Raw genomic sequence first — 226086 nt, forward strand, 5'->3', positions numbered from 1 at the left:
GTCACGCAGGCCAGCCGCGCGCCGGGGCGGATGCCCAGCGAGCGGGCCACGGCCTGGCGCAGCGAGTACAGCGTGGCATCGCTCACATCGGCATGGGGCACGGCGACCATGAGGATGGGCGTGTCCTCGATCTGCTGCGAGGGCAGGGGGCTGGGCGTGTAGTGCATGCCCGCAGCACGCAGCCAGCGGCGCACATGCGTGCGCAGTGGAGTGCGCTCGGTGCGTTCGCCGCGTTCGGTAACCTGCACCTGTTCGGGGTTCGACAGGTCGAAGGCCAGGTGCGCGGCCGACGGGTAGCGGCTCCCTGCCTCAGGCTCCAGGCAGCGCAGGATGACTTCCTGCAGCCAGGGCGGGATGTCGGCGCGGTGCTTGCGCGGCGGCGCGGGCGTCATCCACAGACGCTGGCGCATGCCGCCGCTGGTGGTGGGCGCGCCAAAGGGCAGCTCGCCCGTGGCCAGCTCGTACAGCATCACGCCGATGGCAAAGATGTCGCTGCGCGGGTCGCCGCGCACGCCCACCACTTGCTCGGGCGCAATCCAGGCGGGCGAGCCCACGGCCTGGCGCATTTCCTCGGCCAGCAGGTCGGGGTAGTGGGCGTGGCACGAGAGGCCAAAGTCCAGCAGCACGGCCGTGCCATCTTCTTTGATGAGCACGTTGGCCGGTTTGAGGTCGAGGTGGCACACGTTCTGCTGGTGCAGGCTGTGCGCCGCGCGCGCGGTGGCCGCGCCCAGGCGTGCGATGGTTGCTGTGTCGCAGCGGCCAGGCCCTTCGTCCAGCCAGTGCTGCAGCGTCTGGCCGGGGATGTATTCCATGACCAGGTAGGGCAGACGCACCAGGTCGCCCGCCGCCACAAAACGCGGCACATGCGGGCCGCTGAGCACGGGCAGGATCTGCAGCTCGACCTCGAAGCTCACGATGTTCTCGGCCCCGTCGCCCGCCGTCATGCGCGGGATCTTCATCGCCATGGCAAAGCCGGGGCTGCGGTCGGCCTGCGCGTATTCCACCGCGTAGATGTGGGCCATGCCACCCGCGTGGATGCAGTCCACCACGCGAAAGCCGTCGATCTCGGTGCCGGGTTCGAGCAGTTTCATTGACCATGCTCCAGCCTGTCGGCATAAAACGCGGGCAGTCCTGCCGCGCGGATGGCGGCGGCGGCGGCCAGGTGGTCATACGGCACGCGGTAGAAGGTGATCTGCCTGGCGGTGTCGTCGAACAGTGCGTACATGGCGCGCGCATCGCCGTCGCGCGGCTGGCCCACCGAGCCCACGATGCCCAGCCACTGGCGGTGCGGTGGCACAGGCACGGGCACGCCGGGCTCGGGCGCAAAACGCATCAGCTTGGCGGTGGGCGTGAGGAAGTACAGCACCTGCTCATGCACATGGCCGCAGAACACGTAGCGGATGGCGGGGTCAAGGGCCTGGGCCGCCGTCATGCTGCGCTCGGCGGCGTTCGAGTCCTCCACGTAGCGCCATTGCTCCGGCATGTCGGCGCTGGCATGCACGAGCAGCGCGCTGCTGCCCAGACGTGCGGTGAGCGGCAGCGACTGCAAAAAGGCGATGTGGCTGTTGCCGAGCTGGTCGTGTGTCCACTGCGCGCCCAGCTCGCTGCGGTTGCGCGGATTGGCGGGCGGCGCCAGGGCCATGGCGTCGTGGTTGCCCAGCACGCACAGGGCGCCTTGCTGGGCGAGGTCGCGCACCTGCTCTACCACGGCCACGGGCTCGCCGCCGTAGCCCACCAGGTCGCCCAGCAGCGCAAACTGCTCGGCGCCCTGGGCGCGGGCGTGTTGCAGGCAGGTGTCCAGGGCCTGTCGGTTGGCGTGGATGTCGGACAGCAGGGCGATTTTCATGGTGTTGTCTCCAACCCCATCATCGCGCGCATGGCTGAATGGCAGCTTGCAGGCCGCCGTGCTTTCCCGGATTCAAAGCAAAAATAGCTGCTACCGCCCGTCTATAGGGCGGCAGCAGCTATTGATTTGATAGCTCAGAGGCTGCGCTGTACGGCGGGTTTTTTGTCCAGCGCCAACACCAGGCCCAGCGCAATGATCGCGGGCAGCGCCTGGCTGAAGAAGATCTTGGGCGCTGCGGTGGCGGCGCCAAACACCCCGGCCACGATCACGCAGGCCAGGAAGAAGATCTTGAACACCCGGTTGCCGGTGAACAGCCCCCAGAACAGGCCTGCCGCCAGAAAACCGTTGTACAGCCCCTGGTTGGCCGCCAGCGTGGTGGTGGCGTCGGCCAGCTCCTGGGTCAGGTTGAAGGTTTTCATGCCCAGGGGCTTGTTCCAGAAGAACATTTCGAGCACGAGGATGTACACATGCTCGATGGCCACCAGGGCCACCGCGATGCGGGGAAGCAACTGGCGGCCCATGGCTTACACCAGCGTGATGGTCACGTCGATGTTGCCGCGCGTGGCGTTGGAGTAGGGGCAGACCTGGTGGGCTGCGTCCACCAGCTTCTGGGCGGTTTCCTTGTCCAGGCCGGGCAGGCTGATGGCCAGGCGGGCGGCGATGCCGTAGGCGTTCGGGATGGGGCCCAGGTCCACTTCGGCGTCGATGGACACGTCCTGGGGCACGGGGATGCCGATCTTGCCGCCCACCGCCTTCATGGCGCCGATGAAGCAGGCTGCGTAGCCGGAGGCAAACAGCTGCTCGGGGTTGGTGCCGGTGCCGGACGTGCCGGGCGAGGACAGCTTGACGTCCAGGCGGCCGTCATCGGTCTTGGCGGCGCCGTCGCGGCCACCGGTCACGTGCGACTTGGCGGTGTACAGGACTTTTTCGAGTGTGGTCATGGTGTCTTCCTTGCGGTTGTTGCCCACTGGCGGGCGGTGGAGGGAATCGGTTCTTGCGTTGTCTGCAGGCCGTCAGCGTTGCTCGCTGAGCCGGTCTCGCAGCTGCTTGAGTTCGGTGGTCAAGGTGGTCAGCTCGGCAATCGAGCACTGGCTGCTTTGCAGCACGCACGGTGGAATGGCTTCGGCCTGGTTGCGCAGCGCGCGGCCTTGCGACGTGAGGGTGATGCGCACACGGCGCTCGTCCTGCACATCGCGCAACCGGGCAATGTGGCCCTGCGCCTCCAGGCGCTTGAGCAACGGCGTGAGCGTGCCGGAGTCCAGAAATAGGCGCTCGCCCAGCTCGGAGACCGTGACGCCATCCTGCTCCCACAGCACCAGCATCACGAGGTACTGGGGGTAGGTCAGGCCGATCTGGTCGAGCAGCGGTTTGTACAGCTTGGTCATTGCCAGCGAGGCGGAATACAGCGCAAAGCAGACCTGGTTGTCCAGCCGCAGGATGGCGGGGCTGGGAGTGTGGGGTGTGCTGTGGCTGGGCATGGGGTGAATTGTGGGTGTGAATTCAATTGTGCGCAATTGAATTGTGAAAAACTTTGTTAATGAATGGGATTGTGTGGGTGGGGGAGCGGCGCCGCGCCATCGGTGCTATTCGCGCGTCCCGCTGGCGCATGCGGGGGTGCCGCATCCACGTCGCCCTCAGGAGGTGCTATCAATAGTGGAGCATTTGGCGCTTGATTTATCTGCGCTAGCGGTCGATTTGGATTGGAGTTTGGTGCGTGGTGGTTCTGGCGGCGACGCACCACCAGGCCCTCAGCGCCCGCTGAACTGCGCGGGCCGTCGCTCGACAAATGCGCGCACGCCTTCAGCGGCGTCCTCGCTGTTGGCCAGTTCCTTCTGCACCGGGATGAAGTCCGCCACCGCGGCCGCCTGGCCTTGCTCTATGGCCTTGAGCACATTCAGGCGCGTGGCGACCACCGCACGCGGCGCCTGTGCGGCAATGCGCTGGGCAATCGCCAATGCCTCGTCCAGCTCCTGGCCAGCAGGCACCACCTTCTGCACAAAGTTCAGGCGGTACGCCTCGGCGCTGCCGAACTCGTCGGCCGTCAGCAGGTGCAGCAGCGCATTGCCCGTGCCCGCGCGCTCGGCCATGCGCAGCGTGGCGCCGCCCGTGGCCATGATGCCGCGCTGCACCTCCATCTGCGAGAAGCGGCAGTTGTCGGCCGCCACCACGATGTCGGCACCCAGCATCAACTCGATGCCCACGGTGAAGCAGATGCCCTTGACCGCCACCACCATGGGCTTGGTGCGGCGCCGGTAGCCGGGCAGGCCGTAGTCATGGGGCTCCACCAGGCCCAGGGGAATAGCTTTTTCGCCGCGCTGCATGTAGGCGCTCACGGCGGGCAGGTCCAGTCCGGCCGTGAAGTGGTCGCCCATGGCATGCAGCACACCGACGCGCAGGTCGGGGTCATCATCCAGTCGGGTGTAGGCCTCCGCCAGCTGGCGGAACATGGGCGGCGTCCAGCCGTTGCGCTTGGCCGGGCGGTTGATGCCGATCAGCAGTACGTGGCCGAGCACCAGGGTGTCAATGCAGCCCTCGGGCGGGGGCGTGGTGCTGGATGGGGTGGTGGTGTTGACTTCTGACATGGCCGGGTCTCCTTTTCGTTTCCACGATTGAAAACCCGGTGCGCGGACTGCGCCGTCCCCAGGGGGACAACGCAGCGCGTTCAACGGTTAGTAGGTGTAAACACCCTGGCCCGTCTTGCGGCCCAGGCGGCCTGCGGCCACCATTTCCTTGAGCAGCGGGCAGGGGCGGTACTTGCTGTCGCCAAACTCGGTCAGGTACACGTCCATCACGGCCAGGCACACATCCAGGCCGATCATGTCCGCCAGTGCCAGCGGGCCGATGGGCTGGTTGCAGCCCAGTTTCATGCCCGCGTCGATGTCCTCGGGTGTGGCCAGGCCCTCGGCCAGCACGAAGAAGGCCTCGTTGATCATGGGCACCAGGATGCGGTTGACCACAAAGCCAGGGGCGTTCTTCACGGTGATGGGGCTTTTGCCCAGGGCCTCGGCCAGGGCCTTCACGGCGTCGTGCGTGGCATCGCTGGTCTGCAGGCCACGGATGATCTCCACCAGCGCCATCATGGGCACGGGGTTGAAGAAGTGCATGCCGATGAACTTGTCGGCGCGGCTGGTGGCGGCGGCCAGTTTGGTAATGGAGATCGAAGACGTGTTCGATGCGATCAGCACCTCGGGGCCCACCAGTGCGTCCACCTGCTTGAGGATCTTTAGCTTGAGCTCGTAGTTTTCGGTGGCGGCCTCAATCACCAATTGCGCGGCTTTGAGGTCGTCGTAGCTGGTGGAGGTTTGGATGCGTGCCAGGGCCGCAGCCTTGTCGGCCTCGGTGATTTTTTCCTTCTTGATCAGGCGGTCCAGGCTGCTGGCCACGGTGGCCAGGCCTTTTTGCACTGCAGCATCGGAGATATCAACCATCACCACGTTGATGCCCGACACCGCACAGGCCTGTGCAATGCCGTTGCCCATGGTGCCTGCGCCGATGATGCCTACGGTCTGAATCGTCATATAGAGAGCCCTCTTCAAAGTGAAACGGATGAACGGAATGGTAAGGCGAATCGCACGACCGTTCGGTTATCGTGCGTCAAACCTGAACCAACAAGCCGCTGCGCAGCATGGCGGAGGAGACACAACAACATGTTCGACTACATCGTGATCGGCGGCGGCTCGGCGGGCTCCGTGCTGGCTGGCCGCCTGACCGAAGACCCCTCCGTGCGCGTCTGCCTGCTGGAGGCGGGCCCCGCCGACAAGAGCGTGCTCATCCACTGCCCCGCCGGGCTGGCCGTGATGGCCAAGTTCGAGCTGAACGGCTGGGGCTTCAACACCACGCCGCAGGCTGCGCTGAATAACCGGCGCGGCTACCAGCCGCGCGGCAAGGTGTTGGGGGGCTCCAGCTCCATCAACGCCATGGTCTACATCCGGGGCCAGCATGCCGACTACGACCACTGGGCTGCGCAGGGCAACCCGGGCTGGGGCTGGGAGGATGTGAAGCCTTACTTTCTGCGCGCCGAAAACAACGAGCGCGGTGCCAACGATTGGCATGGCCGGGGCGGGCCTTTCAACGTGGCCGACTTGCGCTCGACCAACCGCTTCAGCCACCACTTCACCGAAGCGGGTGTGCAGGCCGGGTACCCGCACAACACCGACTTCAACGGGGCCACCCAAGAGGGCGTGGGCCTGTACCAGGTCACGCACAAGAACGGCGAGCGCCACAGCGCGGCCAAGGGCTACCTCACGCCCCACCTTGCGCGCTCCAACCTGCAGGTCATCACCGGTGCCCACGCCACGCGCATCCTGTTCGAGGGCACGCGCGCCGTGGGTGTCGAATACCGCCAGGGCGGTGCCTTGAAGCAGGTGCGTGCGGGGCGCGAAGTGCTGCTGAGTGCGGGCGCACTGTTGTCGCCGCAGCTGCTGATGTTGTCGGGCGTGGGGCCTGCTGCACACATGCAGCAACACGGCATCCCGGTGCTGCACGACCTGCCCGGCGTGGGCCAGCACCTGCACGATCATCCCGACGTAGTGCAGGTGCTGGACGCTCCCGATCTGAAGGACCTGTTCGGCCTCTCGCTGTCGGGCATGGCGCAGACGCTGCGCGGCATTGCCGAATGGCGCAAGCACCGCACGGGCATGTTGACCACGAACTTTGCCGAGGCGGGGGGCTTCATCAAGAGCGACCCATCCGAGCCAGCGCCCGACCTGCAGCTGCACTTTGTGATCGGCAAGCTGGTGGACCACGGGCGCAAGACCGTGTTCGGCCATGGCTACTCGGCCCACGTGTGCCTGCTGCAGCCCAAGAGCCGGGGCTCCGTCACGCTGGTCAGCCGCGACCCCATGGCCTTGCCTTTGGTGGACCCGAACTTCCTGGCCGATCCCGATGACATGGCGCGCATGGTGCGTGGCTTCAAACGCACGCGGGAGATCCTCATGCAACCGGCGCTCGCGAAGTTCGGCGCCAAGGAGCTGGCGGCCTCGGCCAGTGCGCGCAGCGATGCCGAGATCGAGCAGTTCATCCGCCAGTACGCCGACACCATCTACCACCCCGTGGGTACCTGCCGCATGGGGCCTGGGCCGCTGGATGTGGTGGATGCCGAACTGCGTGTGCATGGCCTCGCGGGCCTGCGCGTGGTGGATGCATCCATCATGCCGCGCATCGTGAGCGGCAACACCAATGCGCCCACGGTGATGATTGCTGAAAAAGCGGTGTACCTGCTGCGCGCCGCGCCGTGAACGATTTCACGTTTAGCGCCCGGAACGCGATTTTTAAGGTTTTCAAAGGGTCTGTTTAAGGAGTTTTTAACAGGCAAAAGCGCGGCGAATTTCTAGACTTCTTTGCATGGAAACGGGTGCATGGTGCACCCGGCCCGGCGCCCAAAAAAAGGCGCTGAAAGAGCCCACCGGGGCCATGAAAGAACGTGATGAAGATTGATGCCCGCGAAATTGCCGCACTGACACAAGCCCAGCCCGCCGCCCCCCGCATGGACATGTACGCCAGCATCCACAAGGCGCTGCGCGCCTTCATGGCCGACACGCTGCTGGGCCTGGGCCGCATGGATGTCGAGGACGACCTGGAGTTTGCCCACACCTGCGACCGCGTGATGCAGCTGCTGGACCTGTGCCGCGCCCACCTGCACCACGAGAACCAGTTCGTGCACGCCGCCATGGAGGCGCGCCAGCCCGGATCCAGCCAGAGCATTGCCGGTGAACATGTGGAGCACGAACAGGCCATCGTCGCTTTGGCGGACGGTGTAAACCACCTGATGGCCTGTGCCAAGCCCGCACGAGCTGCAGCCACCCTAGCCCTGTACCGCCAGCTGGCGCTGTTTGTGGCGCACAACTTTGAGCACATGCACGAGGAAGAGACTGCGCACAACCGCGTGCTCTGGCAGTGCTACACCGACGCGGAACTGGCGGGCGTGCACGATGCGCTGGTGGCCTCGATCCCGCCGCAGGAAATGATGGTGGTGGCCCGCTGGATGGTGCCCTACATGTCACCCGCCGAGCGCACGGCCATGCTGTCGGACATGAAGCAGCATGCGCCTGCCCCTGTGCTGGCAGCGGTGCTGGCGCAAGTGCAGCCGCACCTCACGCAGCCTGAGTGGACCAAGCTGATGCGCAGCCTGGGCCTGCCGGTGGTGCCGGGTCTGGTGCACTGACTTTGAGAAATCAGTGGCGTGAAGGCGTCAAGCGTCTTCCAGCACCACGGGGCGCAGCACGCACAGCCGAAAGCGCCCGCGCCCTGTTTTTTCGATGTGGATGTGCGGGCAGTTCTCCTGCAGGCGGCGCTGCAGCAATAGCAGGCGGGCCTCCAGGTTGTCGGCCACATCGGGCAGGCGCAGGGCGGGGTCCAGCCGCAGTTCGCGGTTGGTGAAGTCCACGCGCCCGGTGTGCTGGTGGTCGCGCAGCAGCTTCCAGACAATGGCGCCCGCCACGCCCTTGATCAAATAGTCGTCGTTGATGAACACGCTGTCATTGGCCGCAAAGTGGCGCACCCGCAGCGCGCTGCCGCTAACCGGCGGTGCCGTCGTCGGAGTAGGCAGCGGCTCGGGCGCATCGGGCGCGGCTTGCAGCAGGTCGATGGCGGCGGCCAGCTGGCCCGCAATGGCCACCAGCAGGTCTTCATCCTCGAAACCAAAGCGCATGTCCTCGGGGCTCTCGGCAAACAGCACACCCAGCAGGCGCCCGGCCGACAGCAGCGGCACCGCCACCTGGCTGTGCGGCTCTGGCAGGCCGGGGTAGGGGATGTCCAGGCCGCGCAACGGGGGCGCATCGGGTGTGGCGTGCGCGTCCATGCTTTCGCGGATGGCATGGCTGTACAGGGCGGCGTGCGTCATGTGGCTGATGCGCACCGGCGTGCGCTCGCGCGCAGCCATGCCGATCACTCCCTGACCCAGCCGGATTTCTGAACCCACGCCCGACGTGGCATAGCCGCAGCTGGCCACCGTGTAGAGCTGCTGGGCGCTGGCGTCCAGCATCAGCACCATGGCGTGCTGGATACCCAGCTTGTCCTGCAGGCCCTGCAGCGCGCCTTGCAGCAACTCGTCCAGCCCCGAGCAGCGCGCGATGCTCTCGCTGCACAGGCGCAGCGTGTGCAGCAAGCCAGAACGTGGTGCCGGTGCCGGCAGGCCTTCGCCGGCCACCGATTCGATGCGCTCCACAGCGTAGATGTCGGCCCCTTTGAGTTCAAACACCTCGGCCATGCCCGCATGCGACGCGATGCCCGCCAGCTGCGCGCGCATGCTCTCGAACACCGGGCCACTGTCCTCGGTGCGTTCGTACAGCAGGTGCAGGCGGTAGAAATGGGCGGTGAGCGGGTCCAGCACCAACACCGACGCGCGCGGGTTGCGCAAGATGTTCTGGCGGGTCTTGTTGAAGAACTGGAACGACAGTGCCACATGCCCCGCATCCACATAGACCACCTGCGAGATGTAGGCCACGTTGGGGGTGCCGTCAGGGTCGCAGGTCGCCATGATGGCGGGAATCGCGCCCTCCAGGCAGGGGCGGATGCTGTGCAGGGACGGCGCTGCGGTGCTCATGGCTGCGGTAGGGGGGGTGTGGGTGGTGCGGGCGGCGCACACAGCTCCGCGCCTGCGCGTGGGCCCGGTGTCTGGTCGAACGCGCTGGTGGGCGTGAAGCTCACGGCCACCACATCCTGCAGCGGTGCTGCCAGCATGGCGCCCACATACTGCGGCCCATAACCCACCCGGCCCACCTCCTGCACCATGGACTGCAGGTAGGCCTGCAACACCGGCAGGTCGCCATCAGTGGCCGGGCGCTGCGTGGCCCGGCGGGCCTTGAGCTGCAGCGTCTGGTGGGTGGACGGCACGCTGAAGACCACGGCAATCTCTCCGGTGTGCGCAATGTCCTGCAGCAACTGTTCGGACTGGCTGCGCCGCAGGTACACCGTGACCTCCAGCCCATCGCCGCTGATGCGACTGCCCACGGCCCGCATGATGCTCGGCCGCAGGGCCGCATCGCGTGACGCCACGATGGCCGACACGCCCTTGGCCACCATGGCGATATGGCTGGGGCCGAGCAGCGCGGTCATGCTTTGAAGCGCTTGCGGGTCAGGGCCAGAGCCACCCAGAAGGCCACCACGGTGGTCACCACCAGCACCAGGCCATGGCGCCACGGGTGGGCAGGCCACTGGTCCATGAACAGCGGGCGTACCAGCTCCACGGCATTGGTCAGCGGCAGCCAGTCGGAGATGGCGCGCACGATGGGGGGCAACTGCTCGCGCGGGAAGAACACACCCGAGAGAAACATCATGGGCGTGAGCACCAGTGTGAAGTAGTAAGTGAAGAAGTCATACCCCTTGGCCAGCGCATTGAAGATGAGTGCGATGCTGGAGAACATCACCCCCACGAACAGCAGCACCGGCCAGGCCACCAGCAGCTTGGGGCTGTGGCTGATGGAGAGGGCCAGCATGACGCCCAGGATGGCGGTGACGGTGAACAGCGCCTTGAACGCCGCCCACAGCATTTCGGCCAGCACCACATCGTCGAGGCTCACCGGCGCGTTCATGATGCCGTCCCAGGTCTTTTGCACATGCATGCGCGAGAAGGCCGAGTACAGCGCCTCGAAGCTGGCCGCGTTCATGGCGCTCATGCAGATGGAGCCGCTGGCCAGGAACAGGATGTAGGGCACCTTGGTGTCGCCCGCCGCGCCGCCCACGTTCACCTGCCCCACCAGGGCCCCCATGCCGTAGCCAAAGGCCACCAGCCACATCAGCGGTTCGGCAATGTTGCCCACCAGGCTGGGGATGGCCAGCTTGCGCCAGACCAGCAGGTTGCGCATGAACACGGGCCACCAGCGCACGGACAGGCTGGGCGGGCGCCATACCGACGGCGGGGGTGGGGCCACAGTGGCCACAGAGGGCGGGTGAGCGGTTTGCATCCGCTTATTGTGCGATGTTGGCGGGCGGGCGCACAGTCCCCGATGTGTTCCTGGTCGCCACCTGGGCACGGCCATTGCTTGGGTACCCCTATGTCCACCCACGTCCTGAACCTGCCCGCCGGTGCCAGTGCCCTCTGGCAGAACCGCTTGGGGCTGCTGCTGGAGTCCACGGGCGAGGGGGTGTTTGGCATTGATCTGGCGGGCAACTGCGTGTTCATCAACCGGGCGGGCGCGCAGATGCTGGGCTTTGCGGCCGATGAGGTGATGGGGCGCAACATGCACGCGCTCACCCACCACAGCCACCCCGACGGCAGCCCGTATGCGGACGGCGACTGCCCCATCTTCAATGCGTTCCGCCAGGGTCTGCCCTGTCGTGTGGACACCGAGGTGTTCTGGTGCCGCGATGGCTCGGCGTTTGCCGTGGAGTATTCCAGCCACCCGATTCTTGAAGGTGACCAGGTACAGGGCGCCGTGATCGCTTTTGTGGACATCACCAGCCGCAAGCGTGCCGCCGATGAGCTGCAGCGCGCGCACGATGAACTGGCCCGCGCCAATGACGAGCTGGAGCGCCGAGTGGCCGCGCGCACACAAGAGCTGTCGCAGGCGCTGGCGCAGCTGCGCGAGCTGTCCGCCTACTCGGAGCAGGTGCGCGAGGACGAACGCACCCGCATCGCCCGCGAAGTGCACGACGAGCTGGGCAGCCTGCTGGTGGCGCTGAAGATGGATGTGAACTGGCTGCACAAGCGCCTGGGCGAGCAGGGCGAGCGCACGCCCGAGGCCGCGGGCGACATGCGCACCCAGATGCGCTGCAAGTGCCAGAACATGAGCCGCCTGATCGAAAACGCCGTGGACAACGTGGGCCGCATCATCACCGACCTGCGCCCCAGCATCCTGGACCACCAGGGCCTGTGGGCGGCGCTGGAGTGGCAGGCGCAGGAGTTTGTGCAGTCGGCCGAACTGGAGCTGGCGTGGCAGATGGAGGTGCCCGCCACCCTGCACTTGCCCGAGCCTGCAGCCATCGCTGTGTTCCGCATCTTCCAGGAGATGCTGAGCAATGTGGGCCGCCACGCGCAGGCCAGCGCCATCGACATTGCCATCGACGTGCAGGACGAAATGCTGCAACTGCGCGTACGCGACAACGGCGTGGGCGCCACCCGCCAGGCCCTGGAGGCGCCCACCGCCTATGGCGTGATGGGCATGCGCGAGCGGGCACGGCAGCTTGGGGGGCGGTTGAGCATCACCAGCGAGCCGGGGCAGGGCTCGTGCCTGCAATTGCTGATTCCTCTGGAGCTGTCATGAATTCCGTGGTTCGAGTGTTGATCGGAGATGACCACCGCATCGTGCGGGAGGGGCTCAAGCAGGTGCTGGGCGACCCGGCCAATGGCGCGCCCGAGATCACCGTGGTGGCCGAGGCCATGCAGGGCAGCGAGGTGCTGGAGCAGGTGGCTGCGCTGCAAGGGGCAACGGGAACACCGGGGCTGGACTTGGTGCTGCTGGATATCGCCATGCCGGGCATGGATGGCCTCGAAGTGCTGCAAGCGCTGCGCAAGGCCTGGCCTGCATTGCCAGTGCTGATGCTCAGCACCTACCCCGAGCGGCAATACGCTGTGCGCTGCATCCAGATGGGCGCGGCGGGCTACCTGCACAAAAGCGCCGACCCCGACGACATGGTGGCCGCCGTGCGCAAGGTGGCAGCAGGCGGGCGCTATCTGACGGAGGCGACCGCGCAAGCCCTGGCAGGTGCATTGGAACGCACCGGGGTGGTGCGTGCTGCGCAGCAGGGCACGCCCGCCGGGGTGGATGCGCTCTCCTATCGGGAGCACCAGGTGTTCCGCTTGCTCACTGCCGGGCAGAGCGTGAGCGAAATTGGTGCGCAGCTCAAGCTCGCGCCCAACACGGTGAGCACCTACCGCGCCCGCATCCTCGAAAAGACCGGCGCGCGCAACGACGTGGAGCTGGCGCTGCTGGCGCGTGGCGCACCGGCAGAGTGAATTCGGCGCGTTGCACGACCGATTTGTAGTGCTGGCCCTACACGCTGTAGACCCAACACCCACGAATTCATGACAGCGGGCCGGCACCGGCAAAACTGGCCCGCGCTTTGCGTAACGCCTGGCACCAACTTCTACGAGGTGTGCCATGTCCGAATTCTTCTCGCCCTACGATGCCGACCGCCCGTTGATGCTGAAATGCAGCTGTGGCCGCGACCACACGGTGGCCGACCACCATGCCGAGGTGTCTGCCGATGCGGCGGCCGCCACCCTGCGCCAGCGCAGCATGACAAGCGAGTTCGAGGCCTACAGCAACGAGTTCATCGAGGCCACGCTGGTCAAGGCCATTTTTCCGCAAGATGCGGTGCGCCGCCGCTTCCTGAAGGCCGTGGGCAAAAGTACGGCCATGGCGGCCATCGCCAGCGTGCTGCCGGTGGCCAGCATGCAGGCCATGGCGCAAGAGAAACAGGGCGCGCTGGAAAAGACCAACCTCAAGATCGGCTTCATCCCGATCACCTGCGCCACGCCGCTGATCATGGCCCATCCGCTGGGCTTCTACAGCAAGCAGGGTCTGAATGTGGAAGTGACCAAGACGGCAGGCTGGGCCCTGATCCGCGACAAGATGATCAACAAGGAGTACGACGCCACGCACTTCCTGTCGCCCATGCCGCTCGCGATCTCCATGGGCCTGGGCTCCAACGCCACACCGATGAACGTGGCCACCATCCAGAACGTGAATGGCCAGGCCATCACGCTGAGCCTCAAGCACAAGGACAACCGCGACCCTAAGAACTGGAAGGGCTTCAAGTTCGCGATTCCCTTCGAGTACAGCATGCACAACTTCCTGCTGCGCTACTACCTGGCTGAGGCGGGCTTGAACCCCGACACCGATGTGCAGCTGCGTGTGGTGCCGCCCGCCGAGATGGTGGCCAATCTGCGTGCGGGCAATATCGACGGCTTCCTCGGCCCCGATCCGTTCAACCAGCGTGCCGTGTTCGAGGAAGTCGGCTTCATCCACCTGCTCACCAAGGACCTGTGGAACGGCCACCCCTGCTGCGCCTTCGGCACCAGCACCGAGTTCATTCAGAAGAACCCCAATACCTTCGCGGCGCTGTACCGTGCGGTGCTCACCTCGGCCGCCATGGCGCGCGACCCCAAGAACCGCGAGTTGATCGCCAAGGTGATTGCGCCCCAGGCCTACCTGAACCAGCCCGAGGCAGTGATCAATCAAGTGCTCACCGGTAAGTTCGCAGACGGCCTGGGCAAGATCCAGAACGTGCCCGACCGCGCGGACTTCGACCCCATGCCTTGGCAGAGCATGGCCGTGTGGATGCTCACGCAGATGCAGCGCTGGGGCTACATCAAGGGCGATGTGGACTACAAGCAGATCGCGGAAAAGGTGTTCCTCATCACCGACGCGAAAAAGCAGATGAAGGCGCTGGACCAGAAGGTGCCAGAGGGCGCGTACCCCAAGTTCAAGATCATGGGGCGCGAGTTCGATGCGGCGAAGGCGGCCGAGTACGCCAAGAGCTTCCCCATCCGCAAGGCGGCATGACATGACTCCCGCCAAGAACCTCAACCTGCGCGCGGGCCTGTTGTCCGTGCTCATCTTCCTGGCCCTGCTGGGGATCTGGTACATCGCCACCGCTTCTTCGGGCGCGGGCAACAGCACGGCCGGCATGACCGCCGAGCAGATCGAGTACGCCAAGATGATGGGCAAGGACCCAGGCGCCAGCGCCAAGGGCAGTGGCTTCCCCTCACTGGCAGAGATGGGCCGTACCGTGTGGGGGCACGTGTCCAACCCGTTCTATGACAACGGCCCCAACGACAAGGGCATCGCTATCCAGCTCGCGCATTCGCTGGGCCGGGTCGCGCTAGGGTTCGGCCTGGCCTGCTTGGTGGCGATACCGCTCGGTTTCGTCATCGGCATGTCGCCGCTGCTGCGCCGTGCGTTCGACCCGTTCATTCAGGTGCTCAAGCCCATCAGCCCGCTGGCGTGGATGCCGCTTGCGCTCTACACCATCAAGGACTCATCCATCTCGGGCATTTTCGTGATCTTCATCTGCTCGGTGTGGCCCATGCTGGTGAACACGGCGTTTGGCGTGGCATCGGTCAAGCGCGAGTGGCTCAACGTGTCGGCCACGCTGCAGGTCAACCCGCTGCGCAAGGCCTTCCTGGTGATCTTGCCCGCCGCAGCGCCCACCATCCTCACGGGCATGCGCATCAGCATGGGCATCGCCTGGCTGGTGATCGTGGCGGCCGAGATGCTGGTGGGCGGCACGGGGATTGGCTACTTCGTGTGGAACGAGTGGAACAACCTGTCGCTCACCAACGTGATCTTTGCCATCCTGGTGATTGGCGTGGTGGGCATGTTGCTCGACCTGGCCTTCGGCCAGCTGCAGAAGGTGGTGACCTATGTGGAGTGATGTCGCCCAGCGCCCGGCTGTTCCAGCCGCTCTTGCCACTGACGCCCCGCAACGAAAGGCCTCTGCTGTGACCCAAGGCTTCCTCCAGATCGACCGGCTGAGCAAAGCCTTTGTGCCCGCCAAGCCCGTGTTTGCCGATGTGTCGTTCACGCTCGACAAGGGCGAGTTCGTCTGCATCATCGGCCACTCGGGCTGCGGCAAGACCACCATCCTGAACGTGCTGGCGGGGCTGGACACCGCCACCTTGGGCACCGTCATCATGGACGGGCGCGAAGTGGCCGGCCCCAGTCTGGATCGGGGCGTGGTGTTCCAGAGCCACGCGCTCATGCCCTGGCTCACGGTGCGCCAGAACATCGCGTTTGCCGTGAAGTCGCGCTGGCCCGACTGGAAGAAGAGCCAGGTGGATGCGCATGTGGAGAAGTTCGTGGCGCTGGTGGGCCTGAGCCCTGCCATCGACAAGAAGCCGTCGCAACTCTCAGGCGGCATGAAGCAGCGCGTGGGCATTGCGCGCGCGTTCTCCATCCAGCCGAAGATGCTGCTGCTGGATGAACCCTTCGGCGCACTCGATGCGCTCACGCGCGGCACCATCCAGGACGAGCTGATGGCCATCGTGCGCCAGACGCAGCAGACGGTCTTCATGATCACGCACGATGTGGACGAAGCCATCTTGCTGGCGGACCGCATCCTGCTCATGAGCAACGGCAACGAGACGCCCGAGGGCTACCGCCCCGGCGGCATCGCCGAGGTGGTGGTGAACCCGCTGCCACGCGAACGTACGCGCACCAGCCTGCACCACCTGGACGGCTACTACGCGCTGCGCAACCACATCGTGGACTTTCTCGTCACCCGAGCCAAAGCCCACTGATTTCCTGAATAACCCAGCACTGTCGTGTTGCCCCTTGGGGGGGCAGGGAGTGCTGCACCCTGAAGTTCCTGTTCCCTGTTCCAAAACCCATCCCACCGAAGGAGCCATCACCATGAACCGCAACGACGTTACCGAAAAGATCATCAGCACCAAGGTCGCCAAGGGCCTGCAATGGGAGGCCATTGCCAAGAAGGTCGGCCAGTCCAAGGAATGGACCACGGCCCTGTGCCTGGGCCAGATGACGGCCACGCCCGAGCAGGCCAAGATCGTGGGCAAGATCTTCGGCCTCACGGCCGAAGAGCAGAAGTGGCTGCAGGTGGTGCCCTACAAGGGCTCGCTGCCCACGCCCGTGCCCACCGATCCGCTGATCTACCGCTGGTACGAGGTGGTGAGTGTGTACGGCACCACCATCAAGGAGCTGATCCACGAAGAGTTTGGCGACGGCATCATGAGCGCCATCGACTTCAGCATGGACATCCAGCGCGAAGCCAACCCCAATGGCGACCGTGTCAACGTGGTCCTGTCCGGCAAGTTCCTGCCGTATAAACAGTACTAACCCCCTGAGTCGCTTCGCGCCTTCCCCCTTTCTCTCGAATTGCTGCGCAATTCGGGAAGGGGGACACCGCCAGCGCCCGCCAGCGAAGCGCCGCCTGTGCGGCTTGGCGGCCCTTGCGCGGCGGTCGCAGGTATAGGCCGTGCTCGTTATGCCGGCGTGGGTCTAGGCATCGCACCGAGTGGGGTAACCAAGACGGTCAGAGCACCTTGACCGCCCGGCCGATGAACTGGATGGGCCCCGTGGGCTTGCCAATCGGCGAGCCCGTGGGCGGTTCCAGCGTCAGCTCGAACAACTGGTTGGGCTGCAGCGGCGGCAGCTTGTCCAGCGGGATCTGCAGGGGCTGACCGGGCTGCACCAGGCCCAGCGATACGGGGCCGCTCCAGCCGTCGGCCTTGGTCCAGAACTCCAGGGCCTTGTCGGCCGGTACTTCGGCCATACCCAGCGGAATCAGGCTGATCTCCCGGGGCGAGCTGGCCTGCACCACCCAGCCCGGGGCCTTGTCATGCGGCGCGACCAGCACCACCATGAACTGCGGCGGCGCGGCCACTGGGGCGGTGCGGGTGACGAGCACTGCCGCGAGCACCGCTGCCATGGCAAAGCCCGAGCCGGCGAGGGCACGCCACAGGCCCAGGTGGTCCCACCAGCGCACGGATGGCTTGCGCTCGGTTTTTGCGCGGGGTTGGGAGGTAACGGACGTCGCAGCCGGCTGTGCGCTGGTGGCCTGCAGCGACTGGTCGATGCGCGCCCACAAGGCGGCGGGCGGTGCAATGGGCTCTGCCAGCTGGGTCAGCGGCAGCAGGCGGGCTTCCCACTCGGCCACCGCCTGTTGCAGTGCTTGGTCACCGTGCAGACGTTGCTGCACGGACTGGCGTTCGGCAGCGGGCAGGGTGCCCAGCACGTACTCGCCAGCCAGCACGCTCAGGTCTTCCGGCGAGGGGGTGGACGGTGTGTTGCGCACGTCGGTCATGCCATGCACTCCCGCAGCGAAACCAGGCTGCGCCGGATCCACGCCTTGACGGTGCCCAGCGGGGCGCCGAGGCGCTCCGCAATTTCGCCATGCGAGCAGCCGTCCACATAGGCGTGCAGCACGCAGTTGCGGCGCGCGGGGTCCAGGGCCTCCAGGCAATGCTGCAGGCGGCCCAGGCTGGCGTTCAGCGCAAAGGTTTCCTCGACCTCATGGTGGGCCTGCACAGACATGTCGGCCTCCAGGGCTTGTTTGGTGGTGTCGTCCACATCAACGTGGCGGCCCGCGTCGCGAACGGCGTTCAGGGCCAGATTGCGCACCACGCTGTAGATCCAGCCGCGTGCGCTGCCCCGGCGCAGGTCGTAGCTGGCGGCGCGGGTCCAGATGTTCACGCAGGCATCGTGCACGATGTCCTCGGCCAGGGCCCGCTGGCGCACGATGCGCAGCGCAACGCCCAGTAGCCGCGCGCCCTCCTGTTGGTACAGGCGGTGCATGGCCTGCCGGTCGCCCGCTGCGCAGGCGGCCAGAGCGGCTTCGTAGTCAAAATCGCCAGGGGTGTCGGGCACGGTGTGCAGGCAGCGGGGCCTAGTCTAAAGAGTGGGCGCATCGTAGCCGCAAACCCGCCACAGCCTGGCGGTAGCCCCCGCTGGGCAGGGGATTGCGTGTGCGTGGTTTACGCGGCCTTCCAGAAGATGTAGTCGGCCTGGTACTTCACGATCTGGCGCTCGCCCTTGTGGGCGGTGGTGCAGGCAGCAGCGGGTGCCACGCCACCCTTCAAGGCCACGCGCTGGATGAAGGTCACGCCGGTCATGGCGCCCGAACCCATGGCGGGGTTGGCCTTGACGAGCTGGTAGGGCAGGTTACCCGTGCCCGAGGGCGCCACGGCCAGCTGGGTGGCTGTCAGCTTGGACCCATCGCTCGACTCCCAGGTGGCCGGCGGGCCGTAGTAGGTGCCCACTTGTTTGCCGCTGCGGTCATTCAGCACGGCCTTGGGGCCCACGAACACCCATTCGGTCTGGCCGGGCATGTTGGCCTTGTCGCGGCATTCGTAGGTGATCTCGCCCACGCCCACGGTTTCCATCGCCACCTTGTTGCCAGCCGGCACCTTGATGCTGTCGGGCAGGCTGTCCTGCGAATACATGGATTTGGAGGACGACGACATCATCGAACCGCAGGCGCTCAGCAGCACGGCGGCGGCAATGGCGCCCGTCAGGGGGAGCAGGCGGGAGATGGGGGACGTGTGGATGGTCATGGCGTTTCTCTGGTCTGTGGGTTGATAGGACAGCAGCAACAAGATGCGCTGCTGTAGGTACTACCCACGAAAACGCCGTTTGGATGCAGTGGATGCCAAAAATTTTTTGCCGGTGCCAGCCCGGGCCCGAGGCTGCCTCAATGCAGGGTCAGTGGCCGGGTGGTGGTCTTGACCCGCACCACGGCCGCCCGGTGCTCATAGGGGGCCACCGGTTGACCCAGGATGGCGGCCGCCAGCGTGCGCGCCTGCCGGGCAATCGGTTCGATGTAGCGGCTGCACTGCCCGTCGATGCTGATGCAATCGCCCAGTGCATGGATGCGGGATACGCTGGTTTGCAGCGTGCCTGCGTCCACCGCAATGCCATGGGTCCAGTCAAGCCCTGCACTCTGCGCCAGGCGGTGGGGGGGCAGCAGGCCTGCAGCCACCACCACTTCGTCCGCCGCAAAACGCCGCCCGCTGGTGGTGGAGACGCGGTAGCGCGAGCCCACGCGTTCCACCTGCTCCACCTGCAGACCGCCTTCAAAGCGGATGGACAGGTCTTTCCAGGCGTCCAGCAGCTGCGGGCCCGCCTGCTGGTCGTGCCAGCGCGCCAGCGGCTCGGTGGCCGTGTCCAGCAGCGTGATGTGGTGGCCGCCCAGGGCCAGGTCGTTGGCCAGCTCACTGCCGACCAGGCCCGCGCCGATGATGAGCACGTCCTTGGGCTGGTCGCCCAGGTGCTGGCGCAGGCGCTGGTAGGCGTCCAGGTGGTTGATGCGCCAGCACAGGCTGGCGGGCAAGCCCGGAGGCAAGGCGGCCTGCGCACCGTGGGCCAGCACCAGGTGGCCGTAGCGCAGCACGCCCCGCGTGGTGCGCAGTTGGTGGGTGTCGGCGCAGATGCGCACGGCATGGGTGTGGGCCAGCAGGGTGACGCCCAGGCGGTGCGCCGCATCGCGACCGGTTTCGGACACCAGGGCCAGCGGGTCCAGCTGGCGCGCCATGGCCACCGACAGCAAAGGCTTGTCGTACCGGTCGCCCGCGCAGGCCGTCACCAGGGTGATGGGCAGCGTGGCGCTGTGTTGGCGCAGGGTTTCGGCCAGTTGCCAGCCTGCACGGCCCGCGCCGACGATGACCACTCCCGGCTCGCCACGCACGCGCAGGGAGGCGGCTGGCGCTGCGCTGGCCTGCGCCCGCAGCGCCTCCAGCGTGGGGGCTTCGCACGGAGAAAAATCGGCCTTGGTCACGCCGCACAAGGGGCAGGCCCAGTCCTCGGGTATGTCCGCCAGCCGCGTGCCGGGCGGCAGGCCGCCATCGGGGTCGCCGTCGGCCTCGTGGTAGACGTAGCCGCAGGCGTTGCAGATGTAGCTTTGCCAGGGCGCCTGGGGGGCCGCGTCGGCAAACGCATCGCACAGCGCCTGCGATGCCGCGCTCAACACGAACTCGGAGGCAACCGACGGCGTGGTGGCGGTGGGGAAGGCGGGCGTCATGCAGGCATCTCCTCGGTGCTGAGCCGGGCGATCTCCTTGCGCAGGTGCTTGATGGCGGGCGTGACGATGGCCACAAAGTGCGACTCGCGCACGCGCCGCTGTACGTCCGAGCTCATCAGGTAGCCGCGCGCGCCCTGGTGCATCAGGGCCGACTGGGCGGCGCGCAGGCACAGCTCCGCGCCATGGGCACGGGCGTCCAGCACGTCGATGAAGAAGTCGGTGCTCGTGTCGAACGGGGTCTGGGCCAGTTGCATGACGCGTGCAGTCAGTGCATCCAGTTCGGCCTGCAGCGCGTCGGGCCGGTCTTCCAGGAACTGGTTGACATGGCCCAGTTGGGCCTCCACCGCCCACATCGAGTCGATGGCGCCCTGGGTGATGCCCACGGCCATGCCACATTGCAGCATCACAAACGCAGCGCGGATGCGGGCGATGAAAGGCCGGGTGGGGTCGGCCATGGTGTCGGCCGTGCCGATGAAATGGTCATTGAGCCGCAGCGCATAGGTGCCCGTGCCCTCCATGGCGGAGAAGCTGGGGCATTCGCGCATCTCCACGCCCGGTGCGTCGCAGCGCAGCAGGAACATCACCTCGCGCTGGCTGGCCGCACCGTCGGCCTCCACCACCGCCGCAATCGCGCCGCAGTAGTGGTCGGGCCCCAGGTTGCTCACCCAGGGCAGGGTGCCGTTGACGAGGTAGCCGCCCTCCACCGGCGTGGCCTTGAGCAGCAGGCTTTCGATCTGCGCGTAGCTCTTCATGGGGTTGGACAGCGCCGTGCCGCCCCTGCCTGCGCCGCTGGCGTGGCGCTGCAGCACATCGCCCATCAGCGCGGGGTTGCCCGACTGCTGCAGGTACAGCCCACACACCGCCTGGCACCACATCATGAAGCCGGTAGCGCCGCACACGCGCGAGGCCTCGGCCATGGCGCGGATGGCCAGGCCGTAGTCGGCCGGGCCGGCCGTGCTGTCCAGGTGCGCGCTCATCGCGCCCACGGCGGCCAGCTGCTGCAGCTCGGCGCAGGGGTAGTAGCCGGTGCGGTCAATCGCCTCCACCTGCGCGGCCAGCGGGCCCTGGGCAATCTCGCGCACGGCGGCCAGCAGCGCATCGCCCCGCAGGGCGCCGTCCAGGTTGAGTTGGGGGGGGAGGTCGGCGGGATTCATGGGGCTCCTTGGGTGCGCAGGGCGGGCTCGGTTGCGGGGCTGTTTAGTCCGCGAGGCTGATCTCGAAGGGGATGGGGTTGCGCATGCTGTTGGCCACGGGCGAGTAGAAGTTGGCGTGCTGCACGATCTCGTCCAGTACCTCGCGCGGTGCATCGCCCTCCACCAGCACCTTCACGCGGATCGCCTGAAAGCCCATCTCCGGCGGCGTCTTCTGCAATGCGCCACCCGCACCCCAGGCGGCGGGGTTGCCGATGTCGCCTTCCATGAAGACCTCGATCTTGCTGAGCTTGACCTGCTTCCAGGTGGCCACGGCCGTGATGCCCACGGCCAGGCAGCCGCCCAGGCCCGACAGCACGATCTCGCCGGGCGCAGGTGCCGTGTCCTGACCGAACAGGTGCAGAGGCTCGTCCACCACCACCGGCGCATGGTTGCCCACATAGCTCAGCGAGCGGTACTGCCCCTCCATCACCGTATGGACCTTGTTGGTACCCCGGCTGGCAGGGTTGTTGCGGCCCTTGTCGGCAAAGGCCATCAGCCCGTCGCGGTCGATGGGGCGCAGGTGCGTGTGCACGGTGGTGACGGGGGCAGATGGTTCCAGCAGATCGGTGGACATGGTGTTCCTTGGAGAAAGAGAAGGGAATGCAAAAAAGAAGGACAGGGTTCGCAGCGGGCCACGCCCGCTGCAACAACGCACAGGGCTCAGGCCGCCAGCGCCAGCGCAGGCTTTTTGGGGAACTTGACTAGCGGCAGCCCGCTTTCAATCGGCAGCTTGTCGTCGCGCGACCATTCGTTCCACGAGCCGAAGTACATGCGCACATCGGCAAAGCCCGCCTGCTTGAGCGCGAGGAAGGTGTTGGACGCACGCGCGCCTTTAAAACAGTACAGATACACCGTGTCCGCAGGGCTGATGCCCGCCGTGGCGCATTCAGCGCGCACTTCGTCGGGCGACTTGAACACCGGGCCTTGGGGCGAGGGCTTCATGAAGCGGTACCACTCCAGCCACTTGGCACCGGGCAGGCGGCCTTTTCGCGGCGCAAAGTCCTTGCCATAAGGGCTGGAGCTGTCGCCAATCCACTCGTCCACATCGCGCACGTCCAGCAGCACGGTGTCGGTGCCCAGGGCCTCGATCACATCCTCCTTGGTCAGCATCACGTCGGTGGTGGCCAGCTGGGTGGGGAAGATGGCGGGTGTGGGCACCACGGCCTCGGTGGACGTGGGCAGCTCTGCCGCCTTCCAGGCCGAGTAGCCGCCATTGAGTACCTTGACCTTGGGGTAGCCCAGCCAGGTCAGCAGGTAGTAGCCCCGGCACGACTGGCCGTAGCCGCTGTTGAGCGCGTCTTCATAGAACACGGCCGTCTCGGCGCCCGACAGGCCGATGGCGCCCAGGTGCGCGGCAAAGGTGTCTTTCAGTTCCTGCAGCCCCTGGGGCGTGGAGGTGGCGAGATACGTGAAGGTCTCGCGCAGGTTCACCGCGCCGGGGATGTGCCCCAGCGCATAGGTGTCGGCGTCGCGGGTGTCGATCAGCACCACAGGCTCTGCGGCTTGCAGGGCCAACAACTGGGTGGGCGAGATGAGGACGGCGTCGGAGGCGGATGCGGTAGGGGTGCTCATGACAAAACCTTTCGATGCGGAGGTGGGCGGGATGCCTTTCCTCCTTATTGCAACAGGTGTGCCAGAGCTTGTGAATGCAAAGAAATTTGAATGAAATAGGCTGCTAGCGCTGATTGGTAAAGCGCTGGAAGCTATTGATTTGATAGTATTTTGTGCCGACTATCACCAGAGCGCAGCCTGTCCAACGCGGACGCTGAACACTGTGTCTACAAATTGTTGACACAGTGTTGGGCGTCACTTCAAGCCTGCTTTGCGCAGCCGGTAAGCGAACTGCCGCAGCGTCAACCCCAGGCTCTGCGCCGCGCGCGACTGGTTGCCGTGGTGTTCGACCAGCGCGGCCTGCAGCACCTGAACGCTGTGGGACTGGGCCGAGGCGTAGTCGCGCACCAGCGGTGCTGCGGCGATAGGGGTAGACGGCATCTCGGCCTGAATCTGCTGAACGGGCGCCGGTGCGGGTGGCAAAACCACAGCCGCAGCGGGCAGAAACCGGTCCAGCTCGCCACGCGTTACCAGCGTGTCATTGGTCAGCAGCACCAGGCGTTCGATCACATTGCCCAGCTCGCGGATGTTGCCGGGCCAGGGGTGTTCTTCCAGCCGCGCCAGCGCGTCGGGCGAGAGGTTCACGTTGCGCTGGTGCGCCTGGTTGGCGCGGCTCACAAAGTGCAGCGCCAGCGCGCGGATGTCTTCACGCCGCTCGGCCAGCGAGGGCAGATGGATCGGAATCACGTGCAGGCGGTAGTACAGGTCCTGCCGAAAGCGGCCGGCCTCCACATCGGCCGCCAGGTCGCGGTGGGTGGCCGCCACCAGGCGCACGTTGACCTTGACCTCGCGCTGCCCGCCCAGGCGCACCAGCGTGCCCTCCTGCAGCGTGCGCAGCAGCTTGGACTGCAGGGCCAGCGGCAGCTCGCCAATCTCATCAAGAAAGATGGTGCCGCTGTCAGCCTGCTCAAACCAGCCCGCGCGGGCTGTGCTGGCGCCGGTGAACGCGCCTTTCTCGTAGCCAAACAGTTCGGATTCGAACAGCGCGTCCGGAATGGCCGAGCAGTTGACCTTGATGAAGGGCCGGTCGCGCCGCCCGCTGGCCAGGTGCACGGCGCGTGCGAACAGCTCCTTGCCCGTGCCCGACTGGCCCAGCAGCAGCACGGTGGCCTGGGTTTGCGACACGCGCTCCAGCTCGCTCAACGCCTGCAGCAGCGGTGGCGAACTGCCAATGAGCCCGTAGCGCGCGCTTTTGGTGTTGAGCGCGTTGGCCAGCACGGCATTGCGCGCCTCCAGCTGCCGCGTCTGGTCGGCCACCAGGGCTTCGAGCTGCAGCAGCTGCCCCACCAGCGTGGCCAGCACGCGCAGCACGGCCAGGTCGTCGTTCAGGTGGCGCTGGCGGCTGCGGATGCGGTGGCAGGCCAGCACGCCGATGGGCGCGTTGTTGACCTCGATCGGCAGGGCGATGAAGGCCACTGTCTCGGGCGGCAGCTGGTGGCGCGCCACCACGCGGCCCAGGAACAGCGGTTCGGCGTCGATGTCCTGCACGATGGCTGGCTGCCCCGTGGCCAGCACGCGGCCCGTGATGCCCTCGCCCCAGGCATAGCGGCCCCGCGCCACCTCGGCCTGGGTGAGGCCGTAGGCGTGCTGGATGGAGGCGGTGCGGGGTGCTCCTGCTTCAGGGGTGGCACCGTCCACCAGCACGATGCGCCCCCGGTTCAGGCCGAGCAGCTCGCTCATCAGGTGCAGCATCTCGCGCAGCACCAGGCCGGGCGCCAGGCTGCGGCCGATGAGGCGCATCACCTCGCGCATCAGCAGCAGCTCCTGGGCGTGCCAGTCGGTGGGGCTGTGCGAGCGGGCCGTGCTGGAAGGGGAGGGCATGGGCGGTGGGGGCATGTCAGGGCGATTGCAAGTTCTGCGCCCGGGTGCATTAAAGTCGCCTGCGTCCCGCCATTTACCGACTTTTTCACCTTCTCGAAAGCCCCCACCATGACCACCCTCGGAACCCCTCTGTCCCCCCATGCCACCAAAGTCATGCTGCTGGGCTCGGGCGAGCTGGGCAAGGAGGTGCTGATCGCGCTGCAGCGCCTGGGGGTGGAAACCATTGCCGTGGACCGCTACGACAACGCCCCCGGCCAGCAAGTGGCCCACCACGCGCGCACCATCACCATGAGCGACCCGGCCCAGCTCAAGGCCCTGATCGAAGCCGAACGGCCCCACCTGGTGGTGCCCGAGATCGAAGCCATCGCCACCCCCATGCTCGAAGAGCTGGAAGCCGCGGGCACCGTGCGCGTGATCCCCACCGCCCGCGCCGCGCGCCTGACCATGGACCGCGAAGGCATCCGCGTGCTGGCTGCCGAGACGCTGGGCCTGCCCACCAGCCCTTACAAATTCTGCAATTCGCTGGAAGAACTGCAGGCCGCGATTGATGCAGGCATCGGCTACCCCTGCATCGTCAAGCCCGTGATGAGCAGCTCGGGCAAGGGCCAGAGCAAGATCGACGGCCCAGACGACGTGAAGAAGGCCTGGGACTACGCCATGGCCGGTGGCCGCGTGAGCCACGGCCGCGTGATCATCGAGGGCTTCATCGACTTTGACTACGAGATCACCCAGCTCACTGTGCGGTCGGTGGGCACCGACGGCCAAATCACCACCAGCTTCTGCGACCCCATCGGCCATGTGCAAGTGAGTGGCGATTATGTGGAAAGCTGGCAGCCCCACCCCATGCACCCGGCCGCACTCGAGAAGTCGCGCCAGATCGCCAAGGCCGTCACCGACAACCTGGGCGGCCAGGGGTTGTTTGGCGTGGAGCTGTTCGTGAAAGGCGAGAACGTGTGGTTTAGCGAGGTGAGCCCCCGCCCGCACGACACGGGCCTGGTCACGCTGTGCACCCAGCACCAGAGCGAGTTTGAGCTGCACGCCCGCGCCATCCTGGGCCTGCCTGTGGACACCAGTCTGCGCAACCCCGGCGCCAGTGCCGTCATCTACGGCGGTGTGGAAGCCCAGGGCATCGTGTTCGACGGCGTGGAAGAAGCCCTGCGCGTGCCCGGCACCGATCTGCGCCTGTTCGGCAAGCCCGAGAGTTTTGTAAAGCGCCGCATGGGCGTCGCGCTGGCGCGGGCTGAGAATGTGGACACGGCGCGTGCGAACGCCAAGCTGGCGGCGAGCAAGGTCAGGCCCCGCGTGGCCTGATAGTCTGCGGCCGCAGTTGCGGCGGGCCGGTGCGACGACGGCGCTTCTGAAGGAGAACCCCCTGTGAGCCTGAGTGCGCGGATCCTGTGGCTGGTACTGGCAGCCTCTTTGTTGCCTGTGCCGGCCCTGGTGTGGCTGCTGCTGGAGTTCCGGGTGACCACCACCGGACAGGCGCGCGACCGGCTGGTGGCCCGGGCAGGCATCATTGCCAGCGACCTGGACGACAAGATCGCTGGTACCGGGCAACTCCTGTTTGGCCTTGGGCGCGTCCCCCTGCTGGCAGCGGGCGACAAGGCCGCCTGCTCTGATTTCCTGGCAGATGTCCTCAAGGAACATCCTCAGTACACCGGCATCCTCACCATCCAGCCCGATGGCTCCCTGTTCTGTGATTCGCTGCGCAGTGGCCGTACGCTGGACCTCCGGGACCGCAGTTACTTTCAGCGTGCGCTGACAGCCTCCGGGCCGGTGCTGGAAGCGGTCATAGGCCGCCTGACGGGCAAGGGGGTGCTGCAGGTGGCGTATCCGGTGCGCGATGCGGGAGGCGCGTTGCGCTTCATCCTGCTGGCCTCGCTCGACATGCAGGACTACGGGCAGGCCACAGTGCATGCACAGCGCTATGAGCGTATGCATCTGCAGGTATGGAATGCCGACGGTTCGGTGGTCATGGACTTCCGGCGGCCGGAGGTGGCGCCGCTGACCCTGGGGGACGCCGAACGCACTTTCATGTTGCAAGCAGTCGAAGGGCATGCCGTGATGGAGGGGGCCGATGGCGTGCGTCGCGTCTGGGTGCGCGCCCAGTTGCCGCGCGCACAGGGCTCGGATCTGCGTCTGGCCCTGGCCGTGCCCGAGGACGACCTGCGTGGCCCGGTGGAGCGCCAGTTCCGGCGCGCACTGCTGGGGGTGCTGGCGCTGGCGGTCATCGTGTTCGTTGCTGCTTTTCTGTTGGTGGAATTTGCAGTGCGCCGCCATGCCATGCGCGCCATACGTGCCATTGGCCGCATGGATGCTGGCAACTACGCCGAACCCATTGGTACACCCTATCCACCGGGAGAGCTGGGGCAGGTGGCCCGGGCACTGGACCGGATGGCGGAGTCCCTGCTGCGCCAGCAGCAGTCCATCGCGCTGCACAGGGAGACGCTGGAGCGCCAGGCGCGGCGAGACCCCCTGACCGACTTGGCCAACCGCTACAGCCTCACGGAGCGGCTGGACGCAGCGTTGGACCGGGCGCGGGAGCAGGGCCACTGCGTGGCCGTTCTGGCCATGGACCTGGACCGGTTCAAAGGGGTGAATGACAGCCTGGGCCATGCCCGGGGCGATGCCTTGCTCAAGGAGGTGGCGGCCAGGTTGCAGGGTTGTGTGCGTCCTGGCGATGTGGTGGCCCGGCCGGGTGGGGATGAGTTTGTGGTGGTGCTGCCCGACCTGCCGGACCCGGCGGTGGTGGAGCCCATGGCGCGGCGCATTGTGCGGGCGCTGACCCTGCCTGTGGAGACCGGCACGTCCAGCTGGTTGCTGGGCACCAGCCTGGGCATTGCGGTCTTCCCGCAGGATGGGGACTCTGGCGACCTGTTGTTGCGCAATGCAGACGTGGCCATGTACGACGCCAAGGACCTGGGTGGGAATCGGCTGGCTTTCTTCAGCCCGCACATGACGGAGGTGTTGACGGAGCGCCTGCGGGTGGAGGCGGGCCTGCGCCATGCCATCGAGCACGACGGGCTGCGCCTGCACTATCAGCCCATCATGGATGCGCGGACGGGGCGCGTGTCGTCGGTGGAGGCGCTGGTGCGGTGGGCGGACCCGGAGCGTGGGCTGGTGTCTCCGCTGCAGTTCATCGGCATTGCGGAAGAAACGGGGCTGATCGTGCCCCTGGGCGAATGGGTGCTGAACGAGGCCTGCGCGCAGGCACGCCGGTGGCTGGATGCCGGTTGGGGGGAGATCCCGGTGGCGGTGAATCTCTCGGCCCGTCAGTTTCAGGAGCCCGAGCTGGACCAGGTGGTGGCCCGCGCCCTGCAAAGCACCGGGTGCCCACCCCGGTTGCTGCAATTGGAGATCACTGAAAGCTCGATCATGGAGCCCGGGGAGGAGGCCCTGCAGACCATGCAGCGCCTCACCGCGCTGGGGGTGCAGCTGGCCATCGACGACTTCGGCACCGGCTATTCGTCACTGAGCCAGCTCAAGCGGTTTCCGGTGCGCAAGCTCAAGATCGACCGCTCTTTCGTCAGCGACCTGGGGAGCAATGACCGGGGCGAAGCACTGGTGGACGCCATCGTGGCCCTGGCGCAAAAGTTGGGCCTGCGCACGGTGGCCGAGGGCGTGGAAACCGAGCATCAGGCACAGTGGCTGACCCGGCTGGGGTGCGACGAACTGCAGGGCTATCTGTTCTCGCAGCCTTGCGGACCGCAAGCCCTCGAAGGCTGGTGGCAGGGGCGGGTGGCAGGCCGTTCCGCCGGCCCTATTCCCGGATCTGCCGCCCCGTGAGCTTGAGGAACAGGTCTTCCAGATTGGCTGGCCGGTGCAGCGTGCGCAGGTGGCCGTGTGCGGCCAAGGCCTGCAGCAGTGGCTGGGCGTTCTGGGTGTAGAAAAACACGGTCTCGCCGCTGATTTCCACGCGGGCGGCCAGGGCGCGCAGCGCGGTGTCTTCGGCCATCTGGACGGCCCCCACGCCGAACACCTCCACCACATCCGGCTCCAGGTGCTGGGCGATCAGTTCGCGCGGGCGGCCTTCGGCAATCTTGCGGCCGTGGTCCAGCACCAGCAGGCGCGAGCACAGGCGCTCGGCCTCGTCCATGAAGTGGGTGGTCAGCAGGATCGACTTGCCTTGCTGCAGCAGCAGTTGCAGCCGCTCCCACATCAGGTGGCGGGCTTGCGGGTCCAGGCCGGTGGTGGGCTCGTCCAGCAGCAGCAGGCGCGGGTTGTTGACCAGCGCGCGCGCCAGCGAGAGGCGCCGCTTCATGCCGCCCGACAGCTCGCCCGGCTTGGCGTCGGCCTTGTGGGTGAGGGCCGCGAACTCCAGCAACTGGGGCACACGCTCGTCCATCACCGGGCCCTTCAGGCCGAAGTAGCGGCCGAATACGCGCAGGTTTTCGGCGCAGGTGAAGTCCGGGTCGAGGGTGTCAAACTGCGTGACCACACCCAGCTGCGCCTTGATGGCCAGCGCATCGCGGGGCATCAGCAGCGGGGCCGTGCCGGGCTGGGGCGTGAAATGCACTTCGCCCCCGTCTGGCGACGCCAGGCCCAGGCACATGCGGATGGTGGTGGTCTTGCCCGCGCCGTTGGGGCCGATGACCCCCAGGCATTCGCCGGGAGCAATGGCGAAGGACACGTCGTCCACCACCGTGGTCTCGCCATAACGTTTGCGCAGGTGCAGGGCTTCAAAAAGTGCGGTCATGGAGGGATTGTGTGCGACGAGTGCGTCCGTGGTGCTTGGGGGCGGATTTTTGCGAGAATCTGCCGCAGGCGCTAGTGGGTATTGCGCCTGATGCTATCAAAACAGGACTGCTTGCCTCAGTCCGCCGCGACCAGCCGCCCCCGGCCCGCCGTCTTGGCTGCATAGAGGGCACCGTCGGCACGGGCCATCAGTTCGGCCAAGCCAGCTTCGCCCGGCTGCAGCACGGCCATCCCGGCGCTGTAGTCCAGCGCAAAGCCCAGCTCGGCCACACTGGCTGCGTGCAGGCGCCTGCGCAGTCGCCGGTCCAGGGCCAGTCCGGCGGGCTCGCTGTTGTGCAACAGCAGCACACCAAACTCCTCGCCACCCAGGCGCCCGACCAGATCGCCGCTGCGGCAGGTGTCGCCCAGCAGTCGGGCAAACAGTTGCAGGGCGCGGTCCCCGGCCTCGTGGCCATGGGTGTCGTTGACCTGCTTGAAGTGGTCCAGGTCCAGCATCATTGCCGTCATGGGCAACTGGTGGCGTGCGGCGTGTGCCAGCAGGCTGCTGCCTTGGGTGGTGAAGCCTCGCCGGTTGAGTACGCCGGTGAGGCCATCGGTCATCGCCAGCGTGCGCAGCTTGTGTTCTGCCTCCGACCGCCACGCCACCAGCAGGGCGACGGTGCCCAGCACCAGGCTCACATTGGTGGCCACAGCAGCTGCCAGGTTGACGGGATGGGGCGTGCGAAAGCTCGGGTACTGGTCGGTGAAGGCTCCCAGCATGCCCCGCGCCAGCGTGAAAGCGGCCGACGTCAGCAGGCAGCCCATCAGCAGGCTGCGCCAGCGCAGGTTGGCCTCCACCACGGGCGCCAGGGTGGCGCGCGCAACGATGCACAAAATAGTGGCCATCAAAAAGTTGGCCCAGCCCACGCGCCAGGCGTAGTGCCCAAAACCCAGGGTGTAGCCCAGCGGGGCGGCAATCACCAACACCAGCAGCACGCGGCGCAAGGGGCGGGGGCCCAGCCACTCCTCCAGCGCCCGGTACAGCATCCACTGCGCGGCCGCGTTGCAGGCAATCGACAGGGTGGAGAGGGCCTGGTCCCACAGGGTGGCCGAGGCGATGATGGTCGACCAGGCCACCGCCTGCAGCAGCATGCTGGCCTGCATGTTGCGGGCCGCGCGGCTCACGTCCCGGCCCATGATCAGCGGCAGCGCGGCCGAGATCATGAACAGGTTGGCCGCCATGACCGTCATGAGGGTGAGGAAATCCAGTGGCATGCGCAGCGGCCTCGGGCCTGTCGTTTACTGAAATGCGACCTCGGCAAAGCTGCGCAGCTTGCGGCTGTGCAGGCGGTCCACGCCGCCGTTGCGCAGGATCTCGATGGCGCGCATTCCGATGCGCAGGTGCTGGTCCACCCGCTCGCGGTAGAAGTGGTTGGCCATGCCGGGCAGCTTGATCTCGCCATGCAGGGGTTTGTCGCTTACACACAGCAAGGTGCCATAGGGCACGCGGAAGCGGAAGCCGTTGGCGGCGATGGTGGCGCTTTCCATGTCCAGCGCCACGGCGCGGCTCTGGCTGAAGCGGCGCTGCGGCGTGTTGTCGGGCAGCAGCTCCCAGTTGCGGTTGTCGGTGCTGGCCACGGTGCCGGTGCGCATCACGCGCTTGAGGTCTGCGCCGCTGATCTGTGTGACATCGGCCACCGCCTGCTGCAGCGCCAGCTGGATTTCGGCCAGCGCCGGGATGGGCACCCACAGCGGCAGGTCTTCGTCCAGCACATGGTCCTCGCGCACGTAGGCGTGGGCCAGCACATAGTCGCCCAGTTGCTGGCTGTTGCGCAGGCCCGCACAGTGGCCCAGCATCATCCAGGCATGGGGGCGCAGCACAGCGATGTGGTCGGTGATGGTCTTGGCGTTGGCGGGGCCTACACCGATGTTGACCATGGTGATGCCGCTGCTGTCTGCGCGCACGAGGTGGTAGCCGGGCATTTGCGGCAAGCGCGGCGGGGCTACGCCCAGTTCGTCGCCGGGCTGGGCACTCAATCCCACGCGGCGGGTGACCACGTTGCCCGGCTCGATGAAGGCGATGTATTCACTGTCGGGCTTGGCCATCTCGGCGTGGCCCAGGCGCACAAATTCGTCGATGTAGAACTGGTAATTCGTGAACAGCACGAAGTTCTGGAACCACTCGGGCGCCGTGCCCGTGTAGTGGCGCAGGCGGTGCAGCGAGTAGTCCACGCGCGGCGCGGTGAACAGCGACAGCGGCTGCGCCTCGCCTGGGCGGGCCTGCCAGGTGCCGTTGGCGATGCCGTCGTCCATGGCAGCCAGGTCGGGCAGGTCGAACACGTCGCGCATCAGCATGCGGCGCTCGGGCGTCAGCGTGCCCTCGATGTGGTCATGCTCGGCAAACGAAAAATGGATCGGAATGGGGTGGGCGCTGGTGCCCACTTCCAGCTCCACGTTGTGGCTGGCGCGCAGCAGGCGAAACTGCTCGGCGTAGTAGTGAGCGAACAGGTCGGGCCGGGTGAGGGTGGTTTCGTAGCGCCCTGGGCCTTCCACAAAACCATAGGCCAGCTTGGTGTCGGCCCGCGCCACGGTGGTGGTGTGCACCCGTACAAAGGGGTAGAACGCGCGCACGGCGCCTTCGGGCGTTTCGCCCGCCACAAAACGCTGCATGGCGTCGCGCAGGTGGCCAATCTGTTGCTGGTAAATGCGCTGCACCTGGGCCAGTGCGTCGGCCGGGTCGGTGTGGCGGGTGGGGGCGATGAAGTCGGGGATGAGGGGCATGCCCCTATTGTCCACAAGCCGGGAACGTGTCTGTGTGACGGCACCGGGAAGGGATCGGAAACAGGTTCTTAAACCGGCAAATCGCGCATCCAGCGCTGGAGCGCCACGGCATCCAGCGGCACCGACACCACATGCCCCTGGATCAGGTCACACCCCAGGCCCTTGAGCAATTGCACCTGCGCCGGGGTTTCCACCCCTTCGGCCACGGTTTTGAGCTGGAGGCTGCGGGCCATCTGAATGACGGCCGTGACGATGGCCACGTCGTCGGGGTTGCCGGGCGTGTCCACCACAAAAGACCGGTCGATCTTGAGGCTGTCGATGGGGTAGCGCTTGAGGTAGGCCAGCGACGAATACCCCGTGCCAAAGTCGTCGATCGAGATGCCCACGCCCAGCGCTTTGAGGGCATTGAGGGTGTCCAGCACCTGGCCGGTCTGGTGCATGAGCACGGATTCGGTCAGCTCGATCCCCAGGTACTGCGGCGCCAGGCCGGTATCGCGCAGCGCCGCAGCGATTTCGCCAGCGACATCGCGCTGGCGAAATTCGAGGGCCGACAGGTTCACCGCCACGGGCACCAGGGCCAGGCCCTCGTCCTGCCATTCCTTGAGCTGGCGGCAGGCCTCGCGCATCACCCAGCGGCCGATGGGGGTGATGAGGCCGCGCGATTCCGAAAAGGTGATGAACTCGTCCGGCCCCACCAGGCCGCGCTGCGGGTGGCGCCAGCGTACCAGAGCCTCCAGCCCCTGCAGGGAGCCGTCTTCCAGGCTGATCTGGGGCTGGTAGTGCAGCACAAAGGCGTTGTCCACAATGGCCTCGCGCAGAAGGCGCTCGTGCTGCAGCACGTCGATGGCGCTGGCTTCCATGCTCGGGGTGTAGAACTGGCGGTTGCCGCGGCCGCTTTCCTTGGCGTGGTGCATGGCTGCATCGGCGCAGCGCAGCAGTGCATCGCCGGTGGTGGCGTGTTCGGGGAACAGGCTGATACCGATGGAGGGGGACACCGTCAGCGGCACCTGGCCCAGGGTGAACACGCCGTGCATGGACGCAAGCAGCTTGTCGGCCACCCGGGCGGCATCGTCGGGGCCCTGCACATCGGTCAGCACCACCACAAACTCATCGCCTCCCAGCCGCGCCACCACGTCAGCGTCGCGCACGCCCTGGCGCAGGCGTTCGGCCACGTTGCACAGCAGCTGGTCGCCTGCATGGTGGCCCAGCGAGTCGTTCACCGTCTTGAAATGGTCAAGGTTCACAAAAAGCACGGCCGCACGGCCGTGGCGCCTGCGGGCCAGCGACAGCACCTGCGACAGCTGCTCCATCAGGAAGTGGCGGTTGGGCAACTGCGTAAGCGTGTCGTGCAGCGCAATGAAGGCCTCGCGTTCCTGGGCCTGCTTGCGGGCCGTGATGTCACGCACCACCACGATGCGGTAGTCGGCGTGGTGCAGTGGCATGGTCTTTCCCACCACCTCCACGGGAATGACATGACCGTCCTTGTGGCGGATGGTCACTTCGTAGGGGTCTTCGCGCCCGGTGCGCGTGTAGTCCAGCGCCACGGCCCTCCATTCCGGACTGATGAAGTGGAAGATGGAAAACCCCACCACCTCCTGCAGCGCATAGCCCGTCAGGCGGGTGAGTGCCTCATTGCCGTCGGTGATGATGCCGTCGCGGTGGAACACGATGGCCTCGTCCGTGGCCTCGGTGAACTTGCGCATGCGCTCTTCGCTCTGGCGCACCTGGCGCTCCGCGCGCCAGCGCTCGGTGATGTCGGTGATCAGAACGAACGAGCCCAGCTGCTGCGAGCTGGCGTCAAAGTGCGGGATCAGGTTGACCTCGATCATGCGGGCCTCGCCATTGGGCAGGGTCTGCTCACGTGTGTACTTCACATGTTCGCCGCATGCGGACCGTTCCACATGCGGCTGGATGGCCAGCCAGGCCTTGTCGCCAATGGCCTCCTGCACCGTAAGGCCCAGGATGGACTCGGTCGTGTGGCCGTTGTAGGCGGCATAGCCCTGGTTGGCGAACTGGCAGCACAGGCCGGGCAGGTTGTAGTAGGCCATCAGCGCGGGCACGGAGTCTGCAATCAGCCGCAACAAAGCATCGCTGGAGCCACGGGGGCCAGGGGTGGGAGCTGCGTTGGTGAGGTCTTGCATGGGCAGGCGCTGATGGGTTTTGTTATAGCCGATAGACCTGACAGCAAGGCTTGGGGCAACTCCCCATGCAAGTTTGCTGCGCGGGTGGGTGGGTTGCGGTGGGTCTTTCTGTCACCATGGGGCATTGCCAGAAGAACAAAAGACAGGAAAGGTGCGGGAGTTCCATGCAGGAGTTCGGAGGTTTTTCCTCAGCGCTGGCCGTGCTGGCGAGCGCGGCGGGGTGCGGTTTGCTGATGGGTATTGAGCGCGAGCGTCGCAAAGGGGCGGGGCCCGACCGGGCGCTGGCCGGGGTGCGGTCGTTCACCCTGGCTTCCCTGGGGGGCGCAGCAGCTGCGCTCACGGCGGTTCCTGTGCTTGTGGTGGTGGGAGCCCTGTTGGTAGCGGCCCTCACGGTGGTGGCCTATGCGCGCGACCGCTCTGGCGACCCTGGCGTCACCACCGAGATCGCCCTGTTTCTGGCCTATCTGATCGGGGTGACCTGCGCGCGCGACCAGTTGCTGGCCGCCGCCCTGGCGGTGGTGGTGACGGGGCTGCTGGCGTTGCGGGACGTGTTGCACCAGTTTTCCAACCAGTGGCTGCAACCCGGCGAGGTGCGCAGCGGGCTCATTCTGGCCGCCTTGGCTTTGCTGGTGTATCCGCTGGCCCCCAACACCCCCCTGTGGCAAGACGTGCTGAACCCGCAGGTGGTGGTGCGCCTGGTCATCGTGCTGCTGGTGATCCAGTCGCTGGCGCACCTGGCCAAGCGACTGATGCAGGCGCGCCATGCCGTGGCGCTGTCGGCGCTGGCCTCCGGGTTTGTATCGAGCACCGCCACCATCGGCAGCCTGGGTATGGAGGTGCGAGCGGGCCGGGCCACGGCGCGCACCAACGCAGGCGCAGCGGTGCTGTCGTGTGTGGCCACCATGGCCCAGATCGTGGTGGTGGCCGCCACCGTGCAGCCGCAGTGGCTGGCGCGGCTGTGGCTGCCCGCGCTGGCGGGCGGGTGTGTGGCGGCCGGCGTGGGATGGTGGGGCGGGCGCGGCGCGGCGCACCTGTCTGCGAAGGCTACGGACGCCGGTGCGGAGGTGGCGGTTGCTGTTCCCCCTGACACCCCTATGTTCAAGCTGCGCGATGCCTTGCTGATTGCTGCTCTGCTCACTGGCATTCAGGCCGGTGTGCAGGGGCTCACGGCGTGGCAAGGCGACGCGGGCATGCTGGCGGGCGCGCTGCTGGCGGCCCTGGCCGACGTGCATGCCGCCACGGCGGCCGTGCTGGTGCGCGGCGGCCCGCACAGCGCGGCCGCACCCGCCATCGCGCAGGCCCTGATGGCCGCGCTGCTGGTGCATGCAGGCAGCAAGTGCGCGGTGGCCCTGGCCAGTGGTGGCTGGCGCTACGCGCTGGCTGTGGCACCGGGCGTGCTGGCGCACACCCTGGCTTTTGTGGGGGTGTTGGCCCTGCAGGCATAGCGGCTGGTGAAGGCGGGGCCGGATAATCGGCCCATGACCTCCAAAGAAAACCAAGCCCGCACTGATTTCAGCACGCTGGCCCTGAGCCCCGCCACGCTGGCCAACCTGCAGCAGCTGGGCTATACCACCATGACCCCCATCCAGGCGGCCAGCCTGCCACCCGCGCTGCTGGGTAAGGACCTGATCGCCCAGGCCAGCACCGGCAGCGGCAAGACCGCCGCGTTTGCCCTGGCCCTGCTGGCCAACCTCAACCCCCGCCGTTTTGCGGTGCAGGCGCTGGTGCTGTGCCCCACGCGCGAGCTGGCCGACCAGGTGACCACCGAGATCCGCCGCCTGGCGCGGGCCGAAGAAAACATCAAGGTCGTGACCCTGTGTGGCGGCGTGCCGCTGCGCGCCCAGACACTGAGCCTGGAGCATGGCGCGCACATCGTGGTGGGCACGCCCGGCCGCGTGATGGACCACCTGGAGCGCCAGCACCTGTCGCTGGAAGCGCTCAACACCCTGGTGCTCGATGAGGCCGACCGCATGCTCGACATGGGCTTCTTCGACGACATCGTCGTGGTGGCCAAGCAGTGCCCCAAGGAGCGCCAGACGCTGCTGTTTTCGGCCACGTACCCCGAAGGTATCGCCAAGCTCAGCGCCCAGTTCATGAAGTCGCCCGAGCAGATCACGGTGCAGGCCCAGCATGCCGAAGGCAAGATCGAGCAGCGCTGGTACGAGGTGAAAAACAGCGAGCGCCTGCACACGGTGTCGCAGCTGCTCAACCACTTCCGCCCAGAATCGTCCATCGCGTTCTGCAACACCAAGCAGCAGTGCCGCGACCTGGTGGGGGTGCTGCAGGCCCAGGGCTTCAGCGCGCTGGCGCTGTTTGGCGAGCTGGAACAACGTGAGCGTGATCAGGTGCTGGTGCAGTTTGCCAACCGCAGTTGCTCGGTGCTGGTGGCCACCGACGTGGCCGCGCGGGGCCTCGACATTGCCAACTTGGCCGCCGTGATCAACGTGGATGTGACGCCCGACCCCGAGGTGCACATCCACCGCATTGGCCGCACCGGCCGGGGCGATGCCGACGGCCTGGCGCTGAACCTGGCCAGCCTGGACGAGATGGGCTCCGTGGGCAAGATCGAGCAACTGCAGGGCCGCGAGTCGCGCTGGTTCCCTGTGGCGGACCTCACGCCCACGGGCAGCGGCCCGCTGGTGCCGCCCATGGTCACCATCCAGATCATCGGTGGCCGCAAGGAAAAGATCCGTGCGGGCGACGTACTGGGCGCGCTCACGGGCGAGATGGGCTACACCCGCGAGCAGATCGGCAAGATCAATGTGAACGACTTCTCGACCTACGTGGCGGTGGACCGCGCCATTGGCGCGCAGGCCGCGCAGCGCCTGAGCCAGGGCCGCGTGAAGGGCAAGACCGTGAAGGCGCGGCTCGTCACGGACTGAGAGGCTGAGAGTCTTTTATCCATGCCCGCCTTGCACGCGAAAACGCCCCGGCTCGTCGTTGCAAATGCTCGCCATAGCCCGAGCTATGGCTGTGCTTTGCGCATAGATCCGAGGCGTTTTCGCGCGCTTTTCGGGCGCGGCTAAAAAACTCTCAGCCTCTGAGGCGCTCACGTGGGGCCAGCGCCGCTGCGCGGAGGCTGGCTGCGCTGGTGGCAGGTGAAAGTTTGGGTGAAAAATGCCGCCAGTGCTTGATGGGTGTCATTTGTTGCTATCTGTTTGATAGTGACCAGGTTCTGCCCGGCGGCGGATCATTTCCGCAGCTGTTTTTTCACGTCACCTGTGGCATCTACGCATTGCATCAAGACCTATAGAGGACTATAGTTCTTGGCATGACCACATCCCACAAAGTTGTTGCCTTTGACAGTGCCCCGGGCCTGAGCCGCTACGCCGCCCTGGCCGCCGCCCTGCGTGCCCGCGTGGTGGCAGGGGAGTGGCCACCCGGCTCGGCCCTGCCGGCAGAAAGCCTGCTGGCCACCGAGCACCAGGTGGCGCTGGGCACCATGCGCCGAGCGCTGGAACTCCTGGTGGCGCAAGGCCTGGTGGAACGCATACACGGCCGGGGCACCTTTGTGCGCCAGGGGATTGCCGGTGCGTCGATGCTGCGCTTTTTTAGGTTTGACAGTGGCAGTGGCGAAATGCCACGCTCGCGCATCCTGTCACGCCAGCGCGTGGCGGCCCCGGCCGCCGTGGCCCGCAGGCTGGGCTTGGCCACGGGCGAGATGGTGCTGCGGCTGCAGCGTTTGCGCCTGCTGGCCGACCAGCCCTGTCTGCTGGAAGAGCTGTGGTTGCCGCTGGATGTGTTTGCTCCCCTGGCCGAAGGCAGCACCGCCGGATGGGACGACCTGCTGTACCCCATGTTCGCGCGGCGCTGCGGCGTGCATGTGCACCGTGCCGTGGACGACATTGGTTTTGCCGTGCTGACGGCCGCTCAGGCCATCCCCCTGGGGCTGGCCGCAGGCCATCCGGGCGTGGTGGTGCAACGGGCCGCCTACGACCTGGGCGGGCGCTGCGTCGAATGGCGCACCACGCGCGGCGATGCCCATGCCTTTCACTACACCGTGACCATTACATGAACGACAACCGCGGGGGTGTCCGTGGCCTGGCAAGCCAGTTCCACACCCCCTGCTGGACTTGGGGCGCCAGCTTCCTGCGTGTCCCCCTGAACGCCTGAAAACTCAACCAAGGAGACCTGTATGCACTATCTGTCCGATCCTCTGAACCCCCCTGGTTTGTCGCGCCGCGCGGCCCTGGCTGCCGTGGGCGCCACCTTGGCCGCCCCCTGGGTGCACACCCGCGCCGCGGGCGTGGGCGGCGGACGCACCGTGACCCTGGTTGTCTCTTACCCGGCAGGCGGCGGTGCCGACCTGATGGCCCGCATCATCGCGCCCCGCATGGCCGAGGCGCTGGGGCAAGGCGTTGTGGTGGACAACAAGCCCGGCGCCAGCGGCCAGCTGGCCGCATCGGCGGTGGCCCGTGCCACGCCGGATGGCACCACACTGCTGCTCGATGCATCGTCGTTCGCTGTCAATCCATCGCTCTACCCCAAGCTGCCCTACGAAAGCAACACCGCCTTTGTGCCACTGGCCGTGTTGGCGACCTTTCCGAACGTGCTGGTGTGCCACCCGGGCTTTGGCGTCAAATCCGTCAAGGAAGTCATCGCGCGGGCCAAGGCCAAGCCCGAGGACGTGGCCTATGCGTCGTCCGGCAATGGTTCGGCCCAGCATCTGGCCGGGGCGTTGTTTGAAGAGCGCGCGGGGGTGCGGCTGTCCCACATCCCCTACCGTGGGGGCGGCCCTGCCATGAACGACGTGATGGGCGGGCAGGTGCCGCTGTTCTTTGCCAATGTGGCCTCATCCCTGGGCCACATCCAGGCGGGCAAGCTGCGACCGCTGGCCGTGACCAGCGCCGTACGCGCCCGTTCGCTGCCCGATGTGCCCACCATGGCGCAGGCCGGCGTGGCCGACTACGAAGTGCTGGAGTGGAACCCCGTGCTGGCTCCGGCGGGCATTGCACCCGAGGTGCGCACGCAGCTGGTCAACGCCATCCGCAAGGCGCTGGCAGACCCTGAGGTGCTGGGCCGCATCCGCGCGCTGGGCGGCGATGCCTTTCCCGACGCCACCCAGGCCAGTGCGGGCAAGTTCATCCAGGCCCAGCAAGCGCAGTGGGGCAAGGTCATCCGTGAGCGCAAGATCGTGGTGGGCTGACCCGTGAGTCCGCTGGCCACATCCACACCGTTGCGGGATGCCCTGGAGGGATGGGATACGCACATCCATGTGTTTGATGCCGCCGCCCCGGTCCAGGCTGGGCACTACCAGCCTGCGCACCAGCCCCTCGAACGCATTGAGGCAGAAGCCGCGAATCTGGGCGTGGGCCACCTCGTGTTGGTGCAGCCCAGTGTGTATGGCACCGACAACCAGCTGGTGCTCGATGCCCTGGCGCGCGAACCGGGCCGGCACCGCGCCGTGGTGGTGGTGGATACCGACATTGCGGATGACGTGCTGCAGACCATGCACGCACTGGGCGTGCGCGGCGTGCGTTTCAATCTGGTGTCTCCCGTGGGCAACGGGGCGCAGGCCATGCAGGCGCTGGCGCCCCGCCTGAAGGCGCTGGGCTGGCATGTGCAGTGGTATGCAGCACCCGCACAACTCGCGCAGATTGCCCAGCTGCATGCGCAAACGGGGCTGCCCTGTGTGCTGGACCATCTGGCGGGGATGCACGCCGCCTTGGCGCAGGACGATGCGGCCTGGCAGGCGCTGGCAAGGCTGGCCGACCTGGGGGCATGGGTCAAGCTGTCGGGCTGGTACCGCCTTCAGGCCGGGGCCCCCTACGCCGAACTGCACGGCGCGATCCGCCGCGTGGCCGGTCTGATGGGTGAGCGGCTGGTGTGGGGTTCGGACTGGCCCCATACGGCGTTTGCTCCGGACGCCATGCCCGCCTACGCGGGTGTGTGGGAGCCGGTGGTGAATGCCCTGGGCGCGGCGCGCGCCGACAAGGTGCGCATGGCGGGCGCCGAGCTGTACCGCTGAAGCGAAGTGCGTATGGGGGCATTGGCATGGGTGCTTCCCGCACCCGCCGTCTCTTTACCTGGCGCCTGCCGTTTCCAGCATCCGCACCATTTCGCTGAAGCCGCGCTGCCGTGCAAGTTGGAGCGGCGTGTTGCCCTGCCGGTCGGTCAGCGTTTGGCTCGCACCCGCCCGCAACAGGGCTTGCAGGGTGGCTTGGTGGCGCGGGCCGCCGTTGCCCAGCACGATGGACTCGATGAGCGCCGTCCAGTGCAGGTTGTTCACATGGTCCAGCGGCGCGCCAGCGGCGATCAGCTGGCGCACCACGCCGTCGTGCCCCAGGTGGGCAGCGGCGATGAGCGCCGTGCCGTCGTAGCGGCTGGTCACCTGTTTGGCGCTGGCGCCCAGTTGCAGCAGCACGCGCAGCGTGGCCTCGTCGTCGGCCACGGCGGCAATGGTCACGGCGTCGTAACGGTCGTTTTCCAGCAGATCCAGACCAGCGCCCGCTTTGGCAAGGGCGCGGATCGCTTCGGCCTGCCGGGCGTATGTGGCCACATGCAGCGGTGTGCGGCCGTAAGCGTCGCGTGCGTTCAGATCGGCCCGTGCCGCGATCAGCTTGGTGAGCGCAGGCATGTCGCCGCGCGCCGCCGCGGCATGCAGGCCTTGGTAGGCCGCTGTTTCGGCGGCTGTGGGAGGCACCTGGGCTGGTGCCGGGCGTGGGTGTGTCAGCAGCAGGGCACATGTGAGCCCTAAAGGCAAGGCAAAAAAACGAACCATGGTGTTTTCCTCTCGGGGTATCCAATCCGTCGCTATGCAGAACTTGCTGCGTTGGCTATGCGCGCGGCCAATGCCAGCGGCCACCGCGCAAGGGCCGCCCCGCCGCGCTGGTGGCGTCCCCCTTGGGGGACGGCGCGTAGCGCCGCAGGGGGTTACTTGATCTGATCCTGCACCTTGGCGATGCCGGCCACGGCGCATTGCTCGTCCAGGTGGCCACCGGGTGCGCCGCCCACGCCCACGGCGCCGATGACTTCGTTACCCACCTTCACCGGCACGCCGCCGCCCAGCAGCAGGTAGCCGGGGATGTTCACCAGGTTGGCAGCAGCGGGGTTTTTCTGCGCGCCTTCCATCATGGCCAGCGTGGTGTTCTTGGCCGATGCCGAGGTGTAGGCCTTCAGGCGGCTGGCTTCCAGCGTGTGGGGGCCTGCGTTGTCGGCGCGGTGCACGGCGCGCACGGTGCCTGCGCGGTCCACCACGGTGGCGGTCACGTTGTAGCCGTTGGCGCTGCAGGTGGCGACGGTTTGCGCGGCGATCTGCGTGGCCAGGTCCAGCGAGATGTTCTTTTCGGTGCGTACGCCTTCGGCGCTGGCCGCTGTGGCGATCAGGGACAGGGTGAGGGCGGCGATGGTGGCGAGGCGGTTTTGCATGGTGTTCTCCGGTGTTTTTGACGTCGGTGCCACCCGTTGTGGCGCCGTGGGAGAACTGTAGAAAACGCTGCGGTTTTCAGCCATTCGGGCGGCTACGCGCGGGCCTCCGTAAAACTACGGAAGGCCTTGGCAAAGCTGCTCAGGATGCTGCATCCACCAGCGCCGCATACCGCCGTATCAGTTGCGCCAGCGACTCTGCCCCCAGCTTGCCAAACAGGTTGGCGCGGTGCGTTTCCACCGTGCGGGGCGACAGCTCCAGCGCGCGGCCGATTTCCTTGTTGGTCAGCCCCTCGACGATCAAGCCCAGCACCTCACGCTCGCGGGCCGACAGTTGCGCGAAGCGCTCGCGCGCCTGCTGGTCGGCCTGGTGGCGCTCGCGGGATCGCACATGCTGGCGCACGGCGTTCTGCAGGGCTTCGATCAGCACTTCGTCGTCCACGGGCTTTTCGAGAAACTCCGCCGCCCCGGCCTTGAACGCGCGGCGGCACATCTCCACCGTGCCGTGGCCGGTCAGCAGGATCATGGGCTGGTCCACGCCCTGCGCCAGCAGTTGCTCCAGCACCGTGAGGCCGCTGATGCCGGGCATGCGCACATCGAGCACGATGGCGCCGATACTGGCGCGGTCAAACCCTGCCATGAAGGACTGTGGGTCGGCCCAGGCCTGTACGCGCAGGCCCACGGTGCTGATGAGCAGGGAGAGGCTGTCGCGCACGGCGGCATCGTCGTCCACCAGTTGGATCAGGGGCGAGAGGGATTGCGCGTTATCGGTCATGGGCGGGTGGTGCGGTGGGCAGGGTCAGCACAAACTCAGCGCCCCGTGGGTCTTGGGCTGGCGCAGTGGCCTCAGGCGCCAGGGCCAGCTGCGCGCCCATGGCCTGCGCCAGGCTGTCGCACAGTGTCAGGCCCAGTCCCAGCCCGCCCGTGCGTGTGGTGTAGAACGGCTCGAACAGGCGCTGGCGTGCCTCGGGTGGTATGCCAGGGCCGTGGTCGCGCACCGACAGGGCCACGTGCCCGGTATCGGTGCGCGCCAGGGCAATGTGCAGCTGGCGTTCGGTGGCTGGCACATGTTCCAGCGCCTGCAATGCATTCATCAGCAGGTTGTGGATGATCTGCTGCAGGGCCACAGGCTCGGCCAGCACGGTGGGCAGGTCGGGGGCGGTGGTCACGCTGGGCACCACACCCCGCTGGGCCAGCTCGGGCTCCAGTAGGTGCAGCGCGTCGTGCACGGCCGTGGGCAGCGCCAGCGGCTGGGCCTGGCCTGCCAGGTCGGGGCGCTCCACCAGGCGGCGCAGGCGACCCACCACGGTGGAGGCGCGGCGTGCCTGCTCCACCGCACGGGCCATGGCCGTCTGGGCGGTGTCGAGGTCGGGCGGTTCATCGGCCAGCAGGCGCTGGGCGGCCTGGGTGCTCGACAGCAGGGCCGTCAGCGGCTGGTTCAACTCGTGCGCCATGCCGGCGGCCAGCTCGCCCAGTGTGTTCAGGCGTGCCACCTGGCCCAGGCGCAGCAGTTCTTCGGCCCGCTGGCGGGCCACGCGCTGGCGCCACAGTGCGTGGCCTGCAGCCCAGAGCGCAGCGGTCAGCACGCACCAGCCCAGCATGCCCCACCACGGCAGCTCGTGCAGGCCCACGCTGCGGCGGGCCACCACGTCCAGCGGCTGGCTTTGTGCCGCCAACAGCTTGTGAAACTCGTAGGTGCGGCTCCAGGCGCCCACCTCGGATCGGCCCGGCTGTACGACGAAAGCCTCGCCATCGCGCTCCAGCGTCACACGCACGGGGCTGGTGGACCTGTCCATGGGCCACTCGTCCATGGGAATGGTGCTGCGCAGGTCGATGTGCAGTGCGTAGCTGGCGGGCGTGCCTGCCAGCACGAGGTGATAGCGGCCTGCGGGCAGGTTCAGTCCTGCCATGGCCGCATGGCCGGTGCGGCGTGAGGAGGCTTCAGCGGCCGCCAGTTCTGCCTGCAGTGCGGGGGGCCAATCACTCTGCGCTGTGCGCTGCAGCACCGCCAGAATTTGCGGGTAGACCGAAGGCAGGCGGGGCAGGGGGGATGCGGCGTCGGTGCTGTTGCTCGCTGCGGCGGTGGGCTGCAGCAACGCCAGCGTGGCCATGATGGCATCGTGCTGCACCACACGCTGGCTCAGTAGCCGGTGCACGATGCGCGCGTCGGTCTCGAACGCTGCGTGCAGCTGCTGCAAACGCGCGACGGCCAGCCAGCTGGCGCCCGCGCATGCGACCACGGCCCAGAGCAGCAGGCTGGGGAGATGCAGGGTGCGGTACGAGGGAAGGCGGCGGCGCCATGCCGGGGTCATGCGCGGATTCTGGCATGGGGGCTTGCGCGGGACGCGCTTCGCCGAAGGTAGCGCTGTCTGAGCAATCGGCGTAAAGCGGGTCTTAAGGCCGCTCTGGTGTAATTCCGGCTCGGTTCTTCAGCGCTGCTCCTCCAATACCTCCACCCATGTCCATCCCTGCTCCAAAGCCTCACCAATGGCTCACACCCCGCAACCTGCTGTGGGCGTCTATTGCGGTGGCGGGGATCACCATCGCGCTCAAGACGCTGGCCTGGGTGGTCACTGGCTCGGTGGGCCTGCTGTCGGATGCGATGGAGTCGTTTGTCAACCTGGCCAGCGCCATGTTTGCGCTGGCCATGGTGACCGTGGCGGCGCGGCCTGCGGATGACGACCACCCCTACGGCCACCACAAGGCTGAGTATTTTTCGTCAGGGTTCGAAGGCATCCTCATCGTGGGGGTGTCGGGGGGCATCCTGTGGGCGGCCGGGCACCGGCTGATGGACCCGCAGCCCATCGAACAGTTGGGCTGGGGCCTGGGCCTGTCGGTGCTCAGTTCGGCGCTCAATGGCTTTCTCGCGTGGCTCATGTTCCGCTCGGCCCGCGAGTACCGCTCCATCGCGCTGGAGGCCGATGCGCGCCATCTCGTCACCGACGTGTGGACCTCGGCCGGTGTGCTGGTGGGCATTGCGGGCGCGGCCCTCACGGGCTGGCTGTGGCTGGATGCGCTGGCGGCGATTGCCGTGGCGCTGAATATTCTGAAAGAGGGCGTGGAGCTGGTGTGGCGATCCTCCCAGGGCCTCATGGATTCAGCGGTAGAGCCCGAGGTGCAGGCCACCATCGACGTCACGTTGCAGCAGTTTGTGCTATCGCAGGCGCCCGGTGCCGTGCGGTTTGACCATGTCTCCACCCGCCGTGCGGGCCAGCGCCAGTTTGTGGACATGCACCTGCACATGCCCGCCGACTGGACCCTGCGGCACGCCGCCGAACTGCGCGGCCAGGTCGAGCGCGCGCTGATGACCGCCGTACCCGGCCTGCGCGCCACCATCGAGCTGCTGCCCACCGATGTGGAAGCGCATTTTGATGATCCCCGTGACGATTTGAAGGATGCCGTGAAGTGATCAGCGTATTGCAACGTGTGCGCGAAGCGCGCGTAGATGTGAACGGGCAGACCGTGGGCGCCATCGGCGCAGGCCTGCTGGTGCTGGTGTGTGCCGAACGCGGTGACACGGAGATGGAGGCCGACAAGCTGCTGGCCAAGATCCTCAAGCTGCGCATTTTTTCGGACGCCGCAGGCAAGATGAACCAGAGCGTGCAGGACACCGGTGGCGGCCTGCTGCTGGTCAGCCAGTTCACGCTGGCGGCAGACACCACCGGCGGCAACCGCCCCAGCTTCACGCAAGCGGCTGCACCCGATGAGGGGCGGCGGCTGTACGACTATGTGGTTGCCCAGGCGCGCAAGGTGCACCCCGAGGTGGCCACGGGCCAGTTTGCCGCCGATATGCAGGTGCACCTCATCAATGACGGCCCGGTGACCATCCCGCTGCGGATACCTCCTACAGCGGCTTAGTGGTCAAAAAAGATAGCATTCAGCGCTTGATGGATAAGCGCTATGGCCTTGTTTTCCTCTTATTTTCGAGAGAAACCAAGGGCGACACCGGCAGCACCCGGAACCCTGCCGACGCCAGTGCCAGCCAGGTGGCAATGGCCAGCATGACGGCCGTGTAGGCATCCCACCCCTGGCGCTGCGCCCAGGTGGCGACGATGCCAGTGAACCACTGCATCAGCGCCACACCCAGGAACATCGCCATGGTGTAGGCCGACAGTGCCCGGCCTGTGAGCGTAGGCGGATAGGAGGCCCGCACATCGGCGTACTGCAGCACGCCATAGCCCGACAGCAGGCCCATCAGCAAAATCAGCACCACGCTGGCCGCAGCGCTCCCGTGCAGGAACGCCAGCACCATGAACAGGCTCGCCATGAGCAGCGATGCATTGCCGATCCAGCGCCTGCGGCGGGCGATGCCCGGGTCCAGCCGACCGCCCAGACCCGGCGCGAAGAGGGCAATCAGCGAGAGCCCCAGCGCAACGTTGCCACTGTCCACCAGCGAGAGGTGGTAGCGGTCCATCAGCAGCGGTGCCAGCCACAGGCCGCGCAGCGACAAAAATGCGGCGTAGCCCGACATGCCCAGCAGCAGAATGCCCCAGGTGTGCGGCACGGTGAGCAGCTGGCCAAAGCCCAGCAGCGCCTGGCCCCAGGTTTCGCGCTGCGCCGGGGGCGGCACCAGCGGAGTGGGCTCGTGCACGCGCAGCCAGATCAGCAGCCACGACAGCGCGCTGAGCACCGCCAACACGGCATAACCCGTGCGCCAGCCACCGCCGTGTTGCACCAGCCAGGCCAGCGGCGTGCCGGTGAACAGCAGGCCCAGGCCACCCACACCCATCGCCACGCCCGACAGGTAGGCAAACCGGTCCGCTGGAAAATGCCGTGCAATGAACAGCGTGCAGGCCAGAAACGCGGGCGAGCAGCCCACGCCGATCAGCAGTTGCCCTGCCATCAGCCAGGGGTAGGTCGGCGCGGTGGCCGAGAGCGCCGACCCCGCAACCGCCAGCGGAAACGCCGTGAGTACCGTGCGCCGCAGGCCGTACAGGTCCAGCCCCACGCCCATCAGCAACTGGGCCACGCCGAAGGAAAGGCCAAACAGCCCCGCAAACGCGCCCAGCGACCCTGGCGAGAGCCCGAAGTCCGCCGTCAGTCCTTGGGCCACCATGGCCGTGGTGGTGCGAAAGGCCTGGCTCAGTGCAAACCCGCTGAGCAGCGCAAGCAGCATGGCCCACAGCGCACGCGGTGATGGCCGGCCGCTGTCCGCAGGAAAGGATGGAGATGCCGACGAGGACGGCAGGGGGCTGCCGCTCACTGCCGCCAGAAGAACAGAGCGGCCATTACCAGCCCGGTAGCCACAATGCCCCAGCGCAGCACGTTAGCAGGCAGCTTGCGAGCTACGCGTGCACCACCATACCCGCCTGCGGTGGCGGCCACCATCATCATCAGCGCCTGCTGCCACAGCACCACGCCACCTGCCGCATAGATGAGCACGGCAATGGCGGTAAGCAGGGCCGACACCCAGTTCTTGAGGCCGTTCATAGCGTTCAGGTTCGTCTGCCCTAGCAGGCCGAACAGCGCCAGCAGAAGGATGCCCAGCCCGCCGTTGAAATAGCCGCCATAGGCAGCCACCGCCAGCACGCCCACCGTGGCCTTGGCGGTGGACGGCTTTCCGCCCGCCAACATCCGGCGCAGCTGCGGCCCGAATGCGAACAGCGCCGTGGCCGCCAGCAGCAGCCAGGGAACCACGCGGCGGAAGGTGGCGTCGGGTGTGACCAGCAGCAGCGCGGCCCCGGCTGCGCCCCCGATGAGCGAGAGCACCACCAACAGGCGCATCGACAGCCCCGGCGGCGGGGCCGTGTCTTCGCGGAAACCCCATGCGCCGGCCATGTACCCCGGCAGCAGGGCTACCGTGCCCGTGGCATTGGCCACCACAGGCGGCACGCCAGTGAAGACGAGGGCGGGCAGGGTCAGAAAACTGCCGCCTCCGGCGACGGCGTTGAGGGCGCCGGCAACGAAGGCGGCGGTGAGCAGCAGGGCGGTGTTAAACATGCACCGATATTAGAAGGCGGCGCAGCGGTCATTAGCGCTGGCGCGGGTGCAACAGTTTTGTCTGCGTACGTCCGAGGGCCAACGTCCACATGACAGCTCGTACGGGGTGGCGTTGACGTTCCGGGTGGAGTTGTAGTCCTTTACGTCATAGTCCACGGCGATGCCTGAGGGTGCCGAGGGACCGGAGGCCCAGGCACCGGAGGATCGAAAGCATGGTGGCGGTGCTTTTCTTTTCGAGGGCGGTCAGTAAAGATACAGCGCACCGTCGAACTGGTTGTCCGCCCCGACGGCCAGCGTGTGTCCATCGGCCGACAAGGCCAGGGTCCGGCCGAAGGCCAGCGACATCTTGGTGCTCATTGGCTTTACATAGGCGCGCTGGTTCCAGGTGCTGCCGTCGCGGCGGTAGATATACGCGGCGCCAGCCTGCCAGACGGTGTTGTCGGCTTGGTTGCCATTCATGCCGGTGGCGCTGCTTGCCTCTTGGGGGGCGCCCACAGCCAGTGTGTTGCCGTCAAACGATAGCGCCAGGGCATTGCCGAACACGTCCCCTGTGTCGGTATTGCTGGCCTTGATATAGGCCTGCTGGTTCCAGCCGACGCTGCCGCGCGTGTAGACGTAGGCGGCCCCGGCTCCTTGTGCAGAGTTGTCACTCTGCACCCCCTGGATGCCCGTGGCCTTGCTGGCTTCGCCCTGCGCGCCCACAGCCAGTGTTGCCCCGTCGCCTGAAAGGGCGAGGCGATAACCGAAAAAGTCGTTGGCATCGGTGTTGCTGGCCTTGATGTAAGCCTGCTGGCTCCAGACGCTGCTGCTTCGCGTGAACAGGTATACGGCCCCCGCTTTGTTCGCGGACCTGTCTGCTTGGTTGCCGTTGATGCCCGTTGCCGCACTGCGTTCGCCCAGCGCACCAACCGCCAACGTGTTCCCATCGGCTGACAGGGCCAGGCTGGTGCCAAATTGCTGGGCGTTGGCGATGACGTTGATGAACCCGGGGGCTGTCACGTATTCGGGCGTCTGCTCGGTGTTGCTTGCTTTCACATAGGCCTGCTGGTTCCAGGTGTTCGCAAAACGGCTGAATACGTAAACGGCCCCAGCGCTTGGCATCATGGAATTCGTCTGGTCGCCGTGGATGCCAGTGGCGTTGCTGGATTCACCCACCGCGCTTACGGCCAGCGTGTTGCCATCTGTCGCCAGCGCAACACTCCAGCCGAAAGATTGGGCCACGCCGGTGTTGCTCGGTTTTACATAGGCTTGCTGAGTCCATTGGCTGTTGCTGCGGGTGAAGACATACGCCGCTCCGGGGCTGCCCGACTTGGAGGTGTCCGTCTGGTCGCCGTTGATGCCCGTGGCACCGCCACGTTCCCCAATGGAGCCCACGGCCAACGTATTGCCGTCGGCCGACAGTGCCACACTGAAGCCAAACGACGTTTCGGACGCGGTATTGCTGGCCTTGATGTAGGACTGCTGGGTCCAGCCGCCGCCGCTGCGCACGAACACCACCACGGCGCCGGAGCCGGGCGCTGCGGCGTTCCCCGGATCCCCATTGATGCCGGTCGCGCCGCTGTCGTCGCCCGTCGCCCCTACCGCCAGGGTGCTGCCGTCTGCAGAGAGGGCCACGCTGTTGCCCCATCGTGCCGATAGGCCCGTGTGGTTGGGCTGGATCTGGCCAATGGCTTTCGTGAGGTCGGGCACCAGCGCGGCGGTAAAGGCGCCGCAGCCGCTGGCATCGCAGGCGCGCACGCGGTAGCTGGCATTTACCCGCTCGTGCAACAACTGGGATGTCAGGCTGTGTGCGTAAGCGGTGTTTGCAAGCGTGCCCCCGATCTGCACCTCTGGTTGGGAGCCCGTTGCGCCATCGGGGTCCTCGAACAGTTCATACCGTGTGGCGTTGGTGCTGGCGTTCCAGCTGAAGTTGTAGGCCTTGACGTCATAGCCCACGGTGAAGCCCGTGGGGGACACGGGGCCTGAGGGCGCAGGATCAGAGGGCTGGGCGCTGCCGGAGCCACCGCAGGCCGTCAAAGCCAGAGCCAGGGGCGCAGCGAGCAACAAGGCGCTCAGGCGCCGGGGGATCAATACCATGTGTTTCCTGGTGAAGGTTCGTTTCTGCGCGCCGGGTCAGTGGGTGCCTATGGGTACATCGCGCTAGAGGCCGTCAATACAGGTACACCGAGCCGCCGGTTCCAGGCTGAACGGTGTTGGGGTCTGTTGCGCTGGTGGCCTCTGATCGAGAGGCTATTGCAAGCGTATTTCCATCTGCCGATAGTGCTATGGCCTGGCTGAAATCAATGTGGCTGGCCGTGTTACTGGCCTTGAGGTAGGCCCGCTGGCTCCAGGCGTTGCCGTTTTGCGTGAAGAGGTAGGCAGCGCCCGCGAGCCTTGCGGAGTTGTCCGTTGGGTCGCCATTGATGCCGACGGCCTTGCTCATTTCCGCAGGTGCCCCCACGGCCACTGTGCGGCCGTCCGCCGACATTGCGAGCGTTCGGCCAAATCCCTCCAATTTTTCGGAGATGGCGGGTTTTAGGAGTGCCTGCTGGCTCCATTGGCCGACCTGCCGGTGGAATGTGTACACGGTCCCCGGCGCAGCCGTGTCCGGAGGGGAAACTGGGCGCGGCGTGACGGCATCGGTATATCCAGGAGCGCCCACCGCCAGCGTGTTTCCGTCGGTGGACAGTGCGAGCGCGGTGCCGAAAGCGGTGGATTCGATGACCGGGGGTTTCAACGCTGTTTGCTGAGTCCAGGTTGCACCATTGCGGGTCAGGACATAGGCCGCCCCCACGCTGCTCACATACCGCCCACTCGGGTGGAGGGCATCTGGAGCCAGAAAGCCTTTTCTGTGGGGGGCGCCGACGGCCAGCGTCTGCCCATCTCCCGAGATGGCCAATTGGGTGCCAAAGCGGTCACTATCTTCGGCTTCGCTGGAAGTGACCCGGCTATGGACGGTCCATGTGTCGTTGTTGCGCGCGTACACATGGACCGCACCCCCAAAGTTGACCTGACTGGGTGTATTGAAACCGTTGTATTCGCCGGGCGATCCCACGGCCAATGTCTTGCCGTCTGCCGAGAGGGCCAAGGCTGACCCAAAAAAGGTGCTGGGTTGCAACACCTCCAGCACGGGTTTGATATAGGCCTGTTGCGCCCAGGTTCCCGTTGTGCGCGTGAACACATAGGCGGCCCCCGCCCCAAATACGGATGTGTCGGCCTGATTGCCATTGACCCCCGACGCATTGCTCGATTCGGCGGGCGCGCCAGCGACCAGTGTGTTGCCGTCCGCCGAAAGGGCCACGGTGGCACCAAAACTGCCGCCTTGGTTGCTGGCCTTGACATAGGCTTGCTGATCCCACCGGCCGTTGACTCTGGCATACACGTAGACTGCGCCGCTATAGTCGGTTGCTTCGGATGGAGATGGATCGCCATTGATGCCGTGCGACGCGCTGCTGTCCCCGGGTGCACCGATTGCCAGGGTAGAGCCATCGGCCGATAACGCCACACCCCTGCCGAAGTCATGGGTTCCGAAGCGTCCGGACCAGCGGGGTGCAGGTGCGCTGGCCCGGAAGTACCCGATGGCACGGGTCAAGTCGGGCACCACGGCGCTGGTGAAAGCGCCGCAGCCGCTGGCATCGCAGGCGCGCAATCGGTAGCTGGCGTTCACACGCTCGTACAACAGTTGTGTGGCCAGGCTGTGCGCGTAACTGTTGGGGGCGATGGCTCCACCCACCTGGGCTTCGGGCAAGGGGCCGAGGCCGTCTGGGTCCTCCACCAGTTCGTAATGTGTGGCGCCTGCCGTAGCGCTCCAGTGGAACAGGTAGCCCTTGGTGTCGTAGCTGACCGAGAAGCCGGAGGGGGCAGTTGTTTTGTCCAGGGACGCATCGCCACTGCCTCCACCACAGGCGCTGATCGCCAAAGCAGCAAAAACACCCGTTGCACTGAACTGAAAGGCGCGCAGCAGCATGCGCCGTGCCTTCACATCTGGTAAATGCATCATTTCCAACTCCCTGAAAGTTGGAAACTTTTATACCACCTGGTAAAGGAAGAGAAGAACTGATACCTTTTGTTTCCGGGACGTTTTGGTCTGTGTTCCAAAGACTGGGGCTGAGTGCCCCCCGCAACAGGGGAGCTATGGACCAGTGGCGTACGGGTCTGCAAACCCCAGTTCGCGCAGGATGTCCGTTTCGTAGGACTCCATGGCCTGTGCATCTTCTTCACTGGTCTCGTGGTCCCAGCCCTGGGCATGCAGCGTGCCATGCACCAGCATGTGGGCGTAGTGTTCTTCCAGGCTTTTGTTCTGCTCTTTGGCCTCGCGCTCGATCACGGGGGCGCACAGCACCAGGTCGGCCGTTACCAAGGGCTCCTGGGTGTAGTCGAAGGTGAGCACGTTGGTGGCGTAGTCCTTCTTGCGGTACTCGCGGTTGAGCTGCTGGCCTTCTTCGGCCCCTACGATGCGTACGGTGATCTCGGCATCGGTGGCCAGCGCGTGGCGAATCCAGCGGGTGACCTTGTGGCGTGGCAGCACGGCGCGGTGCGCGGTCGCGCCTTCAAACTTGCCGAACTGCAGCGACAGAGAGAGTTGGTTTAAGGGCATTTTTACTGTTTTTGGCCGTCAGCGCTTGATGGATAAGCGCTGAAAGCTATCAAAATGATAGTGCTAGTCCCGGCTGCGAGAAGCCGGGGCGCGGCGCGGCGCGTCGTAGGCATCCACAATGCGCGCGACCAGCGGGTGGCGCACCACGTCAGCCGTGGTGAAGCGGGTCACGGAGATGCCCTTCACCCGCTTGAGCACCCGCTCTGCATCAATCAGGCCGCTCATGGCCCCCTTGGGCAGGTCGATCTGGCTCACGTCGCCCGTGACCACGGCCTTGGCGCCAAAGCCGATGCGGGTGAGGAACATCTTCATCTGTTCGGGCGTGGTGTTCTGCGCTTCGTCCAGGATCACGAAGGCGTTGTTCAGCGTGCGCCCGCGCATGAAGGCCAGCGGCGCGATTTCCAACGCATTGCGCTCGAAGGCCTTCATCACCTTGTCGTAGCCCATCAGTTCGTACAGCGCGTCGTACAGCGGGCGCAGGTAGGGGTCCACCTTTTGCGCCAGATCTCCGGGCAGAAAACCCAGGCGCTCGCCCGCCTCGACGGCCGGGCGGGTCAGCACAATGCGCTGCACGGCGCTGCGCTCCAGCGCATCCACGGCGCAGGCCACGGCGAGATAGGTCTTGCCGGTGCCTGCAGGGCCGATGCCAAAGGTGATGTCGTGGCTGGCGATGTTTTCGAGGTACAGGTTTTGTGTAGGCGTGCGGCCGCGCAGGTCGGCCCGGCGGGTGTTGAGCACAATGGCGCCTTCGGGCGCCTCCACCAGGGCGGAGTCTCCGGCCAGCATGAGCTGCAGGTGGTCCTCGGTGATCGGGCGTTCGGCCATCTCATACAGCGCCTGCAAAAGCTCCATCGCCTGCGTGGCCTTCGCTTTGGGGCCGTCCACCTTGAACTGCTCATGCCGGTGCGCAATGCTCACCGAGAGGGCCACTTCGATGGTGCGCAGGTGCGCGTCGGCCGGGCCACACAGGTGCGTGAGTCGGGTGTTGTTGTGGGGGGTGAAGGTGTGGCGCAGGATCACGCGGATAATTCCCGTTGGATCGCCGCAGTGCGCGGCAAAGGACATCAATGATAGGCAAATTGACCGGCACCCTGCTGGAGAAGAATCCCCCCGAGGTGCTGTTGGACTGCCATGGCGTGGGCTATGAGGTGAATGTGCCCATGAGCACGTTCTACAACCTGCCCGCTGTGGGCGAAAAGGTGAGCCTGCTGACCCAGTTCATTGTGCGCGAAGACGCGCAGCTGCTGTATGGCTTTGCCACGGCGCCCGAGCGCCAGGCGTTCCGTGAGCTGATCAAGATATCGGGCGTGGGGCCGCGCACCGCGTTGTCCATCCTGAGCGGCATGGGCGTGGCGGATCTGGCCCAGGCCATCACGCTGCAGGAGGCAGGCCGCCTGGTCAAGGTGCCGGGAATTGGCAAGAAGACGGCCGAGCGGCTGCTGCTGGAGCTCAAGGGCAAGCTGGGGGCCGACATGGGCGCTGCCCACGGGCCCGCAGCCAGCGACGCACAGGCCGACATTCTTCAGGCACTGTTGGCTTTGGGCTACAACGACAAAGAGGCTGCGGCGGCCCTCAAGGCCCTGCCACCAGAGGTGGGTGTGAGCGATGGCATCAAGCTGGCACTGAAGGCGTTGGCCAGGTAGTGCACTTGCGGGTTTGTTGCGGCAGTTGTTTTCGTGTTCAATGGCGGTTTTGACCGGAGCGAGGGAAAGAAATGAAAAATGGAATGATGTGGCGGATGGGCGTTGCCTGGGGTGCGGCGCTTGCCTTGTTGGCCGGATGCGGCGGAAGCGGTACCGAGGCCAGCGCGCAAAAGGCGGCCTCTGTGCTGATGGTGGATGGCTGGGTGCAGCCCGCCAGCGTGGACCAGGGTGTCTCGAACATCAAATCCCGCAGCGCGCTTGTCACAGCGCCCACGCCTTCCCGGGTGAGCCTGGGAGCCTTGGATGCCTCCAAGACGGCTACGCTGGGTGGCGGTATCGGCCCACGCCAGGTGGGTACAGCGCGCGATGTGGTGGCCACCCGCGCCGCAGCCCAGACACAGCAGCAGTTGCAGTGGAAGCCCACCGCCACTGGCGGTAAGGTGGCTGCTATCAGTTTTTCTGCCGAAGGCGCGTACGGATTGCGCCTGGGCGTAGTGGTCAAGGCGCTGCCACAAGGCACAGTGCTGCGTGTGTACAGCCAGGCCAACGCCTCCAAGGTGTTCCAGATTTCCGGCCAGGAAGTGCTGCAGCGCATTGAGCGCAATGCGCAGGCGGGCGACACCACCCTGGACGGTCAGACCTGGTGGACGCCAGATACCGGATCGGACGAGGCCACGCTGGAGCTGGAGCTGCCCGTAGGTGCGGATGCCAGCACGGTGGACATCTCGGTGCCGCGCGTGTCGCACATCTTCGAGAACCTGTCGATCCCTACGGAGGCAGAACTCTCCACCAAGATCAACGAATCGGCTTCGTGCCACCTGGATGCCACTTGCTACGATACCTATGCGACTGAGCGCAATGCCGTGGCGCGCATGTTGTTCACGTCCGGTGCCAACACCTATCTGTGCACGGGCACATTGCTCAATGACAGCCGGTCTTCGGGCACGCCGTATTTCTTGACGGCCAACCACTGCATCTCCAAGCAGTCCGAAGCTGCCTCGCTGCAGACCGACTGGTTCTTCCGTTCGCCAACGTGCAACAGCCGCACCCTGTCGAGTGCCACCGTCCAGCGCGTCAACGGCGCATCGCTGCTCTACGCCTCGGGTGCCATGGACATGGCCCTGCTGCAGCTGAACGACACACCTCCTGCAGGGGCCGTCTTTGCCGGTTGGGATGCGGGCACCCAGGCTTTGAGCACACCTGTGGTGGGCCTGCACCATCCCCGGGGCGACCTGCTCAAGGTCAGCCTGGGTACGTTGAACAGCCTGATTTCCTGCACTCCCACCAGTGAAACCCAGTTCCAGTGCAGCGGTACAACGGGCAACTACTACCAGGTGAACTGGACCCAGGGCACCACCGAAGGTGGCAGCAGTGGCTCGGCCTTGTTCAAGGGTGGCACACATGTGATCGGTACGCTCTACGGCGGTGGTTCCAGCTGCACGGCCACCACAGTCCCCGATTACTATGGCCGTTTTGACGTGGCGTTCAACGCAGCGCTCAAGAACTGGCTGTCGTCTGCCACGCCACCCACTGGCCCCACGGGGCGGGTGCCTGTCTATCGCTTCTACAACAGCGCTGGCCTGGAGCATTTCTACACCAGCAATGTTGGCGAGCGGGATCTCCTGATCAAACAGTTTGGATCGAACTTCATCTACGAAGGTCCGATCTTCTACGCTTACCCCGTTGAAGGCTCCAACCAGGACTCCAGCCTGTTCCCGGTGTATCGCCTGGTCGATCTGGCCCGCAAGATGCACCTTTACACGGCCAACCCGGCAGAGCGTGATGGTCTGATCCGTGCTTTCCCCACTGTGGCGCTGGAAGGCACCGCATGGTGGGGGCAGGCTGCACCGGGCAATGGTGCTATGCCTGTCTACCGCTACTTCAACCGCAGCACGAACACCTACTTCTACACAACCAGTGCAGCGGAGCGCAACTACATCAACGCCAACCTGAGCCAGCAGTACCTTGAAGAAGGCATTGGCTTTTATGTCTGGGCGGACAAGTAACCGCGCTGCATGACGATCCAGACCGACGACTTCGCCCCCGCCCCCGCAAAACGCGTCATCTCGGCCGTGCCCGCATCGCCCCAGGAGGAGGCGATCGAGCGCGCGCTGCGCCCCAAGCTCCTGCAGGAGTACGTGGGCCAGGCGAAGGCGCGCGAGCAGCTGGAGATCTTCATCGGCGCGGCGAGGAAGCGGGGCGAGGCGCTGGACCATGTGCTGCTGTTTGGCCCGCCCGGTCTGGGCAAGACCACGCTCAGTCACATCATTGCGGCTGAGCTGGGGGTCAACCTGCGCCAGACCAGTGGCCCTGTGCTCGAAAAGCCCAAGGACCTGGCGGCGCTGCTGACCAACCTCGAAAAGAACGACGTTCTTTTCATTGACGAGATCCACCGCCTGTCGCCTGTGGTGGAGGAAATTCTCTACCCCGCGCTGGAGGACTACCAGATCGACATCATGATCGGCGAGGGGCCTGCGGCGCGCAGCATCAAGCTCGACCTGCAGCCTTTCACGCTGGTGGGCGCCACCACACGTGCGGGCATGTTGACCAACCCGCTGCGCGACCGCTTTGGCATCGTGGCGCGGCTGGAGTTCTACACAGCCGAAGAGCTGGCGCGCATTGTCAAGCGCAGCGCGGGGCTGCTCAATGCGCCCATGGATGAAGAAGGCGGCTTTGAAATTGCCCGCCGCTCGCGCGGCACGCCCCGCATCGCCAACCGGCTGCTGCGCCGCGTGCGCGACTACGCCGAGGTCAAGGGCGACGGGCGCATCACCAAACCCATTGCCGACAAGGCGCTGGCCATGCTGGATGTGGACCCGCAGGGTTTTGACGTGATGGACCGCAAGCTGCTGGAGGCGGTCATCCACCGCTTTGATGGCGGCCCCGTGGGGCTGGACAACATTGCCGCCAGCATCGGGGAAGAGGCGGGCACCATAGAAGACGTGATCGAGCCCTACCTCATCCAGCAAGGCTTTTTGCAGCGTACGCCGCGTGGGCGCATTGCCACGCTGGCGGCGTTCCGACACCTGGGGGTGGCGCCGCCCAAGGCGGCTGGAGGGCTGTTTTCTGAATAACGGAAGGCACAGCGCATGGCAACCAGGGCAGATCTGTGAATAGGCGCTGGTTTGCTGTTGCGTTGGGCGCTGTCGTGCTGGTGGTGGCTGCCTTCACCGGGGTGATGGTGCTGCGTGGTCCGCAGGTCGATGCCCTGTTGGTGCAGTCGGCGCCGCTGGTGCGCACGCTGCAGTTTTCGGCGCGCGTGGCCACGTTGTCGCGGGTGGATGTGGGCAGCACCGTCATCGGCCGCGTGGCCCAGGTGCAAGTGACAGAAGGCGCGCAGGTGCGCCGGGGCGACGTGCTGGTGCAACTGGAGTCCGACGAGCTCGCGGCAGCGCTGGCGCAGGCCGTGGCGGCCGAGCGCCAGGCGCAGTCCCGCCTGGTAGGCCTGCGCAGTAGCGGCCGCAGCGCTGCACAGGCAGCGCGCGCACAGGCCAATGCCACCCTGCAAGCGGCCAGCGCCAGTCTGGCGCGGGTGCAGCAGCTGGTGGCCCAGGGGTTCTATAGCGCCGCGCAGCTCGATGAGGCGCAGCGCGCCGTCGATGTGGCCCAGGCGCAGCAATTGAGCGCGCAGGCACAGGTCCAGGCCAACGCCGATGCCGGCACTGACGTGGTCCAGGCGCAGGCGCAGCTGGCGCTGGCCCGGGCGGCCACGGTGGCGGCCCAGGCCCGCCTGGCGCAGACCACGCTGGTAGCCCCGGCCGATGCCCGCGTGCTGGTGCGCGACGTCGAGCCCGGGCAGATCGTGCAGCCTGGCAAGGCCTTGCTCAGCCTGGCGCTGGCCGGGCCCACCCAGCTGGTGGCCCAGGTGGACGAACGTTTTCTGGACCAGTTGCTGCCGGGCCAAAAGGCCTCGGTGGTGGCCGATGCCTTTGCGGGCCAGCGCTTTGCAGCGCGTGTGCTCACCATCGCACCCTCGGTGGATGCCCAGCGCGGTGCCATCGAGGTGAAGTTTGCGCTGGAGCAGCAGGCCCCCGCCTTTCTGCGCGAGGACATGACCTTATCGGTCGAGGTAGAGACTGCGCGGCGCGAGCGTACCCTGGTACTGCCCCAGGCGGCCCTGCGCGCCCCGGTGGAGGGCGACCAGGCGACGGTGCTGGTGTTGCAGGAGGGGCGCGCCCAGGCCCGCCCCGTGCGGCTGGGGCTGCGCACACTGGACGCGGTCGAGGTACTGGACGGCCTTGCCGAGGGCAACACCGTGCTGCGGGGCGGCGCCGTGCAGGCGGGCGACCGCGTACGTGCCCGCACGGTGGCCTGGTCCGCAGGTGCGGCCACCGCCGTTTCCCCCACCCCGGGGGGCGATGCAGGCTCCGCACTGACCAACGCCATGGGCCGCTGAGCTCTCCGCCATGTGGATCTGGCCTGGCTTCGAGTTGCGTGTGGCGCTGCGCTTTCTGCGAGAGGGGCGCATGCAGACCGTGCTCATCATCGTGGGCGTGGCGGCGGGCGTGGCTGTCATTGCCTACATCTCGGCGCTGATCAGTGGCCTGCAGTCGAACACCCTGGCCAAAACACTGGGCGCCCAGGCGCACATCACCCTGCGGGCGCCGGACGACCTGGTCATACCGGCAGCCCCTGCCTTGTATGGCACCGCTGCGCTGACCGAAACCCAACCGCGCGCCCAGCGCCTGCGGTCCGTCGCCAACTGGCAGGCGCTGGTGCCGCTGCTGGAGCGCTTGCCCGAAGTCGCCGGGGTGTCGCCCATGGTGTCCGGCTCAGGCCTGGCGCTGCGCGGTGAGGCATCGCAGGCCATTGCCCTGATGGGCGTGGACCTGGACCGCTATGACCGCGTGGTGGGGCTGCGCTCCAAGGTGGTCAGTGGTACCGCCCGTTTGTCACCGGGCGAGGCCATCGTGGGGCGCGAGCTGGCCTCCGACCTGGGCGTGCGAGTGGGAGACCGCCTCACGTTGCAGACGAGCGGCGCGGGCGGCACGGTGAGTGATTCGGTGCGTGTCACCGCGCTGGTGGACCTGGGGGTGAAAGACCTGAACCGGCGCACCGTGATCGTGCCGCTGCGCGCGGCGCAAAGCCTGCTGGCGCTGCCGGGGGGCGCCAGCCAGCTCGACCTGACCTTGAAAGACGTGTGGGTGGCCCAGACGCTGGCGCACGAACTGCAGGCCCAGTTCCCCTACAAGATCGAGAGCTGGCAAGAGAGCAATGCCCAGCTGGTGTCAGCACTCAATGCGCAGTCCATCAGCACCTCCATCATCCGGGGCGTGGTGCTGGCGGTGGTGGTGCTGGGCATTGCCAGCGTGCTGGTGGTCTCGGTGGTGCAAAAGGGCCGGGAGATCGGCATCCTGCGCGCCATGGGCGCCACGCGGGGCCAGGTGCTGCGCGTGTTTCTGGTGCAGGGCGCCGTTGTGGGGGCGCTGGGCTCGGGGCTGGGCCTGCTGCTGGCGGTGGCGCTGATCTGGGTGTTCACCCATTTTGTGCGGGGCTCGGATGGCCTGCCGTTGTTTTCGATCGCGCTGCCGCTGGGCATGGCATTGCAGATTGCACTCATTGCCTCGGTGTGTGGTGTGCTGGCGGCCGTGGCGCCTGCGCGGCGGGCAGCGGCGCTGGACCCAGCACAAGCCATCAGGATGTGATGACCCAACCTGCCGCCCCCGAACTGATCACGCTCGATGCCGTGCGCAAAAGCTACAACCTGGGCCGCCCCAGCGAGGCCGAGGTGCTGCACGGCATCCAACTGCAGGTGCGCCGGGGCGAGTTCATCGCGCTGATGGGGCCTTCGGGCTCGGGCAAGAGCACGCTGCTCAACATCCTGGGCCTGCTCGAACGCATGACGACAGGCAGCTATCTGCTGGACGGCGAGGCGGTGCAGGGTCTGGACGATGCGGCACTCACCCTGCGCCGGCGCAGCACCCTGGGTTTTGTCTTTCAGTTCCACCACCTGCTGCCTGCTTTCTCCGCGCTGGAGAACGTGACGCTGCCGGCCCTCATGGCCGAAGGCCGCGTCAGCCCCGCCCACCGCGATCACGCGCGCAGCCTGCTCGACGCCGTGGGCCTGGCCCAGGCCATGGACAAGCGCCCCGCAGAGCTGTCAGGCGGCATGCAGCAGCGCGTGGCCATTGCGCGCGCGCTGGTCATGAACCCGCCGCTGGTGCTGGCCGATGAGCCCACGGGCAACCTGGACACCGCGTCCTCTGCCGAAGTGTTTGCCCTGCTGCGCCGTATCCATGCCGAGCGGGGCACGAGTTTTGTCGTGGTCACGCACGACCCCCGGCTGGCCGCGCGCTGCGACCGGCTGGTGGAGCTGATCGACGGCCGGATTGCCCGCGACGAGGCCATCACTGTGGGCGTGGAGCCTGCGCCCAGTGGGTGAGCTGCAGGCAGGTGATTTGCTATCAAATAAATAGCTATTTGAGCTTGATGCTGAAGCGCTGGCGGCAATTTTGGCTAAAAAACCATCGCTCAGAACACACAGGTGCTCAGGAGGAGCGTGAAGCCGTCCCTGGGGCGATGTTCGGAGCCCTGTCCCTAACCATGTGCGTGCGGCCCTCTTCTCCGGCCGCGCCCGTTCGCTGCAATGCGGTGGCAGGCTCCGGGGCTTTGCTGGCCAGCCATCCGCTGACGATCAGCGCCTGCGCCGCATAGTACGTGGCCAGCACCCAGACCTGCGCCATCGGCAGCGGCATCACAAACCGGTTGGTGGCCAGCAGCGAGTCGCTGAGCATGAAAAACCCGGCGCCGACCGCCACCAGCAGCGACGGCGCATCGCGCAATACCGTCGCCCGGCCGATGGCCTGGGCCGCCATCAGCGCGATCACCAGCACATAGGCAGCCACCGGCGCGCGCAGTGCAGGCGGCAGGCCACCCGCCCACAGAAAGGCGTACATGGCCACGCCAATGCCCAGTGTGGCGGCCAGCGCACCCCGGTGCGGAAACCACGCCTGCCCGCTTTTGAACAGCGCCACATAGAACAGATGCGCCACCAGAAAACTCACCAGGCCCGGGATGAAGAAGCCCTGGAACATGAGGAACACATCCCCGGCCAGCGATCCGGCCAGCGCGGCCGCGAGGAGAAGCAGGGTCTTTGGGTTAAATTGGTCTCTAGCGCTTGGCGAATAAGCACTGGCAGCTACCAAAAAAAGAGCAAAAACCATCGTCAGCGGCTTGAACAGCCAATGCCATTCCATGAACCCCATCGCGCTGGTGGCGGTGGCCAGCGCGCCGCTTTGCAGCATCAGCGCCATCAGCGCGGTGATACGTCCCTGCATCACTGCGCCCAGCGACCATTGCACCGTCAGCAGCACCGCAAACCAGATGGCGTTGCGCGCCAGCGGCGCCGCATTTGCCTGCCAGAGAAAAGCCGCCACGCCCGCCAGCAGCAGCGCGAACTGCACCAGCGCAAACCACTGCGCGGCGCGCGACATCGGCGGGTGGTACAGCTGCATCTGTGCCATGCTGAAGGCGGGCTTGGGAAAGCGCTCTGCCACATCGGCAGGCCGCCAGCCCGGAGGCTTGACCCAGACCTTGAGCTTGTCGAGCCAGCTGCGCGCGTGCCAGCTGTCATGTGCCAGCCCGGCGTAAACCTGCGCGTTGGCCCAGAGCGGGTCCCAGCTGTTCAGCAGGCCGCGCGTGCCGTACACACACTTCTCCTGGTCGTCTTCGTCCTTGAAGGTGCCAAAGAGCCGGTCCCACAGGATCAGAATGCCGCCGTAGTTCTTGTCCAGGTAGGCGTCGTTCACTGCATGGTGCACCCGGTGGTTGCTGGGGCTGCAGAACCAGCGGTCAAACCAGCCGAGCTTGCCCACCTGCTCGGTGTGCACCCAGAACTGGTAAAGCAGATCGATGAGCGCCACCACGCCAAACACCAGCGGCGGCACGCCCGCCAGTGCCATGGGCACATAAAAGATCCAGCCCAGCAGCGCGCCCGAGCTGGTCTGGCGCAGCGCGGTGGAGAGGTTGTAGTCCTGGCTCTGGTGGTGCACCGCGTGCGCGGCCCACAACACGGCCGACTCGTGCCCCATGCGGTGCAGCCAGTAGTAGCACAGGTCGTAGAACACCAGCGCCAGCAGCCAGCCGGGCAGGCTGGTCCAGAACGTGTCATTGCGCCACAGCGCCACGTGCTCGAACAGGGCCGTGTAGATGCCAATGCGCAGCAGCCGGGTGAAAACCGCGCTGGTCTGGCTGAGCATACCGAGGCTGATGCTGCTGACCGCATCGGCCAGCCGGTAGGTGTTGCGCTGCCTTCTGTAGCCCACCGCCAGTTCGATGGCGATCAGCAAAAAGAAGACGGGGGTCGCAAGGACAATGATCTGGCTGGGGCTCATGCCGCATTGTCGGTATGCCGGGTCGGGGAGGGATTAGGGAAAGAACGGGTCGAAAGATCGGAGTTTCCACGCCTTGCAGGCGTGGCTCGGTTGGTGCCCATGTGCCACGGCGCCAGTTGCAAGGTGGCACGGCCGTTAAGCTGGGCGAAAGCTGCGCGTGCCATGATCCGCCCCCGAGCGCAAAAGGCGAGCAAGTTTGATCCTTACCATTCCGTAAAATAGAAGTCTCCGCTGGCCCCTCTCGGGTGGCCCTTTCGTTCTTTCGTCAGTGCAAGCTGACCCGCCCTTCTGTCCGCAGACTTTCGCCGCAGACAGGCGCAACCCCCCAACAAGACACATGAACAGCAGCGCGCATTGCCTGAAGGCAGCGGGCTTTGGCGCAGCTTTTGGCGCCAAGGTGGTCCTGGTAGATATTGACTTGATGCTGCCACGCGGCAGCATCACTGCACTGCTGGGCCCGTCTGGCGCTGGCAAGTCCACCTTGCTGCACGCCCTGGCCGGGCGGTACGCCGTCCATCCGCGCTTCACCGAATGGGGCAGCGTTGAGTACGAAGGAAGGCCGCTGGGTGAGGGCAACCGTCCGCGCCTGGTGCAGCAAAACGCCAAGCTCATGGCGGCGACCGTGTTCCATGCCTTGGCCGACCCGGTGCGTGAACGCCTGAGCCGCTCGCCCGCCGAGGTGCGAGCCTGGTGCACTGAGCTGGTCCAGCGCATGGGCGTGCCTGAGCTGGCAGCCTTGTTCGACCAGCCCACGCTGGAGTTACCCCCCTTGCTGCAAAGGGCCGTGGCCATCTTGCGCGAAGCCGTGGCCGAGCCAGCGCTCCTGATGGTGGACGAGCCCACGGCTGATCTCTCGGACTATGACGCCTATGTGCTGCTGGAACTGCTGCGTGAAGTGGCCCGCACCAGCACGCTGCTGGTGGTGCTGCACAACCAGCGCCATGCCGCTAGCCTTGCCGACCGCATGGCGCTGCTGGCAGGCGGGCGGGTGCAAGAGGCGCGTGGCATGGAGGAGTTTCTGTCTTCGCCCGTGTCCGCAGCGGGCCAGCAATTTGTGCGTACCGGCAGCTGCGCCGTGCCAGCGCCCGACGCCGACCCGGCCACGTTGGCCGAGGGCGTTATGCCGCCGCCGGACCTGGGCCATCTGCCCGCCCGCGTGCTCGCCACGCTGCCTGTCCCATCCACTGGTGCGCAGCGGCCCACGAACGGTAACGAGGCTCCAGTCCGCAGCGCGGCTGCGGCTTCAACGGCTGGGGCGCCCCATGGCTTTGCGTGGTTAGAGCCTGGTCGGCTTGCGGGTACCCCGCTGCCCGGGGTGGTGAACGACATGGACCATGACCTGGCAGCGCTCAAACGCATGGGCATCAGCCGCCTGATCACCCTCACCGAACGCGATCTGCCGCAGGATGCGCTCAAGCGCCATGGCCTGGCCAACCTGCACCTGCCCATCCGTGACCACGAGGCTCCCAGCCTCGGGCAAATCCAGATGCTGCTCAAGCGCATGGAGACGCTCATGGCGCAGGGTGAGGTGCTGGCCGTCCATTGCCTGGCCGGGCGCGGGCGCACTGGCACGGTGTTGACTGCCTGGTGGATTCGCGAAGGGCTGACCGCCCAAGAAGCCCTGCGCCGCGTGCGCCTGCTGGACGCGCATTACGTACAAAGCGCCGAGCAGGAGGCATTTCTGCAGCGCTATGAGGACGTCATCCTCCAAAAAATTGTGTAAATGACAACCAAAGAAGGAAAACCGCGATGAGTTTTGAAGTAGCCCTGAGCAATGCAGCCGCCTCTGTTCCGGAGTGCGTGGCGGCCGGTTACGTGGACGTGGCATCGGGCATGCTGTTGTCTCTGAAAACGGTGGACTCTCACCCACAGCAGGTCATCGACCTGCTCGCCGCTGCCACGGCCGATATGTTCAATGGCCCCAATGTGAGCATGATCGAGCGCATGTTCAAAAAGGCGCGTGGTCTGGAGGACGACGGCTTCCACTATTTTCAGGAAATCATCGTCAACAGCGAGAACCTGATTCATGTCTTCCTGCGTGGCAAGACCAACCCCGAATACGTGGCCGTTTTCGTCTGCCGCAAGACCGCCAACCTGGGCATGGCGTTGACCAAGGCACGCCTGACGATGCCAGCCCTAGAGGCGGCTTTTTAAGATCGACTGAAAAAACTCCCCGGGCGCCGTTGTCCCGCCTTGTCTTACGGCTTGTACTGCCTGCGGCGGGACGCCTGGCCAGGACCGCTTCGCTGAGTTTTTTTAGCCGCTCTCAACCCGACCGGCGCGTGCGTCTTAGCTCGGGGCGCCGCGCGCATCCACCCGGATGGTGCGCTCCACCACCCCTTGCGCCAGCCCGCCACGCACGCCGATCAAAAAGTCATGCAGGTTCACCGTCGGGTCGCAATGGCCCGGGATGAGCCAGAGCATGTGCCCCAGGCTCGGCAGGCGGGCTTCGGGGCCGTCCGCGTAGAGCAGGCCGTGTTCGTCGCCACATTTTCTGAGCTGCCTATGCGGCAGTGAACCAGGCGGCGAGGGTGAGTATCTGCGCGTGGAATTTCTGAGCTGCCTATGCGGCAGCGAATCCGGTGTTGACCCGCAGAAGCTGCGCGAAGGATTTCTGAGCTGCCTATGCGGCAGTGAACTCGGTGATCGCCCCCCGGTTGGTGACCACAATTTTCTGAGCTGCCTATGCGGCAGTGAACCCACCTTGGAGCCGAACTTGTAGGTGTTCAGATTTCTGAGCTGCCTATGCGGCAGTGAACGGCCAGTTCATCGTAGCCATGCGCGAGGGCTTTTTCTGAGCTGCCTATGCGGCAGTGAACTTCATCGTGGCCCCCAATGCCAGCAAACTGAATTTCTGAGCTGCCTATGCGGCAGTGAACAAGGTCGGCCACGCTCTTGGGGCCGTTGACGGTTTTCTGAGCTGCCTATGCGGCAGTGAACGGGCCTTCGGTCTTGCTGTCGGCGCCTTCGATTTTCTGAGCTGCCTATGCGGCAGTGAACAAGGCACGCCCACATCCCGCCCTATTGCAGAATTTCTGAGCTGCCTATGCGGCAGTGAACTGCTGCGCTTGCAGTTCTTCAATCGGTTTCATTTTCTGAGCTGCCTATGCGGCAGTGAACGCTTGATGACTTTCATGCCGACACCTCTTCGATTTCTGAGCTGCCTATGCGGCAGTGAACCCACCAACCCACCCACCCTAGCCGCCCTCTGATTTCTGAGCTGCCTATGCGGCAGTGAACAGGATGACGCCGAAGGGCTCGCCGCCTTGGTATTTCTGAGCTGCCTATGCGGCAGTGAACGTCAGCGCCGGGGCTTATTGGGCGAGCGACTTTTTCTGAGCTGCCTATGCGGCAGTGAACTGCGCCCAGTCCACCAGGCCCAGCAGTGCGGTTTTCTGAGCTGCCTATGCGGCAGTGAACATGTGCACGGTGGCCACGCGGCGGCGCTGCATTTTCTGAGCTGCCTATGCGGCAGTGAACCCGGCCTTACCGCGTGTTCAAGGATGGCGCGTTTTCTGAGCTGCCTATGCGGCAGTGAACTTAATGTCGGCCGTCTTGCTTCGCCCCCAGTCTTTCTGAGCTGCCTATGCGGCAGTGAACCAGCCGCTGTTCAACCCGGGCGACCCGCTGCTTTTCTGAGCTGCCTATGCGGCAGTGAACAGCAAGCGCAAGCAGATATCGAACCTGTAGCATTTCCGAGCTGCCTATGCGGCAGTGAACCCGCGCAAGAGCAAGCGCAACCGGGGGTATGTTTTCTGAGCTGCCTATGCGGCAGTGAACCCGCAGCTTTCGCATTCGATCCATTCCCATCGTTTCTGAGCTGCCTATGCGGCAGTGAACAAGTGTTGACCTCCTTGTTGCGTTCCCATCCTTTTCTGAGCTGCCTATGCGGCAGTGAACCCCAGGTACGCGGGGCCGTGCTTGGGCACGTTTTTCTGAGCTGCCTATGCGGCAGTGAACGAAAACAGCCTGCTCCAGAGCCATGTGCTTGCTTTCTGAGCTGCCTATGCGGCAGTGAACCAGCCAGCAGCACCACAGGGCGTGGCCTATGCTTTCTGAGCTGCCTATGCGGCAGTGAACGGGCAACCGGCGCAAGTTCCGCATGTTGGCGGATTTCTGAGCTGCCTATGCGGCAGTGAACTTGTAGTGCGTGCCTGGGGGGTGTTGCATGAGCTTTCTGATCTGCCTATGCGGCAGTGAACGCCGCAACCAGGGCCTCGAACTCGTCGGGGCTTTTCTGAGCTGCCTATGCGGCAGTGAACCTTGGTGGCCTCCAAACGCAGTGACAGCAGCATTTCTGAGCTGCCTATGCGGCAGTGAACAGCAGCCCCACCCCTTCCCGCATCTGAGGCAAATTTCTGAGCTGCCTATGCGGCAGTGAACACAAACCCAGCGAAGTCAACAAACCCCCGCTGATTTCTGAGCTGCCTATGCGGCAGTGAACGCACCAAAGAAGGCGACTGGGTGGCCCAGGCCTTTTCTGAGCTGCCTATGCGGCAGTGAACCACGACCTGGCCCCCACGGCCTCCGTCACGGTTTTCTGAGCTGCCTATGCGGCAGTGAACGCTTGGCAGGAGTGGCACGAGATTGCTGCGGATTTCTGAGCTGCCTATGCGGCAGTGAACGGCAATATCACCGGCACGCACATGCGCGGCAATTTCTGAGCTGCCTATGCGGCAGTGAACGAACGGCGCATCAGGTAGTTTCTGACGCTGTTTTTCTGAGCTGCCTATGCGGCAGTGAACACGCCGCCGCCTGGCTGGTCGATGATGTGGATTTTCTGAGCTGCCTATGCGGCAGTGAACGTGTGTATTCGGTGCCCTCGGTGAAGCCCACGCTTTCTGAGCTGCCTATGCGGCAGTGAACGCTGGCAAGCGATGACGAGATGTTTGAGTTCTTTTCTGAGCTGCCTATGCGGCAGTGAACCGCAAGGCGGGCGCCTTGGATCATCGCCTTGTTTTCTGAGCTGCCTATGCGGCAGTGAACGCGGCCAGAACGAATACATGGCCCTTGAGAACTTTCTGAGCTGCCTATGCGGCAGTGAACGCATGGTCGGCCTGTTCCAGCTGCGCCTTGATTTTCTGAGCTGCCTATGCGGCAGTGAACGACACCATCGGCCTTCTGGCGGCTCCGATGATTTTCTGAGCTGCCTATGCGGCAGTGAACTCAAGGAATTGATACGCCCCAGCCGCCGTGCTTTTCTGAGCTGCCTATGCGGCAGTGAACTTTGCGCCAGCGGACAAAGACTGGTCCTTGAATTTTCTGAGCTGCCTATGCGGCAGTGAACTGGGGTGTACTGCGGAGGAATCGCGGCTTTCAGTTTCTGAGCTGCCTATGCGGCAGTGAACACAGGCTCACTCCCCGCACTTGCTGCGAGAGATTTCTGAGCTGCCTATGCGGCAGTGAACCTCGCCCGTGATCCATTCGTTCTCGCGGCGCTCGTTTCTGAGCTGCCTATGCGGCAGTGAACCCTGAAATGCAGGGAGCTACTGCTTTTGCGATTTTCTGAGCTGCCTATGCGGCAGTGAACGCGTGGTCGTAGTCGTACAGCACGCGCAGCACTTTCTGAGCTGCCTATGCGGCAGTGAACCAGGGCTCCGTGCTCGCGCAAACCGTGCTGATTTTCTGAGCTGCCTATGCGGCAGTGAACTGTCCGTTGCCCAGCCTAACTTCTTGATTTTTAAAGAACTTTTCCCCTTCAGGCCAGAGCACGCCAATTCCTGAGGTGCTCCGTAAGTGCCTGATTTATAAGGCCCTATGACAGGGCTCAAAAAAAGGGTCAAACCGGCTCAGAACCAGGGCACGGTCGTCTCGTGGCCCAGGCCATAGGCGTTAAAGGCTCCGGCAACAGGTTGCGACTGCAATGGTCCGTGCTCCACGCACAGACAAAACGGCTGGCCTGTACTGCTGCTGCGCAGTTGCACAAACGGCAGGTCGGGGCGTCGTTCCACCGTGTCGGGGATGGCGGCTGCGGCCTGTTCGGCGGTTTCGCCTTTGCGCTGCATGCGGCGGCGGCGCAGGCGGTCCACGTTGGTCTTGAACTGGCGGCGGCGCACGGTGCGGTGCTGCGCGGTGACGGGCACTGGCAGTAGCTCGCCCACCTGCGTGTGGTCGCGCATGCCTTTGAGCCAGTCTTGCCCCATCAGGCGCTGCAGCGCCTCGGGCGTGCCGTGCAGGCGCAGCACCGCGCCCAGCTTGCGCTGGGTCAGCGGCTGGCTAACGTGCTGCGGGTAGCTCACGCCAATGTCGGTGGTCTGCCCCAGCACCAGCGCCCGGTGCAGCTTGGCCACCAGCGCGCCCAGCAAGTGGGCGTGGCTGAACTCCGGGTCGGGCAGCAGGGTGATGTTGATGTAGTGCGTGGTCATGGCATCTCGCGCATCAGCTGGCGTCGCCAAACACGCCGCCACGGATCAGCACCGCCATCACAAAGTGCTGTTGCTCCACGGGCGGCACCTGGTCTTTCAGCAGCCAGTTGTCCAGCAGGGTGTAGAAGTCCAGCTTTTGCTTGGGCTGGCGGTAGGCTTTGCCCTGGGTTGTGACGGAGCCATAGGGCTCCACCGCGATGGGGCCCAGTTCTTCAGCGCCTTCGTACCAGGTGTCGATGGTGCGGATGGCGTTGCCGATCTTTTGCGAGTGGATGGCGGCCACGCCATCCACGTGGTACAGCGTTTTGCTCTTGCCAGCCTTCTCTTTGTCCAAGATCAGCTCTTGCGATGGGTACACCTCTTGCCCCGCACCCTGGCGCACAAAGGCGGTGACGCGCAGCAGCAGATGCTGTGACCCGGCCAGCCCGGTGGCAATCGCCTGGCCCAGCTCGTCCAAGCCATTTGCTTCTGTATTGATAGCGCCTACCGCCCGTGTATTAAGCGCTAGGGCATCAAAAGACCATTGTTGCGCGGCCTGCCCGCCTTGCATCTGTTCCACGGTCACTTCGACTTGCTCAGCCCCGGCGCGGTTGCGCCACAAGAAGCGGCCATTGGCCAGGTTGGCCGCATAGCGCCGGGCCAGCTCGCCAAAGCCCTGCTGCTGCACATAGCCTTGCACCGTGGCAAGCAGCTTGGCTTGGTAGGCCGCGCTGTTGCAGGCCGATGGTGTGCCAGCGCCGCCCAGCACGCGCAGCGTGAACTGGACTTTGAGCGTGTCGGCCTCTGCGGGCAGGGCGGCCACGTCCACGGTTTGCAGGTTGGGGTTCTCGATGGCGGCGTCCAGCTTGGCGGGGTCTTGGTCCTTGGCCTTGAGGCGGTTGCTGATGGTGCCGCGCACGGACTTTGCCCGCACTGCCACGGGCTGCCACGCGTGCGACTGTGCGCGGTTGTCCCAGCGGCCTGCGTGGAACACGGCGTCAGAGGGGTCCAGCTTGCGTTCAAAGGCCAGGACGGAGGCGGTGGTGAGTTTGTCGGTCATGGTGTCAATCTTTCAAAATTTGGGTACGTGTTGAATGCGAAGGGACGGGCATGCGGGGCTCAGGTGTACTCATAGGCCTCGGCGTCGTCCCAATCGTCCAGCGTGTCAGTAGTGGGTGTGGCGTTTGCGACAGCATCTTCTGCCTTTGCGGGCTGGTAGCCATTGCGGCAGCGGTACAGGCCGCGCGCTGCGTCGGCTTCGGCATGCCATAGCAGCTGGCCCAGGTGGGTCAAGCGGTGCGGGCTGATCCACTCGCCCAGCGCATAGACCGACTCCACAAACCGCATCGGCACCGTGGCATCGCGCGCATTGCGCACGGTGCCTGGGGCATGCGCCTGGTGTGTGAGTGCGGCATAGCCCACCGGAATGGGCACTACCCAGCCGCTGCCTTTGCGGCGCTGCGGGTCCTCCCACTTCACCTGCCCGTCGGGCGCTGCCAATCCGCCGTCAGGCACTACCGGCGCGTAGTTAAAGCGGGCCGCATGCAGCCAGGCGTCCAGCAGCGTGGCGTCGGGTTGGGTGGTGCGCAGCGCTTGCAGGCGCTGGGCCAGCAGGTCATCCCGCCCCACCAGGGCAAAACCCGGCAGCCACTGCCGCCGCCATTGGCGAAACTCCGTCTCTGCAGCCACAGGGTCTTCGGGCACAACGGCCATCCAGGGCCGCACGCGCTTGCCCGGCACGGGGCGCGATGGCAGCACGCTGCCCCCTGCCACGCGCATGCCCGCCAGGATGTGGCCTGCTTGCGCAGCCCATTCGTCCAGCTGCGCCTGGTTGCCTTGCACCAGCGCCGCCGGGGTGCCGGGCGTGCGCTTTTCTGACACGGCCAGCACCAGCGTGATCTGCAGGTGCATGCGGCCTTCTTCCACGATGGCGGCGGTGCTGCCGTCTTTGTCCACCGGGTTGCGCGTCAGGTTGAAGTTGCGCACATAGCCCTGCGTGACCTGCTCTTGGTGGTTGTGGCACACCACGCCCACGCCCTGCAGTTGCAGCGGCATGCCCGCTTGGGCGAGTTTGCGCTCCAGCGCCCACATTACGCCCGTAAAGGCCGTAATGGACGGGAAGCCGTGCGTGAGCGGGCTGCCAATGGCGTTAGCGTTTTGAATGCGCAGGTGGGGCAGGACGAGGATGGCTTGGGGTTGCTTCATGGCATGACCTCCGTCGCCGTGCGGTCCAGCCGCTGGCGCAGCGTGCGCAGTTGCTGCTGAAAACCGTCCTCGTCGGTCAGCAACTCCTTCTGCCATGCACGCGCTTCCGCATCGCCCACAGGCAGCTTGCCGCGCAGCTGCGCGTTGAGCCAGTTGGCAAAGCGCTGGCCCACGGCGGCAGGCCAGTCCATCTGCAGCCACTCGCGGGCAAAGTCAGCTTCATCGGGTTGTTCGGCACGCAACGGGTCCAGCCACAGTTGCTCGCTGCGGTGCAGATCCGCAAAGCGCTCGTCATCCCGGCTCCAGCCCGGTGGCAGGATCTGTTGCAACTCGGCAGCCAGCGACACCAGCTCGTCCACCAGCGCGCCGAGCAGTTCCTCGCGCCGATCACGGGTGGCCAGGTTGGCGTCGGGGTCGGACTCCAAAAACACCCGCAGCGCCCGCACCGTGCGGCGTACCTCGGGCCGGGCGATGAACAGCCGATCAAACACCGAAGTGGCATGCACCGGCAACCGCACCGCACTGGCTTGCCACTGCGGCGGCAGCGACGACAGCAGGTAGTTCATGCCCCGCCGTTCGCTGTTGAGCTGGCTGATGTTCTGCGGCTTGGTGCCGCCCATGTTCTGCACGGCCAGGCCGGGGTAGTCGTGGAATACGCCGTCATGCACCTTGCGCTCGCGCCGTGCCTGGCGGGCAGCCTTGTTGGCTTCGCCAAAGCGAGCTTCCTGCAGCTGGGCATGCACTGCATGCGCGAGCGATGTGGCGTACAGCGGGGCCAGCAGGGTGTAGTGGGAGTCGTCGCAGGCATCACTTCCCGTGAGCCAGTAGAGTTGCTTGGCCAGCGTGTGACTGCTGGGGCCTTCAGCGCGGGGCTGGGTGAGCGACACCAAGGCATCGCGCAACGCCTGCGCTTGTGCCGGGTCGGCATGCAGGGCAGCCAGCGCGTCAGCATCCTGCGCCAGCAGGGCTGTGAGCAGGCTGCGTCCGTTCACCTCCAGCTTGAGCAGCTTGTACACATCCAGCGCCGCAGCGTTGCCCACCACATCGCCCACAAAGCGCTCACCCAATGCGTGGCTGCCCAGCTCGGCCAGTGGAGGCAGGGTGTGGGGCTCTACATAGAGGTTGGTGCCCCGGGCGTCGGGGTGGATGGGTTTGAGGGAGTGGGTGACAGCCTGGATTTGTTGCACGCGCCGTGCCGCGTCTTCCAGCCATGCGCTGGGTTGATGCTGTGCAATCAACTCCGTGCGTTTGCCATCCTCATCGGCTTTGAGCTTTTCCAGCTTGGCATTCAGTCGCTCTTGCAGAAATGTGTGAATTGCCTCGCGGTAGTTGCCGAAGATGGGCGGTGAGTCATTCGTTGGCATGCTTCGGCCCTCCGGGTAGGTTATGTTTTCGGTACCTCTCTGTCATCAAGATGCCTCCTTCTTGTTGAAACCTAGTTGTTCGTGCCACCGCCAGCCCGCCTGAGATTCCGGCAGGCTGGCGGTGGCATAGCGTTCAGCACATTGCTCCAGCGACAAGCCCCGCGCCTGTGCCAGTGCAGCCAATTCCTCCATCAAACCCAACTGCGGCCATGGCGACACGCTGGGTGATGCCAGTTGCGCTGCAAGCACCGGGTGGCACAGGCTTTGGTAGATGGGCACATAGAGCTTTTCATAGCGCCGCTCCCCGTCTTGCACGCGGTGCAGCAATAGCGCTTCTTCCTCTTCGTCAGGCAGCATGGCCACGTCGTAGCGGGGCTGTGGGTCGTAGCGAAAGCGCTGGCACTGCGGCAGCAGGCCGGTGAGCCAGAGCTGTGCGGGGTGCGCCCAATGCAGGAAGGCCGCGCGCTCGGGGGCGGTGGTGTATTTGCTGGTTCCAGAGCGTTGCAACATGGCATCGCGCATGCGCTCGTGCTCCAGGTCGGCCCAATGACGGCGGGGGTGGTATTGGGCGGTGGCTACTTCAATGCGCGGTTGGGCATCCACTGCCCACGGTTCATCGTCTTTGACAAATCGCGTCATCAATTGGCGAAGGCTATGGCTGTGCAGGTAGAAGTTCTGTGCAGCATCGCTCGACCCCGGTGGCTGTGGGTCCATCTCAAAGCCTGGTTTGCAAAACGCCGCTTTGCCCTTGTGCTTGAAGTGCCGAAGGTTGCTGTCCAGCACCACCATGTTCACCCCGCCCACGGCCCCTGGCCGGTGCCGCCGCACGCGCCCTGCCAGCTGGATGAGCGAGCGCATGGATGAGGGCTCGACCACGGCCCAGTCGTAGTCGTGGTCGCGGCCCACTTCAGTCACGGGGCTGCCCAGCACGATGAACAGGTGATGGGGCTCGGGGTGGGCGTCGATAAGGGCACGCAGGGCGGGGCGGTGCAGCGCGGGGTCGTGGCCATCCTTGGCTCCACGGCGGTTGAGCAGGGTGTCCAGTTGCTGCTCAATGGCCGAGCGTAGCAGCAGGGGGAACTGCGAGTGGTACACGCAGAGGTGAATGCGCACCTGGCCTCGCAGCGCGGGCGGCAGCGCATCGGCTGCGTACATGGCCAGGGCCACGTCGTACAGCGGGGCAATGTTGGCCATGCGGATGAGGCCCAAACTCACGCTCTTTCCGCTGCCATCGATGCTGCGGTTGTGGGGCCGTTGGTGCAGCTTCCACGCTTGCTCAAGCACCAAGCGGGCAAAGTCCTTTCGCCGCTCCGCTTCCTCCAGGCTGTGCCAGTTTTCAGGCAGGGGCGCAATCTGCGCTAGCCGCCGCACTTCGGCCTGCTGCAGCTTGGCGACACGCCTGTCTACGTACTGGGTGTGCGCTTCGCGGAAGGCGGGCCCATCCGCGCAGTCCTGCGTGGTCTGGTGGAACTCGTCGACCCACAGGCAGCAGAGGTTCACAGGCTCGCTGGGCCGCTCGCTGCGGTGGCGCTGGTACACGGCCCGCCCGGCGCGGTAGGCCAGGAAGAGCCCCTCCACCAATGCAGGCGGCAGCGTGGCCGACGACAGCAGCACGCGGCTGCCCAGCAGGCCTGCCCAGTGCACCAGCCGGGTAAGGGCGGGCAGGTCGGCCATGTCGAAGTCGTCGGGCTCGTCCAGCACCAGGTCGCTGGTTAGCAGGCGCAGCATGGGCGCAATCTGGCGGCCGCCGCGCAGGCTTTCGGTGGCCGGGGTGAGGTGGTCTACGGTGCACACCAGCAGCGGCGCGGCAATCAGCGCACGGGCTTTGGCGTCGTCGGTCAGGCGCTGCAGCAGCGGGTGCTGGTCGTTGCCTTCAAAGAGCACTGTGCCCGTTTCGTCCAGCAGTGCCTGGCTGGATGCGGAGCCGGTGGCCTCGGCCTGCTGTTCCCAGTATTCAAACAGCGCCCGGCTGGCCGCGCCGCCGACCTGGATGGCCAATTGCTCGTCACACAATTGCAGGTCGTTCTGGAAGACGCGTCCTGTCTGCAGCGTGAGCGTGCGCAGCCCCATGGCAAAGGCGCAGCGCAGTCCGGTGGCTGGGTCGGCCAGCGCGTTCATCACACGAGCGTTGCCCAGCGTCTTGCCACAGCCCGTGGAAGCCATGTTGACGATGAACGCGCCTTGCGGCACTGCGCGGGCGCGCACGCTGGCGGCCAGGTCGGCGGCCTTGTCTTGCCAGGCAAAACGCGGGTCGGCGCTGCGTTTTTTGAGGGGTTTGTGGTTCTTGAGTGCAGGCAGGCTGTGCGTGAGGCTGGGCAGGGAGCGTGCCACTAGCGTGGCATGGGCTTGCACACCCAGCAGGTGTTCGTCCAGCGTTTGATTAAAAATTGGGCTCTGGCGCTTATCCATCAAGCGTGAGTAGCTATTGTTTTGATGGTGATTGCTGCGCGTGTTGGCGTAGAGCGGGTAGCCTTGGCTGAGGTGCGGGGCGCGGACGGCGGCGTCGGTGAGGCTGGAGTAGTGGTGGTCAGCCAGCATGAGGCACAGGCGCGCGACGTGCATGGCAAAGGGGTCGTGCAGCACCGTGCCTTGTCCGGGTGCTTGCGATAGCTCCAGCAGCTTGCGTGCGTAGCGGGCGGCTTGTTTGCGCCAGGCGGGCTGGGTGACGGGCAGGCCGTGCGGGAAGTGCCAGTGGGCGGCGAGTGTTGAAGCAGACACGCTTTCTCGGGGCTCGTTCCAGTCGGCGCTGATGCGCAGCAGCACATCGTCCAGATCGCTGGTGTTGATGAAGCTGGGGCGCGCTCCAAAACGGCGGTGGGTGTGCCGGGGGTCATCCAGGTCTTCAGCATCCACCCCTTGCGCCTGTTTGACGGGCATGCAGGGCAAGCGGTGGTGGGTGAACACCAGCCAAGCCACCGCCTGGGCCAGTGGCGGCAGGTGCGCAAATGGCAAATGCTGCTGGGCTTTAGGTTCATCCAACCCATCGCGCAACAGCCGCCCAGCTGCATGGTCCAGCCACGCTGTCTCCAACGCCTGCGCATCGGTGTCTGCATCGGCATACGCCGCCAGTCGTTGCAGCCAGCCGGTGTCATCATCCCGGCCCACAAAGGCCTGGAACAGCCGTACTGACACCCACTCATGCCGGTAGTGGTTGCGCTCGCGCAGGCCAGGGTTCCTAAGCTTGTCTTGAAACGCCTGCGTGGCCTTGCCCAGGTCGTGCAGCAGGGCTGCGAGTGCGGTTAAGGCCGCCATCAGCGGCAGGTGGTGCCAGGCGTTTTCGTCGCCTGCGCGCAGTACGTTGCTGGCTGTGGTGTTGGTGGGCACGGCGCCTTGGTCGTTGAACTGGCTGGCGTCGCCCACCACCCACAGCAACTCGCTGTGGTCGCGTCCACGAATCCAATGGCAGGCCACGGCGGTGTTCTTGCGTGCGGTCTGGCGCAGTAGCTTGCGCACGGTGTCGAGCCCGGCCTGGGTGATGGGCGTCTGCCAGGTGCGCTCGCCGCGGCGTTCGGCAAACTGATCGAGGATGCGGCGGGTCTCGGCCAGCGCGCGCTTGTTGCACTGGGAAATGAACAACACATTCATGGTGCAGGGCCGGCTGTAGCGTGTTGCGCGGTGGTGATAGCGATGGCCTTGAGCGTATCGATCATGAAATCCAGCGATTCGCTTTGTGTCAATGTTTCGATGCACCGCCGCCGGAACTGCTGTTCATCGTCGCCCTGCATGGCTGACAGAAATGCCTGGGGCAAGATAGCCGCGTCTTTCACCAGGTCGGCTGCATCAAATACCAGGCCGCCTCTTCGGGTTTTGCCATGCAGCACCGCCAGGCCGTGCGGCAAGCCCAACACCCAGGTGGCCGTGGCGCCGAGGCCGTAGGCCAAGTAGTTGCCGTGGTCCAGAAAGCGATTGGCGGCGTCGGTGCCGCTGCCACGCTTGGCGCGCGTGAATTCGCCATAGCGGGTCGCATCGACTGCCAGCTTAAAAAGAGTCTTGGTGAGCTGGGCTTCGTCTGTGAGCAGGGCGGTCACATCGGGGGCGGTGGCCAAGGCGCGGCAATGCTCCAGGTAGTAGAGATTGGCCCGCTTGGAGTGCAGGATAGTTTTCAGGTCGGAGGATGCAATGGATTCCATGGCATCAGTTTTGACCAAAACCACGGGCACATCACGGAATACTTGGCCGAACCGTGCCCGGTATAAGAAGACTCAGTTGATCGCTCAGGTCAGCGCGCCCCTGGCATCCACCCGAATAATGCGCTCCACCGTGCCCGTGGCCAGCCCGCCGCGCACGCCGATCAAAAAGTCGTGCAGGTTCACCGTCGGGTCGCAGTGGCCCGGGATGAGCCAGAGCATATGGCCCAGGCTGGGCAGGCGGGCGTCGGGCGCGTCGGCATACAGCAGGCCGTGTTCATCACCACCGTTGGCGTAACGCAGGGTGCGGTCGGTCGGCAGCAGGGCCACGGAGGGCAGGCCAGAGTCGATGGCGTGGCTCTTGTGGCCTGCGTCGCACACGGCGTGGGTGTCGCGCACCGACACCACCTGGGTCTTGACGTACAGCGCGTGTTCAAACGCGGGTTGTGCCGGTTCACGCTCGTTGCGGGCGTAGTCGGCATCCATGAACAAGAAAGAGCCCGCCTGCAGCTCGCCAAACACGCCGCTGGCAGCCTCGTGCACCAGGGTGCCGGTGCCTGATCCGGTGACCAGCGGCACGGGCAGCCCGGCGGCTTCGATGAGCTGGCGCGTGTGATCCGCCGCGCGCACCACGGCGGCGATGGTCTCGCGCCGACCCACGCTGCTGGCCAAGTGCTGCGCGCGGCCATGGTAGGCCTGCAGGCCCGCGAAACGCAGGCGGGGGCTGCGCGACACGGCCAGTGCCAGTGGCACGGCGGCTTCGCCCGGTGGCACGCCGCAGCGGCCCTGGCCTACGTCGATCTCCACCAGCACGTCGATGCCCGCATCGCTGCCGGATTGCGCCATGGCTTCGGCCAGGCGCTCAATGCCGTCGATGTGGTCCACGGCCACGCCCAGGCGCCCGCCGCGTGCCGCCAGCTGCGCGGCCAGCCGCGCCACGCGGTGCAGCTTGGGCATGGCGATGACCTGGTTGGTGATGGTGATGTCATCCACCCCACCGGCCGCCAGCGCCTCGGCCTCGGCCACCTTCTGCACGCACACACCCTGTGCGCCCGCGCGTTGTTGCAGCAGCGCGATTTCGGCACTCTTGTGCAGCTTGGCGTGGGGGCGCCAGCGCACCTGGTGCTTGCGCGCAAAGTCGGCCATGCGCTGGATGTTGCGGTCCATGGCGTCCAGGTCCACCACCAGGGCGGGGGTGTCGATAGCGTCCACCCGCTGGCCGATGGTGGATTGCAATTCAGGCGTGGTTTTCATCGCGCAGGACGATCTGGTCAAGGTGTTGGGTGTCTGCCCAGCCGACGAGGGTGAGGCCGTCGGGCGTCCACAGCAGGCGGTTGATGGCGGCGTTGGACAGTTGCCAGGTGCGCGGCGCCTGGATGTCCTGGCGCGTGGCCAGGCGGTACAACACATCGAGCACGCCGCCGTGCGCCACCATCACCACCTGCTCGCCCACATGCTGCTGCGCCAGGACGGTCACGGTGCGTTCGATGCGCTCGCGCAGCGCGACGAGCGACTCGCCACCCTCGGGGGTGTAGTGCGGATCGCGCTTGCGCCAGCGCAGCGCGTCTTCGGGCAGCTCGGCCTCGATCTCGGCAAACGTGCGGCCCTGAAAGTGGCCGAAACTACGTTCGCGCAGGCCGGGATCGGCCACCAAAGGCGCGCCCGTGGTGCGGGCCACGGCCTGGGCCGTGGCGTGCGCGCGCTGCAGGTCGCTGGTGTAGATGGCGGCAATCGGTTCGCCCACCAGTGCCTGCGCGACCTGATCGGCCTGCCACAGCCCGGTGTTGTTGAGCGGAATGTCCAGGTGGCCCTGGATGCGGGTGTCCACGTTCCAGGCGGTTTCACCGTGGCGGATGGCAATGATGCGGGTAGCGTGCATGTCAGTTTTCGATGGCGTTGGATGTAGCTCGCAGCCGCTCAGGGGAATGTTTCATTTTTGCGCCAGGGGCAGGCGCACCTGTCGAGGGCCCTGGGGTGGCTTTGGAAAGCCATCGAGTGCGGCGTCAAACAGCACACCATAGACGGCCGGGTCACTCACCCACACATCTTCGTGCACGGCCGAGGTTTCGTACACCACCGCCTGGGTGTTGGCATCGCGCATCACGATGCTGACAGCGCGGCGGTGCAGGGGCGTGGGCTCGCCAAAGCGCCACATGCCATGCACGCCCCAGCCTCGGCCATACCAGCCACCCACGCCCCAAGGGCCGGGGCCATACGCACCGTAGGGCCCGTAGGGGCTGAAAGGATCGTTGCGCGGCACCGTGTCAGCCTGCACGCCCAGTTGCACCCGCAGGCGGGGCGCGGCATCGTCGCGTTGCAGGCCGGCGCGTGCCAGGGACTGTTCTGCCAGTGCGGCGATAGCGTCAAACGATGGGGTTTGCTGCGAAGGCAGGCGTTCGATGCGGTAGGTGGCGGGTGCAGGCGCGGCCGCCAGGGTTGAGAAGCTCTGTACTTGCCCGTTGACCACGCGGGTGGTGCTGCAGCCTGCGAGCAAGGCGGTTGCCAAGCCCAGTACAAGAAGGGGAATCCATCGGCGTTGCGTTGTCATGGTCAGACGCTCCAGAAAAAGAAGTCTCCATGAGAGTGCCCCAGCTTGCCAGGGTTCACGACAGTTGCACCACCTGCACGCCGGGCAGCGAAGGCGATGGCGCCACAAACTCTTCCTTGTCAAAGGCCTTGTCGCCGTCTTCGCTGGCGATGCCCGTGGCCTTGGCGCTCTTGAAGTCGTACAGGCTGCCGTCCAGCAGGTGCGAGGGCACCACGTTCTGCAGCGCGTTGAACATGTTCTCCACCCGGCCCGGGAAGCGCTTTTCCCATTCGCGCAGCATCTCGCCCACCTGCTTGCGCTGCAGGTTCTCCTGGCTGCCGCACAGGTTGCACGGGATGATGGGGAAGTTGCGGTGCGCAGCCCAGCGGGTGGTGTCCTTCTCGGCCACGTAGGCCAGCGGGCGGATCACCACATGCTTGCCGTCGTCGCTGACCAGCTTGGGGGGCATGCTCTTCATCTTGCCGCCAAAGAACATGTTGAGCAGCAGCGTCTGCAGGATGTCGTCGCGGTGGTGGCCCAGTGCGATCTTGGTGCAGCCCAGCTCATCGGCCACGCGGTACAGAATGCCCCGGCGCAGGCGGCTGCACAGGCTGCAGGTGGTCTTGCCCTCGGGGATCAGCTTCTTGACGATGCTGTAGGTGTCTTCGTTCTCGATATGGAAGGGCACGCCGGTGCTGGCCAGGTATTCGGGCAGCACATGCTCGGGGAAGCCCGGCTGCTTCTGGTCCAGGTTCACCGCCACCAGGTCAAAGTGGATGGGGGCGCGGGCCTTGAGCTTGAGCAGGATGTCGAGCAGCGCATAGCTGTCCTTGCCGCCGGACATGCACACCATCACCTTGTCGCCTTCTTCGATCATGTTGAAGTCGACGATGGCCTTGCCGACCTCGCGGCACAGGCGCTTTTCCAGCTTGTGGGTTTCGCGCTCGATCTTCATGCGGGCGGCGCCGCTGGTGGCTTCGGTGCTTTCCTCCGTCCAGCCAGTGGATTGGGCGGAGCCGGGGTTGGATGTGGGGGCTTCGTTCAATACTGCGCTCATGGGGTCACCACTGTCCTGTCTCGACGCGAATGGCCACTTCGCAGTCGTCAAAAATTTCGAGTTTGGCAATCTTCACCCGCACGCCCAGCACGCCGGGCAGTTGCATCAGGCGGTTGGCCAGCTTGCCGATCAGGCTCTCCAGCAGGTTCACATGCTCGGCCGTGCACTCGTCGATGATGATCTGGCGCACACGGCGGTAGTCCAGCACATGGCCGATGTCGTCGTCGCGCGGGGCCAGCGGCTGCACGCCCAGGCTCAGTTCGGCATCGACCTGGATGGGCTGGGGGTCGGTCTTTTCGTGGTCGAGGATGCCCAGGTTGGCGTCAAAGCGCAAACCGGTGAGCGTGAGGATCTGGGTGCCTGCAGCGGTGGTCATGAATAGGTCCTGGAGTGAGCGGGCGCTCACATCAAAGAGAAATCGCGGTCAAACTTCATCAGATGCTGGCCACCGTCGACCAGCAGTGTGGTGCCGGTCATCGACCGGTTCTCCAGCGCAAACTTCACCGCACTCGCCACGTCTTCGGCGGTGGACGAGCGGCCCAGGGGGCTGAGGGAGTGCAGCTGGGCAAACTTTTCGTCGCTGAGCATGTGGCTGGTCAGCGTGAGGCCCGGCGCCACGCCCACCACGCGCACGCGCGGCGCCAGGGCGATGGCCAGCATGGTGCCCGCAGCTTCCAGTGCAGCCTTGGAGAGCGTGTAGCTCACAAAATCGGGGTTCTGGTTCCAGAGCTTCTGGTCGAGCAGGTTGACCACGGCGCCCTGCACATCGGCATCGCCCTGGGCCACGCGGTCGGCCACATGCTGGTGCAGGGCCTGGGCCAGCAGCACGGGGGCGGCGGTGTTACTGCGCAGGTGTTTTTCGAGCGCGGCAAAACCAAAGGTGGCGGCGTTGTCATGCTCGAACAACGAGGCGCTGTTGACCACCGCATCCAAACGGCCAAAGTGCGTCACCACGCGGGGCAACAAGCCGCGCACCGCAGCCTCATCCTCAAAATCAGCATCAAAATGGGCGCTAGCGGTTGTCAGTCGTGCGCAAGCAGCTACCGTATCGATAGCGTCCTGCTCGGACGATCGGTAGTGCACCGCTACTTGCCAGCCACCCGCCGCCAGGGCCAGCGCAATGCTGCGGCCCAGGCGCTTGGCGGCGCCTGTGACCAGAACGGTGCGTGGGTGGGAGGGAGTAGGCATGTGGGCTGGGAGACAATGCGGGCCGTGACCCAAAGACCCGACAGTTTAACGACCGCCCTGCACCAGCACATCACCCAGGCCATTGCCGCCGAGGGCGGATGGCTGGGTTTTGACCGCTTCATGGCCTTGGCCTTGTACACGCCCGGCCTGGGCTACTACGCCAACGGTTCTACCAAGTTCGGCGCCATGCCTGAGTCCGGCAGCGACTTTGTGACCGCGCCCGAGATGACCCCACTGTTCGGCCAGACGCTGGCCGTGCAGGTGGGTGAAGCCCTGGCCCAAACCGGCACCGACGAGGTCTGGGAGTTTGGCGCGGGCTCCGGCGCGCTGGCGCTGCAGTTGCTGGATGCGTTGGGCGATCAGGTGCAGCGCTACACCATCGTCGATCTGTCGGGCAGCCTGCGCGCGCGCCAGCAGGCCAAGCTGGTAGCCCACGCCCACAAGTTGCGCTGGGTGGATGCACTGCCCGAAAAGTTCAGCGGCGTGGTGTTGGGCAACGAGGTACTGGACGCCATGCCCGTGCAACTGCTGGCGCGCCACGGCGGCCAGCAGGGCGGTGTGTGGCATGAGCGCGGAGTGGCGGTAGCTCAGGACGGCAGTTTTGCCTGGGCCGACCGCCCCACCGACCTGCGCCCGCCCATCGACATCGAAGGCCCGCAGGATTACCTGACCGAGATCCACGCCCAGGGCGAAGGCTTCATGCGCATGCTGGCCGACCGGCTCACGCGCGGCGCAGCCTTCTTGCTGGACTATGGGTTTGGCGAAGACGAGTACTACCACCCCCAGCGCCACATGGGCACCGTGATGTGCCACCAAGGCCACCTGGCCGATGGCGACCCGCTGGTGGCGGTGGGGCTCAAAGACATCACCGCGCACGTCAACTTCACCGCCATGGCGCTGGCCGCGCAAGAGGCGGGCCTCAATGTGCTGGGTTACACCACGCAGGCGCATTTCCTCATCAACTGTGGTTTGCTCCCCAAAATGGAGCTGCTACCACAAGCGGGACGGGCGACAGCGGCCAAATTGATCATGGAACACGAGATGGGCGAGTTGTTCAAGGTGCTGGCCGTGGGGGCAGGCGAGCCTTGGGAACCCGTGGGGTTTGCGCACGGGGACCGGTCGCACCGGTTGTGATCCAGGTATTCGTGTGCTTCGAGAAAGATAGCTGCAGGCGCTTGGTGGGCAAGCGTTAGAGCCGAATTTGGCTTGAAGTTTCCTTGGCTTCGACCGGTTCAGCCTGAACGGTCGGAGATCTGGTGGGAGCTCCCCGCCACCAGCGTCATCCCATCGCTGCGGTCCTTGAGTCCCACCCCCGTCAGCCCCAGTTGCCGCGCCTCCTGGCACAGCCACCACAGGCGCGCAGCGGCAGCGGCGGGGGGCAGGCCTTCCGGCCGCACGTTGGAGATGCAGTTGCGCTGCGCATCGTTACGCTCCACCTGCGGGTGCCAGGTCAGGTAGATGCCCAGGCTGTCGGGCGAGCTGAGGCCCGGCCGCTCGCCGATCAGCACCGCCACCAGGCGGGCGCCCAGCAGCGCGCCCACCTCGTCACCCAGCGCCACGCGGGCCTGCTGGGCAATCACCACGGGGCCCAGCTGCCAGCCTGCAGGTGTTTGCTGGCGAATCGCGTCGATGAGCGGCGGCGCCTGCCGCGCCACGGCCAGGGACGAGAGGCCGTCGGCCACGACCAGCAGCAGATCGATGGGAGTGGTTCCGTTTGCAGAGGACTCCCGCAGCGCCTGCGCATCGGCGTCGCACAGCCGTCGGCCCAGGTCGGGGCGCAGCAGGTAGGTGGCACGGTCGGGGGCGGCGCTGTGCACGGGGAGCGTTGCGCAGCCCTGGGCCTGCAACTGGGTGGCCAGCGCGTCGGCGTCCAGCGGGATGTGCACGGCGTCGCGCGCCTGCGCATGGGCCAGGCCAAAACGCAGCAGCTCGGCCGTGGGCAGGGCCGCGCCCGCGCGCCCCAGGGCCAGGCGCGCCTGGGTGTGGGCGCGGAGGTCGTCCCAGGGGTCGGGAGGGATGCCGTGTGGCGCTGGTTCGTGTGTCATGCGCCCAGCCTCCATTGCCGCATTTGTGCCAGCGCCGGGTGTTGATCGTGGGCAGGCAGCAGGCGTCCGCCTGCATCGGTGATGCGCATGCGCTGCAGCCAGGCGCCAAACTCGGGTGCGCACTGCAGGCCCAGCACCTCGCGCAGATAGAGCGCGTCGTGGAACGAAGTGCTCTGGTAGTTGAGCATGATGTCGTCCGCCCCTGGCACGCCCATGATGAAGGTCAGGCCCGCCGTGCCCAGCAGCGTCATCAGCGTGTCCATGTCGTCCGAGTCGGCCTCGGCGTGGTTGGTGTAGCACACGTCGCAGCCCAGCGGCACGCCCAGCAGCTTGCCGCAGAAGTGGTCTTCCAGGCCCGCGCGGATGATCTGCTTGCCGTCGTACAGGTATTCCGGGCCGATGAAGCCGACCACCGTGTTGGTGAGCAGCGGCGCAAACGCGCGGGCCACGCCATAGGCCCGAGCCTCACAGGTCTGCTGGTCCACGCCATGGTGCGCGTTGGCCGACAGGGCACTGCCCTGGCCGGTTTCAAAGTACATCACGTTGTCGCCCACTCCATCGCCAAAGTTTTTTCCGCGCCGCAGGGACAGTGCAGCCTCGCGCGCTTCTTGGAGCAGCGCCAGCGAAATGCCAAAGCTCGCGTTGGCCGCCTCGGTGCCCGCAATCGACTGGAAGACCAGGTCCACCGGTGCGCCTTGCTCCACCATCTGAATCGTGTTGGTCACATGCGTGAGCACACACGACTGTGTGGGGATCTGCAGCCGCTCGATCACATCGCCCAGCATGTGCACCAGTCCGGTCAGGGCGGCGATGCTGTCGGTGGCGGGGTTCACGCCAATCACCGCGTCGCCCGCGCCGTACAGCAGGCCGTCGATCATCGACGCCGCAATGCCGCGCAGGTCGTCCGTGGGGTGGTTGGGCTGCAGGCGCACGGCCAGGTGGCCCGGCAGGCCGATGGTGTTGCGAAACCGCGTGACCACGCGGCACTTGCGCGCCACGGCGATCAAGTCCTGGTTGCGCATGAGCTTGCTCACGGCCGCCGCCATCTCGGGCGTGATGCCGGGTGCCACGGCGGCGAGCATGGCGCTGTCGGTGCCGTGGGCCAGCAGCCAGTTGCGGAAGTCGCCCACCGTGAGGTGGGCGAGGGGCGCGAACGCGGCGGCGTTGTGGGTGTCGAGGATGAGGCGCGTGACCTCGTCGCTTTCGTAGGGAATGAGCGCCTCGCTCAGAAAGCGCGACAAGGGAACATCGGCCAGGCACAGGCGTGCGGCCATGCGCTCTACGGCCGATGTGGCCGCCACGCCCGCCAATGCGTCACCCGAACGCAGCGGCGTGGCCTTGGCCATCACTTCGCGCAGGTCGCTGAACTGCCAGCGCTGGCCGCCGATGGTGTGCTGGTAGGCCATGGTGTGCTTTGCCTCCTGTGAAAGTCTCAGGCCACCACGATATGGCAGCCCGCCGCTTGCAGGGCTGAGAAGGCGGGCAAGGAGCGGGCACCCGCATCGGTGACCAGCGTGCCCACGTCGGCCAGGCTGGCATAGGTCACGCGGCTGGCTTGCCCCACCTTGCTGTGGTCGGCCAGCAAGATCAGCTCCTTGGCCTGCGCAGCCATGGCGCGGGCCACGGCGGCCTCGTGGTGTTCAAAGCTGGTGGCGCCACTGTGCACGCTGATGCCCACGGGCGAGAGCAGGGCCACATCGGCGCGGTAGCGGTGGATTTCGGCCACGGTGGTGTCGCCGTGCGTGGCCTGCACGGCAGGGTCGGTGCGGCCACCGAGCAGGATCACGTCGTTGCGCGCACTGCGTCCGGCATCGGCGGCAGCGAGCTTGAGCGCCACGTTCAGCCCGTTGGTAATGATGGTCAGGCCCGACAGGCTCGACAACGCTTCGGCCAGCAGGGTGGTGGTGCTGCCCGCATCAATGAACAGCGTTTGCCCCGGCTGCAGCAGCTGCAGGGCGGCGCGGGCGATGGCGCGCTTTTCGCGCTCGCGCACCGCCTGGCGCACGGCCAGTGGGGGTTCGGGCTCTGGCCCCTGGGCCACCACGCCGCCGTGCACGCGCCGCAGAATGCCCTGCGACTCCAGCGCGAGGATGTCGCGGCGCACGGTCTCGCGCGACACATCCAGGTCTTGCGCAATGCGCTCGGTGCTCACACGCGAGAGCGTGGACAGCAGGGTGCGGATGCGGAGGAAACGTTCTTCTTGCAGCATGGTTGCGATGTTAGGCGGGCTTGGAACCTGGGGTGCGTCGGACGCGGCGCTGCGTGCCAAAGTGCAGCAGCAGCGCCAGCGAGCCCACCACCGCCATGATGCAGGTGGAGAACGCTGCCGCCTGCGAGGTCAGCCCCGCTTCATCCAGCCGCATCACCGTCACCGCCCCCATGGGCAGCGAGGGCGTGATGAGGAAGATGACCGCCGACAGCGTGACCATGGAGCGCATGAACAAGAACACCAGCACCGCCAGCAGCGTAGGCAGCAGCGCGGGCAGGTACACATCGCGCAGCACGCGGGCGGTGCTGCCGCCCAGCACGGTGGTGGCGTCTTCCAGCGTGGTGGGCACGTTGCGCATGCCGGTCATCATGGTCATGAAGCCCTGTGTGTGGTAGTGGTAGTAGTTGCACAGCGCCAGCAAGATGGCCGTGCCATACAGCATGCCCCAGGGCCAGGTGGCGGTGTTGAAGGTGAACACATAGGCCAGCCCCAGCACCAGCCCGGGCACGCCCACCGGCAAGGCCGACAGTGCCGTGGCCGCCTGCGCCAGCCGCCCCGGCAGGCGGCGGATGCCAAAGCACAGCACAAACAGCATCGCCGTGCCCACGCTGGCGGCGAGGGCCGACACCCACACCGAGGTCCACAGCGGCGCATAGCCCCCCGCAATGGTGATGTCGTAGTGCTTGAGCGTGAGGTCCAGCCGGTAGGGCCACAGCCGGATGAAGCTGGCCACCACCACCGTGAGCACCAGGGCCACGATGCTGCCCGCAATGCCCATGCAGGCGATGAAGAACGCGGTGTCGCGCCCCGGGCTGCGTGCGGGTGTGGGCGGCAGGGCCGATTCGGCCCCCGCCCCGGCGCGTTGTGCGGCCATGCGTTCGATGAACACCGACAACGCGGCGGGTGCCAGCAACAGCATGCCCACCACCGCGCCCATGCCAAACTTCATCTGCCCGCTGACCTGGTTGTAGATCTCGGTGGCCAGCACGGCAAAGTTGCCGCCAATGACCACGGCGTTGCCAAAGTCGGTGATGGTGATGGTGAACACCACAAACCCTGCACTCAGCAGGCCGTAGCGGGCCTGCGGCAGCGTGATGTCGCAAAACTGTCGCCACGGGGTGGCGCCCAGCACCTCGGCGGCGTCGTACTGCCGGGCGTCGCCCTGGCGCAGCGCGGTGCGCACGATGAGCACGGCCTGCGGCAGTGCATAGAGCACGTCCGCAATCAGCAGGCCCCAAAAACCATAGATTTCGGGCCGCACGCCCAGCATCTTGCCTACGATGCCGTTGCGCCCCAGCAAAAAGATGAGGCCCAGCCCCAGCACCAGCGAGGGCGCCAGCATGGGCAGGGCCAGCGCCCCGGCCACAAAGCGGCGGCCCGGCATGCCGGTGCGCTCCAGCCCAAACGCCACTACAAAGGCCAGCACCAGCGTGACGGCCGTGGTTACGGCGCCCAGCAGCAGGCTGTTGGCCAGGGCCCGCCACACGCCGGGGGTGTCGAGCAGCGCGGCGTAGTTGCCCAAGCCGATGCCGCCCGTGTCCTGCACCAGGCTGCGCCAGGCAATGGCCAGCATGGGCACGCCAAAGAACAGCACCAGCGCGGCCAGCGGCAGAAGCAGGCAGGCGCGCAGCAGCCAGCGCTCGCTGGCATGCATGGGCGGCAGGTGGGGGGTGGCAGTGGTGCTCATGCGTGCACCCAGGCGCAGTCCTGTGCGCTCACCGAGATGTCCACGTTCTGGCCAGCCTCCCAGGTGCTGGCGCTGCTGGATTCGGCCAGCAGGTCCAGGTCGTTCCAGCGCAGCTGCACCCGCTGGATGCTGCCCAGGAAGGTGGTGCCGGTGACGCGGCCCGCGCCCTGCGCGCTGGCTTGCAGTTGCAGCCGCTCGGGGCGGATGCACAGCAGGGCCGATTCGGGCGCCATGCCTTCGGGGGCCCCGCCCAGGGCGGGCTGCAGCAGCCGTGCCTGGGCGGGCGGCAGCAGGTTGCTGTGCCCCATGAAGTTGGCCACAAAGCGGGTGCGCGGCGCCAGGTACAGCTCGCGCGGCGAGCCCGCCTGTGCAATGCGACCGCCCTGCATGCAGACGATGCGGTCGGCCATGGCCAGGGCTTCTTCCTGGTCGTGCGTGACCATGATGGTGGGAATGCCCAGGCGGCGCTGCACCTCGCGCAGCTCATGGCGCAGGTCGGCGCGCACGCGGGCATCCAGCGCCGACAGGGGCTCGTCGAGCAGCAGCAGCGAAGGGTTCACCGCCAGTGCCCGCGCAATGGCCACGCGCTGCTGCTGGCCGCCCGACAGCTGCGCCGGGTAGCGCGCGCCAAAGTCTGCCAGCTTCACCATGTCCAGCAGCTCGGCCGTGCGCGCCTGCACCACATCGGCCGGCGTGCGGCGGATGGCCAGGCCGTAGCCCACGTTCTGCGCCACCGTCATGTGCGGGAACAGCGAGTACGACTGGAACACGATGCCAAAGCCCCGGTCGCGCGCCGGCAGCGTGGCCAGGTCACGGCCGCCCAGCGTGATGCGGCCGCCATCGGCAGGCAGCAGCCCCGCGATGATGCGCAGCAGCGTGGTCTTGCCGCATCCGCTGGGGCCCAGCAGGCACACGAACTCCGAGGCGCCCACCGCGAGGTGGATGCGTTCGAGCGCGACCTGGCCGTCAAAGCTCTTGTGCAGGTCGGTGATCTGCAGGGACATGGTGTGTGGTCCTCGGGGAGTGCGGTTCAGTGCAGCGGTTCGGTACAGCGGTTCAGCGGCCGATGGTCTTTTGCCAGGCGCTCAGGATCGCGTCGCGTTCCTTGGCGGACTTGGCAAAGTCCATGGGGTAGAGCACCTTGGAGAGGTCGGCGGGCAGGCCTGCCGCTGCGGCCGCCTTGGATTGCGGCACGCCGGGCACGGTGACGATTTCCTTGTACTTGGTGTAGAGCTGCGCCGCGCCGGGCGACAGCGTCCAGTCCAGAAAGCGCTTGGCGTCGGCCTTGTTCTTGGCGCTGGCCATCAGGCCCGAGGCTTCCAGCTCATAGCCCGCGCCGTCAGTGGGGATCACCATCTTGACCGGGTAGCCCTCGTCCACCGACTGCATGGCCGCAAACGCCAGCGAGGTGCCAATTGCAAACTCACCCGCCCGCGCGGCCTTGCAGGGGCGCGAGCCCGACTTGATGTACTGCGCCACGTTGCCGTCCATGGCCTTGATGAGCTTCCAGCCCTCGTCATTGCCGCGCGACTGGATCAGCGCGGCAATCTGCAGGTAGCCCGTGCCCGAGGACACCGGGTTGGGCATGACGACCTCGCCCTTGTAGATGGGGTTGGTGAGGTCCTTCCACGACGTGGGCATGGGCAGCTTCTTGGCCTTGAGCACCTCGGTGTTCACGCAGAAGGCGGCCATGTAGCCCGTGGTGGTGAACCATTTGCCATCGGCGGCCTTGTCCTTGGCAGCCAGCTTGTCGCTGCCCTTGGGGCTGTAGGGCTCCAGCAGGGCGGTGATGCGCGGGTCCAGCGTATTGGTCAGCGCCCAGCCCCAGATCATGTCGTGCTGTGGATTGGCGGCTTCGGCCAGGATGCGCGCGCCCAGGTCGCCCGTGGACAGGCGCAGCACTTTGACATCCACATCGGGCAAGTCCTTTTTGGCGGCGGCCAGGTATTCCTTGATCTCGTCTTCTTCGAGCGCGGTGTAGGCCGTGACGGTGCCCGCCTGGGCGGCGGTCAGCCCGCAGGCCAAGGCGCCCAGCACGGGCAGCAGGCGCAGGGCGGCAAAGAGGGAGGAGCGTGTGCGCATGAATTTCTCCAGAACGGTGCGTTGCCAAAAAACAGTGCGGGGTCACCGCAGGCCAGGGGATTTGTTCACCAAAGTTGTGCGTTTTATTGCACTTGTGCAAATTATTGTTTTTGCACGAAAATACACAAGCACTAAATATGCCAACCCGTTCATGCCGAGCGGTAGGCCCTTCTTCATTGCCCAACCGCTGCCCGGAGCTCTTCCCTTGACCATTCCCATGAACACTTTGCCCACCCCCGTTTCCCCCTTCCTGGCCCTGGCGCACGCCCTGGCCGATGCGGCCCGTGTGCACTCGCTGCGGTACTTCCGCACCCCGCTGGATGTGCTGACCAAATCGGACGAGAGCCCGGTCACCATTGCCGACCGCGAGGCCGAGGCCGCGATGCGCGCAGTGCTGCAGGCGCAGGCGCCCACGCACGGCATCCTGGGCGAGGAGCATGGCCGCGAGCGGCTGGACGCCGAGTACGTGTGGGTGATCGACCCCATCGACGGCACCAAGAGCTTCATCACCGGGTCACCGCTGTGGGGCACGCTGGTGGCACTGCTGCACCAGGGCCAGCCCGTGCTGGGGCTCATGGATTTGCCGGTGCTGGGTGAGTGCTGGACGGGGCTGGCAGGCCAGCTGACGCAGTGCAATGGCCAGCCTGTGCGGGCCAGCGGGTGTGAACAACTGGCGCAGGCCCGCATCTACACCACATCGCCGGATGCCTTTGGTGCGGCCGACTGGCAGTGTTTTGATGCGCTGAGCCGCCAGTGCGCGCTGCGGCGGTTTGGCGGCGACTGCTATGCCTATGCCCAACTGGCGGGCGGGCATGTGGACCTGGTGGTGGAGGCGGGGCTGCAGCCGTACGACTACCTCTCGCTGGTCTGCCTGGTGAAGGGCGCGGGCGGGCGCATTACCGACTGGCAGGGCCGCGCGCTCACGGTGGCATCGGATGGGCGCGTGGTGGCGGCTGCCACGCCGCAGTTGCATGCCCAGGCGCTGGCCCTGCTGGCTGACCGGGCCGAACGGGCCGGACTGGCCACGGCGTAGCCGAATGCGGTGGCGCCTACACTCGGCGCACCATGTTCCGCTGGCTCCTCGTCATTCTCCTGGCCCTGATGTTCATCAGCTGGCTGTCGCCGCTGCTGCGCCGCCTGGGCTTTGGGCGCCTGCCGGGGGACTTCCGGTTTCGCTGGCTGGGGCGCGACTGGGATGTGCCGCTGGCGTCCACGCTGCTGCTGAGCTTCGTGGTCAGCCTGATCACCAAGCTGTTGTAACGGGCCGCAGCTGGGCGGCTACCCCGCCGCCTGCAATGCGTCCAGAAACGCCTTGCGCCACCAGTGCACGTCGTGCTGGCGTATACGGGCCATCAGCTTTTGATGGCGCGCCTGCCGCTCCACCAGCGGCATCTGCAATGCCTGCTGGATGCTGTCGGCCATGCCTTGGGTGTCGTAGGGGTTCACCAGCAGCGCTTCTTTCAGCTGCTCGGCCGCACCGGCAAAGCGTGACAACACCAGCACGCCCGGGTCGTCCGGGTCCTGTGCCACCACGTACTCCTTGGCCACCAGGTTCATGCCGTCGCGCAGTGGCGTGACCAGCCCCACGGCGGCGGCGCGGCACAGGCCGGGAACCCGCTTGCGGGCCACCATGCGGTGGATGTAGCGCACGGGCATCCAGTCCAGTTCGCCATAGTCGCCGTTGACAGAGCCACACAGACCTTCCAGCTCCTGGCGCAGGTCGGCATAGGCATTGACGTCGTCGCGCGTGGGCGAGGCGATCATGATGAGCGTGGCGCTGTCGCGGTTTTCCGGGTAGCGGTCCAGCAGTTCGCGAAAGGCCCGCACACGTTGCGGAATGCCCTTGGAGTAGTCGAGCCGGTCAATGCCCAGCAGCAGGCGCCTGCGTGAATACTCGTCGCGCATGTTCTCGTAGGTTTCCACCGCGTCGGGCGCGTGCGTGAGGCGTGTGAATTCGTCCACGTCGATGCCGATGGGAAAGGACTGCACCACCACGGTGGCTCCAAAGGCGCGCACGCGCTTTTCGTCCACCTCTTCCGCGCTGCCTTCGTTGCGCACATAGCGCGTGAAATGCGACACGTCGGCCTCGCTCTGCAGACCCACCAGGTCGTAGGCAAACAGCGAGCGCATCAGCCACTCATGCTGCGGGATGGCCGCCATGATGAGCGGCGGCGGCATGGGAATGTGCAGAAAGAACCCGATGCGCTGCTTGCAGCCCATGGCCCGCAGCTCGGCCGCCAGCGGGATCAGGTGGTAGTCGTGCACCCAGATCACGTCGTCGTCGCGCAGCAGCGGCAGCAGCTTGCGCGCAAACATCTGGTTTACGCGGCGGTAGCCCGCGATGTAGCTGGCGTTGAAGTCGGCCAGGTCCAGGCGGTAATGGAACACCGGCCACAGCACGCTGTTGCTGTAGCCGTGGTAGTAGCTGTCGTGGTCTTCGCGGCACAGGTCCACGGTGGCCAGAGTGACGGCTCCTGCCTGCCGGGTGTGCAGTTCGCCCTCGCCGGGTGTGCCGCCTTCGACCACGGTGCCGCTCCAGCCGAACCAGAGGCCCCCGGTCTGGTTCAGGGCTTCGCCCAGGGCGACGGCCAGGCCGCCGGCGGCGGGTTTTCGAGGGTCTGCAAGGCGGTTGGAGATGACAACAAGACGGCTCATGGGCTGATCATCGTTGTGGATCGCCCCGGGCCGCTGTCGGACAGTGCCTCAAATCACGCTGTCCCAGGGGGCCGACAGGCGCACGGCGGCGTTGATGACGCCCACCATGGAGTAGGTCTGCGGAAAGTTGCCCCACATTTCCTGGGTCTCGGGGTGTGTGTCTTCGGACAGCAGGCCCAGCGGATTGCGGGCGGCCAGCATGGTCTCGAAGATGGCGCGGGCCTCGCCCTTGCGGCCAATGCGCGCCAGCGCGTCGATGCGCCAGAAGGTGCAGATGTTGAAGGCCGTCTCGGGCTTGCCGAAGTCGTCGGCCGCCTCGTAGCGGCGCATGTAGGGGCCATCGCACAGGCTCTTTTCCATGGCCTCCACGGTGCTCACAAAGCGTGGGTCCTTGGGGTCGATCAGGCCCACCTCGGCCATCAGCAGCACGCTCGCATCGAGTTCATGGCCGCCAAAACTCTCGGCGAACGCCTGGCGCGCTTCGCACCAGGATTTGTCGAGGATCTCGGCGCGCATGCGGTCGGCATGCTGCTGCCAGTGGCTGGTACGGTCGGCCAGCTGCAGGGTGGCGGCGATCTTGGCCAGCCGGTCGCAGGCTGCCCAGCTCATCAGCGCGGACGAGGTGTGCACCCTGGCGCGCGTGCGCAGCTCCCACATGCCGGCGTCGGGCTGGCCATACACACGCACCGCGTTCTCGCCCACCTGTTCCAGCCGCGTGAACTCGGCCAGGCCCGCACGGTGCAGCAGGCGGTGGTCGTGGAACGCCTGGGCTGCGCCCAGCACGATGTTGCCGTACACATCGTGCTGAAAATGCTCGGCCGCCTGGTTGCCCACGCGCACCGGGCCCATGCCCCGGTAGCCCGCCAGCTGCGGCACAAGGCTCTCGGGCAGTTCTTGCTCCAGGCCAATACCGTACAGCGGCTGGATGTGGCCATCGCCGCCTTCCACCACCACGTTGCTGAGCCAGCGCAGGTAGTCCTCCATGGTGCCCACTTCGGAGATGCTGTTGAGCGCGCGCACCACGAAGAACGCATCGCGCAGCCAGCAGTAGCGGTAGTCCCAGTTGCGGCCGCTGTGGGCGGATTCGGGGATGCTGGTGGTCATGGCGGCCACGATGGCGCCGGTGTCTTCGTACAGCGAAAGCTTGAGCGTGATGGCCGCGCGGATCACGGCCTCCTGCCACTCCAGCGGCACGGCCAGAGCGCGGGTCCAGCTGCGCCAGTAGGAGGTGGTCTCCTGCTCAAACAGGCGCGCGGTGTCGGCAATGCCCTCCACCAGCGTCTCGTCCGCCCCCAGCAGAAAGTTGTGTTCGCGTGTGAGCACAAATGCCTGGCCCGACAGCACATGCGACACCGGCGCATCGGTGGACAGGCGCAGCGTCATGCCCTCGCCCACGTAGCGGATGTGGTTGCTGCCGCGTGTGATCTCGGGGGTGGTCTGGCCCCAGTCGTAGCGCACCTTGAGCGCCACACGGATGCGCGGCGCACCCTGGATGGGGCGCACCCGGCGCACCAGCGTCATGGGGCGAAAGTAGCGCGAGCGGCTGTAAAAGCGCGGCGCAAAGTCGGTGATCTCGATGCCGTGGCCCGCCTTGTCAAACAGCTGCGTGCGCAGGATGGCGGTGTTCGGCTCGTACCACTGGTGGGCCGATGCCAGGTCTTCCAGTTCGATCGCGAAGTGGCTGCCTTCGTCGCCGGGCTGCAGCAGGGCGTTGAACACCGGGTCGCCATCAAAACGGGGCAGGCAGCACCACACCATGCGGGCGTGGTTGTCGATCAGTGCGCTGATGGCGCAGTTGCCGATCATCCCGAGGTTGAGTGAGCCCGCTTGGGGATCGTTGGCTGCCGTGTTCATCGTTCGCGCTCCAAGGTCGTGCGTGCAGAAGACAGCCAGCCGCGCAAGGCGGCGGATGTCATGCAGCGGTGTTGTGCCATGGTCGGCCCTTCGCCCACCTTGATGCCCCAGCCGCCTAGTGCCTGAACGGCGGCAAAGCCAGCCTCATCGGTGACGTCATCTCCCACAAAGACTGGGGTGCGCCCGGCAAAGGGGGCCTGTGTCATGAAATCGAGAATGGCCTGGCCTTTGTGGACGCCCCGGGGCTTCACTTCAAAGACACATTTACCGCGCAGCAGTTCCACACCCTCTACCTGCTGCATGGCGCGCACGAGGGTGTCGTGGCACAACCCTTCCAGGTGGGGGGCCTGGCGGTAGTGCAGGGCCACGCTCGCGCGCTTGGGCTCTACCAGCAACCCCGGATAGTGTGCCGCCAGGTCGTACGCAGCCCGTAGAACCTTCTCCAGGTCTGGCGGCAGAACGGCAGGGTGGGATGTGTCGGTCAGTCGGTATTGGGCACCATGCTCGCTGGCCAGCGGCAGGTGCAGCGGGGCCAGAAATCCGTCGATGTCGGCCTCAGGCCGCCCGGTCACGATGGCCAGCGCGCCGTCCAGATGGGTGTACAGCGATGACAGCGTGGGGACCAGCCCGGAAGCGATGCGCACCGCCTCGGGGCGCGGCGCCAGCTCGGTGAGCGTGCCGTCAAAGTCCAGAAAAAGCGCATGGGCAGTTGTCAGTAGGGGGAGCAGCTGCATGGGCGAAACCTTATCAGACGCGGTGAAGCTGACCCGGGTGAAAGGGTGTTTCAGCGCTGGTAAACGCGCGCAAGGTGTGCGACGGGGTGCGACATCAAGACCCCAGGACTGCCAAGCCCGCTCTTGAAACGCCCGGCTTGTGCCGCCATGTGTAAGAACCTGTTGCGATCCCCGAAAAGATCTTGAGCAGGTTCTAAGAGGCCCGCTTTTTGCTCACACCGATTGCCGCACCATGACCGAAGCCCTGCACATCGTCTGCCCCCATTGCCACACCACCAACCGCGTGCAGCGCGCCGACCTGGGCAACGCGCCCGATTGCGGAAAGTGCCATCAGCGCCTTTTCGCGGGGGCGCCGCTGGAGCTGGATGCCACCAGTTTTGACAAGCATGTGGTGCGCAGCCACATCCCCGTGCTGGTGGACTTCTGGGCGCCCTGGTGTGGGCCTTGCCGCCAGATGGCCCCGGCCTTTGCGCAGGCCGCCCGCGAGCTGGAGCCGCGTGTGCGCCTGGCCAAGCTCAACACCGAAGACCACCAGGCCATCGCGGCGCGTTATGCCATCCGCAGCATTCCGACCATGATTTTGTTTCAGCAGGGGCGCGAGGTGGCGCGCGTTTCGGGCGCGCTGGGGGCTGCGGACATCGTGCGCTGGGTGCGAACAGCGGCAGTTTAAAAAAGACAGGCGCCTCAACGAATTCCGAGTGCCCGGTCCAGTGACACGTTGCCTGCGCCGCGCCCCACCAGGTACAGCATCAGCCCCGCCCATGACAGGTGCGTGGGCCAGGCATCGGGGTACACGAACACCTGGATGACCAGCGTCATGCCCAGCAAGGCCAGGGCCGACAGGCGCGTGAGCAGGCCCAGCACCAGAAGAACAGGGAACAGATGCTCTGCCACGGTGGCCATCTGCGCAGCCAGCTCGGGTGGCAGCAGGGGCAGCTTGTACTCATCGCGGAACAGCGCATAGGCGCTGTCGGAGATGGTGAACCACCCATCGACTTTGGTGCGCGCTGAAAGCCAGAAGATGCCTGCAATTGCCACGCGGTTGACCATCGCCAGCAGGCTGTGCGGGGTGAGCGAGGTGGCTGCATCGGCCAGGCGCGTCAATAGCTTGCGCTGGCCTTTGGCGGGTGCAGTGGGGAAATGTGTGCTGGTGGTCATCAGGGGCTCCTTGGCCTCGGTGTGAATTGGTGTGAGTCGGTGGGTATCAATGCGCCTGCGTCCAGCAGGGTGCCCATCAGGGCCGCAAAGTCTGCGGTGGGCTCGGCCGCAAGGGCTGAAGTGGCGGCGGCCTCCAGCGTCTGGCCTTGGGCACAGGCGTCCAAAAAGGCCACTCCGGCGCGCGACAGTGGGCGCCACGTCACGGGTGCGTGGGGCCGGGTGAGCAAGGCCCCATCGCCGGTCCAGTCCAGCGGCTCTGTGGGGGGCAGACCTTCGCGGTGGCTCTGCCACAACGCGTAGGCGGGATGCTCGTCGCACCAGGCCCAGCGTGCGGCGGGGTGGGGGCGCAGTTGCACCAGGGGCAATGTATCGGGCGCCTGCTGTGCCAGCCAGTTGCGGTCCACAGCGGTGGCGTCTGCCGCCAGATGGCATTCGGTCCAGCTGCGGTCCAGGCGCGCCACGGCCGGCAGGTAAGGCAGCTCGGCCGCTGGTGCAAAACCGGCCAGAAAGTCAGCAAACTCCGCGCCGTAGTCCATCAGCAGTCCGTCAGCCGGCGGCTGCGTGCGGGCATACACCGCAGCGGCGGCGCGAAGCCATTCTTCGCCCACCAGCTGGCACACCGTGGGGTAGCTGGCCTGCAGGGCATCAATGCAGCCCTTGAGCACGGTGTTGCGGTACACGGCAAAGCCGGGCTGGGATTCCAGCGCAGACAGCCACGGTGCGTGCTCGGCATGGCCGAGCAACGCGGCAGAGAAGCCGTCCTGGAATGCGCTCAACTGCATGCTGCCTCCACGGGCTGCGCCGCTGTGAGCGCGTTGTGGGCCTTGTCGCGCTCGGCCAGCAGTTCGCTGAAGGCGGGCAGATTGTCGTCGCGTTCGATGAGGGTGGGCACGGGGCCTGTGCGCGCGACCACCTGCTCGTACAGCGCCCACACCACCGGGGCGATGGACGCGTCGTGGCTGTCGATCAGCAGGGCATCGCCATGCACCGGGTCGGCATGGTGGCCCGCCAGGTGGATTTCGGCCACGGCGTGCAGGGGAAAGGCGTCGAGGTAGGTCTGCGCGTCAAAGCCCAGGTTGTTGGCACTGACGTACACATTGTTCACGTCCAGCAGCAGGGCGCAGCCAGTCCGCTGCACCAGCTCGGTCAGAAATTCGGTCTCAAGCCAGTCGTGGCCGTCGATGTGCAGGTAGTGCGTGGGGTTCTCGATGGCGATGGGGCGCTGCAGCGCATCCTGCGTTCGGGCGATGTTGTCTACGATGCGGTGCAAGGCGGCCTGCGTGCGCGGAAACGGCAGCAGGTCGGGCAGGTACTGCCCGCGCCACTTGGACCATGCCAAGTGCTCCGAGATGATGACTGGCTCCACCCGCCTTGCAAGGGCTGCCAGTCGCGCCAGGTGTGCCGCGTCGGGCGGAGTATCGGCAGCAAGCGACAGCGATACGCCGTGCAGCGCCACGGGGTGGCGCGCGCGGATGGCCTCCAGCCAGGCCAGGCGGGGGCCACCCTCGGCCAGATAGTTTTCGGGGTGCACCTCCCACCACAGACCCGTGGCGGTGCAGTGCAGCGCCTCGTCATAGTGCTGGGGCTTGAGGCCCAGGCCAGCGGTGAGAGGGCACAGGGCCATCGGTCAGGCCTTGATGGGGGTGAGCGAGCCCATGCCCTTGGGCGTCTTGATGGTGGCGCAGGTGCCTGCGGGCACAAACTTCCAGGCGTTGCCCTGGTAGTCCACCTTGGCGGAGCCCGCACAGGTGGTGCCGGGGCCGGCGGCGCAGTCGTTCTTGCCAGCCATCGAGACGCCGTAGCACTTCTCCATGGCGGGTTTGGCGCCGTCCATGGGGGCGGAGGTGGTTTGGGCCATGGCGGCGCCAGAGGTCAGGGCTACAAGGGCAAGGGCGCCGAGGCTGAGGGTGCGAGTGGTCATGGTACGGTTCTCCGAGGGTTGGGTCAGGGTTGAATCCGATCGGGGTGCAGCGAGAGGCCGCGTTGAACTGCCCGATCTGCGTTGTAATTCGCGCAGCGCAACTTGCGGGTTACAGCGCTGTACGAAAAATTTCGGAGCGGCATGGCGAAACATTTTTTTGCGATGCCTGTAACCCAATGGCTCCGGCATACGAATTTCTTGCAGGGAGACACCATGGAGAGTGTGGAAGAACGCCTGCGCGGCTTGTTGATGCAGGGGCTGGATGCCGACGCAGCCGCCTACCAGCGCTTTTTGAAAGAGCTGAGCGCCCACCTGCGCGCCTTTTTGCGCCGCCGCCTCGCGCAGCGGCTCGATGAGGTGGAAGACCTGGTGCAGGAGACGCTGCTGGCGGTGCACAACCAGCGCCACACCTACCGGCCCGAGATGCCGGTGACGGCCTGGGTGCACGCGATTGCGCGCTACAAGCTCATCGACTGGTTGCGCTCGCATGCCGTCAAAGAGGGGCGCAACGACCCGCTGGACGATGCCGACGAGTTGTTTGCCCGCAGCGACAGCGAGGCCGCCGAAGCCCGGCGGGACCTGGGGCAGTTGCTGCGCACGCTGCCAGACAAGCAACGGCTGCCGATTGAGTATGTGAAATTGGAAGGTTTGTCGGTGGTCGAGACGGCGCGCCTCACGGGGCTGTCGGAATCGGCTGTCAAAGTCGGCGTGCACCGGGGGCTCAAGGCCCTGGCCGCCAAGATCAGGGGAATGGCATGAAAACCGATGAATTGATCCACTTGCTGGCCACCGATGACCGGCCGGTGCAGCGCAACGCGATAGAGCAGCGCTTTGTGGTGGCCGCACTGGCGGGCATTGCCGGCGCCGGGGTGCTGATGCTGGCCCTGTTCGGTCTGCGCCCTGATCTGCTGGCCACCATGGCGCTGCCCATGTTCTGGGGCAAGCTGGTGTTTGCCGCCGCGCTCGCTGCTGCCGGGCTGGCGCTGCTGCGCCGCATGGCCCGCCCGGGCATGGCGCTGGGCCACGCAGCCCTGTGGCTGGCCGTGCCGCCGCTGGTGCTGTGGGCCATGGCCTTGTGGGCGTTGTCGCAGGTGTCCGCCGCAGAGCGCATGCCGCTCATCCTGGGCAGCACCTGGCGCACCTGCCCGTTCAATATCGCGGCGCTGTCGGTGCCGGCATTTGTTGCAGGCTTTTGGGCCCTCAAGGGCGCTGCCCCCACGCGCCTGGTGTGGACGGGTGCGGGCGCTGGTTTGCTGGCGGGTGCGTTGGGCGCCTTGGTGTACGCCCTGCATTGCCCCGAAATGGCCACGCCCTTCCTGGCTGTCTGGTATGTGGCGGGCATGGCCATCCCGACTGCGCTGGGGGCGGTGCTGGGGCCGCGCCTGCTGCGCTGGTGAGGGGGCGCGGCAAGTGTGCCAAGCGCCCTGGTGGTTCAGGCGCTGACGCGTTTGTTGTAGGCGCGGAAAACCGTGTCCAGCGTCCAGCCCAGCGATTCGTAGAGGGACTGCGCTGTGGTGTTGGTGTGTGCTGTGGTCAGGTCCATGCGCACCTTTCCATGGGTGCGGGCAGTGGCTTCTGCTGCCATCAGCAAGCTGCGCCCGGCGCCTGTCTTGCGGGCGGCGGGGGCCACGAACAGGTCGTACAGCGTGTAGATAGGGGCGGCCTCCACCGAGCAGAACGTGGGGTAGAGCTGGCAAAAGCCTACCGCCGTTTGCGACGCATCCAGCGCCAGCAGGATCACCGACTCTTCACGCTCTAACCGCTCCGCGATGAAGGCCTTCGCTCCGGCCAGGTCTGGCGCCTGCGCGTAGAACTGCCGGTAGGCATCAAACAGCGGCGCGACGGTGTCAGCGTCGGCCGGGGTGGCAAGGCGGATGTGAACAGTGGTCATGGAGACGTTGGGATGGCTGTGGGGCGCGAAACTGCACCAGGTTCTTGCAAGGCTGTACCCCGGATGGAATACAGGCGGACGCGGATTGTAGGAGGGGCTGTCCGCGTCTTGGGCGGTGGTGTGCAGGGTCAGGCAACGTCGCTGCGGGGCTGCAGCCACTGCGCCACCGCTTCCACCCGCGCCTGGTGGATCAACGCACCCACCTGCGGCCCAGCCACGCCCTTGGCCGCCGCCTGCGCTGCAATGTCGCGCGTGACGACCGATTGGACGGCCGCCAGCACAGCCGCCAGCCGCTGGCGCTGCGGGTAGGTGGATTCTTCAAACCCCAGCCGTCCGCGCGCATCGCATTCGCAGGCCAACAGGATGTCGGCGAACCGCTCGGGCTTGCGGATGGCGTCGCAGCGCTCCAGAAGGCGCACCAGCGCGGCGGCCGACAGATCGGTGCTGCGGTGGATGTGGCCGTGCTCGCGGGCCACCACATCGGCCGTCTCGCGGCAGTCCACGGGCACGCGCAGGCGCTCGGCCACGTCTTTCAGCAGCTCCGCACTGCGCTCCTCATGCCCGATGTGGCGCGGCAGCATATCGGCGGCCGTGGTGCCCTTGCCCAGGTCATGCACCAGGCAGGCAAAGCGCACCGTGAGCGGCGCCTGCAGCCGCGCAGCCATGTCCAGCACCATCATCAGGTGCACGCCCGTATCCACCTCGGGGTGGTACTCGGCCCGCTGGGGCACGCCCCACAGGCGCGCCACTTCGGGCAACAGCACCTGCAGCGCGCCGCACTCGCGCAGCACCTCGAACATGCGCGAAGGCTTTTCTTCCATCAGCCCCCGCGCCAGCTCCTGCCACACGCGCTCGGCCACCAAGTGGTCCACCTCGCCATGCGCCACCATCTCGCGCATCAGTTGCATCGTCTCGGGCGCCACCGTGAAGTCGGTGAACCGCGCTGCAAACCGCGCCACGCGCAGAATGCGCACCGGGTCTTCGCGGAAAGCGTCGGTCACATGGCGCAGCACCCGCGCCTCGATGTCTTTGGCGCCAGAATATGGGTCAAAAATGCCTCCAGCGCTTGTCCCATAAGCGCTAGTAGCTATTGCATTGATAGTGAGGTCGCGGCGGGAAAGGTCTTCTTCCAGCGTCACGTCGGGCGAGCTTTCCACCACAAAGCCCCGGTAGCCGCGCCCACTCTTGCGCTCGGTGCGGGCCAGCGCGTATTCCTCGCGTGTCTCGGGGTGCAAAAACACCGGGAAGTCTCGGCCCACGGGCAGGTAGCCCAGCTCCAGCATCTGCTCGGGCGTGGCACCCACCACCACCCAGTCGTGGTCATTCACCGGCCGGCCCAGCAGCTTGTCGCGGACCGCGCCGCCCACCATGTAGATTTGCATCGGTGTAGTTTAGGACGAGCACTCGGCCGTATATTCAAGCCCACCATGTCCCTATCGTCCGAACTCACCATTGCCCAGCTCAACCCCGACGGCAGCGTGCCCGTGCCCACGGCGCCCGACGCAGCGGCCAACGCCGCCGCCGAAGCCCTGCAGCGCGAGGCGCAGCTCGAAGCCCTCAAGGCCAAGGTGGACGACCTGCAAGAGATCCTGGCCAAGCCGCTCAATGAAATCCTGGCCGACCGCGACAAGTTCAAGGAAGCGATGGCCGCGTGGGACGCCTTCGGCGCCATGTGGATGCTGTCACAGCGCGCCATGAAGCGCGTGGCGCTGGATCTGGCTGCGCAGCAGGGTGTGAGCGACGAAGAGGTGGTGGCGCGTGCGCTGGCCTATGCCAACCAAGTGCTGAACGCGGAGGAGGAAGACCTGGGCGGCACCATTGCCCCCGCCCAGTTAGCGCACATTGCGCGGCACAAGCCGTTTTTGCGCAAGCAGTTCCGGTAGTTGGGCGGGTGCGCCCACGCCTGTTCAGCGGAACACCGGTCTGAAAAAGCTCCGCTCATAACTCACGATGCACCCCGTCTCCTCGGCGTAGCGGAACGCTGCCTGGCACTCCGCGTCCTGCATTGACTGCTGGCGGTACACCTCGTAGGCCGCGAGGCTCTCAAACGTGAACAGCGCCAGCGCGATGTTGTTGGCGCCCTCGCTGGGCATGAAGTAGCCGTGGTGCTGGCCACCGAATTTCTCGACCAGTGGAATCCACAGCTTGCCGTAGTGTTCGAACTCCTTGAGCTTGCTGGTGTTGAGCACGTAGCGCAGGTAGATGGTGACAGCCATGGCGATGCTCAACCCTCGGTATGGCGCAGGCGGTACGGCTCTTCGAAGTCCAGAAAGTCCTTCTCGGTCAGGGCTTCGTCGATCCAGGCTTTCACGCCGGGCAGAGCGCGCACGCGGTCTACATAGGCCTTGATGGGGGTGGGTACGGGCAGGGCATAAGAGTGCAGGCGCATGCACACGGGGGCAAAGTAGGCGTCGGCCACGGTGAACTCGCCAAACAGCATAGGGCCGCCGTGCTCCTGCAGCAGTGCACTCCACATCTCCACCAGGCGCTGGACGTCGGTGCGTACGCCGGCTTTGTCGCGCCAGATCAGCGCGCCGGCATCGGCCAGATTCGCCTCAATGTTCATGGGGCAGTTGCCGCGCAGGGCGGTGAAGCCGCTGTGCATCTCGGCGCAGACGCTGCGTGCGCGCGCTCGGGCCTTGGCGTCCGCGGGCCAGAGCTTCTTGTCGGGGTGGGTTTCGGCCACGTATTCGGCAATCGCCAGGGTGTCCCAGACGACCAGATCGCCATCGACCAGTGCAGGCACCTTTCCCGTGGGGCTCACGGGGCTCATCACACGCTTGAACTCCGAATCGGCGTCAAAGCTGTCGAAGCGCACGCGCACTTCTTCAAACGCAATGCCCGCCTGCTTGAGCAGTACCCAGGGGCGCATGGACCAGGAGGAGTAGTTCTTGTTGCCGATGTAGAGCTTGAGCATGGGGGCACCTGAAAAATGAAGGTCAGCCTGCCATGCTAGCGGCTGCGCGATGCGCCAGCGATGCGAAAAAAGGCCTGAATGATGCGCAGCGCGCATCACCGGGCCCCGAGGAGCCGGTCTGGCCGCTCAGACAGGCCAGACCACCCCGTTGTCGTTCAGGATGGCATCGAGCGGCAGGTCGAACTCCTCAGGCTCGAAATCATCCAGGTAGCCATGGGTGAAGCCCAAGCCCACGGTGAACGGCTTGGGTTGCAGCGTGGCCAGCGTGCGGTCGTAAAATCCGCCGCCATAGCCCAGCCGGTAGCCACCCGGCGCGTAGCCCACGCACGGAACAAACAGCAGCGTGGGCACGATGACCTCGGTGTCCTTGGGCTTGGGGATGCCGTAGGCGTCTTCTTCCATGGGACAGCCGGGGTACCAAGCGTGGAAGGTGAGGGTCTTGTGCTGCTTGTTGACCACGGGCAGGCCGATGCGGCGGCGCAGGGGCTCGTCCAGCAACTCGCCGTCTTCCTTCCAGCGGTGCAGGGCGGGCAGGGGGTCAAACTCGCCCTTGATGGGCCAGTAGGCACCAATCACCGTATCGGGCCGGTTCACCAGCCAGATGCGCATCACCTGCTGTAACAGGTCGGCCCGCTGTAGGCGGTCCGGCAGGTTGAGGCGTTCTTCTATCAATGCGCGCCGAAGGGCTGCTTTGTCCATCAGATAATTCCCCCATGCAATTTCTCAGAGCGATTCTGACACCCCTTGTGGCCGCCACCCTGCTGGCTGCTACCGCGCCCCTTGTCATGGCGCAAAACCGTGGTGACGATACCCTGCTGGAGATGCAGCAGGCGTTCCGCAAGGGCGACCGCAACAAGCTCGCGCAGCTGCTGCCAGCGGCACGCGGCCATGCGCTGGAGCCCTGGGCTGCCTACTGGGAGCTGCGCGTGCGTCTTGGCGAGGCCTCGCCACAGGAGATCCAGTCCTTCATGCAGCGCTACGCCGGCACCTACCAGGAAGACCGCCTGCGCAACGACTGGCTGCTGCTGCTGGGTCAGCGCCGCGACTGGAGCCAGTTTGCCGAGCAGCACCCGAGCTACCGCATGTCGGACGACCGCGAAGTGCGCTGCTACGCCCTCCTGATCGACCAGATCAAGGGCACGGCGCCTGCCACGGTGGCTGAGGACGTGCGCAGCAACTGGTATGCGATCCGCGACGCCGACGATGGCTGCACCCACGCCGCGCGCGAGCTGTACGGCTACAAGAAGCTCTCGGCCCTGGATGTGTGGCGCAAGGCCCGCCTGGGTGTGGAGGCCAACCGCCCCCGCGTGGTGCGTACGGCGGTCGAAATCGTCTCGCCGGAATCGCTGCCGCAACTCAAGGATGTGCTCGATGCGCCCAGCAAGTACCTGCTCTCGCGCGCCACTGCCGCTGGCAAGGCCCGGCAGGAACTGGTGCTGCTCGCCCTGTTGAAGCTGGCCACCAGCGACCCGGACAGCGCGGCCTACCAGCTGGAGAACAAATGGGGCGTGCACCTCTCTGCCGAAGAGCGCAACTGGGCCTGGGGCGTGATTGGCAAGACCGCCGCGCAGAAGCTGGCCAGCAACGCCCATGGCTACTTTGCCAATGTGACCAAGGACAGCGACCTCAACGACGACCTGCTGGGCTGGAAGGTGCGTGCCGCCCTGCGCGCTGGCCAGTGGAAGGCCGTGGGCAAGGCGGTGGACGCCATGGGCCCTGAAGGCCGCCAGGACAGCACCTGGGTGTACTGGAAGGCGCGCTCGCTGCTGGCGGGCCGCGTGAGCGATGCCGAACGCGCCGAAGCACGGCAACTGCTCGAAGGCATTGCCGGAACGCGCGGCTTCTATGAGCAGCTGGCGCTCGAAGAGCTGGGCCAGCGCATCACCACGCCGCCCGCGCCCGCGCCCCTCACCGCCGAAGAAAAGGCCGCCGCTCGCGCCAACCCGGGGCTCAATCGCGCCCTGTACGCCATCCTGCTGGGCCTGCGCAGCGAAGGCGTGCGCGAGTGGAACTACACCACCAACCTGCACCAAAGCGGCGGCATGCCCGACCGCGAACTGCTGGCCGCCGCCGACTTCGCCTGCCAGCGCGAGGTGTGGGACCGCTGCATCAACACCAGCGAGCGCACCAAGAGCGTGGTGGACGTTACGCAGCGCTTTCCCACCCCCTTCCGCAGCGCGGTGGTGGAGCGTGCCAACGGCATCGGCCTGGACCCGGCCTACGTGTACGGTCTGATCCGCCAGGAAAGCCGCTTCATCATGGATGCGCGCTCGCACGTGGGCGCCTCGGGCCTCATGCAGGTGATGCCCGCCACCGCGCGCTGGACGGCCAAGAAGATCGGTCTGAACGGTTTCACGGCCGACCAGATCAATGACCGCGACACCAACATCACCATCGGCACGGCCTACCTCAAGCTCGCGCTGGACGACTTTGCGGGCTCCATGCCCATGGCCGCGGCCGCCTACAACGCAGGCCCCGGCCGCCCGCGCAGCTGGCGCAACGGCCCGGTGCTGGACGCCGCCATCTGGGCCGAGAACGTGCCGTTTGCCGAGACGCGTGACTACGTGAAGAAAGTGCTGTCCAACACCACCAACTACGCAGCCATGCTCACCGGCCAGCCCCAGTCGCTCAAGAGCCGCCTGGGCACGATCGGCCCGCGCGATGCGGCGTTGCCAGAGGTGAACAAGGATTTGCCTTGATGGGTCGGTGGTTGCTATAAAGAGAAGAGCTGCTGGCGCTTATCGGATAAGCGCTAGGGCCTATTTTTGCCAATATTTGGAGGGGTAAGCCATGAGAAAACTGGGTTGGGTGGCCATGGCCTCCCTGGCGATGGTTCTGGGCGCAGCAGCGCAGGCGCAGCCGGTGTACAAGTGGGTCGATGCCGACGGTAAAACCCATTACGGATCGCAGCCGCCGCCTACCTCGCAGGATGCCGAGCCGATGAAGCTGCAGAACAACAACGGCACCAGTGGCAGCGGTGGTGCAGGCAGCAAGGGCAGCGTCTCTTCTGCTGGCAAGTCGGCGGGTGCCACCCAGTTCAACCCCGATGGCACCAAGAAGATTCCGAAAGACGTTCAGGAATTTGGCGAGGGGCTGAAGAAGGCCCTGGGCACGGTGGACGGCAAGCAAGTGCCGCTCAACTGCGCCACCGCCGTGGACAACATCCACTACCAAGCCGACCTCATGCTGGAAGTGGGCCAGAAGAACGTGCGCGACGGTTACATGGCCCAGGCGGACTTTGACAAGGCGGCACCCAAGATCCGTGAAGCCAAGGGCAAATACAGCGTATCGGACTGCCAGGGCGCATCGGGCAACAAGAAGGCGTTCTACCAGTGCATGTCCAGCAGCAACAACCATGTGACGGGGTGCGACAAGCAGCACAAGCATTGAAGCCGTGCCGAGGCGCTGTGTGCCGCCCCCCAAGAGGGATGCCTGCAGCGGCCCGGTCAAGGGCGTGCCATGGCGGCACTGACTGAGGTGCGTTGCTGCGGTCAGCCGGGATGCCAAGGTCCGGGCGGACGTCGTATCTATGCGTTGTGCAGCATGTCGCCTTGGCGGGTGGCCGCACCGGACCGCACCAGTTCGTCGCTCAGGCTGCCAAGCCATTCAACCTCGGCCTGATCTGCAAAGTGGCGCTCGCGCAGCATGCCGAAGTAGGGCGTGGCCTGCGCCCAGGCAGCCAGGTCCTGGAGACTGATCTGCTGCCATTCCAACAGCTTGTACTTGAGCAGCACCTTGGCCGCATAGAGCGCATGTTTGCCCGGGTTGCGCACAAAACCGTCCAGGCGGCGGCGTGCGCCATCGATAGCACGGGGCGCATCGGCAAACACCGGCCCGTGGCCGGGGATCACGACCTGGGGCGATAGCTGCTCGATCACATCCAGCGTTGCGGCCACCTGGGCGAACGCGTCTTCGCCTTCCAGCTCGGGAAACACCACGCCAAAGCCGTTTTCCCACAGCGCATCGGCCGAGATCAGCACACGGCCCTGGGGCTCGAACAACACCACCGAATGCGGATCGTGGCCCGGCGCGGCATGCACCTGCCAGGGCTTGTCGCCGAGCAGCACGCAGGAGTCGGGCATGAGCAGCGTGTCGGCCCGAAAGGGCGGACATTCCTGGCCCGTCGGTGTGTAGCTGAGCGCATAGGCATCCCACTGGCGCACATGGTCGGCCTGGCCGGGTGGAATGGCCGTGAGCACGCCGGGCCAGGCCTTTTGTAGCGCGGCATTGCCGCCGCAGTGGTCGCTGTGCAGATGGGTGTTGAGCACACGATCCAGCGCGCGGCCCTGCAGCGCGTCGCGCACCAGGTCCACAGTCTGTTCGGCATGGCTGCAGTAGCCGGTGTCCACGATGGCCGTGTCGTGGTGGCCGACGAAGAGGATGTTGTTGGCCGAGAGCCAGCCGCGTTCGAGAACGGTGATTTCAGGGGGCAGGAGATCGTGGGGCGCTGTGGTGGGCATGGGTGCAGGAATTCGGGGCATCGGTGGCGGGCATCAACGCCGCGCCGTGGGCTGCTGCCCAGCGTACCGCAGGTCGCGCCTGCCCGAAGTCCTCCAAAACCCGCAGCCTGGCCACCCAGGCTGTGTCAGAACGTCACGCCCGCCACCAGAATCACATTGGCATAAGGCGTGCACTCACCCGTGCGCACCATCACACGGGCTTGCTGGGTCAAGCGCTTGAACTCATCGTGCGATACGGCCTGGGGATCCACCGGCAAGTGGCACCAGGCGGGCAACTGCCCTCTATTGCGCTCCACGGCTTCGGTGGCGATCAGCGCTTTTTCGACCTGCATTTCGTCCAGCACCACCCGCAGCACATCGGCCACGGCCGGGATGCCCGGCGTCAGCGCCAGGTCAATGCGGCGCGGGCCGGGGGGAATGGGCAGTCCCACGTCGCCAATCACCAGCATGTCGCCGTGGCCCAGGGTGGCGATGGCGTGGGAGAGTTCGGCGTGCAGCAGGGCGGTGCGTTTCACAGGGGGCTCCAGGCGGGCGGTTGGGGGCTTTGCGCCACGGCGGCGCGGGTGGGGATGGAGGGCTGGGCGCCGGGCTGGGTGACGCACAGCGCCGATGCTCGGATGCCTTCGCGCACGGCGGCGTCCAGCGGCTCGCCGCGTGCCAGCGCCACGGCCAGTGCACCCAGGAAAGTGTCACCAGCGGCCGTGGTGTCCACGGCTTTCACGACCAGGCCGGGGTGGTAGCGGTTGCCTGCCGCATCGGCGGCCACGGCGCCCGCAGCGCCCAGAGTTACTACGACCTGTGCGGGGCCCTTGGCGCGCAGGGCTTGTGCGGCCTGCGCGGCATCGGCGGGGGTGTCCACGTTCTGGCCTGCCAGCGCGGCGGCTTCCACCTCGTTCACCACCAGTGTGTGCACCAGCGGCCACATCGCTTCGGGCAGGGGCTGGATGGGGGAGGGGTTCAGCACCACGGGGCAGCCAGCGGCATGGGCCATCGCGGCGGCGGCCAGCACCTGGGGCAGGGGCGTTTCAAACTGCAGCACCAGACCGCCTGCGCCTTGCAGCGCAGCGCCCAGCGCGGCGGCGTCCAGCACAAAGCGGCCATTGGCGCCGGGCACGACCACGATGCGGTTCTGCCCGCTGGCCTCCACGGTGATGGCGGCGACGCCGGTGGTGGTGTCGGTGTCGGTCTGCACGCCGCTGTGGTCGATGCCGTCGGCGTCGAGCCCGGTGCGCAGCGTGTGGCCGTAGCCGTCGTCGCCCACGCGGCCAAACAGGGCCACCCGGGCACCCTGGCGCGCACAGGCCACGGCCTGGTTGCCGCCCTTGCCGCCGGGCACCAGGTGCAGGGCGTCGGCCAGCACGGTTTCGCCGGGGCCGGGCGCATGTTGCACCTGCAGCACCAGGTCCATGTTCAGGCTGCCGACGACGGCGATGCGGGGGGCAGTATTCAATGGGTTGTTGTTCATGCCGCAGCCCCCGGGGCTGGCGCGGTGGACGAGCGCACGCGCAGCTCAGGCTGCAGCATCACCTTGCGCGCGTCCTGGCGCTTGCCGTCGATGCGCTCCAGCAGCATGTCCACGGCCAGCGCGCCGATGCGCTGCTTGGGCTGGGCCACGGTGGTGAGCGGCGGGCTGGTGAAGGCGGCCAATTCGATGTCGTCAAAACCCACGATGGACAGTGCCTCGGGCACGCGCAGGTCGCGTTCGTGCGCGGCACACAGCGCGCCCATGGCCATGAGGTCGTTACACACGAAGACGGCGGTGGGCGGCTCGGGCGCGCGCAGCATGGCGTGCATGGCTTCGTAGCCACCCTGGCTCGTGAAGTTGCCATGCCACAGCAGGCCCTCGCCGGTGCCGCAACCTGCATCGGCCAGCGCCGTGCGCCAGCCGGCAATGCGCTGCTCGCTGGGGGCAATGCCTTCGGGGCCGCCAATGCAGGCAATGCGGCGGTGGCCCAGCGACAGCAGGTGGCGCGTGGCTAGCAGGCCGCCCTGCATGTGGGCAGTTTCCACCAGGTCGCAGGGTTGTTGTTCGGCGATGTCGATTTCGCGGTCCACCAGCACGGTGGGGATGGACAGGCCCGCCAGCTGCGTGGCCAGCGTGGCGTCGTGCCCGGTAGAGACCACGATCAGCCCGTCAATGCGCCGCTCGGCCAGCACCTGCAGGTAGGTGCCCTGGCGGTGCGCCTCGTCGTTGGTGTTGCACAGGATGACGTTGTAGCCCGCGCCAAAGCAGCGGTCTTCCACGCTGTGCACGATCTCGGCAAAGTAGGGGTTGGAGCTGTTGGGGATCAGCATGCCCAGCGTGCGCGTGTTGTTGCTCTTGAGGCTGCGCGCGATGGCGCTGGGCACATAGCCCAGGGCGCGGATGGCGGCCTCCACGCGCTCGCGCCCCTCGGGGCTCACGCGGCGCGTGCCGTTGACAACGTGCGACACCGTGGTGACCGACACCTCAGCGTGGCGCGCAACGTCCTTGATAGTAGCCATGCAAAAAGAAGAATGAGGTCGTTGTTGGTGGGGCAGACGGTCGCGGTAATCAGTCTCTCAGACCTTGGCGCGGCGCTGGCGCAGCGTGTCCACGATGACGGCCGCCACGATCACAAAACCCGTGATGATGCGCTTGCTGGGCTCGCTGGCGCCCACCTGGGCCAGGCCTGCCTCCAGCACCGCGATGATGAGCACGCCAAACGCGGTGTTCACCACCGAGCCGCGCCCGCCCATGAGGCTGGTGCCGCCAATCACCACGGCCGCAATCACCTGCAGCTCCATGCCGGTGCCGGCGTTGGGGTCGGCGGCTTCGAGCCGGGCCGACTGCATCAGGCCCGCCAGGCCCGCCAGCAGGCCGGTCATGGCAAACACGATGACACGGATGGGGCGCGGGTCCACACCGGCCAGGCGCATGGCTTCTTCATTGGTGCCAATGCCCACCACGCAGCGGCCAAACACAGTGCGCGACAGCACCAGCTGCGCCACCACCACCAGCACCACGGCCAGCAAGAAGGCGAACGAGATGCCGCCAAAGAAGGGTGCTGACAGCCACGAGATCGCATCGCCCACGTACTGCGTGCGCGAGTCGGTCACCACATACGCGCTGCCACGTACGGCTTCGAGCATGCCCAGCGACACGATGAACGAGGGCAACCGCCACGCGACGGAAATGGTGCCCGTGATGGTGCCGCACACCAGGCCCGTGGCCAGTGCCAGCGCGGCGGCGGCCGGCACCGTCCAGCCCCACTGCAGGATGGCAGCGGCCGAGGTGGCGGCGGCCAGCGCCATCACAGAGCCCACCGACAAATCGATGCCCGCGATGATGAGCACAAAGGTCATGCCCACGGCCATCACGGCCAGGGCCGGGATTTCGTTGGCGATGGTGATGAAGGTCTCGGCGCTCCAGAAGTATTCGGACAGCGACGAGAACAGCGCCACCATGCCTGCCAGCACGGCCAGCAGGCCCAGGTAGGTGCCCAGCTGGCTGCGCCAGACCGAGGCCGAGGAGGGCGCCGCAGCGGGCGCGGCAGATGTGGTGGGGGCGTTCATGCGGTCACAGGAGAAGAAGTTGAAGGGGTGGTGCTGGTGCGTCCGCCGGGCTCGGAGAACGCGGCCGCCAGCAGCGATTGCTCGGACCACTCGCCGCGCTCGAACACGGCCACCAGGCGGCCTGCGCTCATCACGCCGATGCGGTCGGCCATGGCCATGAGCTCGCGCAGGTCGGACGACACCATCAGCAGCGCGCGGCCCTCGGCGGCCATGCGGTCCAGCTCGCCGTACAGCTCGGCGCGCGCGCCCACGTCCACGCCGCGCGTGGGTTCGTCCAGCAGCAGCACGCGGCCTTCGCGGTGCAGCCAGCGGGCAAACACCACCTTTTGCTGGTTGCCGCCCGACAGTTGCCCCACGGGTTGTTCCGGGCCGTGGCAGCGCACGCGCAGGGTGCGGATGAATCCCTGCACCAGGCGGCTTTCGAGCCCGCGCTGCAGCCAGCCGCCGCGCGACACGGCCGACAGGTCGGACAGCGTGGCGTTGATGCGGATGGGCTGCGACAGCAGCAGGCCCTGGGATTTGCGGTCTTCGGTGACCAGGCCCACACCGGCGGCGATGGCCTGCAGCGGCGACGCGAAACCACGGGGAATCGTGCGGGGTGCGGCCTGGGAAACCGCAGGTTTCTGGTTTGCTATGTTTTGTATAGCTGGTTGCGCTTGTACATCAAGCGCTAGAGGCTGTTTTTGTTCAAATTCTGGGTGCAGCGTCACGCTGCCGCGGTCTGCCCGGTCCGCGCCGAACAGCAGGCGGACCAGCTCGGTGCGGCCCGATCCAACCAGCCCGGCAATGCCGAAGATCTCGCCCGCGCGCAGCTCCAGGCTCACGTCCTGCACGGCGGTGCCCCGGCCCAGGCCCTGGGCGCTCATCACCACGGGGCCGATGGGGCGGCGCGGGCGGTGGTCCAGGTCGCTGACCACGCGGCCCACCATGCGCTGCACCAGGTCGTCCTCGCTCATGCCCGCCATGGCGCGCACGTCCACCAGGCGGCCATCGCGCAGCACCGCCACGCGGTCGGCAATGCGGCGCAGTTCTTCGAGCCGGTGCGACACGTAGATGATGGCCACGCCGCGTGCGGTGAGGTGCGCGATCTGCTCGAACAGGTAATTGGTCTCGCGCGGCGTGAGCATGGCCGTGGGCTCATCGAGCACCAGAATGCGCGTGTCGTCCTGCAGGTTGCGCGCAATCTCCACCATCTGCTGCTGGCCGATGCCCAGCTGCGAGACCGGGGTGGCGGGGTCGATGTTGTCGAGCCCGATCTTGGCCAGCTGCGCACGGGCAGCGGCGTGCAGCACATCGCGCTGTAGCCAACCCAGCCGGTGCGGCAGACGGCCCATCAACAAATTCTCGGCCACGGTGAGCGTGGGCACCAGGCCCAGCTCCTGCATCACCATGCGCACGCCGTGGCGCTCGGCATCGCGGCGCGACGTGGGGGCGTAGGCCTGCCCCGCCAGCTGCATGCCGCCGCGTGTGGGCTGTTCCAGCCCGCAGAGGATCTTGGACAGCGTGCTCTTGCCCGCGCCGTTCTCCCCGGTCAGCGCCAGCACCTCGCCCGCAAACAGTTCCACGTTCACGCCATCGAGCACGGTGGCGGTGTAGTCCTTGCCCACTGCCTGGATGGCGAGCAGGGGCGGGGACTGAGGAGCGGGCGAGCGACTGGGCATGGGGGCTTGAAGTGGGCGGCTGCAGGGCGGTGGTTATCTATTGAGCGGCGAACAACGCCAGAAGGGCCTTGTTCGCCGCTCTCGGATTTACTTGCTGTCTTTCGTCACCAGCACCACATCCGTCTTCACCGTGGCGGGCAGCTGGTTCTGCGGCGTCTTGGCGGCCAGGGCCTTCTGCGCCAGTTCGATGCCGAACACGGCCTGCTTGGCGGCGTACTGGTCGGCGGTGGCCAGCACGCGGCCGTCCTGCAGCATGGGCTTGATGGCGCCGATGTTGTCGTAGCCCACCACCTGCACCTTGCCGGTCTTGCCAGCGGCCTTCACGGCGGCCACGGCGCCCAGGGCCATGCTGTCGTTGCCAGCCAGCAGGGCGACCAGGTCAGGGTGCTCGCGCATCATGCCGGCGGCCACGGTGTTGCCTTTTTCAATCTCCCAGTTGCCGGACTGCACGCCCACCACGGTGATGTTGGCGGCCTTCATGGCGTCCTGGTAGCCCAGGGTGCGCTGCTGCGCATTGAAGGTGGTGGACACGCCTTCGATGATGCCGACCTTGTCGCCCGCCTTCAGCGTCTTGGCCAGGTGGTCGCCCACCAGCTTGGCGCCTGCACGGTTGTCGGGGCCCACGAAGGGCACGGTGATGTTCTTTTCCTTCAGCGCGTCGGCATCGAGCTGGTTGTCGATGTTGACCACGAGAATGCCTTTGTCGATGGCCGCCTTGACCACGGGCACCAGCGCCTTGGAGTCGGCCGGGGCCAGCACGATGGCGCTGACCTTCTGCGCCACGGCCTGCTCGATCATCTTGATCTGCGCGGCGGTGTCGGTCTCGTTCTTGATGCCGTTGGCCACCAGCGTGTATTCGCTGGCGTGGGCCTTCTGGTGCGCCTTGGCGCCGTCTTCCATGGTGCGGAAGAACTCGTTGGCCAGCGACTTCATGATGAGCGCGATCTTGGGCTTGTCCTGCGCAAACGCAGGGCTGGCCAGCAGGCTGCCCACAACGGCGAGGGCGGCGGCGGTCTGAACGGAACGGCGGGTGAATCGCATGGGTTTTGTCTCCGGGTTGGAATGTGGACGAAGGCGACCGACAGCGTGGTGGGGAATCCTTGGCAGACCTTTTGAGGAAGAGCGGCTGCGGGTGCCCGGTGCCTTGTCGCGAACGGGATGATAACGAAAGCAAACGTTTGCGCAAACGTTTGCTAATCGGTAAAAACCCGGAGAAGAGGCCTGTGGTGGTCGCTGCCTGACCCTCGCCGTCTGGGGCGCGGGGCGGGCTGCTCGTTCTCAGAGGTTGTAGCGGCCGGGCGAAAGAATGGCCTCTGGGTCCAGCAGCTGCTTGACCCTGCGGGCCAGCGAAAGCGCCGGGTCGTCCCCTTGCGATGCCAGCTTGTGGAACGCCTGCGAACCCATGCGGTAGGGCACGATGCCATACTGGCGGCCTTCGTCGAACAGCATGTCGAAGCAGCGCTGGGCGCGCTCGTGGTCGGCGCTGGAGCGGCCGTCAAACAGCAGTGGCACGGAACTGTCGAAGCAGCGGTCAGACAGGCTGGTGAGCGTGATCAGCGGCTCAAACCCGTGCTGCAGGCAGACACGGGCCACCAGGGCTTCGAAAGTCTGCACGGTGTCGGGCACCATCGGCACCAGGGGGGCGTACCACATCAGCCCCCGCTCGCCACTTCGCAGGGCGCCGGTCAGGTCCTCGGGCAGCGGGGCGCCGGATTTCCAGTAGGGCAGGCGCAGCGCCACATCGTCGGGGATGCCCTCCATGAGGTTCAGCGCGCTCAGCATGCGCGCGGCCTGGTCCGGGCCGAAGCCCAGGCGTGCCGCGATGCCGGGAAAGCGTGCTGCGAGGCTCTGCAGCAGACCGGCTCTGCCGCGGTTCAGGCGCACGCGGCGGCCGCTGCAGTGGGCAAAGGCGCGCAGGATGGTCGCCACCGCAGCACGGGCCACGGGCGCCTCGCCATACACGCTGCCCACCACCAGGTAGGCGCCCAGCCCGTGGTCCCGCAACAGTTCGTCCAGCTCGCGGGGCTGCAGTGGGGTGCCGCGCGCCAGGGCCGCTGCGGGGTAGGGGCAGGTCATCGACGCGAGGCGGTAGCCGTTGAGGATGTTCACACCGCCCATGACCCCGCCCGTCGTGCGCAAGAGCCCGCGCAGTGTTTGCACGGTGGGTGCCAGCTGGTCTGGCCGGCCCAGGAAGATGTAGAAGGCCTCGACATGCGGCGGGCGTTGCGCCAGGGCAATGGTCATCTGGGTGACGACCCCGAAGTTGGACTGCGAGAACAGGCCATCCAGGTACGGGCCGATGCCCCACTTGTAGCCATGCCCCACGCGGTCGCCGCCCAGCGCCCCCAGGCGCGGCCGGTACACGCTGCCGTCCGCCAGCACGGCCTCCAGCGCCATCACGGCGCCGAAGTGGTCTGCATGTGGGGTGATGCCATAGCCGCGCTCCAGCGCATTGCCCACCAGGCTCACGCTGGGGCCGGCGCCCGTGGTCGGGACCATGAACGGCAGGCCCCGCTGATCCAGGTGCGCGCGCAGTTGTCCCTGGGTGACGCCGGGCTCCAGCGTGGCGGTGCCCAACTCGGCGTCCACCGCAATGATGCGGTTGAGCTGGGACAGGTCGAGGACCACACAATCGTCCGAGGGCGGGAGCGCCCCCCCGTAGCCCCAGTTCCGCCCCGTGCTGATCGGGTGCAGGGGCACGCGGTGCTGTGCCGCGATGCGCACGATCTCTGCCACGCTGCCAGAGCGCGCGGGGCGCAAGGCGGCGGGGATGCGGCGTGTGCTGCCTGCGCCGTACAACGCGGCCGCGCTGGGGGCGGACAACACGCTGTCTGTGCCGAGCACGGAGCGCCAATCCTGCAGCGCCTGGTCCAGCGCCGATACCTTCAGCATGCAGCGGGCTCCTGTTGTTGCAGCGCGGCCTGGATGCGGTGGCGTATGCCCTGCGCTTCTGCGTTGGAGAAGCTGTGCGAGAAGAACGGCGGGGGCTCGCCAGTATCGCGGGAGCCGTGGGCATCGCGTGCCAGGAGCTGGCGCCCGATGTGATGGAAATCTGCCACCAGCAGAACCCCTGGTGCCTTTACACGCGGGTTGGACTGGGGGGCACCGTGCGGTGTGAAGCCCAGCACCCGCGTGTAGAACGCGACATGCCGTGGGTTGACTTCCACCACCGCATGCGTGGCATGGCTGATCTGGTGCGCGAAGATGAAGGCCACATGGAACAGGGATGCCAGCGTGGCAGGCGTTGGGGCATGGGGCGCGGTAGCGAGCTTGGTGAACTCGCACAGCGAGGCACCACGCGCGCGGAATCCGTCAAGATGCTCTTGAAAGCACTCGTCAGACAGCAATCCGTGCCCCCGATCCAGCTGGACGGTGAGCGTGCCGGTCACCTGCTTGTTTTCATAGGCCACGATGGTCATGCGTTCGGGCGACAAGGTCAGAGTCTGGAAGCCATAGCCCCGTTGCCGATAGCGGCGGTTGAGCAGCCCCAGCGCGTCCTGCAGCACCGAAGTGCGGCGGGCGATCCGGATCTTGAACCCCATGCCGCGGGGCTGTGGGGGGAACGCCGAGTGCAAGAACAGTGTACTGGAGGGTGGGTCGCCGACCGGCGTGGCCTGCGATGGGATGCCGTGCGGGAGATGGGCGCGCTTTCGGAGTGCCTGGACCAGGTGCCTGATCGTCAATGCGTTGCTGCGGTCATGCATGGCGGGCCCCCCGCTGTACCAGCCATTCGGCCAGCGGGACAACGAAGCGGCGGCCCAGAAGCCCCACCGACAGCCACATCAGGCCCGACCAGAAGGGGATAGAGGCAGCCTCCGGTTCGGGGTAAGACCACAGGCCCTGGCTGAGGCCCACCCACTCCACAAGCAACCCAAGCACCACCGCGCACAGGCCATAGGCCAGGTCGCCCGGGCGGTGGAACATGGCGAGCAGCAAGGCGCTGGATACCGATGCGGCCAGGGTGAGTGCCTGTGTGTCGCCGTCGAACGCCGAAAATGCGATGACTGTGGCCAGCAGCCCCACCCAGGCCGTCCCGTGCAGGCGGACAGACTGGGGCGGCTGGCCCACAAAGCGCACCAGGTGCAGGTACCAGCCCATCCACAGCACGGGCTCGTGCCAGGGCATGAGCAAAAAGTCCTGCTGGTGGAAGGCAAAGGCACCCGCGCGCAGCGCCATGTAGTTCTGCAGCACAAAAAAGGGCGCGACCAGTGCGCACAGGGCCCACTCTCTGCGCTCCAGCGGGCGGAACACCAGTGCCCATTGCACGGGCAGCATGAAGGCCAGCAGCCAGGAGGTCTCGATGGTGCTGATCTGCACCAGGGTCAGGGCGAGGCTGGCGGCCACCACCACACGCCCGGGCGTGCTTTGCAGGCTGCGTGTGCTGCATGGCCCCTGGCTGTTGGCTCCTGGTGGTGGCGCATCCCCATGGCAGGGGGCACACCGGGCGGTGCTGGGGGTGTCGTTCATGCCCCTGATTTCAGGCCAAAGCGGCCCGATGGGCCATTGCACTGAACGGCTAATACCTAAGTCGTAGGCCGAACGCCCAGCAGGTGCAGCAGCAAGGCGCGCAGCTTGCCGGGGCGCACGGGTTTGTGCAGGACTGCGTAGCCGCTGTGGGCGGCTTCCCGCAGGCGCTCGGGTGCGGTGTCGCCCGTCACGAGCACGCCCGGCAAGGGGCGTCCGCAGAAGGCCGTGACTTTGGCAATGGCCTGGGCGCCGGTTTCGCCGTCGCGCAGGCGGTAGTCGCTGATCACCAGGTCTGGCACCGATCCCTCCTTTGCCAGGCGGTCCAGCAGTTCGTCGGTGCTGGCTGCTGCAACCAGCGTACAGCCCCAGTGTTCGAACAGCTGGCGCATGCCTTCCAGAACGATGGGGTCGTCGTCGATGGCGGCGATGCGCCGGCCTTGCAGCGATGGCAAGCCCTCGGCCACTGGAGCGGTCGTGGCTGCCGTGGTCGGGGCGGGGGCTGTGCTGCGCGGCAGCACGATGGTGAAGGTGGAGCCGCAGCCGGGCGCCGAACGCAGCAGCACCGGATGATCGAGCATGCGGCCCACGCGCTCCACGATGGCCAAGCCCAGGCCGACACCGTTGCTGCGGTCCCGCTCCGGGTTTCTGATCTGGTAGAACTCCTGGAAGATCTCCTTGTGCAGCGGCTGCGGAATGCCCGGGCCGCTGTCGCGCACCTCGATGAGCACCTTGCCCGGGCGCAGGCGGCAGGTCACCAGCACCGTTCCTTGCCGGGTGTGCTGGATGGCATTGCTCACCAGGTTGCGCACCATGCGGTCGAGAAGCGCCGCATCGCTGTGCACCACGGGCCCCTCTGCAGGCAGGCGCAGGGCAAAACGCAGGCCCTTGCTTTCGGCAACGGGGCGGAACTCTGCCTCGATCCGTGCCAACGTGTGCTGTAGCGCAATGGCCCGCACGTCGCGGGGGATGACTCCCGCATCCAGCTTGGAGATGTCGAGCAGGGCGTTGAACAGGTCTTCCAGCGTGTGGATGGTGGCGGTGATGCTGTGCACCAGGTGCTGCGAGGCTTCATCCTGGATGCGCGGGCGCAGCGATTCAAAAAGCAGGCCCAGTGCATGCATGGGCTGGCGCAGGTCGTGGCTGGCGGCGGCGAGAAAGCGTGACTTGGACAGGTTGGCATAGTCGGCCTGTTCCTTTTGCTGCTTCAGTGCGTCGATGAGGTCCATGTTCTCGAACCGGAGCACCAGCGAACGCTGGATCATCGCGCGCACGTTGTGCGCGAAGGCCAGTGTGGCGAAAGCCAGGGCCAGCGTCAGGCTGGCAAGGATGACACCGTTGCGCCCCTGCATGCCTGCCGCGCCAACCAGGGTGAGGGCGAGCATGGGCACGATGTACCCATAGAACAGCCGCCGGTCGGTGGACAAGAAGGCCGCACCGCCAAAGGCCATGCCGGTGATCGCCGGGAACACGATCTGGTGGAAATGTGCGGACTGCACGAAGAATGGCAACAACCCGGCGGCGCCCCACATCGCGCCGGTGCACCATGCGATCTCTGCGAAACGGCGCGCTGCGGTCTCGACCGCCTGGGGGGCGGGCCCGGCCAGCGCATGCCGGTAGCGCCGGTAGTCCCACACTCCTTTGAGGGTGAGTGCGCCACTGAAACCACCCCATCCCACCAGCATGCTGGTGGATGCCGTCCCCCACAGCGCGCCGATCACGAGCAGGCTGAGAACGAAGTTCGCGCTGAGCGTGAACGGGTAGTTGCGGTAGATCAGCCGCACCTGCTCGGTGCGCATGCGTTCGGCCCAGGCGGCGTCCGGCGGCGTCATTGCAGTGCCGTCAGGAGGGGCCGTCACCGCGCTGGAACAGCGCCACGATGGCCTGGGCGCGCGAGGTCACATTCAGTTCGCGCAGGATGGCCGTCACATGCACCTTGACTGTGTTTTCGGCCAGGTTCAGCCGGCGTGCAATCTGCTTGTTCGACTCGCCCAGCACCATGAGGCGCATCACCTCTTTCTGCCGCTGAGTCAGGTCGAGCACGCCGTCCTTCGGCAGTGCGTCTGGCGCCTGTGGGTCGAGCAGGATGTGCGAAGGCAGGTAGGTGTCGCCCGCGAGCACCAGCCGCAGCGCATGCTCCATCACCTCGGCCGAAGAGGCCTTGGGCACGAAGCCGAGTGCACCCAGGCGCAGCACAGCCATCACCTCGTGCGGGTCCTCGGAGGCCGAGACCACCACGATGGGCAGTGCCGGGTGCTGGGCACGCAGCGTGGCCAGGATCTCCATGCCGTCCAGCCCTGACAGGCGCAGGTCGAGCAGCACCAGGTCCACATCGTCGGCCAGCAGGGCCTGCGCCTCGTCGTAGGAGGCGCATTCCAGCACCGTGGCCTCAGGGTCCAGCCGCAGGGTGATGGACCGGAGTGCCTGGCGGAACAGGGGATGGTCGTCCAGAAGAAGGAACTTCACGGTGCGGAAAAGGCGGCTTGGGGTGTTCTGGCGGGTGGGGCGGCGCCCGACGCGTTACCGGGCGTGCGCAATGTAGCACCGGATGCGTGTGGTGCACAGGAGGTATGGCACCGGAAAAAAGACAGTCCGCCAGTTGCGCCGGGTGCAAAAAGAGGGCACCCCAGCTGCGTTGGGTTTGGGGAGACTCTTGCCGCAGGGACCGGGCGCGTTGGGCCGACCCCAGCCTGCGCGGGCTTGGACGATGGCCCCGAAGGGCCGACTGCAGCGGCCGCACTGCATGGCGCAGCCGCTCAGGGGGCGCCTTTACTTGCGCAGCTCCCTGCGCAGGATCTTGCCCACGTTGCTCTTGGGCAGTTCGTCACGGAACTCGATGTACTTGGGGCGCTTGTAGCCGGTGAGGTTCTGGTGGCAGTAGTTGGCCACCTCGTCCTCGGTCAGGGCCGGGTCGTTCTTGATGATGAACACCTTGATGGCCTCGCCCTGCTTCTCATCGGGCACACCAATGGCTGCGCATTCGACCACGCCGGGGCACAGGCTGATGACCTGCTCCAGTTCATTGGGGAACACATTGAAGCCGCTCACCAGGATCATGTCCTTCTTGCGGTCGATGATGCGGGTGTAGCCCTGCGGGTCCATGATGCCGATGTCGCCCGTGCGCATGAAACCATCGGGCGTGAAGGCCTTGGCGTTCTCTTCGGGCTGGTTGTAGTAGCCCACCATCACGTTGGGGCCGCGGATGCAGATCTCGCCCGACTCGCCCTGGGGCAGGCTGTTGCCTTCGTCGTCTTTGATGGCGATATCGATGCCCGGCAGCGGCAGGCCGATGTTGCCGCTGAAGGTGGTGCTGATCACCGGGTTGTTGGTGCCGATGGCGCAGGTCTCGCTCATGCCCCAGCCTTCGATCATGGTGCTGCCGGTGACCTTCTGCCACTGCTTGGCCGTGCCTTCGCTGGCCGCCATGCCGCCAGCCTGCGACACGCACAGGTGCGAGAAGTCCAGCGCCTTGAACTGCGGGTTTTGCAGCAGCGCGTTGAACAGCGTGTTCACCGCAGGCAGCATGTGGAAGGGGCGCTTCTTGAGTTCAGCCACGAACTTCGGTATGTCGCGCGGGTTGGGAATCAGCGTGAGGCTGGAGCCCTGGCGGATGGCCAGCAGGCACAGCGTGAGCGCGAAGATGTGGTACAGCGGCAGCGCGGCAATGCTGTTGGCCTTGCTCAGGTCGCCCACCTTGGACAGCGCGGGCGTGAACCAGGCCTCGGCCTGCAGCGTGGCGGCCACGATGTTGCGGTGGGTGAGCACCGCGCCCTTGGACAGGCCCGTGGTGCCGCCGGTGTACTGCAGGAAGGCAATCGAATCGAGCGTGGCCTGGCTGGGTGCGAGCGACTTGTGCTCGCCCAGCGACAGCGCCTTCTTGAAGGTGACGACCTTGCGGCCGTTCGACAGGGGCAGGTCATAGGCGGGCACCATCTTGGCTAGGTGGCGCACGGCAAAGGTGATCCATTTGCCAAACCAGAAGCCCAGCAGGTCGCCCATGGAGGCCATCACCACATGTTTGACGGCCGTGTGGTCGATCACATCGGCCAGTGTGTGGGCAAAGTTCTCCAGGATCACGATGGCTGTGGCGCCCGAGTCCTTGAGCTGGTGCTCCAGCTCGCGGGCGGTGTACAGCGGGTTCACGTTCACGCAGGTGTAGCCGGCGCGCAGCACGGCGGCCATGGTCACGCCAAACTGCGGAATGTTGGGCAGCATGATGGCCACGCGCGCACCGGGCTCCAGCCCCAGGCTTTGCAGATAGGCGCCCAGCGCGGCCGAGCGGCGTTCCAGCTCGCCATAGGTCATCCACTGGTCCATGCAGACCGAGAACGGGCTCGATGCGTGTTTGCGGAACGATTCTTCCAGCAGGTGGGCCACAGAGCGGTATTGCTCGGGCTGCACGTCGTGCGGTACGCCCGGGGGGTAGCTCTTGAGCCAGATCTTTTCCATGCGCTTGTTTCCTTGTGCTCGCCAAATGCCATTGATAGGTGGGCACAGATTGTGGAAGGCGGGCGCGTTGCGGGCTATCGGGCTTGTCCTAGTGTGCTGGCGAGCTGGGTCCCGCAGGTGACAGGATCGGCGTCGAAGAGCAAATCCATCAGCGCGCGCTCGCGCTGCTCGATGGTGGCCAGAAACTGCTCCACCCCGCCGCGCTGGCGCGCGAGCTGGCCGAAGGTGTCAAACCCCGCCTCCAGAAACCTCTGCAGCGCACCCATGCCGGCCGCGTTGGCCGGGCCCCGCATCATGCGCAGCATCATCCGCAGGCCGGGGGTGCGCGTGAGGCGCGCCAGGTCATTCCCCATGGCCAGCACGCGCTGCAGCTGCTGCGCTCGTGCATGGCGCTGGCCCACAGTGCGCCAGGCTGCGGTGTAGCGGATGGCGTCGCTGGCTGCGTTGGCTTCATGCACCAACCACGCGCGGCCCATGTCCTGGTCCAGTTCCTCGGTCTGTGCGTGCAGCACGGCCAGGGCCACGGCGGTGGTCACCACTGGCTGGGGGAACATGGTCTGCAGCGTGCCCGCAATGCGGCCAAACTGCAGGTCGCGGTCGGTGTAGTCGGTGTCGCTGTACAGCTCTTCCAGAAAGAACCGCGCTGCCGGGCCAAACGCGGGCGAGCCCATCAGGTCCGCATAGGTGCCCCGAAAGCGCCGTGCTTGCAGGCTTTTCACGCTGCCCACCGCCGCCCCCAGCGCCGGGTCGCCCGTGCGGTGCAGGCGCAGGGCGGTCACGTCGGCGATGCAGTCGCGGATGGTCTGGGCGGCATCCATGGGGCGGGTTCCTTTCTGCGTTCTGCGGGGTACGGTGTCGGGCGGTGGCCAGACCGCACAATGCGGCTGGTCAATTACAACATTTGGCCTCACCACCATGATCGCGCGCTGGCAACGAATCCTGCTCCTGTTCATCCTGCTGACCATGGCCGCCTGGCTGGTGTGGCAGTGGCCCTATTCACCGTTGCGTGCCGTGCTGGGGGCACTGGTGCCGCTAGGCATTTACCTGGTGGTGATGGCGGTAGAGTTTGTGCTGATGCACATCACCAACCGTGCCGATGCTGCGCCCCGCGCCCGCCTGTCACAGGTCGTGGGTGCCTGGTGGGCCGAGGTGTGGGTGGCGTTGATGGTGTTTTGCTGGCGCCAGCCGTTTCGCCACCAGTCATTGCCCGATTGGCTGCCTGCGCAGCCCACCGGAAAGCGCGGCGTTGTGCTGGTGCATGGCTTCATGTGCAACCGGGGCCTGTGGCTGCCGTGGTTTGCGCATTTGCAGGCGCGGGGGCATGCCTATGTGGCGGTCAATCTGGAGCCGGTGATGGGGTCGATTGACGAGTATGCGGACATCATTGAAGACGCCGTTCGCAAGGTGACTGCCGCCACGGGGCAGGCGCCGGTGTTGTTGTGCCACAGCATGGGTGGCTTGGCGGTGCGGGCTTGGCTGCGGGCGCACCAGGCCGACGGCCGAGTGCACCGTGTGTTGACGCTGGGCACGCCGCATGGGGGGACGTGGTTGGGGCGTTTCAGCCGGGCGGTGAATGGGCGGCAGATGAGCTTGGCGGGGGACTGGGTGGTGGCGTTGCAGCGGGCGGAGCCTGCGGGGCGGGCAGCGTTGTTTACCTGCTGGTATTCGAACTGCGACAACATCGTGTTTCCGGCGACTACTGCGGCGTTGGTGGGGGCGGAACACCGGTTGGTGGAAGGGGTTGCGCATGTGGAGATGGCGTTTGACCCTGGGGTGATGCGGGCCTGTCTGGAGGAGATTGAGCGATAGTTTTTTTGGATGATTTTGGCTGCTAGCGCTTTTCTATAAAGCGCTAGCAGCTATTGTTTTTGTAGCTATTGAGTCTTGCCGGGAGCGTTTGGTCTTCGCTTGCTGAAGCCTGGGCTTTCGGTGGCTACTGCATGCCAGTGTTCCGGGCGGGAGCCGGGACTCGCCCCGGCGGGCGAGGTACTTGTTCTTTGCTTCGCCAAAGAAAAGTACCCAAAAGAAAGGCGACCCCCAGTCTGCGACCCCTTCGCTTCGCTATGGGGCAAACCTGCGGCGGGGCGGTTGCGGGGTGCGCCGTGGAACTCGCTTTGCGCCTGCGGCGCGCCGCTCGGACAACCACGGCGAGTCAGTTCACAAGGCATGGGCGCTTCGACGCCCATGCTCACCCCACAACCGCCCCGCCGCAGGCGCAGCCAGCAGGGGGGTGGGCAGTCGAACATCCAACAGCCGAACAGCCAAGCAGCCGCACGGGCCTTTGCTGCGCTCGGCCCCATCTCGTGGGCGCAAGCGCCTCGCGCTGCGCAGGCTGGGCCGAGTGCAGCGATGGCCCGTGTGGATGTCCGATTCGCGGGTTCCCTTCTGTATGCGCCTGGGGCGCGCAGGGCGGGGGTGGCGCGTGTGCCGAAGGACACACGCGCTTCGTGAACTGACTCGCCGCAGTTGTTTGAACGGAGCGCGTCAGCGCGCAGTGAGTTCTGCGGCGCACCCCGTGACCGAGCACCCCAGGTTGCCCCGTAGCGCAGCGAAGGGGTCGCAGACAGCAGGGTCGCCCTTTCTTTGGTGACTTTCTTTCGGAGGGTGTAGAAGAAATCTATCTCAACCGCCCCAGCAGCATCCGCGCCTGCGCCAGCCACACCCATGCCTGCGCATAGAACGGCTTGCGATCATGGTGCATCACAAGCCTTCGGTTACGCTCCAGCCATGCATGGGTGCGCTCCACCACCCAACGCTTCTTGGGCATGGCCACCGGCTGCTCTTCGCTCCACAACGATTGCTGAGCGTCATCCCAACGGTGACGGCCACTGTTTCGCACTATCTGCACCTGCACCCGGTGCACCTTTTCGATCTCCTGAGCACATTGCCCGGCATATGCACTGTCGGCCCACAACACCTTCAACGACCCGCCTGTGCGTGCGCACGCCTGTGCCACTGCTTGCCCAGCCGCTGCGCGGTCCGGTACAGCGGCGCTGGTGACCACCACCGCCAGCAGCAATCCCAGCGTATCCACGACCAGATGGCGCTTGCGCCCTTGAACCTTCTTGCCCGCATCAAAGCCCAGCGTTCCGCCCTGAGGGCTGCCACGGTTGGATTGGGAGTCGATCACGGCTTCACTGGGCTGCTCTGCGCGCTCCACACGTTGCCGCCACTGCTGGCGCAGACGCTCGTGCAGCGCTTCAAACTTGCCTTGACGGGCCCAGCGTACAAAGGCTTTTTGCACCGACTGCCAGGGAGGATAGATCTGGGTGGGCAGGTTGCGCCAGGACGAGCCGGTGCGCAGCACGTAGCAGCACGCTTCAACCACGCTGCGTCGAGAGTACGTTGCAGGCCGACCTCGCGCGCCGGGCTCTGGTTCGAACAAGTCCTGGGCCAGTGCCCATTCAGCGTCTGTGAGGGCAAGGGCCATGCCCGAGTCGCTGCTGGGGCGATGCAGGGCGGTGTAGCCGTAGCGGGTGCCAGGCTGCTGGGGGTTGGCGCGTGCCAGTTGCTGCTTGGGTCGTGTCCGCTGTAACCCAGCGGCCTTGAGCGCTGCACGCAGGGTCACTGTGCTGGGGGCGTTGCGGCCCATGCGTTCGCCCCAGACCAGGGCCAACTCCGGCAGTGTCGCCTGGGGGTTGTCGCGCACTACCTCGCGCAAGGCTGCGTACTCCCCAGTGGATATCACGGGCGGTCGGCCTGTCTTTGCCATTGCATTGCTCCTGCTTGGTCAGTGCGACAGGATTTTAATTTATTTCTTCTACACCCTCTCGGCGACGCGAAAGAAAGTTACTCGCATGCCGGGCGACTCCCGGCCTCCGCCCTGAAACACAGGCAAGCCTTCCAAACTAGCACGCCAAAGCTTCAACAGGTTCAGCCCGTACGGCCGCTGAATGCTATGAAAATGGTAGCTATTGGTGCTTTATAGAAAAGCGGTAGCAGCCAATTTCATTCGAAAAGTCAAGCCGCAACAGCTTCCCGCTCATCCGCAGCAAACTCCGGCAACCCCCGCAGCCGCTCATAGATCGGCGCAAAGTCCGCCGCAGTCATCTCAAACAACTGCTCAAAACTGTCGATCACAAAATACGTCTGCTGGTACGTATCGATCTTGTACTTCGTGCGCATCGTCCTCTCCAGCGCCAGCGGAATCCGCTGCGGCTCCGGGCTTTGCACCGAATACGCCAGCTCCCCCGACGAACTCAAAATCCCCGCCCCATACGCCCGCAACTCCCCCGCCTCGCGGATCAGCCCGAACTCGATCGTGTACCAGTACAGGCGGCTCAGCATTTCGCAAGACCCCAGCCCCTGCGCCTTCAGACCCCCCTGGCCGTAGCGCTGCACATAGTCGGCAAACACCGGGTTGAACAGCAGCGGCACATGCCCGAACAGGTCGTGAAAGATGTCGGGCTCGACGATGTACTCGAACTCCTCGGGCTTGCGGATCCAGTCCGTCACCGGGAACTTGCGGTTGGCCAGCAAGGTGAAAAACGGCACCTCGGGGATCAGCCCGGGCACGCCCACCAGCTCCCAGCCTGTGGCCTTGTAGAGGCGCTCGTTGACCTCTTCGAAGCGCGGAATGCGGTCGCTGGCGCCCAGTGAGGGCAGGGCGTCGATGAACGCCTGGCTCGCCAGGCCGGGCAGCAGGGCGCGCTGGCGCTCGTACAGGCGGCGGTAGGTGTCGTGGTCGGCGTCGGTGTAGCTCGCGTAGTCCTGCGGGCAGGTGTAGTCCGCGTTGGCGCGCGAATAGTCGCCACGCGGTGGACGGGTGGATTGGCCATAGACGACAGGGGCTTGTCCCATTTTTTTTCTCCTTTGCCGCCATGGTCGGCGCACCGCGACGGGGGTGCGCACCAGCCCACGCGGCTGCTAATCGATCTTGATCTTTGCGGCCCGGATCAGGAACTCGTACTTGCTGTTTTCCGAGCGCACAAACTGCGCAAACCCGTCGAGCGTCAGCTCTTCGGGCGTGATGCCCATCTTCTTGAACTTCTCCTTGCCAGCGGGCGAATGCATCGCTGCCGAGAACGCATTGGCATACCGGCGCGCGTCGGCATCGGGCAGCGAGGCGGGCGCGAACAGGCCGAACCAGGTCGACACGTTGAAGCCCTGCACGCTGTCGTTGATGCTGGGCACGTTCGGCAGCGCCTCATTGCGGCTGAGGGTGGTTACACCCAGCGCCAGCAGCTTGCCCGACTGGATCTGCGGCAACGCCGAGGCCAGGTTGTCAAACACCATCAGCACCTGGCCGGATTCCAGTGCGGCCAGCGCGGGCTTGGAGCCCTGGAAGGGCGTGTGGCCCATCTTGGTGTTGGTGAGCGACTTGAACATCTCGGCCGAGATGTGGCCGATGCTGCCGTTGCCGCCCGATCCGTACTTGGCCTGGTCCGGGTTCTTCTTGAGGTACTGCACCAAGTCGGGCGTGGTCTTGACGCCCAGCTTGGCGGCCTGCTCCGCATTCACCACCAGCACATTGGGCGTGCGCGCCACGAGGGCGATGGGCTTGAAGTCCTTGAGCGCGTTGTAAGGGAAGTTCTTGTACAGCCAGGGATTGACGGCGTGGGTGGCCACGGCGCCCATCAGCACCTGGTTGCTGGTCTTGGGTGATTTGGCGACCTGGTCCGCACCGGTACTACCACCCGCCCCCGGTTTGTTCTCCACGGTAATGGAGCCAAGCTGGGCTGCAGCACCCTCGGCCACGATGCGGGCCGAGGTGTCCAGCGGACCACCAGCGGGGTAGGGAACCACGATGGTGAGCGGGGCAGAGGGGCTTTGGGCCATGGCAAAGGTGGCCACACAGGTCAGGCCAACACTGAACAGGGTGCTACGGAGCGACATCGGGATCCTTATGAGTTCCGGGGAGCGCGCAGTATAGGCACCTGTTCAGGGTTAACCCTGGATGTCTGATGTCTTAGGTGTTCAGCACGCCACGGCGGATCTGGTCGCGCTCCAGCGACTCGAACAGCGCCTTGAAGTTGCCTTCGCCAAAACCATCGCGGTAGTCGCCTTCGCGCTGGATGAATTCGAAGAACACCGGGCCCAGCATGGGCGTGGAGAAGATCTGCAGCAGCAGGCGGGGCGTGCCGTCGGCCGTGGTGCCGTCCAGCAAGATGCCGCGCGACTGCAGTTCGGGCACAGGCTGGCCGTGGCCGGGCAGGCGGGTGTCTAGCATCTCGTAGTAGACCTCGTTGGGCGCGGTGGCCAGCTGCACGCCGCCCATGCCCAGCTTGTCCACCACGTCCAGCAGGTTGTCGCAGATCAGAGCGATGTGCTGAATGCCCTCGCCGTTGAACTGCATCAGGAATTCTTCGATCTGGCCGCCACCCTGCTTGGATTCTTCGTTCAGCGGGATGCGGATCTTGCCGTCGGGCGCCGTCATGGCCTTGCTGGTCAGGCCCGTGTATTCGCCCTGGATGTCGAAGTAGCGGATTTCGCGGAAGTTGAACAGCTTCTCGTAGAAATTGGCCCAGAAGCCCATGCGGCCGCGGTACACGTTGTGCGTAAGGTGGTCGATGAGGTTCAGGCCATGGCCCACGGGGCGGCGGTCCACGCCTTCGATGAACTCGAAGTCGATGTCGTAGATGGACTTGCCGTCTTCAAACCGGTCGATCAGATACAGCGGCGCACCACCAATGCCCTTGATGGCGGGCAGGCGCAGTTCCATGGGGCCGGTGGGGATCTCGATGGGCTGGGCGCCCAGCTCCAGTGCGCGGTTGTAAGCCTTGTGTGCATCCTTCACACGGAAGGCGAGGCCGCAGGCCGACGGGCCATGCTCGGCACCAAAGTAGGCGGCCTGGCTGTGGGGCTCGCGGTTCAGGATGAAGTTGATGCCGTTCTGGCGGTACAGCACCACATCCTTGGAGCGGTGCTTGGCGACCAGGGTGAAACCCAGCTTTTCGAACACGGCCTCCAGCACGCCGGGCTGGGGCGAGGTGAATTCGACGAACTCGAACCCCATCAGGCCCATGGGGTTGTCCCAGGCTTCCAGTTGGGCGGCGGTTTCTTGGGGCAAGGCGGCGTTCATGGGGTGTCTCCGGCATTTGTTGAGGAATGCCATGGACTGTAGGCGCGCCCTGCCTCATGTTTCTGGCGAAATCAAGAGGCTTGGGCCTCCGATTTGCAGGAATATTGTGAATGATCAAATTTCAGCGCATGACTAGGGCGCTGCTGAATCGTGTAGCAGCTGTCTTTTGCGTACGGCCACCGGCCTCACGACCCTGGCGTAACCGGTGGCAGGCGCCGCAGCGCCAGGGCGGCGTCGATGCGCTGCTGCTCCTCGGCAGAGAAAAGCTGCTGGCGCAGTCGCTGTAGCGCGGGGCCTTCGCCTTGTTGGGTGCGCGCCTGGGTGTATTGGTCGAGCCGCTGCTGCCAGTGTTGTTCTTCCCGGTCGAGCTGGGCCATGGCGTGGGCGGCGGCCTCGCCGTATTGCGCACTGCGGGCCGCGTGGCGGGTGCGCTCGTCGGTGTTTTGCGCGTTGAACGCGGCGGTTTGGGCGGCGGCGTTCAGGTGTTCGGTGGTGGCGGCGCGCTCGGCGCGGCGCGCTGCGGGCAATTCATTCTCTGCATCGCGCAAGGCCTGGGCGCGTTGTTCAGCGGTGAGCTGGGGGTTGCGCTCGATTTCCAGGCGTGCCAGGGTGTAGCGGTCCAGTTCCGCCTCGCGGGCGAACAGGGCGTCGTGCTCGGGGCCGTCAAAAAACTGCTGGCGCACCTTGTGGCGCGCTTCCAGCGCCTCGCGCAGGGCACCGGGGTCGTTCGGGTCCTGGGGAGGACGCAGTTGGCCCAGGGCCACGCGGTAGTCCACATAGCGCTCGGCCAGCGCCAACGCACGCGTAGCCAGGGCTGCCGGGAAGTGTTTGCCCACCAGCGCCGCCAGGCGTTGTTTGAGTGCGGCGGGGTCTGTCGCGCCGTCCTCCAGGGCTTCTGTGAGCAGTGCCTCCAGCGTGTCGCGCAGGCCGTGCGTCAGCAGGGGGTCTTCACCGCGGTCGGGGTCGGTGGCGCGGCGGGTGGCAAAGAAGCTGCTCTCCATGGGCCGCGCCGACAGGGTCTGGCCTGCACCGCCGGTTGGCGCTGCCGCCGCGCCGGGCACCGAACGCGGGTCCACCGCGCCCGGCAGGCCTTGCTGTGAACCCTGCCACCAGACCACGGCGGCCGTGGCGGCGACCAGGGCCACCCCTGCGGCGAAGGCGCGGGCGCGGTTCACGGCTTACAGGCCCTGTGCCTTGAGGCGGTTGGCGTGCTGGCGGTACAGCGTCACCGGGTCGGTGGAGAACCAGTCGCGCAGGCCCAGCAGTTGGTTCACTTCGTCGAGGTGGTTCTGCCGGTAGTCGCCCAGGTGTTTGCCCAGGCGCGAGGAGCAGGCCGACACCAGGCCGTCGTTGGCTTCGCCGAAGACCAGGCCCAACACGCCCAGCAGGGCGTCGCTCGCATCCAGCACGTTGGTCAGGGTCTTGGTGCCCGTCCAGGAGTAGTAGCGCACGCCGTTGACGAGTTCTGCGCCGCTGCCGCAGCCAGAGGTGGGGACGCCTTGCGGAAAGCGGCGGTTGAAGGCGGCGGAACCGGCGGTGGTGAGCGAGTCCAGCGCGGCGGTGGGCATCTGCGGCAGGCCCGAGCCGCCCGAAGTCAGGTTGATCAGCGCGACCAGCGCCGACGCCGCCCCGTTGGCGATGGTTTCGGAGACCGAACCCGCGGGTGCCACGCCACGCATGATGTCCGCCACCCGCGATCCCCGGTTGACCCCACCGACCGAGGTCACCGAGGCAACCTTGCCCGGCGCCACCCCGGCCACGTAGCGCGCCGTAGGCCCGCCGTGTGAATGCCCCACCAGGTTCACCTTGGCCGCGCCGGTGATGGCCAGGATGGTGTTCACCTGTGCGAGCAGCTGCTCACCCCGGACCTCGGTGCTGTTGGCGGCCGACACCTGGGCCACGTAGACCTTGGCGCCGCCCTGGCGCAGGGCGTCAGGGATGCCGTAGAAGTAGTCGACACCCAGGGCCGAATCAAACCCGAAAAGCCCGTGCACAAGCACGATGGGGTAGCGGGTCTGGGTGGTGCCCGTCTGGGCTTGCGCGCTGGCGCCGACGAGCAGCAATGCGGCGGTCGCGGCCAGAACAAATCGCCGCAAAAAGCGGCTGAGGAATCCGGTCATGCAGTTGTCTCCATAGGTATGTTTTTTGTATTTGCAAAAAAAGAACGATCGTTCGTTTTTGCGAGGTTTATTCTTCTTTTCTTCGTGTGGAGTCACTATCGGGACATACCCGAGCCTGCAATTCAGAAGGCGCGAAAAGTCAAAACTTCATAAAATCTTGCGCCATGCAAGCTTTAAACGCACTCGACAAGCTGGACAGGGCCATCCTGCGCCGTCTGCAAGAAAATGGCCGTGAGACGTACGACGTCATCGGTGAGCAGGTGGGCCTGTCGCCCAGTGCGGTGTTGCGCCGCGTCAAACGCCTGGAGGAAAGCCGCGTCATCGACCGGTACGTTGCATTGGTGCCCCCCGAGGCCGTGGGCCTGGGGCTGACGGCCTACCTCAACGTCCGGCTCGAAAAACACACCGAAAGCCACAAGCGCAACCCCATGGACCTGTTCCGCGCCAGCGTGCAGACCTGGCCCGAAGTGGTGGAGTGCGCGTCGCTCACGGGCGAGATGGACTACCTGCTGCGCGTGGTGGTGGCTGACATGGCGCACTACAGCAGGTTCATCATGGACACGCTGCTCAAACACCCCAGCGTGCAGGACTGCAAGACCAGTTTTGTGCTGGACCGCGTGAAGGCGACCACAGCCGTGCCGGTGTAAATAGGCTTTTGAACGGGTGCTGAAGGTGCCGCGAGCGTGACACCCCATGTTGCCCCGCGCCCCATGCCGCTATACCCTTGCGGGAAGCCGTTGGCGGAGGCGCCCAGCTTGCCAAGTGGGGCAGGAGTGCTGTGTGGAACAGGTTTGAGCTACCTCACTAATTTGTTGCAACGCAGCATTTTTGCTGGAAATAATGAGGGAAAACCCTTATATTTGCAGCCATGATCGCAACCAAAGACTGGCTCAAGGCATCCTGGTATGCAGGCAGGGATATGCTGCGCCCGGTGATGGGCGAATCGCCTGCCCATGAAACTCGCGTCAAGCAGGAGGTCCCCGTGATGGTTCCCATTCGTGCCCTGGGTCCCTCCTACCGGGAGCGGATCACCCAACATTTGCTCCAGCTGGAGCCCGCAGACCGCTATCTGCGTTTTGGCTACGCCGCCAACGACGAGCAGATCCGGCGCTATGCCGAGCAGCTCGACTTCAACCGCGACGAGATCTTCGGCATCTACAACCGCCGCCTCGAACTGATCGCCATGGCGCATCTGGCCTTCTCGGAGCACCCAGAGTACAAACATTGCGCCGAATTTGGCGTGTCGGTGCTCAAGCAGGCGCGTGGCCGGGGCTTCGGCGCACGCCTGTTCGAGCGGGCCGTGATGCATGCGCGCAATGAAGGTGTGAACATGGTTTTTATCCATGCGCTCTCCGAAAACACCGCCATGCTGAAAATTGCCCGCAAGGCCGGTGCCACCGTGCGCCGCGATGGTTCGGAGTCCGAGGCTTACCTCCAGATCGAACCGGCCAGCCTGGACACGCGCATGACCGAGATGGTCGAGCAGCAGTTCGCCGAGGTGGATTACCAGATCAAGAAGCAGGCCAAGCAGTTCTGGGACTTTTTGGCCAGCGTGCAGGAAGTGCGCAGTGGCGTGCAGCACGCGCGCCACCAATCTGCTGAATAGTCCGTCCATCCATCCCAAGGTCGCGCTGCGCGGCCTGCGGGGTTTGCGTAGCGGGCCGTCACAACTATCCGCTATCCTAGGGGCCTGATTCACTACCGCACGTCGTGCACTCCAGTGTCTGACCCGCATCCCGCGCACCCCGGGCGACCACCCGAGAGGGAAGACAAGCGCACCTTCCTGCAGAAAGTGGCCGAGTTCATCCATCCGGGGCCAGACTCCACGGAAGAACTCATCGAGACCCTGGCCGAAGCCGAAGACAACCAGGTCATTGGGGCCGATTCGCGCGTGATGCTGGAGCGCGTCATCCGCATGGCCGACATGACGGCGGGCGACGTGATGGTGGCCGCCCCTCGCATGGACCTCGTCAACATCGACGCACCTTTTGACGAGATGCTGCACCTTGTCATCAACACCGCGCACTCGCGATTTCCGGTGTACCAGGGCGAGCGCGAGAACATCATCGGCATCCTCATGGCCAAGGACCTGCTCAAGCTGCAGCGGGCGCCGGAGCTGAATATCCGAGCGCTGCTGCGCCCGGCCGCCTTTGTGCCTGAAAGCAAGGGCCTGAATGACCTGCTGCGCGAGTTTCGCGGCAACCGCAACCACCTGGCCATCGTGATCGACGAGTTTGGCCGCATGGCCGGGCTCATCACCATTGAAGACGTGCTCGAACAGATCGTGGGCGAGATCGAGGACGAGTTCGACATCCCCGAAGACGACGGCGACATCTTTGGCCTGGCCGACCGCACCTACCGGGTGAGTGGCGACACCTCGGTGGAGCGGGTGTGCGAGGCGTTTGATGTGCTGGTTCAGGGCAGCGACCCCCATGAAACCTTCGAAACCATCGGCGGCCTGATTGCCCACGAAATGGGCCATGTGCCCAAGCGCGGCGAGCACCTGCAGCTGAGCGGCCTGCACTTCGTCGTGCTGCACACCAAGGGCGGCGCCGTGCGCTGGTTCAAGGTGTCGCGGGTCGAAGAAGCCAGCGCCAGCGACTGATGGCCCGAGCTACCTCCACGCCGGGGCTGCCGCTGGCCCTGCAGGCGCTGCTGGCCGTGGCTGCTGGCGTGGCGCAGGCGGCCTCGCTGGCCTGGCCCTGGAGCGGTGAGCCCCTGTGGTGGCTGCAGATCGCCTCCATGGCGGTGCTGGCCTGGCTGGTGCGACCACATGCCACGGTGTCTGTCTCCTGGCAGCGCGGCGCGGCCATCGGTGGCCTGTTTGCCACGGCCTGGCTGGCCGGGACCTTCTGGTGGCTTTTCATCTCCATGCACACCTACGGCGGGCTGGCAGCGCCGCTGGCCGTGGCGGCGGTGCTGGGGCTGGCGGCGTTCCTCGCCAGCTACTACGCGGCGATGTTGGGGCTTTTTTGCCGCCTGGCGCTTACCAGTAAAGCGCTAACAGCTATCATTTTTGGAGCATTCTGGCTGGTGGCCGAACTGGCGCGTGGCACCTTGTGGACGGGGTTCCCCTGGGGCGCTGGCGGTTATGCCCATGTGGATGGGCCGCTGGCGGCGCTGGCGCGCTACGGGGGCGTCTATGGGCTGGGGGCGGTTGCTGCGATGCTGGCGATGGGGGCGGTGCAAGTGCGGCGCGCCGACTTCCGTGGCTGGCGCCTGTGGGCGCTGCTGCTGGCCTTGGGGGCAGCGCTGGCCCTGGCCACGGTAGACCGCTTTTGTGCCATCCATCTCTGCTCCACACCCCTGCAGCGCCCGGCGCCTTCCCTGAGTCTGGAGCTTCTGCAGGGCAATATCCCGCAGGACGAGAAATTTCAGTCGGGCAGCGGCGTGCCGCTGGCACTGAAGTGGTATGCCGAAGCGCTGCGCGACGCCAAGGCCGATCTCGTGGTGGCGCCTGAAACGGCCATCCCGCTGCTGCCTCAACAGCTCATTCCGGGCTACCTGGAAGGCATCCAGCAGCGCTACGCGCAGGGTCCGCAGGCCGCGCTGCTGGGCATTCCGCTGGGCGACGAGGCGCAGGGCTACACCAATTCGGTGCTTGGCATGAGCCCCGCCACCGGGGCCACGCCCTACCGCTACGACAAACACCACCTGGTGCCGTTTGGCGAATTCATCCCGCCCTTTTTCAGGTGGTTCACGGCCATGATGAACATTCCGTTGGGGGACTTCAACCGGGGTGTGGTGGGGCAGCCCTCCTTTGCCTGGGCGGGCCAGCGCATTGCGCCCAACATCTGTTACGAAGACCTTTTTGGCGAAGAGCTGGGGGCTCGTTTCATCGACCCGGCTCAGGCGCCCACGGTGTTCGTCAACTTCAGCAATATCGGCTGGTTTGGCGACACCGTGGCCATTGACCAACACCTGCAGATCAGCCGCATGCGTGCCCTGGAGTTCGAGCGCCCCATGGTGCGCGCCACCAACACCGGCGCCACCGCCATCATCGACCACCGGGGTGTGGTGACGCACCAGCTGGCGCGCACTACACGCGGCGTGCTCAAGGGCGAGGTGCAAGGCCGGGGGCTGGATGCGCAAAGTGGCTGGGCCATCACGCCCTACGCCTGGTGGGTGTCGCGCTGGGGCCTGTGGCCGCTCTGGATGTTCGGGGCGCTGGTGCTGGCGCTTGGCGTGTGGGCCAGAAACAAGGACATGGGGGTGCGCCGCCATTGATCCAGGTCAGGCGCCGACAGGGCGGGGCGGGTGGCTTGGCAGGCCATTGTTTAGAGGCAGCTCCCTATGCCTTGATAATAGAGCCCCGCAAGACGGGGCTGTATTGCATACAACGATGATTTGAGGCGGGCCAACCGCTGTTCTGGAGCACGACTGAAAATGGCAGATTCCTTTTCCTACGAACAACTGATCGCCTCGGGCGAGGGCCGGCTGTTCGGCGCCGACAGCGGGCGCCTGCCGCTGCCGCCCATGCTGATGTTTGACCGCATCACGCACATCGACAGCGATGGTGGCGCGCACGGGCTGGGAAAGATCCGCGCCGAGCTCGATGTCAAACCCGACCTGTGGTTCTTTGCCTGCCACTTTCAGGGCGACCCGGTCATGCCCGGCTGCCTGGGGCTCGATGCCATGTGGCAGCTCATCGGTTTTTACCTGACCTGGCTGCAGCTGCCCGGCCGGGGCCGTGCGCTGGGTGCGGGCGAGGTCAAGTTCACCGGCGAAGTGGGCCCGGACGTGAAGCTCGTCACCTACGAAATCGACATCAAGCGCGTCATCAAGCGCAAGCTGGTCATGGCCATTGGCGATGCCCGCCTGCTGGCTGATGGCAAGGAAATCTATGTAGCCAATGACCTGCGCGTGGGCTTGTTCAAGCGCGAGGAAGACGGCAAGGACGCAGCATGACCACCAAGAAGCGCGTAGTCATCACCGGCGCGGGCATCGTCTCGTGCATTGGCAACGACCTGGCCACCGTGGAAGCCTCCCTGCGTGAAGGCAAAAGCGGCATCAAGGCCGTCGAAAAATTCACCGAGCTGGGCCTGCGCAGCCAGGTGGGTGGTGCGCCCGAGATCGACATCGAGGCGCGTATCGACCGCAAGCAGCTGCGCTTCATGGGTGATGCGGCCGCGTATGCGCAGATCGCGCTCGAAGACGCCATTGCCCAGGCGGGTCTCACGCCTGAGCAGGTGAGCCACCCGCGCACCGGCCTCATCATGGGCTCGGGCGGCGGATCGCCTGCCAACCAGATCGAGGCGGCCGACACGCTGCGCGAAAAGGGTATCCGCCGCGTCGGGCCCTACCAGGTCACGCGCTGCATGAGCTCCACCGTCTCTGCCTGCCTGGCCACCAACTTCAAGGTCAAGGGCATCAACTACTCCATCACCTCGGCCTGCTCCACCTCGGCCCACTGCATCGGTGTAGCCGCGCAGCAGATTGCCTGGGGCATGCAGGACGTGATGTTTGCGGGTGGTGGCGAGGAATTGAGCTGGGGCATGTCGCTGCTGTTTGATGGCATGGGTGCCATGTCCAGCAAGTACAACGCCACGCCCGAGAAGGCCTCGCGCGCCTACGACGCGAACCGCGACGGCTTCGTGATCGCCGGCGGCGGCGGCGCCGTGGTGCTGGAAAGCCTCGAACACGCCCAGGCGCGCGGCGCCACCATCCTGGCCGAAGTGGTGGGCTTTGGCGCCACCAGCGATGGCGAAGACATGGTGGCCCCCTCGGGCGATGGTGCCATTGCCTGCATGCAGCAGGCCATGGAAGGGCTTGACGCCCCCATCGACTACATCAACACCCACGGCACCTCCACGCCGGTGGGCGACATGCAGGAAGTGCGCGCCATGCGCGCCCTGTTTGGCGACAAGGTGCCGCCGTTTTCGTCCACCAAGTCGCTCACGGGCCACTCGCTGGGCGCCACGGGTGTGCAAGAGGCCATCTACTGCGTGATCATGCTCAACAAGGGCTTCATCGCCGGTTCTGCCAACGTGGAGACGCCCGACCCGGCACTGGGTGACATGCCCCTGGTTACGCAAACGCGCGATGCGCAGCTGACCACGGTGTTGTCCAACAGCTTCGGCTTTGGTGGCACCAACGCCAGCCTGGTGCTGCGCCGCTGGAACCACTGACCGCTGCCTCCTAGCGCTTGGCAGGCTTGGGGTTGGGCTGCAGGGCCTCGTGCAGCAGGGTGGGCAGCATGGCCAGCATGCGCGTGGCCTGCAGACCGGGTGGCAACGCCCTTGCATGGTAGCTGTACAGCGACATGGGGGGCAGTTCGTGCAGCTCCTGCGCCACTATCTGCGCGGGGTCGAGCCCTTTGGCGGTGAGAAAGTCCACCACCGTCCATCCCATGCCCCGGCGCACCAGTTCCAGCGCCAGGCGCGATGTCTGCACCTGGATGCCAGGCCCGGCGGGAGAGCCCAGCCGTTGCGCGAGTTCGTCAATCGCCTGGCGCATGGGGTCGTCGCCCACCAGGCGGATCACCGGCACCTGCGCCAGCCGCGCGCCGGGGCTGGCGGCACGGGGTGCACGTGCCCACACACTGGTCGCCACCGCCAGGTACAGCCTGCCGCTGACCAGCAGGTCGCTCGCAATTTGCGGGTGCGGGTGTTTGTAGAAACCCAGGCAAAAGTCCACGCTGCGCGTGAGCAGCGCCTGCGTCATCTGGTCCTGGTGGATGGTGCGCACCTCCACGCCCACCTGCGGATGCTGCTCGGCATGGTGTTGCAACAGGCGCGGCAGAAACTCGTGGGTGATCGACGGGATCGCCCCCAGGCGTACATCGCCCGAATCGCTGGTGGCCAGGTTGCGCGCGGTGCGCTTGAGTGCGTCGAGCTGCCGGTAGATGCCAGTGGATTCGGCCGCCAGCACCTGGGCCTCGGGGGTGGGGGTCAAGCCCGAAGGTGTGCGGTTGAACAGCCGGTAGCCCAGCTGCAGCTCGGTGTGCGCAATGGCCTTGCTGACCGCCGAGGGCGTGATGCACAGCAGGCGCGCCGCTGCGCTCATGTTGCCAGTCTGCAGCACGGCCTGAAATACTTCCAGTTGCCGCAAGTTCATTCCAGCGCTGCTCCGGTGTATGTGCCCGTGCGACCCGAATACTGGGATCGGGTGGAGGTGTTGGGGGTGTGAGTGAAATTCATAAGGGTGGGTCAATTATTCCGCATGACTGTGTTCTGCTTTCTCATAGGATGCGGCACCGCTTCACGGGCGGGTTTTGCAAAGAGCGGCGCAACGCGCGTCGCCAACCCCAAAAAAACAGGAGACACCCTCATGCGCATTTCTTCCTCCCCCACTGCCAGCCGCTGGCTCGCAGGCTTGCTGTTGTCGGCCGCGTCCGCTGTGGCCATGGCCCAGGCTGCCAAGCCCAATGTGGTGGTGCTGGCCACGGGCGGCACCATTGCAGGTGCTGGCGCCTCGGCCGCCAACAGCGCCACCTACGCTGCTGCCAAGGTGCCGGTCGATAAACTGCTGGCAGGCCTGCCCGAGCTGGCCAATGTGGCCAAGGTGTCCGGTGAGCAGGTGTTCCAGATCGCGTCTGAAAGCTTCACCAACGAGCACCTGTTGCGCCTCGGCCAGCGTGTGTCGGCGCTGGCCAAGCAGGCGGATGTGGACGGCATTGTCATCACCCACGGCACCGACACGCTCGAAGAAACCGCGTACTTCCTGAACCTCACCGTGCGCACCAACAAGCCCATCGTGGTGGTGGGTTCCATGCGCCCCGGCACGGCCCTGTCGGCCGACGGCGCGCTGAACCTGTACGACGCCGTGACCGTGGCCGCCAGCAAGGATGCCGCTGGCAAGGGCGTGCTGGTCACGATGAACGACGAGATCCAGAGTGGTCGCGACGTGAGCAAGACCATCAACATCAAGACCGAGGCCTTCAAGAGCCAGTGGGGCCCACTGGGCATGGTGGTGGAAGGCAAGAACTACTGGTTCCGCGCGCCGGTCAAGCGCCACACCATGCAATCGGAGTTCAACATCGACGACATCAAGGCCCTGCCCGCCGTGGACATCGTCTATGGCTACAGCAACATGAACACCACGGGTATTGAAGCCTACGGCAAGGCGGGCGTGAAGGCGCTGATCCACGCCGGTACGGGCAACGGCTCGGTGGCCGCACAGGCGGTGGATTCGCTCAAGGCACTGCGTGCTGCGGGCGTGCAGATCGTTCGCTCGGCCCGCGTGCCCGACGGTTTTGTGCTGCGCAATGCCGAGCAGCCTGACGACAAGTACGACTGGGTGGTGGCCCACGACCTGCGCCCCCAAAAGGCCCGCATCCTGGCCATGGTGGCCCTCACCAAGACCAATGACAGCAAGGAACTGCAGCGGATTTTCTGGGAGTATTGATTCCCCCTGAGGCGCTGCGCGCCTTCCCCCTGAGGGGGACGCACCCGGTGGACTGGCGGAGCCAGATCCACGGGTGCTCTCGCGATGACCGCGCGTCCAGTTGGACCTTGGGTTGCGCGAGTCTTGCGACAGATTTTCGATACGTGATTTGGCGCACAACACGTGCGCCGACGGGCTGCCCGCAAAGGTGGTCACCGGTACGCACCGGCTTATAGCCCGCGTGACTGGTTGGGAAGGCTGGGGCTCCAAAAGGGCTCCGGCCTTTTTTCATGGGAGGGCGGATGCTGCTTGTTTGTCGAGCCCCAGCCGCAGCGCCGTAAAATGACCGGTTGCGCGCGCGAGCCCGCGCTTGCAGCCTTTGGTGGCTGCAGGCGGCGGGCCTGACATACGCACCGCCTTTTCTTTCCCCCTTACTTGCCCGGCCCTGGCTTGCCAGTGCCACAGACGCCATGTTGACATTCCAGCAAATCATTCTGAAGCTGCAGTCCTACTGGGACGCGCAGGGTTGCGCCCTTTTGCAACCCTATGACATGGAAGTGGGCGCCGGCACCTCGCACACTGCCACCTTCCTGCGCGCCATCGGCCCCGAGCCCTGGAAGGCCGCCTACGTGCAGCCCAGCCGCCGCCCCAAGGACGGCCGCTACGGCGAGAACCCCAACCGCCTGCAGCACTACTACCAGTACCAGGTGGTGCTCAAGCCCGCACCCGCCAACATCCTGGAGCTTTACCTGGGCAGCCTCGAAGCCCTGGGCTTCGATCTGAAAAAGAACGACATCCGCTTTGTCGAAGACGACTGGGAGAACCCCACGCTCGGCGCCTGGGGCCTGGGCTGGGAGGTGTGGCTCAATGGCATGGAGGTGACGCAGTTCACGTACTTCCAGCAGGTGGGCGGTATCGATTGCAAGCCCGCCACCGGCGAGATCACCTACGGCCTGGAGCGCCTGGCCATGTACCTGCAGGGCGTGGACAACGTCTACAACCTCAAGTGGACCGACACCCTGAGCTACGGTGACGTGTACAAGCAAAACGAGGTGGAGCAGTCCACCTACAACTTCGAGCACAGCGACGCGGACTTTTTGTTCACCGCCTTCAACGCGCACGAAAAGCAGGCGAAGTACCTCATGGAGCAGCAGCTGGCGTTGCCCGCGTATGAGCAGGTGCTCAAGGCCGCACACAGCTTCAACCTGCTGGATGCGCGCGGTGCCATCAGCGTGACGGAACGCGCCGCCTACATCGGCCGCATCCGCAACCTGGCCCGTGCCGTGGCGCAGAGCTACTACGAAAGCCGCGAGCGCCTGGGCTTCCCCATGGCGCCGCGCGAGTGGGTGGAACAGATGGTCAAAAAGGCAGCGTGAACGAGCGAAAGAACAAGAACATGACGACCCAAAACCTCCTCGTTGAACTGTTTGTCGAAGAACTGCCCCCCAAGGCGCTGCAGAAGCTGGGCGATGCCTTTGCCACCGTGCTGGGCGACCAGCTCAAGGCCCTGGGCCTGGCGTCCGCAGCCTCGGTGGTCACCCCCTTTGCCTCGCCCCGCCGCCTCGCTGCCCATGTGACGGCCGTGGCCGACAAGGCCACCGACAAGGCCGTGCAGCAAAAGTTGATGCCCGTGACCGTGGGCTTGGACAAAGACGGCAACGCCACGCCTGCGCTACTGAAAAAGCTGCAGGCGCTGGGCGCCGATGTGTCCAACCCCGCCGCCGCTGTGGCTGCCTTGAAGCGCGCGCAGGACGGCAAGGCTGAAGCCCTGTTCTACGACAGCGTGGTGCCCGGTGCCACGTTGGAGGCTGGCCTGCAAAAGGCGCTGGATGAAGCCATCGCCAAGCTCCCCATCCCCAAGGTGATGAGCTACCAGCTCGAAACCGACTGTGAGCTGCCCGGCTGGACCAGCGTGAACTTTGTGCGCCCCGCACACGGCCTGGTCGCGCTGCATGGCAGCACGGTGGTGCCCGTGAAGGCGCTGGGCCTCACGGCGGGCAACAGCACCACCGGCCACCGTTTTGAAGCCGCCGTGTCGCCCGTGGTGCTGGCCGATGCCGACAGCTACGCCGCCACGCTGAAGAAGGATGGCGCCGTGATCGCCAGCTTTGCCGAGCGCAAGGCCGAGATCGCGCGCCAGCTGGCCGCTGCTGCTGCGAAGGTGGGCAATGGCGCCCGCCCCATTGAAGACGAGGCGCTGCTCGACGAAGTGACCGCGCTGGTCGAGCGCCCCAACGTGGTCATCTGCCAGTTTGAAGAGCAGTTCCTGGGCGTGCCGCAGGAATGCCTCATCCTCACGATGAAGGCCAACCAGAAGTACTTCCCGCTGCTGGACGCTGCAGGCAAGCTGACCAACAAGTTCCTGGTGGTCAGCAACATCAGCCCCGAAGACACGAGCTTTGTGACCGGCGGCAACGAGCGCGTGGTGCGCCCCCGTTTGGCCGATGCCAAGTTTTTCTTCGACCAAGACCGCAAAAAGACGCTGGCCTCGCGCGTCGAAGGCCTCTCCAAGGTGGTCTATCACAACAAGCTGGGCACGCAGGGTGAACGCGTGGAGCGCGTGCGCGCCATTGCCAAGGCGATTGCATCCCAGCTGGGCGACGCACAACTGGTGCAGGATGCCGACCTGTCCGCGCAACTGGCCAAGACCGACCTCGTGACCGACATGGTGGGCGAATTCCCTGAGCTGCAGGGCATCATGGGCGGCTACTACGCCCTGAACGACGGCCTGGGCGAAACCGTGGCGCACGCCATCGAAGACCACTACAAGCCGCGGTTTGCGGGCGACGCGCTGCCGCGCAACACCGCTGGCGTCGTGGTGGCCCTGGCCGACAAGCTGGAAACCCTGGTTGGCATGTTTGGCATCGGCAACCTGCCCACCGGCGACCGCGACCCGTTTGCGCTGCGCCGCCACGCGCTGGGCGTGATCCGCATGCTGGTCGAGAAGGATCTGCCGCTGGAGATGAATGCGCTTCTGGCTGGTGCAGTGCCCGCCTTTGGCGACAAGATCACCGATGCTTCAGCGGCCCTGGCCGACTTCATCTACGACCGCCTCGCCGGCAGCCTGCGTGAGCAAGGCTACAGCGCCCAGGAAGTCGACGCGGTGCTAGCCCTGCGCCCGCAGCGTCTGGCCTTGGTCGAAAAACAACTCGCCGCAGTGCGCGCCTTCGCCGCCTTGCCCGAAAGCCCCGCCCTTGCCGCCGCCAACAAGCGCGTGGGCAACATCCTCAAGAAGGCCGAGGTCGAAGGCCCGGTGGACGCGCACGTGAACCCCGAGCTGCTGCAGGAAAAAGCCGAGCAGGACCTCTACGCTGCGCTGCAGCGTTTTGTGCCCGAGGCCAATGCGCAGTTCGACGCTGGCGACTACACCGCCAGCCTGCAGACCCTGGCCGTGCTGCGTGCGCCGGTGGACGCGTTCTTTGACGATGTGATGGTCAACGCCGAGCAACTGGATGTGCGCATGAATCGCCTGGGCCTGCTCAAGATGCTGCACAACGCGATGAACCGCGTGGCCGACCTGTCCCGCCTGGCGGTTTGACCGGTTTGCACAAGCTGCTAGGCTGGCGGTTCTCACAAGGTAAACCCCTCCAATGAAACTCGCCATCCTCGACCGCGACGGCACCCTCAATCCGCTGGCGGACGACTACGTCACCGCTGCCGACGAGTGGACCGCTGTGCCGGGCGCGCTCGAAGCCATTGCGCGCCTCAACCATGCGGGCTGGCATGTGGTGGTGGCCACCAACCAGCCGGGCCTGGGCCGGGGCTTGTTTGATGTGGTAGCGCTCAACGCCATCCACGCCAAGATGCACCGCCAGGTGGCGGCGGTGGGTGGGCGCATTGATGCCGTTTTCTACTGCCCCCACGCGGCCGATGAGGAGTGTGCGTGCCGCAAGCCCGCCCCCGGGCTGCTGGAGCAGATCAGTGACCGCTATGGGGTGGAGCGTGAGGATGTGCAGGTGGTGGGCAGCTGCACCGCGCACCTGCAGGCAGGCGCCGCACTGGGCGCACAGCTGCACCTGGTGTGCACGGGGCAGTCGGCGCAGGTACACCCGGGTGGCCCCTTGCCAGCGGGGGTTCCGCCGGGCACGCGCGTGCATGCCAGCCTGGGTGATTTTGTGGACCAGCTTTTGCCTGCTGTGCAGCCCGCTGCGGCACCCCTGGCGGCGACACCCCTGCCAGCGCCTGGTGGTGCCGCTTTCTGATGCTATTACTTTAATAGCTGTTAGCGCTTGATAGATAAGCGCTGGCGGCCAAAATGACCATCAAAATGGCCTTTATCCGTTCCGTCATTCACCTTCTCTGGATGGGCATCACTGTGGTGCCCTATGCGCTGACCATCATGCTGGGCACGCTGCTGGGCGTGCGCGGCAAGCCGCTGTACCGCATCGCCCGCGCGTGGCTGTCACTGTGCATCAGCGGTGCCCGCGTGATCCTGGGCATCCGCGCCAACGTGATCGGCATGGAGAACCTGCCGCAGGGCGAGAACGCGGGGGCGGTGCTGCTGGTCAAGCACCAGTCCACATACGAGACCTTTCTGATGCCCGCGATCATGCCGCGCCCCCTGGCCTATGTGTTCAAGAAGGAGCTGCTGCGTGTGCCGTTCTTCGGCTGGGCCATCGGCCGCCTCGACATGATCCACATCGACCGCGACCAGCGCACCCAAGCCTTCCACAAGGTGGTGCAGCAGGGCAAGGACCTGTTGGCCCAGGGCATCTGGATCATCATGTTCCCCGAAGGCACGCGCATTGAGCGTGGGCAAAAGGGCAACTACAAGACCGGCGGCACCCGCCTGGCCATCGACACCGGCGCGCCAGTGGTGCCAATTGCTGTGACGTCCGCCAAGGTCTGGCCGCGCAAGGCGTTCATCAAGCGCCCGGGCGTGGTGGATGTGTCCATCGGCAAGCCCATTTCCAGCGTAGGCCGCAAGCCCGACGAGCTGATGCGCGAAGTGGAGGCCTGGATCGAGACCGAGATGCGCCGCCTGGATCCTGATGCGTACCCTGCCGTGGTCATCCCCCCGCACGGCAAGGCGGGCGAGAAGTAGGCCAGAGCGTGATGCAGCGGCTTGTGCAGTTGGCGCTCGACTTTTTCGACCCGCCGGTCGCACCGGCAGGACCGGCTGCGGCGCCGGGGGTGAAGGCTGCAGGTTCCAAGTCAAAACTGCCCCCAGCGCTGGATGGGAAAGCGCCAGTAGCTCCTAAAACAGTAGTGAATCGGCCTGCTGTGCCTGCTGTACCGCTGCCATCTCTGCTGTCCCCGGCCGAATTCCGCCACCCGCAGGCCAGCCGCGAAGTGCTGCTGGGCGATGCCGTCGTGGCCTATGCGTTGCAGCGCGCGCGGCGCCGCACCATCGGCTTTACCGTGGGGGCCGATGGACTGTCGGTACGTGCGCCCAGCTGGGTCACCCTGTCGGGCGTGGATTCTGCGCTGCGCGAGAAGTCCGAATGGATCCTGCGCAAGCTGTCTGAGGCGCGCGAGCGCCACCAGCGCATGGAAGGCGGTCGCATTGCCTGGGCCGATGGCGCTGTGTTGCCCTATCTGGGTGAGCCTTTGACCGTGGTGCTGGACCCGAGCCACGGTTTTGCGGGCAAAGGCGGTGCGCTGGTGGCGGGCGCCGACGTGGTGCCACCCAGCCTGCACATCGGCCTGCCCCACAGCGCCAGCCCCGAGCAGATCCGCGACGCCGTGCAGGCCTGGCTCATGCGTGACGCGCGCCGCCACTTCACGGCCCGGCTCGACCATTTCGCCCCGCTGCTGGGTGTGCGCTGGGCCAGCCTGCGCCTGTCGAGCGCCAACACCCGCTGGGGCAGTGCCAAGGCCGACGGCTCCATCCGCCTGAACTGGCGCCTGCTGCACTACCGCCCGGCCATCATCGACTACGTGGTGGCGCACGAGCTGGCCCACCTGCGCGTGATGGACCACAGTCCGCGCTTCTGGGACACCGTGGCCACCGTGATGCCCGACTATGCGCAGCTGCGCAGCCGCTTGCGGGATGAGCCCGCGCCTTTGTGGTGAATCCCCCTGAGTCGCCTGCGGCGCCTTCGCCCTAGGGGGACGACGCCCTCGCTGCGGGGCGGCCCTTGGCTTGCGTCCCTCGCACTGGTCGCGCCCAGTTCAAACGTTTTGCCTAGTGCACAGAAAGGATCCAAACCATGACAAATACGCTCTCCTCCGTTTCTCCCGCCGACGGCTATGCCGGTGACGTGACGCCCCAGCAGGCCTGGCAGTGGGTACAGGCCGGACAGGCCGTGCTGGTGGATGTGCGCAGCGACGCCGAACGTGAATGGGTGGGGCAGGTGCCCGGCGCCATCGCCGTGGCGTGGAAGCAGTGGCCGGGCATGGCCATGAACGCGGATTTTGATGCGCAGATGCGCACTGCCGTGCCTGAGGGCGCCCGGGCTGTGCTGCTGTGCCGCAGCGGCGTGCGCTCCATCGCCGCCGCGCGCCGCGCTACTGAGCTGGGCATCACGGCCTACAACATCCTGGAAGGTTTTGAGGGCGACGCCGATGCGCAGGGTCAGCGCGGCAAAAAGGGCGGCTGGCGTTTTCACGGCCTGCCGTGGAAGCAGGGTTGATGCTCCCAAAAAAATAGCTGCCAGCGCTTTATAGATAAGCGCTGGCAGCTGGCTCTAAAGCTTGACTTGCCCCGGCGTTCCGTTCGTATGGGGCGTCGGTATACACCCAACTCAGGCCAGCGCACCCGTGGAACCGGCTTTGCCGGGCCACCGGGTGTGTTTCCCTTGGGGGAAAGGCGCCGCAGGCGACTCAGGAGGTTACTTCGCCTGCGGGATTCGGAGTTTCTGGCCGGGGTAGATCTTGTCGGGGTGGCTCAGCATCGGCTTGTTGGCCTCGAAGATCACGGGGTACTTGTTGGCGTCGCCATAGAACTTCTTGGCAATGGCGCTCAGAGTGTCGCCGCGCACCACGTCGTGGTACTGGGCTTCGGGCTCGGGGTTGGTCACATCCATCAGGTTCTCGACGCTTGTCACGCTGGCCACATTGCCGCAGCACAGGGTGACTTTTTCCTTGGCCGCCTGCGTAGGGGCTGTGCCCTTCACGGTAACTTTGCCTTCCGGTCCTTCAAAGGCCACCTGCACATTGCTGGCGCCCAGGTTCTGGGACGCGATGTAGGTCTCGATGGCCTTGGATGCCTTGGCGTTGAGTTCATCTTGCGTGGGGGCTGCTGCCGTGGCGGCCTGTGCTTCTTTGCCGCCGAACAGCTTTTCGCCGGCTTCCTTGATGAAACTGAAAAGACCCATGTCGTACCTCCTAATGTTGCAGAAACAGGAAGGACCACTGTAGCGGTAATGGGCGGCTGCGTCGTGTCGGACACGGGCGCGACACGATTTTTCACAATTTGTGGGCGGGCAGGGGTGATGCAACCGGGGGCTGTCGCCCTCGGGCAGGGGTGCATCGCAAAACTCGGGATAATCCGCCGCATGACTTTCCTGGCCATCGACGTCGGTAACACCCGTCTCAAATGGGCGTTGTACGACGCTCCCCGCCCCGGGGCTGCGCTCATTGCGCATGGCGCCGAGTTTCTCGACCACATCGACCGCCTGGCTGAAGGTAGCTGGGAGTCGCTGCCCCACCCGGAGCGCATGCTGGGCTGCGTGGTGGCGGGCGATGCCGTCAAACGCCGCGTGCAAGAGCAGATGGAAATCTGGGATGTCACCCCCTCGTGGGTGGTGTCCTCGGCGCATGAGGCGGGGCTCACCAACGGCTACGACCATCCCTCGCGCCTGGGCTCGGACCGCTGGGTGGCCATGATCGGCGCGCGCCACCATGTGTTGGCACGTGGCCCGGCGCGGCCGCTGGTGGTGGTGATGGTGGGCACGGCCGTGACGGTGGAGTGCATCGACACCGAGGGCCGCTTCATGGGCGGCCTGATCCTGCCCGGCCACGGCATCATGCTGCGCGCGCTCGAATCGGGCACCGCCGGCCTGCATGTGCCCACGGGTGAAGTGCGCCCGTTCCCCACCAACACCAGCGATGCACTGACCAGCGGCGGCACCTACGCCATCGCCGGTGCCGTGGAGCGCATGTACCAGCACCTGCTGCAGCACTGTGGCCAGGAGCCCGCCTGCATCATGACCGGCGGCGCCGGATGGAAGATGGCGCCCAGCATGACACGGCCGTTCGAGCTGGTGGACAACCTGATTTTTGACGGGCTGCTGGAGATTGCCGCGCAGCGGTTTGGGGGCTGAGGGCTTTTGAGCTCCGCATCCATAGCAGCGCGACACGGCAATCTACTGCAAACCTCTGTGCAAAACTGGCGCTGCGCAAGCCAGAGACACCGAGCAAGGGCCGTCCCGCAGCGAGGGTGTCGTCCCCCTTCCCGAATGGCGTAGCCAGTCGAGAGAAGGGGGAAGCGGCAAAGCCGCTCAGGGGGATGCCTCTTACTCTTCTTCCAGTTCAGCCCGCGCCATCTCCACATCCAGCCGCTCCATGGCATCCATGGGTTCAGCGGCGGCGGCCTTTTCGTAGAGCGCGGTGGCTTCCTGCATTTTCTTGTCGCCCTCCAGCATGACGAGCGCATTGGCGTACTCGATCATCGCGATGGCCGATCCCGGGTTGAGCTTGAGGGCTTCCTGAAACAGCTTGAGGCCCGTGTCCTTCTTGGCGCCATAGGTCATGCCGCCAATCAGCGAGCCCACCTTGTCGATCACCTCGGCATGGAAGGCGCCCAGCGCAATGCGCGCATCGGCGTGTTTGGGCGACAGGGCAATGGCCTTCTCCAGCGAGTCCTTCACCTTGCCACCCAAGCCCTGCGCCAGCGCCTTGGCCACGCTGATGCCCTGGCTGTAGCGGCCCAGTGCGTAGGCGTGCCAGTACCAGGCGTTGGCGTTGTCGGGCTCCTTGGCGGCCTGGGCCTCCGCCCGTTCGGCCACCTGCATGAACAGATCCAGGCGCGCCTTCTCCTTCGGCTCCAGGTAGTTGGCATAGATGGAGGTGGCCTTGTTGGCGGCAGTGATACCCGCGCCACCGGCAGTCAGGCCCGCTGCCGCAGCTTTCTCAAAATCACCGTTGTGGAACAGCGCCCAGGCTTCCAGCACGGCAGCCTCCTTGGGGCAGGGTTCGGCATCACCGCCATGCAGTCGTGCCCAATGCTTCTTGACGCTCGCAGCGTCAAATTGGTAGTCGCCAGCGTGGGGGAAGGGGGTCCATTTGGCCATGGTGTGTGTCTCCGGAAGTTCTTGTTGGTGGGTGTCTGTGGCGGGTGGGCCGTGTATCAGCCTGGCGCTGGTGCGTAGGCGCCGACCAGCTGCAGCAGGTGGGCGCGCTGGCCGCTTTCGAGGTAGGGCATGAGCAGGTTCAGCACATGGTGGGCTCCGCGCAGCAGCGCGGCCTGGGCGCTTTCGGGCTCCAGTGCACGGCGTGGGTCGCGCACGTATTCGAAGCTCAGCCAGTAAGTGAGCACCACGACCATGCTGGTGGCGGTGGCCTCCAGTTCGCGCGAGTCGATGTGCAGTGCATCAGCGCGGCCCATACCGTCGAGCATGGCGCGCACGGCGCGGGTCTTGTTCTTGAGGATGGCCTGGAAGTGGGTTTCCAGGCGCCGGTTCTTGGACAGCAGGTCGTTGAGATCGCGGTACAGGAAACGGTACTGCCAGATCAGCTCGAACAGCGAGTGCATGAAGAACCAGGCGTCCTCCACATTGCGCACACCATCGGCGGCGGCCAGCAGTTCGGTCAGCGAGGTTTCGTAGCGATCAAACAGCGCGTTGATCAGCTCGTCCTTGGCCGGGTAGTGGTAGTACAGGTTGCCGGGGCTGATGCGCAGCTCGGCCGAGATCAGGGTGGTGGAGACGTTGGGCTCACCGAACCGGTTGAACAGGTCCAGCGTCACTTCCAGAATGCGTTCTGCGGTGCGGCGTGGCGCTTTCTTCACCATGTGTGCGGGCCCCTTCGCGTCGTTTGGCGTCGTTGTTGCGTTGTCTCTGATGGCTACTCTAACCCACACGGTCATGCTGCAGTGCGACATGAACGCGGGGTGTGTATGCAGTACCTAGGCTGCTTGTAGCGCACTTCATGGGTTTCACCAAAAAAAGAAAAGCGGTCCAAACGCCTTGGCGCGTGGACCGCTTGGAGCGGGCTGGGTGCTTGCCGGTGGCAAGCCGTGATCAGCTGGCCGATGGCGTGCTGGTGGCTGCGTCGGCAGCGGCACGTGTCGCGGTCTTTTTGGCCGCAGCCTTCTTGGCGGGGGCCTTGGCTGCGGGCTTGGCGGCGGCCTTTGCAGGAGCCGCCTTCTTTGCCACTGCCTTCTTGGCGGGGGCCTTGGCTGCAGGCTTGGTGGCTGCCTTGGCAGCAGCTTTGGCGGGTGCGGCCTTGCCGCCCTTGGCCAGGGCGTCCACACGGGCGCTCAGGGCTTCCAGGTCGCGGGCCGAGGGCACGCCCAGCTTGGCGAGGGCCTTGGCCACGCGGTCTTCAAAGATGTTTTCGAGCTTGTCCCACTGGCCCTGGGCCTTGGAGCCGATGTCGCTGGCCATGGTGGTCACGCGGCTGGTGGCTTCGGTGATCTTTTCTTCGGCCACGGCCTGGGTCTTGCGCTGGATGGTCAGGCCTTCCTTGACCAGGGCTTCAAACACCTTGCCGCCTTCTTCCTGTGCCTTGGAGAAGGCACCCAGGCCTGCCAGCCAGATCTGCTGGGCGGAGTCCTTGACGGTGCTGGACAGTTGGGCGTTGCTCTTCTTTTTGTCGGCGCTGAGTTTCTGCAGTTTCTTGACCATGGGGCCTCCGTTGTGCGGTTGGTTGGGTTTGCCGGGGCGGGTTGCCTTCGACGCATGGCCGCACTGTACGCCGCACGGCGCGACAGGTGTAGGCGCGCGCTCCTAAAAATGTAGAGCGTGCCATCTAGCGGGGGCGTTCGCTGGCCGCCTAGCATCGGCGCGGGTTTCTGCTGAATCGGTGCGCGCAGGCCTTGGGCAAGAATGAAGCTATCTCAGAGGAGTTATCCATGCAGTATTTCGTGACGGGGGCAACGGGGTTCATTGGCAAGCGGCTGGTCAAGAAGCTGCTGGAGCGCAAGGGGGCGGTGGTGCATTTCCTGATCCGCAAGGAAAGTGCGGACAAGGTGGCCGACCTGCGCAGCTTCTGGGGTGTCGGGCCTACGCGTGCGGTCCCTGTGTTTGGCGATCTCACCGCGAAGAAGCTGGGCGTGGCGGCAGACGACGTGAAGAAGCTCAAAGGCCAGATCGACCATTTCTACCACCTGGCGGCGGTGTACGACCTCTCTGCTGACGAAGAAACCCAGGTGGCCGTGAACATCGAGGGAACGCGCAACACGGTGGACCTGGCCAAGGCGATTGATGCCGGGCATTTCCACCATGTCTCCTCCATCGCGGCTGCCGGGCTGTACGAAGGCGTGTTCCGCGAAGACATGTTCGAGGAAGCCGAGGGCCTGGACCACCCGTACTTCCAGACCAAACACGAGAGCGAAAAGATCGTGCGCCAGGACTGCAAGGTGCCCTGGACGGTGTACCGCCCGGCCATGGTGGTGGGCGACAGCCAGACCGGCGAGATGGACAAGATCGACGGACCCTACTACTTCTTCAAGCTCATCCAGCGCCTGCGCCAGCTGCTGCCGCCCTGGATGCCCACCGTGGGCCTGGAGGGCGGGCGCGTGAACATCGTGCCGGTGGACTTTGTTGTGAACGCCCTCAACGTCATCAGCCACCAGAAGGACATCACCAAGAAGTGCTACCACCTGGTGGACCCGGTGGGCTACCGCGTGGGCGATGTGCTCGATATCTTCAGCCGCGCAGCCCATGCGCCGCGCATGAACCTGTTCGTCAACGCCGCGTTGCTGGGCTTCATCCCCAAGAGCGTGAAGAAGAGCCTGATGGCACTGGCGCCCGTGCGCCGCGTGCGCAACGCGGTGATGAAGGACCTGGGCCTGCCCGAGGACATGCTCACCTTCGTGAACTACCCCACGCGCTTTGATTGCCGCGAAACGTTGGCCGCGCTCAAGGGCTCCGGCGTCACCTGCCCCAATCTGAAGGACTACGCCTGGCGGCTGTGGGACTACTGGGAGCGCAACCTGGACCCCGAGCTGTTCATTGACCGCACGCTCAAGGGCACGGTGGCTGGCAAGGTGGTGCTGATCACCGGCGGATCGTCCGGCATTGGGCTGGCGGCAGCGCACAAGTTTGCTGAGGCGGGTGCGACCACCATCATCTGCGGGCGTGACCAGGACAAGCTCGACGAGGCGTGCTCGGAGGCCAAGGCCAAGGGCTACCAATTCATCGCTTACTCGGCGGACATTGCCGACATGACCGACTGCGACCGTTTTGTGCAGTTGCTCATCGACAACCACGGCGGTGTGGACTTCCTCATCAACAACGCGGGCCGCTCCATCCGCCGCGCCATCGAGTCGAGCTACGACCGCTTCCACGACTACGAGCGCACCATGCAGCTCAACTATTTCGGCTGCCTGCGCGTGACCATGGGCTTTCTGCCCGGCATGGTGGCTAAGCGCAAGGGCCATGTGGTCAACATCAGCTCCATCGGCGTGCTGACCAATGCGCCCCGCTTTTCGGCCTATGTGGCCAGCAAGGCGGCACTGGACGCGTGGACGCGCTGTGCCTCCAGCGAGTTTGCCGACCAGGGCATCACCTTCACCACCATCAACATGCCCCTGGTGCGCACGCCCATGATTGCGCCCACCAAGATCTACAACAACGTGCCCACGCTGAGCCCCGAGGAGGCGGCGGACATGATCGCCCAGGCCTGCATCTTCAAGCCGGTGCGCATCGCCACGCGGCTGGGCATCACCGGCCAGCTGCTGCACGCGCTGGTGCCACGCGTGGCGCAGATCACCATGAACACGAGCTTTCGCATGTTCCCAGACTCCACCGCCGCCAAGGGCAGCAAGGACGCCAAGCCGCAGCTGTCGGCCGAGGCCGTGGCGCTGCAGCAGATGATGCGAGGCATCCACTTCTGATGACCCGCCGGCCCGGGCAGAAATACCCGCGTTGAACTCTGTTACCCGGGGGCCGGGCGGGGTGGGATAATCGTGGGTTCTGCCGAGCAGGCATTTCACACGGCCCTCCCTATGATTCTGGTTACTGGCGGCGCGGGTTTCATCGGCGCCAACTTCGTTCTTGACTGGCTTGCTGCCTCCAGCGAGCCCGTGGTCAACCTCGACAAGCTCACCTACGCGGGCAACCTGCACAACCTGGACAGCGTGCAGGGTGACGCGCGCCACATCTTTGTGCAGGGCGACATCGGCGACACCGCCCTGGTGGCCCGCCTGCTGGCCGAGCACAAGCCCCGCGCCGTGGTCAACTTCGCGGCTGAATCGCATGTGGATCGCTCCATCCATGGCCCCGAGGATTTCATCCAGACCAACATCGTGGGCTCGTTCCGCCTGCTGGAGGCCGTGCGTGCCTACTGGAGCGCGCTGCCCGAGGGCGAACGTGCCGCCTTCCGCTTCCTGCATGTGTCCACCGACGAGGTCTACGGATCGCTGGCCCCCACCGACCCGGCCTTCGCCGAGACGCGTGGCTTTGAGCCCAACAGCCCTTACAGCGCCAGCAAGGCCGCCAGCGACCACCTGGTGCGCGCTTGGCACCACACCTATGGCCTGCCGGTGCTCACCACCAATTGCAGCAACAACTACGGGCCCTACCACTTCCCCGAAAAGCTGATCCCGCTGATGATCGTCAACGCTCTGGCTGGCAAGAACCTGCCCGTGTATGGCGATGGCATGCAGGTGCGCGACTGGCTCTACGTAAAGGACCACTGCAGCGCCATCCGCCGCGTGCTGGAGGCCGGCGCGCCCGGTGAGACCTACAACGTGGGTGGCTGGAACGAGAAGCCCAACATCGAGATCGTGAACATGGTCTGCAGCCTGCTCGACGAGCTGCGCCCCCGTGCTGATGGACAGAGCTACAAGGCGCAGATCACGTACGTGAAGGACCGCCCCGGCCACGACCGCCGCTACGCCATCGACGCGCGCAAGATCGAGCGCGAGCTGGGCTGGAAGCCCGCCGAGACCTTCGACACCGGCATCCGCAAGACCGTGCAGTGGTACCTGGACCATGCGGACTGGGTGGCCAGCGTGCAGACCGGCGCCTACCGCGACTGGGTCCAGACCCAGTATGCGCAGGAGGCCTCCGCTGCGGCTGTGACGGGCGCCACTGCATGAACATCCTGCTGTTTGGCAAGGGTGGCCAGGTCGGCTGGGAGCTGCAGCGCAGCCTGTCGGTGCTGGGCTCCGTCACGGCGTTGGACTTCGACAGCACCGAGCACTGCGGTGACTTTTCCAACCCCGCCGGCGTGGCTGAAACGGTGCGCGCCCTGCGCCCCGATGTCATCGTCAATGCCGCCGCCCACACGGCCGTGGACAAAGCTGAGAGCGAAGCCGAGTTTGCCCGCACCCTCAACGCCACCACGCCCGGAGCCCTTGCGCAGGAGGCCGCGAAGCTGGGTGCTTGGCTCGTGCACTACAGCACGGACTATGTTTTCGATGGCAGCGGCAGCCGCCCCTGGGTGGAGACCGATACACCCGCCCCGCTGAGCGTTTACGGTCGCACCAAGCTCGAAGGCGAGCAGCTCATTGCAGAGGCGGGCGCCAAACACCTGATCCTGCGCACCAGCTGGGTCTACGCAGCACGCGGCGGCAACTTCGCCAAGACCATGCTGCGGCTGGCGCAAGAGCGTGAGCGGCTGACGGTGATTGATGACCAATGGGGTGCGCCCACCGGTGCCGACCTGCTGGCCGATGTGACCGCCCACGCGCTGCGCCACCTGCAGCAGCACCCGCAGGATGCAGGCCTGTACCACTGCGTGGCTGCGGGCGAGACCAACTGGAATCAGTATGCAAAATACGTGCTGACGCAAGCCCAGAAAGCGCAAATAGCTACAAAAATAATAGCAAAAGAGGTCGCGCCTGTGCCCACAAGCGCATTTCCCACACCGGCCGTGCGCCCCCATAACTCGCGCCTGGGTACCCACAAGCTGCAGTCCACCTTCGGTTTGCAGATGCCCCATTGGCAACAGGGCGTGGCGCGCATGCTCACGGAAATTCTTTGAACGGACCCCAGACCATGACGCAACGCAAAGGCATCATCCTCGCAGGAGGCTCCGGCACCCGGCTGCACCCGGCCACGCTGGCCATCAGCAAACAACTGCTGCCCGTTTACGACAAGCCCATGATCTATTACCCGCTCAGCACGCTGATGCTGGCGGGCATCCGGGACATCCTGGTTATCAGCACCCCGCAGGACACGCCGCGTTTTGCCCAGCTGCTGGGGGATGGAAGCCAATGGGGCTTGAACCTGCAATACGCGGTGCAGCCCAGCCCGGACGGCTTGGCGCAGGCGTTTGTGATCGGGGAGTCTTTTCTGGATGGGGCTCCGAGCGCCCTGGTGCTGGGAGACAACATCTTCTACGGGCACGATTTCCATGAACTGCTGGGCAACGCTCAACAGCGCTCTGCGGGTGCCAGCGTGTTTGCCTACCATGTGCACGACCCGGAGCGTTACGGTGTGGCCGAGTTCGATGCCCAGGGCAAGGTGTTGTCGTTGGAGGAAAAACCTGCTCAGCCCAAGAGCAGCTATGCCGTCACAGGCCTCTACTTCTACGACAACCAGGTTGCGCAGATGGCCCGGAGCTTGAAGCCATCGCCACGCGGCGAACTGGAAATCACCGACCTGAACCGGCTGTACCTGGAGCAGGGGCAGCTCAATGTCGAGATCATGGGCCGCGGCTATGCCTGGCTGGATACTGGCACCCATGAAAGCCTGCTGGAGGCCAGCCAGTTCATTGCGACGCTGGAGCATCGCCAGGGCCTCAAGATTGCCTGCCCCGAGGAAATTGCCTGGCGCGCCGGCTGGATCGACAGTGCCCAGTTGCAGCGCCTGGCACAACCTCTTGCCAAGAACGGCTACGGCCAGTACCTCCAGCGTTTGCTGAACGACAAAGTCTATTGATCCCCCATGCACTCCATCCGGCAATCCATCCCAGACGTTGTCCTCCTTGAGCCCAAGGTGTTCGGCGATAGCCGTGGTTTTTTCTACGAAAGCTTCAACCAGCAGGCCTTCCGGGAGGCCACGGGTGTCCAGTGCGATTTTGTGCAGGACAACCACAGCCGCAGCAGCCAGGGTGTGTTGCGGGGCCTGCACTACCAGTTGCCCCCCAGGGCGCAGGGCAAGCTCGTGCGCGTGGTGCGTGGCGCTGTGTTTGATGTGGCGGTGGATATTCGCAAGGGGTCACCCACCTTTGGCCAGTGGGTGGGGGCCCTGTTGACCGAAGACAACCACCGGCAGCTTTGGGTGCCGCCGGGGCTTGCTCACGGTTTTCTGGTGTTGTCCGAATCGGCGGACTTCCTTTACAAGACCACCGACTACTACAGCCCGGAGCATGAGCGCTGCATTCGCTGGGACGATCCACAGCTTGCCATCGCCTGGCCAGCCGTGGAGGCCGCCATTCAGCTTTCGGCGAAGGATCAGGCGGGGCGCTGGTTCGCTGAGGCAGACCTTTGACGACGGCGCAGGGGCGTGCAACGGGCGGATCTCCGGACCGCCCTGCCAAGCTGCGGATCGCTCTGTTGGGAGCCAGGGGCATCCCCGCGAGCTATGGGGGGTTCGAAACCTTTGCCGAACAACTCTCGATACGCCTGGTGGAGCGTGGCCACGAGGTCACTGTGTATGCAGAGACCAGCGAGTCGTCCGTCGAAGACACCTTCTACCAAGGTGTTCGCGTGCGCCACAAACGTCGGCCCCGGTGGGGAGCTGCATCGGTCCTAGCCTACGACTGTGCCTGCCTGTGGGACGCCCGGCGGGGGTACGACCTGGTCTACATGCTGGGGTATGGCGCTGCCTGGGCCTGCTGGTGGCCCCGGGTTTTTGGGGTTCCGGTCTGGATCAATGTGGACGGACTGGAGTGGGCCCGCAGCAAATGGGGGAGGGTTGCACGCATCTACCTGCGCTGTATGGAGTGGGTGGCCAGCCGGGTGGCCACGCGCCTCATCGCCGATGCCGAGGCCATTGCACAGCGGTTCCGCGAGACTTATCCCAAGGGGGCTCCGTCGAGCTTCATAGCCTACGGCGCCGAACTGGTGCAGGACCGGGACGTGGACCCTTCCGTGCTTTCTGCCTGGGGGCTGAAGCCCCGCCGCTACATGCTGGTCGTGGCGCGCCCGGAGCCGGAAAACCATATCCTTGAAATCGTTCAAGGCTATGAGATGCACGGCGGTGACTGGCCGTTGGTCATCGTAGGGGATGTGTCCGGTGCCACGGCCTACCAGCAACTGCTGAGGCAACATGCCAGCGACCGCGTGCGTTTCGTGGGGGGCATCTACGACACCGGGCAGCTTGCAAGCTTGCGTGTACATGCGGCCTGTTACCTGCACGGGCACTCGGTGGGGGGGACGAACCCTTCGCTGCTCGAGGCACTGGCCTGCGGAAACTGGGTCATTGCGCATGACAACCCGTTCAACCGCGAAGTGGCACGCGATGCGGCCGACTACTTTGCAACCCCCGAGCAACTCGCTCGCAGCCTGGACCTAGTGGTTGGCCAGTCGGACGCCATGCTGCCGCAGCGAAGCCAGCGCGCCCGCGATATCGTGGCGGAGCACTACACCTGGGAGGGCATCGCAGATGCCTACGAGGCGCTGATGCTTTCAGAATGCCGGCCCCACAGCGCTGCAACAACCAGCACGGGGACCGTGTGACTGAGCCGACTCTTCGATTGGCCTCACGCGGAGGGGCGGGCGGGGCTGCACCATCGCAGTCACCGTTGGTGGATGTGCTGCTGGCCACGTACAACGGGGCGAAGTATCTCCGTGCCCAGCTCGATTCGCTGTTGGCCCAGACCCACCAGAATTTCCGCCTCCTCGTCAGCGATGACGGGTCTTCGGATGACACGCTTGCAGTCCTGGAGAGCTACCGGGTGCGCTTTGGAGAGCGTTTGGTACTTGTACCCAATCCCCACCATGGGCAAGGGCTGGTCCGAAACTTTGAGAATCTCATGGTGGCCAGCCTGCATGATGGTGTGGCTGCTTGGGTTGCTTTCTCGGACCAGGACGATGTCTGGCTCCCTCCGAAAATCGAGCTGTGTCTCCAAGAAATGGTGCGAATGGAGCAAGAGGGTGGTGCGGAATTGCCTTGTCTGGTGCACTCCGACCTGACGGTGGTGGATGAGCACTTGGGCGTGATTTCGGAGTCCTTCGCCACGTACCAACGTATGGACCCTCTGCAGTGCTCGCCACTTTCGCTGCTCAGCGTGAACCAGGTGACGGGATGCACGATGATGGTGAACCGCACCCTGTTGCGAATGGCCTTGCCCCTCCCGCAGGAAACCATCATGCACGACTGGTGGTGTGGCCTGGTGAGTGGAAGCGGCCATAGGCGTTTTGTGCCAACCCCGCTGATCCTGTATCGCCAGCATGGCGCCAACCAGGTAGGCGCCAAGGATCGTAGCCTGAAGACGCGTTTGCTCCGGCTGTTGACGAATGGCCAGGGGATCGTCCGGCGTGTCCGGGGGCTGGGTGGGGCTACCTATCTGCAGGCGCAGGCGCTGCAGCTGCGATTGCGCGCCTTGGGGCTGGATGAAGGCTACGTGTCAGAATACCTTGCGTGGAGGGATGGGCCTCTGAGGGCGAGAATTTTTGGGTATCGCGAATATTATGTGGGCCCCGAATTGGATCGATTAAGCCGCTGTTTGCTGTGGTTCAAGTGATTCACTCCGCCCGAGTGAGACAAGTCGGGCCCGGGTATTGGGTGGTTGGAAGAATGTTCAAAGGCGTTGGTAATGAAGCTCTCGGCTGAAATTGGTGAAGTGGAAAGCGTCGATATCGCTGCGCCCAGGCTCGGTGAGATGCTCCTTGCGGACCAGAAATTGTCGCGCAATGACCTGGAGAGGGCGCTAGAGGTCCAGCGTTCCATGGGCGGTCGCCTGGGGCGCCTGCTGATCAGTCTGGGGCTGGTGTCTGAGGTGGATGTCTACTCCGCACTGTCCCGGCAGGCCGGATTGCCTTTGGTGCGTCAGGACGCTTTCCCGAAGGAAAAGCCGGAAACTTCGCGGCTGAACACCAGCTTTTTGCTGGCCAACAACCTGCTTCCTTTGGGAAATGCAGAGGACGCTGAGTCCACGCCGGATTTCGCGTCGGTAGATCCGAAGAGCGCGGCATTGCGCGATGCATTGCGCCTGGTCTTTGGGGATGTGCCCAGGGTCTTTTTTGGCCTGGAGTCTGAAATATCCAGTCAGCTCAATGCCTGGTACGTCCAGGAGTCGGAGCCGGAAGGAGAAGCCGTTGCGGACCAGTTTGAGGCTTCGGAATTCATCGAGCACCTGAGGGACATGGCCTCGGAGGCCCCCATCATCCAGCGCGTGAGCCATATCCTCTCCCAGGCCGTGGCGGCCCAGGCCTCCGACATTCACATCGAAACCTACGAAGAAAAATCGGTGGTCCGGATACGGGTGGACGGCGAGCTGTACCCCATTGACGAGATTGATAACAAGGATGCCCCCGCTGTGGTGTCCCGCATCAAGATCCTTTCGCAGCTGGACATTGCGGAACGCCGGATGCCGCAGGACGGGCGCACCAAGCTGCGCGTGCATGGCAAGGAAATGGACTCTCGCGTGTCCACCATTCCCACCATGTTTGGCGAATCGGTCGTCATGCGCTTGCTGGAAAAGAACTTCGACCTGCTCTCGTTGGAGAGCCTGCACTTCACGCCACCCACTTTGAAAACCATGCGTCAGCTGCTCAGCGTGCCGCATGGGATCTTTCTGGTGACAGGTCCCACAGGCTCCGGGAAGTCCACCACGCTGTATGCCTCCATGCAGGAACTGGAGGGAGAGAACCTCAAGATTCTGACGGTGGAAGATCCGGTCGAGTACCGGCTGCAATGGCTCAACCAGGTGCAGGTCCAGCCCCAGATCGGGCTGACCTTTGCGAAGGTGCTGCGATCCTTTCTCCGCCAGGATCCTGATGTGATCATGATCGGGGAAATGCGCGATGGCGAAACCGCTGAAATTGCGGTCCAGGCGGCATTGACGGGCCACTTGGTCATGTCCACCCTACACACCAACAGCGCGCTCGGGGCCATCGTGCGGCTCATCAACATGGGGGTGGAGCCCTATCTGATCACGGCGTCCGTCATTGGCGTGCTGGCGCAGCGCCTGGTGCGCAAGCTGTGTGAGGAATGCAAAGCGCCGTTGCTGCCGGACCAGGCGCAGGCTGCCGCAGCCTCCCTGGGCATGGCCATGGAGGAGGGCCAGGTCATCTATCGGTCCGTCGGTTGTTCTGCATGCCGGGGGACCGGCTACCGAGGGCGGTTGGCTGTTCATGAATTGCTGGTAATGTCAGAAGACGTAAAAAAAGTGGTGCTCGAAAGAGGTTCTTCGTTGGGGGGCGGAGATGGCGCCTATGCCGGGGGGAACTTGTTGCAGGATGGCGCCACCAAGGTCTTCAAAGGTCTGACGACTGCGGAAGAAGTCCTGCGCGTTGCGCGTCAAAATGATTGAATTTCAATACGATGGAATCACGTCCGATGGCAAGGCCTGCCAGGGGACGATCCGCGCGCTGAACGTGGAGACCGCGCGACTGCGACTCATTGGGCAGGGCGTGACGCCGGTTCGTATTGCAGACGAGTCGGCAGCAGTTGCCCAAGATGAGCCGCAAAGCCGGGGAGGCAAGCTCAAACGTGGCGAGATCCTTTTGTTCAGCCGCGAGATGGCCCACCTCAAGCAGGCCAACATGCCGCTGGACAAGGCGCTGGTCATGCTCAAGGAGACGGCCAACACGGAGCGGCTGAAAGCGTTCATTGCCAAGGTCGAGGAAGGGGTGCGTGGCGGTAAGTCTCTGTACCAGTCGCTGCTGCCGTTTGAGCGGGATCTTGGGCGCCAATATCTGGTTCTGATTCGGGCGGGGGAAACTTCTGGTTCGCTGCATGTGGTTCTGAAAGAACTCACGGTGCAACTGGAGGCAGAGGACAAGCTTCGCAACTACGTCATTTCCTCCATGACGTACCCCGTCATCTTGCTGATTGTTGCGGTGCTGTCCGTCGTGATGCTCCTGGCATTTGTGGTTCCCCAGTTTCGGGAAATTTTTGATTCCATGGGCGACAAACTGCCTTACTCCACGCGCTTGGTGGTCGATCTCAGTGATCTGATCCGCTCGCACTGGATGGCAATCCTGTTAGGCTTGACGGTGGTCTTGTTCCTGGGCTCCCGCTGGGGCGCGACGCCTGCGGGGCGGTTGCGCGTTGACAGTGTGCTGTTGGACCTCCCCTTGTTCGGCAAGGTGTTGCGGAATCTGCAGTTTGCTATTTATTTCCGCACCTTCGGCATCTTGCTGCAGCGCGGTGTACCCATGGTGGATGCGTTGCGCATTGCTGTGGACACACTGACCAATACCGCATTGCGCAAGGATATTGAACCTCTGGTGGGTATTGTAAAAACAGGCAAACGACTTTCCACAGGGTTTGTCTCTCCTTACTTTGGAAAATCCAGCACCCCGCAGCTTATTCGGGTTGCTGAGGAAACAGGGCAGCTTGATATTACTCTGCTGGGTTTGGCAGATCGTTACGAGGATGAAGGTCGGCGTACCATGGGGCGTGTTTTGGCAGCCATGGAGCCCTTGATTATTATTGTTTTGGGGGCCTTGGTTGCCTTCATTATTATTGCGATTCTGGGTGGCGTTTTGTCGATCAACGACACAATTTGATTCTGGATTATTTGAGAGATTTTGAAATGAATGTAGTGAATTTTGAACACAAAGCAATGGCGCGAGCGCAGCGTTCCTCCGGGTTCACGCTGATTGAGTTGCTGGTGGTTCTGGTGATTCTGACGTTGCTTGCCGGGCTGGTGGGCCCGAAGGTGCTTGATCAACTCGGCGGTGCCAAGTCCAAGACGGCCCGCATTCAGATCTCGGAAATTGAGCAGAGTCTGGACCTTTTCAAGCTGGATGTCGGCCGTTATCCCAATGATGCGGAAGGGCTGCGTGCCCTGGCAGAGCGGCCTGCAACGGCCCAGGGATGGAATGGTCCCTACCTGAAGAAGGGCCTGCCTTCTGATCCTTGGGGTGCCGCCTATTTGTACAAAAACCCGGGACGCAATGGCGGGCCCGACGTGTTCTCTCTGGGGTCCGACGCCAAGCCGGGCGGTGACGGTGAGAACGCGGACGTTTTTAACTGACGCTCTGTTGCGCTTTCCACTCCCCAGTGCCGTCTGGTGACTTGTTTCGCATGAGCCGCCCTTTGTTGGCGTCAGACCTCCGCATCCGTGGCTTCACGTTGTTGGAGATGCTGGTCGTGCTGGTGCTGGCTGCCATTACTGTCTCCGTGGTAGGTGCGGGCGGGCAGGCGTACATGGAGCGGTCACGCTACAACCAGACGGTACGGGATGTTTCCAGCCAATTGAACAAAGCGCGTGCGCTCAGCGTCCAGGAAGGCCGTTCGGTGACCGTGACCTACCAGTCAGACATTCGCAGGCTGGTGGTTGACGGGCGCCTGGCCCTGGAGGTGCCTGCATCACTGGTGGTCCAGTGGGAAGCGATTGAACGCAATTCGCGGACTGGCAAAACTGCAACTGCCGTGGGAGAACCTATTTTTGTGTTCAATTCCGACGGCGGCGCACGTGGCGGGCGGCTTGCAGTGCTAAGAGGTGGGCAGGGCGTCAGCTTTCGCGTGAACTGGCTCCTTGGGACGGTGGAGCAATCCATGGTCGCGGCCCAGTCATGACCGTGACGTGCTGTCTGTTGCCCCTGATTGATCCTATTTTCAAGTCATTCAGGCGAGCGCCACGGAATCAACGGGGGTTCAGTTTGCTGGAGGCCTTGGTCGCCATGGCAATTGCTTCCATTGCGCTGGCAAGTCTTTACCGCAGCGTGGGGCAAGGCTCCAAGAATGTGGTGGATGTACAGGCTCGGGTGGAGGCCTCTCTTGTGGCCAGGTCGGCAGTGGCTGCTGGAACCTTTGCAGAGGATTTGATGCGGCAGGATTCCGGGCGGGCGGGTGATTGGAATTGGCGGATTCAGGTGGCGCCCGAACCGGTCCAAATGATGGACGAGAGTGGTCGCCCGGTAGCTGGGCCACCTTTGCGTGCGGCAAGGGTGACCGTAGAGGTCAGTAAAGATGGGGTGACGGCCGTCACATGGACCACATGGAAGCCCTACAGGTCCGCACCATGACCCACTCTTTTCGAAAAACCTCCCGTGGTTTTACCTTGTTGGAGTTGCTGGTCGCATTGGCCGTGACGTCCGCAGTGGTCGCTTTGATGTTTGCGGGCGTGGGGGTCATCGGGCGTTCGGAGGAGCGCAACCAGCGTGTCATTGAGCGCTCTGAACGCATGTTGGTGGTCAGCCAATGGCTGGGACGCAAGTTTGACACCCTGCGCTTGTTGAGTCGGCGCGACGAAAACATCTTTGTGAATTTTTTTAGCGGAAATGCTGCGGGTGCGATCTGGGTGGCGCCATTGCCAGAGCGGGGGGATGCTGGGGGGCTCTATGTATTTCGCATGAGCCCCCTGCGCCATGCCGATGGGCGCGTCGATCTGTCGGTAGAAGCCGTTCCTTATGACGGAGCACTGATGGCGCTGGACTGGGGCAAGGCTTTGCGCGAAACACTTCTGTCGGATGTGCGAACGCTTCAGTGGCATTACCAGGACGGTCTGACGGGTCAGTGGACTCAGCAATGGGACTCTGCCAAAGCGCAGTACCCGGCACGTATCCGGGTGGAAATTGCCGATGCGCGCGGAGACTGGCCTCCTCTGGTGTTCCCTCTCGCGAGGGCAAGGTGATGAAGCGGTCGAAACACGGCAGCCGGGGCGCAGCGCTGATTCTGGTGCTGTGGCTGGTGGCGTCCTTGTCATTGGTGGTGATGGCGAGTTCACGGGGGATTCGCCAGCAAACGCAGCGCGCAGCGCTGGATTTGGAACGCTTGCGCGCTGAGTCCGTGCTGGACGCCGCGATCCAACTGACAGCGCAGCGAATGATGACCGAAAAGACCGCAGACAGTTGGTACCGCATTCAACGTTTGCCAATGGGGTCGAATGACATCTGGGTGGAGATCACGCCCTCTGGAGGGCTGGTAGACGTTAATGTCGCCAGCGAAGCTTTGCTGCAGGCGCTCTTTCAAAGAGCTGGAGGGCTCTCCTCGGGGGAGGCTGCCATCTTGACCTCACGTGTGCGGGACTTCATCGACCCTGACGACACGCCAGGTGGGGTGGGCGGGGCTGAGGCTGCCCAATACCGCGCTGCTGGCTGGCCCTCCCTGCCTCGAAATGGCGCGCTGGATGACCTTTCGGAACTGAGATCAGTCCTGGGAATGACATCTGAGCTCTATGAGATAATCGCGCCCCACTTGGGTATCAATGGGCAGCAACGCATCGAAATCGATTCAGCCCCCCCCGCCCTGATCGACGTCCTCACGGGACAGCCAGGTTTGGGGGCGCGCATTCACAACTCCCCACAGGAAACGCGGGCTGGCGTGCTTTTGACAGGAGCTGCAGCCGAATTTTTCTCGCCTGCCCGCGCTGGAGGCGGCCTGACAGTGCGCCTCAATGCTTTTGTGCGGGCTGAAGGTGATCGCTGGTGGCAGCGTGAGGCATGGATCGATCTCAGCGAGCGTCCCGGTGGTCTGACGCCCTGGACAACGCTCTCTTTGGAGCCGACACGCCGCTTAAACAAGCCGGAACAGGAATTCAAGCCATGACAGGTTGGGGGCAGCTATCTCTTCGTGCGCAAAAAACACTGGACCGAATGGCATGGGGTTTCGGTGATCTCAAGCGCGTTCTCATGGAGCATGGCGCCTGGCCTGCAGTCGCGAGTGCAGCCATTGCGTTCGACGGAGGGCGTTGGACCATTATTGGAACCCGTGCCCGCAAGCGCGCCAACAACCGAAAGGCTTCCAGCCTGCTGGTACCGGAGTCCGGCTGTCTTTGGGGCACCGTGCAGTTGCCGGATATGCCGCGGCGCTCGTTGGCAGGCGGCGTCGAAGAAGCCCTGTGGCGGGTCTCTCCCATGCCGCCGGAACAGATTGTGGCGGCATGGTGGGCAGAACCTCAAGCCCAAGGTGGTTGGATGGTGGAGTGGGGCATGTGCCGACGCAACACCCTGGCCGAGCAATTGACTCAGCACGGGTTTGCCGAAAATGCCCCTGTATATCTGATGCGCCAGGGGCGCGCGCTTCCCGTCCGTACAGCGGCGTGGCAAAAGCAGTACAGCCGCCAGCGTTGGATGGATTGGTTGGGGGTGGGGCTGGTGCTTGTCCTGCTCGCAGCATTGTCATTGCCGGCACTCATGCCGCTGGTCTTGAAGCGCCAGGCCGTGGTCCGCGCTGTGGAGCACGTCAACATGCTGGAGCCCAAGGCGGCTCCCTTGCGCCAGAAGATGGATGAACTGCGTCGCCAAGCAGAGCTGGCGGAAGAGCTTCGCAAGAACATCAGTACGGACCTGCCTCTCGCCAGTGTCGTGGATGCGCTTTCCGCCGCTATTCCTGCCGACACCTGGCTCGATCGCATCGAAGTCAACGGTAGCGAAATCCGGATCACGGGCTTGACGGCTAACGCTACCGAACTTATTGGGCATCTAGGGCGCCAGCCTGGCTTGGTGGATGTGCGCGCCACCGGGGCAAATGTGCGCGACGGCACGCTGAATAAAGAGCGCTTCACGTTTGAAATGCGCTGGCGGGGCGAGGGAGCAAAACCATGAAAATGAATGTATGGCGCCGTCATTCGATGGTTTTGCTGCTGGTGCTGTTTGTTGGCGCCTTGGCTTGTGCCGCTCTGATTTACAGCACTCTCTGGGCGCGTTACAACAACGCCCTGCAACAACTGGAGCCCCGCAGCGAACGCCTGGAAGGGGTGGTGAACGCCGGCGCTGAAATCGAAACCCTGCTCAGCGCTGCGAGCAGTACAGTTGCCCCGCTGGTGCACCCTGCTGGCGAAACTTCTCAAAACGATATCCAGCAGAAGCTTCGCCAGATGATCATGGCTTCTGGCGGCACGCTGGTTTCGTCCCAGGTCGCACTGGAACCTGGGGTGGATGGCAAGCTGGCGCGCATACGCTTGACGGCAACCGTGAATGGTGAATGGGTCAAGTTGGTGAGTTTTATGGAAAGTCTTCAGACGCACCGCCCTCCTTTCTGGGTACGCACCGCGAACATCACGCGTGAGGGGGCAAGTTCCGGCGCGGGTCCGCAAAATGCACGCCTGTCTTTGCAGCTGGAGGCCCCCTTGGCACCAGAAAAGGCCAAGCCATGATCAAACCCTGGTACGTCGGCCCCGTCCTGGGTGCCGTAGCTGTGGCTGCGAGCGCTTACTGGTGGCATACCGAAAAAGAGCGCTGGAACCCGCCGCAAGCGCGCCGGCCCGATCTTCCAAAGGTTGAGCCCATGCCCCCGGTGATCAAGGTCCGGGCGAAGCAGGCAGTGGAGCGTCCCTTGTTGTGGGCATCGCGGCGCCCGGTGGCGGTGGAAGAAAAAAAGACCAGTCTGGTCACGGAGTTGCTGCAGGCGCGCCTCACTGCAGTATTTGAGTCTGGCAAGGAGCGTGTGGCCATCTTGCAGCGCCCCGATGGCAGCACCCTCAAGATCACCGGGGAAACCAAACCCTGGCGAGTTGAATCCTTTGATGGCCGCAAGGCTCTCTTTGTGTCAGCTGATGACCAACGTGTAGAGCGCCCGCTGGAAGCGGGAAGTGCGGCGGCCGTGAAAGCCGGACCGATCGGTGACCGCCTGCGCAGGCCTGCAACAAATCAATAAGCCCTAGCGGCGTACCCCAATATTGGAGCTATCTCTATGAATATTCGGCCATCCATCCTCTTGCTCGCATTGCTGGCGGCAGGCTGTGCCAGCACGCAGGGAGGTCCTGCGGCGTCCGGAGTTGCGGACTCCAAGGTCGCAGTTGGCGGAGCACCGGGGCCATCGCAGCCTGTTGCAGCTGCGGCTGCGCCAGTTGCGCCAAGCCCTGCACCGGCAGCGTCAGCGCCCAAGGAGCAGGCGCAAAAGAATGCTTCTTCCAGCACCAAGCTTTATCCTGGCAACGACCAGTTTTTCAAGCGCGACAAGGCGCCTGCGATCGATCCCGTGCTTGCCAAGGGCGACAAGGTGGCACTCAATTTCGAGAATGTCACTGTCAGCAACTTGGCTACAGCGTTGCTAGGAGACCTGCTCAAGCTCAACTACACCATTGACGCTGGTGGCGAAACGGTGGTGAGCCTGCATACGCGCCAGCCGCTGCTGCGCAGTCAGGTTCTGGATGTGCTGGATGCGGTGTTGTTGCCCCACGACTTGGCCATCGTCCGTGACAACGCGGGGGTCTACCATGTGACCAAGCGTACCGTTACCGTGGGCGCGCGCCCGGTGGTGGGGGCGTCCAAATTCAAGGATCTGTCGGGTGCCGGGACGGTTATCGTTCCCTTGAACCACATTGCAGCGGCCGAGATGGCCAAGATTCTGGCGCCTATCGCACCCCGTGAGGCCATCGTCTACGTGGACTCCCTGCGCAACCTGCTGGTGCTGCAGGGCAGCAAGGCCCAGTTGGGTGGTTGGCTGGAAATGGTGGAAGCGTTCGACGTGGACTTTCTCTCTGGCATGTCGCTGGGTGTGTTCGTGTTGGAAAACGCCAACGTCAACGTGGTACGGGATGCCCTGCAGGCGATGCTAGGCTCTGACAAATCCTCCGATCCCTATGGGGGGGCTGGTGCCGCACCTGCGGGGGGCGCGCCTAGCACGTCGGGTGGTGCTGCAGGTGGTGCGGCCGCAAGTGGTGGTGCCAGCGGTGCCGGCGCCCAGATGGCGACCCCTTTGGGTGGCTTGATTCGCGTCTTTCCCGTTGAGCGCCTGAATGCCCTGGTGGTGGTCACGCCGCGCAGTCATTTGTTGGCCCAGGTGGAAACCTGGATCCGTCGCCTGGACCGTCCCACCGATACGCTGGAGGCCAGCCTGTTTGTGTATCCGGTGCAAAACGGCTCGGCATTGCAGCTGGCGGAAATGCTCAATGGCCTCTTTGGTGGGCAGTCCGGGCAAGCCGGCTCGGGTGGAGTCGCGGCGGGCTCGGCGCCCACGCAGTTCTCTCGGGGGGCGGGGGGCTCCGGTCTGGGTACGGGCAGCACTGGCAATACGGGCAGTTCCAGTGGCCTCTATGGCAATAGCAGCAGCTCCGGCACTGGCACTGGCAGTAGTCCTATGAACGCCGCGCTGGGTGCTGGCGGAAACAGAACTTCTTCGAACAACACATCCCTTACGTCAACGAGTCAATTGGATGGCAACGTGCGTGTGGTTGCCGACGAAAAGCGCAATGCACTCCTGATTCGCGCTCCGCGCACCGAATACCGCCGCATCGAGCAGGCTCTGCGCGAACTGGACAAGGCTCCGATGCAGGTGTTGATCGAGGCCAGTATCGTGGAGGTGAGTCTCACGGGCAACCTTGAATATGGTGTGGAGTGGTTCCTGCAGAACGGTCTTAGCAGGGACCGCCAAGGTGGGGCACTGTTGGATCTCAACAGCGAAATCAGCGGGATAGGCCCTAAAGTGCCTGGCTTTTCGTACACCATCACCAAGGCGAACGTGGTTCGCGCCGCGCTGAACGCCGTTGCCTCAAAAAATCAGGTCCGGTTGTTATCCAGTCCGTCGCTCCTGGTTCTGAACAACCACACCGCGACCATTCAAGTAGGAGACCAGCAGCCCATTCTGAGTTCAACTTCGGCCGCTACTGGCAGTAGCTTTATCACTCAGTCCATTACTTACAAAGATACTGGTGTGATGCTCTCAGTCACGCCATCCGTCAATGCGGGGGGGTTGATCTCCATGGATATCTCTCAGCAAGTCACTGATGTGGGTGACAGGGACGTTGTGACGAGTCAGCGGTCCTTTCAGACCCGGCAAATACAAACGCGTGTCGCAGTGCGTTCCGGCGAGTCCATCGTTCTGGGTGGGTTGATCCGTGAAAATGACACCAACAGCCGTGCCGGTTTGCCGGGGCTTGCAGACGTCCCGGTGTTGGGGGCCTTATTCTCAAATACGTCAAACCAGCGTAGACGCACGGAGCTGCTGGTGCTAATGACGCCCCGCGCCCTGGAGGACGACGATCAACTGCGTTCGGCTAGTGCGGAGATGCGCGAACGCATGCGCTCCTTGTCTTTGCAGGCCCAACCCATGAGTTTCCGCCCCCCAGATGCCCAGTTGCAACCTTCGCGCTGACTGCGCCTGGCTGCTATGGCCCTAGCCAGCGTGGCGTATCCCATATATAGATAGTCAATCAGGAGATTCTTTACATGACAAAACCTGTTACCCGTCGTCATCTCGTCGCGACCTTGGCAGCGCCTGCGGTACTGGCAGTGCTGGTGGGCTGCGCTACCGCTGGGGGTGCAGTGGTGTCGGCCGAAGATGACCAAGCTGCACTACTGGCCCGGTCGAAGGCGTACTGGGCGCTCATTCAGAAAAACGACCGCGTGAGTGCCTGGGCCTATGAAGAAATGTCCAAGGATCCGAGCGCCACCCTAGAGGGCTATCTCAAGCGTGGAGGCATTACATTCGATGCGGTGGAGGTGCGCGGGGTGCGCGCCATTGAGGGCGACCGCGCGACTGTCAATGTGTGGATGCGCTACTCTTTACCGTTGCTGCGCTTGAAAAAGCAAGAGGCTGCGACCGAAGACGAATGGCGCCGCATTGACGGTGTGTGGCACCATGTGCAGCGGCGCAGTGTCATGTTTCCAACAGCCCAGTGATACTTCGTTGTTTGAGTGCAACAAACAAGGGCGTGTTGGGTTTCTGGTGGAAATAGGTTGAAAAAATCAAAGGTATCAGTATAAGATTGCATCAACCCAAACGGAGTACGGATGGGTTGCAGATCCCGCACAGGGTGGGAAAGCTTCCTTCAATTATCTAAGGACTGAGAAGATGAAAAAATTTGCAATGGCAGCCGTTGCAGCCGCTGCGCTGAGTGCTGGTGTGGCGCAGGCGTACACCGTGGGTACGTACAGCAATGGTTTCGTGGTTCCTAACGTGATCCACAACGGCGATACCGACACCACTGCAGTGGGTCTGGTCAACAACACCGGCAACGTTGTGCCCGTGTTCTGGACGTTCTTTGATGCGAACTCCAACCACGTTACCGACGGTTGCTTCCCCATGACCAACAAGGACTTCGAGCCCTTCGTCTGGTCGCAGCAAGCCGGTCAAGGCCTGGCTGGTACCCGTGGCTACCTGGTGTTCGCTGTGGGTGCAAACACTGCCAGCACCACCGCAGCTACCGCATGTAACGTGGCAAATGCCACCGCAGGTGTCGCCGCCAACGGTGCTATCGGCGCTAGCGCGTTCCAAGTGACCACCACCGCACAAGACGTTGCTTACGTTCCTGTGATCGATGGTCCTCTGACCCTGGCTACTGGCTCTGATCTGACGACCCTGGGCGCAACCAGCCTGCTGGCAGTCGCTGGCGCTCGCACCGTGACGGGCGGCGTTGCTTCGGCTACGCCTTCCTTTGCAATGCGCTACGCTGTGGACAACACCCTGAACGCCGGTCTGGAAACGCGTATCGTGGTGTGGTCGACTGGTGACCACCGTGGTACCCACACGGTCAACATGTTCGACGCAGCTCAAAACCGCAAGTCGGTGAACTTCGCTCTGGCGGAAGCAGAACTGTCGTTCTTCAACCCAGAAACGATCCCTGGCCGTCCAGCCAACTTCGCCGATGGTTTCATCGAGTGGTCGCCAATGGCTAAGCAGCCTGATGATTTCCCAGGTGCTGACGGTTCGTCGTTCTTCTCCCTGGGTGGTTCTGTGTTCACGTACAGCGTGATCAGCATGCCTGCCTTCGGCGCTGTGCAGTCCATCCTTGGCACGCACAACTAATTTTCTCGATGAGCGCGGTACTAGTTGCTGTGCTCAGTCAGAAAAAATGGTAGCCCAACGGGCTGCTTCAAAAAATGGCGCCCTTGGGCGCCATTTTTTTTGCATGTTTTGGGGTTTCTATGAAATTGTCTTCCTCCGCTCCTTTCCGACTGCTTGCTGCGCTAGGGGTTTCGGTTTTGCTGGGTTGTCAGGCGCCCCCCGTTGCTGTGAAGGGGGAGGCGCCTTCTGTCAAGGCGCCGACGGATCAAAAGGCTTCGGATCGAATTGCCATTGAAGCGCACATGGTTTGGGGCGGCGAAGTACGTTGTTTTGCCAAGGGCGAATGCCGCTTCGTGTATGTTGAGCACGAAGAAGGCCGCGTCGTTCTGCAGCAAATCAATAGGCGCACGACACGCCAACTGGATCGCCAGTCTGTGGCTTACCATCCAGACTCTGCTATCTGGCTGTCAGACACGCTGGTGGCTGCTGCCGTGGAGGCCACGGGCAGCCTCGATATTTTCAGGGTTGAGGGCGACCGCTTGGTGCGGGTGCATCAGGCGCCTGTAGGTTTTGCTCCGCGGGATGTCATTCTCGTGAGTGCCTCGCAAGGTCGATACAAAATGCTGGCAACACCCTACAGTGGCAAGAATGTTGCGTGGATAGATTGGCAGGAGGGTGGGGCGCAAGCGGCTGCGCCCAAGAGTGTGCGTTGGTGTGAGGCGCCTTGGCATCCTGTTCAAGTGAGCAAAGTTCCGGGCACGGCCGGTGGCGGAATTGCCGTAGCGTGTCTGGATGATCGCAAGGTGGTCGCGGTTTCCGACGTTGACCTCCTTGCTGCTCCCCGTGTGCTGGCTACTTTTGGCGCTGTGGCGCGCCACGCGCGGCCTTCTCCTTCGGGGCAATGGTTGTATGTGGCTCTGGAAACGGGTGCGCGCAATGCCCGTATCAACATGCAAACCGGGGAACTCCAATACATACAGTCACCTCTGACCGGCAGCGTCGCCGTTGCGCCCCTGTCTGACGATTTGGTGGTATGGGCTGATGACGGAAAGCTCTATCTGCAGCGCCTCGATGCCGATGCCAAAGTGCTGGAAACCCGTTGGATAAAGACCAGCGGGTTCTCTACGGGCTTGCAACTCATCGATGTCGATGGCGATGGTGAGCAGGATATTGTGGTGCTCAATTCTGTCGATGCGGTAGTGGACGTGATCTATAGCCCTCTTTGGGATCGCGCCGCTGAACGCTTGTGAGTTTGTTTTTTTGCAGAAATTTCTATGACCTCTACTCTGTGCAATCTGGGCTGGGTTCGCAGCTTGATCATGTGCGCCGCTGTCGCAACTGCCTCTTTGGCGAATGCGTCAGATACGTTGGTTCGTTTCTCCAATGGTGAAACGATCAGCCAGGCTGATCTTTCGGCTTATTTGGAGAAGCGCGTTGACCTTCGCCCTACCAGTCGCAGTGCTTGGGGCGTGCAAACCGTGTTGCGGGAAATGGCTGCGGTGCGGGTGTTCTCCCTGGAGGGTAAGCAGGTAGGGGTCCCACATGAAGAAGGGCGGGAGGCGCAGCGGTTCGATGATATTTATGCGCAAGCTGTGTACGCAAAGCTCGCTCCAGCCTGTATGCCTCCAGCCGACGAGAAGGCATCGCGTCAATACTTCAACGATAACCCTCAGGCTTTCCGGGTGCCGCCCATGGCCAGGCTGAGTCGCGTCATTCTGCCGGCATCTGAAACCGTCGAAGGTGAGTCGGCTGCTGCCTGGCTGATGAAGGAGGCTGGCGATGTTGCTGCAGGGAAGAAGTCGTTTGATGACCTGACCAAGCAGGCAGAGGCTGTCTACAAGCTGGATCCTCAGGGTGATTTGGGATGGATTACGCTTTTTGACGAAGAAGCCAGCGTGCTCCGTGTTTTGGCTACAGCAAAGCAAGGCGAAATGGTGGGGCCATTGCGTGAAGGTAACTTTGCCTATCTCTTCAAGGTCAATGAGAAGCGTGAAGGCCGTCAGTTGGCGTGGGAAGAGGTGGCGTTGTCTGTGCCTGCCCGTTCGGTAGCTTACTGCCGCCAGGAAGGGGCTAAGAAAGTCCGTAGCGACTTGTTTGCGAAGTATGGGGTAGAGCTGGACAACGCAGCCATCAGGGCAATGTTCTTGAAGCAGACGATGGCCAAGTAGCTTGAGCTTGGTCGAGGCAAGAGGTCAGGGTGCTGTTTTTGGGCGGCGCAGTACAATGGCAGGTTTTGCGGATTGCCATGGTGGTTAAACCAAAATGCGCAATGTGACCACAAGGCGCATGGCGCTTTTCCACCAACTGAGCTCCATGCTGACTGCCCATGACTGAAATGCGCGCCTCCGTGTTGATCCCCGTCAAGAACGGAGGGCCCTTGCTGGGTGAAGTGCTGGATGCCGTGCTGTCGCAGCAAGCGCCGTGGCCATTCGAGGTCATTGTGGTGGACTCCGGATCATCCGACGATTCTGTGGAATGCGCCCGGCAGCGTGGCGTTCGCGTAGAGACTATTCCTGCGGCAGAGTTCGGCCACGGGCGTACACGCAATCTACTGGCTTCCATGGCAAGGGGGCAGTTTCTGGTGTTTATCACGCAAGATGCGCGACCTGCGAGCCCCAAATGGTTGTACAACATGGTGCAGGGCTGCGACGCTGAGCCAGGTGTGGCGGGGGCTTTTGGTCCTCATCGAGCCCATCCCCAAGCGCGGCATATTACGCACTGTGAGCTGAACCAGCATTTTGCCGGCTTTGGCGACAAGCTGTCCGTGGTTCGCCTTGAAGACCCCGTCCGGTTTGCTAGAGATACTGGTTATCGCCAGTGGCTGCACTTTTTTTCCAGCAACAATTCATGCATCCGCCGCTCGGTGTGGGAGCAACTGCCTTTGCCAGAAGTGGCATTTGCAGAGGACCAGACATGGGCGCTGCGCGCCATTGAGGCGGGGCACGCGAAGGCCTTTGTGCCAGATGCGGTGGTCTACCATTCGCACGATTTCGGTGTGTGGGAGACGTTGCAGCGCAATTTTGACGAAGCACGCTCATTCCATCTCTACTTTGGCTATCGCATTCAGGACAGCTTGGCGCAGGCTTTGAAGTCTGGTCTGTACTTGGCTAAGCGGGATCTTGGCTGGTTGCGCAGCGGGGGGCTGCAGGGCTGGCGCCTTTGTAAAAATGCGATTTACATGGGCTTCATTGAAATGGCGAGGGTTTCGGGACAATACCTGGGCACGCACCATGACCGTTTGCCCGCTTGGCTGCTGCGCTCGGTGTCGCGCGATGAGCAATTGCAGCGTGCGGGAGCTGTCTGACCATGGCGTTGAATCTGTCCAAGAAGATCTGGCGTGTGAAAGAAATGGCGCGCAAGGAAGGTGTTTTTGCCGCCCTGCGTGCTGTGGTGCGTCGCCTGCGCCAAGGCCCAGGGAAGTATGTGGATGTCTTTCGACACTACGACTTTGCCCTGCCTTATGTCTTGCCTGCCCAGTCGGGTGAGGCCAAGCCGGGCACCTTGCTGTGGTTTATTCCTGACTTCAATGTCGGGTCCGGTGGCCATCTGAACATCTTCCGCACCATCTGGCATCTGGAGCAGATGGGCTACACCTCCAGTATCGTGATCGGCAAGCCCGTCATGCACCACGATGCGCAGGAGGCCCGCGAGGCCATTCGGAAGCACTTCTTTCCGCTTCAGGCGCAGGTGTTGTTGGGTCTTGAAGATCTGCCGCCGTGCGAATTCTCCATTGCTACGGGATGGGACACTGCCTACACCGTACGCGCCTTTACGGGCGCGAAGCACAAGCTCTACTTTGTACAGGACTACGAGCCGCATTTTTACCCCGTCGGGTCGGAGTCGGTCCTGGCACAGAATACTTACACCTTTGGATTTTTCGGCATCACGGCGGGCGGCTGGCTGGCCAGCAAGTTGGCGAATGAATATGGCATGACCACCCACGCTATAGGTTTTGGTGTGGAACTAGAGCGTTACCGGCGCTTGCCGCGCAGGGAGCCGGAAATTCGCCGGGTGTTCTTCTACGCGCGTCCCCCCACGCCCCGCAGGGCGTTTGAGATCGGACTTCTGGTGCTGAACGCAGTATGGGAGCGGATGCCCGACGTCCAGTTCGTACTGGCGGGCTGGGACACGGCTGGCTATCACATTCCGTTTCCACACTTGGGGTGTGGAACTGTGGCCCTCGATGATCTGCCGGATCTCTACAGCCAGTGCGATGTGGCGCTGGTTCTGTCGCTCACGAATGCATCGCTGTTGCCCCTGGAGTTGATGGCTTCGGGTTGTGCCGTGGTTTCGAATCGGGGGCCCAATGTGGAATGGCTCCTCAACGAAGACGTGGCCGCTTTGGCGGAGTCTTCGCCCGAGGGGTTGGCGGATGCAGTCTGTGACTTGTTGCAGAACGATGAACGGCGCCATGCCTTGAGCGTGCGGGCCGAAAAGTTTGCGCGGGCGCAGACTTGGGACATGGTTGCGAAGGACTTTGAAGCCGCCCTGCTGCACGCGCGCACCCAGCAGCAAGTGGAGACTTCCTGATGCGTTGCGCGATTCTGGGAGGTGCTGGGTTTCTGGGGCGCCATATTGGGCGTGCCATGGCGTCGGAGGGCGCAGAGGTGTGGTCGGTAGACCGGTCATTGTCGGCTGCGGGTAGTGCTCCCTGGCTGGCGGGAGAGGTGCAGGCAGATTGTTTTGACCTGCCCTCCTGGTGGGATGTGGTGGGGGGGGCAGACGTGATTGTTCACCTCGCTTCCTCCACGGTGCCGGCCACGGCCAGTGAGGACCCCATCCAGGATGTCCAGACCAATCTGGTGGGAACCTTGCGCCTTCTTCAGGAATTGCGCAAAAAGGCCGCGCGCCCCAGGTTGCTGTTTGCGTCATCCGGTGGGGCGGTGTACGGGCGGCCGCAGTATGTGCCTTTGTGTGAGGCCCACCCCACCATGCCCATGGGGGCCTACGGCGCCACCAAACTGGCGATTGAGCACCACTTGCGCATCGAAGAGGCACAGCATGGCCTGCCATGCCGGATTCTGCGTTTGAGCAATCCCTACGGTGAGTGGCAGCAACCCCATGGGGTCCAAGGCGTGATTGCCGTTTTTGCACACCGTGCGCTCAATGCGCAACCGCTGGATGTGTGGGGGGACGGGTCCGTGGTGCGCGATTTTGTTTACGCTGCGGATGTGGGATATGCGTTCGCAGCAGCGGCACGCCATGAGGGGGAGACCCGGATATTCAACATTGGCGGTGGTGCAGGGCACAGCGTCAACGATATTGTGCACACACTGGAGCAGTTGTTGGGGCATGCCGTAGAACGGCGTGTATTCCCTGCGCGTCCTTTTGACCCACCGGTCAATGTGTTGGACATTCAGCGTGCCCGGAACGAGCTGTTCTGGAAGCCGACGATGGCTTTCGAGGATGGGGTGGCCAAATCGGTCGAATGGCTGCGGACGGTAGCATGACGCGCCCTGTTTCCCATTCCACTGGGGTCTCATCGGCAGCGCCGCGCAATGCGCGCCAGTTGTGGGTGCTTTGGCGGTACTGGATGGTGCGCGAGTTCAAGACGCGCTATGCCGGTTCGGTATTGGGTTTTGCCTGGGCTTTTGTTCAGCCCGTAGCCACGCTGGCTATCTTCTATGTTCTTTTTGGCTTGGTGCTGGCGGTGCGGGTGCCCGGGCTGGACGTGAACAATGGCTATCTGCTGCACCTTCTGGCAGGGCTTGCAGTCTGGCTGCCCTTTACCGATGCCATTGGCCGGGGGGTTGGGTCTTTGGCGGCGTACGAGGATTTTCTGCGCAAGCAGCCTATGCCTGCGGAGATACTGCCCGCAGTGTCCGTTGGCGGCAGCCTGCTCGTTCTGGGTATTGGCTATGCGCTGTTGATTGTCTTGTCGGTGGTGCAGGGTGTGGGGCCTTACGCGTCACTGGCTTGGCTACCGATTCTGGTGCTGGCCCAGATTGCGCTGACCTTTGGTCTTACGTTGTTGCTGAGCATGGCCCACTTTCTGTGGCGTGATGTGGGCTCCATGGTGGCCTTCGCGCTGCAGCTCTGGTTCTACCTAACACCTGTCGTATACCCCCTGTCCCAGGTGCCGGAGAAATTCCACAACTGGTTCCTTTTCAACCCCGTAGCTTGCCTGGTCCTGATGGTGCAGAGCACTGTATTGCATATGCCGGTACCGCCGGGAACCCCCGTGGCCTTGGCCGTATGGGTGTTGTTGCTGGGTGGAGGGGGGTGGTGGTTCTTCCGCTCAATGAAGTCTGCACTGGGCGAGGCCTTGTAAAGCCATGACGATCCGCTTTGAAGGCATTGAAAAGACCTATATGGTCTACAGCCGTCCGCAGGACCGGCTTTGGGAGTGGGTGACGCGTAAGCAGCGCCACCGTATTCATGTCGCTTTGACCGGGGTGGATTTTGAGGTGCAGGCCGGCGAAACGTTTGGCCTCATCGGCGAAAACGGTGCGGGCAAAAGCACCTTGCTGAAAATCGCGGCAGGCACCATCCGTCCCACCCGTGGGCAGGTGTTTCAAGAAGGCCGCGTTGCCGCGTTGCTGGAGCTTGGTGCGGGGTTTCACCCGGAGGAGTCCGGCTACGACAACATCCGCTTCATGGCCGCGTTGCATGGGCTGGAGGGCGCCGCCATGGAGGACTTCATTGTCCGTGCCACTGCGTTCTCGGAGTTGACCAAGGAAACGCTGGAGCGGCCGGTGAAGACCTACTCATCGGGCATGTTCATGCGGCTGGCTTTTGCCGCTGCGACGGCCATCGATCCGGATGTATTGATCGTGGACGAGGCGCTCTCCGTGGGTGACCTGCATTTCCAGAAGAAGAGCCTCAATCGCATTCTGGAGCTTCGTGAGCGAGGCGCCACGGTGCTTTTCTGTTCCCACAACCTGTATCAGGTACGAAGCCTCTGTCAGCGGGCGGCATGGATACACGGTGGTCGCGTGCAAGCGATCGGAGCGACCGAGGACGTGGTGACCGCCTACGAATCCCATGAGCGACGCAGGTATGCCCACCTGCGCGTCGAGGCCCATGAGGCTGCAAAAAAGGATGAAGCGGCGCAGCCCGCAGCGGCGTCTTCGTCGGGAGCACCGCTGGTAAAAATCGCAGGCCTGACGATCGAAACGGGGGACGGCATCAACCCTGCGCAGGTGGATTCGTTTCAGGATCTGTCGGTAGAGATCGAGATCGAGTCCTATGCTGACGCGCCGTTTCATGTGTTGTTTGCAATTGTTCGCCCGGACAAGGACAACGTTTTTGGCACGAGCACGCAGTTTCGTGCCGAGGGTAAGCCGCTGCAGGGCACTGGCAGCCACCGCATTCGCGCCAGGTTCCCACGCTTGCCGCTCCTGTCGGGTGAATACCTCTGGAGCGTCTATGTCCTGGATGATTCAGGTATCCAGGTGCTGGACATGGCGGAACTTATCCAGCCCTTTACCGTGCTGAACCAGAAGCACCGGGAGTTTGGTGTTGCCTGGCTGGAACACGAATGGGTGCTGGTGGAATGACGCGAGCCTGGTCTCTGGACCTGCTTTTCCCTTTCATTGCCCGGCTGCCTACGACCCTGCCCTGGCGGCTGGCCGGGCGGATAGGGCGGGAATCAGCGGCGGAGCGCGAGCACCTGCTGCGCTGGCTCGAAAGCTTGTTTGCCCGGGTCTTCCCGCAAGCCACGGGGGGGCAGCATGTGCAATGGGCTCGCGCCCACTTGGACATGTTAGCGCAGGAGATGGTGGATGCCATGGCCTTCAGCCGCCTGGGCCGTTCCGGAGGGCCGACCATTGATCTGCAAGGTGCCGAGTTTGCCAAAGGCCTTGCTCGCCAAGGCAAGGGCTTCATACTGGTTCTCAATCACTATGACCGGCTTCTGACGGCCCCGGTTGCTTTGGCGAGGGAGGGTGTCGCTACCAATGTTCTGACCATGCCGGTCTTGGACAATCCGGAGCTTGAGGCTGCGCAGCGCCGTTTTTTGCTGCGAAAAATTCAAGGCTATACCGAGGTGACGGGTGGAAAATGGCACACCACGAGTGAAGGGCTGCGCCCGGTGCATGAAAGCCTGCGGGCGGGGCAAGCGTGGGTGATTCTGGCTGATGCATGGCGACCTGAGTTTGGCCGCTTGCGTGGTAACCCTTTTCTGGGCGGCAACCTGAGTCTGCCCACAGGTATTGAGCGTCTGGCGCAATCCACGGGCGTTCCGTTGCTGCATGCTGTGACTTATTCCCGACGCCCTGACCATCTGGAGGTTGTCGTCGAGCCATTGCCGGAAAATCCCAGGCAGGCGATCGATAGAGTCATCCAGCGGCTGGAGCAGGATGTTCTGGCCCGGCCTTGGGCATGGTGGCAGTGGGGATTGTGGGATCAGATGTGGCAGCCCGAACCGGCGCCAAAGGCGGAGGGAAATGCATGACCAATATTGAGCGATACGACTACGCATTCGACCCGGATGGTGAGGAGTGGGCCGCTCGGTTGCTGCGCCGCGTACCACCAGATGGCGGCTCGGTCTTGGAGCTTGGGCCGGGCCCTGGCGCCATGACCCGTGTTCTCCTGGCTCGGGGCTATCGCGTCACGGTGGTGGAAAACGACCCCGAGGCGCTGGAAGTGCTCAAGACACTGGACGTGGAGGTCATCCCTGGAAATTTGGACAGCACCGACTGGCTGGATGCGCTCAAGGGTCGGCAGTTTGATACGGTGATGGCTTGTGATGTGCTGGAACACCTCAGAAAGCCCGAAGATGTGCTGCAGCGGTTGAGTGAGTTTGTCGCTCCCATGGGCTGTCTACTGATTTCCGTTCCGAACATCGCCTATGCCGGGGTGCTGGCTTCTATGCGAAGCGGCATCTTTGACTATTCCGACAAGGGCCAACTGGACAGGACCCATGTCCGTTTCTTTACCAAACGCAGCATGGAGAAGATGTTGCTGGACTGCGGATGGGCTCCCCGGGTCTGGGAAGCCAACAGGGTACCCGTTGAATGCAGCGAATTCGCCGGCTACTGGAGCGCCCTGTCGGGCGACCAGCGCCAGGCGTTGTTGGCTGGGTGGCAGGACTTTGACGTCTACCAGTGGATGGTGGTGGTCACGCCTTCTGTGGATGCTCCAACGTGGGAGCTGAAAGAGGCTCGGGGCATGGCGGAAAGCTTGCGCGACGAGTTGCAAGCGCTGACGGTGCTGCACCAGCGCGAACGAGCTTCGTTGCTGGAGCACCAGAAGGCCTTTGCGGAAGCCAAGGACCTCATTGGGAAACTCCAGCAAGAGATCAATGAGTTGCGCACAGAGGTGGGTTCGCTGCGGGCCGAAAAGACACTGGTGGAGTCTGAGCTTGCGACCACGCAAATAGCGTTGCAGGCCAGGACGGCGGAGCTGAACGATCGCGCATGGCGCAGCCGTTGGCGCAGGCTCATGGGCTCGCATCACAGCCGGTGAACATGACGGACATGCTGCTGGGAATTCCTGCTTTCACGGCGTCACACGCAGGTGTGGATCGCATGGGCGCCGAATGTCGGATCGACCCGTCCGTCTCGGTCATGCGTTTCGGCCAGCGCTCCGATGTCTTGTGCCTGGCCGACGGGGTCAGTATCTATGCCCAGACACGGCTGGTGCTGGGCGATGTGGTGGCAGATCCCTGCGTGGGTATCCGCATCGGAGCCCGTACTATCGTCAATGTGGGAGGCTACCTGTCGGGTGAAGGTGGCCTGGAGATTGGTGAGGATGTCCTGATTGGCCCCCATGCCAAGCTGCTGTCCGCCGGCCATGCCATCGATGGGGGGGATGTGGTGATTGCTCGCAACCGAATCACCCGGGCAAGAATCGTTGTGGAAGACGGTGCCTGGATCGGTGCTGGCGCGATTGTTCTAGAGGGCGTGACGATTGGCCGTGGCGCGGTCGTGGCAGCCGGGGCGCTGGTGCGACAGGATGTCCCGGCGGGCATGGTAGCTGCAGGTATGCCCGCCAGGCTGATCCGTTCAAGGCGGGGGGATGCATGGCCGGAGCCTGAGCCCGAGGCAGCGGCCTCCTGGTTTCAACAGGTCGGTGCTGGGCTGAAAAGTTTCTTTCGCGAAGGGCGCGAGGTCAAATGAGAACCATGAGTCTGTTTTGGAAGGAGTCTGATGAGCACGACCTCCCATCGCTTGGGACGGTCATGCGTGGTGTCATGCTCTTGGTTTTTCTGGTTGGGGGATGGTTGCCGTCCTCCTGGGCGAACCAGGTGTGGGAGTTTGTGGATGGGGAGGGCGTAACCCACATCGGCAATGTGCCTCCTTCGGCGGCTACGCGGGGTGTGATCTGGCTCAGCCGCGTGCCTCCCGCCTCGGTGGTGAAGGGCAAGGATCGCAGCCCCTCTGCACTGCAGTTTCCGGGCTATGACGACGTCAAGCAGCACCTGGAAGCGGCGGCGGTGGCGCAGTCGCTGGACCCTGCATTTGTGATTGCCGTCGCGGCAGCAGAGTCGGCCTTCAATGTGAAAGCCGTTTCGCGCAAAGGTGCGTTGGGGCTGATGCAGGTCATGCCGGCAACGGCTGAGCGTTATGGGGTTGCAGCGCGCCCTTCGTCAGACGGAGAGCATGCCGCGATGGAGCCCAAAGTGAATGCGCAGATTGGCACCCGCTACCTGGCCGATCTGCTGCGCATGTTCGATGGCGACAAGGAACTGGCGCTGGCGGCGTACAACGCCGGGGAAGGTGCCGTGATCAAGTATGGTCGGCGCATCCCGCCGTATCCCGAAACGCAGCAGTACGTGGAAAAGGTGATGCGTTTTTACCGTGGCTCGCTTCGGTAGTGGCCCCGGGTTCTGACCGCATGAACCCCTCCATGGCCCCCTCGGAGTTGTCGAGGGGCGGGCCTGATTCAGGCTCGGGCCTTCGTGGTGACGTCTTCCCAGGTTCTCCCCACATGGCGTCCTTGCAGCATGCCAACAGCCCCAGTTCGCTGGGGTGGGGTTGCGTGGATAGCGCTTTCTTACAGGTGCTAGGACTGAGTGCGGGTACCATCGGCCGCTCATGATCTGGTTATCTGTGGTGGCATTCATCGTTGCAGCGTTGGCGGCAGGGTTCATCGTGCGGTGGATGCACAGCCACGCTTCCGTGTACGGCAACGGCATGCCCCAACGCTTTCATCTGGGGGACGTTCCCCGCTTGGGGGGAGCCGCATTGCTGCTGGGCATTGGGTGCAGTTGGGGCCTTGGTGTTCTTCAATCTACCCATTGGGGTGATCCTGGCTCGCTGAAGCTCGGGGCTTGGGTGGGGGGGTGGCTGGTGGCCTTGCTGCCCGCCGCGCTGGGCGGCATTGCGGAGGACATGACCCAGCGCCTGTCCGTGCGTTACCGGTTGAGCCTGACCGGTGCATCCGGCGCTCTGGCGGTGATCCTGCTGGATCTGACCTTGCCGCGCATGGGGTGGCCCTGGCTGGATTCTTTGCTGGCCGCTGCTCCCTGGCTGGGCGTTGCGGTGGTAGTTCTGGCGGTTGCGGGACTTCCCCATGCGTTCAACATCATTGATGGCTACAACGGCCTGGCGGGCATGGTGGCTCTGATCGTCTGTCTGGCGCTGGCCCATGTGGCCCTGCAGGTGGGGGACCGTGCGCTGGCGGCGCTGTTGGTGTCCACAGCGGCGGCGACGGGCGGGTTTCTGGTCTGGAACTACCCGCGCGGCATGCTGTTCGCGGGAGATGGCGGTGCCTACGTGTGGGGCGGCGTGATTGCCCTGGCCAGCATTTCCCTGGTGCAGCGCAACGCCGATGTTTCGCCCTGGTTCCCCATGCTTTTGTTGATCTACCCCGTCTGGGAAACGATCTTCTCGATTTACCGCAAGACCGTGCGGGGCGTTTCCCCCGGCGTGGCCGATGCGCTGCACTTTCACCAATTGATTTACCGTCGCATTGTTCGGGGTGTCTTCCATGACGATGAATCGCGCAGGGTGTTGATGCGCAATAACCGCACATCCCCCTACCTGTGGGGCTTCACCTTGCTGACGGTGGTGCCTGCGGTACTGTTCTGGAGCAATACCCCACTGCTGATGGCGTTTTGCGGCCTGTTCGTCATCAGCTATGTGATGGCCTACCTGGCCATTGTGCGTTTCAAGGTACCCAACTGGTTGCGCCACTGACGGCGGGTGTGCTGGCAAACCCAGCGCGCCGCGCGAATGCGGCACAATTTGCGCCTCACCGTTTTCTCTGGATGGCCCGCCTCCATGACCGACCTTCTTTCGATTGCCCCGCGCGACAAGGCTGAAATCCTGGCCCAGGCGCTGCCTTACATCCGCAAGTTCCATGGCAAGACCATGGTCATCAAATATGGCGGTAACGCCATGACCGACCCCGCGCTGCAGGCCGACTTTGCCGAGGACGTGGTGCTGCTCAAGCTCGTGGGCATGAATCCCGTGGTCGTGCACGGCGGCGGGCCTCAGATTGAGACGGCGCTGAACCGCCTGGGCAAGAAGGGCGAGTTCATCCAGGGCATGCGCGTGACCGATGCTGAGACCATGGAAGTGGTCGAGTGGGTGCTGGCCGGCGAGGTGCAGCAGGACATCGTGGGCCTGATCAACCAGGCCGGCGGCAAGGCCGTGGGCCTGACGGGGCGCGACGGCGGCATGATCCGTGCGCAGAAGCTCAAGATGGTGGACAACAAGAACCCGTCCATCGAGCACGATGTGGGGCAGGTGGGAGACATCGTCTCCATCGATCCGAGTGTGGTCAAGGCGCTGCAGGACGACGCCTTCATCCCCGTCATCAGCCCCATCGGCTTTGGTGAGAACAACGAGAGCTACAACATCAACGCCGACGTGGTCGCCAGCAAGCTGGCCACGGTGCTGCAAGCTGAAAAACTGATGCTGTTGACCAACACGCCCGGCGTGCTGGACAAGGCGGGCAATCTGCTCACAGACCTGACGGCCCGCGAGATCGACGCGCTGTTTGCCGACGGCACCATCTCTGGCGGCATGCTGCCGAAGATTGCGGGAGCGCTGGATGCTGCCAAGGCCGGCGTGAACGCAGTGCACATCATTGATGGGCGTGTGCCGCACGCCATGCTGCTCGAAATCCTGACCGACCAGGCCTACGGGACCATGATTCGTAGCCATTGAAATGGTCTATCCCTCTGAGTCGCTTCTCGCCTTCTCCCTTCTCTCGCTTCGCGGGGTGGGTGACGTCGCCAGCGCCAGCACAGGGTATTGGCTGCCCTTGCACGGCGGCCGCCGGATGAGGCTGCGCCAGCCTATCGGGCATGCTGCTATGCACAGCGAACAAGTGGGTTGATATGCGACTCTTGCTGGTCGAAGACGATGTGATGGTTGCCAGCGGCATCAAGCTGGGGTTGACCGACGCGGGGTACGCCGTGGATTGGGTCGGAAGCGGTGAGCGCGCCGAAGAGGTGCTGCGCACCGAGTCGTTCGACGCGGCCATCATCGATATCGGCCTGCCGGCCATGGATGGGCTGGAACTCACCCGCCGCCTGCGCCGCCCTGATATGGCAAGCCCCGCCCTGCCGGTGCTGATCCTCACCGCGCGCGATGCACTGCACGACCGCGTGCAGGGGCTGGACCTCGGGGCCGACGACTACATGGTCAAGCCCTTCGAGTTGCCTGAACTGCTGGCACGCCTGCGCGCCCTGCTGCGCCGCTCGCAGGCCGCGACCACAGCGGTGTTGAGTTTTGGTCCGCTGGAGCTGGACACGGCTGGCCGCCGCGCCAGCATCCGTACCGGGGACGGGGAGCAGGTCATTGAGCTCGGTCCGCGCGAATGGACTGTGCTGGAGTACCTGCTCATCAATGCCCCCAAGCCTGCCAGCAAGGACAAGCTTCTGCAGGCTCTGACGGGCTGGGACAAGGAGATCACGCCCAACGCGGTGGAGGTCTACGTCTCCCGGCTGCGCGGCAAACTGGAGCCGCATGGCGTGGCGCTGCGTTCGATCCGCGGGTTCGGCTATCGGCTTGAACTCCAGGCCGCCTGAGCGGAACCGGCCTGGCTGAAGCCGTCGGTAAGGATCATGATGACGCCGCCGGACCGAGCCATCCCTTCCCCACGGCCCGGCCTGCGTGCCATGACCTCCGACCTGCGCAATCGGCTGCTGATCTTGCTGGTGCTGCCTTTGTGCGCGCTGGCTCTGGTGGGCGTGTGGCTCGACTACCGCTCGGCCGACGAGGCCGCCGGGCGGCACGACCAGCGCCTGCTGCGGCTGTTGCCCGCTCTGGCAGATTCGGTGCTGGCCCCGTCGATCCGTGACCACGAGCCGCCCTTGCTGCTGCTGGCGCCTCCGGTCGAAGACTTTCTGCGCCAGAACACCGGGTTTGCGGGTTACAGCGTGCGCGACATCTCTGGACGCCTGCTGCTGGGCGATGACTGGGTGCACAGTGCCGTGCCCACCACCCATGCGCCCGAATTCCACAGCGTTGAGTTTGGCGGGGTGACCTATAGGGTGGCGGTGCAGCGTGGTCGCACCGGGGCTGGCGAACTGGTGGTGGCGCTGGCCGACGGGTCTGACCCGCGCCAGCAATGGGCGCAGCAGCTCCTGCTGCGGGTACTGCTGCCCAACCTGGTGCTGGTGGCCGCCGCCGCGCTGGCCATCCACTGGGCTGTGGGCCGGGCCTTCAAACCGCTGGTGGACTTGGCCGAAGCGGTGGAACACCGTTCGCCGCGTGACCTGAGCCCTATCGACGAAGCCTCGTCGCCCGCCGAGGTGCGCCCGCTCGTGCACTCGCTCAACCGCCTGTTTGCATTGGTCAATGCGCAGGCGGAAGGGCAGCGCCGCTTTGTGGCCGATGCGGCGCACCAGCTGCGCACCCCGCTGGCGGGCCTGCAGGCACAGGTCGAAGCCTGGGCCATGATGGCCAAGGCGGCGGCACCACCCCGGGTGTCTTTGTCAAATTTCGAGGGAAAATTGCCGCTAGCGCATGATGGGCAAGCGAAAGGCGCTATTGTTTTAGGAGTTGATCAGATCGAGAAGCTGCGCAATGCCACGCGCCGCACTTCGCAGCTTGCCCACCAGCTGCTGGCACTGTCGCGCGCCGATGCGCGCAGCCTGGACGCGCAGCCGCCCCAGCGCGTAGACCTCAAGGACCTGTGCGAAACCCTGCTGGAGACCTTTCTCGACCCAGCCACCGGCAAAGGGCTGGACCTGGGGCTGGAAGTCCAGCCCGTGCATGTCACCGGCCATGGCTGGCTGCTGCGCGAGTTGTTGTCCAACCTGGTGGACAACGCCATCAAGTACACCCCGGCGGGCGGCATTGTGACCATACGCTGTGGCATGCGCCAAGGGCGCGCAGGGCCGCCACGTGTGTTCATCGAGGTGGAAGACGATGGGCCCGGCGTGCCCGATGCCGAGCGAGGACGCGTCATGCAGCGTTTTTACCGGGTGCCCGGTACGGTGGGCGAGGGCACGGGGCTTGGGCTTGCCATTGCCGACGAAATTGCGCGCGTGCACCGCGCTGCCCTCACGCTGGGCACCGGCCCGCTGGGGCACGGCCTGCTGGTGACTGTGGTGTTTCCGCTGTAAATCGGCGTAGTGGCAGCTGCTCTCGCCCGTGCCCATGGGGACGCCCCAGGGCCTGTGCGAGAATCATTTCCACACATGATTTACGCCCTGCCGCAGGCCGGTGCATGCCCACCTGGCATGTGAACCCGGCGCAGGGTGCCCTTGGCCGCATGGCCTTACCCCAGCCCTTGTTCCTGCATGTCTGAACTTTCGCCCCTCCCCGAGCCAGCCAGTACCGACGACGGGGGCGAAACTCCGGCTGCGCGCAAACGGCCCAAGCCGGGTGAGCGGCGCGTACAGATCCTGCAAGCGCTGGCGGCCATGCTCGAGCAACCCGGGGCAGAGCGCATCACCACCGCCGCGTTGGCGGCGCGTCTTTCTGTCAGCGAGGCCGCGTTGTACCGCCACTTCGCCAGCAAGGCGCAGATGTTCGAAGGGTTGATCGACTTCATCGAGCAGACCGTGTTCACCCTGGTCCAGCAGATTACCGGCCGCGATGTACCCGATCCGGACCAGTCTGCCGAAGTGGGCACGCGCCAGGCTGCGCGCATCGTGGCGTTGCTGCTGCAGTTTGGCGAGCGCAACCCCGGCATGGTGCGCGTGATGGTGGGCGATGCCCTGGTGTTTGAGCACGAGCGCCTGCAGCAGCGCATGAACCAGTTTTTTGACCGCATCGAATCCACCCTGCGCCAGTGCCTGCGCCCGGCGGTGGCGGGCTCTGCCACGCCCACTGTGGATGCCCAGGTCGCGGCCAGCGTGCTCACGGCGTTTGCCGTGGGGCGCCTGCAACGCTACGCGCGCTCGGGTTTCAAGCGCCTGCCGTCGGAACATCTGGAAGCCAGCCTGGCGCTGATTCTCTGATACCACCGCCTGGGTGCCGCCTGCCGTGGGCGGCCCTGTAGCGGGGGCGGAAGCGATGGGGTGGGGCAGAGGGTGGCACCGCCGCAACGAATGGTTTGGGTGGGCCTCCCTATTTTTTCCGGGGGTTTTGGTCGGGCGGAGAATTTGCTGCAGAATAGAACGAACGTTCGTTTTTATTTGCCCGCATGTCCGCCACCTCTTCATCCAGCCAGGTCACCCGCATCCCGCGCGCTCGCAGCGGTACCGGCCGCGCCCTGCAAAAAGGCCAGCAAACCAAGGCGGCCATCGTCGAGGCAGCGCTGGGCCTGGCCACGCACATCGGGCTGGAAGGCCTGTCCATTGGGGCGTTGGCCGACGTCACGGGCATGAGCAAGTCGGGCGTGTTTGCCCATTTTGGCTCTCGCGAGGAGCTGCAGATCTCCGTGGTTCGTGAATACCACACGCGTTTCGAGCAGGAAGTGTTCTACCCCGCCATGTCCGCGCCGCGTGGCCTGGCCCGGCTCAGCGCCATGTTCGACAACTGGATGAAGCGCACTTCCATCGAAATCGATTCGGGCTGCATCTATATCAGCGGTGCGGTCGAATTTGATGACCGCACCGGCCCCGTGCGTGACGCGCTGGCCAGCTCGGTGCTGACCTGGCACGCCGCCATGCGCCGCGCCATCGAGCAGTGCAAGGGCCTGGGCGAGCTGCGCGCGGACACCAATGCCGAGCAGATGCTGTTCGAGATCCACGGCCTCATCCTCGCGCTGCACTACGAAGCGCGGTTCCTGCAAACCCCGGGCTCCATGGCCCGGGCGGTGCAGGGCTTTCACAACATCCTGGCGCGTTACAGCGCCGCAAAACCTGGCGCCACCGCAGAAGCCGCCCCCGCTGCTGCTGCCAAGCGCCGCAAAGTTTCCAACCAAACCACCACCTCCAAGGAGTAAACCCCATGCCTATGTACACGCCGCCCCTGCGCGACATGCAATTCGTCATGCACGAAGTGCTCAAGGTCAGCGATGAATTCAAGGCCATGCCGCCCCACGCCGAGGTGGATGTGGACACCATCAACGCGGTGCTCGAAGAAGCCGGCAAGTTCACTGCCGAAGTGACCTTCCCGCTGAACATCAGCGGCGACACCGAAGGCTGCGTGCTCAACAAGGCCACCCACGAAGTGAAGACCCCCACGGGCTTCAAGGATGCCTATGCCAAGTACGTCGAAGGCGGCTGGGCGGCACTGTCGTGCGACCCCGCCTACGGCGGCCAGGGCCTGCCCTTCGTGCTGAACCAATGCCTGTACGAAATGATGAACTCGGCCAACCAGGCCTGGACCATGTACCCCGGCCTGTCGCACGGCGCGTACGAAGCCCTGCACGCCCACGGCACCGAAGAGCAAAAGGCCCTGTACCTGCCCAAGCTGACCAGCGGTGAGTGGACCGGCACCATGTGCCTGACCGAACCCCACTGCGGTACCGACCTCGGCCTGCTGCGCACCAAGGCCGAACCCCAGGCCGACGGTACCTACAAGATCACCGGCAACAAGATCTTCATCAGCGCCGGCGAGCACGACATGACCGCCAACATCGTGCACCTGGTGCTGGCCCGCCTGCCCGATGCGCCCAAGGGCAGCAAGGGCATCAGCCTGTTCGTCGTGCCCAAGTTCAACATCAATGCCGACGGCTCGCTGGGCGAGCGCAACCCCATCTTCTGCACGGGCTTGGAGCACAAGATGGGCATCCACGGCAATGCCACCGCGCAGATCGCCATCGACGGCGCCATCGGCACCATGGTGGGCCAGCCCAACAAGGGCCTGGCCGCCATGTTCGTGATGATGAACGCCGCCCGCCTGGGCGTGGGCAACCAGTCGCTGGGCCTGACCGAAGTGGCTTACCAAAATGCGCTGGCTTACGCCAAGGACCGCATCCAGATGCGCAGCCTGTCGGGCGTGAAGGCAAAAGACAAAGATGCCGACCCGATCATCGTGCACCCCGATGTGCGCAAGATGCTGCTCACCGCCAAGGCGTACGCCGAAGGCGGCCGCGCGCTGCAGATCTTCTGCACGCTGCTGCTGGACAAGGTGCACAGCCACCCCGATGAAAAGGTGCGTGCCGAATCCGAAGAGATGGTGGCGCTGCTCACCCCCATCGTGAAGGCCTTCATCACCGACAACGGCCACATCTCCACCAACGCCTGCATGCAGGTCTTCGGCGGCCACGGCTTCATCAAGGAATGGGGCATGGAGCAGTACGTGCGCGACAACCGCATCAACATGATCTATGAAGGCACCAACACCATCCAGTCGCTGGACCTGCTGGGCCGCAAGATCCTGGGCAACAACGGCGCCACGCTCAAGAAGCTGGGCAAGCTGATCGGCAAGCTGGTGGAAGAAGAAGGCGTGAACGAGAAGATGGCCGAGTTCATCAACCCGGTGGCCATGCTGGGTGACCAGATGACCAAGTTCACCACCGAGATCGGCTTCAAGGGCATGCAAAACCCCGACGAAGTGGGCGCTGCTGCGGTGGACTACCTGCGCGTGGCCGGCCACCTGGTGTTCGGCTATCTGTTCGCCCGCATGGCCCAGGTCGCCCTGCGCGAGATCGCCGCTGGCAACACCGACCCTTTCTACGGCGCCAAGCTGCAGACGGCGCGCTTCTACTTTGCCAAGCTGTTCCCCGAAACCGTCACGCTGATGCGCACGGCCCGTGCTGGCAGCAAGGTGCTGATGGACACGGATCTGGCCCTGGCCTGATCGGTAGACCTGCGGATTTCAAGCTTTTTTGGCACGGAGCGCCTATGTATAAAGCGGTAGCAGCTATTGTTTTTGTAGCGTCTGCGGCACCCGTCTGGGCGCAGTCGACGCCCGAAGGCCTTTGGCGCAACATCGACGACAAGACCGGCGAGGCCAAGGCCGAAATCCGCATCCGCGACATCGGCGGCGGCGTTTTGAACGGGGCGCTGGAAAAGCGCCTGTCCAAAGACGCCAAGCCCGACGATGTCTGCGACGAATGCTCGGATGACCGCAAGGGCAAGCCCATCTTGGGCCTGGAGATCATCCGGGGTGCCAAGAAGGCTGACGGCAAAGAGGTGTGGGAAGGCGGCAAGATTCTCGACCCCGAGAACGGCCGCAACTACACCCTGCGCATGACCCCCGTCGAGGGCGGAAAGAAGCTCGAAGTGCGGGGCTCCATCGGCCCGTTTGGCCGCACGCAAACCTGGATCCGCATCCAGTAAACCCCATTCCCGTGGCCTTGCGCGCGCCATGCGGTGTTGCGCAAGGCCCCAACCAGGAACCCAACCCATGTCCCGATTCCAAGTGAAGAAAGTCGCCGTGCTCGGCGCAGGCGTGATGGGCGCGCAGATTGCCGCCCACCTCGTCAACGTGAAGGTGCCCGTGGTGCTGTTCGACCTGCCCGCCAAGGAAGGCCCCAAGAACGGCATCGTCACCAAGGCCGTCGAAGGCCTGAAAAAGCTCAAGCCTGCGCCCCTGGGCGTGGCCGACGACGCGGCGCTGATCCAGCAGGCCAACTACGAAGAGCACATGCACCTGCTCAAGGAATGCGACCTCGTGATCGAGGCCATTGCCGAGCGCATGGACTGGAAGCTCGACCTGTACACCAAGATCGCCCCCCACGTGGCCAAGCACGCCATCCTGGCGTCCAACACCTCGGGCCTGTCGATCACCAAGCTGTCCGAAGTGCTGCCCGAGAGCATCAAGCCGCGTTTCTGCGGCATCCACTTCTTCAACCCGCCGCGCTACATGACGCTGGTGGAGTTGATCAACACCCCCACCACCCAGCCCGAAGTGCTGGACCAGCTCGAAGCCTTTGTGACCAGCGGCCTGGGCAAGGGTGTGGTGCGCGCACACGACACCCCCAACTTCGTCGCCAACCGCGTGGGCATCGCGGGCATGCTGGCCACGATGAAAGAGGTCGAGAACTTCGGCCTGACCTACGACGTGGTGGACGACCTCACGGGCAAGAAGCTGGGCCGTGCATCCAGCGGCACCTTCCGCACCGCCGACGTGGTCGGCCTGGACACCATGGCCCACGTCATCAAGACGCTGCAGGACAACCTGAGCATCGAGACGGACCCGTTCTACGAAAGCTTTGGCACGCCCGCCGTGCTGAAAAAGCTGCTGGAGCTGGGCAACCTGGGTCAGAAGACCAAGGCAGGCTTCTTCAAGAAGGTCGGCCGCGATGTGATGCGCTTTGAGCTGGAAAGCGAAGAGTACGTGCCCGCCGGCCAGAAGGCCGACGAGGTGTATGCGCGCATGCTCAAGAAGCCCGCCGCTGAACGCCTGCGCCTGCTGCGCAACGCCGAAGGCGCGCCCGGCCAGTTCCTGTGGGCCATTCTGCGCAACAGCTTCCATTACGCCGCCGTGCACCTGGGCACCATCGCCGACAACGCCCGTGACGTGGACCAGGCCATGCGCTGGGGCTTTGGCATGAAGCAGGGCCCCTTCGAGCTGTGGCAGGAAGCCGGTTGGCTCGAAGTCGCGAAGATGATCCAGGAAGACATCGACGCGGGCAAGGCGCTGTGCAAGGCACCGCTGCCCGAGTGGGTGTTCAAGGGCCCCGTGGCCGACGCCGGTGGCGTGCACACCGCACAAGGCTCGTGGAGTGCATCGCAGAACAAGTTTGTGCCCCGCCGCCAGCTGCCCGTGTACGAGCGCCAGATCTTCCCCGAGGCCCTGCTGGGCGAAACCAGCCTGCCCGACTGGCGCACCGCTGGCACCACCATTGCCGAATCGAAAGCCCTGCGCACCTGGACGCTCGATGGCCAAGTGCTCATCGCCAGCATCAAGAACAAGATGCACGCCATCAGCCCCGAAGTGATGGAAGCGCTGATGGAAGCGCTGGAACTGGCCGAGGCCGAGTACCAGGGCATGGTCATCTGGTCCGGCGACGCGCCTTTCAGCGTGGGTGCGGACCTGGAAGCCACGATGCCCGCCTTCATGGTCGGCGGCGCCGATGCGGTGGAAAGCATCGAGCAGGAGCTGCAAAACCTGATGATGCGCATCCGCTATGCGCAGGTGCCTGTCGTCGCAGCCATCCATGGCATGGCGCTGGGCGGTGGTTGCGAGCTGGCCGTGTATTCGGCCAAGCGTGTGGCCCACATGGAAAGCTACATCGGCCTGGTCGAAGTGGGCGTGGGCCTGGTGCCCGGCGCCGGCGGCCTGACCTACATCGCCCGCCGCGCGGCCGAGAACATGGCGGCCTCGACCAGCAAGGACATCCTGCCCTTCCTGACGGAAGGCTTCACTGCCGCTGCCATGGCCAAGGTGGGCACCAGCGCCATCGAATCGCGCAAGCTGGGCTTCCTGCTGGACAGCGACATCATCGTGCCCCACAAGGACGAGCTGCTGTTCGTCGCCATCAACGAAGCCAAGTCCATGGGCGCGAGCGGCTGGCGTGCGCCGCACAAGCGCTTGTTCCCCGTGGCGGGCCGCAGCGGTCTGGCCACCATCAAGGCCCAGCTGGTGAACATGCGCGACGGCGGCTTCATCAGTGCCTACGACTTCAAGATCGGCGCCATGATCGCCGAGGTGGTCTGTGGCGGCGATGTGGATGCTGGCTCGATGGTGAGCGAGGAATACCTGCTCACGCTGGAGCGCAAGGTGTTCTGCCACCTGATCGCCCAGCCCAAGACGCACGAGCGCATCCTGGGCATGTTGTCCACCGGCAAGCCGGTTCGCAACTGATCCGGACGTCGATGGATAGCCGGTAGACCGACATGAGCGAACACGCCCCCAACAAATTGCAGCGCTCGCTGATGCGCCTGGACGAGGCCCCCGCCTTCATGCGCGGCTTCGTGCAGAACATCATCCTGCGCCGGGCCGTGCCCTTTACCGGCACGGCCGGGGTGAAGTTCGTGTCGCTCACGCCTGAACGGGTCGAAGTGCATCTTGCCAACGAGCACCGTGTGCAAAACCACATCGGTGGCGTGCACGCCTCGGCCATGAACCTGCTGGCCGAAACGGCCACCGGCATGGCCGTGGGCATGAACGTGCGCGACGACTGCCTGCCGCTGGCCAAGGAGCTCTCCATGGCGTTCAAGAAGCGAGCCACGGGCGGCCTCAAAGCCGTGGCCACGCTCACCGCCGAGCAGCGCGCCGCCATGTTGGCCAGCGACAAGGGCGAGGTGCAGGTGAAAGTCACCGTGACCGACGAAGCCGGTGTGGAGCCGGTCGAATGTGTATTTACGTGGGCCTGGGTTCCTTCCAGCCGCCCCCCCAAGAATTGAAGGAGTTTCACCATGGCTCAAAAACAAGTCCAGGACGCCTACATCGTCGCCGCCACGCGCACGCCCATCGGGCGCTCGGGCCGCGGCTATTTCAAGAACACCCGGCCTGACGACCTGCTGGTCGCCGCCATCAAGAGCGCCATGCTGCAGGTGCCCACGCTGGACCCCAAGGCGATTGAAGACGCCATCATTGGCTGCTCCTTCCCCGAAGGTGAGCAGGGCATGAACATGGCCCGCATTGCCGTGGGCCTGGCGTTCGACCACCCCGTGGGCGGCGTGACCGTGAACCGTTTTTGCGCATCGGGCATCACCGCGCTGCAGATGGCGGCCGACCGCATCCGCGTTGGCGAGGCTGACGTGCTGATCGCCGGTGGCGCCGAGTCCATGAGCCTGGTGCCCATGGGCGGCAACAAGCCCTCATTCAATGCTGAGATCTTTGCCAAGGACGAAAACGTGGGCATCGCCTACGGCATGGGCCTGACCGCTGAAAAGGTCGCCCAGCAGTGGAAGGTGAGCCGCGAAATGCAGGATGCGTTCGCCCTCGAATCCCACCTGCGCGCCATCAAGGCGCAAAAGGCCGGTGAGTTCAGCGACGAAATCACGCCCTACGAAATCGTGGAGCGTTCGCCCAACCTCGCGACCGGCGAAGTGCTGGAAAAGCGCCGCACCGTGAGCCTGGATGAGGGCCCCCGCCCCGACACGTCCCTGGAAGGTCTGGCCAAGCTCAAGCCCGTGTTTGCGGCGCGCGGCAGCGTCACGGCGGGCAACAGCTCGCAGACCAGCGATGGCGCCGGTGCGCTCATCGTGGCCAGCGAAAAGGCGGTGAAGCAGTTTGGCCTGACGCCGCTGGCGCGTTTTGTGAGCTACGCAGCGCGCGGCGTGCCGCCCGAGATCATGGGCATCGGTCCTATCGAAGCGATTCCTGCGGCCCTGCGTTATGCGGGTCTCAAGAGCGACGATATTGGCTGGTATGAGCTGAATGAAGCGTTTGCGGCGCAGTCGCTGGCCGTCATCAATACGCTGGGGCTGAACCCTGCGAACGTGAACCCCATGGGCGGCGCCATTGCATTGGGGCACCCGCTGGGCGCTACCGGTGCCATCCGTGCGGCGACGGTGGTGCATGCGCTGCGTCGGCACAAGCTGAAGTACGGCATGGTCACGATGTGCGTAGGGACCGGCCAAGGCGCCGCCGGCATCATCGAAGCGTTGTAACTGGCTACTGCGCGGGCCATCTGCGTCGTTGGGCGGCGCTCGGAATCCTCACGTACAGGAAGTACGTTCCGGTTCCTGTGCTCCGTCCGCCTAGCAGCTGATCCCGCTCGCTACGCCCTGGAGAGCGGGGTGTGAAGGCCGGGGAGGGCGGGGACAAGAAGTTGGTTGCTATCCCCCAACCGTTCGAGCTGAGCCTGTCGAAGCCAAGGCCACCGCCAAGCGATAGTTTTCTTTTCAAGCCGACGCAGAGCGGTTCGACACAAGGAGACAGACATGAACAAGCAAACCTTGCAGGTCAACGGGGCAGTGTCATTGGCACTGCGCGTCTACGAACCCGAGGGCGCACCGCGCGCCAGCGTTGTCATCGGCGGCGCGATGGGGGTGCGGCAGTCGTTCTACGAGGCCTTTGCGCTGTGGATGGCGCAGCAGGGGTTTCGGGTCACCACGTTTGATTACCGAGGCCATGGCGATTCGCTGCAGGGCGCGATGCGCGATGTGAAGGCGGATCTGTTTGATTGGGCGCAGGACTATGAGGCGGTGATCTCTGGCGCCAAGGCCGCGTTGCCTGAGCAGCCTTTGTTCCTGCTGGGCCACAGCCTGGGCGCGCAATTGCCAGGGCTGCTCAAGAAGCCCGAACAGGTGGCGGGCCTGCTGAGCGTGGCTGCAGGCAGCGGCTACTGGCGTGATAACGCGCCGCAGCTCAAGCGCATCGTTCCGTATTTCTGGTGGGTGCTGGTGCCGCTGGCCACGCGGCTGTGCGGGTACTTTCCGGGGCGCACGCTCAAGAAGGTGGGCGACCTTCCGGCGGGTGTGATCCTGCAGTGGCGGCGCTGGTGCTTGCATCCTGCCTACAGCGTGGGTGCCGAAGGGCCTGCGGTGGCGCAGAGTTATGGCGCGGTGCGGTTCCCGGTGCTGGCGCTGTCGATGGCGGACGACGAGCTGATGACCTTGCGCGGCACGCACAACCTGGTGAACCTCTACGCCAACACCGAGCGCCGCGTGGAGAGCATCACGCCGGCCGACCTGCAGGTGCGGCGCATTGGGCACTTCGGCTTCTTTCGCGACCAGTTCCGCCAAAGCCTGTGGCCGCGCGCAGCGGCTGCGCTGGCCACGCTGGGCGGTGGCGGAATGCCCCACGGCGAAGTCTCCGGTACGACGGCCTGAGCGGTCGTTTCGCGGCACACTTGCAGCATGACTTCCTCTTCATCCACTTCTTCGTCTGCGTCTTTGTCCTCCGCTACCCACCCGCTGGACGAGGCGCTGCAACTGACGGCTTCGTCCGCTGCGACGGGCCAGTACGAAGGGCAGACCCACCCCGGCTACTGGAACATGGTCGGCCCGTTTGGCGGCATCACCGCTGCCACGCTGCTGCAGGCCATCTTGCAGCACCCCGACCGGCTGGGCGACCCGCTGTCGCTCACTGTCAACTATGCGGGCGCTTTGACCGCTGGTGCGTTCACGGTGCAGGCAACTCCTGTTCGCACCAATCGCTCCACCCAGCACTGGACGCTGTCGATCCTGCAGGCCGGTGCCGACGGCGCGCAGGTGGTCACCACCACGGCCACCGCCGTCACGGCCGTGCGCCGCGAGACCTGGAGCGTGGGCGATGTGCCCATGCCGCAGGTGCCACCCCCCGCAGAGCAAAAGGCCATCGTTGCCCCCTTGGGCGCTGTGGAATGGCTCAATCGCTACGAGATGCGCCCCATCGCTGGCTTCATCCCGCGCACCTGGGACGGCAGCGGCGACCACAGCCTGACGCAGCTGTGGATGCGCGACACACCACCGCGGCCGATCGACTTCGTGGCGCTGTCCGCATTGGCTGATGTGTTCTTCCCCCGCGTGTGGCTGCGCCGTGCGCGCCAGGTGCCTGCGGGCACGGTGTCGATCACCGTGTACTTCCACGCCACGGCAGAGCAGCTGCAGGCCACGGGCACGGGCTTCCTGCTCGGCCAGGCGCGCGGGCAGGAGTTCCGCAACGGTTTCTTTGACCAGACAGTGCAGCTGTGGAACGAGGCTGGCACCATGCTGGCCACCAGCCATCAGATCGTTTACTACAAGGAATAGGAAGTCGGCCTGTTGCCCTGTGCCGTACCGCATTCCTCTCGTCCCAATCCATCCGACCCGGAACCTTCACCACCATGACCGAAGCCACCCAAGACATCCTTGCTCACACCGAAGCGGGCGTGACCACCATCACCTTCAACCGCGTGGACAAGAAGAACTCCATCACGCGCGACATGTACGCCGCCATGGCTGATGCGCTCGACGCCGCCAAGGCGGATGCCAGCGTGCGTGTGGTGGTGTTCCAGGGCGACGTGGCGATCTTCAGCGCGGGCAATGACATTGGCGACTTTCTGCAGCAGCCACCCGCCACGCAGGACTCGCCCGTGTTCCGTTTTCTGCGCGGCATCGCCACCTTCCCCAAGCCCGTGATCGCCTCGGTGTGTGGCCCGGCCGTGGGCATCGGCACGACGATGCTGTTCCATTGCGACCTGGTCTATGCGGGCGACAACGCGGCGTTCTCCATGCCATTCGTCAATCTGGGCCTGTGCCCCGAGGCCGCATCGAGCCTGCTGGTGCCGCAGATGCTGGGGTACCACCGCGCTGCGGAAGCGCTGCTGCTGGGTGAGCCTTTCATGGCCGAGGCCGCGTTGGAAGTGGGGCTGGTGAATCGTGTGGTGCCGCCCACCGAGTGCAATGGCGTCGCACAGGCGCAGGCGAAGAAGCTGGCTGCCAAGCCGTTGTCGTCGCTCATCGAAACCAAGCGGTTGATGAAGGGTGGGCAGACGGCGAAGGTGCTGGAGGTGATGGCGGAAGAGGGCGAGAGCTTTGGGCGCATGCTGCGTGAGCCTGCGGCGCGGGAGGCGTTCTCGGCTTTTATGGAGAAGAGAAAGCCTGATTTCAGCGCGGTTTGATTCGCTAGTTCTGAGGCATTTTGGGCTGCTGGCGCTTGTATATAAAGCGCTGGCAGCTATTGTTTTTATAGCTCGTTCTCGCCCCATCCGTTCGGGTTGAGCCTACCGAAGCTTGTTTTGGCGGTGGCTACCGCATTCCCGTGTTGAGTGCGGGAGCCGGGAGTCGCCCGGCATGCTAGTAACTTTCTTTTGCTTCGCCAAAAGAAAGTCACCAAAGAAAAGGCGACCCCCAGTCTGTGACCCCTTCGCTTCGCTATGGGGCAAACCTGCGGCGGGGCGGTTGCGGGGTGCGCCGTGGAACTCGCTTTGCGCTGCGCGCGCCGCTCGGACAACCACGGCGAGTCAGATCACGAAGCATGGGCGCTTCGACGCCCATGCCACCCCACAACCGCCCCGCCGCAGGCGCAGCCAGCAGGGGGGGGCAGCCGAACATCCAACAGCCGAACAGCCAAGCAGCCGCACGGGCCTTTGCTGCGCTCGGCCCCATCTCGTGGGCGCAAGCGCCTCGCGCTGCGCAGGCTGGGCCGAGTGCAGCGATGGCCCGTGTGGATGTCCGATTCGCGGGTTCCCTTCTGTATGCGCCTGGGGCGCGCAGGGCGCGGGGTGGGCATGGGCGTCGGAGCGCCCATGCTTCGTGAACTGACTCGCCGCAGTTGTTCGAGCGGAGCGCCTTAGGCGCGCAGTGAGTTCTGCGGCGCACCCCGTGACCGAGCACCCCAGGTTGCCCCGTAGCGCAGCGAAGGGGTCGCAGACAGTAGGGTCGCCCTTTCTTTGGTGACTTTCTTTCGGAGGGTGTAGAAGAAATAAATTAAAATCCTGTCGCACTGACCAAGCAGGAGCAATGCAATGGCAAAGACAGGCCGACCGCCCGTGATATCCACTGGGGAGTACGCAGCCTTGCGCGAGGTAGTGCGCGACAACCCCCAGGCGACACTGCCGGAGTTGGCCCTGGTCTGGGGCGAACGCATGGGCCGCAACGCCCCCAGCACAGTGACCCTGCGTGCAGCGCTCAAGGCCGCTGGGTTACAGCGGACACGACCCAAGCAGCAACTGGCACGCGCCAACCCCCAGCAGCCTGGCACCCGCTACGGCTACACCGCCCTGCATCGCCCCAGCAGCGACTCGGGCATGGCCCTTGCCCTCACAGACGCTGAATGGGCACTGGCCCAGGACTTGTTCGAACCAGAGCCCGGCGCGCGAGGTCGGCCTGCAACGTACTCTCGACGCAGCGTGGTTGAAGCGTGCTGCTACGTGCTGCGCACCGGCTCGTCCTGGCGCAACCTGCCCACCCAGATCTATCCTCCCTGGCAGTCGGTGCAAAAAGCCTTTGTACGCTGGGCCCGTCAAGGCAAGTTTGAAGCGCTGCACGAGCGTCTGCGCCAGCAGTGGCGGCAACGTGTGGAGCGCGCAGAGCAGCCCAGTGAAGCCGTGATCGACTCCCAATCCAACCGTGGCAGCCCTCAGGGCGGAACGCTGGGCTTTGATGCGGGCAAGAAGGTTCAAGGGCGCAAGCGCCATCTGGTCGTGGATACGCTGGGATTGCTGCTGGCGGTGGTGGTCACCAGCGCCGCTGTACCGGACCGCGCAGCGGCTGGGCAAGCAGTGGCACAGGCGTGCGCACGCACAGGCGGGTCGTTGAAGGTGTTGTGGGCCGACAGTGCATATGCCGGGCAATGTGCTCAGGAGATCGAAAAGGTGCACCGGGTGCAGGTGCAGATAGTGCGAAACAGTGGCCGTCACCGTTGGGATGACGCTCAGCAATCGTTGTGGAGCGAAGAGCAGCCGGTGGCCATGCCCAAGAAGCGTTGGGTGGTGGAGCGCACCCATGCATGGCTGGAGCGTAACCGAAGGCTTGTGATGCACCATGATCGCAAGCCGTTCTATGCGCAGGCATGGGTGTGGCTGGCGCAGGCGCGGATGCTGCTGGGGCGGTTGAGATAGATTTCTTCTACACCCTCTCGGCAACGCGAAAGAAAGTTACTCGCCTGCCGGGCGACTCCCGGCCTCCGTCCTTCGCATAGGCACGCGATCTGCTTCCAAATGAATAGCAAATCAGGCAGTGAATACTGGCGCTTATCCTCAAAAAGCACCCGTGGCAGTCACGATCAGACAAGCAATCTATTTTTACAAAGCACTTGCTTGCTAAAAATAAACAGTTTTGCTATCGTGCCTGCATGGACTCACCCGTGCCGCGCACCCGCGCCATCGCCCCCACTTTCAAGAAGCCCCCGGCCCGCCCCCGCAGCAAGGCCGTAGCGCCCCTCAACGCCAACTCGGCAACCACAACACAATCCCCCTCCGAAGAACCCCCCCGTCGCCCGCGCGGACGCCCCCGCAAAACCGCCGAAGAACTCGACGACGGTAACCGCCGCCGCAAGCTCATGGACGGCGCCGCCAAGCTGTTCCGTACCCAGGGCTTTGCCGCCACCAGCACGCGCGACATTGCGGCGGCGGCGGGCATGCACAGCGGCTCGCCCTTCTACCATTTCGAAAGCAAAAGCGCGCTGCTCTACGCCGTGATGAGCGAGGGCATGACCATGGCCACACAAAGCCAGCAGCAGGCACTCAATGCACTGCCCGCCACGGCCACACCGCGCGAGCAGCTGCACACGCTCATTCGCCACCATTTCGAGATCCTGCTCGGGCCCCGCAGCAGCTTCATCCCGGTGATGCTGTACGAGTGGCGTTCGCTTACGCCCGCGCAGCGCAAGGGCATTGCCCGCATCAAGGACAGCTACGAGGCCACCTGGATGCCTGTGCTGGAAGCGCTGGCACAGCAGGGCGCGCTGCAGGCCGAGCCCGGTGTGGCGCGGCTGTTCATCTTCGGGGCGCTCAACTGGGCGGTGCAATGGTTCTCGCCCAAGAAGGGCAAGTCGCTCGACGCGCTCACCGACGAGGCGTTGGCCTTGTTCATCCGTTCATAACAAACAACCCCATCAAGGCAGAGTCACCATGGCCCCCACCGCGCGCAACGCCTACCAGTCAGTGTTTGCTCCGGGCCTGTTCCTGGGCCAGGTGGTGGTCGTCACCGGCGGTGGCTCCGGCATTGGCCGGTGCACGGCACACGAACTGGCACACCTGGGGGCGCATGTGGTGCTGGTGGGGCGCAAGCCAGAAAAGCTGCTGGCCGTGGCCGAAGAGATCACCGCCGATGGCGGCCGCGTGTCCAGCGAGGTGTGCGATATCCGATCCGAGGAAGGTGTGGTGGCGCTGGTGCAGCAGATCATCGCTGCGCAGGGCCGCATCGATGCGCTGGTCAACAATGCGGGCGGGCAGTTCATGTCGCCGCTTGAATCCATCAGCGCCAAGGGCTGGGAGGCGGTGCTGAACACCAACCTCACCGGCGGCTTTTTGATGGCGTGCGAGTGCTACCGGCAGTGGATGGCGCAGCACGGGGGCTCCATCGTCAACATCGTGGCCGACATGTGGGGCTCCATGCCGGGCATGGGGCACAGCGGGGCTGCGCGAGCGGGCATGGTCAGTTTCACCGAAACCGCTGCGCTGGAATGGGCACACAGCGGTGTGCGCGTGAACGCCGTGGCGCCAGGCTATATCGCCTCCAGCGGCATGGACAACTACCCGCCCGAGGCTGCAGACATGCTGCGTGCTATGCCGCGCACGGTGCCGCTCGGCCGCTTTGGCAACGAGGCCGAGGTGTCGGCCGCAATTGCCTTTTTGCTCAGCCCGGCAGCCAGCTTCATCAGTGGCACCACGCTGCGGGTGGACGGCGCACGGCCCCAGGTGCGCATGGGCTGGCCGCAGCGCCCGCCTGGTGCCACTGCCGCAGCACACCCGGCCGTGCGGCCGTTTGACGGCTTTCACCGCGCGCAGGTGCCCCAGGTGTTTGCACCTTCCTATCCCCCCAAGACCGAGGCCGCATGACTGCCGTCTTCACTTCCCGATTCAACCCAGGCGGCGCCGAGGCCACGCAGCGCCGAGCGGCGCTGCAGGTCCGCCTTCATGCCCTGCGCGCGTTGGAAGAGCGTGCCGCCGCCGCTTCGGCCCGGTCGCTGCCTCAGTTTGAAAAACGCGGCCAGCTACTGCCGCGCCAGCGTGTGGCGCTGCTGCTGGATGCGGGTGCGCCCTGGCTGCCGCTGTGCACCCTGGCGGGCTACCTGCAGGACGTGAAAGACCCCGACAAGTCCGTGCCCGCTGGCGGCATGGTCGCGGGCATCGGCTTTGTGAGTGGCGTGCGCTGCATGGTGGTGGCCAGCGATTCGGGCATCGAGGCAGGGGCCATCCAGCCCATGGGCCTGGAAAAGATCTTGCGCGTGCAGGAAATCGCGCTGCAAAACCGCTTGCCGTTCATCCACCTGGTGGAGAGCGCGGGCGCCAACCTCATGCGCTACCGGGTGGAGGGCTTCGTGCACGGCGGCACGCTGTTCCGCAACCTCGCGCGGCTGTCGGCGGCGGGCATTCCGGTGATCACCGTGCAGCACGGCTCGGGCACTGCAGGCGGCGCCTACATGCCCGGATTGTCGGATGTGGTGATCATGGTGCAGGGCCGCTCGCGCGCCTTCCTGGCCGGGCCGCCGCTGCTCATGGCTGCGACGGGCGAGATTGCGACGGAAGAAGAACTGGGCGGTGCCGAGATGCATACCGCCGTCTCGGGCCTAGGCGAATACCTGGCGCAGGACGACCGTGAAGCGATTGGCCTGGCACGCGATGTGGTCGCGCAGCTGGGGTGGAACATGCCCCGGCGACCCAGCGCACCTGGGCCCACCTTGCCCGCAGACGATCTGCTCTCCCTGATGTCTGCCGACCTGCGCCAACCCGTGGACATGCGCGAGGTGATGGCGCGGCTGGTGGACGGCTCGGAACTGCTCGAATTCAAGGCCCGCTACGGCATGGCCACCGTCTGCGCCCAGGGCCACATCCAGGGCCATGCCGTGGGCTTCATCAGCAACAACGGCCCCATCGACGTGGCGGGCGCCAACAAGGCCACGCACTTCATCCAGTGGATGTGCCAGCTGGGCCACCCCATCATCTACCTGCAGAACACCACGGGCTACATGGTGGGCAAGGACAGCGAGCAGGGCGGCATGATCAAGCACGGCAGCAAGATGATCCAGGCCGTGACCAACGCCACCGTGCCGCAGATCACCATCCAGTGCGGCGCCAGTTTTGGTGCGGGCAACTACGGCATGTGTGGGCGCGGCTATGCGCCGCGCTTCCTATTCAGCTGGCCCGGTGCCAAGACGGCGGTGATGGGCGGCGAGCAGGCCGCACGCACCATGCAGATCGTGACCGAGGCGGCGCTGGCGCGCAAAGGCATCACGCCCGACCCGGCCGAATCGCAGGCCCAATTCGACAAGATTGTCGCCATGTTCGAGGCCCAGGCCGATGCGTTCTACACCAGCGGCCTGCTGCTGGACGACGGCGTGATCGACCCGCGCGACACGCGCGCCGTGCTGGCGTTTTGCCTGGATACCTGTGCCGAGGCGCAGGCGCGCACGCTGCGGCCCCTGAGCTTTGGCGTGGCGCGGATGTAAGCGCTTCGCACGCAACCTTCACGATGGCCGAGCCTCTCAAATACCTGCTGAACGACACCGTACCCCCGCGCATCGCGGCCATGGTGCGCCGTGCGTGGCGCAAGTTCGACACCACCGCGTTTCTGCAGCAAGTACAGCCCGGCTACGAATCGCTGGAGCTGATGGCGCGCGGCCAGCGCATTGCGCACGCCCTGCAGGCCCACCTGCCGCAAGACGTGCCGCGTGCGCTGGGCGTGCTGGTCGATTCGATGGACCCGTCGATGGGCATCGATGCCGCCGGTGAGCCCGATGCGGGTGACCGCCCCTACAGCGCCTTCCTGTACCTGCCCCACAGCATCTACATCGGCACACACGGCCTGCCGCATTTCGAGGCGGCCATGGCCGCGCAGCACGCGCTCACCCAGCGCTTTACGGCCGAGTTCTGCATACGCCCCTATCTGCTGCACCACCAGGGCGCCACGCTAGCGCGGCTGCGTGACTGGGCGCAGGATGAAAACGCCCATGTGCGCCGCCTGGTGAGCGAAGGCACGCGGCCCCGCTTGCCCTGGGCGCCGCGTTTGCCTGCATTCCAGAACAACCCGCAACTGGCCCTGCCGTTGCTCGATGCGCTCAAGGACGACCCATCGTCTTACGTGCGTCGCTCCGTGGCCAACCACCTGGGCGATATCGCCAAGGACCACCCCGAGCTGGCCGTGGGCACCGCGCGCACCTGGCTGCAGGGCGCACCCGCCCCGCGCGAGGCCCTGGTGCGCCACGGCCTGCGCTTTCTCATCAAACGGGGCGACGCCGCTGCGCTCGATGCTCTGGGCGTGGGCCATGCCGTGGCGCTGGACGTGCGATCCGTGCGCGTGCTGCCCGCCCGCGCACGCATCGGCGACAAGGTGCGCATCGAGGCCGAACTGCACAACCCCACGCCGCAGCCCCAGCGCGTGTTGGCGGACCTGAAGGTGCACTACGTCAAGGCCCACGGCGGCGCGGCGCCCAAGGTGTTCAAGCTGCAGACGCTGGACATACCGCCCGGTGCCACCGTGGCCGTAGGCAAGACGCTGTCGCTGCAGCAGATGACCACACGCACCCACTACACCGGCGCGCACCAGGTGGAGCTGGTGCTCAACGGGCGGCCCCAGCCGCTGGGGCAGTTTCAGCTTTCGTGATCGAGGTTTGCAGGCACACAAACGTACAAACGCAACAGCAGGAGACAAGCACCATGCAGTTCACGCACGAGCACCGCGAGATCCAGAAGACCCTCAAGCGTTTCATTGACGAGGAGATCAACCCCCGCGTGGACGAGTGGGAAGCGGCCGAGATCTTCCCCGCGCACGAGGTCTTCAAGAAGATGGGCAACCTGGGCCTGCTGGGCCTGTGCAAGCCCGAGGACTACGGCGGTCAGGGCCTGGACTATTCGTACAGCCTGGCCATGGCCGAGGCACTGGGCCACATCCACTGCGGCGGCGTGCCCATGGCCATCGGCGTGCAGACCGACATGTGCACCCCGGCGCTGGCGCGCTACGGCAGCGAAGAACTCAAGCGCAACTTTCTGGCCCCTGCAATTGCGGGCGACATGGTGGGCTGCATCGGCGTGAGCGAGCCTGCGGCGGGCAGCGATGTGTCGGGCATCAAGAGCGTGGCGCGCAAGGACGGCGACGACTACGTGATCACCGGCCAGAAGATGTGGATCACCAACAGCCTGCAGGCCGACTGGATGTGCATGCTGGTGAACACCGGCGAAGGCCCCGTGCACAAGAACAAGAGCCTGGTGATGGTGCCCATGCGCGATGGCCCGGGCGGCAAGCTCACCAAGGGCATCGAGGTGGCGCAAAAGATCCGCAAGATCGGCATGCACAGCAGCGACACCGGCCTGATCTACTTTGACGAGGTGCGCGTGCCGCAGCGCTACCGCATCGGTGCCGAAGGGCAGGGCTTTATCTACCAGATGCAGCAGTTCCAGGAAGAGCGCCTGTGGTGCGCCGCCAGCACGCTCGAATCGCTGAACCACTGCATCCAGTGGACCATCGACTACGCACAGGAGCGCAAGCTGTTTGGCAGCACGCTGGCCGACCAGCAGTGGGTGCAGTTCAAGCTGGCCGAACTCAAGACCGAGGTCGAAGCGTTGCGTGCACTCACCTATCGCGCCTGCGATCTGTACGTGAACGGGCAGGACGTGCTGGAGCTCGCCAGCATGGCCAAGCTCAAGGCTGGCCGCCTGAACCGCGAGGTGCCCGACACCTGCCTGCAGTTCTGGGGCGGCATGGGCTTCACGCTGGAGAACAAGGTCTCGCGCATGTACCGCGACGGGCGGCTGGCGTCCATCGGCGGCGGGGCGGACGAGGTCATGCTCGGCATCCTCGCCAAGCTCATGGGCATTGCGAAGCGGCCCGTATGAGGGGAAAAAATTTGCCCCGAAAACGTGCAGTGGGCACGGTGCAGCCCCTCTCCCCTCGCGGGAGAGGGGTTGGGGAGAGGGGGGTGAACCAGCGCCGTGCCCCTGTCCGAGACCCCCTCTCCCCAGCCCTCTCCCGCAAGGGGAGAGGGAGTGAATGCAGCTCGTTGCGTGCGTGCAATGGAGCACCGAAATGACCCATACCCCTTTGCTCATAGACCGTATGCAACTTGCCAGCGGCAGCATGGAAACCTGGACGCTCAACGACCCGGCCAGCCGCAATGCGCTGTCCGAGGCGATGGTTGACGGTTTGATAGCCGCGTGTGAGCGAGCTGCGGCCGATACCGAGCTGCGTGGCGTGGTGTTGCGCGGTGCCGGTGGTCACTTCTGCGCGGGTGGCAGCCTGGGCGGATTTGCCAAGACCATTGGCCAGCCCCTGGCTGAGGGCGAGGCTGACCCGCTGGTACCGCTGAACCGCCGATTCGGCACGCTGCTGCAGGCCCTGTGCGCGCTGCCGCAGTGGCTCGTGGTGGCGGTGGAGGGCGCGGCCATGGGCGGCGGCTTTGGCCTGGTGTGCTGCGCCGACCAGGTGCTGGCCCATACCAGCGCGCAGTTCGCCACGCCCGAGGTCACGCTGGGCATCGTGCCTGCGCAGATCGCGCCCTTTGTGGTGCGGCGCCTTGGCCCGTCTGCTGCGCGGCGGTGTTTGCTGACCGGCGAGCGCTGGGATGCTGCTGCCGCCCAGCGCTTGGGCTTGGTCGATGACGTGGTGGAGGGCGACATGGATGCGGCTGTACGGGCTGCCATCGCACGCCACGCCGCCGCCGCACCCCAAGCTGTAGCCGCCACCAAACGTTTGTTGCTGGCCCAAGCCGAAACGCCGTTGCCCGCGCTGCTGGACGAAGCGGCAATTGCTTTTTCGCAGGCGCTGCGTGGCCCCGAGGCGCCGCAAGGGCTGGCGGCGTTTGCTGCGCGCAAGGCGCCGCCCTGGAGCGCGAAGCCATGAAAAAGATCCTCATCGCCAATCGCGGCGTTCATGCCGCAGGCATGGCGAAGCAGATTGCCCGTGCACGCGCAGCGTGCAGGCGGGCGATGGAGCCGCGAGAGCACAGCCTATGAAAAAGATCCTCATCGCCAATCGCGGCGAAATCGCCCGCCGCATCATCCACACCGCCCACCGCATGGGCATCGAAACCGTTGCGGTCTATTCCGACCCCGATGCCAACGCCCTGCATGTGCGCGAGGCCACCCAGGCGGTGGCGTTGGGCGGCGCGTCCAGTGCCGACACCTACCTGCGCACCGACAAGCTGCTGGCCGCCTCCCGTGCCACCGGCGCAGATGCAGTGCACCCCGGCTATGGCTTTCTCAGCGAGAACGCCGACTTCGCCCAGGCCGTGGTCGATGCGGGCCTGACCTGGATCGGCCCGCCGCCCGGCGCCATCCGCGCGCTGGGCAGCAAGGCCCGGGCCAAGGCGTTGGCCCAGTCGCAGGACGTGCCCTGCCTGCCCGGCTATGCGGGCGACGACCAGAGCGACGAACGCTTTGCCGCCGAGGCTGCACGCATCGGCACGCCCCTCATGGTCAAGGCCGTGGCGGGTGGGGGAGGGCGCGGCATGCGCCTGGTCACCGACCTGTCGCAGTTGCCCGCCGCGCTCGCCAGCGCCCGGTCCGAAGCACTGGCGGGCTTTGGCTGTGGCGACCTGCTCATCGAACGCGCGCTGTTGCAGCCGCGCCATGTGGAGGTGCAGATCTTTGCCGACGCCCACGGCGCGTGCATCCACCTGGGCGAGCGCGATTGCTCGGTGCAGCGCCGCCACCAGAAGATCATTGAAGAGTCCCCCAGCCCCGCCGTGGACGCAGCGCTGCGCGAACGCATGGGCGCCTGCGCCGTGGCGCTGGCACAGGCCGCTGGCTATGTGGGGGCGGGCACGGTGGAATTCCTTCTGGACGGGGCTGAATTCTTCTTGATGGAGATGAACACCCGTCTGCAAGTGGAGCACCCGGTGACCGAAGCGCTCACGGGGCTGGACCTGGTGGAGTGGCAGATCCGCGTGGCTCGTGGCGAGCCGCTGCCCCTTGCGCAATCGCAGGTGGTCTTGCAAGGCCACGCCATTGAAGTGCGCCTGTGTGCCGAAGACGCACATTTCCGCCCCCACACGGGCCGCGTGCTGCACTTCAGCGCGCCGCCTGCCACCGCGTTTGAGCGGGCCGCGCCGGGCGCGCTGCGTTTTGACCATGCGCTGGAAGAGGGCGCCGAAGTTACCCCCCACTACGACGCCATGCTGGGCAAGCTCATCGTGCACGCGCCCACGCGGGCTGAGGCCATCGCCGCGCTGGTCCGCGCGTTGCAGGGCACCCGCGTGTTGGGCTTGCCCACCAACCGCGCGTTTCTGGCGGCCTGCCTGCAGCACCCCGTGTTTGCCAGTGGACAGGCGCTGGTTCCGTTCCTGGCGGAGCACGCTGCTGGTCTGCAGGAGTTGCTATTAAATGAAGAGCTATCAGCGCTTGTTCCTCCTGCGCTAGAGGCCATTTTTGCTTCAAATCCGGCATCGGATCTGCCTTGTTCCATGACCCGGCCTCTGCGCCTGCGCCACCAGGGCGAGGTGCACGCCGTCACCGTGCGAGAGCTGGGCAGCGGGCGGCTGCAGGTAGAGCAGGCCGGGGCAGAGCCCACCACCATCACGCTCCAGTTGCCTCAGCGCGGTGTGCACTACGTTGCCGTGGAGCCGCTGCGCTGGCATTGGCAGATCGGCGGCGTGGACGGCTGGGTGGAAGACGCATCGTGGGAGCCCGCCACACGCGCGGGTGCGGCGGGCGGTGCGACGGAGTTGCGCGCCCCCTTCAACGGCAAGGTGGTCGCGCTGCCCGTGGCAGCAGGCCAGGCGCTGGCGGCGGGCGATACGGTGGTGGTCATCGAATCCATGAAGCTCGAACACAGCCTGGCCAGCCCCGCCGCCGCCACGGTGGCCGAGCTGCTGGTAGCCCCCGGCCAGCAGGTGTCGCCCGGCCAGGTGCTGGCCCGCTTTGCACCCGCCACGCAAGGAGCGCCCGCATGACCGCTACGTCCGATGCAAGTTCTGTGAGGGACGAAGACCGCACCGCCCTCACCGACACCGTCACCCGCTTTGCCCGCACCGAGATCGCGCCGCATGTGGACGCGTGGGATGCAGCCGGTGAGTTCCCCCGCAGCCTGTACCGCCGCGCGGCCGACCTGGGCCTGCTGGGCCTGGGCTACCCAGAGCAGTACGGCGGTACGCCTGCCAGCTACCAGCTGCGCTTGCCGCTGTGGCGCGCGCTCAGCCGCCACGGTGCCAGCGGTGGTGTGCTGGCCAGCCTGCTGTCGCACAACATCGGTCTGCCGCCCGTGCTGGCGCATGGCAGCGATGCTGTGCGTGCCGAGGTCATTCCACCGGTGCTGGCGGGCGAGCAGATTGCCGCACTGGCGATCACCGAACCCGGTGGCGGGTCCGATGTGGCACAGCTCAAGACCACCGCGCGGCGAGAGGGTGATGAGTACATCGTCAACGGCGAAAAGGTGTTCATCACCTCCGGCATGCGTGCGGACTGGATCACAGTGGCTGTTCGTACCGGCGAAGCAGGTAGCAAAGGCAGTGCAGGTATTTCCATGCTGCTCATCCCCGGCCACAGCGCAGGCCTGTCGCGCAGCAAGCTCGACAAGATGGGCTGGCTCTGCTCCGACACCGCCCATCTGCGCTTTGACAACGTTCGCGTGCCTGCGCGCTACCTGCTGGGTGAAGAGGGCGCGGGCTTTCGCATCATCATGTCCAACTTCAACAGCGAGCGCTTTGGCCTGGCCGCATCGGCCCTGGGCTTTGCCGAGGCCTGCTATGACGAAGCCCTGGCCTGGGCGCGCCAGCGCAAGACCTTTGGCGCCGCGCTGGTCGAGCACCAGGTCATCCGCCACAAGCTGGTGGACATGCAGATGCGCATCCAGTCCACCGCCGCGTGGTGCGAGTCCGTGGCCGCGCAGGCCGACGCGGGCCGCACCGGCCCCGAGTGGGTAGCGCAGGTGTGCCTGCTCAAGAACCACGCCACCCAAACCATGCAGTTCTGCGCCGACCAGGCCGTGCAGATCCTGGGTGGCATGGGCTTCATGCGCGGCACCGTCAGCGAGCGCATCTACCGCGAGGTCAAGGTCATGATGATCGGCGGCGGTGCGGAAGAAATCATGAAAGACCTGGCTGCCAAGCAGCTCGGCATTTGAATGAAGGAGACAGGCACCATGCACAGCACCGACCACGGCAACAAAGCCATCATCACCTGCGCCATCACCGGCGTGCTGACCGACCCCGGCCAGCACCACGTGCCCGTCACGCCCGAGCAACTGGCCAAAGAGGCCCGCCGTGCCTACGACGCTGGCGCCGCCGTCATCCACGTGCACTTTCGCAACCAGGAGCCCGGCAAAGGCCACCTGCCCAGTTGGGACCCGCAGGTGGCGCGCGACTGCGTGCAAGCCATGCGCGAGGCCTGCGCGGGTTTGATCATCAATCAGACCACCGGCGTGGTCGGCCCCAACTATCAGGGCCCGCTCGATTGCCTGCGCGCCACCCGCCCCGAGATGGCGGCGTGCAACGCCGGCTCGCTCAACTACCTGAAGGTGCGCAGCAACGGCACCTGGGCCTGGCCGCCCATGCTGTTCGACAACCAGCCCGCCAAGGTCAAGGACTTCATCGACGTGATGCTGGAGACCGGCACGTTGCCCGAGTTCGAATGCTTTGACGTGGGCATCGTCCGCTGCGTGGAGATGTATGTGCAGACCGGCATGTACACCGAGCGCCTGCCCGAATACAACTTTGTGATGGGCGTTGAATCCGGCATGCCCGCCGACCCGGACCTGTTGCCCATCCTGCTCAAACTCAAGATCAAGGACGCCCCCTGGCAGGCCACCGTCATCGGTCGCAGCGAGATCTGGCCGGTGCACCAGCGCGTGGCGGAACTGGGCGGGCATTTGCGCACGGGGCTGGAGGACACGTTCTATCTGCCGGACGGGATGAAGGCGGATTCGAACGCGCCCTTGATTGAGAAGCTGGCGGAGTACGCGCGCAATGCGGGGCGGGAGGTGGCTTCGCCGCAGGAGGCGCGGGGGATGTTGGGGTTGAAGGCTGCGGGCATTTAGTGAGAGGGAATGGTGCCCAGCGCCGCAGCTCGGGTTAGCTAGTAGCGCCAGTTGATACTTTGCCCAGCGTTGGAGTGGCCTCGGATAGCGCTGCGTTAACTCGGCGAAGGGTCTTGATACACCCGCCGCGCAAGAAACCAGCCGACTACAAGGCTCAAAGCTGCCGATAGCGAGAATCCGTAAATCACCACAATCCGAGAAAAGCGATGCCTTGCCCAATGAGCGTCTTCGTTTGTTTGGATGGCGCGTTTGTATTCGTTCAACTCACTGATCTGCGCAGGAGTCAGCTGGTCGCGGTGCACATAATTTCTGTCGATGTTTTCGACCATCCCAATGGTGTCCGTCTTGATCATGGGAGAGTGAAACACCATGAACACGCCCGCTACACAGAAAGAGAGAACTGCTTGGCCAATGAGTACGCAAACGAGCTTCTTCACTATTTGTGGTGTCATCTCTACTGAGCATTTAAGGTGGCTGAGTACGCAGGACCGTAACGAGTCCGTTCGAACTGGACAAATCATATGAACGTCTTCTACAGCTGGTGAAGGAGAAAGTCCGTGACGCAGTCCTCCTCGGTCCTCAAGGGATTTGCCGCGCTGTCGTATCGTGACCCAGCGGTAGTTCTGCGTGAACTCCGCCAGATCGAGGCTCAAATGGTAGGCGCAAACTTGTCCCCGCAAGTCCGCAATCTACGAACCAACGGCTTGAAGCACATACGCGAGTTTCGCCATGCTGCGCTTTTTTGCCATGGCATGTCCCTGCGTCTGGGGCACCAGGTTTTGTTTTCCCCCGTGGAATCAAGTGACTATGACTTCGTTGCCACATGGCGGACTGCTGATGCTCAGCACTTTGCGCGAGTGCAACTCAAGGAGTTAGTGCCCGCGCATTTGAACGAAGGTGCAACTGTCCAGGCATTGGTCGATGGTTTGAGCAAATATTCCGGCGATGACCTGATAGTTGCTATCTTTCTCAACAGAGAGGGCCGTTTCTCTCTGGAGGAGGTTGTGTTTCCCGCCCTGCACATTGCAGAGTTGTGGTTCGTGTTCGCAACAACCTCAGACCAATATATGTGGCAGTTGATCGGGGATGCATTGCGGGAGCCTGAAGCGAGCTCCTTCAGGTATCCGACTTGAAGGGCCCAGGTTCAGTCAATAGCGTGGCTGAAATTCGCGGATGGCATCTCGGACTTTTGTTTCTAACGTGAACCCCGAGCCGTATTTCGTCGCCAGCTCATCCGCGCGCTTCAGGAACGCCTCAACACCCGTTCCATAAACGAACTGCATCGCCCCTCCCGTCCACGCCGGAAACCCAATCCCAAAAATCGACCCAATGTTCGCGTCATGCACGCTGGTCAGCACGCCCTCGGCCAGGCAGCGCGCAGTCTCGATGGCCTGGCGGTAGAGCAGGCGGTCCTGAATCTCCTGCACGCTCCACTCCACGCCGGGCTTTTCGAACAGAGGTTTCAGCTCCGGCCACAGGTGCTTCTTGGCGCCTGCGGGGTAGTCGTAAAAGCCGCCGCCACCGGCGCGACCAGGGCGTTTTAGCTCCTTGACCATGCGCTCCACCAGCAGCTCGCCGGGCGTGGCGGTGTAGGTTTTGCCTTCGGCCGCGTAGTCGGCACGGGTCTGGTCCAGCACGTGCACGCTCAGGGTCAGCGCGGTTTCATCCAGCACGGCCAGCGGGCCTACGGGCAGGCCGGCCTGCATGGCGGCGTTTTCAATGGCGGCGGCGGGGATGCCTTCGCCCAGCATGGCGGCGCCTTCCATCACAAAGGTGCCGAAGGTGCGGCTGGTGTAGAAGCCGCGGGAGTCGTTGACGACGATGGGCACCTTGCCCAGGGCCTGCACGTAGTCGAACGCGCGGGCCACTGTTTCGTCATCGGTCTGCTTGCCCCGGATGATCTCGACCAGCTTCATCTTGTCCACGGGGCTGAAGAAGTGGATGCCGACAAACTTCTCGGGCCGGCTGCTGGCGGTGGCCAGGCCGCTGATGGGCAGGGTGGAGGTGTTGCTGGCAAAGAAGCCGCCGGGTGCGAGTTGCGGCTCGGCCTCTTGCGTGACCTTGGCTTTCAGGTCGCGGCTTTCAAACACGGCTTCGATGATGAGGTCGCAGTCCGCCAGGTCGGCCGCGCTGGCGGTGGGCGTGATGCGCGAGAGCAGCGTTTGCTGCGCCTCGGTCGTCATGCGGCCCTTGTCCACGCGGGCCTGGGTGAGTTTGGCGCTGTAGGCCTTGCCAGCCTCGGCCTTTTCCGCGCTCACGTCCTTGAGCACGGTGGCGATGCCCCGGCTGGCCTGGGCCCAGGCGATGCCCGCGCCCATCATGCCGGCGCCCAGGATGCCGACCTTTTGCGGCTTGTAGCGCGGGGCCGTGCCCGGGCGCGACTTGCCGCTCTTGATCGCGTTCATGTCGAAGAAGAACGTGTTGATCATGTTGCGCGCCACGGGGCCGGTCATCAGGCGGGCGAGGTAGCGGCTTTCGATGCGCAGGGCGGTGTCGTAGTCCACCATCGCGCCTTCGACCATGGCGGCCAGTGCAGCCTCGGGCGCGGGGTAGCGGCCGCGCGTGGTCTTCTTGAGCATGGCGGGCGCGACGGTGAGGGCGCCTGCAATCTTGGGGTTGGCGGGCGTGCCGCCCGGCATCTTGTAGTTCTTGTCATCCCACGGCTGCACCGCGTGTGGGTGGGTGGCGATGTGGGCCAGGGCGGCGGGCAGCAGCTGCTCGCGCGTAGCCACCAGCTCGTGCACCAGCTGCAGCTCCAGCGCCTCGGCGGGGTTGAAGAGCTTGCCCTCCAGGATGTAGGGCTGCGCGCCCATCAGGCCCAAGAGGCGCGTCATCTTGGTCACGCCGGTGGCGCCAGGCATCAGGCCCAGCGTGACTTCGGGCAGGCCGAACTGGATCTTGGGGTCGGCCACGGCGATGCGGTAGTGGGCCACCAGGGCGACTTCCCAGCCGCCGCCCAGTGCGGCGCCGTTGAGGCAGGCCACCACGGGGATGCCCAGCGTTTCGAGCGTGCGGAAGTGCTTTTTCATGCGCTCGATCTCGCCAAACGCGCTGGGCGCATCGGCGGGCGTGAGGCGCATGGTGGCCTTGAGGTCGGCCCCGGCAAAGAAGCTGGTCTTGGCCGACGCGAGCACGATGCCTTTGAGCGCAGTGCCCAGGCGTTCGCGGTCGCCCAGCACCTGGGCGGTGACCTCGCCCAGCTCTTGCTGCCACTGGCGGCACATGGTGTTGACGGGGGAATTGGTTTCGTCAAACGTGATGACGGCCACTTCGCCGTCGGTGCCCTGGGCGGGGATGAGTTCGTAGCGGATGGTTTGCATGTTGTTGTCTCCTTCCCAGTCAATCAGATTCGCTCGACGATGGTGGCAATGCCCATGCCGCCGCCCACGCACAGCGTGGCTAGGCCATAGCGCTGGCCCCGGCGGTGCAGTTCGTCAATCAGGGTGCCGAGGATCATGGCGCCCGTGGCGCCCAGCGGGTGGCCCATGGCGATGGCGCCGCCGTTCACGTTGACCTTGTCGTGCGGTACGCCCAGCTCGCGCATGAAGCGCATGGGCACGGCGGCAAAGGCCTCGTTCACTTCAAACAGGTCGATCTGGTCGATGGTCATGCCCGCACGGGCCAGTGCCTTCTTGGCGGCGGGCACGGGGCCTGTGAGCATGATGGTGGGGTCAGCACCGCTCAGCGCCGTGGCCACGATGCGTGCACGCGGTGTGAGGCCGTGGGCCTTGGCGGCGGCCTCGTTGCCGATGAGCACGGCGGCGGCGCCGTCCACAATGCCCGATGAGTTGCCCGCGTGGTGCACGTGGTGGATGCGCTCCACCTGCGGGTAGCGCTGCAGCGCCACGGCATCAAAGCCCATGCCGCCCAGTTGCTCGAACGAGGGCTTGAGCGCGCCCAGGCCTTCGAGCGTGGTCTTGGACTTGATGAATTCGTCTTCCGCTAGGATGGTCTGGCCGATGAAGTCGCGCACGGGCACGACCGAATTCTTGAAGTAGCCCGCTGCGCGCGCAGCGGTGGCGCGGCGTTGGGATTCGAGCGCGAAGGCGTCCACATCGGCGCGGGTGTAGCCGTCCAGCGTGGCGATGAGGTCGGCGCCGATGCCCTGGGGCACGAACAGCGTGGCGGAGTTGGTGGCGGGGTCTTGCGCCCAGGCCCCGCCGTCGGAGCCGATGGGCACGCGGCTCATGCTCTCCACGCCACCGGCCACCACCAGGTCTTCCCAGCCGCTGCGCACCTTTTGTGCGGCCAGGTTCACGGCTTCCAGGCCCGAGGCGCAAAAGCGGTTGACCTGCACGCCCGCGCAGCGAAAGTCCCACCCGGCCTTGAGGGCAGCGACCTTGGGGAGCACCGAGCCCTGCTCGCCCACGGGCGAGACGATGCCCATGACCACGTCGTCCACCGCCGCCGTGTCAAAGCGGTGGCGCGCTTGAAGTTCGGTCAGCAGGCCCACCAGCAGGTCGATGGGCTTGACCTCGTGCAGGGTGCCGTCCTTCTTGCCCTTGCCGCGCGGGGTGCGCAGCGCATCGAATACATAGGCTTCGGTCATGAATGGTCTCCGGTGGTTTCTCTAAACTTCAAGCAGTGCGGCGATAAAGCAGCTGGGCTGGCTCACGCCACTACAAGGTGCTTTCTGACGCGGGTGCAGTGGTTTTTGCACTATCTTTCGGCGGTTGCTATCTACATTTCTGGCTATGGAACGAAATACATCCCCTGCATTGCAGCGCATCGCTCGCAGCGCCATCGAATACGACGACACGCGCGAAGGGTTTGCGCTGGAGCACCATGTCGTGCTGGCAGCATCCAGCGCGCTGGCGGTGGCGGCCTTCATGGCGCCCAGCCGCAGCTCGGCGGCCATACGCGGCATTGGCGCAGGCTTGCTGCTGATGCGCGCGCTGAGTGGTAGCCAGGGTGTGCGCTCCTGGCTGAATGTCACCGACCGCCGCCCCGGTGCGCCGCTGAGCCCCGAGGAAGCGCGCGCCGCCTGGTATCTGTAGCGGCATTCGGCGTCCACTGCGGCGTGGTGCTGGGCATCGGGCACTGCGTTATTCACGGTGCGGTGCACTCCGTTATTTGCCCAGGCCCATGGCCCGCGCAATCACTTCTTTCATGATCTCGTTGGTGCCGCCATAAATGCGCTGCACGCGTGCGTCGGCATAGGCGCGGGTGATCGGGTATTCCCACATGTAGCCATAGCCGCCAAACAGCTGCACACATTCGTCCATCACCTTGCACTGCAGGTCGGTCGTCCAGTACTTGGCCATGCTGGCGGTTTCGGTGTCGAGCTGATCGCGCACGATCAGCTCACAGCATTTGTCCACGAACACGCGGGCCACCTGCACCTGCGTTTGCAGCTCGGCCAGGGTGTGGCGGGTGTTCTGAAATGACGCCACGCTCTGGCCAAAGACCTTGCGCTGCTTGACGTAGTCCAGCGTCCAGTCGATGGCGGCCTGGGCGGCGGCCACGGCGGTGATGGCGATCTGCAGGCGCTCCCAGGGCAGCTGCTCCATCAGGCAGATGAAGCCACGCCCTTCCATGGCGGGGCCGCCCAGCAGGTTGTCCACCGGCACCTGCACGTCGTTGAAGAACAGCTCGGACGTGTCCTGCGCCTTCATGCCCATCTTCTTGAGGCGCTGGCCTTTTTCAAAGCCGGGCATGCCGCGCTCCACCAGCAAAAGGCTGGTGCCCTTGGCGCCCGCAGCCGGGTCGGTCTTGGCGACCACAATCACCAGGTCGGCATGCCAGCCGTTGGTGATGAAGGTTTTGCTGCCGTTCAGCACGTAGTGCGACCCGTCCGCACTTTTGATGGCCGTGGTCTTGATGCCTTGCAGGTCGCTGCCCGCAGCCGGCTCGCTCATGGCGATGGCACCCACCACGGCGCCGCTGGCCATCTGCGGCAGGTACTTCTGTTTCTGGGCCTCGGTGCCGTAGTGCAGGATGTACGGCGCCACGATCTCGCTGTGCAGACCAAAGCCGATGCCGGTGGTGCCTGCACGCGCCAGCTCTTCCATCTGCGCCACCGAATAGAGCTTGTCGGCCCCGGCGCCTCCGTATTCCTCGGGCAGGCTCATGCACAGAAAGCCGTTGGCGCCCGCCTGGCTCCACACCTCGCGCGCCACATAGCCCTGGTCTTCCCAGGCGGCGTGGTGGGGCGTCACTTCCTTGTCGATGAAGCGGCGAAAGCTGTCGGCAAAGGCCTGGTGGTCGGGCTGGAAGAGGGTGCGTTCGATCATGGTGGGGCAACCAGGTTATTTATGCAAAGTTACTGCTTGGTTAAATTCTGCCACCGACTGAGCCCGGATGCACCCCCTGAAACGCAAAAGCCGCCCGAAGGCGGCTTGAAGGAGGCGGGTCAGGCGCTCATGGCTTGACGTAGTCGGAGACCACCTTCCACTTGCCATCGGTGATCTGCGACAGGCGAGAAAGATCGCTGCCCAGGCGCTTTTGTGGGCCAAAGGTGCCCTCGGCGCTGCCGAACATGTCGGGCGGAATCACCATGGTGTCCATGGCCTTGATGAAGCTGTCGGTGCTCAGATTGGGGCCCGCCTTCTGGGCCGCCTTGATGAAGGCGTCGATGGCGTTGTAGCCGTAGACCGAGAACACGGTGGGGTCTTCGTTGAACTTGGTCTTGTACTTGTTGGCCCAGAAACGGATGGGCTGGCTGGCTTCATCCAGGTAGGGGTGTTGCACCGTCATGGTGGCGTACAGCCCGTCCATGGGCTTGCCGCCCAGCTTGTGGATGAGGTCGGTGTAGGCGGCGCTGGAGCCCAGGAAGGTAGGGTTGAAGCCCGTCTTGCGCGCCTCGCCAATCGTGCCGATGGTCTCGCGGATGATGGTGCCCAGGATCACGAAGTCGCATTCGGAGGACTTCATCTTGGCGACCTGTGAAGAGAAGTCGGTGGCGCCGCGCTTGTACGAGGTCTTCTCGGTGAAGTCCATGCCCATGGACTTGAGTGCCGCCTCGCCCCCGCGCATCACCTCCAGGCCAAATTCATCGTCCTGGTAGATGGTGCAGATCTTCTTGGCGCCCTTTTCCTTGATGAGCTTGGGGGCTGCCAGGCGGATCTGGTCATAGTAAGTGGCGGCAAACGAATACTTGAGCTTGTGGAAGGGCTCGTACATTTCCCGCGCGGCCGTCACCGGGAAGAAGTTAATTACATTCTTGCTGAACTGCACGGGCATGGCGGCCAGGTTTTGCGCCGTGCCGATGTGCGCCACCATCATGAAGATCTTGTCTTGGTTCACGAGCTTTTGTGCGGCCAGCACGGCTTTCTTGGGGTCGTAGCCCGAGTCTTCCACCTTCAGGTCGAGCTTGCGGCCATTGACGCCGCCTTGCTCGTTGGCCTCGTCCACGCGCAGCATCATGCCCAGCCGCACCTGCTTGCCAAAGCCCGCCAGCGGGCCGGACAGATCCTGGATGGAACCCAGCGTGATGGTGTCCTTGCTCACGCCCTGGCTGGGCTGCGCCTGCGCAGCACCTCCGGCCATGGCCACGATGGCCAGCGCGGCAATGTGATGAAGTTTCATGGCACGTCTCCTTTGGTTGGATCGAACTCGGTTGCTCGTTATAGAACGATGCCCGGGGTGGGGCACCAGCACTTTCCCTATCCTGATAGGCGTGGCCTGCGGTTGCGTGACGTGCGCACCTACCGGTACATCGCCTCAATCTGCGGTGCGTACTTCTGCTGCACCAGCTTGCGCTTGAGCTTCATGGTGGGCGTCAGCTCTTCGTCCTCCGCAGTGAGCTGTGTGTCGAGCAGGAAGAACTTCTTGATCTGCTCCACGCGGGCGAACTTTGCATTGACACGGTCGATCTCGGCCTGGATCAGCTCCTGCACCTCGCGCGTGCGGGTCAGGCTGGCGTAGTTGGAGAACGGCACGTCGTTGTCCTGTGCGTACTTCTCCACGTTCTCCTGGTCGATCATGATGATCACCGTGAGGTAGGGCAGCTTGTCGCCAATCACCACCGCATCGGTGATGTAAGGGCTGAACTTGAGTTCGTTCTCCAGCTCGCTCGGCGTGATGTTCTTGCCGCCCGCCGTGATGATGATGTCCTTCATGCGGTCGGTGATGCGCAGGTAGCCATCGTCGTCGATCAGGCCCACATCGCCCGTGTGCAGCCAGCCTTCGGGGTCGATGGTTTCAGCGGTTTTCTCGGGCTGGTTGAGATAGCCCTTGAACACATTGGGGCCACGCACCAGGATTTCTCCCGTGGCGGGGTCGATGCGCACCTCGTTGTAGCTGGCCGCCGGGCCGATGGAGCCGGGTTTGATGCGGCTGGCCGGCACACCGGTGGAGGCGCCGCAGGTCTCGGTCATGCCCCACACCTCCAGCATGGGCACGCCCAGCGCCAGGTACCACTTCACCAGATCGGGCGAAATGGGCGCTGCGCCCGTGACGAGGAAGCGCGCACGGTGGATGCCGATGAGCTTGCGCACATTGTTAAGCGCCAGAAAGCGCGCCAGCATGAACTGCGCCTTCAGCAAACCGCCCACGGGCTGTCCGGCCAGCACCCGATCTGCGATGCGGGTGCCCACGCCAATCGACCAGGCATAGGCCGCCTGCTGCATGCGCGTGGATTCCTTCAGGGCAATCATCACGCCCGAATAGAACTTCTCCCACACCCGGGGTACGGCGGTGAACACCGTGGGCGCGATCTCTCGCACGTTCTCGGGCACGGTGTCGGGGTTCTCGACAAAGTTGAGGCGCGCGCCGGTGTAGAGCGAGAAGTATTCGCCCCCCATGCGCTCGGCGATGTGGCACAGCGGCAGAAAACACATGGTCTCGTCGGCCTCGCTGCGCGAGATCAGCGTGTTGTAGCCGCGCACGGTGTAGGTGAGCGCGGCGTGCGTGTGCATGGCACCCTTGGGCTTGCCGGTGGTGCCCGAGGTGTAGACCAGGATGGCCAAGTCTTCGGGTCGGCAGGCCTTGACGCGCTGCATCAGCGCGTCGGGGTGTTGTGCATTCCAGGCCCTGCCCAGCTCGCGCAGGGCGGCCAGGCTCAGCACATCGGGGTCGTTCAGACTGCGCAGGCCTTCCATGTCGAACACCACCACCTTGCGCAGCAGGGGCAGGCTGCTGCGCACTTCCAGGGCCTTGTCGAGCTGTTCATCGTCTTCCACAAACAGCACGGTGGTGCGAGAGTCTTCGCTCAGGTAATGCACCTGCGCCGCCGCGTCAGTGGGGTAGATGCCATTGGCCACGCCGCCACAGCTCAGCACGGCCAGATCGGCCAGCACCCATTCGATGTTGGTGTTGGACAGGATGGATGCACATTCGCCGGGCGCAAAACCCAGCGACATCAGGCCGCCCGCAATCTCCCGCACGGCTTCCGCCGTCTGGTCCCAGGTCCAGCTCTTCCAGATGCCCAGCTCCTTCTGGCGCATCCACACGCGCGGGCCGCGCTCGGCCACGGCGTTCCAGAACATGGCAGCGATGGTGTCGCCCGCAAGCACGTCGGTGCCTGCGGGCTGGATGTGATCGAGGTCCCAGAGGTTAGACATTTGCGCTTATCTCCAGGTCTTCTTTTTCTTCCAGCGCCGCTCTCCACGCACGCCGACATCTTTCATTCCAAGGTAGAACTCCTTGATGTCGTCCTTCTCGCGCAGGCGCTCGCAGCTGTCTTCCATCACGATGCGGCCGTTCTCCAGCACATAGCCGTAGTCCGATGCGTTGAGCGCCATGTTGGCGTTCTGCTCGACCAGCAGGATGGTGGTGCCGCGCTCACGGTTGATGCGCACCACGATCTCGAAGATCTCCTTGGTGAGCTTGGGGGACAGGCCCAGGCTGGGCTCGTCGAGCAGGATGAGTTCGGGGTTGGCCATGAGCGCACGCGAGATCGCGAGCATCTGCTGCTGCCCTCCCGAGAGCAGGCCCGCGTCCTGCGCGGCGCGCTCCTTCAGGATGGGGAAGTAGCCGAACACGGTTTCGATGTCGCGCGCCACCGCGTCCTTGTCGGCGCGCGTATAGGCTCCCATTAGCAGGTTGTCGCGCACCGACAGCAGCGGGAACACCTCGCGCCCCTCGGGCACGTGCATCAGGCCCCGGCGCACGATGGCGGCCGGGTCGTTGGCAGTGATGTCGGCGCCCGCGAATTCGATGGAGCCCTTGCGCGGGTCGATGATGCCGCTGATGGTCTTCAGGATGGTGGTCTTGCCCGCGCCGTTGCTGCCCAGCACGGCGGCGATCTCGCCGCGCCGCACCTGCAGGCTCACGCCCCGGATGGCCTTGATGGGGCCATATGCGCTCTCCACGTTCTGCAGGCGCAGCAGGGGCTGGTCAACTGCTGCTGCGACCGGTGGTTGGACGGCGGCAAATACGGTGCTCATGCCCGAACCCCCAGGTTGGAACCCGCCGGTCGGCGCAGGTTGCTCACGTCGTCGATCGTGCCCAGGTACGCCTCGATCACGCCGGGGTGCGTCTGCACCTCGCGCGGCGTGCCCATGGCCACCACCTCGCCCTGATTCATGGCCAGCACGCGGTCGGATACCTTGGAGACCAGCGACATGTCGTGCTCCACCATCAGCACGGTGATGCCCAGCTCGTGCTGGATGTCCTGGATCCAGAAGGCCATGTCGTCAGTTTCCTCCACGTTCAGGCCCGACGAGGGCTCGTCGAGCAGCAGCAACTGCGGCTCGGTGCACAGCGCACGGGCCAGCTCCACCACCTTGCGCACGCCGTAGGGCAGGCCGGCGACCATGGTGTCGCGGTAGTGCTGCAGGTCGAGAAAGTCGATGACCTGCTCGGCCTTCTCCCGGGCCTGAACTTCGCCTTCACGCACCTTGCGCGTGAAGAACATCTCGGCCCACAGGCTGCTGTGCTGCCGGGTGTGGCGGCCGATCAGCAGGTTGTGCAGCACGCTTGCGTGCTCGAAGAGTTCGATGTTCTGGAAGGTGCGTGCAATGCCCAGGCCCGCTACCTTGTGCGGCGGCTGGTCGGTCAGCGGCAGCAGGGCGCCGCCCGGGCCCGCATAGGCGATGGTGCCGGTGGTGGGCGTGTAGATGCGGCTGATGAGATTGAACACCGTCGTCTTGCCCGCGCCGTTGGGGCCGATGAGGGTGAACACCTCGCCACGGCGCACGTCAAAGCTCACGTTGTTGACCGCGAGCACGCCGCCAAAGCGCACACTGAGGTTCTGGGCGCTGAGCAGGATTTCGTCAGTCATGGGTACAGCAATTGGGGTCATTTCACAGGTTCAGTGTGCTGAATGCCGTCCGCAGCCTTTGCGACTGGCGTGACCAAGGCCAGTGCCCCCGCGCAAGGGCCGCCCCGCCGCGCCGGGGGGCGTTCCCCTCCCGAATCGCGCAGCGAATCGAGAGAGGGGGAAGGCGCGAAGCGACTCAGGGGGTGCTTCATTTCAAGCGATCTGATTTCTGGAACGACTTCTGCCGCTTGAACAAGCCCTTGCGGTAGAACGGGAACATCTGCAGCCAGGTGCGCACCTTGAGCCAGCGGCCATACAGGCCCATGGGTTCGAACAGCACAAAGGCGATCAGCACCGCGCCGTACACCACCGCCTGCAGGCCCGGTGCCTGGCCGATGGCGGCGGGCAGCCAGTCCTTGCTGAGCGAAATCATCTGCGGCATGGTGATGAGGAAGATGGCGCCCAGGAACGCTCCATGCACCGATCCCAGCCCGCCGATCACGATCATGAGCAGCAGGTCGATGGACTGCAGGATGTTGAACTGGTCCGGCGAGATGAACTGCAGCTTGTGCGCGTACAACGCACCGCCGATGCCTGCGAGCGCGGCCGATATGGAGAACGACAGCGTCTTGTAGCGGGCCAGGTGGATGCCCATGCTCTGCGCCGAGATCTCTGAATCACGGATGGCGACAAACGCACGGCCCGTGGGCGAGCGCAGCAGGTTCAGGATGGCGAGGGTGCTGACCACCGCAATCACAAGGCACAGAAAGTAGAACGACTCTGTGGTCTCGAACGAGTAGCCCGCGATTTGTGGCGGCACCAGGTGCTTGCCGGAGTTGCCGCCTGTGACCGACTCCCACCGCGCGAACACCTCTTCCACGATGAAGCCGAAGGACAGTGTGGCCATGCCCAGGTAGATGCCTTTGACGCGGAGTGCTGGCAGTCCCACCACCACGCCCACAGCGGCCGACAGCCCCGCCGCGCAGGCCAGCGACAGCGCAAACGGCCAGCCCATGCCAGTGAGCACCGCCTGCGTATATGCCCCCACGCCCAGAAACGCTGCATGCCCCAGCGAGAACAAGCCGGTGAAGCCCGCCAGCAGCATCAGCCCCAGGCCCACGATGGCGTAGATGAGCACAAAGGTGAGCTGTGCCAACCAGTATTCAGGCGCCACCCAGGGCGCGGCGACCAGGGCCAGGCACAGCAGGCTGTACCAGAACACATGCCCGCCATGCTTGGCGAGGCGAATGTCTTGCTCGTACGAGGTCTTGAAGAGAAAGCGCATGGGTCAGACTTTCTTTCTCAGCTTCTCGCCGAACAGTCCGTTGGGTTTGACCATCAGCATGATCAGCACGACGATGTACGCGGCTGTGTCCTTGAACCCATCGGGCAGATAGAAGCCCGAGAGCGATTCGACAATACCGATCACCAGCCCGCCCACGATGGCCCCGGGCAGGCTCCCAAAGCCGCCCACCACGGCGGCGGGGAAGGCCTTGAGCCCGATCAGCCCCATGTTGGCGTGCACAAAGGTGATGGGCGCCAACAGCAGCCCGGCTACCGCCGCCACCGCCGCGGCAAGCCCCCAGGCCAGGCCGTTGAGGCGCTGCACGGGAATGCCCATGTAGTAGGCCGCGAGCTGGTTCTGCGACGCGGCCTGCATGGCAATGCCCAGCTTGCTGTAGCGGAACATGGCAAACAGCAGCACACACAGCACGCCCGTGGCGCCGATCACCACCAGCTGCTCGGCGCTGACCACCAGCTCGCCCAAGCGCAAGGACTGGTCCTTGTAGGGCACGGGCAGCGTGTGGGTGTCGGTGCCGATGTTGGGGATCATCGTGACAAGGCCGCGCAGCACGTAGCCGATGCCGATGGTGAGCATGACGATGGAGAACGCGGGCTGGCCCAGGATGGGGCGGATCACCGCACGCTCCAGCACCGTGCCAAACAGCCCCATGGCCAGGATGCTGGCGAGCACCGCCACCCAGAAGGGAAAGCCCAGCACGGTCATGAGCGCCAGGCCACAGAAAGCGCCGAGCATCATGAGTTCGCCCTGGGCAAAGCTCACGGTCTCCGTGGCTTTGTAGATAAGCACGAACCCGAGCGCGATCAGCCCGTAGATGCACCCCTGCGAGACACCGCTGATCAACAGTTGCACAAATTGCACACTGGCTCTCCAGAATAAGTGATACGCAAAGCGGGTAAATGCGGGGTGGATGCCTCGTGGGCATGGGATGGCCGCATCGTCGCTTGCGCAGGTCCTGCAGAATATTTATACAAAGCGATTGCTTTGTATAAATAATGGTGCACGCGCGCTGTGCATACCGCACTCGGGGCTAACCCTGATGGGGTGGGCAGCCAGGGATCCTCTGCACGAATCACCGCGTCGTGTGCACCTGCGGTCTCGGGCGGTCTGCGGCGTTGCAAAACCTCGCAATAGCGATGGCTATTGCTGCGTTTTGCGCCTGGCAGCCCATCCCGATCCGCAGCGCCCACTTTGGCGGCGGGATTCGTGCAGAGGATCCCCGGGGTAGCGGCGGATATTGACGCAGTGCTGCACCCTGCGCAATAGGAGTAACGTCGGGTGGGTGAACAGGTTCTGACACCGGGCCACAGGAGAGCCACATGTCCGCAGAGGTTGAAGTGCAAGGTGGTGTCACGCTGGTGACATGGCGCAGGCCCGATGTGCACAACGCGGTGGATGCCAGCACAGCCCGCACCAGCGCGCTCGCCGCCGAAGGGCTGTTGTTACGGCGAGCCTTGCTGCAGGAATAGGCGGGCGGCCGCGAATGCCTGGCCGAAGCACTGCGCGGCGCCTCGCGGTTTGCCGCAGGGCAAGTGCGCCACGGCCAGTTTTAAGTAAAAATAGCCTCCAGCGCTTATCTATTAAGCGTGAGAAGCTACAAAATCAGGAGCATCTGGATGGTTTCGATTGCACGCACCATCCCGCAGTGACCCCCAGGAGACCCATGAGCAAATCCACCGCCACCCCAGCCCCGCAGGCCTTTGAGCCCGAGTTCATTGCCGGGCTCAAATCCATCTTTGAAGAAAAAATCGTGTTCAACCAGGTGCTGGGCCTGAAGATCACGTCACTGGCACCCGATGGTGTGGTGGGCCGCATCGACATGAAACCGGACCTGGTGGGCCACTATGCCTACAACCGCATCCACGGCGGCGTGATCAGCGCGGGGCTCGATGCCATGGGCGGGCTGGCCGTGATGGCCGCGATTGGCGCCAAACACCTGGATGAAGCACCCGAGCAGCGCCTGCACCGCTTTGCCAAGCTGGGCACCATCGATCTGCGCATCGACTACCTGCGCCCCGGCATTGGCAGCCACTTCGAATTGCGCGCCCAGGTGCTGCGCCTGGGTTCGCGTGTCGCAACCACGCGCATGGAGTTTCTGGGGCCGGATGGGCAGATCATGTCAGCCGGAGCTGCGGCTTATATCGTCTCTTGATTCGGGCGCGCTGCTGAGCCGCCTCGCCACGGGGCGTTGCCATGCGCCGGATGTGTGATCCCGCAAGCCTTGCAAGCGCATGCTACGAGAGAACCGTTTGGTTACCGTTCTTGCGTAACCAGGGCATCTTTCACGGGGCGCGATACCTACGATGACTCTCTTTTCAAGGAGATCTGATGGCCGTGCAAAACCCCTTCTTTGGCAAGCGTGAACCCGAGTCGTTCCAACCCCGCAACAGCACCACTTCAGGCTCCGTATTGGGGAGCTCAGCGGCGAGCAGTGCTGCGGCTGCACAGCCAGTGGCCAGCCCTGCTGTCCCCAAGGCCGCCAGCAACAGCGACAGCTCGGGCAGCAAGCTCACGGTGGGCCCGAACATCAAGCTCAAGGGCGTGGAAATTACCGATTGCGACACCCTCGTGGTCGAAGGCACGGTGGAAGCCACCATGGATTCGCGCGTGATCCAGATTGCTGAGCATGGCGCCTTCAAGGGCTCTGCCGAGATCGACATTGCCGAGATCCATGGCGAGTTCAACGGCACACTCACCGTGCGCCAGAAGCTGGTGATCTACAGCACCGGCAAGGTCAACGGCAAGATCCGCTACGGCAAACTGGTGGTGGAAGAGGGCGGTCAGCTGGCGGGTGAGATCGAGGCCGGGTTCTCGCCCTCGTCATCCAGCAGCACTCTGCAGCGCACGGCAGCTCCTCTGCGCACCGAACCGGCCACTGCGCTGGCCGCCTGACCGGGCCATGAAGGCGTCCGCGGACCGCCAGGCGTGGTCTGCGCGAACCGACCTTCCGTGCTTTCACCCCGGCGCGTTGTGCTTGGGCACTGGGCGCGGCCTGCCCTGGTCGTCGATGGCCACATAGGTCAGGCGCGCCTCCGTCACCTTCACATACCGGCCCTGGTCGGTAAACCGTTCGGCATACACCTCCACCTCCACGGTGACCGAGGTGTTGCCCACCCGCGTGATGGACGAGAAGAACGACAGGATGTCGCCCACGCGCACGGGCTGCTTGAAGATGAATTCGTTGACGGCCACCGTGGCCATACGGCCCTGGATGTAGCGCGCGGGCAGCACAGAGCCCGCCAAGTCCACCTGCGCCATCACCCAGCCGCCAAAAATGTCGCCATTGCCATTGGTGTCGGCGGGCATGGGGATGACCTTGAGCACCAGTTCCTTGTCGGTGGGCAATGCGGCGGGTGGTGGGCTGAAAACGGCAGACATGGGCACAATCTCGGTTGGGGCTGAGCCAATCCTTGTCGGAACCTGGGGTTTTGCAAGGCGGCTGGCCCGCAAAAAACCACCTTGGCATCAGCCGGGTCGGTAAAAACAACAACAACCGGAATTGTCCCCCATGCGCCACCTTGGCGAAACCGCCCCTCCCACCCCTGGCACGCCCGCGCCCCCCAAGTCGGACTGGGTCACGCTGAGGCGGCTCCTCCCTTACCTGTGGCAATACAAGTGGCGCGTGGTGGCGGCCATTGTGTTCATGGTGGGCGCCAAGCTGGCCAACGTCAGCGTGCCGCTGCTGCTCAAGACACTGGTGGACGCGATGGCGTTCAAGCCTGGTGACCCCGCCGCGCTGCTGGTGGTGCCGGTGGGCTTGCTGGTGGCGTACGGGGCGCTGCGCCTGTCCACCTCGTTGTTCACCGAGCTGCGCGAGCTGGTGTTTGCCAAGGCTACGCAGGGTGCAGCGCGCTCCATTGCGCTGCAGACGTTCGAGCACCTGCACGCGCTGAGCCTGCGCTTTCACCTGGAGCGCCAGACCGGCGGCATGACGCGCGACATCGAACGCGGTGTGCGCGGCATCGAGTCGCTGATCTCGTTTTCGCTGTTCAACGTGTTCGCCACCTTGATCGAGGTGATCCTGGTGTTGAGTGTCCTGGCCGTCAAGTTCGATGCCTGGTTTGCCTGGATCACGCTGGCCGCGCTGGTGCTGTACATCGCCTACACCGTGCTGGTGACCGAGTGGCGCACCAAGTTCCGCCGCGAGGCCAACGAGTTCGACTCGGCAGCACACTCCAAGGCCGTGGATTCGCTGCTGAACTACGAGACGGTCAAGTACTTCAACAACGAAGGCTTCGAGGCCCGCCGCTACGACGAAAGCCTGGAGCGGTTGCGCCTGGCCCGCCTCAAAAGCCAGACCACGCTGTCGATGCTCAACACCGGCCAGCAGCTCATCATTGCCGTGGGCCTGGTGGCCATGCTGTGGCGCGCCACACAGGGCGTGGTCGATGGCCGCATGACGCTGGGCGACCTCGTCATGGTCAACGCCTTCATGATCCAGCTGTACATCCCGCTCAACTTTCTGGGCGTGATCTACCGCGAGATCAAGCAGAGCCTCACCGACCTGGACAAGATGTTCACGCTCATGGACAAAGAGCGCGAAGTGGCCGACGCACCCGGCGCCCAGCCGCTGGCGGGGCTGAGCCAGCCCACCGTGCGTTTTGAGAACGTCCATTTTTCCTACGACGTGCGCCAAGGCAGCGACTTCAGCAGCGGCCGACCCATTCTGCAGGGCATCAGCTTCGAGATACCGGCGGGCAAGACGGTGGCGGTGGTGGGGCCTTCGGGTTCGGGCAAGTCCACACTGGCCCGGCTGCTGTTTCGCTTCTACGACATCCAGCAGGGGCGCATCACCATTGCGGGGCAGGAGATCCGCAGCGTGACGCAGGCGAGCGTGCGCCAGGCGATTGG

The 226086-nt window shown here is 65.0% G+C and carries 210 protein-coding genes and 1 CRISPR repeat array (2 of these 211 only partly in view); of the genes, 110 read left to right on the forward strand and 100 right to left on the reverse strand.

Translation table 11 applies throughout. The features are described from left to right. The 7 genes from ACT89O_RS03155 to ACT89O_RS03185 form a co-directional block, all read right to left on the reverse strand. Positions 1–1091 carry the 5' portion of a serine/threonine protein kinase gene (locus ACT89O_RS03155; RefSeq protein WP_487261790.1) on the reverse strand. It extends 349 nt beyond the left edge of the window, so only the first 1091 of its 1440 coding nucleotides appear in the window; its start codon is at positions 1089–1091; its stop codon lies off the left edge, out of view. Next, a complete protein-coding gene (locus tag ACT89O_RS03160; RefSeq protein WP_487261791.1) occupies positions 1088–1846 on the reverse strand; it encodes a metallophosphoesterase family protein in 759 nt (252 codons plus the stop codon). Before ACT89O_RS03160 ends, ACT89O_RS03155 begins: the two co-directional genes overlap by 4 nt. A 134-nt stretch (positions 1847–1980) precedes the next feature. Next, complete coding sequence (locus ACT89O_RS03165; RefSeq protein WP_121422133.1) at positions 1981–2367, reverse strand: DUF1304 domain-containing protein; 387 nt, start codon at positions 2365–2367, stop codon at positions 1981–1983. A 3-nt stretch (positions 2368–2370) separates the two neighbouring features. Beyond that, positions 2371–2787, reverse strand: coding sequence for an organic hydroperoxide resistance protein (locus tag ACT89O_RS03170; RefSeq protein WP_487261792.1), 417 nt, complete (start codon positions 2785–2787; stop codon positions 2371–2373). Between the two features lie 72 nt (positions 2788–2859). After that, positions 2860–3324: a MarR family winged helix-turn-helix transcriptional regulator gene (locus tag ACT89O_RS03175; RefSeq protein WP_099731384.1), complete on the reverse strand. Its 465-nt coding sequence runs from the start codon at positions 3322–3324 to the stop codon at positions 2860–2862. Positions 3325–3594: 270 nt separating this feature from the next. Further along, complete coding sequence (locus tag ACT89O_RS03180; protein WP_487261793.1) at positions 3595–4428, reverse strand: crotonase/enoyl-CoA hydratase family protein; 834 nt, start codon at positions 4426–4428, stop codon at positions 3595–3597. 87 nt (positions 4429–4515) lie between these two features. Further along, positions 4516–5364 (reverse strand): 3-hydroxybutyryl-CoA dehydrogenase, encoded by an 849-nt coding sequence (locus ACT89O_RS03185; protein ID WP_487261794.1) that lies wholly within the window; start codon positions 5362–5364, stop codon positions 4516–4518. 129 nt (positions 5365–5493) lie between these two features. Here ACT89O_RS03185 and ACT89O_RS03190 point away from each other — a divergent pair, with 129 nt between their 5' ends. Together ACT89O_RS03190 and ACT89O_RS03195 are read left to right on the forward strand one after the other, a co-directional pair. After that, a complete protein-coding gene (locus ACT89O_RS03190) occupies positions 5494–7083 on the forward strand; it encodes a GMC family oxidoreductase (protein WP_487261795.1) in 1590 nt (529 codons plus the stop codon). Between the two features lie 188 nt (positions 7084–7271). Beyond that, positions 7272–8009 carry a hemerythrin domain-containing protein gene (locus tag ACT89O_RS03195; protein WP_431151721.1) on the forward strand — a complete coding sequence of 246 codons (738 nt, stop codon included), beginning with the start codon at positions 7272–7274 and terminating at the stop codon, positions 8007–8009. 27 nt (positions 8010–8036) lie between these two features. On the opposite strand, the gene ACT89O_RS03200 is transcribed toward ACT89O_RS03195, so the two are convergent. Genes ACT89O_RS03200 through ACT89O_RS03210 form a run of 3 tightly spaced genes read right to left on the reverse strand, consistent with a single transcriptional unit; the run spans position 8037 to position 10749 of the window. Then, the gene (locus ACT89O_RS03200; RefSeq protein WP_487261796.1) at positions 8037–9389 is read right to left on the reverse strand and encodes a GAF domain-containing protein; all 1353 of its coding nucleotides are present in this window, start codon (positions 9387–9389) and stop codon (positions 8037–8039) included. Then, positions 9386–9901: a hypothetical protein gene (locus ACT89O_RS03205; protein ID WP_487261797.1), complete on the reverse strand. Its 516-nt coding sequence runs from the start codon at positions 9899–9901 to the stop codon at positions 9386–9388. The genes ACT89O_RS03200 and ACT89O_RS03205 overlap by 4 nt, the downstream gene beginning before the upstream one ends. Continuing rightward, positions 9898–10749, reverse strand: a complete 852-nt coding sequence (locus tag ACT89O_RS03210; RefSeq protein WP_487261798.1) for an ABC transporter permease — start codon at positions 10747–10749, stop codon at positions 9898–9900. The genes ACT89O_RS03205 and ACT89O_RS03210 overlap by 4 nt, the downstream gene beginning before the upstream one ends. A 90-nt stretch (positions 10750–10839) precedes the next feature. Here ACT89O_RS03210 and ACT89O_RS03215 point away from each other — a divergent pair, with 90 nt between their 5' ends. From ACT89O_RS03215 to cynS, 6 genes are all read left to right on the forward strand, one after another. Further along, positions 10840–12048: a sensor histidine kinase gene (locus ACT89O_RS03215; protein WP_487261799.1), complete on the forward strand. Its 1209-nt coding sequence runs from the start codon at positions 10840–10842 to the stop codon at positions 12046–12048. Further along, on the forward strand, positions 12045–12740 hold the full coding sequence (locus ACT89O_RS03220) for a response regulator (RefSeq protein WP_487261800.1): 696 nt from the start codon (positions 12045–12047) through the stop codon (positions 12738–12740). Before ACT89O_RS03215 ends, ACT89O_RS03220 begins: the two co-directional genes overlap by 4 nt. A gap of 145 nt (positions 12741–12885) precedes the next feature. Further along, complete coding sequence (locus ACT89O_RS03225; RefSeq protein WP_487261801.1) at positions 12886–14292, forward strand: CmpA/NrtA family ABC transporter substrate-binding protein; 1407 nt, start codon at positions 12886–12888, stop codon at positions 14290–14292. A gap of 1 nt (position 14293) precedes the next feature. Next, positions 14294–15163 carry a nitrate ABC transporter permease gene (gene ntrB / locus ACT89O_RS03230; protein WP_099731375.1) on the forward strand — a complete coding sequence of 290 codons (870 nt, stop codon included), beginning with the start codon at positions 14294–14296 and terminating at the stop codon, positions 15161–15163. Beyond that, positions 15153–16028 carry an ABC transporter ATP-binding protein gene (locus ACT89O_RS03235; protein ID WP_487261802.1) on the forward strand — a complete coding sequence of 292 codons (876 nt, stop codon included), beginning with the start codon at positions 15153–15155 and terminating at the stop codon, positions 16026–16028. The genes ntrB and ACT89O_RS03235 overlap by 11 nt, the downstream gene beginning before the upstream one ends. A 112-nt stretch (positions 16029–16140) precedes the next feature. Continuing rightward, the gene (cynS, locus tag ACT89O_RS03240) at positions 16141–16584 is read left to right on the forward strand and encodes a cyanase (protein WP_008905293.1); all 444 of its coding nucleotides are present in this window, start codon (positions 16141–16143) and stop codon (positions 16582–16584) included. A 196-nt stretch (positions 16585–16780) separates the two neighbouring features. Here cynS and ACT89O_RS03245 read toward each other — a convergent pair whose 3' ends face one another. From ACT89O_RS03245 to ACT89O_RS03280, 8 genes are all read right to left on the reverse strand, one after another. Next, on the reverse strand, positions 16781–17551 hold the full coding sequence (locus ACT89O_RS03245) for an anti-sigma factor (protein ID WP_487261803.1): 771 nt from the start codon (positions 17549–17551) through the stop codon (positions 16781–16783). After that, the gene (locus tag ACT89O_RS03250) at positions 17548–18114 is read right to left on the reverse strand and encodes a sigma-70 family RNA polymerase sigma factor (RefSeq protein WP_487261804.1); all 567 of its coding nucleotides are present in this window, start codon (positions 18112–18114) and stop codon (positions 17548–17550) included. The genes ACT89O_RS03245 and ACT89O_RS03250 overlap by 4 nt, the downstream gene beginning before the upstream one ends. 107 nt (positions 18115–18221) lie before the next feature. After that, complete coding sequence (locus ACT89O_RS03255; protein WP_487261805.1) at positions 18222–18800, reverse strand: DUF3455 domain-containing protein; 579 nt, start codon at positions 18798–18800, stop codon at positions 18222–18224. A 137-nt stretch (positions 18801–18937) separates the two neighbouring features. Continuing rightward, positions 18938–20263, reverse strand: coding sequence for an FAD-dependent oxidoreductase (locus tag ACT89O_RS03260; RefSeq protein ID WP_487261806.1), 1326 nt, complete (start codon positions 20261–20263; stop codon positions 18938–18940). After that, positions 20260–21417, reverse strand: a complete 1158-nt coding sequence (locus ACT89O_RS03265; protein ID WP_487261807.1) for an acyl-CoA dehydrogenase family protein — start codon at positions 21415–21417, stop codon at positions 20260–20262. The genes ACT89O_RS03260 and ACT89O_RS03265 overlap by 4 nt, the downstream gene beginning before the upstream one ends. A gap of 43 nt (positions 21418–21460) precedes the next feature. After that, a complete protein-coding gene (locus ACT89O_RS03270; protein ID WP_008905298.1) occupies positions 21461–22030 on the reverse strand; it encodes an OsmC family protein in 570 nt (189 codons plus the stop codon). An 86-nt stretch (positions 22031–22116) separates the two neighbouring features. Next, positions 22117–23028 carry a sulfurtransferase gene (locus tag ACT89O_RS03275; RefSeq protein WP_228897485.1) on the reverse strand — a complete coding sequence of 304 codons (912 nt, stop codon included), beginning with the start codon at positions 23026–23028 and terminating at the stop codon, positions 22117–22119. 234 nt (positions 23029–23262) lie between these two features. Next, the gene (locus tag ACT89O_RS03280; protein WP_487261808.1) at positions 23263–24888 is read right to left on the reverse strand and encodes a sigma-54 interaction domain-containing protein; all 1626 of its coding nucleotides are present in this window, start codon (positions 24886–24888) and stop codon (positions 23263–23265) included. Positions 24889–24996: 108 nt separating this feature from the next. On the opposite strand from ACT89O_RS03280, the gene purT reads away from it, so the two are divergent. Beyond that, positions 24997–26199: a formate-dependent phosphoribosylglycinamide formyltransferase gene (gene purT / locus ACT89O_RS03285; protein WP_487261809.1), complete on the forward strand. Its 1203-nt coding sequence runs from the start codon at positions 24997–24999 to the stop codon at positions 26197–26199. A 63-nt stretch (positions 26200–26262) separates the two neighbouring features. Continuing rightward, complete coding sequence (locus tag ACT89O_RS03290) at positions 26263–28674, forward strand: putative bifunctional diguanylate cyclase/phosphodiesterase (RefSeq protein ID WP_487261810.1); 2412 nt, start codon at positions 26263–26265, stop codon at positions 28672–28674. Here the strand turns inward: ACT89O_RS03290 and ACT89O_RS03295 are convergent. The 4 genes from ACT89O_RS03295 to ACT89O_RS03310 all read right to left on the reverse strand — a co-directional run bounded on the left by ACT89O_RS03295 (position 28649) and on the right by ACT89O_RS03310 (position 34484). Further along, positions 28649–29584 carry an ATP-binding cassette domain-containing protein gene (locus ACT89O_RS03295; RefSeq protein WP_056745575.1) on the reverse strand — a complete coding sequence of 312 codons (936 nt, stop codon included), beginning with the start codon at positions 29582–29584 and terminating at the stop codon, positions 28649–28651. The genes ACT89O_RS03290 and ACT89O_RS03295 overlap by 26 nt on opposite strands. A gap of 116 nt (positions 29585–29700) precedes the next feature. After that, positions 29701–30837 carry a GGDEF domain-containing protein gene (locus ACT89O_RS03300; protein ID WP_487261811.1) on the reverse strand — a complete coding sequence of 379 codons (1137 nt, stop codon included), beginning with the start codon at positions 30835–30837 and terminating at the stop codon, positions 29701–29703. Positions 30838–30861: 24 nt separating this feature from the next. Beyond that, complete coding sequence (locus ACT89O_RS03305; RefSeq protein WP_176888171.1) at positions 30862–32343, reverse strand: AMP nucleosidase; 1482 nt, start codon at positions 32341–32343, stop codon at positions 30862–30864. Positions 32344–32411: 68 nt separating this feature from the next. Continuing rightward, positions 32412–34484 (reverse strand): putative bifunctional diguanylate cyclase/phosphodiesterase, encoded by a 2073-nt coding sequence (locus ACT89O_RS03310; protein ID WP_487261812.1) that lies wholly within the window; start codon positions 34482–34484, stop codon positions 32412–32414. A 164-nt stretch (positions 34485–34648) separates the two neighbouring features. On the opposite strand from ACT89O_RS03310, the gene ACT89O_RS03315 reads away from it, so the two are divergent. The 5 genes from ACT89O_RS03315 to ACT89O_RS03335 all read left to right on the forward strand — a co-directional run bounded on the left by ACT89O_RS03315 (position 34649) and on the right by ACT89O_RS03335 (position 40452). After that, positions 34649–35929: an MgtC/SapB family protein gene (locus tag ACT89O_RS03315; protein WP_487261813.1), complete on the forward strand. Its 1281-nt coding sequence runs from the start codon at positions 34649–34651 to the stop codon at positions 35927–35929. 33 nt (positions 35930–35962) lie between these two features. Next, positions 35963–37366 carry an ATP-dependent RNA helicase DbpA gene (gene dbpA, locus ACT89O_RS03320; protein ID WP_487261814.1) on the forward strand — a complete coding sequence of 468 codons (1404 nt, stop codon included), beginning with the start codon at positions 35963–35965 and terminating at the stop codon, positions 37364–37366. A 389-nt stretch (positions 37367–37755) separates the two neighbouring features. Continuing rightward, positions 37756–38499: a GntR family transcriptional regulator gene (locus ACT89O_RS03325; protein ID WP_487261815.1), complete on the forward strand. Its 744-nt coding sequence runs from the start codon at positions 37756–37758 to the stop codon at positions 38497–38499. Positions 38500–38619: 120 nt separating this feature from the next. Next, positions 38620–39630: a tripartite tricarboxylate transporter substrate binding protein gene (locus ACT89O_RS03330; protein WP_487261816.1), complete on the forward strand. Its 1011-nt coding sequence runs from the start codon at positions 38620–38622 to the stop codon at positions 39628–39630. Between the two features lie 3 nt (positions 39631–39633). Further along, positions 39634–40452, forward strand: coding sequence for an amidohydrolase family protein (locus ACT89O_RS03335; RefSeq protein ID WP_487261817.1), 819 nt, complete (start codon positions 39634–39636; stop codon positions 40450–40452). Positions 40453–40506: 54 nt separating this feature from the next. On the opposite strand, the gene ACT89O_RS03340 is transcribed toward ACT89O_RS03335, so the two are convergent. From ACT89O_RS03340 to ACT89O_RS03355, 4 genes are all read right to left on the reverse strand, one after another. Further along, positions 40507–41205 carry an ankyrin repeat domain-containing protein gene (locus ACT89O_RS03340; protein WP_487261818.1) on the reverse strand — a complete coding sequence of 233 codons (699 nt, stop codon included), beginning with the start codon at positions 41203–41205 and terminating at the stop codon, positions 40507–40509. A gap of 152 nt (positions 41206–41357) precedes the next feature. After that, positions 41358–41852 (reverse strand): GlcG/HbpS family heme-binding protein, encoded by a 495-nt coding sequence (locus ACT89O_RS03345; RefSeq protein ID WP_487261819.1) that lies wholly within the window; start codon positions 41850–41852, stop codon positions 41358–41360. Positions 41853–41991: 139 nt separating this feature from the next. Further along, on the reverse strand, positions 41992–42624 hold the full coding sequence (locus ACT89O_RS03350; RefSeq protein ID WP_487261820.1) for a response regulator transcription factor: 633 nt from the start codon (positions 42622–42624) through the stop codon (positions 41992–41994). Continuing rightward, on the reverse strand, positions 42614–44161 hold the full coding sequence (locus ACT89O_RS03355) for a sensor histidine kinase (protein ID WP_487261821.1): 1548 nt from the start codon (positions 44159–44161) through the stop codon (positions 42614–42616). The genes ACT89O_RS03350 and ACT89O_RS03355 overlap by 11 nt, the downstream gene beginning before the upstream one ends. A 146-nt stretch (positions 44162–44307) precedes the next feature. Here ACT89O_RS03355 and ACT89O_RS03360 point away from each other — a divergent pair, with 146 nt between their 5' ends. Both ACT89O_RS03360 and dtd read left to right on the forward strand, forming a co-directional pair. Continuing rightward, the gene (locus ACT89O_RS03360) at positions 44308–45258 is read left to right on the forward strand and encodes a cation diffusion facilitator family transporter (protein WP_487261822.1); all 951 of its coding nucleotides are present in this window, start codon (positions 44308–44310) and stop codon (positions 45256–45258) included. Continuing rightward, positions 45255–45707, forward strand: a complete 453-nt coding sequence (gene dtd, locus ACT89O_RS03365; protein WP_228897469.1) for a D-aminoacyl-tRNA deacylase — start codon at positions 45255–45257, stop codon at positions 45705–45707. Before ACT89O_RS03360 ends, dtd begins: the two co-directional genes overlap by 4 nt. 40 nt (positions 45708–45747) lie before the next feature. On the opposite strand, the gene ACT89O_RS03370 is transcribed toward dtd, so the two are convergent. From ACT89O_RS03370 to ACT89O_RS03395, 6 genes are all read right to left on the reverse strand, one after another. After that, on the reverse strand, positions 45748–46965 hold the full coding sequence (locus ACT89O_RS03370) for an MFS transporter (RefSeq protein WP_487256842.1): 1218 nt from the start codon (positions 46963–46965) through the stop codon (positions 45748–45750). 83 nt (positions 46966–47048) lie between these two features. Further along, complete coding sequence (locus ACT89O_RS03375; protein WP_176888182.1) at positions 47049–47789, reverse strand: sulfite exporter TauE/SafE family protein; 741 nt, start codon at positions 47787–47789, stop codon at positions 47049–47051. Between the two features lie 243 nt (positions 47790–48032). Continuing rightward, positions 48033–49865 (reverse strand): FG-GAP repeat protein, encoded by a 1833-nt coding sequence (locus tag ACT89O_RS03380; protein ID WP_487261823.1) that lies wholly within the window; start codon positions 49863–49865, stop codon positions 48033–48035. A 73-nt stretch (positions 49866–49938) separates the two neighbouring features. Next, positions 49939–51768 carry a WD40 repeat domain-containing protein gene (locus ACT89O_RS03385; protein ID WP_487261824.1) on the reverse strand — a complete coding sequence of 610 codons (1830 nt, stop codon included), beginning with the start codon at positions 51766–51768 and terminating at the stop codon, positions 49939–49941. A 132-nt stretch (positions 51769–51900) separates the two neighbouring features. Further along, a complete protein-coding gene (ybeY, locus tag ACT89O_RS03390; RefSeq protein WP_487261825.1) occupies positions 51901–52365 on the reverse strand; it encodes an rRNA maturation RNase YbeY in 465 nt (154 codons plus the stop codon). A 63-nt stretch (positions 52366–52428) separates the two neighbouring features. Further along, positions 52429–53385, reverse strand: coding sequence for a PhoH family protein (locus ACT89O_RS03395; protein ID WP_055396485.1), 957 nt, complete (start codon positions 53383–53385; stop codon positions 52429–52431). 47 nt (positions 53386–53432) lie between these two features. Between ACT89O_RS03395 and ruvA the strand changes: the two genes are divergently transcribed. The 6 genes from ruvA to ACT89O_RS03425 all read left to right on the forward strand — a co-directional run bounded on the left by ruvA (position 53433) and on the right by ACT89O_RS03425 (position 60390). Beyond that, a complete protein-coding gene (ruvA, locus tag ACT89O_RS03400; protein ID WP_121507662.1) occupies positions 53433–54008 on the forward strand; it encodes a Holliday junction branch migration protein RuvA in 576 nt (191 codons plus the stop codon). Between the two features lie 71 nt (positions 54009–54079). Then, positions 54080–56014, forward strand: coding sequence for a trypsin-like peptidase domain-containing protein (locus ACT89O_RS03405; RefSeq protein WP_487261826.1), 1935 nt, complete (start codon positions 54080–54082; stop codon positions 56012–56014). 9 nt (positions 56015–56023) lie between these two features. Then, entirely contained in the window at positions 56024–57082 is a 1059-nt protein-coding gene (ruvB, locus tag ACT89O_RS03410; protein ID WP_055396394.1) for a Holliday junction branch migration DNA helicase RuvB, read from the forward strand. A gap of 62 nt (positions 57083–57144) precedes the next feature. Beyond that, positions 57145–58404 (forward strand): efflux RND transporter periplasmic adaptor subunit, encoded by a 1260-nt coding sequence (locus tag ACT89O_RS03415; RefSeq protein ID WP_487261827.1) that lies wholly within the window; start codon positions 57145–57147, stop codon positions 58402–58404. Positions 58405–58414: 10 nt separating this feature from the next. Further along, positions 58415–59653, forward strand: coding sequence for an ABC transporter permease (locus tag ACT89O_RS03420; protein WP_487261828.1), 1239 nt, complete (start codon positions 58415–58417; stop codon positions 59651–59653). Beyond that, positions 59653–60390 (forward strand): ABC transporter ATP-binding protein, encoded by a 738-nt coding sequence (locus tag ACT89O_RS03425; protein ID WP_487261829.1) that lies wholly within the window; start codon positions 59653–59655, stop codon positions 60388–60390. Before ACT89O_RS03420 ends, ACT89O_RS03425 begins: the two co-directional genes overlap by 1 nt. A gap of 106 nt (positions 60391–60496) precedes the next feature. Here the strand turns inward: ACT89O_RS03425 and ACT89O_RS03430 are convergent, their stop codons facing one another. After that, positions 60497–62341, reverse strand: a complete 1845-nt coding sequence (locus ACT89O_RS03430; protein ID WP_487261830.1) for a lysoplasmalogenase family protein — start codon at positions 62339–62341, stop codon at positions 60497–60499. A 337-nt stretch (positions 62342–62678) separates the two neighbouring features. On the opposite strand from ACT89O_RS03430, the gene ACT89O_RS03435 reads away from it, so the two are divergent. Both ACT89O_RS03435 and ACT89O_RS03440 read left to right on the forward strand, forming a co-directional pair. Further along, positions 62679–64064 (forward strand): phosphatase domain-containing putative toxin, encoded by a 1386-nt coding sequence (locus ACT89O_RS03435; protein ID WP_487261831.1) that lies wholly within the window; start codon positions 62679–62681, stop codon positions 64062–64064. A gap of 26 nt (positions 64065–64090) precedes the next feature. Continuing rightward, positions 64091–64495: a hypothetical protein gene (locus tag ACT89O_RS03440; RefSeq protein ID WP_487261832.1), complete on the forward strand. Its 405-nt coding sequence runs from the start codon at positions 64091–64093 to the stop codon at positions 64493–64495. 135 nt (positions 64496–64630) lie between these two features. Here ACT89O_RS03440 and ACT89O_RS03445 read toward each other — a convergent pair whose 3' ends face one another. The 13 genes from ACT89O_RS03445 to ACT89O_RS03505 form a co-directional block, all read right to left on the reverse strand. Further along, positions 64631–64813: a hypothetical protein gene (locus ACT89O_RS03445; protein WP_487262813.1), complete on the reverse strand. Its 183-nt coding sequence runs from the start codon at positions 64811–64813 to the stop codon at positions 64631–64633. A gap of 19 nt (positions 64814–64832) precedes the next feature. Then, positions 64833–67991: direct repeats of the CRISPR family, unit length 28 nt; unit sequence TTTCTGAGCTGCCTATGCGGCAGTGAAC. A 139-nt stretch (positions 67992–68130) separates the two neighbouring features. Next, complete coding sequence (gene cas6f / locus ACT89O_RS03450; protein WP_487261833.1) at positions 68131–68706, reverse strand: type I-F CRISPR-associated endoribonuclease Cas6/Csy4; 576 nt, start codon at positions 68704–68706, stop codon at positions 68131–68133. Positions 68707–68719: 13 nt separating this feature from the next. Then, a complete protein-coding gene (gene csy3, locus ACT89O_RS03455; protein WP_487261834.1) occupies positions 68720–69745 on the reverse strand; it encodes a type I-F CRISPR-associated protein Csy3 in 1026 nt (341 codons plus the stop codon). 59 nt (positions 69746–69804) lie between these two features. Then, the gene (gene csy2, locus ACT89O_RS03460; protein ID WP_487261835.1) at positions 69805–70890 is read right to left on the reverse strand and encodes a type I-F CRISPR-associated protein Csy2; all 1086 of its coding nucleotides are present in this window, start codon (positions 70888–70890) and stop codon (positions 69805–69807) included. Further along, on the reverse strand, positions 70887–72254 hold the full coding sequence (csy1, locus tag ACT89O_RS03465) for a type I-F CRISPR-associated protein Csy1 (RefSeq protein ID WP_487261836.1): 1368 nt from the start codon (positions 72252–72254) through the stop codon (positions 70887–70889). The genes csy2 and csy1 overlap by 4 nt, the downstream gene beginning before the upstream one ends. Before the next feature lie 45 nt (positions 72255–72299). Next, positions 72300–75839 (reverse strand): type I-F CRISPR-associated helicase Cas3f, encoded by a 3540-nt coding sequence (gene cas3f, locus ACT89O_RS03470; protein ID WP_487261837.1) that lies wholly within the window; start codon positions 75837–75839, stop codon positions 72300–72302. After that, complete coding sequence (cas1f, locus tag ACT89O_RS03475; protein ID WP_487261838.1) at positions 75836–76384, reverse strand: type I-F CRISPR-associated endonuclease Cas1f; 549 nt, start codon at positions 76382–76384, stop codon at positions 75836–75838. The genes cas3f and cas1f overlap by 4 nt, the downstream gene beginning before the upstream one ends. Positions 76385–76468: 84 nt before the next feature. Further along, positions 76469–77635 carry a DSD1 family PLP-dependent enzyme gene (locus tag ACT89O_RS03480; RefSeq protein ID WP_487261839.1) on the reverse strand — a complete coding sequence of 389 codons (1167 nt, stop codon included), beginning with the start codon at positions 77633–77635 and terminating at the stop codon, positions 76469–76471. Continuing rightward, the gene (locus ACT89O_RS03485) at positions 77619–78260 is read right to left on the reverse strand and encodes a histidine phosphatase family protein (protein ID WP_487261840.1); all 642 of its coding nucleotides are present in this window, start codon (positions 78258–78260) and stop codon (positions 77619–77621) included. Before ACT89O_RS03485 ends, ACT89O_RS03480 begins: the two co-directional genes overlap by 17 nt. A gap of 51 nt (positions 78261–78311) precedes the next feature. After that, positions 78312–78929 (reverse strand): DUF4136 domain-containing protein, encoded by a 618-nt coding sequence (locus ACT89O_RS03490; protein ID WP_487261841.1) that lies wholly within the window; start codon positions 78927–78929, stop codon positions 78312–78314. 55 nt (positions 78930–78984) lie between these two features. Next, positions 78985–79965, reverse strand: a complete 981-nt coding sequence (gene ttcA / locus ACT89O_RS03495; RefSeq protein ID WP_487261842.1) for a tRNA 2-thiocytidine(32) synthetase TtcA — start codon at positions 79963–79965, stop codon at positions 78985–78987. Positions 79966–79969: 4 nt separating this feature from the next. Next, complete coding sequence (locus ACT89O_RS03500) at positions 79970–80341, reverse strand: dihydroneopterin aldolase (protein ID WP_055396414.1); 372 nt, start codon at positions 80339–80341, stop codon at positions 79970–79972. Between the two features lie 26 nt (positions 80342–80367). After that, positions 80368–81153, reverse strand: coding sequence for an SDR family oxidoreductase (locus ACT89O_RS03505; protein WP_487261843.1), 786 nt, complete (start codon positions 81151–81153; stop codon positions 80368–80370). Between the two features lie 15 nt (positions 81154–81168). On the opposite strand from ACT89O_RS03505, the gene ACT89O_RS03510 reads away from it, so the two are divergent. After that, positions 81169–82287, forward strand: a complete 1119-nt coding sequence (locus ACT89O_RS03510; RefSeq protein WP_487262814.1) for a class I SAM-dependent methyltransferase — start codon at positions 81169–81171, stop codon at positions 82285–82287. Between the two features lie 98 nt (positions 82288–82385). Here ACT89O_RS03510 and eutC read toward each other — a convergent pair whose 3' ends face one another. The 6 genes from eutC to ACT89O_RS03540 are packed head-to-tail and all read right to left on the reverse strand — an operon-like array spanning position 82386 to position 89176. Next, positions 82386–83198 carry an ethanolamine ammonia-lyase subunit EutC gene (eutC, locus tag ACT89O_RS03515; protein WP_487261844.1) on the reverse strand — a complete coding sequence of 271 codons (813 nt, stop codon included), beginning with the start codon at positions 83196–83198 and terminating at the stop codon, positions 82386–82388. Further along, positions 83195–84604 carry an ethanolamine ammonia-lyase subunit EutB gene (locus tag ACT89O_RS03520; protein WP_487261845.1) on the reverse strand — a complete coding sequence of 470 codons (1410 nt, stop codon included), beginning with the start codon at positions 84602–84604 and terminating at the stop codon, positions 83195–83197. The genes eutC and ACT89O_RS03520 overlap by 4 nt, the downstream gene beginning before the upstream one ends. Positions 84605–84630: 26 nt before the next feature. Beyond that, a complete protein-coding gene (locus ACT89O_RS03525; RefSeq protein WP_121508836.1) occupies positions 84631–85407 on the reverse strand; it encodes a DeoR/GlpR family DNA-binding transcription regulator in 777 nt (258 codons plus the stop codon). A gap of 10 nt (positions 85408–85417) precedes the next feature. Next, on the reverse strand, positions 85418–87094 hold the full coding sequence (locus tag ACT89O_RS03530) for an ABC transporter permease subunit (protein ID WP_487261846.1): 1677 nt from the start codon (positions 87092–87094) through the stop codon (positions 85418–85420). Continuing rightward, positions 87091–88098: an ABC transporter ATP-binding protein gene (locus ACT89O_RS03535; RefSeq protein ID WP_487261847.1), complete on the reverse strand. Its 1008-nt coding sequence runs from the start codon at positions 88096–88098 to the stop codon at positions 87091–87093. Before ACT89O_RS03535 ends, ACT89O_RS03530 begins: the two co-directional genes overlap by 4 nt. 52 nt (positions 88099–88150) lie before the next feature. Next, the gene (locus ACT89O_RS03540; protein WP_487261848.1) at positions 88151–89176 is read right to left on the reverse strand and encodes an ABC transporter substrate-binding protein; all 1026 of its coding nucleotides are present in this window, start codon (positions 89174–89176) and stop codon (positions 88151–88153) included. A 217-nt stretch (positions 89177–89393) separates the two neighbouring features. Between ACT89O_RS03540 and hisN the strand changes: the two genes are divergently transcribed. Continuing rightward, a complete protein-coding gene (gene hisN / locus ACT89O_RS03545) occupies positions 89394–90209 on the forward strand; it encodes a histidinol-phosphatase (protein WP_487261849.1) in 816 nt (271 codons plus the stop codon). Between the two features lie 32 nt (positions 90210–90241). Continuing rightward, the gene (locus ACT89O_RS03550) at positions 90242–90436 is read left to right on the forward strand and encodes a DUF2905 domain-containing protein (RefSeq protein WP_121422185.1); all 195 of its coding nucleotides are present in this window, start codon (positions 90242–90244) and stop codon (positions 90434–90436) included. A gap of 18 nt (positions 90437–90454) precedes the next feature. On the opposite strand, the gene otsA is transcribed toward ACT89O_RS03550, so the two are convergent. From otsA to otsB, 3 genes are read right to left on the reverse strand one after another with little or no spacing between them, the layout of a single operon-like run. Further along, positions 90455–91831 (reverse strand): alpha,alpha-trehalose-phosphate synthase (UDP-forming), encoded by a 1377-nt coding sequence (gene otsA / locus ACT89O_RS03555; protein WP_121422186.1) that lies wholly within the window; start codon positions 91829–91831, stop codon positions 90455–90457. 48 nt (positions 91832–91879) lie between these two features. Continuing rightward, on the reverse strand, positions 91880–93685 hold the full coding sequence (locus ACT89O_RS03560; protein WP_487261850.1) for a glycoside hydrolase family 15 protein: 1806 nt from the start codon (positions 93683–93685) through the stop codon (positions 91880–91882). Then, positions 93682–94419, reverse strand: a complete 738-nt coding sequence (gene otsB, locus ACT89O_RS03565; protein WP_487261851.1) for a trehalose-phosphatase — start codon at positions 94417–94419, stop codon at positions 93682–93684. Before otsB ends, ACT89O_RS03560 begins: the two co-directional genes overlap by 4 nt. Before the next feature lie 232 nt (positions 94420–94651). On the opposite strand from otsB, the gene trxC reads away from it, so the two are divergent. After that, positions 94652–95089: a thioredoxin TrxC gene (trxC, locus tag ACT89O_RS03570; protein ID WP_055396427.1), complete on the forward strand. Its 438-nt coding sequence runs from the start codon at positions 94652–94654 to the stop codon at positions 95087–95089. A gap of 14 nt (positions 95090–95103) precedes the next feature. Here the strand turns inward: trxC and ACT89O_RS03575 are convergent, their stop codons facing one another. From ACT89O_RS03575 to ACT89O_RS03590, 4 genes are read right to left on the reverse strand one after another with little or no spacing between them, the layout of a single operon-like run. After that, positions 95104–95577: a DoxX family protein gene (locus tag ACT89O_RS03575; RefSeq protein WP_487261852.1), complete on the reverse strand. Its 474-nt coding sequence runs from the start codon at positions 95575–95577 to the stop codon at positions 95104–95106. Further along, positions 95577–96359, reverse strand: a complete 783-nt coding sequence (locus ACT89O_RS03580) for an HvfC/BufC family peptide modification chaperone (RefSeq protein ID WP_487261853.1) — start codon at positions 96357–96359, stop codon at positions 95577–95579. Before ACT89O_RS03580 ends, ACT89O_RS03575 begins: the two co-directional genes overlap by 1 nt. Beyond that, the gene (gene bufB / locus ACT89O_RS03585; protein ID WP_487261854.1) at positions 96350–97201 is read right to left on the reverse strand and encodes an MNIO family bufferin maturase; all 852 of its coding nucleotides are present in this window, start codon (positions 97199–97201) and stop codon (positions 96350–96352) included. The genes ACT89O_RS03580 and bufB overlap by 10 nt, the downstream gene beginning before the upstream one ends. Positions 97202–97204: 3 nt before the next feature. Continuing rightward, positions 97205–97498 carry a BufA1 family periplasmic bufferin-type metallophore gene (locus tag ACT89O_RS03590; protein ID WP_121507643.1) on the reverse strand — a complete coding sequence of 98 codons (294 nt, stop codon included), beginning with the start codon at positions 97496–97498 and terminating at the stop codon, positions 97205–97207. A 213-nt stretch (positions 97499–97711) separates the two neighbouring features. Between ACT89O_RS03590 and ACT89O_RS03595 the strand changes: the two genes are divergently transcribed. Together ACT89O_RS03595 and ACT89O_RS03600 are read left to right on the forward strand one after the other, a co-directional pair. Beyond that, positions 97712–98257, forward strand: coding sequence for a sigma-70 family RNA polymerase sigma factor (locus ACT89O_RS03595; protein ID WP_218298913.1), 546 nt, complete (start codon positions 97712–97714; stop codon positions 98255–98257). Next, positions 98254–98895 (forward strand): NrsF family protein, encoded by a 642-nt coding sequence (locus ACT89O_RS03600; protein WP_121507641.1) that lies wholly within the window; start codon positions 98254–98256, stop codon positions 98893–98895. Before ACT89O_RS03595 ends, ACT89O_RS03600 begins: the two co-directional genes overlap by 4 nt. 35 nt (positions 98896–98930) lie before the next feature. Here the strand turns inward: ACT89O_RS03600 and ACT89O_RS03605 are convergent, their stop codons facing one another. Together ACT89O_RS03605 and ACT89O_RS03610 are read right to left on the reverse strand one after the other, a co-directional pair. Then, positions 98931–99389: an N-acetyltransferase family protein gene (locus tag ACT89O_RS03605; RefSeq protein ID WP_487256868.1), complete on the reverse strand. Its 459-nt coding sequence runs from the start codon at positions 99387–99389 to the stop codon at positions 98931–98933. Positions 99390–99517: 128 nt separating this feature from the next. Then, a complete protein-coding gene (locus tag ACT89O_RS03610; RefSeq protein ID WP_487261855.1) occupies positions 99518–100771 on the reverse strand; it encodes a multifunctional CCA addition/repair protein in 1254 nt (417 codons plus the stop codon). A gap of 45 nt (positions 100772–100816) precedes the next feature. Between ACT89O_RS03610 and ACT89O_RS03615 the strand changes: the two genes are divergently transcribed. After that, positions 100817–101272 (forward strand): hypothetical protein, encoded by a 456-nt coding sequence (locus tag ACT89O_RS03615; RefSeq protein WP_121507639.1) that lies wholly within the window; start codon positions 100817–100819, stop codon positions 101270–101272. Positions 101273–101296: 24 nt separating this feature from the next. On the opposite strand, the gene ACT89O_RS03620 is transcribed toward ACT89O_RS03615, so the two are convergent. From ACT89O_RS03620 to ACT89O_RS03630, 3 genes are all read right to left on the reverse strand, one after another. Next, positions 101297–101605 (reverse strand): NIPSNAP family protein, encoded by a 309-nt coding sequence (locus ACT89O_RS03620; RefSeq protein ID WP_099731333.1) that lies wholly within the window; start codon positions 101603–101605, stop codon positions 101297–101299. 8 nt (positions 101606–101613) lie between these two features. Then, positions 101614–102306: a glutathione S-transferase family protein gene (locus ACT89O_RS03625; RefSeq protein WP_487261857.1), complete on the reverse strand. Its 693-nt coding sequence runs from the start codon at positions 102304–102306 to the stop codon at positions 101614–101616. A gap of 126 nt (positions 102307–102432) precedes the next feature. Further along, complete coding sequence (locus ACT89O_RS03630; protein ID WP_121422201.1) at positions 102433–103005, reverse strand: 5-formyltetrahydrofolate cyclo-ligase; 573 nt, start codon at positions 103003–103005, stop codon at positions 102433–102435. Between the two features lie 14 nt (positions 103006–103019). On the opposite strand from ACT89O_RS03630, the gene ACT89O_RS03635 reads away from it, so the two are divergent. Continuing rightward, positions 103020–105005 carry a lytic transglycosylase domain-containing protein gene (locus ACT89O_RS03635; RefSeq protein ID WP_431151776.1) on the forward strand — a complete coding sequence of 662 codons (1986 nt, stop codon included), beginning with the start codon at positions 103020–103022 and terminating at the stop codon, positions 105003–105005. 91 nt (positions 105006–105096) lie between these two features. Beyond that, on the forward strand, positions 105097–105696 hold the full coding sequence (locus ACT89O_RS03640) for a DUF4124 domain-containing protein (RefSeq protein WP_487261858.1): 600 nt from the start codon (positions 105097–105099) through the stop codon (positions 105694–105696). Between the two features lie 137 nt (positions 105697–105833). Here ACT89O_RS03640 and ACT89O_RS03645 read toward each other — a convergent pair whose 3' ends face one another. From ACT89O_RS03645 to ACT89O_RS03710, 14 genes are all read right to left on the reverse strand, one after another. Further along, positions 105834–106766, reverse strand: coding sequence for an MBL fold metallo-hydrolase (locus ACT89O_RS03645; protein ID WP_487261859.1), 933 nt, complete (start codon positions 106764–106766; stop codon positions 105834–105836). 125 nt (positions 106767–106891) lie between these two features. After that, positions 106892–107281 (reverse strand): D-ribose pyranase, encoded by a 390-nt coding sequence (gene rbsD, locus ACT89O_RS03650; protein WP_487261860.1) that lies wholly within the window; start codon positions 107279–107281, stop codon positions 106892–106894. Beyond that, on the reverse strand, positions 107278–108231 hold the full coding sequence (gene rbsK, locus ACT89O_RS03655) for a ribokinase (RefSeq protein ID WP_487261861.1): 954 nt from the start codon (positions 108229–108231) through the stop codon (positions 107278–107280). Before rbsK ends, rbsD begins: the two co-directional genes overlap by 4 nt. Then, positions 108228–109250 carry a LacI family DNA-binding transcriptional regulator gene (locus ACT89O_RS03660; protein WP_487261862.1) on the reverse strand — a complete coding sequence of 341 codons (1023 nt, stop codon included), beginning with the start codon at positions 109248–109250 and terminating at the stop codon, positions 108228–108230. Before ACT89O_RS03660 ends, rbsK begins: the two co-directional genes overlap by 4 nt. Positions 109251–109307: 57 nt before the next feature. Beyond that, the gene (locus ACT89O_RS03665; protein ID WP_260666191.1) at positions 109308–110300 is read right to left on the reverse strand and encodes an ABC transporter permease; all 993 of its coding nucleotides are present in this window, start codon (positions 110298–110300) and stop codon (positions 109308–109310) included. Further along, positions 110297–111961, reverse strand: a complete 1665-nt coding sequence (locus ACT89O_RS03670) for a sugar ABC transporter ATP-binding protein (RefSeq protein ID WP_487261863.1) — start codon at positions 111959–111961, stop codon at positions 110297–110299. Before ACT89O_RS03670 ends, ACT89O_RS03665 begins: the two co-directional genes overlap by 4 nt. An 87-nt stretch (positions 111962–112048) precedes the next feature. Further along, positions 112049–113002 (reverse strand): substrate-binding domain-containing protein, encoded by a 954-nt coding sequence (locus tag ACT89O_RS03675; RefSeq protein ID WP_487261864.1) that lies wholly within the window; start codon positions 113000–113002, stop codon positions 112049–112051. A gap of 237 nt (positions 113003–113239) precedes the next feature. Then, entirely contained in the window at positions 113240–114853 is a 1614-nt protein-coding gene (locus ACT89O_RS03680) for an FAD-binding oxidoreductase (protein WP_487261865.1), read from the reverse strand. Next, entirely contained in the window at positions 114847–115503 is a 657-nt protein-coding gene (locus ACT89O_RS03685; RefSeq protein WP_487261866.1) for an N-acyl amino acid synthase FeeM domain-containing protein, read from the reverse strand. The genes ACT89O_RS03680 and ACT89O_RS03685 overlap by 7 nt, the downstream gene beginning before the upstream one ends. Positions 115504–115657: 154 nt before the next feature. Continuing rightward, positions 115658–116428 (reverse strand): hypothetical protein, encoded by a 771-nt coding sequence (locus ACT89O_RS03690; protein WP_487261867.1) that lies wholly within the window; start codon positions 116426–116428, stop codon positions 115658–115660. 56 nt (positions 116429–116484) lie between these two features. Beyond that, the gene (locus ACT89O_RS03695) at positions 116485–118257 is read right to left on the reverse strand and encodes an ATP-binding response regulator (RefSeq protein WP_487261868.1); all 1773 of its coding nucleotides are present in this window, start codon (positions 118255–118257) and stop codon (positions 116485–116487) included. A 10-nt stretch (positions 118258–118267) separates the two neighbouring features. Beyond that, entirely contained in the window at positions 118268–118891 is a 624-nt protein-coding gene (locus tag ACT89O_RS03700; protein ID WP_487261869.1) for a response regulator, read from the reverse strand. 303 nt (positions 118892–119194) lie between these two features. Then, a complete protein-coding gene (locus ACT89O_RS03705; protein ID WP_487261870.1) occupies positions 119195–120874 on the reverse strand; it encodes an AMP-binding protein in 1680 nt (559 codons plus the stop codon). A 74-nt stretch (positions 120875–120948) separates the two neighbouring features. Continuing rightward, entirely contained in the window at positions 120949–121692 is a 744-nt protein-coding gene (locus tag ACT89O_RS03710; protein WP_487261871.1) for an FFLEELY motif protein, read from the reverse strand. Positions 121693–121789: 97 nt separating this feature from the next. On the opposite strand from ACT89O_RS03710, the gene ACT89O_RS03715 reads away from it, so the two are divergent. Next, entirely contained in the window at positions 121790–122683 is an 894-nt protein-coding gene (locus tag ACT89O_RS03715; RefSeq protein WP_487261872.1) for an esterase/lipase family protein, read from the forward strand. A gap of 808 nt (positions 122684–123491) precedes the next feature. On the opposite strand, the gene ACT89O_RS03720 is transcribed toward ACT89O_RS03715, so the two are convergent. From ACT89O_RS03720 to ACT89O_RS03745, 6 genes are all read right to left on the reverse strand, one after another. Beyond that, on the reverse strand, positions 123492–124586 hold the full coding sequence (locus tag ACT89O_RS03720) for an IS5 family transposase (protein WP_487260675.1): 1095 nt from the start codon (positions 124584–124586) through the stop codon (positions 123492–123494). 248 nt (positions 124587–124834) lie between these two features. Next, the gene (gene phhA, locus ACT89O_RS03725; protein WP_487261873.1) at positions 124835–125674 is read right to left on the reverse strand and encodes a phenylalanine 4-monooxygenase; all 840 of its coding nucleotides are present in this window, start codon (positions 125672–125674) and stop codon (positions 124835–124837) included. Positions 125675–125740: 66 nt separating this feature from the next. Next, the gene (locus ACT89O_RS03730) at positions 125741–126709 is read right to left on the reverse strand and encodes a Bug family tripartite tricarboxylate transporter substrate binding protein (RefSeq protein ID WP_056059510.1); all 969 of its coding nucleotides are present in this window, start codon (positions 126707–126709) and stop codon (positions 125741–125743) included. 73 nt (positions 126710–126782) lie between these two features. Beyond that, positions 126783–127895 (reverse strand): 4-hydroxyphenylpyruvate dioxygenase, encoded by a 1113-nt coding sequence (hppD, locus tag ACT89O_RS03735; protein ID WP_487261874.1) that lies wholly within the window; start codon positions 127893–127895, stop codon positions 126783–126785. A 185-nt stretch (positions 127896–128080) separates the two neighbouring features. Next, positions 128081–129070: a lipase secretion chaperone gene (locus ACT89O_RS03740; protein WP_487261875.1), complete on the reverse strand. Its 990-nt coding sequence runs from the start codon at positions 129068–129070 to the stop codon at positions 128081–128083. Between the two features lie 3 nt (positions 129071–129073). Continuing rightward, a complete protein-coding gene (locus ACT89O_RS03745; protein WP_055396875.1) occupies positions 129074–130015 on the reverse strand; it encodes an esterase/lipase family protein in 942 nt (313 codons plus the stop codon). A 164-nt stretch (positions 130016–130179) separates the two neighbouring features. On the opposite strand from ACT89O_RS03745, the gene ACT89O_RS03750 reads away from it, so the two are divergent. The 6 genes from ACT89O_RS03750 to fabB all read left to right on the forward strand — a co-directional run bounded on the left by ACT89O_RS03750 (position 130180) and on the right by fabB (position 136143). Next, positions 130180–130662: an Lrp/AsnC family transcriptional regulator gene (locus tag ACT89O_RS03750; protein WP_055396873.1), complete on the forward strand. Its 483-nt coding sequence runs from the start codon at positions 130180–130182 to the stop codon at positions 130660–130662. A gap of 221 nt (positions 130663–130883) precedes the next feature. Further along, positions 130884–131621 (forward strand): GNAT family N-acetyltransferase, encoded by a 738-nt coding sequence (locus ACT89O_RS03755; protein ID WP_055396871.1) that lies wholly within the window; start codon positions 130884–130886, stop codon positions 131619–131621. A 114-nt stretch (positions 131622–131735) separates the two neighbouring features. After that, positions 131736–132620 carry a CorC family transporter gene (locus ACT89O_RS03760; RefSeq protein WP_055396869.1) on the forward strand — a complete coding sequence of 295 codons (885 nt, stop codon included), beginning with the start codon at positions 131736–131738 and terminating at the stop codon, positions 132618–132620. Beyond that, positions 132620–134242 carry an apolipoprotein N-acyltransferase gene (gene lnt / locus ACT89O_RS03765; protein ID WP_487261876.1) on the forward strand — a complete coding sequence of 541 codons (1623 nt, stop codon included), beginning with the start codon at positions 132620–132622 and terminating at the stop codon, positions 134240–134242. Before ACT89O_RS03760 ends, lnt begins: the two co-directional genes overlap by 1 nt. Before the next feature lie 159 nt (positions 134243–134401). Further along, positions 134402–134923, forward strand: coding sequence for a 3-hydroxyacyl-[acyl-carrier-protein] dehydratase FabA (gene fabA, locus ACT89O_RS03770; protein WP_008907199.1), 522 nt, complete (start codon positions 134402–134404; stop codon positions 134921–134923). Then, positions 134920–136143 (forward strand): beta-ketoacyl-ACP synthase I, encoded by a 1224-nt coding sequence (gene fabB, locus ACT89O_RS03775; protein WP_055396863.1) that lies wholly within the window; start codon positions 134920–134922, stop codon positions 136141–136143. Before fabA ends, fabB begins: the two co-directional genes overlap by 4 nt. Before the next feature lie 10 nt (positions 136144–136153). On the opposite strand, the gene ACT89O_RS03780 is transcribed toward fabB, so the two are convergent. Further along, positions 136154–137071 carry a LysR family transcriptional regulator gene (locus ACT89O_RS03780; RefSeq protein ID WP_055396861.1) on the reverse strand — a complete coding sequence of 306 codons (918 nt, stop codon included), beginning with the start codon at positions 137069–137071 and terminating at the stop codon, positions 136154–136156. Positions 137072–137284: 213 nt separating this feature from the next. Here ACT89O_RS03780 and ACT89O_RS03785 point away from each other — a divergent pair, with 213 nt between their 5' ends. From ACT89O_RS03785 to ACT89O_RS03815, 7 genes are all read left to right on the forward strand, one after another. Continuing rightward, positions 137285–138361: an asparaginase gene (locus ACT89O_RS03785; protein WP_055396859.1), complete on the forward strand. Its 1077-nt coding sequence runs from the start codon at positions 137285–137287 to the stop codon at positions 138359–138361. A gap of 449 nt (positions 138362–138810) precedes the next feature. After that, positions 138811–139716 (forward strand): glycine--tRNA ligase subunit alpha, encoded by a 906-nt coding sequence (glyQ, locus tag ACT89O_RS03790; protein ID WP_008907201.1) that lies wholly within the window; start codon positions 138811–138813, stop codon positions 139714–139716. Between the two features lie 20 nt (positions 139717–139736). Beyond that, complete coding sequence (glyS, locus tag ACT89O_RS03795) at positions 139737–141878, forward strand: glycine--tRNA ligase subunit beta (protein WP_487261877.1); 2142 nt, start codon at positions 139737–139739, stop codon at positions 141876–141878. 52 nt (positions 141879–141930) lie between these two features. After that, positions 141931–142542, forward strand: coding sequence for a D-glycero-beta-D-manno-heptose 1,7-bisphosphate 7-phosphatase (gmhB, locus tag ACT89O_RS03800; protein WP_055396855.1), 612 nt, complete (start codon positions 141931–141933; stop codon positions 142540–142542). A 65-nt stretch (positions 142543–142607) separates the two neighbouring features. Further along, positions 142608–143384 carry a lysophospholipid acyltransferase family protein gene (locus tag ACT89O_RS03805; protein WP_487262815.1) on the forward strand — a complete coding sequence of 259 codons (777 nt, stop codon included), beginning with the start codon at positions 142608–142610 and terminating at the stop codon, positions 143382–143384. A gap of 11 nt (positions 143385–143395) precedes the next feature. Further along, the gene (locus tag ACT89O_RS03810) at positions 143396–144355 is read left to right on the forward strand and encodes a M48 family metallopeptidase (RefSeq protein WP_487262816.1); all 960 of its coding nucleotides are present in this window, start codon (positions 143396–143398) and stop codon (positions 144353–144355) included. Positions 144356–144492: 137 nt separating this feature from the next. After that, positions 144493–144915, forward strand: coding sequence for a rhodanese-like domain-containing protein (locus tag ACT89O_RS03815; protein ID WP_487256886.1), 423 nt, complete (start codon positions 144493–144495; stop codon positions 144913–144915). A gap of 198 nt (positions 144916–145113) precedes the next feature. Here the strand turns inward: ACT89O_RS03815 and lysM are convergent, their stop codons facing one another. Next, the gene (gene lysM / locus ACT89O_RS03820) at positions 145114–145599 is read right to left on the reverse strand and encodes a peptidoglycan-binding protein LysM (RefSeq protein WP_055396847.1); all 486 of its coding nucleotides are present in this window, start codon (positions 145597–145599) and stop codon (positions 145114–145116) included. A 180-nt stretch (positions 145600–145779) separates the two neighbouring features. Here lysM and ACT89O_RS03825 point away from each other — a divergent pair, with 180 nt between their 5' ends. After that, on the forward strand, positions 145780–146547 hold the full coding sequence (locus tag ACT89O_RS03825) for a type III pantothenate kinase (RefSeq protein ID WP_487261878.1): 768 nt from the start codon (positions 145780–145782) through the stop codon (positions 146545–146547). Between the two features lie 192 nt (positions 146548–146739). Here ACT89O_RS03825 and ACT89O_RS03830 read toward each other — a convergent pair whose 3' ends face one another. From ACT89O_RS03830 to ACT89O_RS03840, 3 genes are all read right to left on the reverse strand, one after another. After that, complete coding sequence (locus tag ACT89O_RS03830; RefSeq protein WP_228897424.1) at positions 146740–147516, reverse strand: tetratricopeptide repeat protein; 777 nt, start codon at positions 147514–147516, stop codon at positions 146740–146742. Positions 147517–147572: 56 nt separating this feature from the next. Further along, complete coding sequence (locus tag ACT89O_RS03835) at positions 147573–148235, reverse strand: TetR/AcrR family transcriptional regulator (protein ID WP_121422226.1); 663 nt, start codon at positions 148233–148235, stop codon at positions 147573–147575. A 229-nt stretch (positions 148236–148464) separates the two neighbouring features. Next, a complete protein-coding gene (locus ACT89O_RS03840) occupies positions 148465–149070 on the reverse strand; it encodes a phasin family protein (protein ID WP_487261879.1) in 606 nt (201 codons plus the stop codon). Positions 149071–149297: 227 nt separating this feature from the next. On the opposite strand from ACT89O_RS03840, the gene ACT89O_RS03845 reads away from it, so the two are divergent. The 55 genes from ACT89O_RS03845 to ACT89O_RS04115 all read left to right on the forward strand — a co-directional run bounded on the left by ACT89O_RS03845 (position 149298) and on the right by ACT89O_RS04115 (position 208789). Beyond that, complete coding sequence (locus ACT89O_RS03845; protein WP_487261880.1) at positions 149298–151283, forward strand: SDR family oxidoreductase; 1986 nt, start codon at positions 149298–149300, stop codon at positions 151281–151283. Positions 151284–151394: 111 nt separating this feature from the next. Beyond that, positions 151395–152489: a dTDP-glucose 4,6-dehydratase gene (gene rfbB, locus ACT89O_RS03850; RefSeq protein ID WP_487261881.1), complete on the forward strand. Its 1095-nt coding sequence runs from the start codon at positions 151395–151397 to the stop codon at positions 152487–152489. Then, positions 152486–153376 (forward strand): dTDP-4-dehydrorhamnose reductase, encoded by an 891-nt coding sequence (rfbD, locus tag ACT89O_RS03855; protein WP_487261882.1) that lies wholly within the window; start codon positions 152486–152488, stop codon positions 153374–153376. Before rfbB ends, rfbD begins: the two co-directional genes overlap by 4 nt. Positions 153377–153390: 14 nt before the next feature. Beyond that, positions 153391–154275 (forward strand): glucose-1-phosphate thymidylyltransferase RfbA, encoded by an 885-nt coding sequence (gene rfbA / locus ACT89O_RS03860; protein ID WP_055396830.1) that lies wholly within the window; start codon positions 153391–153393, stop codon positions 154273–154275. A 6-nt stretch (positions 154276–154281) separates the two neighbouring features. Continuing rightward, complete coding sequence (gene rfbC / locus ACT89O_RS03865) at positions 154282–154827, forward strand: dTDP-4-dehydrorhamnose 3,5-epimerase (RefSeq protein ID WP_431151801.1); 546 nt, start codon at positions 154282–154284, stop codon at positions 154825–154827. After that, a complete protein-coding gene (locus ACT89O_RS03870) occupies positions 154824–156017 on the forward strand; it encodes a DUF1972 domain-containing protein (RefSeq protein ID WP_487261883.1) in 1194 nt (397 codons plus the stop codon). Before rfbC ends, ACT89O_RS03870 begins: the two co-directional genes overlap by 4 nt. Positions 156018–156085: 68 nt before the next feature. Further along, positions 156086–157024, forward strand: a complete 939-nt coding sequence (locus ACT89O_RS03875; RefSeq protein ID WP_228897417.1) for a glycosyltransferase family 2 protein — start codon at positions 156086–156088, stop codon at positions 157022–157024. Between the two features lie 72 nt (positions 157025–157096). Continuing rightward, a complete protein-coding gene (locus ACT89O_RS03880; protein WP_487261884.1) occupies positions 157097–158815 on the forward strand; it encodes a GspE/PulE family protein in 1719 nt (572 codons plus the stop codon). Then, positions 158808–160016 (forward strand): type II secretion system F family protein, encoded by a 1209-nt coding sequence (locus tag ACT89O_RS03885; protein ID WP_121422233.1) that lies wholly within the window; start codon positions 158808–158810, stop codon positions 160014–160016. Before ACT89O_RS03880 ends, ACT89O_RS03885 begins: the two co-directional genes overlap by 8 nt. A gap of 26 nt (positions 160017–160042) precedes the next feature. Then, positions 160043–160486 carry a type II secretion system major pseudopilin GspG gene (gene gspG / locus ACT89O_RS03890; protein ID WP_055396821.1) on the forward strand — a complete coding sequence of 148 codons (444 nt, stop codon included), beginning with the start codon at positions 160043–160045 and terminating at the stop codon, positions 160484–160486. Positions 160487–160536: 50 nt separating this feature from the next. Then, a complete protein-coding gene (locus ACT89O_RS03895) occupies positions 160537–161031 on the forward strand; it encodes a GspH/FimT family pseudopilin (protein ID WP_121422234.1) in 495 nt (164 codons plus the stop codon). Continuing rightward, entirely contained in the window at positions 161028–161480 is a 453-nt protein-coding gene (locus ACT89O_RS03900; RefSeq protein ID WP_487261885.1) for a type IV pilus modification PilV family protein, read from the forward strand. Before ACT89O_RS03895 ends, ACT89O_RS03900 begins: the two co-directional genes overlap by 4 nt. Next, positions 161477–162088 (forward strand): prepilin-type N-terminal cleavage/methylation domain-containing protein, encoded by a 612-nt coding sequence (locus ACT89O_RS03905; protein WP_121507613.1) that lies wholly within the window; start codon positions 161477–161479, stop codon positions 162086–162088. The genes ACT89O_RS03900 and ACT89O_RS03905 overlap by 4 nt, the downstream gene beginning before the upstream one ends. Next, on the forward strand, positions 162088–163002 hold the full coding sequence (locus ACT89O_RS03910) for a type II secretion system minor pseudopilin (protein WP_487261886.1): 915 nt from the start codon (positions 162088–162090) through the stop codon (positions 163000–163002). Before ACT89O_RS03905 ends, ACT89O_RS03910 begins: the two co-directional genes overlap by 1 nt. Next, positions 162999–164000: a PilN domain-containing protein gene (locus ACT89O_RS03915; protein ID WP_487261887.1), complete on the forward strand. Its 1002-nt coding sequence runs from the start codon at positions 162999–163001 to the stop codon at positions 163998–164000. Before ACT89O_RS03910 ends, ACT89O_RS03915 begins: the two co-directional genes overlap by 4 nt. Next, positions 163997–164551 carry a type II secretion system protein GspM gene (gspM, locus tag ACT89O_RS03920; protein ID WP_487261888.1) on the forward strand — a complete coding sequence of 185 codons (555 nt, stop codon included), beginning with the start codon at positions 163997–163999 and terminating at the stop codon, positions 164549–164551. Before ACT89O_RS03915 ends, gspM begins: the two co-directional genes overlap by 4 nt. Continuing rightward, a complete protein-coding gene (locus ACT89O_RS03925) occupies positions 164548–165051 on the forward strand; it encodes a hypothetical protein (protein WP_228897412.1) in 504 nt (167 codons plus the stop codon). The genes gspM and ACT89O_RS03925 overlap by 4 nt, the downstream gene beginning before the upstream one ends. A gap of 36 nt (positions 165052–165087) precedes the next feature. After that, positions 165088–167490 (forward strand): type II secretion system secretin GspD, encoded by a 2403-nt coding sequence (gene gspD, locus ACT89O_RS03930; protein ID WP_487261889.1) that lies wholly within the window; start codon positions 165088–165090, stop codon positions 167488–167490. Positions 167491–167564: 74 nt separating this feature from the next. Next, positions 167565–168017 (forward strand): hypothetical protein, encoded by a 453-nt coding sequence (locus ACT89O_RS03935; protein WP_487261890.1) that lies wholly within the window; start codon positions 167565–167567, stop codon positions 168015–168017. A gap of 172 nt (positions 168018–168189) precedes the next feature. Continuing rightward, positions 168190–169143: a hypothetical protein gene (locus ACT89O_RS03940; RefSeq protein WP_487261891.1), complete on the forward strand. Its 954-nt coding sequence runs from the start codon at positions 168190–168192 to the stop codon at positions 169141–169143. Positions 169144–169262: 119 nt separating this feature from the next. Further along, positions 169263–170372, forward strand: coding sequence for a hypothetical protein (locus ACT89O_RS03945; RefSeq protein WP_487261892.1), 1110 nt, complete (start codon positions 169263–169265; stop codon positions 170370–170372). Between the two features lie 24 nt (positions 170373–170396). Beyond that, positions 170397–171290 carry a peptidyl-prolyl cis-trans isomerase gene (locus ACT89O_RS03950; RefSeq protein ID WP_487261893.1) on the forward strand — a complete coding sequence of 298 codons (894 nt, stop codon included), beginning with the start codon at positions 170397–170399 and terminating at the stop codon, positions 171288–171290. A gap of 158 nt (positions 171291–171448) precedes the next feature. Further along, on the forward strand, positions 171449–172426 hold the full coding sequence (locus ACT89O_RS03955) for a glycosyltransferase family 2 protein (protein ID WP_487261894.1): 978 nt from the start codon (positions 171449–171451) through the stop codon (positions 172424–172426). A 2-nt stretch (positions 172427–172428) separates the two neighbouring features. Next, positions 172429–173652 carry a glycosyltransferase family 4 protein gene (locus ACT89O_RS03960; protein ID WP_487261895.1) on the forward strand — a complete coding sequence of 408 codons (1224 nt, stop codon included), beginning with the start codon at positions 172429–172431 and terminating at the stop codon, positions 173650–173652. Further along, complete coding sequence (locus tag ACT89O_RS03965; RefSeq protein WP_218298873.1) at positions 173652–174572, forward strand: NAD-dependent epimerase/dehydratase family protein; 921 nt, start codon at positions 173652–173654, stop codon at positions 174570–174572. Before ACT89O_RS03960 ends, ACT89O_RS03965 begins: the two co-directional genes overlap by 1 nt. Beyond that, a complete protein-coding gene (locus ACT89O_RS03970) occupies positions 174569–175393 on the forward strand; it encodes an ABC transporter permease (RefSeq protein WP_255577458.1) in 825 nt (274 codons plus the stop codon). Before ACT89O_RS03965 ends, ACT89O_RS03970 begins: the two co-directional genes overlap by 4 nt. A gap of 4 nt (positions 175394–175397) precedes the next feature. Further along, positions 175398–176621, forward strand: a complete 1224-nt coding sequence (locus ACT89O_RS03975; protein ID WP_426306373.1) for an ABC transporter ATP-binding protein — start codon at positions 175398–175400, stop codon at positions 176619–176621. After that, entirely contained in the window at positions 176618–177517 is a 900-nt protein-coding gene (locus ACT89O_RS03980) for a lysophospholipid acyltransferase family protein (protein WP_487261896.1), read from the forward strand. Before ACT89O_RS03975 ends, ACT89O_RS03980 begins: the two co-directional genes overlap by 4 nt. Further along, entirely contained in the window at positions 177514–178530 is a 1017-nt protein-coding gene (locus ACT89O_RS03985) for a class I SAM-dependent methyltransferase (protein ID WP_436130296.1), read from the forward strand. Before ACT89O_RS03980 ends, ACT89O_RS03985 begins: the two co-directional genes overlap by 4 nt. A 2-nt stretch (positions 178531–178532) precedes the next feature. After that, entirely contained in the window at positions 178533–179183 is a 651-nt protein-coding gene (locus ACT89O_RS03990) for an acyltransferase (protein WP_487261897.1), read from the forward strand. Positions 179184–179257: 74 nt separating this feature from the next. Further along, positions 179258–179881, forward strand: coding sequence for a lytic transglycosylase domain-containing protein (locus tag ACT89O_RS03995; protein WP_255577460.1), 624 nt, complete (start codon positions 179258–179260; stop codon positions 179879–179881). Positions 179882–180101: 220 nt separating this feature from the next. After that, positions 180102–181205, forward strand: a complete 1104-nt coding sequence (locus ACT89O_RS04000; protein WP_029413975.1) for a glycosyltransferase family 4 protein — start codon at positions 180102–180104, stop codon at positions 181203–181205. An 84-nt stretch (positions 181206–181289) separates the two neighbouring features. Then, positions 181290–182180 carry an acetylglutamate kinase gene (gene argB / locus ACT89O_RS04005; RefSeq protein ID WP_055396782.1) on the forward strand — a complete coding sequence of 297 codons (891 nt, stop codon included), beginning with the start codon at positions 181290–181292 and terminating at the stop codon, positions 182178–182180. A 173-nt stretch (positions 182181–182353) separates the two neighbouring features. Next, positions 182354–183046 carry a response regulator transcription factor gene (locus ACT89O_RS04010; RefSeq protein WP_055396780.1) on the forward strand — a complete coding sequence of 231 codons (693 nt, stop codon included), beginning with the start codon at positions 182354–182356 and terminating at the stop codon, positions 183044–183046. Positions 183047–183136: 90 nt separating this feature from the next. Beyond that, entirely contained in the window at positions 183137–184588 is a 1452-nt protein-coding gene (locus ACT89O_RS04015) for a sensor histidine kinase (protein ID WP_055396913.1), read from the forward strand. 177 nt (positions 184589–184765) lie between these two features. Continuing rightward, entirely contained in the window at positions 184766–185428 is a 663-nt protein-coding gene (gene slmA, locus ACT89O_RS04020; protein ID WP_121422251.1) for a nucleoid occlusion factor SlmA, read from the forward strand. 185 nt (positions 185429–185613) lie between these two features. Further along, complete coding sequence (locus tag ACT89O_RS04025; protein ID WP_055400968.1) at positions 185614–186357, forward strand: TetR/AcrR family transcriptional regulator; 744 nt, start codon at positions 185614–185616, stop codon at positions 186355–186357. A gap of 5 nt (positions 186358–186362) precedes the next feature. Beyond that, positions 186363–188159, forward strand: a complete 1797-nt coding sequence (locus ACT89O_RS04030; protein ID WP_487261898.1) for an acyl-CoA dehydrogenase C-terminal domain-containing protein — start codon at positions 186363–186365, stop codon at positions 188157–188159. Positions 188160–188203: 44 nt separating this feature from the next. Continuing rightward, positions 188204–188641 carry a DUF2147 domain-containing protein gene (locus tag ACT89O_RS04035; RefSeq protein ID WP_487261899.1) on the forward strand — a complete coding sequence of 146 codons (438 nt, stop codon included), beginning with the start codon at positions 188204–188206 and terminating at the stop codon, positions 188639–188641. Between the two features lie 67 nt (positions 188642–188708). Continuing rightward, positions 188709–191111 carry a 3-hydroxyacyl-CoA dehydrogenase/enoyl-CoA hydratase family protein gene (locus ACT89O_RS04040; RefSeq protein WP_487261900.1) on the forward strand — a complete coding sequence of 801 codons (2403 nt, stop codon included), beginning with the start codon at positions 188709–188711 and terminating at the stop codon, positions 191109–191111. Positions 191112–191143: 32 nt separating this feature from the next. Next, positions 191144–191653: a DUF4442 domain-containing protein gene (locus tag ACT89O_RS04045; RefSeq protein WP_487261901.1), complete on the forward strand. Its 510-nt coding sequence runs from the start codon at positions 191144–191146 to the stop codon at positions 191651–191653. Between the two features lie 12 nt (positions 191654–191665). After that, positions 191666–192865, forward strand: a complete 1200-nt coding sequence (locus tag ACT89O_RS04050) for an acetyl-CoA C-acyltransferase (RefSeq protein ID WP_218298864.1) — start codon at positions 191666–191668, stop codon at positions 192863–192865. Between the two features lie 273 nt (positions 192866–193138). Further along, positions 193139–194029 (forward strand): alpha/beta hydrolase family protein, encoded by an 891-nt coding sequence (locus ACT89O_RS04055; protein ID WP_056059401.1) that lies wholly within the window; start codon positions 193139–193141, stop codon positions 194027–194029. 27 nt (positions 194030–194056) lie between these two features. Next, positions 194057–194929, forward strand: coding sequence for an acyl-CoA thioesterase (locus tag ACT89O_RS04060; protein WP_082522361.1), 873 nt, complete (start codon positions 194057–194059; stop codon positions 194927–194929). Positions 194930–195003: 74 nt separating this feature from the next. Beyond that, positions 195004–195780 (forward strand): enoyl-CoA hydratase, encoded by a 777-nt coding sequence (locus tag ACT89O_RS04065; protein WP_010462523.1) that lies wholly within the window; start codon positions 195004–195006, stop codon positions 195778–195780. A gap of 846 nt (positions 195781–196626) precedes the next feature. Further along, positions 196627–197721, forward strand: a complete 1095-nt coding sequence (locus ACT89O_RS04070) for an IS5 family transposase (protein ID WP_487260675.1) — start codon at positions 196627–196629, stop codon at positions 197719–197721. Between the two features lie 233 nt (positions 197722–197954). After that, entirely contained in the window at positions 197955–198704 is a 750-nt protein-coding gene (locus ACT89O_RS04075) for a TetR/AcrR family transcriptional regulator (protein ID WP_487261902.1), read from the forward strand. Between the two features lie 28 nt (positions 198705–198732). Further along, positions 198733–199662 (forward strand): SDR family oxidoreductase, encoded by a 930-nt coding sequence (locus ACT89O_RS04080; protein WP_487261903.1) that lies wholly within the window; start codon positions 198733–198735, stop codon positions 199660–199662. Beyond that, positions 199659–201272 (forward strand): acyl-CoA carboxylase subunit beta, encoded by a 1614-nt coding sequence (locus tag ACT89O_RS04085; protein ID WP_487261904.1) that lies wholly within the window; start codon positions 199659–199661, stop codon positions 201270–201272. The genes ACT89O_RS04080 and ACT89O_RS04085 overlap by 4 nt, the downstream gene beginning before the upstream one ends. Before the next feature lie 23 nt (positions 201273–201295). Continuing rightward, positions 201296–202426 carry a DNA alkylation repair protein gene (locus ACT89O_RS04090; protein ID WP_487261905.1) on the forward strand — a complete coding sequence of 377 codons (1131 nt, stop codon included), beginning with the start codon at positions 201296–201298 and terminating at the stop codon, positions 202424–202426. Between the two features lie 53 nt (positions 202427–202479). After that, positions 202480–203655 (forward strand): acyl-CoA dehydrogenase family protein, encoded by a 1176-nt coding sequence (locus ACT89O_RS04095; RefSeq protein WP_487261906.1) that lies wholly within the window; start codon positions 202480–202482, stop codon positions 203653–203655. A gap of 190 nt (positions 203656–203845) precedes the next feature. Further along, positions 203846–204658 (forward strand): enoyl-CoA hydratase/isomerase family protein, encoded by an 813-nt coding sequence (locus ACT89O_RS04100; RefSeq protein ID WP_487261907.1) that lies wholly within the window; start codon positions 203846–203848, stop codon positions 204656–204658. A gap of 109 nt (positions 204659–204767) precedes the next feature. Beyond that, positions 204768–206708 carry an acetyl/propionyl/methylcrotonyl-CoA carboxylase subunit alpha gene (locus ACT89O_RS04105; protein ID WP_487261908.1) on the forward strand — a complete coding sequence of 647 codons (1941 nt, stop codon included), beginning with the start codon at positions 204768–204770 and terminating at the stop codon, positions 206706–206708. Further along, the gene (locus ACT89O_RS04110; RefSeq protein WP_487261909.1) at positions 206705–207877 is read left to right on the forward strand and encodes an acyl-CoA dehydrogenase family protein; all 1173 of its coding nucleotides are present in this window, start codon (positions 206705–206707) and stop codon (positions 207875–207877) included. Before ACT89O_RS04105 ends, ACT89O_RS04110 begins: the two co-directional genes overlap by 4 nt. Before the next feature lie 18 nt (positions 207878–207895). Beyond that, on the forward strand, positions 207896–208789 hold the full coding sequence (locus ACT89O_RS04115) for a beta-keto acid cleavage family enzyme (protein WP_487261910.1): 894 nt from the start codon (positions 207896–207898) through the stop codon (positions 208787–208789). Positions 208790–208884: 95 nt separating this feature from the next. On the opposite strand, the gene ACT89O_RS04120 is transcribed toward ACT89O_RS04115, so the two are convergent. After that, positions 208885–209142 carry a hypothetical protein gene (locus tag ACT89O_RS04120; protein ID WP_487261911.1) on the reverse strand — a complete coding sequence of 86 codons (258 nt, stop codon included), beginning with the start codon at positions 209140–209142 and terminating at the stop codon, positions 208885–208887. Positions 209143–209346: 204 nt separating this feature from the next. On the opposite strand from ACT89O_RS04120, the gene ACT89O_RS04125 reads away from it, so the two are divergent. Next, a complete protein-coding gene (locus tag ACT89O_RS04125) occupies positions 209347–209922 on the forward strand; it encodes a hypothetical protein (RefSeq protein ID WP_487261912.1) in 576 nt (191 codons plus the stop codon). A 15-nt stretch (positions 209923–209937) separates the two neighbouring features. Here the strand turns inward: ACT89O_RS04125 and ACT89O_RS04130 are convergent, their stop codons facing one another. Continuing rightward, complete coding sequence (locus ACT89O_RS04130) at positions 209938–212109, reverse strand: 3-hydroxyacyl-CoA dehydrogenase NAD-binding domain-containing protein (protein ID WP_487261913.1); 2172 nt, start codon at positions 212107–212109, stop codon at positions 209938–209940. Between the two features lie 23 nt (positions 212110–212132). Then, positions 212133–213338, reverse strand: a complete 1206-nt coding sequence (locus ACT89O_RS04135) for an acetyl-CoA C-acetyltransferase (RefSeq protein WP_487261914.1) — start codon at positions 213336–213338, stop codon at positions 212133–212135. 145 nt (positions 213339–213483) lie between these two features. Here ACT89O_RS04135 and ACT89O_RS04140 point away from each other — a divergent pair, with 145 nt between their 5' ends. Next, positions 213484–213786 (forward strand): hypothetical protein, encoded by a 303-nt coding sequence (locus ACT89O_RS04140; RefSeq protein WP_225581100.1) that lies wholly within the window; start codon positions 213484–213486, stop codon positions 213784–213786. Between the two features lie 72 nt (positions 213787–213858). Here the strand turns inward: ACT89O_RS04140 and ACT89O_RS04145 are convergent, their stop codons facing one another. From ACT89O_RS04145 to ACT89O_RS04175, 7 genes are all read right to left on the reverse strand, one after another. Further along, positions 213859–215022 carry an acyl-CoA dehydrogenase family protein gene (locus tag ACT89O_RS04145; RefSeq protein WP_056059377.1) on the reverse strand — a complete coding sequence of 388 codons (1164 nt, stop codon included), beginning with the start codon at positions 215020–215022 and terminating at the stop codon, positions 213859–213861. Between the two features lie 127 nt (positions 215023–215149). Then, positions 215150–216316: an ABC transporter substrate-binding protein gene (locus ACT89O_RS04150; protein ID WP_057229165.1), complete on the reverse strand. Its 1167-nt coding sequence runs from the start codon at positions 216314–216316 to the stop codon at positions 215150–215152. A gap of 119 nt (positions 216317–216435) precedes the next feature. Then, positions 216436–218292: an AMP-dependent synthetase/ligase gene (locus tag ACT89O_RS04155; RefSeq protein ID WP_487261915.1), complete on the reverse strand. Its 1857-nt coding sequence runs from the start codon at positions 218290–218292 to the stop codon at positions 216436–216438. Between the two features lie 6 nt (positions 218293–218298). Further along, the gene (locus tag ACT89O_RS04160) at positions 218299–219117 is read right to left on the reverse strand and encodes an ABC transporter ATP-binding protein (protein ID WP_487261916.1); all 819 of its coding nucleotides are present in this window, start codon (positions 219115–219117) and stop codon (positions 218299–218301) included. Next, the gene (locus ACT89O_RS04165; RefSeq protein WP_487261917.1) at positions 219114–219953 is read right to left on the reverse strand and encodes an ABC transporter ATP-binding protein; all 840 of its coding nucleotides are present in this window, start codon (positions 219951–219953) and stop codon (positions 219114–219116) included. The genes ACT89O_RS04160 and ACT89O_RS04165 overlap by 4 nt, the downstream gene beginning before the upstream one ends. Before the next feature lie 187 nt (positions 219954–220140). Next, a complete protein-coding gene (locus ACT89O_RS04170; RefSeq protein ID WP_055393742.1) occupies positions 220141–221217 on the reverse strand; it encodes a branched-chain amino acid ABC transporter permease in 1077 nt (358 codons plus the stop codon). Between the two features lie 3 nt (positions 221218–221220). Next, positions 221221–222096, reverse strand: coding sequence for a branched-chain amino acid ABC transporter permease (locus tag ACT89O_RS04175; RefSeq protein WP_121422272.1), 876 nt, complete (start codon positions 222094–222096; stop codon positions 221221–221223). Between the two features lie 458 nt (positions 222097–222554). Between ACT89O_RS04175 and ACT89O_RS04180 the strand changes: the two genes are divergently transcribed. From ACT89O_RS04180 to ACT89O_RS04190, 3 genes are all read left to right on the forward strand, one after another. Continuing rightward, the gene (locus ACT89O_RS04180; protein ID WP_487261918.1) at positions 222555–222704 is read left to right on the forward strand and encodes a hypothetical protein; all 150 of its coding nucleotides are present in this window, start codon (positions 222555–222557) and stop codon (positions 222702–222704) included. A 194-nt stretch (positions 222705–222898) separates the two neighbouring features. Next, entirely contained in the window at positions 222899–223387 is a 489-nt protein-coding gene (locus ACT89O_RS04185) for a thioesterase family protein (RefSeq protein WP_176888282.1), read from the forward strand. 176 nt (positions 223388–223563) lie between these two features. Next, a complete protein-coding gene (locus tag ACT89O_RS04190) occupies positions 223564–224127 on the forward strand; it encodes a bactofilin family protein (RefSeq protein ID WP_487261919.1) in 564 nt (187 codons plus the stop codon). A gap of 63 nt (positions 224128–224190) precedes the next feature. Here ACT89O_RS04190 and ACT89O_RS04195 read toward each other — a convergent pair whose 3' ends face one another. Further along, the gene (locus ACT89O_RS04195) at positions 224191–224613 is read right to left on the reverse strand and encodes an acyl-CoA thioesterase (RefSeq protein ID WP_055393750.1); all 423 of its coding nucleotides are present in this window, start codon (positions 224611–224613) and stop codon (positions 224191–224193) included. Positions 224614–224743: 130 nt separating this feature from the next. On the opposite strand from ACT89O_RS04195, the gene ACT89O_RS04200 reads away from it, so the two are divergent. Next, on the forward strand, positions 224744–226086 hold the 5' portion of the coding sequence (locus ACT89O_RS04200; RefSeq protein WP_487261920.1) for an ABCB family ABC transporter ATP-binding protein/permease. 496 nt of this gene lie beyond the right edge of the window; only the first 1343 of its 1839 coding nucleotides appear in the window; it begins with the start codon at positions 224744–224746; its stop codon lies off the right edge, out of view.

The organism is Acidovorax sp. NN32, from assembly GCF_057597245.1.

Bases quoted from the DNA above. Each gene is read 5' to 3' on its own strand.
- ACT89O_RS03160 (WP_487261791.1), bottom strand. From the start codon at position 1,846: ATGAAAATCGCCCTGCTGTCCGACATCCACGCCAACCGACAGGCCCTG.
- ACT89O_RS03165 (WP_121422133.1), bottom strand. From the start codon at position 2,367: ATGGGCCGCCAGTTGCTTCCCCGCATCGCGGTGGCCCTGGTGGCCATC.
- ACT89O_RS03170 (WP_487261792.1), bottom strand. From the start codon at position 2,787: ATGACCACACTCGAAAAAGTCCTGTACACCGCCAAGTCGCACGTGACC.
- ACT89O_RS03175 (WP_099731384.1), bottom strand. From the start codon at position 3,324: ATGCCCAGCCACAGCACACCCCACACTCCCAGCCCCGCCATCCTGCGG.
- ACT89O_RS03180 (WP_487261793.1), bottom strand. From the start codon at position 4,428: ATGTCAGAAGTCAACACCACCACCCCATCCAGCACCACGCCCCCGCCC.
- ACT89O_RS03185 (WP_487261794.1), bottom strand. From the start codon at position 5,364: ATGACGATTCAGACCGTAGGCATCATCGGCGCAGGCACCATGGGCAAC.
- ACT89O_RS03190 (WP_487261795.1), top strand. From the start codon at position 5,494: ATGTTCGACTACATCGTGATCGGCGGCGGCTCGGCGGGCTCCGTGCTG.
- ACT89O_RS03195 (WP_431151721.1), top strand. From the start codon at position 7,272: ATGAAGATTGATGCCCGCGAAATTGCCGCACTGACACAAGCCCAGCCC.
- ACT89O_RS03200 (WP_487261796.1), bottom strand. From the start codon at position 9,389: ATGAGCACCGCAGCGCCGTCCCTGCACAGCATCCGCCCCTGCCTGGAG.
- ACT89O_RS03205 (WP_487261797.1), bottom strand. From the start codon at position 9,901: ATGACCGCGCTGCTCGGCCCCAGCCATATCGCCATGGTGGCCAAGGGC.
- ACT89O_RS03210 (WP_487261798.1), bottom strand. From the start codon at position 10,749: ATGCAAACCGCTCACCCGCCCTCTGTGGCCACTGTGGCCCCACCCCCG.
- ACT89O_RS03215 (WP_487261799.1), top strand. From the start codon at position 10,840: ATGTCCACCCACGTCCTGAACCTGCCCGCCGGTGCCAGTGCCCTCTGG.
- ACT89O_RS03220 (WP_487261800.1), top strand. From the start codon at position 12,045: ATGAATTCCGTGGTTCGAGTGTTGATCGGAGATGACCACCGCATCGTG.
- ACT89O_RS03225 (WP_487261801.1), top strand. From the start codon at position 12,886: ATGTCCGAATTCTTCTCGCCCTACGATGCCGACCGCCCGTTGATGCTG.
- ntrB (WP_099731375.1), top strand. From the start codon at position 14,294: ATGACTCCCGCCAAGAACCTCAACCTGCGCGCGGGCCTGTTGTCCGTG.
- ACT89O_RS03235 (WP_487261802.1), top strand. From the start codon at position 15,153: ATGTGGAGTGATGTCGCCCAGCGCCCGGCTGTTCCAGCCGCTCTTGCC.
- cynS (WP_008905293.1), top strand. From the start codon at position 16,141: ATGAACCGCAACGACGTTACCGAAAAGATCATCAGCACCAAGGTCGCC.
- ACT89O_RS03245 (WP_487261803.1), bottom strand. From the start codon at position 17,551: ATGACCGACGTGCGCAACACACCGTCCACCCCCTCGCCGGAAGACCTG.
- ACT89O_RS03255 (WP_487261805.1), bottom strand. From the start codon at position 18,800: ATGACCATCCACACGTCCCCCATCTCCCGCCTGCTCCCCCTGACGGGC.
- ACT89O_RS03260 (WP_487261806.1), bottom strand. From the start codon at position 20,263: ATGACGCCCGCCTTCCCCACCGCCACCACGCCGTCGGTTGCCTCCGAG.
- ACT89O_RS03265 (WP_487261807.1), bottom strand. From the start codon at position 21,417: ATGAATCCCGCCGACCTCCCCCCCCAACTCAACCTGGACGGCGCCCTG.
- ACT89O_RS03270 (WP_008905298.1), bottom strand. From the start codon at position 22,030: ATGTCCACCGATCTGCTGGAACCATCTGCCCCCGTCACCACCGTGCAC.
- ACT89O_RS03275 (WP_228897485.1), bottom strand. From the start codon at position 23,028: ATGAGCACCCCTACCGCATCCGCCTCCGACGCCGTCCTCATCTCGCCC.
- ACT89O_RS03280 (WP_487261808.1), bottom strand. From the start codon at position 24,888: ATGCCCTCCCCTTCCAGCACGGCCCGCTCGCACAGCCCCACCGACTGG.
- purT (WP_487261809.1), top strand. From the start codon at position 24,997: ATGACCACCCTCGGAACCCCTCTGTCCCCCCATGCCACCAAAGTCATG.
- ACT89O_RS03295 (WP_056745575.1), bottom strand. From the start codon at position 29,584: ATGACCGCACTTTTTGAAGCCCTGCACCTGCGCAAACGTTATGGCGAG.
- ACT89O_RS03300 (WP_487261811.1), bottom strand. From the start codon at position 30,837: ATGCCACTGGATTTCCTCACCCTCATGACGGTCATGGCGGCCAACCTG.
- ACT89O_RS03305 (WP_176888171.1), bottom strand. From the start codon at position 32,343: ATGCCCCTCATCCCCGACTTCATCGCCCCCACCCGCCACACCGACCCG.
- ACT89O_RS03310 (WP_487261812.1), bottom strand. From the start codon at position 34,484: ATGCAAGACCTCACCAACGCAGCTCCCACCCCTGGCCCCCGTGGCTCC.
- ACT89O_RS03315 (WP_487261813.1), top strand. From the start codon at position 34,649: ATGCAGGAGTTCGGAGGTTTTTCCTCAGCGCTGGCCGTGCTGGCGAGC.
- dbpA (WP_487261814.1), top strand. From the start codon at position 35,963: ATGACCTCCAAAGAAAACCAAGCCCGCACTGATTTCAGCACGCTGGCC.
- ACT89O_RS03325 (WP_487261815.1), top strand. From the start codon at position 37,756: ATGACCACATCCCACAAAGTTGTTGCCTTTGACAGTGCCCCGGGCCTG.
- ACT89O_RS03330 (WP_487261816.1), top strand. From the start codon at position 38,620: ATGCACTATCTGTCCGATCCTCTGAACCCCCCTGGTTTGTCGCGCCGC.
- ACT89O_RS03340 (WP_487261818.1), bottom strand. From the start codon at position 41,205: ATGGTTCGTTTTTTTGCCTTGCCTTTAGGGCTCACATGTGCCCTGCTG.
- ACT89O_RS03345 (WP_487261819.1), bottom strand. From the start codon at position 41,852: ATGCAAAACCGCCTCGCCACCATCGCCGCCCTCACCCTGTCCCTGATC.
- ACT89O_RS03350 (WP_487261820.1), bottom strand. From the start codon at position 42,624: ATGACCGATAACGCGCAATCCCTCTCGCCCCTGATCCAACTGGTGGAC.
- ACT89O_RS03355 (WP_487261821.1), bottom strand. From the start codon at position 44,161: ATGACCCCGGCATGGCGCCGCCGCCTTCCCTCGTACCGCACCCTGCAT.
- ACT89O_RS03360 (WP_487261822.1), top strand. From the start codon at position 44,308: ATGTCCATCCCTGCTCCAAAGCCTCACCAATGGCTCACACCCCGCAAC.
- ACT89O_RS03370 (WP_487256842.1), bottom strand. From the start codon at position 46,965: ATGCTGCTTGCGCTGCTCAGCGGGTTTGCACTGAGCCAGGCCTTTCGC.
- ACT89O_RS03375 (WP_176888182.1), bottom strand. From the start codon at position 47,789: ATGTTTAACACCGCCCTGCTGCTCACCGCCGCCTTCGTTGCCGGCGCC.
- ACT89O_RS03380 (WP_487261823.1), bottom strand. From the start codon at position 49,865: ATGGTATTGATCCCCCGGCGCCTGAGCGCCTTGTTGCTCGCTGCGCCC.
- ACT89O_RS03385 (WP_487261824.1), bottom strand. From the start codon at position 51,768: ATGATGCATTTACCAGATGTGAAGGCACGGCGCATGCTGCTGCGCGCC.
- ybeY (WP_487261825.1), bottom strand. From the start codon at position 52,365: ATGCCCTTAAACCAACTCTCTCTGTCGCTGCAGTTCGGCAAGTTTGAA.
- ruvA (WP_121507662.1), top strand. From the start codon at position 53,433: ATGATAGGCAAATTGACCGGCACCCTGCTGGAGAAGAATCCCCCCGAG.
- ACT89O_RS03405 (WP_487261826.1), top strand. From the start codon at position 54,080: ATGAAAAATGGAATGATGTGGCGGATGGGCGTTGCCTGGGGTGCGGCG.
- ruvB (WP_055396394.1), top strand. From the start codon at position 56,024: ATGACGATCCAGACCGACGACTTCGCCCCCGCCCCCGCAAAACGCGTC.
- ACT89O_RS03420 (WP_487261828.1), top strand. From the start codon at position 58,415: ATGTGGATCTGGCCTGGCTTCGAGTTGCGTGTGGCGCTGCGCTTTCTG.
- ACT89O_RS03425 (WP_487261829.1), top strand. From the start codon at position 59,653: ATGACCCAACCTGCCGCCCCCGAACTGATCACGCTCGATGCCGTGCGC.
- ACT89O_RS03430 (WP_487261830.1), bottom strand. From the start codon at position 62,341: ATGAGCCCCAGCCAGATCATTGTCCTTGCGACCCCCGTCTTCTTTTTG.
- ACT89O_RS03435 (WP_487261831.1), top strand. From the start codon at position 62,679: ATGAACAGCAGCGCGCATTGCCTGAAGGCAGCGGGCTTTGGCGCAGCT.
- ACT89O_RS03440 (WP_487261832.1), top strand. From the start codon at position 64,091: ATGAGTTTTGAAGTAGCCCTGAGCAATGCAGCCGCCTCTGTTCCGGAG.
- cas6f (WP_487261833.1), bottom strand. From the start codon at position 68,706: ATGACCACGCACTACATCAACATCACCCTGCTGCCCGACCCGGAGTTC.
- csy3 (WP_487261834.1), bottom strand. From the start codon at position 69,745: ATGACCGACAAACTCACCACCGCCTCCGTCCTGGCCTTTGAACGCAAG.
- csy2 (WP_487261835.1), bottom strand. From the start codon at position 70,890: ATGAAGCAACCCCAAGCCATCCTCGTCCTGCCCCACCTGCGCATTCAA.
- csy1 (WP_487261836.1), bottom strand. From the start codon at position 72,254: ATGCCAACGAATGACTCACCGCCCATCTTCGGCAACTACCGCGAGGCA.
- cas3f (WP_487261837.1), bottom strand. From the start codon at position 75,839: ATGAATGTGTTGTTCATTTCCCAGTGCAACAAGCGCGCGCTGGCCGAG.
- cas1f (WP_487261838.1), bottom strand. From the start codon at position 76,384: ATGGAATCCATTGCATCCTCCGACCTGAAAACTATCCTGCACTCCAAG.
- ACT89O_RS03480 (WP_487261839.1), bottom strand. From the start codon at position 77,635: ATGAAAACCACGCCTGAATTGCAATCCACCATCGGCCAGCGGGTGGAC.
- ACT89O_RS03485 (WP_487261840.1), bottom strand. From the start codon at position 78,260: ATGCACGCTACCCGCATCATTGCCATCCGCCACGGTGAAACCGCCTGG.
- ACT89O_RS03490 (WP_487261841.1), bottom strand. From the start codon at position 78,929: ATGACAACGCAACGCCGATGGATTCCCCTTCTTGTACTGGGCTTGGCA.
- ttcA (WP_487261842.1), bottom strand. From the start codon at position 79,965: ATGAGCGCAGTATTGAACGAAGCCCCCACATCCAACCCCGGCTCCGCC.
- ACT89O_RS03500 (WP_055396414.1), bottom strand. From the start codon at position 80,341: ATGACCACCGCTGCAGGCACCCAGATCCTCACGCTCACCGGTTTGCGC.
- ACT89O_RS03505 (WP_487261843.1), bottom strand. From the start codon at position 81,153: ATGCCTACTCCCTCCCACCCACGCACCGTTCTGGTCACAGGCGCCGCC.
- ACT89O_RS03510 (WP_487262814.1), top strand. From the start codon at position 81,169: ATGCGGGCCGTGACCCAAAGACCCGACAGTTTAACGACCGCCCTGCAC.
- eutC (WP_487261844.1), bottom strand. From the start codon at position 83,198: ATGACACACGAACCAGCGCCACACGGCATCCCTCCCGACCCCTGGGAC.
- ACT89O_RS03520 (WP_487261845.1), bottom strand. From the start codon at position 84,604: ATGGCCTACCAGCACACCATCGGCGGCCAGCGCTGGCAGTTCAGCGAC.
- ACT89O_RS03525 (WP_121508836.1), bottom strand. From the start codon at position 85,407: ATGCTGCAAGAAGAACGTTTCCTCCGCATCCGCACCCTGCTGTCCACG.
- ACT89O_RS03530 (WP_487261846.1), bottom strand. From the start codon at position 87,094: ATGAGCACCACTGCCACCCCCCACCTGCCGCCCATGCATGCCAGCGAG.
- ACT89O_RS03535 (WP_487261847.1), bottom strand. From the start codon at position 88,098: ATGTCCCTGCAGATCACCGACCTGCACAAGAGCTTTGACGGCCAGGTC.
- ACT89O_RS03540 (WP_487261848.1), bottom strand. From the start codon at position 89,176: ATGCGCACACGCTCCTCCCTCTTTGCCGCCCTGCGCCTGCTGCCCGTG.
- hisN (WP_487261849.1), top strand. From the start codon at position 89,394: ATGAACACTTTGCCCACCCCCGTTTCCCCCTTCCTGGCCCTGGCGCAC.
- ACT89O_RS03550 (WP_121422185.1), top strand. From the start codon at position 90,242: ATGTTCCGCTGGCTCCTCGTCATTCTCCTGGCCCTGATGTTCATCAGC.
- otsA (WP_121422186.1), bottom strand. From the start codon at position 91,831: ATGAGCCGTCTTGTTGTCATCTCCAACCGCCTTGCAGACCCTCGAAAA.
- ACT89O_RS03560 (WP_487261850.1), bottom strand. From the start codon at position 93,685: ATGAACACGGCAGCCAACGATCCCCAAGCGGGCTCACTCAACCTCGGG.
- otsB (WP_487261851.1), bottom strand. From the start codon at position 94,419: ATGCAGCTGCTCCCCCTACTGACAACTGCCCATGCGCTTTTTCTGGAC.
- trxC (WP_055396427.1), top strand. From the start codon at position 94,652: ATGACCGAAGCCCTGCACATCGTCTGCCCCCATTGCCACACCACCAAC.
- ACT89O_RS03575 (WP_487261852.1), bottom strand. From the start codon at position 95,577: ATGACCACCAGCACACATTTCCCCACTGCACCCGCCAAAGGCCAGCGC.
- ACT89O_RS03580 (WP_487261853.1), bottom strand. From the start codon at position 96,359: ATGCAGTTGAGCGCATTCCAGGACGGCTTCTCTGCCGCGTTGCTCGGC.
- bufB (WP_487261854.1), bottom strand. From the start codon at position 97,201: ATGGCCCTGTGCCCTCTCACCGCTGGCCTGGGCCTCAAGCCCCAGCAC.
- ACT89O_RS03590 (WP_121507643.1), bottom strand. From the start codon at position 97,498: ATGACCACTCGCACCCTCAGCCTCGGCGCCCTTGCCCTTGTAGCCCTG.
- ACT89O_RS03595 (WP_218298913.1), top strand. From the start codon at position 97,712: ATGGAGAGTGTGGAAGAACGCCTGCGCGGCTTGTTGATGCAGGGGCTG.
- ACT89O_RS03600 (WP_121507641.1), top strand. From the start codon at position 98,254: ATGAAAACCGATGAATTGATCCACTTGCTGGCCACCGATGACCGGCCG.
- ACT89O_RS03605 (WP_487256868.1), bottom strand. From the start codon at position 99,389: ATGACCACTGTTCACATCCGCCTTGCCACCCCGGCCGACGCTGACACC.
- ACT89O_RS03610 (WP_487261855.1), bottom strand. From the start codon at position 100,771: ATGCAAATCTACATGGTGGGCGGCGCGGTCCGCGACAAGCTGCTGGGC.
- ACT89O_RS03615 (WP_121507639.1), top strand. From the start codon at position 100,817: ATGTCCCTATCGTCCGAACTCACCATTGCCCAGCTCAACCCCGACGGC.
- ACT89O_RS03620 (WP_099731333.1), bottom strand. From the start codon at position 101,605: ATGGCTGTCACCATCTACCTGCGCTACGTGCTCAACACCAGCAAGCTC.
- ACT89O_RS03625 (WP_487261857.1), bottom strand. From the start codon at position 102,306: ATGCTCAAGCTCTACATCGGCAACAAGAACTACTCCTCCTGGTCCATG.
- ACT89O_RS03630 (WP_121422201.1), bottom strand. From the start codon at position 103,005: ATGGACAAAGCAGCCCTTCGGCGCGCATTGATAGAAGAACGCCTCAAC.
- ACT89O_RS03635 (WP_431151776.1), top strand. From the start codon at position 103,020: ATGCAATTTCTCAGAGCGATTCTGACACCCCTTGTGGCCGCCACCCTG.
- ACT89O_RS03640 (WP_487261858.1), top strand. From the start codon at position 105,097: ATGAGAAAACTGGGTTGGGTGGCCATGGCCTCCCTGGCGATGGTTCTG.
- ACT89O_RS03645 (WP_487261859.1), bottom strand. From the start codon at position 106,766: ATGCCCACCACAGCGCCCCACGATCTCCTGCCCCCTGAAATCACCGTT.
- rbsK (WP_487261861.1), bottom strand. From the start codon at position 108,231: ATGAACAACAACCCATTGAATACTGCCCCCCGCATCGCCGTCGTCGGC.
- ACT89O_RS03660 (WP_487261862.1), bottom strand. From the start codon at position 109,250: ATGGCTACTATCAAGGACGTTGCGCGCCACGCTGAGGTGTCGGTCACC.
- ACT89O_RS03665 (WP_260666191.1), bottom strand. From the start codon at position 110,300: ATGAACGCCCCCACCACATCTGCCGCGCCCGCTGCGGCGCCCTCCTCG.
- ACT89O_RS03670 (WP_487261863.1), bottom strand. From the start codon at position 111,961: ATGCCCAGTCGCTCGCCCGCTCCTCAGTCCCCGCCCCTGCTCGCCATC.
- ACT89O_RS03675 (WP_487261864.1), bottom strand. From the start codon at position 113,002: ATGCGATTCACCCGCCGTTCCGTTCAGACCGCCGCCGCCCTCGCCGTT.
- ACT89O_RS03680 (WP_487261865.1), bottom strand. From the start codon at position 114,853: ATGCTGAAGGTATCGGCGCTGGACCAGGCGCTGCAGGATTGGCGCTCC.
- ACT89O_RS03685 (WP_487261866.1), bottom strand. From the start codon at position 115,503: ATGGGGTTCAAGATCCGGATCGCCCGCCGCACTTCGGTGCTGCAGGAC.
- ACT89O_RS03690 (WP_487261867.1), bottom strand. From the start codon at position 116,428: ATGAACGACACCCCCAGCACCGCCCGGTGTGCCCCCTGCCATGGGGAT.
- ACT89O_RS03695 (WP_487261868.1), bottom strand. From the start codon at position 118,257: ATGACGCCGCCGGACGCCGCCTGGGCCGAACGCATGCGCACCGAGCAG.
- ACT89O_RS03705 (WP_487261870.1), bottom strand. From the start codon at position 120,874: ATGGAAAAGATCTGGCTCAAGAGCTACCCCCCGGGCGTACCGCACGAC.
- ACT89O_RS03710 (WP_487261871.1), bottom strand. From the start codon at position 121,692: ATGGATGCCGCCCAGACCATCCGCGACTGCATCGCCGACGTGACCGCC.
- ACT89O_RS03715 (WP_487261872.1), top strand. From the start codon at position 121,790: ATGATCGCGCGCTGGCAACGAATCCTGCTCCTGTTCATCCTGCTGACC.
- ACT89O_RS03720 (WP_487260675.1), bottom strand. From the start codon at position 124,586: ATGGCAAAGACAGGCCGACCGCCCGTGATATCCACTGGGGAGTACGCA.
- phhA (WP_487261873.1), bottom strand. From the start codon at position 125,674: ATGGGACAAGCCCCTGTCGTCTATGGCCAATCCACCCGTCCACCGCGT.
- ACT89O_RS03730 (WP_056059510.1), bottom strand. From the start codon at position 126,709: ATGTCGCTCCGTAGCACCCTGTTCAGTGTTGGCCTGACCTGTGTGGCC.
- hppD (WP_487261874.1), bottom strand. From the start codon at position 127,895: ATGAACGCCGCCTTGCCCCAAGAAACCGCCGCCCAACTGGAAGCCTGG.
- ACT89O_RS03745 (WP_055396875.1), bottom strand. From the start codon at position 130,015: ATGACCGGATTCCTCAGCCGCTTTTTGCGGCGATTTGTTCTGGCCGCG.
- ACT89O_RS03750 (WP_055396873.1), top strand. From the start codon at position 130,180: ATGCAAGCTTTAAACGCACTCGACAAGCTGGACAGGGCCATCCTGCGC.
- ACT89O_RS03755 (WP_055396871.1), top strand. From the start codon at position 130,884: ATGATCGCAACCAAAGACTGGCTCAAGGCATCCTGGTATGCAGGCAGG.
- lnt (WP_487261876.1), top strand. From the start codon at position 132,620: ATGGCCCGAGCTACCTCCACGCCGGGGCTGCCGCTGGCCCTGCAGGCG.
- fabA (WP_008907199.1), top strand. From the start codon at position 134,402: ATGGCAGATTCCTTTTCCTACGAACAACTGATCGCCTCGGGCGAGGGC.
- fabB (WP_055396863.1), top strand. From the start codon at position 134,920: ATGACCACCAAGAAGCGCGTAGTCATCACCGGCGCGGGCATCGTCTCG.
- ACT89O_RS03780 (WP_055396861.1), bottom strand. From the start codon at position 137,071: ATGAACTTGCGGCAACTGGAAGTATTTCAGGCCGTGCTGCAGACTGGC.
- ACT89O_RS03785 (WP_055396859.1), top strand. From the start codon at position 137,285: ATGCGCATTTCTTCCTCCCCCACTGCCAGCCGCTGGCTCGCAGGCTTG.
- glyQ (WP_008907201.1), top strand. From the start codon at position 138,811: ATGTTGACATTCCAGCAAATCATTCTGAAGCTGCAGTCCTACTGGGAC.
- glyS (WP_487261877.1), top strand. From the start codon at position 139,737: ATGACGACCCAAAACCTCCTCGTTGAACTGTTTGTCGAAGAACTGCCC.
- gmhB (WP_055396855.1), top strand. From the start codon at position 141,931: ATGAAACTCGCCATCCTCGACCGCGACGGCACCCTCAATCCGCTGGCG.
- ACT89O_RS03805 (WP_487262815.1), top strand. From the start codon at position 142,608: ATGGCCTTTATCCGTTCCGTCATTCACCTTCTCTGGATGGGCATCACT.
- ACT89O_RS03810 (WP_487262816.1), top strand. From the start codon at position 143,396: ATGCAGCGGCTTGTGCAGTTGGCGCTCGACTTTTTCGACCCGCCGGTC.
- ACT89O_RS03815 (WP_487256886.1), top strand. From the start codon at position 144,493: ATGACAAATACGCTCTCCTCCGTTTCTCCCGCCGACGGCTATGCCGGT.
- lysM (WP_055396847.1), bottom strand. From the start codon at position 145,599: ATGGGTCTTTTCAGTTTCATCAAGGAAGCCGGCGAAAAGCTGTTCGGC.
- ACT89O_RS03825 (WP_487261878.1), top strand. From the start codon at position 145,780: ATGACTTTCCTGGCCATCGACGTCGGTAACACCCGTCTCAAATGGGCG.
- ACT89O_RS03830 (WP_228897424.1), bottom strand. From the start codon at position 147,516: ATGGCCAAATGGACCCCCTTCCCCCACGCTGGCGACTACCAATTTGAC.
- ACT89O_RS03835 (WP_121422226.1), bottom strand. From the start codon at position 148,235: ATGGTGAAGAAAGCGCCACGCCGCACCGCAGAACGCATTCTGGAAGTG.
- ACT89O_RS03840 (WP_487261879.1), bottom strand. From the start codon at position 149,070: ATGGTCAAGAAACTGCAGAAACTCAGCGCCGACAAAAAGAAGAGCAAC.
- ACT89O_RS03845 (WP_487261880.1), top strand. From the start codon at position 149,298: ATGCAGTATTTCGTGACGGGGGCAACGGGGTTCATTGGCAAGCGGCTG.
- rfbB (WP_487261881.1), top strand. From the start codon at position 151,395: ATGATTCTGGTTACTGGCGGCGCGGGTTTCATCGGCGCCAACTTCGTT.
- rfbD (WP_487261882.1), top strand. From the start codon at position 152,486: ATGAACATCCTGCTGTTTGGCAAGGGTGGCCAGGTCGGCTGGGAGCTG.
- rfbA (WP_055396830.1), top strand. From the start codon at position 153,391: ATGACGCAACGCAAAGGCATCATCCTCGCAGGAGGCTCCGGCACCCGG.
- rfbC (WP_431151801.1), top strand. From the start codon at position 154,282: ATGCACTCCATCCGGCAATCCATCCCAGACGTTGTCCTCCTTGAGCCC.
- ACT89O_RS03880 (WP_487261884.1), top strand. From the start codon at position 157,097: ATGAAGCTCTCGGCTGAAATTGGTGAAGTGGAAAGCGTCGATATCGCT.
- ACT89O_RS03885 (WP_121422233.1), top strand. From the start codon at position 158,808: ATGATTGAATTTCAATACGATGGAATCACGTCCGATGGCAAGGCCTGC.
- gspG (WP_055396821.1), top strand. From the start codon at position 160,043: ATGAATGTAGTGAATTTTGAACACAAAGCAATGGCGCGAGCGCAGCGT.
- ACT89O_RS03895 (WP_121422234.1), top strand. From the start codon at position 160,537: ATGAGCCGCCCTTTGTTGGCGTCAGACCTCCGCATCCGTGGCTTCACG.
- ACT89O_RS03900 (WP_487261885.1), top strand. From the start codon at position 161,028: ATGACCGTGACGTGCTGTCTGTTGCCCCTGATTGATCCTATTTTCAAG.
- ACT89O_RS03905 (WP_121507613.1), top strand. From the start codon at position 161,477: ATGACCCACTCTTTTCGAAAAACCTCCCGTGGTTTTACCTTGTTGGAG.
- ACT89O_RS03910 (WP_487261886.1), top strand. From the start codon at position 162,088: ATGAAGCGGTCGAAACACGGCAGCCGGGGCGCAGCGCTGATTCTGGTG.
- ACT89O_RS03915 (WP_487261887.1), top strand. From the start codon at position 162,999: ATGACAGGTTGGGGGCAGCTATCTCTTCGTGCGCAAAAAACACTGGAC.
- gspM (WP_487261888.1), top strand. From the start codon at position 163,997: ATGAAAATGAATGTATGGCGCCGTCATTCGATGGTTTTGCTGCTGGTG.
- ACT89O_RS03925 (WP_228897412.1), top strand. From the start codon at position 164,548: ATGATCAAACCCTGGTACGTCGGCCCCGTCCTGGGTGCCGTAGCTGTG.
- gspD (WP_487261889.1), top strand. From the start codon at position 165,088: ATGAATATTCGGCCATCCATCCTCTTGCTCGCATTGCTGGCGGCAGGC.
- ACT89O_RS03935 (WP_487261890.1), top strand. From the start codon at position 167,565: ATGACAAAACCTGTTACCCGTCGTCATCTCGTCGCGACCTTGGCAGCG.
- ACT89O_RS03940 (WP_487261891.1), top strand. From the start codon at position 168,190: ATGAAAAAATTTGCAATGGCAGCCGTTGCAGCCGCTGCGCTGAGTGCT.
- ACT89O_RS03945 (WP_487261892.1), top strand. From the start codon at position 169,263: ATGAAATTGTCTTCCTCCGCTCCTTTCCGACTGCTTGCTGCGCTAGGG.
- ACT89O_RS03950 (WP_487261893.1), top strand. From the start codon at position 170,397: ATGACCTCTACTCTGTGCAATCTGGGCTGGGTTCGCAGCTTGATCATG.
- ACT89O_RS03955 (WP_487261894.1), top strand. From the start codon at position 171,449: ATGACTGAAATGCGCGCCTCCGTGTTGATCCCCGTCAAGAACGGAGGG.
- ACT89O_RS03960 (WP_487261895.1), top strand. From the start codon at position 172,429: ATGGCGTTGAATCTGTCCAAGAAGATCTGGCGTGTGAAAGAAATGGCG.
- ACT89O_RS03965 (WP_218298873.1), top strand. From the start codon at position 173,652: ATGCGTTGCGCGATTCTGGGAGGTGCTGGGTTTCTGGGGCGCCATATT.
- ACT89O_RS03970 (WP_255577458.1), top strand. From the start codon at position 174,569: ATGACGCGCCCTGTTTCCCATTCCACTGGGGTCTCATCGGCAGCGCCG.
- ACT89O_RS03975 (WP_426306373.1), top strand. From the start codon at position 175,398: ATGACGATCCGCTTTGAAGGCATTGAAAAGACCTATATGGTCTACAGC.
- ACT89O_RS03980 (WP_487261896.1), top strand. From the start codon at position 176,618: ATGACGCGAGCCTGGTCTCTGGACCTGCTTTTCCCTTTCATTGCCCGG.
- ACT89O_RS03985 (WP_436130296.1), top strand. From the start codon at position 177,514: ATGACCAATATTGAGCGATACGACTACGCATTCGACCCGGATGGTGAG.
- ACT89O_RS03990 (WP_487261897.1), top strand. From the start codon at position 178,533: ATGACGGACATGCTGCTGGGAATTCCTGCTTTCACGGCGTCACACGCA.
- ACT89O_RS03995 (WP_255577460.1), top strand. From the start codon at position 179,258: ATGCTCTTGGTTTTTCTGGTTGGGGGATGGTTGCCGTCCTCCTGGGCG.
- ACT89O_RS04000 (WP_029413975.1), top strand. From the start codon at position 180,102: ATGATCTGGTTATCTGTGGTGGCATTCATCGTTGCAGCGTTGGCGGCA.
- argB (WP_055396782.1), top strand. From the start codon at position 181,290: ATGACCGACCTTCTTTCGATTGCCCCGCGCGACAAGGCTGAAATCCTG.
- ACT89O_RS04010 (WP_055396780.1), top strand. From the start codon at position 182,354: ATGCGACTCTTGCTGGTCGAAGACGATGTGATGGTTGCCAGCGGCATC.
- ACT89O_RS04015 (WP_055396913.1), top strand. From the start codon at position 183,137: ATGACCTCCGACCTGCGCAATCGGCTGCTGATCTTGCTGGTGCTGCCT.
- slmA (WP_121422251.1), top strand. From the start codon at position 184,766: ATGTCTGAACTTTCGCCCCTCCCCGAGCCAGCCAGTACCGACGACGGG.
- ACT89O_RS04025 (WP_055400968.1), top strand. From the start codon at position 185,614: ATGTCCGCCACCTCTTCATCCAGCCAGGTCACCCGCATCCCGCGCGCT.
- ACT89O_RS04030 (WP_487261898.1), top strand. From the start codon at position 186,363: ATGCCTATGTACACGCCGCCCCTGCGCGACATGCAATTCGTCATGCAC.
- ACT89O_RS04035 (WP_487261899.1), top strand. From the start codon at position 188,204: ATGTATAAAGCGGTAGCAGCTATTGTTTTTGTAGCGTCTGCGGCACCC.
- ACT89O_RS04040 (WP_487261900.1), top strand. From the start codon at position 188,709: ATGTCCCGATTCCAAGTGAAGAAAGTCGCCGTGCTCGGCGCAGGCGTG.
- ACT89O_RS04045 (WP_487261901.1), top strand. From the start codon at position 191,144: ATGAGCGAACACGCCCCCAACAAATTGCAGCGCTCGCTGATGCGCCTG.
- ACT89O_RS04050 (WP_218298864.1), top strand. From the start codon at position 191,666: ATGGCTCAAAAACAAGTCCAGGACGCCTACATCGTCGCCGCCACGCGC.
- ACT89O_RS04055 (WP_056059401.1), top strand. From the start codon at position 193,139: ATGAACAAGCAAACCTTGCAGGTCAACGGGGCAGTGTCATTGGCACTG.
- ACT89O_RS04060 (WP_082522361.1), top strand. From the start codon at position 194,057: ATGACTTCCTCTTCATCCACTTCTTCGTCTGCGTCTTTGTCCTCCGCT.
- ACT89O_RS04065 (WP_010462523.1), top strand. From the start codon at position 195,004: ATGACCGAAGCCACCCAAGACATCCTTGCTCACACCGAAGCGGGCGTG.
- ACT89O_RS04070 (WP_487260675.1), top strand. From the start codon at position 196,627: ATGGCAAAGACAGGCCGACCGCCCGTGATATCCACTGGGGAGTACGCA.
- ACT89O_RS04075 (WP_487261902.1), top strand. From the start codon at position 197,955: ATGGACTCACCCGTGCCGCGCACCCGCGCCATCGCCCCCACTTTCAAG.
- ACT89O_RS04080 (WP_487261903.1), top strand. From the start codon at position 198,733: ATGGCCCCCACCGCGCGCAACGCCTACCAGTCAGTGTTTGCTCCGGGC.
- ACT89O_RS04085 (WP_487261904.1), top strand. From the start codon at position 199,659: ATGACTGCCGTCTTCACTTCCCGATTCAACCCAGGCGGCGCCGAGGCC.
- ACT89O_RS04090 (WP_487261905.1), top strand. From the start codon at position 201,296: ATGGCCGAGCCTCTCAAATACCTGCTGAACGACACCGTACCCCCGCGC.
- ACT89O_RS04095 (WP_487261906.1), top strand. From the start codon at position 202,480: ATGCAGTTCACGCACGAGCACCGCGAGATCCAGAAGACCCTCAAGCGT.
- ACT89O_RS04100 (WP_487261907.1), top strand. From the start codon at position 203,846: ATGACCCATACCCCTTTGCTCATAGACCGTATGCAACTTGCCAGCGGC.
- ACT89O_RS04105 (WP_487261908.1), top strand. From the start codon at position 204,768: ATGAAAAAGATCCTCATCGCCAATCGCGGCGAAATCGCCCGCCGCATC.
- ACT89O_RS04110 (WP_487261909.1), top strand. From the start codon at position 206,705: ATGACCGCTACGTCCGATGCAAGTTCTGTGAGGGACGAAGACCGCACC.
- ACT89O_RS04115 (WP_487261910.1), top strand. From the start codon at position 207,896: ATGCACAGCACCGACCACGGCAACAAAGCCATCATCACCTGCGCCATC.
- ACT89O_RS04120 (WP_487261911.1), bottom strand. From the start codon at position 209,142: ATGATCAAGACGGACACCATTGGGATGGTCGAAAACATCGACAGAAAT.
- ACT89O_RS04130 (WP_487261913.1), bottom strand. From the start codon at position 212,109: ATGCAAACCATCCGCTACGAACTCATCCCCGCCCAGGGCACCGACGGC.
- ACT89O_RS04135 (WP_487261914.1), bottom strand. From the start codon at position 213,338: ATGACCGAAGCCTATGTATTCGATGCGCTGCGCACCCCGCGCGGCAAG.
- ACT89O_RS04140 (WP_225581100.1), top strand. From the start codon at position 213,484: ATGGAACGAAATACATCCCCTGCATTGCAGCGCATCGCTCGCAGCGCC.
- ACT89O_RS04145 (WP_056059377.1), bottom strand. From the start codon at position 215,022: ATGATCGAACGCACCCTCTTCCAGCCCGACCACCAGGCCTTTGCCGAC.
- ACT89O_RS04150 (WP_057229165.1), bottom strand. From the start codon at position 216,316: ATGAAACTTCATCACATTGCCGCGCTGGCCATCGTGGCCATGGCCGGA.
- ACT89O_RS04155 (WP_487261915.1), bottom strand. From the start codon at position 218,292: ATGTCTAACCTCTGGGACCTCGATCACATCCAGCCCGCAGGCACCGAC.
- ACT89O_RS04160 (WP_487261916.1), bottom strand. From the start codon at position 219,117: ATGAGCACCGTATTTGCCGCCGTCCAACCACCGGTCGCAGCAGCAGTT.
- ACT89O_RS04165 (WP_487261917.1), bottom strand. From the start codon at position 219,953: ATGACTGACGAAATCCTGCTCAGCGCCCAGAACCTCAGTGTGCGCTTT.
- ACT89O_RS04170 (WP_055393742.1), bottom strand. From the start codon at position 221,217: ATGCGCTTTCTCTTCAAGACCTCGTACGAGCAAGACATTCGCCTCGCC.
- ACT89O_RS04180 (WP_487261918.1), top strand. From the start codon at position 222,555: ATGTCCGCAGAGGTTGAAGTGCAAGGTGGTGTCACGCTGGTGACATGG.
- ACT89O_RS04185 (WP_176888282.1), top strand. From the start codon at position 222,899: ATGAGCAAATCCACCGCCACCCCAGCCCCGCAGGCCTTTGAGCCCGAG.
- ACT89O_RS04190 (WP_487261919.1), top strand. From the start codon at position 223,564: ATGGCCGTGCAAAACCCCTTCTTTGGCAAGCGTGAACCCGAGTCGTTC.
- ACT89O_RS04195 (WP_055393750.1), bottom strand. From the start codon at position 224,613: ATGTCTGCCGTTTTCAGCCCACCACCCGCCGCATTGCCCACCGACAAG.